This is a genomic window from Serratia sp. PL7, from assembly GCF_945957435.1.
The window spans coordinates 230,686-409,636 of the sequence record NZ_CAMFLB010000006.1; the positions used below are offsets into that span (position 1 = coordinate 230,686).

The 178,951-nt window shown below is 54.3% G+C and carries 150 protein-coding genes, 2 pseudogenes and 1 riboswitch; of the genes and pseudogenes, 35 read left to right on the forward strand and 117 right to left on the reverse strand.

Going from position 1 to position 178,951, the window contains the following annotated elements:
- Positions 1 to 54: 54 nt before the first annotated feature.
- The 6 genes from menE to menF form a co-directional block, all read right to left on the reverse strand.
- Positions 55 to 1,437, reverse strand: a complete 1,383-nt coding sequence (menE, locus tag N6G83_RS25370) for an o-succinylbenzoate--CoA ligase (RefSeq protein ID WP_211135523.1) — start codon at positions 1,435 to 1,437, stop codon at positions 55 to 57.
- Positions 1,425 to 2,408: an o-succinylbenzoate synthase gene (gene menC / locus N6G83_RS25375; protein ID WP_024529608.1), complete on the reverse strand. Its 984-nt coding sequence runs from the start codon at positions 2,406 to 2,408 to the stop codon at positions 1,425 to 1,427. The genes menE and menC overlap by 13 nt, the downstream gene beginning before the upstream one ends.
- Positions 2,408 to 3,265 carry a 1,4-dihydroxy-2-naphthoyl-CoA synthase gene (gene menB, locus N6G83_RS25380; RefSeq protein WP_024529607.1) on the reverse strand — a complete coding sequence of 286 codons (858 nt, stop codon included), beginning with the start codon at positions 3,263 to 3,265 and terminating at the stop codon, positions 2,408 to 2,410. The genes menC and menB overlap by 1 nt, the downstream gene beginning before the upstream one ends.
- Positions 3,249 to 4,037 (reverse strand): 2-succinyl-6-hydroxy-2,4-cyclohexadiene-1-carboxylate synthase, encoded by a 789-nt coding sequence (gene menH / locus N6G83_RS25385; protein ID WP_199062416.1) that lies wholly within the window; start codon positions 4,035 to 4,037, stop codon positions 3,249 to 3,251. Before menH ends, menB begins: the two co-directional genes overlap by 17 nt.
- Positions 4,037 to 5,710, reverse strand: a complete 1,674-nt coding sequence (gene menD, locus N6G83_RS25390; protein WP_024529605.1) for a 2-succinyl-5-enolpyruvyl-6-hydroxy-3-cyclohexene-1-carboxylic-acid synthase — start codon at positions 5,708 to 5,710, stop codon at positions 4,037 to 4,039. Before menD ends, menH begins: the two co-directional genes overlap by 1 nt.
- Before the next feature lie 257 nt (positions 5,711 to 5,967).
- Positions 5,968 to 7,269: an isochorismate synthase MenF gene (gene menF, locus N6G83_RS25395; RefSeq protein ID WP_211135524.1), complete on the reverse strand. Its 1,302-nt coding sequence runs from the start codon at positions 7,267 to 7,269 to the stop codon at positions 5,968 to 5,970.
- A 288-nt stretch (positions 7,270 to 7,557) separates the two neighbouring features.
- On the opposite strand from menF, the gene N6G83_RS25400 reads away from it, so the two are divergent.
- The gene (locus N6G83_RS25400; RefSeq protein WP_211135525.1) at positions 7,558 to 16,209 is read left to right on the forward strand and encodes a glycoside hydrolase family 94 protein; all 8,652 of its coding nucleotides are present in this window, start codon (positions 7,558 to 7,560) and stop codon (positions 16,207 to 16,209) included.
- A gap of 198 nt (positions 16,210 to 16,407) precedes the next feature.
- Here N6G83_RS25400 and elaB read toward each other — a convergent pair whose 3' ends face one another.
- From elaB to N6G83_RS25420, 4 genes are all read right to left on the reverse strand, one after another.
- Positions 16,408 to 16,719, reverse strand: a complete 312-nt coding sequence (gene elaB / locus N6G83_RS25405) for a stress response protein ElaB (protein ID WP_024529602.1) — start codon at positions 16,717 to 16,719, stop codon at positions 16,408 to 16,410.
- Positions 16,720 to 16,862: 143 nt separating this feature from the next.
- Positions 16,863 to 17,357, reverse strand: coding sequence for a DUF1097 domain-containing protein (locus tag N6G83_RS25410; protein WP_024529601.1), 495 nt, complete (start codon positions 17,355 to 17,357; stop codon positions 16,863 to 16,865).
- Positions 17,358 to 17,592: 235 nt separating this feature from the next.
- Positions 17,593 to 18,834: an MFS transporter gene (locus tag N6G83_RS25415; protein ID WP_199062422.1), complete on the reverse strand. Its 1,242-nt coding sequence runs from the start codon at positions 18,832 to 18,834 to the stop codon at positions 17,593 to 17,595.
- 137 nt (positions 18,835 to 18,971) lie between these two features.
- Positions 18,972 to 19,835: a DMT family transporter gene (locus N6G83_RS25420; RefSeq protein ID WP_211135526.1), complete on the reverse strand. Its 864-nt coding sequence runs from the start codon at positions 19,833 to 19,835 to the stop codon at positions 18,972 to 18,974.
- A 247-nt stretch (positions 19,836 to 20,082) separates the two neighbouring features.
- On the opposite strand from N6G83_RS25420, the gene N6G83_RS25425 reads away from it, so the two are divergent.
- Entirely contained in the window at positions 20,083 to 20,949 is an 867-nt protein-coding gene (locus tag N6G83_RS25425; RefSeq protein WP_074028090.1) for a LysR family transcriptional regulator, read from the forward strand.
- 56 nt (positions 20,950 to 21,005) lie between these two features.
- Here N6G83_RS25425 and nuoN read toward each other — a convergent pair whose 3' ends face one another.
- The 14 genes from nuoN to lrhA all read right to left on the reverse strand — a co-directional run bounded on the left by nuoN (position 21,006) and on the right by lrhA (position 37,749).
- Positions 21,006 to 22,463 (reverse strand): NADH-quinone oxidoreductase subunit NuoN, encoded by a 1,458-nt coding sequence (gene nuoN / locus N6G83_RS25430; RefSeq protein ID WP_021805986.1) that lies wholly within the window; start codon positions 22,461 to 22,463, stop codon positions 21,006 to 21,008.
- 6 nt (positions 22,464 to 22,469) lie between these two features.
- Entirely contained in the window at positions 22,470 to 23,999 is a 1,530-nt protein-coding gene (nuoM, locus tag N6G83_RS25435; protein WP_211135527.1) for an NADH-quinone oxidoreductase subunit M, read from the reverse strand.
- Between the two features lie 98 nt (positions 24,000 to 24,097).
- Positions 24,098 to 25,945, reverse strand: a complete 1,848-nt coding sequence (gene nuoL / locus N6G83_RS25440; protein ID WP_024529596.1) for an NADH-quinone oxidoreductase subunit L — start codon at positions 25,943 to 25,945, stop codon at positions 24,098 to 24,100.
- The gene (nuoK, locus tag N6G83_RS25445) at positions 25,942 to 26,244 is read right to left on the reverse strand and encodes an NADH-quinone oxidoreductase subunit NuoK (RefSeq protein WP_021178516.1); all 303 of its coding nucleotides are present in this window, start codon (positions 26,242 to 26,244) and stop codon (positions 25,942 to 25,944) included. The genes nuoL and nuoK overlap by 4 nt, the downstream gene beginning before the upstream one ends.
- Positions 26,241 to 26,801, reverse strand: a complete 561-nt coding sequence (gene nuoJ, locus N6G83_RS25450) for an NADH-quinone oxidoreductase subunit J (RefSeq protein WP_024529595.1) — start codon at positions 26,799 to 26,801, stop codon at positions 26,241 to 26,243. Before nuoJ ends, nuoK begins: the two co-directional genes overlap by 4 nt.
- Positions 26,802 to 26,814: 13 nt before the next feature.
- Positions 26,815 to 27,357, reverse strand: a complete 543-nt coding sequence (gene nuoI / locus N6G83_RS25455; protein ID WP_021178518.1) for an NADH-quinone oxidoreductase subunit NuoI — start codon at positions 27,355 to 27,357, stop codon at positions 26,815 to 26,817.
- 14 nt (positions 27,358 to 27,371) lie between these two features.
- The gene (gene nuoH, locus N6G83_RS25460; RefSeq protein WP_021805990.1) at positions 27,372 to 28,349 is read right to left on the reverse strand and encodes an NADH-quinone oxidoreductase subunit NuoH; all 978 of its coding nucleotides are present in this window, start codon (positions 28,347 to 28,349) and stop codon (positions 27,372 to 27,374) included.
- The gene (nuoG, locus tag N6G83_RS25465; protein WP_199062428.1) at positions 28,346 to 31,081 is read right to left on the reverse strand and encodes an NADH-quinone oxidoreductase subunit NuoG; all 2,736 of its coding nucleotides are present in this window, start codon (positions 31,079 to 31,081) and stop codon (positions 28,346 to 28,348) included. The genes nuoH and nuoG overlap by 4 nt, the downstream gene beginning before the upstream one ends.
- 99 nt (positions 31,082 to 31,180) lie before the next feature.
- On the reverse strand, positions 31,181 to 32,533 hold the full coding sequence (gene nuoF, locus N6G83_RS25470; RefSeq protein WP_021805992.1) for an NADH-quinone oxidoreductase subunit NuoF: 1,353 nt from the start codon (positions 32,531 to 32,533) through the stop codon (positions 31,181 to 31,183).
- Positions 32,530 to 33,081, reverse strand: coding sequence for an NADH-quinone oxidoreductase subunit NuoE (gene nuoE / locus N6G83_RS25475; RefSeq protein WP_021178523.1), 552 nt, complete (start codon positions 33,079 to 33,081; stop codon positions 32,530 to 32,532). Before nuoE ends, nuoF begins: the two co-directional genes overlap by 4 nt.
- 2 nt (positions 33,082 to 33,083) lie before the next feature.
- Positions 33,084 to 34,880, reverse strand: coding sequence for an NADH-quinone oxidoreductase subunit C/D (gene nuoC, locus N6G83_RS25480; RefSeq protein WP_409529723.1), 1,797 nt, complete (start codon positions 34,878 to 34,880; stop codon positions 33,084 to 33,086).
- Positions 34,881 to 34,976: 96 nt separating this feature from the next.
- Complete coding sequence (locus N6G83_RS25485) at positions 34,977 to 35,651, reverse strand: NuoB/complex I 20 kDa subunit family protein (protein WP_024529592.1); 675 nt, start codon at positions 35,649 to 35,651, stop codon at positions 34,977 to 34,979.
- Positions 35,652 to 35,666: 15 nt separating this feature from the next.
- Entirely contained in the window at positions 35,667 to 36,107 is a 441-nt protein-coding gene (locus tag N6G83_RS25490) for an NADH-quinone oxidoreductase subunit A (RefSeq protein WP_024529591.1), read from the reverse strand.
- 703 nt (positions 36,108 to 36,810) lie between these two features.
- A complete protein-coding gene (gene lrhA, locus N6G83_RS25495; RefSeq protein WP_024529590.1) occupies positions 36,811 to 37,749 on the reverse strand; it encodes a transcriptional regulator LrhA in 939 nt (312 codons plus the stop codon).
- Positions 37,750 to 38,585: 836 nt separating this feature from the next.
- On the opposite strand from lrhA, the gene N6G83_RS25500 reads away from it, so the two are divergent.
- Together N6G83_RS25500 and yfbR are read left to right on the forward strand one after the other, a co-directional pair.
- Entirely contained in the window at positions 38,586 to 39,800 is a 1,215-nt protein-coding gene (locus N6G83_RS25500) for a pyridoxal phosphate-dependent aminotransferase (protein ID WP_074028088.1), read from the forward strand.
- Positions 39,801 to 39,889: 89 nt separating this feature from the next.
- On the forward strand, positions 39,890 to 40,489 hold the full coding sequence (gene yfbR / locus N6G83_RS25505) for a 5'-deoxynucleotidase (RefSeq protein WP_024529588.1): 600 nt from the start codon (positions 39,890 to 39,892) through the stop codon (positions 40,487 to 40,489).
- A 383-nt stretch (positions 40,490 to 40,872) separates the two neighbouring features.
- Here the strand turns inward: yfbR and N6G83_RS25510 are convergent, their stop codons facing one another.
- From N6G83_RS25510 to yfbV, 4 genes are all read right to left on the reverse strand, one after another.
- On the reverse strand, positions 40,873 to 42,705 hold the full coding sequence (locus tag N6G83_RS25510) for an SLC13 family permease (protein ID WP_024529587.1): 1,833 nt from the start codon (positions 42,703 to 42,705) through the stop codon (positions 40,873 to 40,875).
- Positions 42,706 to 42,776: 71 nt separating this feature from the next.
- Positions 42,777 to 43,457, reverse strand: a complete 681-nt coding sequence (locus tag N6G83_RS25515) for a sugar phosphatase (protein WP_260524046.1) — start codon at positions 43,455 to 43,457, stop codon at positions 42,777 to 42,779.
- Positions 43,458 to 43,478: 21 nt separating this feature from the next.
- Complete coding sequence (locus N6G83_RS25520) at positions 43,479 to 43,973, reverse strand: YfbU family protein (RefSeq protein WP_021178532.1); 495 nt, start codon at positions 43,971 to 43,973, stop codon at positions 43,479 to 43,481.
- 189 nt (positions 43,974 to 44,162) lie between these two features.
- Positions 44,163 to 44,618: a terminus macrodomain insulation protein YfbV gene (gene yfbV / locus N6G83_RS25525; RefSeq protein ID WP_024485138.1), complete on the reverse strand. Its 456-nt coding sequence runs from the start codon at positions 44,616 to 44,618 to the stop codon at positions 44,163 to 44,165.
- Positions 44,619 to 45,021: 403 nt separating this feature from the next.
- Here yfbV and ackA point away from each other — a divergent pair, with 403 nt between their 5' ends.
- Both ackA and pta read left to right on the forward strand, forming a co-directional pair.
- Positions 45,022 to 46,224 (forward strand): acetate kinase, encoded by a 1,203-nt coding sequence (ackA, locus tag N6G83_RS25530; RefSeq protein WP_024529585.1) that lies wholly within the window; start codon positions 45,022 to 45,024, stop codon positions 46,222 to 46,224.
- Positions 46,225 to 46,325: 101 nt separating this feature from the next.
- On the forward strand, positions 46,326 to 48,485 hold the full coding sequence (gene pta / locus N6G83_RS25535) for a phosphate acetyltransferase (protein WP_024529584.1): 2,160 nt from the start codon (positions 46,326 to 46,328) through the stop codon (positions 48,483 to 48,485).
- A gap of 269 nt (positions 48,486 to 48,754) precedes the next feature.
- On the opposite strand, the gene N6G83_RS25540 is transcribed toward pta, so the two are convergent.
- The 5 genes from N6G83_RS25540 to N6G83_RS25560 form a co-directional block, all read right to left on the reverse strand.
- Positions 48,755 to 49,717, reverse strand: coding sequence for a transketolase family protein (locus N6G83_RS25540; RefSeq protein ID WP_024530685.1), 963 nt, complete (start codon positions 49,715 to 49,717; stop codon positions 48,755 to 48,757).
- On the reverse strand, positions 49,710 to 50,546 hold the full coding sequence (locus N6G83_RS25545; protein WP_024530684.1) for a transketolase: 837 nt from the start codon (positions 50,544 to 50,546) through the stop codon (positions 49,710 to 49,712). Before N6G83_RS25545 ends, N6G83_RS25540 begins: the two co-directional genes overlap by 8 nt.
- On the reverse strand, positions 50,543 to 51,925 hold the full coding sequence (locus N6G83_RS25550; protein ID WP_024530683.1) for a PTS ascorbate transporter subunit IIC: 1,383 nt from the start codon (positions 51,923 to 51,925) through the stop codon (positions 50,543 to 50,545). The genes N6G83_RS25545 and N6G83_RS25550 overlap by 4 nt, the downstream gene beginning before the upstream one ends.
- 23 nt (positions 51,926 to 51,948) lie before the next feature.
- Complete coding sequence (locus N6G83_RS25555) at positions 51,949 to 52,230, reverse strand: PTS sugar transporter subunit IIB (RefSeq protein ID WP_024530682.1); 282 nt, start codon at positions 52,228 to 52,230, stop codon at positions 51,949 to 51,951.
- A gap of 97 nt (positions 52,231 to 52,327) precedes the next feature.
- Entirely contained in the window at positions 52,328 to 52,771 is a 444-nt protein-coding gene (locus N6G83_RS25560) for a PTS sugar transporter subunit IIA (protein WP_024530681.1), read from the reverse strand.
- Positions 52,772 to 53,146: 375 nt separating this feature from the next.
- On the opposite strand from N6G83_RS25560, the gene N6G83_RS25565 reads away from it, so the two are divergent.
- Complete coding sequence (locus N6G83_RS25565; RefSeq protein ID WP_211135528.1) at positions 53,147 to 54,166, forward strand: LacI family DNA-binding transcriptional regulator; 1,020 nt, start codon at positions 53,147 to 53,149, stop codon at positions 54,164 to 54,166.
- A 57-nt stretch (positions 54,167 to 54,223) separates the two neighbouring features.
- Here N6G83_RS25565 and N6G83_RS25570 read toward each other — a convergent pair whose 3' ends face one another.
- The 11 genes from N6G83_RS25570 to N6G83_RS25620 all read right to left on the reverse strand — a co-directional run bounded on the left by N6G83_RS25570 (position 54,224) and on the right by N6G83_RS25620 (position 66,995).
- Entirely contained in the window at positions 54,224 to 54,916 is a 693-nt protein-coding gene (locus N6G83_RS25570; RefSeq protein WP_024530679.1) for an oligogalacturonate-specific porin KdgM family protein, read from the reverse strand.
- A 337-nt stretch (positions 54,917 to 55,253) separates the two neighbouring features.
- Complete coding sequence (locus tag N6G83_RS25575) at positions 55,254 to 56,543, reverse strand: ABC transporter substrate-binding protein (protein WP_024530678.1); 1,290 nt, start codon at positions 56,541 to 56,543, stop codon at positions 55,254 to 55,256.
- 15 nt (positions 56,544 to 56,558) lie between these two features.
- Positions 56,559 to 57,686 carry an ABC transporter ATP-binding protein gene (locus tag N6G83_RS25580; RefSeq protein ID WP_024530677.1) on the reverse strand — a complete coding sequence of 376 codons (1,128 nt, stop codon included), beginning with the start codon at positions 57,684 to 57,686 and terminating at the stop codon, positions 56,559 to 56,561.
- A 13-nt stretch (positions 57,687 to 57,699) separates the two neighbouring features.
- Entirely contained in the window at positions 57,700 to 58,614 is a 915-nt protein-coding gene (locus tag N6G83_RS25585; RefSeq protein ID WP_024485192.1) for a carbohydrate ABC transporter permease, read from the reverse strand.
- Entirely contained in the window at positions 58,607 to 59,497 is an 891-nt protein-coding gene (locus tag N6G83_RS25590; RefSeq protein WP_024530676.1) for a carbohydrate ABC transporter permease, read from the reverse strand. The genes N6G83_RS25585 and N6G83_RS25590 overlap by 8 nt, the downstream gene beginning before the upstream one ends.
- 682 nt (positions 59,498 to 60,179) lie before the next feature.
- Positions 60,180 to 60,755: an NUDIX hydrolase YfcD gene (yfcD, locus tag N6G83_RS25595; RefSeq protein ID WP_199062433.1), complete on the reverse strand. Its 576-nt coding sequence runs from the start codon at positions 60,753 to 60,755 to the stop codon at positions 60,180 to 60,182.
- A 131-nt stretch (positions 60,756 to 60,886) separates the two neighbouring features.
- Positions 60,887 to 61,438, reverse strand: coding sequence for a phosphodiesterase (yfcE, locus tag N6G83_RS25600; protein ID WP_024530674.1), 552 nt, complete (start codon positions 61,436 to 61,438; stop codon positions 60,887 to 60,889).
- Between the two features lie 103 nt (positions 61,439 to 61,541).
- A complete protein-coding gene (locus N6G83_RS25605; RefSeq protein WP_021178550.1) occupies positions 61,542 to 62,186 on the reverse strand; it encodes an RpiB/LacA/LacB family sugar-phosphate isomerase in 645 nt (214 codons plus the stop codon).
- 45 nt (positions 62,187 to 62,231) lie between these two features.
- A complete protein-coding gene (gene kduD, locus N6G83_RS25610) occupies positions 62,232 to 62,993 on the reverse strand; it encodes a 2-dehydro-3-deoxy-D-gluconate 5-dehydrogenase KduD (protein ID WP_065683085.1) in 762 nt (253 codons plus the stop codon).
- Positions 62,994 to 63,277: 284 nt separating this feature from the next.
- Positions 63,278 to 65,341, reverse strand: a complete 2,064-nt coding sequence (locus N6G83_RS25615) for a right-handed parallel beta-helix repeat-containing protein (protein ID WP_211135529.1) — start codon at positions 65,339 to 65,341, stop codon at positions 63,278 to 63,280.
- Between the two features lie 88 nt (positions 65,342 to 65,429).
- Positions 65,430 to 66,995, reverse strand: coding sequence for an MFS transporter (locus N6G83_RS25620; RefSeq protein ID WP_211135530.1), 1,566 nt, complete (start codon positions 66,993 to 66,995; stop codon positions 65,430 to 65,432).
- Positions 66,996 to 67,426: 431 nt separating this feature from the next.
- On the opposite strand from N6G83_RS25620, the gene N6G83_RS25625 reads away from it, so the two are divergent.
- The 3 genes from N6G83_RS25625 (at position 67,427) to N6G83_RS25635 (ending at position 70,184) form a co-directional block, all read left to right on the forward strand.
- Positions 67,427 to 68,593, forward strand: a complete 1,167-nt coding sequence (locus N6G83_RS25625) for an oligogalacturonate lyase family protein (RefSeq protein WP_211135531.1) — start codon at positions 67,427 to 67,429, stop codon at positions 68,591 to 68,593.
- A 26-nt stretch (positions 68,594 to 68,619) separates the two neighbouring features.
- Positions 68,620 to 68,943: a cupin domain-containing protein gene (locus N6G83_RS25630; RefSeq protein WP_021806015.1), complete on the forward strand. Its 324-nt coding sequence runs from the start codon at positions 68,620 to 68,622 to the stop codon at positions 68,941 to 68,943.
- A 629-nt stretch (positions 68,944 to 69,572) separates the two neighbouring features.
- On the forward strand, positions 69,573 to 70,184 hold the full coding sequence (locus tag N6G83_RS25635) for a LuxR C-terminal-related transcriptional regulator (protein WP_074028083.1): 612 nt from the start codon (positions 69,573 to 69,575) through the stop codon (positions 70,182 to 70,184).
- 199 nt (positions 70,185 to 70,383) lie between these two features.
- Here the strand turns inward: N6G83_RS25635 and N6G83_RS25640 are convergent, their stop codons facing one another.
- On the reverse strand, positions 70,384 to 71,592 hold the full coding sequence (locus N6G83_RS25640; RefSeq protein WP_211136369.1) for an MFS transporter: 1,209 nt from the start codon (positions 71,590 to 71,592) through the stop codon (positions 70,384 to 70,386).
- Between the two features lie 103 nt (positions 71,593 to 71,695).
- Here N6G83_RS25640 and N6G83_RS25645 point away from each other — a divergent pair, with 103 nt between their 5' ends.
- The 7 genes from N6G83_RS25645 (at position 71,696) to N6G83_RS25675 (ending at position 80,304) form a co-directional block, all read left to right on the forward strand.
- Positions 71,696 to 72,613 (forward strand): LysR family transcriptional regulator, encoded by a 918-nt coding sequence (locus N6G83_RS25645; protein ID WP_211136370.1) that lies wholly within the window; start codon positions 71,696 to 71,698, stop codon positions 72,611 to 72,613.
- Between the two features lie 671 nt (positions 72,614 to 73,284).
- On the forward strand, positions 73,285 to 75,246 hold the full coding sequence (gene tssI, locus N6G83_RS25650; protein ID WP_211136371.1) for a type VI secretion system tip protein VgrG: 1,962 nt from the start codon (positions 73,285 to 73,287) through the stop codon (positions 75,244 to 75,246).
- A gap of 3 nt (positions 75,247 to 75,249) precedes the next feature.
- Complete coding sequence (locus N6G83_RS25655; RefSeq protein WP_211136372.1) at positions 75,250 to 76,209, forward strand: DUF4123 domain-containing protein; 960 nt, start codon at positions 75,250 to 75,252, stop codon at positions 76,207 to 76,209.
- A gap of 1 nt (position 76,210) precedes the next feature.
- Positions 76,211 to 77,815 (forward strand): hypothetical protein, encoded by a 1,605-nt coding sequence (locus tag N6G83_RS25660; RefSeq protein ID WP_211136373.1) that lies wholly within the window; start codon positions 76,211 to 76,213, stop codon positions 77,813 to 77,815.
- 35 nt (positions 77,816 to 77,850) lie between these two features.
- Positions 77,851 to 78,867, forward strand: coding sequence for a hypothetical protein (locus N6G83_RS25665; protein WP_211136374.1), 1,017 nt, complete (start codon positions 77,851 to 77,853; stop codon positions 78,865 to 78,867).
- A gap of 86 nt (positions 78,868 to 78,953) precedes the next feature.
- Complete coding sequence (locus N6G83_RS25670; protein ID WP_211136375.1) at positions 78,954 to 79,970, forward strand: hypothetical protein; 1,017 nt, start codon at positions 78,954 to 78,956, stop codon at positions 79,968 to 79,970.
- A gap of 67 nt (positions 79,971 to 80,037) precedes the next feature.
- A complete protein-coding gene (locus N6G83_RS25675) occupies positions 80,038 to 80,304 on the forward strand; it encodes a type VI secretion system PAAR protein (RefSeq protein WP_211136376.1) in 267 nt (88 codons plus the stop codon).
- Between the two features lie 290 nt (positions 80,305 to 80,594).
- Here the strand turns inward: N6G83_RS25675 and N6G83_RS25680 are convergent, their stop codons facing one another.
- The 4 genes from N6G83_RS25680 to N6G83_RS25695 form a co-directional block, all read right to left on the reverse strand.
- On the reverse strand, positions 80,595 to 80,885 hold the full coding sequence (locus N6G83_RS25680) for a chorismate mutase (protein WP_260524047.1): 291 nt from the start codon (positions 80,883 to 80,885) through the stop codon (positions 80,595 to 80,597).
- A gap of 107 nt (positions 80,886 to 80,992) precedes the next feature.
- Complete coding sequence (locus N6G83_RS25685) at positions 80,993 to 82,609, reverse strand: Ig-like domain-containing protein (RefSeq protein ID WP_199062928.1); 1,617 nt, start codon at positions 82,607 to 82,609, stop codon at positions 80,993 to 80,995.
- 76 nt (positions 82,610 to 82,685) lie between these two features.
- Positions 82,686 to 83,384 (reverse strand): ZirU family protein, encoded by a 699-nt coding sequence (locus N6G83_RS25690; protein WP_260524048.1) that lies wholly within the window; start codon positions 83,382 to 83,384, stop codon positions 82,686 to 82,688.
- Positions 83,385 to 83,465: 81 nt separating this feature from the next.
- The gene (locus N6G83_RS25695; RefSeq protein WP_248006708.1) at positions 83,466 to 85,982 is read right to left on the reverse strand and encodes a ZirU family protein; all 2,517 of its coding nucleotides are present in this window, start codon (positions 85,980 to 85,982) and stop codon (positions 83,466 to 83,468) included.
- Positions 85,983 to 86,534: 552 nt separating this feature from the next.
- On the opposite strand from N6G83_RS25695, the gene yfcG reads away from it, so the two are divergent.
- The 3 genes from yfcG (at position 86,535) to N6G83_RS25710 (ending at position 88,633) form a co-directional block, all read left to right on the forward strand.
- Positions 86,535 to 87,164, forward strand: coding sequence for a GSH-dependent disulfide bond oxidoreductase (gene yfcG / locus N6G83_RS25700; RefSeq protein ID WP_021806021.1), 630 nt, complete (start codon positions 86,535 to 86,537; stop codon positions 87,162 to 87,164).
- A 158-nt stretch (positions 87,165 to 87,322) separates the two neighbouring features.
- Complete coding sequence (gene folX, locus N6G83_RS25705) at positions 87,323 to 87,700, forward strand: dihydroneopterin triphosphate 2'-epimerase (protein WP_021178565.1); 378 nt, start codon at positions 87,323 to 87,325, stop codon at positions 87,698 to 87,700.
- Between the two features lie 27 nt (positions 87,701 to 87,727).
- Positions 87,728 to 88,633 (forward strand): TIGR01777 family oxidoreductase, encoded by a 906-nt coding sequence (locus N6G83_RS25710; protein ID WP_211136434.1) that lies wholly within the window; start codon positions 87,728 to 87,730, stop codon positions 88,631 to 88,633.
- Positions 88,634 to 88,887: 254 nt separating this feature from the next.
- Here N6G83_RS25710 and hisP read toward each other — a convergent pair whose 3' ends face one another.
- From hisP to pdxB, 14 genes are all read right to left on the reverse strand, one after another.
- On the reverse strand, positions 88,888 to 89,661 hold the full coding sequence (hisP, locus tag N6G83_RS25715) for a histidine ABC transporter ATP-binding protein HisP (protein WP_211136433.1): 774 nt from the start codon (positions 89,659 to 89,661) through the stop codon (positions 88,888 to 88,890).
- Between the two features lie 16 nt (positions 89,662 to 89,677).
- Positions 89,678 to 90,385 carry an ABC transporter permease gene (locus tag N6G83_RS25720; protein WP_024485209.1) on the reverse strand — a complete coding sequence of 236 codons (708 nt, stop codon included), beginning with the start codon at positions 90,383 to 90,385 and terminating at the stop codon, positions 89,678 to 89,680.
- A complete protein-coding gene (locus tag N6G83_RS25725) occupies positions 90,382 to 91,068 on the reverse strand; it encodes a histidine ABC transporter permease HisQ (RefSeq protein ID WP_024530663.1) in 687 nt (228 codons plus the stop codon). The genes N6G83_RS25720 and N6G83_RS25725 overlap by 4 nt, the downstream gene beginning before the upstream one ends.
- A gap of 96 nt (positions 91,069 to 91,164) precedes the next feature.
- Positions 91,165 to 91,947, reverse strand: a complete 783-nt coding sequence (gene hisJ, locus N6G83_RS25730; RefSeq protein ID WP_024485210.1) for a histidine ABC transporter substrate-binding protein HisJ — start codon at positions 91,945 to 91,947, stop codon at positions 91,165 to 91,167.
- A 297-nt stretch (positions 91,948 to 92,244) separates the two neighbouring features.
- Positions 92,245 to 92,817, reverse strand: a complete 573-nt coding sequence (locus N6G83_RS25735; protein ID WP_024530661.1) for a UbiX family flavin prenyltransferase — start codon at positions 92,815 to 92,817, stop codon at positions 92,245 to 92,247.
- A 148-nt stretch (positions 92,818 to 92,965) separates the two neighbouring features.
- The gene (purF, locus tag N6G83_RS25740; RefSeq protein ID WP_021178572.1) at positions 92,966 to 94,483 is read right to left on the reverse strand and encodes an amidophosphoribosyltransferase; all 1,518 of its coding nucleotides are present in this window, start codon (positions 94,481 to 94,483) and stop codon (positions 92,966 to 92,968) included.
- 21 nt (positions 94,484 to 94,504) lie between these two features.
- Entirely contained in the window at positions 94,505 to 95,005 is a 501-nt protein-coding gene (gene cvpA / locus N6G83_RS25745; RefSeq protein WP_024485212.1) for a colicin V production protein, read from the reverse strand.
- Positions 95,006 to 95,585: 580 nt separating this feature from the next.
- On the reverse strand, positions 95,586 to 96,329 hold the full coding sequence (dedD, locus tag N6G83_RS25750; RefSeq protein ID WP_098930342.1) for a cell division protein DedD: 744 nt from the start codon (positions 96,327 to 96,329) through the stop codon (positions 95,586 to 95,588).
- Entirely contained in the window at positions 96,330 to 97,595 is a 1,266-nt protein-coding gene (folC, locus tag N6G83_RS25755; protein WP_065683076.1) for a bifunctional tetrahydrofolate synthase/dihydrofolate synthase, read from the reverse strand.
- A 155-nt stretch (positions 97,596 to 97,750) separates the two neighbouring features.
- Positions 97,751 to 98,659, reverse strand: coding sequence for an acetyl-CoA carboxylase, carboxyltransferase subunit beta (gene accD, locus N6G83_RS25760; RefSeq protein ID WP_021178576.1), 909 nt, complete (start codon positions 98,657 to 98,659; stop codon positions 97,751 to 97,753).
- 231 nt (positions 98,660 to 98,890) lie between these two features.
- Positions 98,891 to 99,553 carry a DedA family protein gene (locus N6G83_RS25765; protein ID WP_024485601.1) on the reverse strand — a complete coding sequence of 221 codons (663 nt, stop codon included), beginning with the start codon at positions 99,551 to 99,553 and terminating at the stop codon, positions 98,891 to 98,893.
- An 80-nt stretch (positions 99,554 to 99,633) separates the two neighbouring features.
- A complete protein-coding gene (gene truA, locus N6G83_RS25770; protein ID WP_021178578.1) occupies positions 99,634 to 100,455 on the reverse strand; it encodes a tRNA pseudouridine(38-40) synthase TruA in 822 nt (273 codons plus the stop codon).
- Complete coding sequence (locus N6G83_RS25775; protein ID WP_024485602.1) at positions 100,455 to 101,465, reverse strand: aspartate-semialdehyde dehydrogenase; 1,011 nt, start codon at positions 101,463 to 101,465, stop codon at positions 100,455 to 100,457. The genes truA and N6G83_RS25775 overlap by 1 nt, the downstream gene beginning before the upstream one ends.
- Before the next feature lie 103 nt (positions 101,466 to 101,568).
- The gene (pdxB, locus tag N6G83_RS25780) at positions 101,569 to 102,690 is read right to left on the reverse strand and encodes a 4-phosphoerythronate dehydrogenase PdxB (RefSeq protein WP_024530657.1); all 1,122 of its coding nucleotides are present in this window, start codon (positions 102,688 to 102,690) and stop codon (positions 101,569 to 101,571) included.
- A gap of 254 nt (positions 102,691 to 102,944) precedes the next feature.
- Here pdxB and N6G83_RS25785 point away from each other — a divergent pair, with 254 nt between their 5' ends.
- The gene (locus N6G83_RS25785) at positions 102,945 to 103,526 is read left to right on the forward strand and encodes a common pilus major fimbrillin subunit EcpA (protein WP_211136432.1); all 582 of its coding nucleotides are present in this window, start codon (positions 102,945 to 102,947) and stop codon (positions 103,524 to 103,526) included.
- A 16-nt stretch (positions 103,527 to 103,542) separates the two neighbouring features.
- Here N6G83_RS25785 and N6G83_RS25790 read toward each other — a convergent pair whose 3' ends face one another.
- A complete protein-coding gene (locus N6G83_RS25790) occupies positions 103,543 to 104,316 on the reverse strand; it encodes an AraC family transcriptional regulator (protein WP_024530655.1) in 774 nt (257 codons plus the stop codon).
- Between the two features lie 108 nt (positions 104,317 to 104,424).
- Here N6G83_RS25790 and N6G83_RS25795 point away from each other — a divergent pair, with 108 nt between their 5' ends.
- Complete coding sequence (locus tag N6G83_RS25795) at positions 104,425 to 105,318, forward strand: DMT family transporter (RefSeq protein ID WP_211136431.1); 894 nt, start codon at positions 104,425 to 104,427, stop codon at positions 105,316 to 105,318.
- A gap of 784 nt (positions 105,319 to 106,102) precedes the next feature.
- Here N6G83_RS25795 and N6G83_RS25800 read toward each other — a convergent pair.
- Both N6G83_RS25800 and tctD read right to left on the reverse strand, forming a co-directional pair.
- Positions 106,103 to 107,515 (reverse strand): sensor histidine kinase, encoded by a 1,413-nt coding sequence (locus N6G83_RS25800; protein ID WP_024530653.1) that lies wholly within the window; start codon positions 107,513 to 107,515, stop codon positions 106,103 to 106,105.
- The gene (gene tctD / locus N6G83_RS25805; protein ID WP_211136285.1) at positions 107,502 to 108,176 is read right to left on the reverse strand and encodes a transcriptional regulator TctD; all 675 of its coding nucleotides are present in this window, start codon (positions 108,174 to 108,176) and stop codon (positions 107,502 to 107,504) included. Before tctD ends, N6G83_RS25800 begins: the two co-directional genes overlap by 14 nt.
- A 123-nt stretch (positions 108,177 to 108,299) precedes the next feature.
- Between tctD and N6G83_RS25810 the strand changes: the two genes are divergently transcribed.
- From N6G83_RS25810 to N6G83_RS25820, 3 genes are read left to right on the forward strand one after another with little or no spacing between them, the layout of a single operon-like run.
- Positions 108,300 to 109,280, forward strand: a complete 981-nt coding sequence (locus N6G83_RS25810) for a tripartite tricarboxylate transporter substrate binding protein (RefSeq protein ID WP_199062922.1) — start codon at positions 108,300 to 108,302, stop codon at positions 109,278 to 109,280.
- Between the two features lie 14 nt (positions 109,281 to 109,294).
- Entirely contained in the window at positions 109,295 to 109,726 is a 432-nt protein-coding gene (locus tag N6G83_RS25815) for a tripartite tricarboxylate transporter TctB family protein (protein WP_024530650.1), read from the forward strand.
- A gap of 11 nt (positions 109,727 to 109,737) precedes the next feature.
- Positions 109,738 to 111,258 (forward strand): tripartite tricarboxylate transporter permease, encoded by a 1,521-nt coding sequence (locus N6G83_RS25820; protein WP_024530649.1) that lies wholly within the window; start codon positions 109,738 to 109,740, stop codon positions 111,256 to 111,258.
- A gap of 79 nt (positions 111,259 to 111,337) precedes the next feature.
- Here the strand turns inward: N6G83_RS25820 and N6G83_RS25825 are convergent, their stop codons facing one another.
- The gene (locus tag N6G83_RS25825; RefSeq protein ID WP_211136284.1) at positions 111,338 to 111,967 is read right to left on the reverse strand and encodes a CatB-related O-acetyltransferase; all 630 of its coding nucleotides are present in this window, start codon (positions 111,965 to 111,967) and stop codon (positions 111,338 to 111,340) included.
- Between the two features lie 184 nt (positions 111,968 to 112,151).
- Positions 112,152 to 113,138: a DMT family transporter gene (locus N6G83_RS25830; RefSeq protein WP_211136283.1), complete on the reverse strand. Its 987-nt coding sequence runs from the start codon at positions 113,136 to 113,138 to the stop codon at positions 112,152 to 112,154.
- 168 nt (positions 113,139 to 113,306) lie between these two features.
- Here N6G83_RS25830 and N6G83_RS25835 point away from each other — a divergent pair, with 168 nt between their 5' ends.
- The gene (locus tag N6G83_RS25835; protein ID WP_211136282.1) at positions 113,307 to 114,761 is read left to right on the forward strand and encodes a PLP-dependent aminotransferase family protein; all 1,455 of its coding nucleotides are present in this window, start codon (positions 113,307 to 113,309) and stop codon (positions 114,759 to 114,761) included.
- Here N6G83_RS25835 and N6G83_RS25840 read toward each other — a convergent pair.
- Genes N6G83_RS25840 through N6G83_RS25855 form a run of 4 tightly spaced genes read right to left on the reverse strand, consistent with a single transcriptional unit; the run spans position 114,758 to position 118,418 of the window.
- A complete protein-coding gene (locus tag N6G83_RS25840) occupies positions 114,758 to 115,258 on the reverse strand; it encodes a protein disulfide oxidoreductase (RefSeq protein ID WP_199062919.1) in 501 nt (166 codons plus the stop codon). The genes N6G83_RS25835 and N6G83_RS25840 overlap by 4 nt on opposite strands.
- On the reverse strand, positions 115,251 to 115,967 hold the full coding sequence (locus tag N6G83_RS25845; protein WP_260524049.1) for a DsbA family protein: 717 nt from the start codon (positions 115,965 to 115,967) through the stop codon (positions 115,251 to 115,253). Before N6G83_RS25845 ends, N6G83_RS25840 begins: the two co-directional genes overlap by 8 nt.
- On the reverse strand, positions 115,967 to 118,000 hold the full coding sequence (locus N6G83_RS25850) for a protein-disulfide reductase DsbD (RefSeq protein ID WP_211136246.1): 2,034 nt from the start codon (positions 117,998 to 118,000) through the stop codon (positions 115,967 to 115,969). Before N6G83_RS25850 ends, N6G83_RS25845 begins: the two co-directional genes overlap by 1 nt.
- A 49-nt stretch (positions 118,001 to 118,049) precedes the next feature.
- Entirely contained in the window at positions 118,050 to 118,418 is a 369-nt protein-coding gene (locus N6G83_RS25855) for a hypothetical protein (RefSeq protein WP_024530642.1), read from the reverse strand.
- Between the two features lie 180 nt (positions 118,419 to 118,598).
- Here N6G83_RS25855 and flk point away from each other — a divergent pair, with 180 nt between their 5' ends.
- Positions 118,599 to 119,624, forward strand: coding sequence for a flagella biosynthesis regulator Flk (flk, locus tag N6G83_RS25860; RefSeq protein WP_211136247.1), 1,026 nt, complete (start codon positions 118,599 to 118,601; stop codon positions 119,622 to 119,624).
- Here flk and N6G83_RS25865 read toward each other — a convergent pair.
- The gene (locus N6G83_RS25865) at positions 119,621 to 120,073 is read right to left on the reverse strand and encodes a rhodanese-like domain-containing protein (RefSeq protein WP_024530640.1); all 453 of its coding nucleotides are present in this window, start codon (positions 120,071 to 120,073) and stop codon (positions 119,621 to 119,623) included. The genes flk and N6G83_RS25865 overlap by 4 nt on opposite strands.
- A gap of 92 nt (positions 120,074 to 120,165) precedes the next feature.
- Here N6G83_RS25865 and N6G83_RS25870 point away from each other — a divergent pair, with 92 nt between their 5' ends.
- Entirely contained in the window at positions 120,166 to 121,617 is a 1,452-nt protein-coding gene (locus tag N6G83_RS25870) for a PLP-dependent aminotransferase family protein (RefSeq protein WP_409529724.1), read from the forward strand.
- Here the strand turns inward: N6G83_RS25870 and N6G83_RS25875 are convergent.
- Entirely contained in the window at positions 121,586 to 122,701 is a 1,116-nt protein-coding gene (locus N6G83_RS25875; RefSeq protein ID WP_211136249.1) for an SLC13 family permease, read from the reverse strand. The genes N6G83_RS25870 and N6G83_RS25875 overlap by 32 nt on opposite strands.
- 145 nt (positions 122,702 to 122,846) lie before the next feature.
- Here N6G83_RS25875 and apbE point away from each other — a divergent pair, with 145 nt between their 5' ends.
- Positions 122,847 to 123,878 (forward strand): FAD:protein FMN transferase ApbE, encoded by a 1,032-nt coding sequence (apbE, locus tag N6G83_RS25880; protein ID WP_211136250.1) that lies wholly within the window; start codon positions 122,847 to 122,849, stop codon positions 123,876 to 123,878.
- Between the two features lie 733 nt (positions 123,879 to 124,611).
- On the opposite strand, the pseudogene N6G83_RS25885 reads toward apbE, so the two are convergent.
- The 7 genes and pseudogenes from N6G83_RS25885 to fabB all read right to left on the reverse strand — a co-directional run bounded on the left by N6G83_RS25885 (position 124,612) and on the right by fabB (position 134,215).
- Positions 124,612 to 127,754 (reverse strand): annotated as a pseudogene (locus tag N6G83_RS25885) (efflux RND transporter permease subunit).
- Complete coding sequence (locus N6G83_RS25890) at positions 127,751 to 129,193, reverse strand: efflux RND transporter periplasmic adaptor subunit (RefSeq protein WP_211136605.1); 1,443 nt, start codon at positions 129,191 to 129,193, stop codon at positions 127,751 to 127,753. Before N6G83_RS25890 ends, N6G83_RS25885 begins: the two are co-directional and overlap by 4 nt.
- On the reverse strand, positions 129,190 to 130,449 hold the full coding sequence (locus N6G83_RS25895; RefSeq protein WP_074032203.1) for a TolC family protein: 1,260 nt from the start codon (positions 130,447 to 130,449) through the stop codon (positions 129,190 to 129,192). Before N6G83_RS25895 ends, N6G83_RS25890 begins: the two co-directional genes overlap by 4 nt.
- Positions 130,450 to 130,459: 10 nt before the next feature.
- Complete coding sequence (locus N6G83_RS25900) at positions 130,460 to 130,780, reverse strand: copper-binding protein (RefSeq protein ID WP_024531287.1); 321 nt, start codon at positions 130,778 to 130,780, stop codon at positions 130,460 to 130,462.
- Between the two features lie 70 nt (positions 130,781 to 130,850).
- The gene (locus N6G83_RS25905) at positions 130,851 to 131,279 is read right to left on the reverse strand and encodes a hypothetical protein (protein ID WP_199062911.1); all 429 of its coding nucleotides are present in this window, start codon (positions 131,277 to 131,279) and stop codon (positions 130,851 to 130,853) included.
- 191 nt (positions 131,280 to 131,470) lie between these two features.
- A complete protein-coding gene (locus N6G83_RS25910) occupies positions 131,471 to 132,481 on the reverse strand; it encodes a magnesium transporter (RefSeq protein ID WP_024531285.1) in 1,011 nt (336 codons plus the stop codon).
- A 59-nt stretch (positions 132,482 to 132,540) separates the two neighbouring features.
- A riboswitch (M-box (ykoK) riboswitch) is annotated at positions 132,541 to 132,711 on the reverse strand.
- 289 nt (positions 132,712 to 133,000) lie between these two features.
- The gene (gene fabB / locus N6G83_RS25915; RefSeq protein WP_021806051.1) at positions 133,001 to 134,215 is read right to left on the reverse strand and encodes a beta-ketoacyl-ACP synthase I; all 1,215 of its coding nucleotides are present in this window, start codon (positions 134,213 to 134,215) and stop codon (positions 133,001 to 133,003) included.
- Positions 134,216 to 134,385: 170 nt separating this feature from the next.
- Between fabB and mnmC the strand changes: the two genes are divergently transcribed.
- The gene (gene mnmC / locus N6G83_RS25920; protein ID WP_211136606.1) at positions 134,386 to 136,407 is read left to right on the forward strand and encodes a bifunctional tRNA (5-methylaminomethyl-2-thiouridine)(34)-methyltransferase MnmD/FAD-dependent 5-carboxymethylaminomethyl-2-thiouridine(34) oxidoreductase MnmC; all 2,022 of its coding nucleotides are present in this window, start codon (positions 134,386 to 134,388) and stop codon (positions 136,405 to 136,407) included.
- Positions 136,408 to 136,738: 331 nt separating this feature from the next.
- Here mnmC and N6G83_RS25925 read toward each other — a convergent pair whose 3' ends face one another.
- The 6 genes from N6G83_RS25925 to prmB form a co-directional block, all read right to left on the reverse strand.
- Positions 136,739 to 137,020 (reverse strand): YfcL family protein, encoded by a 282-nt coding sequence (locus N6G83_RS25925; RefSeq protein WP_024529153.1) that lies wholly within the window; start codon positions 137,018 to 137,020, stop codon positions 136,739 to 136,741.
- A 32-nt stretch (positions 137,021 to 137,052) separates the two neighbouring features.
- Positions 137,053 to 137,598, reverse strand: a complete 546-nt coding sequence (locus tag N6G83_RS25930; protein ID WP_024529154.1) for an elongation factor P hydroxylase — start codon at positions 137,596 to 137,598, stop codon at positions 137,053 to 137,055.
- Between the two features lie 75 nt (positions 137,599 to 137,673).
- Positions 137,674 to 138,474, reverse strand: a complete 801-nt coding sequence (locus N6G83_RS25935; RefSeq protein WP_211136607.1) for a sulfite exporter TauE/SafE family protein — start codon at positions 138,472 to 138,474, stop codon at positions 137,674 to 137,676.
- Positions 138,475 to 138,576: 102 nt separating this feature from the next.
- Entirely contained in the window at positions 138,577 to 139,404 is an 828-nt protein-coding gene (gene mepA, locus N6G83_RS25940; RefSeq protein WP_211136608.1) for a penicillin-insensitive murein endopeptidase, read from the reverse strand.
- 9 nt (positions 139,405 to 139,413) lie between these two features.
- On the reverse strand, positions 139,414 to 140,499 hold the full coding sequence (gene aroC, locus N6G83_RS25945) for a chorismate synthase (RefSeq protein ID WP_021806057.1): 1,086 nt from the start codon (positions 140,497 to 140,499) through the stop codon (positions 139,414 to 139,416).
- An 83-nt stretch (positions 140,500 to 140,582) separates the two neighbouring features.
- Entirely contained in the window at positions 140,583 to 141,515 is a 933-nt protein-coding gene (gene prmB, locus N6G83_RS25950) for a 50S ribosomal protein L3 N(5)-glutamine methyltransferase (protein WP_211136609.1), read from the reverse strand.
- 182 nt (positions 141,516 to 141,697) lie between these two features.
- Here prmB and smrB point away from each other — a divergent pair, with 182 nt between their 5' ends.
- The 3 genes from smrB to N6G83_RS25965 all read left to right on the forward strand — a co-directional run bounded on the left by smrB (position 141,698) and on the right by N6G83_RS25965 (position 146,616).
- Positions 141,698 to 142,228, forward strand: coding sequence for an endonuclease SmrB (gene smrB / locus N6G83_RS25955; RefSeq protein WP_021806058.1), 531 nt, complete (start codon positions 141,698 to 141,700; stop codon positions 142,226 to 142,228).
- A 539-nt stretch (positions 142,229 to 142,767) separates the two neighbouring features.
- The gene (locus N6G83_RS25960; RefSeq protein WP_211135932.1) at positions 142,768 to 144,783 is read left to right on the forward strand and encodes a filamentous hemagglutinin N-terminal domain-containing protein; all 2,016 of its coding nucleotides are present in this window, start codon (positions 142,768 to 142,770) and stop codon (positions 144,781 to 144,783) included.
- 171 nt (positions 144,784 to 144,954) lie between these two features.
- Positions 144,955 to 146,616 carry a ShlB/FhaC/HecB family hemolysin secretion/activation protein gene (locus tag N6G83_RS25965; protein ID WP_211135931.1) on the forward strand — a complete coding sequence of 554 codons (1,662 nt, stop codon included), beginning with the start codon at positions 144,955 to 144,957 and terminating at the stop codon, positions 146,614 to 146,616.
- A gap of 56 nt (positions 146,617 to 146,672) precedes the next feature.
- Here the strand turns inward: N6G83_RS25965 and sixA are convergent, their stop codons facing one another.
- The 4 genes from sixA to N6G83_RS25985 form a co-directional block, all read right to left on the reverse strand.
- Positions 146,673 to 147,155 (reverse strand): phosphohistidine phosphatase SixA, encoded by a 483-nt coding sequence (gene sixA / locus N6G83_RS25970; protein ID WP_024529159.1) that lies wholly within the window; start codon positions 147,153 to 147,155, stop codon positions 146,673 to 146,675.
- A 405-nt stretch (positions 147,156 to 147,560) separates the two neighbouring features.
- The gene (gene fadJ / locus N6G83_RS25975; protein WP_211135930.1) at positions 147,561 to 149,729 is read right to left on the reverse strand and encodes a fatty acid oxidation complex subunit alpha FadJ; all 2,169 of its coding nucleotides are present in this window, start codon (positions 149,727 to 149,729) and stop codon (positions 147,561 to 147,563) included.
- Entirely contained in the window at positions 149,726 to 151,039 is a 1,314-nt protein-coding gene (gene fadI / locus N6G83_RS25980) for an acetyl-CoA C-acyltransferase FadI (protein WP_211135929.1), read from the reverse strand. Before fadI ends, fadJ begins: the two co-directional genes overlap by 4 nt.
- A gap of 198 nt (positions 151,040 to 151,237) precedes the next feature.
- Positions 151,238 to 151,534, reverse strand: coding sequence for a YfcZ/YiiS family protein (locus N6G83_RS25985; protein ID WP_074032198.1), 297 nt, complete (start codon positions 151,532 to 151,534; stop codon positions 151,238 to 151,240).
- A gap of 407 nt (positions 151,535 to 151,941) precedes the next feature.
- Between N6G83_RS25985 and fadL the strand changes: the two genes are divergently transcribed.
- A complete protein-coding gene (gene fadL / locus N6G83_RS25990; RefSeq protein WP_037435011.1) occupies positions 151,942 to 153,264 on the forward strand; it encodes a long-chain fatty acid transporter FadL in 1,323 nt (440 codons plus the stop codon).
- A gap of 80 nt (positions 153,265 to 153,344) precedes the next feature.
- Here fadL and N6G83_RS25995 read toward each other — a convergent pair whose 3' ends face one another.
- The 12 genes from N6G83_RS25995 to ccmA all read right to left on the reverse strand — a co-directional run bounded on the left by N6G83_RS25995 (position 153,345) and on the right by ccmA (position 164,012).
- Positions 153,345 to 155,129 carry a flotillin family protein gene (locus N6G83_RS25995; protein WP_211135928.1) on the reverse strand — a complete coding sequence of 595 codons (1,785 nt, stop codon included), beginning with the start codon at positions 155,127 to 155,129 and terminating at the stop codon, positions 153,345 to 153,347.
- 51 nt (positions 155,130 to 155,180) lie between these two features.
- Positions 155,181 to 155,807 carry an OB-fold-containig protein gene (locus tag N6G83_RS26000; protein ID WP_211135927.1) on the reverse strand — a complete coding sequence of 209 codons (627 nt, stop codon included), beginning with the start codon at positions 155,805 to 155,807 and terminating at the stop codon, positions 155,181 to 155,183.
- A 331-nt stretch (positions 155,808 to 156,138) separates the two neighbouring features.
- A complete protein-coding gene (mlaA, locus tag N6G83_RS26005; protein ID WP_024529166.1) occupies positions 156,139 to 156,900 on the reverse strand; it encodes a phospholipid-binding lipoprotein MlaA in 762 nt (253 codons plus the stop codon).
- A 34-nt stretch (positions 156,901 to 156,934) separates the two neighbouring features.
- Positions 156,935 to 158,149 (reverse strand): c-type cytochrome biogenesis protein CcmI, encoded by a 1,215-nt coding sequence (ccmI, locus tag N6G83_RS26010; RefSeq protein ID WP_024529167.1) that lies wholly within the window; start codon positions 158,147 to 158,149, stop codon positions 156,935 to 156,937.
- Positions 158,149 to 158,616, reverse strand: a complete 468-nt coding sequence (locus tag N6G83_RS26015) for a cytochrome c-type biogenesis protein CcmH (protein WP_074030651.1) — start codon at positions 158,614 to 158,616, stop codon at positions 158,149 to 158,151. The genes ccmI and N6G83_RS26015 overlap by 1 nt, the downstream gene beginning before the upstream one ends.
- Positions 158,613 to 159,164 (reverse strand): DsbE family thiol:disulfide interchange protein, encoded by a 552-nt coding sequence (locus tag N6G83_RS26020; RefSeq protein WP_024529169.1) that lies wholly within the window; start codon positions 159,162 to 159,164, stop codon positions 158,613 to 158,615. The genes N6G83_RS26015 and N6G83_RS26020 overlap by 4 nt, the downstream gene beginning before the upstream one ends.
- Positions 159,161 to 161,131, reverse strand: a complete 1,971-nt coding sequence (locus tag N6G83_RS26025; protein WP_074030649.1) for a heme lyase CcmF/NrfE family subunit — start codon at positions 161,129 to 161,131, stop codon at positions 159,161 to 159,163. Before N6G83_RS26025 ends, N6G83_RS26020 begins: the two co-directional genes overlap by 4 nt.
- Positions 161,128 to 161,622, reverse strand: a complete 495-nt coding sequence (gene ccmE / locus N6G83_RS26030) for a cytochrome c maturation protein CcmE (RefSeq protein ID WP_024529171.1) — start codon at positions 161,620 to 161,622, stop codon at positions 161,128 to 161,130. Before ccmE ends, N6G83_RS26025 begins: the two co-directional genes overlap by 4 nt.
- Entirely contained in the window at positions 161,619 to 161,870 is a 252-nt protein-coding gene (gene ccmD / locus N6G83_RS26035) for a heme exporter protein CcmD (RefSeq protein WP_074030647.1), read from the reverse strand. The genes ccmE and ccmD overlap by 4 nt, the downstream gene beginning before the upstream one ends.
- A complete protein-coding gene (locus N6G83_RS26040) occupies positions 161,867 to 162,604 on the reverse strand; it encodes a heme ABC transporter permease (protein ID WP_024485095.1) in 738 nt (245 codons plus the stop codon). Before N6G83_RS26040 ends, ccmD begins: the two co-directional genes overlap by 4 nt.
- 116 nt (positions 162,605 to 162,720) lie before the next feature.
- Positions 162,721 to 163,380: a heme exporter protein CcmB gene (ccmB, locus tag N6G83_RS26045; protein ID WP_021806074.1), complete on the reverse strand. Its 660-nt coding sequence runs from the start codon at positions 163,378 to 163,380 to the stop codon at positions 162,721 to 162,723.
- Positions 163,380 to 164,012, reverse strand: a complete 633-nt coding sequence (gene ccmA, locus N6G83_RS26050; protein WP_211135926.1) for a cytochrome c biogenesis heme-transporting ATPase CcmA — start codon at positions 164,010 to 164,012, stop codon at positions 163,380 to 163,382. The genes ccmB and ccmA overlap by 1 nt, the downstream gene beginning before the upstream one ends.
- Before the next feature lie 236 nt (positions 164,013 to 164,248).
- Here ccmA and N6G83_RS26055 point away from each other — a divergent pair, with 236 nt between their 5' ends.
- Positions 164,249 to 165,199: a formate/nitrite transporter family protein gene (locus N6G83_RS26055; protein ID WP_211135925.1), complete on the forward strand. Its 951-nt coding sequence runs from the start codon at positions 164,249 to 164,251 to the stop codon at positions 165,197 to 165,199.
- 285 nt (positions 165,200 to 165,484) lie between these two features.
- On the opposite strand, the gene N6G83_RS26060 is transcribed toward N6G83_RS26055, so the two are convergent.
- The 14 genes and pseudogenes from N6G83_RS26060 to N6G83_RS26120 form a co-directional block, all read right to left on the reverse strand.
- Positions 165,485 to 166,963 (reverse strand): prophage tail fiber N-terminal domain-containing protein, encoded by a 1,479-nt coding sequence (locus tag N6G83_RS26060; protein ID WP_260524050.1) that lies wholly within the window; start codon positions 166,961 to 166,963, stop codon positions 165,485 to 165,487.
- Positions 166,964 to 167,029: 66 nt separating this feature from the next.
- A complete protein-coding gene (locus N6G83_RS26065) occupies positions 167,030 to 170,434 on the reverse strand; it encodes a DUF1983 domain-containing protein (RefSeq protein WP_260524051.1) in 3,405 nt (1,134 codons plus the stop codon).
- A gap of 60 nt (positions 170,435 to 170,494) precedes the next feature.
- Positions 170,495 to 171,106: a tail assembly protein gene (locus tag N6G83_RS26070; RefSeq protein ID WP_260524053.1), complete on the reverse strand. Its 612-nt coding sequence runs from the start codon at positions 171,104 to 171,106 to the stop codon at positions 170,495 to 170,497.
- A 38-nt stretch (positions 171,107 to 171,144) separates the two neighbouring features.
- Positions 171,145 to 171,369 (reverse strand): YebO family protein, encoded by a 225-nt coding sequence (locus N6G83_RS26075; RefSeq protein WP_211136775.1) that lies wholly within the window; start codon positions 171,367 to 171,369, stop codon positions 171,145 to 171,147.
- A 44-nt stretch (positions 171,370 to 171,413) separates the two neighbouring features.
- Positions 171,414 to 172,118 (reverse strand): C40 family peptidase, encoded by a 705-nt coding sequence (locus N6G83_RS26080; RefSeq protein ID WP_211136776.1) that lies wholly within the window; start codon positions 172,116 to 172,118, stop codon positions 171,414 to 171,416.
- A 2-nt stretch (positions 172,119 to 172,120) separates the two neighbouring features.
- On the reverse strand, positions 172,121 to 172,873 hold the full coding sequence (locus N6G83_RS26085; RefSeq protein WP_260524052.1) for a phage minor tail protein L: 753 nt from the start codon (positions 172,871 to 172,873) through the stop codon (positions 172,121 to 172,123).
- Positions 172,874 to 172,882: 9 nt separating this feature from the next.
- Positions 172,883 to 173,236 carry a phage tail protein gene (locus tag N6G83_RS26090; RefSeq protein WP_211134572.1) on the reverse strand — a complete coding sequence of 118 codons (354 nt, stop codon included), beginning with the start codon at positions 173,234 to 173,236 and terminating at the stop codon, positions 172,883 to 172,885.
- A 4-nt stretch (positions 173,237 to 173,240) separates the two neighbouring features.
- Positions 173,241 to 176,657 (reverse strand): tape measure protein, encoded by a 3,417-nt coding sequence (locus N6G83_RS26095; protein WP_211134571.1) that lies wholly within the window; start codon positions 176,655 to 176,657, stop codon positions 173,241 to 173,243.
- A gap of 34 nt (positions 176,658 to 176,691) precedes the next feature.
- Complete coding sequence (locus N6G83_RS26100; RefSeq protein WP_211134570.1) at positions 176,692 to 176,973, reverse strand: DUF4035 domain-containing protein; 282 nt, start codon at positions 176,971 to 176,973, stop codon at positions 176,692 to 176,694.
- A complete protein-coding gene (locus N6G83_RS26105) occupies positions 176,973 to 177,392 on the reverse strand; it encodes a phage tail assembly chaperone (protein WP_211134569.1) in 420 nt (139 codons plus the stop codon). The genes N6G83_RS26100 and N6G83_RS26105 overlap by 1 nt, the downstream gene beginning before the upstream one ends.
- A gap of 15 nt (positions 177,393 to 177,407) precedes the next feature.
- The gene (locus N6G83_RS54825; RefSeq protein ID WP_312847379.1) at positions 177,408 to 177,650 is read right to left on the reverse strand and encodes an Ig domain-containing protein; all 243 of its coding nucleotides are present in this window, start codon (positions 177,648 to 177,650) and stop codon (positions 177,408 to 177,410) included.
- Between the two features lie 21 nt (positions 177,651 to 177,671).
- A pseudogene (locus N6G83_RS54830) lies at positions 177,672 to 178,109 on the reverse strand (phage tail protein); the annotation flags it as partial.
- Positions 178,110 to 178,167: 58 nt separating this feature from the next.
- Positions 178,168 to 178,515 (reverse strand): DUF3168 domain-containing protein, encoded by a 348-nt coding sequence (locus N6G83_RS26115; RefSeq protein WP_211134567.1) that lies wholly within the window; start codon positions 178,513 to 178,515, stop codon positions 178,168 to 178,170.
- Positions 178,512 to 178,943, reverse strand: coding sequence for an HK97-gp10 family putative phage morphogenesis protein (locus N6G83_RS26120; protein ID WP_260524054.1), 432 nt, complete (start codon positions 178,941 to 178,943; stop codon positions 178,512 to 178,514). Before N6G83_RS26120 ends, N6G83_RS26115 begins: the two co-directional genes overlap by 4 nt.
- Positions 178,944 to 178,951 lie beyond the last annotated feature (8 nt).

Sequence of the window (178,951 nt, forward strand, 5' to 3'; positions counted from 1 at the left end):
GTTACAGCAATAGCAAGGCCGCCCTCGGGCGGCCTTTTTTCGCAACGCAACGCGTTATGCCTGCAGTTGGCTACTCGCCCACTGTTGTAGACGACGGCGCGAAATCTTGATGCCGCCGTTTTTTAGCTCGTCGGGCAACGCCAATGCGGCAATCGGCCGCTGGAAGTTCGCCAGCCGGTCCTGTGCCCAAAGCATTAACCCCTCCAGCGTCAACTCGCCTTCCAGATCGACCACCGCTACCGGCCGTTGGCCAAACTCTGCATCGTCAATCGGCACGATAAACACCTGCAACACCTGTGGATGCGCGGCAAACACACGTTCCACATCTTCCGGCTGAACGCCTTCCCCGCCGCTGAAGAACAGGTTATCCAGCCGGCCAATGATACGCAGTTCACCCTGCTCCATCGCGCCACGATCGCGGGTATGGAACCATCCTTGATCGTCGGTAATGGGCACTAGCTCGCCCCGCAACCAATAACCCAGCGCCAGACTGGTGGAGCGGATCCAGACTTCCTGATCCACCAGGCGTATTTCACGGCCTGGTAAAGGTGCCCCAACGCCGGGCAGCTCGTCGGCACGCTTGGCGCAAACCGTTGAAGCCAGCTCCGTCAAACCATAGCCACACCAGCAGTGGATCCCTACCGCCTCTGCCTGCTGAGTGAGTGACACAGGGATCATCGCCCCACCGAGCAACACTTCTTTTAGCGCATGCTTGGCCATCGGTTCAGACAGCAGGCGCCAAAGTTGAGTTGGCACTAGCGAAGCATGGGTACATCCCGCCAACGCATCGGCCAAGGGTTGCATTTCACGCACCACAAGCTGTGCCCCAACCGCCAGCCAGCGCCAGATAATGCCCTGACCAGACACGTGAAACAGCGGCAACGAGAGCAGCCAGCTGTCCTGCGGCTGAAACTCCAGCAGTTGCAACACGCCATCGGCACTGGCAAGGTGGCCGGCATAGCTATGGGCAGCGGCTTTTGGCAAGCCACTGGAGCCGGAAGTCAGCGTCAACGTCGCCAGTCTTTGTTCATCCCACGGTAACAACCGCAAGTGGCACTCATCAACGCCCGGCGGCGACAAGACGATCGCGCCAGGGGGCAACTCAGGCAAGCCATCCGGGCTGAAAGCAAAGTCGATATCCAGATCCGGCAGCAGAGCCGCCAGCATCGGCGCAGGCAGCGTCGGATTGAGCAGCAGCAGGCGCGCACCGCACTGCAAAAGCGCCAGATAGGCTAACAGCAGCGGATAGCTGTTTTTCCCGCACAGCAGCACACCGCTACCGGGTAACACGCCCTGGCGCTGAAAGTCGGCAGCTAACACTTCCACCTGCCGTTGCAGCATTAACCAACTGACCGGCTGTTGTTCAAAGATGACCGCGGTCGCCTGCGGGCGCTGTTTGGCCCAATGCCGCCACGGCCAATCACTCAACTGCGCCATACACACTCCAAGGTATCAATGCCTAATAGCGGCAAGGTGCTCTCTGGCCAGTTGCGTATCAACTGGGCTTGCATCAGGTTCAACGTATCCAAACCTGGCACCGTGTGCGGCGTCAGCCAATGCGCAATGCGCGCCAGTTGTGTCAACCCCAGACTGGACTCAATGCTGGAACTGATCACCGCCACCAATCCGGCCTGATGCGCCTGCATGACCAGTTCACGGCAGCGGGCCAGGCTACCCACCAAAGTCGGCTTGATCACAATCGCTGCCACGCCCGGCTCGGCCTGCACGACAAAATCGGCTTCACGCACGCTTTCATCCCAGGCGATGGCAATCCCGGTTGCCTGAGCAAACTCACGGGATTCGTCACGGGTTTTGCAGGGCTCTTCCAGAAACGCGATGCGATCGCGCCACGCTGGGTTAACGTATTTGGCAAAACCGTCCGCTTTGGCACGACTCCAACTGCGGTTGGCATCCAGCCGTAGCTTGAGATCGGGCAAGGCTTCAAGCAATACGTTGACGACCATGCCATCCCGTACCGCCTCATACAGCCCCACCTTGACCTTGGCCACTTTCTCCCCCGGCAGCGCAGCCAGCAGATCGAACAGCTCGTCGGGATCGCCGGTGCACAGCGGTGCCTTGCGGTAGTCGGCCTGCGTTGGCAATTGCCCGGCCAGTTCTGCCAAGGCACAGCTGGTGCCGAAAGCCACCGACGGCCACTCGCTTTCCACAGGCAGTTCACCCGCAACCCAAGCCTGCACCCAGGCCAAGGTAGCCTGCTGCGCCTGGTCGAGCGTCTCTTGGCTGAACTCAGGTAAGGGAGCAATTTCCCCCCATCCCTGCTGCCCATCCTGCTGCAGATGGATCAGTAAGCCATCTCGGGTTTTCAGCCGCTGGTTGCGCAGCACCACGCCCGCCTCCATCGGCAGGCTATAGCGATAGATCGCAGCAACACGGGTTAGTGCCGTCATTACGGGTTACGCTTGAATTTGCTGAAGTCAGGCTGGCGTTTTTCGATAAATGCGTTGCGCCCTTCCTGGCCTTCATCGGTCATATAGAACAACATGGTGGCGTTACCCGCCAGCTCTTGCAGCCCGGCCTGGCCATCGCAGTCGGCGTTCAGTGCGGCTTTCAGGCAGCGCAAGGCCATTGGGCTGTTCTGCAACATTTCACGGCACCAGCGCACGGTCTCTTTTTCCAGATCGGCCAACGGCACCACGGTGTTGACCAGGCCCATCTCCAGCGCCGCAGCGGCGTCGTATTGGCGGCACAGGAACCAGATCTCACGGGCCTTCTTCTGGCCGACGATACGCGCCATGTAGGAAGCGCCCCAGCCGCCGTCAAAGGAGCCGACTTTCGGCCCAGTCTGGCCAAAGATGGCGTTATCGGCCGCAATAGTCAGATCGCACATCATATGCAGCACGTGACCGCCGCCGATGGAATATCCGGCCACCATCGCCACCACTGGCTTAGGGCAGGTGCGGATCTGACGTTGGAAGTCCAGCACGTTCAGGTGGTGCACGCCGCTGTCATCACGATAGCCGCCGTAGTCACCGCGCACTTTCTGATCGCCACCGGAACAAAAGGCTTTATCCCCGGCACCGGTAAGAATGATGGTGCCGATGCCGTCGTCATAGCGCGCGTTCGACATCGCCTCGATCATTTCCTTCACCGTGTGCGGGCGGAAGGCGTTACGCACCTGCGGGCGGTTGATGGTAATTTTGGCAATGCCATCGCTGGACTTGTGATACAGGATGTCTTCGAAATCACCCGAGCAGTCCTGCCAGTCGATCGCGGCGTACAGTTGTTCTTCATTGGGATACAGCATGTTTGGTTCCTTTTTTTGCAAGAAATGCATCGAGCGCGGCGGCAAAATCTGCCGGATTGGCCAGATGAGCGTTATGACCCGCTTCTGGCACGGTTTGCAATGGCAAACCGGCATCACGCGCCAACGCCTGAAACTTGTGATCGTCGGCACCGCATAACACCATCACTGGCAGTGCCAACTGTTGTAATTGTGGCACCAGCCAAGGTTGGCGCCCAAGAGACGTCGCCTCCAGCATATCGGCGATGGCCGGGCCATGGTTGTCGGCACGGGCGGCGATCAGCGCCTCGCGGTGTACCGGGCTGAGGTTGGCAAAAACCGGTTGTAAATACCAATCGGCCAACACCTTTCTGATCCGCTCCGTGCGGAAACGCTTCGCCCAGGCGGCATCGTGGGCACGCCGCTGGGCACGTAAATCTTCGTTCTCCAGCCCTGGATTACCGCCCTCGATCACAATGCCTTGCAGCCCTTGCGCTTCGCCGCAGCATGCGTGGTACATGGCAATGCGCCCACCGAGTGAATAGCCCACCAGCCAGTAACGCTCAATATTATGTTGTTGCAGCGTGGCGGTGATTTGCCTGCTGACGTCGGCAAAGTCGAGGCAGGATTGATCGGCAGAATCACCATGACCGGGTAAATCAATTGCCAGCGAGGGCCACTGTTCACAGCGCGAGGCGATCACCCGCCACTCATTGTTGTTTCCCAGCAAGCCATGCAGCCAGATCAGCCAAGGGCGTTGGCTTTCGCCTTGTTGTAACACGCGGGAAGCCAGCATCAGTTTGCCCCCATTTTTTGCACCAGATGTTGCAGAGTTTCTGCGCCATCGCTCGGCGGCACCTGCAACTCAATCAGCGTGGCTCCGCTGTGACGCCAGGCCTTTTCCACTGCCTGCTGCAACTGTCCCCAGTTTTCCGGGCAGGCATAGTCAAGCTGGAACATGGCTGCCGCATGGCTGAACTCTACGTCCTGCGGCATACAGTAAAATCGCTGGCGCTCAGGTTCCGGCGTTGGCAACAGTGAGAAAATCTGCCCGCCATTGTTATTCACCACGATCAGCACCGTGGGTGCCGAACATTGGCGCAACAGTGCCAGAGCGTTCAAATCGTATAGCGCGGAGAGATCGCCTACCACGGCCAACGTCGGCTTGGCGGTAGCACGCTGGACCCCAGCCGTGGTGGAGATTAGGCCGTCGATACCGCTGGCCCCACGGTTGCTGAACACCGGATAGCCAGCAGGCAACTGGGTTAAGGCATCGATCAGGCGCACAATCAGGCTATTGCCGAGAAACAGCTGGCCGTTCTCCGGCAACAGCTCAGGCAGGCGATGGGCCAGTTGAGCCTCACCAAACCGGTTAACCAGGTATTGCGACGTCGCATCAAGGGCATCATCCGCCAACGCGGACAGATCGCCAGCCCAAGGTGAGCGAGGTTGCGCCGGATGCAGATCGAGCCACTCGCCAACGGTAGAACGAATACGGCGGCCACGATGATGCGCAGGATCGAGACGCCCAGGCAGATCGTCAATCAGCCAGAACTCCTCTGGCTGGCAGCGCTCCTGCCACTGCAACAGGCGTTTACCCGTTAGACTGCTGCCAAACTGCACCACCAACTGCGCGCTTGCCAACAGATCGCGAGCCTGGGGGTTAGCCAGCCATAAGTCGGCACAGGGCAACGGTTGCCCCGTTTGCGAAAGGGCATCGCCGATCAACGGCCAACCAAGCATGCCCGCCCATTCAGCCAGTTGCACGCCCTCTTCCGCCCCCATCCTGCCAGCGATAATCACGCCGCGCTTCTGCCGCCAGAAAAACCAGTCAGGCTGCTTAATAACCTGATGGGGATCCATTTCACGCAGCCAAGGGTGCGTATCCTGCCACCAGTCCCCTAACTCTGCCGACCACTGCTCATACAGCTGTTCATCTCCGCCATATAACGGCTCCGCAAACGGGCAGTTGATATGCAGGGCACCCTGCCGTAGGCGCGCCATCGCGCTGTCCAAGGTAGATACCAACCAGCGAGCCGGAATATCCGGGCTTGGGCGTGGCAAATCGATGTTCAAGGTGGGGTGGCTCGAGTAGAGGCCGTTTTGGCGGATCGCCTGATTGGCGCCGCAGTTAATCAATTCCGGCGGACGATCGGCGGTGAGAAACACCAGCCGCTCCCCGGTTAGCCCGGCTTCGATCAGGGCAGGATAAAGATTTGCTGCCGCGGTACCCGAGGTGACGATCACCGCCACTGGCTCACGCGTGGCCTTTGCCAGGCCGAGCGCTAAATGGCCCAGGCCCCGCTCATCGAAATGAGTATGACAGACAAAAGCGCGGTTCGCGGCAGCGGCCAACGTAAGAGGCGTGGAGCGCGATCCCGGAGCGATACAGACATGCCGCACTCCATGGCGGACCAGCGTTTCCAGCAACAACGCCGCCCACCGGCGATTAAAAACACTTGTCGACATATTTCGCTCATCAGTAGTAAACAGAGGTTACGCGCCGAAGCCTACCCAAAGGAGGTAGCGAACCGGGGATCATAACTCTGAATTATATAAGTAATTATCTTTACGGCTTTTGCGCTGGCGCAAAAACGCCGTATTTCCCTGTGGCAGGGGGCCTGCAATAAATCAATTTCGACCCACCCATGCCAAATAGCGCCCCAAAATAGAACAAAAAAGAAACATATAAGACACAACAAGTTTACACACGAAGATCGGCCTGCTCAATGCGCCTGCCCAGAATGTTCTGACTGCAACAGAGTGCGTAAGCCCGCCGCCTTGTTTTCGATCTCTTGCCATTCCTGCGCCGGATCGGAACCGGCCACAATCCCCGCACCGGCATACAGCTCAACCCGAGCATCCTCGATCTGGCAGGAACGCAGCGCAACGCAGAACTCAGCCTGTGCCGCAGAAAGATAACCCGCAGAGCCGGCATACCAACCGCGGGAAAAAGGCTCATGCTGGCGGATAAACTCACGCGAGGCCTGGCGCGGCAACCCGGCCACCGCAGCCGTCGGCTGCAGTCTTTGCAGGCAATCGGCATCATCACCCTGGTTCAGTTGCCCTTCAATACGCCGCCGCAGATGCTGTACCTTGCGCAACCGCACCACTTCTGGTGGCAACACATCGACCGCTCTGGCACCGCCTTGCAAACGCTGGCAAATATCATCGACCACCAGCAGGTTTTCCTGTTGGTTCTTGCTGTCTTGCAGCAACCACTGGGCCAGTGCCTGGGCCTGCCGCTCATCGGGATGGTTGGCAACCGTGCCCGCCAACGCTTCGGTCAGCAAATGTTTTCCCTCACGCAGGTACAATCTTTCCGGGCTGGAGCCAAGAAATGCGGAATGTGCATCAAAGCGCAGCATAAAGTGGTAGCATTGGTGATTCACCCTGCGGCTGGCGGCCATCATCGCAGGGGCAAACAACGGACTCTCCAGCGTCAACACTGAGCTGCGCGCCAAGACCACCTTATCCATCTGCTGCCGATTTATCGCCTTCAGCGCATCGCGCAGCATGATTTCCCACCCGGAACGTTCCGGCTGATGCTGCACCGACAGCACTTTCACCTGTAAATTCTCGATCGGTTTGATCACCAGCAGATTTTCAAGCCAGGCAAGCGCCGCTTGGGCGTCATCACTCAATGCCTCTTCAGAAAACAGGTTTAGTGTCAGTTCACATTTGCCTTGGCGATTAAGAATTTCCAGGCGCGGCAAAAACAGCTGGGCGTCACCGTCAAAGGCTGTCAGCCCCCATAAACGGGCCGCAGGATAGGCATTCACGAATGCCTGTGCCATCGAAGGGTGTGAAAACTGCCGCAAAGCGCCGCACACCGCCGCCTCCTGCCGCCCTTCGCGATGACGCCAGTAGAATTGAGGGAACAGCACCTGCGCCGCCAGCCACTCCAGCAGCACATCGCTCAGATGGCCGGGAACCACCAGCGTAAGCTGCCGAAATCCGGCTTCACGGGGAAAGCCGTGCCCAAGCTGCTGACGTAGCCGCCGCAGCAATCCCGAAAGTTGTTCCACTACCACCTCATTAACCAAACGCTATGTGGGGAATTATACGGTAAATCAACCCTCACGGGCGGAAAAAAAGCGCTTATTAACCCATACCTTCCGCCGCTAATTATTTATTAAAATTGAAGTTTAAGATTAAAAAACGACCACACGCGCGCGACGGAACTATACTTAGAAGTCATGTTCCTGCCGCAGTGAAATCTTGTCATATCAAATCGATAGTTAAATCAAGATGTTCACAGCCTCCCAACGGTATTAACCCGCTGTCCTTTGGGTCAGATGTAAGGAGCTTTTTGCGTGAAAGAAATACTTATCAATTGGTTAAAGAAGCAGCGTCGCCGTCCCAAAGTGGCCCGGTTGCCCTTACGGCATAATCGGGCTACTGCAGAAACCCCTCCCGCCAGCAACATCAAGGCAGAGCTGTTTTCGGTCGATCAAATGGAACGCTACGGCCAGCGCCTGGCACGCTCCCATAAACTGGCAACTCATAAAACGCCCTACTATTTGCTCAAACGTCTCGATAACAACGAGCGGGTATTGACGGACAGTTGCCGCAGGTTGAGCAACGATAAGAAAAACACTATGACCCCGGCGGGCGACTGGCTGCTGGATAATTTTTATCTTATCGAGGAGCAGATCCGCGTCGTTCGGCACCATCTGCCGAAAACCTTCGGGCGTGGGCTGCCACAGTTAGCCGCCCCGCACAATTGCCCACGAATTTTCGATATCGCCACCGAAGCTATTGCTCACGGCGACGGGCGATGGGATGCCGAGAGCCTGACGCGCTATATTGCCGCCTACCAAAAAGAGGCCAATCTGACCCTGGGTGAGCTTTGGGCGTTGCCGGGCATGCTGAGGCTGGCGCTGATTGAGAACCTGCGCCGCGTGGCGGTAGAAGTGGCCCAGGCGCAAGAAGAGCGCAGCCTGGCCGATAGTTGGGTGACCAAAATGCTGGAGTCGGCGGAAAACGATCCGGCCAATCTGATCATTGTCATTGCCGATATGGCACGCTCCAACCCGCCCCGCACCAGCGCCTTCGTAGCAGAACTGGTGCGTCGTCTACAGGGGCACGGGACCATGCTGGCGCTACCGCTGACCTGGGTTGAGCAACGCCTGGCCGAAGTCAGCCTGACCTCCGATGAGCTTATCCATCGTTTCAACCAACAACTTGCGGTCAGCCAACTTTCCGTCAGCAACAGTATCGCTGGCCTGCGGCAACTGAGTGAAATGGATTGGGCGGAATTTGTTGAGACCATGAGCAAGGTCGATCAGACGCTGCGCGAAGACCCAACCGGGATTTATCCTTTAATGCATTTCGATACCCGAGACAACTATCGTCATGTGATCGAGAGGCTGGCTCGCCACTGTTCTTATAACGAGGTTGAAGTAGCGCAACACGCTCTGAATATGGCTCGGATCGCCGCCGAAGATCCCCGCAACGATCCACGTACTCATCACATCGGCTATTACCTGATTGACCATGGGCGCACGCAGTTAGAACAACAGCTCGACGTTCGGCTTAGCCGTATTACGCGCATCCGCCAGGCGCTCAGCCAATCCCCACTGCTTTCCTGGCTGGGCAGCATCAGCCTGCTCACAACGGCCTGCTGGGCCTTGCTGTTACGCCATGCCCACCAAACCGGGCTCACCTGGGGATTGTTGATCTTGCTGTTCCCCTTGGGGATGGTGCTCGCTCAGTTCGTCATTAGTCTGCTCAGTGAGATCACCACCCGTAGCCGTTCTCCGCAGCCGCTGCCAAGGCTGGATTTTTCCTGTGGTATCCCGGCAGAGTTCCGCACGCTGGTTGCCATTCCTACGCTGATAAGCAGCAAGCCGGGCATTGACCAGTTGATCAACACGCTGGAGGTTTGCTACCTGGGCAATGCCATGAAGCACCTGCATTTTGCCCTGCTCACCGACTTTAATGACTCGCCTCGACAACAACACCCCGACGATGCCGAACTGCTGGCCTATGCCAGCCAAAAGATGAGCGAGCTCAATGCGCAGTATGCCTGCGAAGGGCCAAGCCACTTTTTCCTGTTCCATCGCGATCGCCAATGGAATGAGAAACAGCAGAGCTGGATGGGGTTGGAGCGTAAACGTGGCAAGCTGAACGCGCTGAACGATTGGCTGCGCAACCGTGGCAATGCGTTTACCACCCAGATTGGCCAAGGGCTGGAGGTGCTGAAAAACGTCAAATACGTAATCACCCTGGACAGCGATACCGTGCTACCGCGTGAAACCGCACATCGGCTGATCGCCGCCATGGCCCATCCCCTGAATCAACCCCAGTATGATGCCAAGCTGCAACGGGTGGTGGAGGGTTATGCCATCCTGCAACCCCGCATGGCCGAAGAGATCCCCACTTATGGCCAGAGCCGTTACGCCGCCCTTTGCAGCAGTACGCCGGGCAACGATCCTTATACCCAGATGGCTTCAGATATCTATCAGGATCTGTTTGGCGAAGGCTCGTTTATCGGCAAAGGGATTTATGATGTTGACGTCTTCTCCCACAGCCTGAAGGGCACCTGCCCAGAAAACCTGGTGTTAAGCCACGATCTGCTGGAAGGTTGCTATGCCCGTTCCGGTTTATTGAGCGACGTCTTGCTCTATGAGCAGTATCCGAGCAACTATCTGGTCGATGTTGCCCGCCGCACCCGCTGGATCCGCGGCGATTGGCAGCTATTGAACTGGTTGCTGCCCCGGGTCACCACTGAAGACGGTTCGCGGGCCGCTAACCCATTAAGCCCTTTGTCACGTTGGAAACTGTTCGATAACCTACGCCGCAGCCTGGTAGCCCCCTGCTTCCTGTTGCTGCTGTTCTTTGGCTTAACCTGGCTATCGGATACCGCATACTGGTTGGCGGTGTTCGTCATTATTCTGCTGTTGCCCACGCTGCTGGCGCTGTTGCAGGATGTGGTGCGTAAGCCCCCGCGTCGGCCCGTTATTCAGCACTTACAGCTGGCACTGAAGGGTTCACTGCATCGGCTGTGTCAGATTGGTCTGCGTCTGGCCGAGCTACCTCATGAAGCCTGGTACAGCCTGAAGGCTATTGGCATCACCCTGTGGCGTTTGTTGATCAGCAAACGTAATCTGCAAGAGTGGACCAGCTTCGACCGATCCAAACACCATCTGACCGTCACGCTGGCGAATTTTTACCGCAACCTGTGGATCAACCCGTTTGCTGGCGTTTCATTGTTGCTGTTGGCCGCCTTTTCCAGTCCGATAGCGCTGTTAGCCGCTATCCCGCTAGCCGCCTTGTGGATCCTGTCACCGTACCTGCTTTATTCGCTCAGCCTGGAGCCACAGCGCAGCAAAACAGCCATCGACGATCGCCAGCGCCGCTTCCTACGCCAGAGCAGCCGCGAAACCTGGGAGTTTTTCGCTACCTTTGTCACCCAGCAGGAAAACTGGCTACCGCCGGATAACTACCAGGAAATTCCAGAGCCGGTAGTTGCGCACCGCACGTCACCCACCAATATCGGGCTGGCGTTGTTGGCCGACCTCACCGCCTATGATTTCGGCTATATCACCCTCAGTGCAGCCTTGCAGCGTATTACCCTGACGTTGAATACGCTCGATCGCATGGAGCATTATCGCGGTCACCTGTACAACTGGTACGACACGCGCACCCTGGAGCCCCTGAATCCACGTTATGTTTCAAGCGTGGATAGCGGTAATTTCGCGGGCCACCTGCTGACCCTCAGCTCTGGCCTGCCAGCATTGACTATACAGCCAGTTATCGAACCAGCCCGCATTCTGGCCGGAGTGGAAGATACGTTGCTGATACTGGAGCAGCACTGGGGTAACGCCGCACCGAAAGGATTAACCAAGCTGCGTAAACACTGGGAACAGGCGCAAAATGCCCATCCGGCGGCACTACAGGCTGAACTCAATGAAATGCGTAACCACTGTAACGGATTGCAGGAACCTGCTCTGCAACAAGGCGACGAGGTCAAACGCTGGGCCGGTAACCTGCACCAGCAGCTCAACGATCTGTGCACCGAATGGGCATTATGGTTTAGCTGGCTGAGCGACAGCATACCGGAGCTGGAACAAATCCCTAGCTTGCATTGGTTGGCCAACCCACCTGAACGGCTAACGCTGTCGACTGAACAGCAAACACAGTTGGATGCCGTGCAGCAGTTGGCAGCGGAACGCCTCGAACAGTTGGCGCAGTTGGCACGGCGCCTGACAGCAATGGCGCAAATGGACTTCAGCTTCCTGTATGACGAAGCCACCCATTTACTGACCGTCGGTTTCAACTGCGATCAAAACCGTGCCGACAGTGGTAAATACGATCTGCTGGCCTCGGAAATCCGCCTGACCAACTATGTAGCGATTGCCACCAACCAAATTCCGCAACGTAGCTGGTTTGCGTTAGGCAGGCTGTTTACGGTGATCGACAAGGAGCCAGCGCTGATGTCCTGGAGCGGCTCAATGTTTGAATACCTGATGCCACAACTGGTGATGCCGGCCTATCCCGATACGTTGCTGGTGCAAATGTGCCGCTCTGCAGTCGAGCGGCAAATTGCCTGGGGCAAGGAGCGCGGTGTACCGTGGGGGATTTCCGAGTCCGGTTACTTCGGCTTTGACGCTTTACAAAACTACCAGTATCACGCCTTTGGTGTGCCGGGGTTAGGGCTGCGGCGTGGGCTGGGTGACGACATGGTGATCGCCCCTTACGCCACCATGATGGCGCTGATTGTCGATCCGGACAGTGCCTGCAGCAACCTGGTGGAGCTGGAAAAAAACGGTGCCAAGGGCCGTTATGGCTTCTATGAAGCGCTGGACTACACCACTTCACGCCTCAGCCGGGGGCAGTTGTATGTCATTGTTCGTTCCTATATGGCTCACCACCAGGGGATGAGTTTCCTGGCGCTGTCACACCTGCTGCTGGATGCACCGATGGTGAAACGCTTTGCCAGTTACCCCGCCTTCCAGTCAACCCGCTTGCTGTTGCAGGAACGGGTGCCTGATGCGGTTGAGCTGTACAGCACCCGCCGCCACTTCGAAACCCATGACGGCGCGATTACACCGGCCAGCTTCGCCGCGCGTGAGTTCACCCGTGTGGATACACCGATCCCGGAAGTACAGCTGCTGTCGAATGCCAACTACCATCTGATGATCACCCAAACCGGCGGCAGCTACAGCCGCTGGCAAAATCTGGCGCTGACCCGCTGGCGTGAGGATGCCACCTGCGATAACTGGGGCGCATTCTGCTACCTGCGCGATCCGCAAACCGGTGAAGTGTGGAGCAATACCTGGCACCCTACCGGCGACACCGAGAAAGGCGGCTATCGCGCCGTCTTCAACGATGCCGGGGCAGAATTCCAACGCAAGCAGGGGCTGCTGTCGGTGAAAACCCAGGTGGTGATCTCCCCTGAGGACGACATCGAACTGCGGCGCTTAACCTTGGTGAACCGGGGCAAACAGCCGCGGACCATTGAGATCACCAGCTATGCTGAAGTGGTGCTGGCCCCGGCCAGCAACGATTTGGCCCACCCGGCGTTCAGTAATCTGTTTGTCCAAACCGAGCTGTTGCAGGAACAGGATGCCATTCTGTGCCATCGCCGCCCGCGTGAGCCGAAAGAAAAATCGCCGTGGTTGCTGCATATGATGTCGGTCCAAGGTTCCAGCAGCAAAACGTCCTTTGAAACCGACCGGGCCAAGTTTATCGGCCGTGGCCGCACGGCAGCCAACCCGCAGGCGCTATATCAGAATCAACCCCTGACCAATAGCGCCGGGCCGGTGATCGATCCGATCATCGCCATCCGTCAGCGGATCCGGCTGGAACCCAACGTGCCGCTGACGCTGGATATCTTCTACGGCGTGTGTGAAGACCGCGCCACCAGCCTGGCGATGTTGGAGAAGTACCGCGACCGCCATATGGCCGACCGTATTTTCGAACTCGCCTGGTCGCACAGTCAGGTGGTGTTGCGCCAGTTGAACGCCAACGAAGAAGACGCCAATCTGTTTAACCGCCTGGCCAGCGCGGTGGTGTTCCCGGCGCAGGAAATGCGTGCCGCCAGCAATGAAATCATCAATAACCGCCGCGGACAGTCCGGCCTGTGGGGCTATTCGATTTCCGGCGATCTGCCGATCGTGCTGCTGTCCGTCACCGACATTGAGAATATCGGGCTGGTGCAACAGCTCATTCAGGCACACAACTACTGGCGACTGAAAGGATTGCTGGTCGACCTGGTGATCCTCAATGAGGATTCCGGTGGTTACCGGCAAGATCTGCAAAATCGGATCATGGGGCTGATCGCCGCCGGGATGGAGTCTTCCCTGACGGACAAACCCGGAGGGATCTTCGTACGCTCCAGTGAACATATGTCACCGGAGGATCACACCTTGCTGCTGAGCGTAGCGCGGATCTATCTGGATGACCGCCGCGGTGGCCTGACGGAGCAACTCAACCAAAGGTTGCAACTGCCGCAAACGCTGCAACAGCCATTGGGGCCGCCGACTGCCTCCTCCAAACTGGCGACCATGGCCAATTTGCCGCGTAATCTGCATTCACCGCAGTTGCCGATTATCGACAAGCTCCAGTTCTACAACGGGTTTGGCGGATTCTCGGAGGATGGTAGCGAATATATAATCGCCATGAACGAAAGCAAGGTGACGCCGGCTCCGTGGTCAAACGTTATCGCCAACCCGATGTTCGGCTCGGTGATCTCTGAAAGCGGCCAAGCCTACACCTGGTATGAGAATGCGCATGAATACCGCCTGACGCCTTGGGATAACGATCCGGTCAGCGATCGCAGCGGTGAGGCTTTCTATCTGCGTGATGAAGAAAGTGGTCACGTCTGGTCACCAACGCCGCTGCCCGCCCGTGGGCGCGGCCATTACCTGACGCGTCACGGTTTTGGTTACAGCGTGTTTGAACACCGGGAAGGCGGTATCGACAGCCAGTTGACGATGCTGGTTGCCAAAGACGCCCCGGTAAAACTGTTCCTTCTGACGCTCACCAACACCTCTGGCCGTACGCGTAAGCTTTCGACTACCGGCTATGCCGAGCTGATCCTCGGTGATTTACGCCAGAAATCGGCCATGCACGTGGTCACCCGCGTAGCCACCCCGCCTGGCGGCTGTGGCATCCTCGCCACCAACCATTACACCAGCAGCGGATCGCCACGTACTGCGTTCTTCGGCGTTACCGGAGTCCATTGTTCGGTCACTGGCGATAGGCGGGAATTCATTGGCCGTAACGGTTCGTTGGCCGCTCCTGCCGTGCTTAAGCTGCGGCGGTTATCCGGCAAGACCGGTGCCGGGTTGGATCCCTGTGGCGCGGTGCAATCGGCCATCAGCATGATCGATGGCGATCAGCGCAGCTTTGTGTTTGCGCTTGGCCTGGGACAGGATGGCGACGAAGCCGAATCCCTGCTGCGCCAGTACCTCAACGAGGAGGCTTTGCAACACGAATTGCAGCAGGTCGATGCCCATTGGGACAAGATCCTCAACAAGGTGCAGATCGGTACGCCTCATCCAGCGGTTAACCTGCTGGCTAACGGCTGGTTGCTGTATCAAACCCTCTCCTGTCGCATTCACGCACGCAGCGGTTATTACCAGTCCGGCGGCGCATTTGGCTTCCGCGATCAGCTCCAGGATACCTTGGCCCTGACGCATGCCTTGCCTGAGCGGATGCGTGAGCAGATCCTGCTGTGTGCTTCGCGCCAGTTTGTTGAAGGCGACGTTCAGCACTGGTGGCATCCACCACAGGGCAACGGGGTGCGCACCCGCTGCTCCGATGATTACCTGTGGTTGCCGTTGGCGATTTGCCACTACCTCGACGCGACGGACGACTCATCGATCCTCGAAGAACAGGTGGGTTATCTGGAGGCCCGTATACTGGCACCAGGTGAGGAGTCTTCTTATGAACAGCCGGGCATCAGCCCGAAACAGGAAAGCCTGTATCTCCACGGGGCCAGGGCGCTGAAGCATGGCCTGACCTTTGGCGAGCATGGCTTGCCGCTAATGGGGGCCGGTGACTGGAACGACGGCATGAACATGGTGGGATTGGAAGGCAGAGGCGAGAGCGTTTGGCTGGGCTTCTTCCTGTTCTATATTCTGCAACGCTACGGCAAACTGGCCACCCACCGCGGCGATCAGGAGCTGGCGGAACTGTGCCGCGAGGAGGCAGAAAAACTGCGCGCCAACCTGCACAATAACGCCTGGGATGGCGAATGGTATCGCCGTGGTTACTTCGATAGCGGAGAACCCTTGGGTTCACACCAAGCGGCGGAATGCCGCATTGATGCCATAGCCCAGAGTTGGTCGATCCTTTCCGGTGCGGGTGACAAAGATCGCAGCGCACAGGCAATGCAATCTCTGGATAAGCACCTGGTGGACGACCAGGCCGGCATCATCAAACTGCTGACCCCACCTTTTGACGGCAACGGCCCGAACCCTGGCTACATCCGGGGTTACCTGCCCGGCGTGCGGGAAAACGGCGGTCAATACACTCACGGGGCGGTATGGGCGGTGATGGCGTTCGCCGAGATGGGCAATATCGAGCGCGCCTGGGAATTGATGGCGCTGATTAACCCCATCAACCACAGCCTGGATAGCACCGCAGCGGAACGCTACAAGGTCGAACCTTATGTCGCCACTGCCGATATTTACGCGGTCACCCCACACGTTGGGCGTGGGGGATGGAGCTGGTATACCGGCTCGGCGGGCTGGATGTATCGGCTGATCGTCGAGTCGCTGTTGGGGCTAAAACGCCACGGCAATACGCTTTCCATCCACACCCGCTTACCGGCAGATTGGCCGCCGGTCACCCTAACCTATCGTGAAGGGGAGAGCGAATATCACTTCACCCTGCGCCAAGGGGAAGGAGAAACGCAGGTGATTATTGATGGTGTGTTGCAGCAGGAAGCGGTGATTAACTTGGCTGATGAGGCTAAAACCTACCAGGTGGAGGTAATTCTGGGAAAGCAATAAGGGACACAGTAGCTAAATAGCGGTGTTTAATACCGCTACACCCGAAGCTTGAGACAGGAGGGAGTCATTGCAGGTTAGCCGACCGTTGAGCGCAGGGATGCGCGATTGCGAGCCCCAAGGACGGGTTTACGGCGTTTCGGCGTTCTGCATGACTCCTTCCTGTGACACTATTCAGCAGCTTCCACTGCCTTACTAGTTTTACTTACGGGCCAGCAATAGCCCAAGCACCAAACCTACTGTGGCACCAATGCCGACACTGTGCCAAGGTTTGCCACGGACATAGTCATCGGCGCGACATGCCACCTCTTTCGCCCGCACGTAGTAACACTCCGAGCTATTCGCCAGGCGCGACTTTACGTCTTTTAGCGCCCGCTCGGCATGGGATTTGATATCCGTATAGGCCTGATCGGCTCGATCGCCAGAGTAATCCAACACGTCTTGTAGCGTGTCGCTCAGCATTCTCAGATCGTCATCCAGCGTCGTTTGGTTCTCGTCTCGGTTTTTCGCCATCTTTAAGCTCTCCGTTAGTAGTCAATTCAACGTTGCTTAGCCATCAACAACCCTTGGTCGTAGTCCCATGGTAGGACACGACCTGAATACACGCCATCGGAATGTTGATGAAAAAGGAGGCAGGACAAGAAACTGACGCCCTTTCAGGCGTCAGTGGAAGCCTGTTTGGCCAGCGCTACAGAGGGGGATTTACGGCGTGCGGCCAGCCACAAGCCACTGTTTTTCATCGCGTAGCCAAACAATAGCCCGACCAGCAGTGAGGCGGTGATCAATGACCAGTTACCGTCACCGGCGAAGGTGGCGCAGGCACCAATAAAAGTCCCGGGAACAAAACCAAGCCATTGCTGTTTGGCCTGAATGCACATCAGGAAGGCGACAACGCCAGTCAGCAGGTAGCCCAGAATGCTCCAGGCGGGTTCCAACGCGCTGCCGTGAATAATGACCATCGCCCAGAACACGCCGCTCATACAGGTCAGTGTGCTGATCGCCAGGCCCTTTAGGCCACCTTGCGGGCAGGCAAAATAGGCCGTGCAGCCAAGAAAGCCCGCCCAACTGATTAGCCCAAGGCTGATGGCAACCCAGCCCCATACTCCGGAGAGAATACCGGTAGTTACCGCAATGGCAAAAATGACGTTCATAATCCTGATCCGCTAAAAATAATCCACCTAGTTTACGCGAAACCAGACCGTCATATGTGATAAAAATCACATATAAAATGCAATTTGATATATGAAAATCACAATAATGAGATTTTAATCACAAAAATAGCGTGTTTTTTCATCATGTAAGGCGTGAATACCTGTAGCCACATTACTGAGTTAACGCGGTAATACCGATCTACCATCGACCAGCAACGTTAAAAAATAACCAGGTTCAGCGCGGGAAGCCCACTCGCGTAACCCATATGCCCAACCCTACACACACCATGGCGCTGACCAGAAATAGCAGGTTAACCGCCAGTTGCAGGCTGGCATGATCGATGATACTGCCAAGCAAAATAGGCACCCAGTTGGCAACATAAGCAATCACATAGAACAGTGAGATCAGGCGTGCATGGCTGGCTTTGGGTGAAATCAGGTTAACCAGTGTCGCACTGCCGACAAAGATGGCTCCGTAAGCATAACCGGCAATAACCATCCCCGCAGCGGCCAGCCCCAGCGAATGGATCTGAATGGCTTCGGCAAATACCACCACCGCTAACGCCTGTGCCAGGCAGCCAAACATCAGCGAATGCCGCGCATTAATTTGGCGGCTCAGGATCTGGCTGGCTCCGGCAATCAGCAGGTAGACCGCAATCACGTAGCCGAAACTGCTGCGGTTTTGCATGCCCAACAGCGTTTCCGCCACGTTGGGGCCGATAGCCAGAATGCTGGCAGCCAATGCCCAGCAGATAAATAGCGCACCGGCACACACCAAGAATCGGCTCCCGGTCGCACGCAGGCCCGCAGCCAAGGTATTTTCCCCTGCCCCTGCCTCCTCTGCCAAACTGACGCTAGCTTTGACCACCACGCGCGCAGGCCAGCTCAGCATAATCCCCAAAGCGGCCATCGTTGCTACCACCATGATGATCACAAACGGCATTGAGGTGGTATGAAAACCGGTCTGCAACGCTATACCGCTAAAAATCGGCCCCAATGCCAACCCGGCAGTAAAGGACAGGGTAGCAATTAACGCCGCCTGCTTGCCGCCGTCCGCTGGGCCAAAACGCACCAACGCAATATTTGCCGCACCGGTCAACGCCCCTGTGCCTACCCCGGCCAGCAAGCGAGCCATCAGCAGCAGAGAAAATGAATCGGCCAGGGCAAAAAGCAATGCCCCCAGCAACACCACCAGTAGCGCCGGGACGATCATGCTGCGTAAATCTTTTACCTTGCCAGCCAGGTTGCCCACGGCGAACAGGGAAATCAGTACGCCAGCAGCATAGGCCCCGTAGATCAGGGTCAAGCTGACCGACGTCAGTGCCAGTTGCTGTTGGTACAAGGGATAAAGCGGCGTTGGCGCACTGCTGTTGAGCAGTGCCGACATCAATGCCAGTGCCAGAAACAGCACAATGGCTCCAGCCGAGGAAGTCGTATTGGCTCGCGCGGTTTTATCAGCGGCTACACCGTCGGTCATGATTTTCTCCCTAAATACGCAGGCAAATCACCTCACCCGCAAAATATCAGGCGCTCATCATACCGTTCAGAGCTGACCGCCCAAACCACCAACAATGCAGCACTATGATGCATTGTTGCAGGTGGCCGGCGGCAAAATCACACCGAAGCCGTTGCTACCTTTTTCGCAGGTGTACGGCGCAAAATGGCCAACGCTCCGGAAAGGATGATCAGCACCATGCCCGCCGCGGCAATAAACGACAGGGTCTGGGCAAAAATCAGGTAGCCGAGCAGCGTGGAGAAAATGATCGTGCTGTAGGAAAGAATGCCGACGGTGACCGCATTGCCACCGCCATAGGCGCGGGTCATAGTGATCTGCCCCAGGCTACCGAATACACCGATAGCGCAAACGTAAAGCAAACTGGTCGCATCCAACGCCGCGAATCCGACAATCGAACTCATCACCACGCCGAACAAGGTTCCGACCAGCGAGAAGTAAAACACCACACGCAGCTCAGGCTCCCCGGTACGCACCAGTTTGCCGACGTTGAAATAGGCCAACGCCGTCAGCAACCCAGACAGCAGGCCAATCAGGGTGGCGGTATATTCCCCGCTCGGTACATCTGGACGCAACAGAATCAGGATGCCCACAAAGCCCAACAGCACCGAGAACAGCAACCTGCCGGTCAGTTGACCTCTGGCCGTGACGAAGGTGATCACCGATTGGAAAATCGGATTGGTATAGCCCAGCGTGGTTGCGGTGGCGATAGGCAGATGGATCAGCGCATAGAAGCCGCAATACATGGCCGCATTGCCAATCGCGGCACGCTTCATGTGCAAGCCAAGATGGCGGGTACGAAAACCGATATTTTTGATTTTTATCAGCGCCGCCACGATGGCCACGTTGATCAGAGAGCGGTAAAAAATAATATCGAAGAAACCGACCTTGGCCGAAGCCAGTTTGATGCAGGCCCCCATCAGCGCGAAGAACACGCTGGCAGCGACCATCCATAAAGCAACCATGATTTCCCCAGAATGCGGCCCAGCCGGCCTGCAGATAATCCCTTGCTCGGCGGCTTTCACCGTCGGAAATGTGTTAGCGACACCAACCAAGAATACCAGTATTTTTGCGCAAAATGGATTGCCTGCTACAAATAAGCTTGCTCCACAACCTCACGCAGATGCATTTACTTACCACTTACCAGATAATAACTCTCTCAACCGCCGCTGGCGGTCAAAATAAATCGGATGCCACCAAGGACACTGCACAATGAATTGGGATGATGCACGCTTCTTCCTGGCGGTGGCACGCTGCGGTACGTTACGCAAGGCCGCCCATGAGCTTCACGTCGATCAAGCTACCGTTGGGCGGCGGATCACCGCTTTCGAACAGGCGTTGGGTTCAAAGCTGTTTATTCGCACGCCAAAATCCTTCTCGCTCAGCCCGCTGGGTGAAGCCATGCTGGCAGAAGTGCTGGCGATGGAAAATGCGGTTCAGGCTATCGCTCGTAAAGCCAGCAGCGGCGATCAAAGCCTGGCGGGCGAGGTGCGCATTGCCACCACCGATACCTTGGCCGAGGCCTTTGTGATACCGGCACTGAAACGGCTGCGCGAGAAATACCCGCATATCACCATCACGCTAGTGACGGCACTCAATATCTCCGACATCTCCTATCGCGGAGCCGATCTGGCTATCCGTGGTGCTCGCCCTGAATCTGATGAACTGGTCATCAAACGTCTGGCAACTATTGAGATGGGATTATATGCCACGCAGGGTTACCTGGACCAACACGGAACGCCGAGTAAAGGCGACCATCTGCGCGGCCACGATTTGCTGATGTTCCCACGCGACCTGGTGCCGCGCCATTGGGAAAACTTCGGCGGCGAAGCGCTAAATGAGCCAAATGTGGTGCTGCAATGCAACTCACAGCTGTTACTGCGTTCGGCAACGCGCAACGGATTGGGCATCGGCCTGCTCTCTTGCTTCCTGGCCGATAGCGATCCCGATCTGGTGCGTATCCTCCCGGAGAATCAGGACTGGGTAGATATCTGGCTGGTGTTACATCCGGATCTGCAACACACGGCAAGAATACGCGCGGTAGTTCAAGAACTGGAAGACTCGTTTAACAGCGTCTAACCCACAAAAAACAAGGGCCGCCATTTGGCGACCCTTGTTGTCTAGCTCGAGATCAATCAGAACATCGGCTGTGCCATCTGCACCAGCGTGATCAGCGGCTGCGGGTAGATACCCAGCAACAGCACCAACGCGGCAGAGATCAGCACCACCACACCACCGGCGGTCAACGCCCAGTTGTTTGGCGTATCACGAACCAGCGTTTCAGGCGCACTGAGGAACAGGCTGACGGTCACACGCAGGTAGTAGTACAAACCGATCGCACTACCCAGCACTACGGCACCGGTCAACCACCACAGGTGAGCACTGACGCCCATCGCAATCACGAAGAACTTACCGATAAAGCCCAGCGTCATCGGGATACCGGCCAGGGACAGCATCATCACCGTCATCACCGCTGACAGGATTGGCTTGTGCCAGAACAGGCCGCGATAGGAGAACAGCGAGTCGGCGTCCGGACCACGGTACGGGCTGGACATCAGGCTAACCACACCGAAGGCACCCAGGCTGCTGAACAGGTAACCGGCCAGATAAACCCCGGCGGTTTCCAGCGACAGCTGGTGGGTTTGCACCGCAACCAGCGCCACCAGCAGATAACCCAAGTGAGCGATCGAGGAGTAACCCAGCAGTCGCTTGATGTTGGTCTGGCTGATCGCCATCAGGTTACCGAACAGGATCGAGCAGACGGCGATGATAGACAACACCATCCGCAGCGCTTCGTTGTCCGCAGCCGGTGCGTACAGGAACAGACGCATCACGACGGCGAAGATCGCAATCTTGCTGGCAGTAGCCAGGAAGGTTGAGACCGGCGCTGGCGCCCCTTGATACACATCCGGCGTCCACAGTTGGAAAGGTACCAGGGAGAGTTTGAAGCCCAGACCGACGATCATCATGCCCATGCCTGCCAGGATCAGCGGCTGATGCATCATGTTCTCCTGCATGCTCTTGCCCAGGCCTGCCAGTGACAGGTCACCGGATTCGGCATACAGCAGCGCCATGCCGAACAGCAGGAAACTCGAGGCCGCCGCAGACAGCACCATGTACTTGATGGCCGCTTCCAGCGAACGCTTCTGGCGATAGGCATAACCTATCAGACCAAACAGCGGCAGCGAGATCAGCTCAATACCCAGGAACAGTGAAGCCAGGTGGTTGGCGCTCGCCAGCAGAATGCCACCCATGGTAGCAATCAGCACCAGCAGGTAGAACTCTTCGCGGTTATCCGGGTAACCCACCAGCCATGGATAGGCGAAGGTACAGGTTGCCAGACTTGCCAGCACCACCAACCCGGTATAGAACATCGAGTAACCGTCAACCCGCACCAGCGGGGTGACGTCCATTGGGCCTACCTGGCCAACAAAGTAGAGTGAAAGCAGCGCCAGGTTAAGACCGATCACTGTCAGGGTGGCGTTGATAAAGTGGTCGCGTCGCCACGCAATGCACAGCATCACAACCACCACCGTCAATCCGACGATCAACAGCGGTAACAGTGCGATCAGTTGTTGAGGAGTTATTGTCATGGCGAATTACGGCCTTGTTGTTGAAATTGCTGAAACTGACGGACCAAACCAGTGTTGCACGTTGCTCATCGCCGCACTTGAGGTATCGAGGATTGGCTGAGGATAAACACCCAGCAGCACCAGCAGTACCACCAACAGCAGAATGATAAACAGTTCACGTGCGGTCATGCCCGGCAACGGTTGATCAGATTTCGGGGTGCCGTAGTAGGCACGCTGCATCATGATCAACGAGTAAACCGAAGCAAACACCAGACCGAAGGTAGAAATCACGGTGATCACCGGCACAACCTGGAAGCTGCCGAACAGGATCATGAATTCACCGACGAAGTTACCGGTACCCGGCATCCCCAGGGTTGCCACCGCGAAGAACAGCGACAGCGCAGGAAGGTACTTGATACGTCCCCACAGGCCGCCCATCTGACGCATATCGCGAGTATGCAGACGTTCGTACAACTGGCCACAGATGATGAACATACCGGCGGCAGACAAGCCGTGGGCGATCATCTGGATCACTGCGCCCTGGTAAGCCAGCTGGCTACCGGTGTAGATGGCGATCAGTACGAAGCCCATATGGGAAACGGAGGTGTAGGCAATCAGACGTTTGATATCGGTCTGCGCGAACGCCATCCAGGCACCGTAGAAGATACCAATCACACCCAGCCACATGGCGATAGGGGCAAACTCGGCGGACGCGTTCGGGAACAGCGGCAGGCTGAAACGCAGCAGGCCGTAGGCCGCCGTCTTCAGCAAGATCCCCGCCAGGTCAACAGAACCCGCCGTTGGTGCCTGGCTATGCGCATCCGGCAACCAGCCGTGCAATGGCACCACCGGCATTTTCACCGCAAACGCGATGAAGAAGCCCAGCATCAACAGGTATTCAACGTTGTGCGACATCGGGGTTCTCAGCAGATCTTCGTAGTTGAAGGTCCACACACCGGTCGCATTGTAGTGCACGAATACCAGACCCAGGATCGCAATCAGCATCACCAGACCGCTGGCCTGGGTATAGATGAAGAACTTGGTTGCTGCGGTGATACGGGTTTTACCATCCGATGCCTTATGACCCCACAAGGCGATCAGGAAGTACATCGGCACCAGCATCATTTCCCAGAAGAAGAAGAACAGGAACAGGTCGATGGCCAGGAACACGCCGATCACGCCGCCCAGGATCCACAACAGGTTCAGGTGGAAGAAGCCCTGATACTTCTGGATTTCACGCCAGGAACAGAGGATCGCCAGCACGCCCAGGAAACCGGTCAGCACTACCATCAGCAGTGACAGGCCGTCCAGCGCCAGGTGAATGCTGATGCCAAAGCGCGGGATCCACGGCAACATAAACTCAGACTGCCACTGCGGCACGCCCTGCGGTTTTATCAACGAATAGCCCCCCTGCAACCACAGTTGCAGAGAAAGCGCCAACGTCAGCCCCATTGCGATCAACGCTATCCAGCGCGGCGCCTTAGTACCGAAACGCTCGCACTGCCAGCACAGCAGACCGCCGATAAAGGGGATAAGAATTAGCCAAGGTAATAGCATGGCGTTTTGTGTCCCTTATATGAATAATCTAAAAAACTTGTATCGGGCCCTTGTTCGACAAGGGCCGAACCCAAAATGCGTCTGTTTAAATTATTCAGTTAAACCAAAATCAACAGAGCCAGTACCAGCACTGCACCCACACCCATAGACGCGATATACCAGCGGATCTGACCGTTCTCACTCACCGTCAGGCCACGGTTCCCCCAGCGGGAGAACAGCGCAGGCAGATTCATCAGCGAGTTCAGCGGATCGCTTTGCAGCAGCTTGGCGATGCCCAGGTATGGCTTGACGAACACTTTGTCATACAGCCAGTCGAAGCCCCAGGCATGGAACCACCAGGTCGAGAAGAAACGACCCGGAGCGCTGTTCGCGATGCTGTTTACCAGGCGACGTTGGCCCAGCCACAGCGCAGCTGCCAGCAGGATCCCGACGATAGCGACCACGCCAGAGGCGATCTCCAACGTCAGAACGCTGCCGTGTGCCAGTTCAGTGGTTTCCGGCAGTACACCCTGCAACGGCGGTACAATCATCGCGCCGACGAAGGTGGACAGCACCATCAGAACCAACAGTGGCAGGTGGTGAGTAATACCTTTGCCCGCATGCGCTTTGATTTTCTCTTCGCCGTGGAACACGATGAAGATCATGCGGAAGGTATACAGTGAGGTCATGAATGCACCAATCAGACCGGCAATCATCAGGTTGACGTGGCCGTTCGCCATAGCGCCCGCCAGGATTTCATCCTTACTGAAGAAGCCCGCGGTGACGATAGGCAGAGCAGACAGCGCCGCGCCCCCCACCAGGAAGCATACATAGACCAGCGGAATGCTCTTGCGCAGGCCACCCATCTTGAAGATGTTCTGCTCATGATGACAGGCCAGGATCACCGAACCGGAGGACAGGAACAGCAGCGCCTTGAAGAACGCATGAGTCATCAGGTGGAAGATGGCCGCATCCCATGCCTGCACACCCAGTGCCAGGAACATATAGCCAATCTGGCTCATGGTGGAGTAGGCAAGTACGCGTTTGATGTCGGTCTGCACCAGCGCGGCAAAGCCCGCCAGCAGCAGCGTAACGCCACCAACGATACCGACCAGATTCAGCACTTCCGGCGTCATCAGGAACAGGCCGTGCATACGGGCAATCAGGTAGACACCTGCGGTAACCATGGTTGCCGCGTGGATCAATGCAGATACCGGGGTTGGACCCGCCATCGCATCTGCCAGCCAGGTTTGCAACGGCAACTGAGCCGATTTACCGACCGCGCCACCCAGTAACATCAGGGTTGCCCAGGTCAACGCCGTATCGCCAACCGCCAGTTTCTGCGGAGCCAGCACCATCAGTTCACGGATGTTCAGCGTACCCAGCTCGTGGTACAGGATGAACAGCGCAATGGCCAGGAACACGTCGCCCACGCGGGTTACGATGAAGGCTTTCATGGCCGCCGCGCCGTTGGCCGGATCTTTGTAGTAGAAGCCGATCAACAGGTAGCTGCACAGGCCCACGCCTTCCCAACCCAGGTACATCAGCAGCAGGTTGTCTGCCAGTACCAATACCACCATGCTGGCGATAAACAGGTTGGTGTAAGCGAAGAAGCGGGAGTAGCCCTCTTCACCACGCATGTACCAGGAAGCATACATGTGGATCAGGAAACCAACGCCGGTGACCACCGACAACATGGTCAGCGACAGGCCGTCCAGCACCAGGGTGACGCCGACGTTGAAGTCGCCAACGCTCATCCAGTTCCACAGGCTTTGCTCATACAGCTGCACGCCAGCGGCTTTTTGACCCAGAAAATCGATCGCCACATACACTGTGACCAGTGCCGCCAGGCCAATCGACCCTACGCCAACGGTAGCCGCGGTGTTTTCAGACCAGCGGCCACGGGAAAATGCCAACAGCAGGAACCCGATCAGCGGTAGCAGAATAGTTAAATATAATAGGTTCATCCGCGCATCTCACTGACAGTGTCAATATCCAGGGTATGCCGACGACGGTAGAGCTGTAGCAGCAACGCCAGGCCGATACTGGCCTCGGCTGCCGCCAGACTGATGGCCAGGATATACATCACCTGCCCGTCGGTCTGGCCCCAATAGCTACCCGCCACGATAAACGCCAACGCCGCAGCGTTGATCATCACTTCCAGACTGATCAGCATAAACAGCAGGTTACGGCGTAACATCAAGCCGGTCAGCCCCAGGACGAACAGGATCGCCGCCAGGATCAGCCCATGTTGAAGAGGGATCATGCTTGCTCCTCCGATTTTCTTTTCGCCATTTCGCTGCTTGCCGGGGTATTACTGAACACTTCACCCGGTTTGTGCTCACGACCAATGTGGAAGGCAACGACCAGGCCCGCCAACAGCAGCATTGAAGCCAGCTCAACCGCCAGCACGTAAGGACCAAACAGGCTGATCCCGACCGCTTTGGCGTCCACCATCTCACCGGTGATGCCCTGATCGGACACGCTGCGGATCGCCACAATCAGCACCACCAGCAAGATCAGTGACAGCAGACCAGGGCCAATCCAGACGGAAGGCTTCAGCCAGTCGCGCTCTTGCTGCTGCACCGCGTTACCGAGGTTGAGCATCATGACCACGAACACGAACAGCACCATAATGGCACCGGCGTAGACGATGATTTCCAGAGCACCCGCAAAGTAGGCACCCAGTGAGAAAAAGACTGCCGAGATCGCCAGTAAAGAGACGATCAGATACAGCAGCGCATGCACAGGATTGGTATGCGAAATGACGCGAATGGTCGCGATAATCGCAATGAACCCTGCCAGATAAAAGGCAATTTCCATGCTTGCTGGCTCCTTAAGGCAACAGACCTTTGACGTCGATCGGTTTGGCTTCGTTTTCGGCTTCGCCTTTGGCTTTGCCGTCAATCGCCATACCGGCCATCCGGTAGAAGTTATATTCCGGATATTTACCCGGCCCCGAGATCAACAGATCTTCTTTTTCGTACACCAGATCCTGGCGCTTGAACTCACCCATTTCGAAATCCGGCGTCAGCTGGATCGCGGTGGTTGGGCAAGCTTCTTCGCACAGACCGCAGAAAATGCAGCGTGAGAAGTTGATGCGGAAAAACTCCGGATACCAGCGGCCATCTTTCTGCTCTGCTTTTTGCAGGGAGATACAGCCAACCGGGCAGGCAACCGCACACAGGTTACAGGCCACGCAGCGCTCTTCACCGTCCGGATCGCGCGTCAGCACGATGCGGCCACGATAGCGCGGCGGCAGGTAAACCGGTTCTTCCGGATACATCTGGGTTTCGCGTTTGGCGAAGGCGTGCAGGCCAATCATCCAAAGGCTGCGCACCTGGGTGCCGAAACCAACCACTAACTCTTTCAATGTCATGGTTTATTCACCCCTTATTGAGCGTTGTACAAAATGACCGCGGCGGTTGCCAGCAGGTTCAGCAGCGTCAACGGCAGGCAAATCTTCCAGCCGAATGACATCACCTGGTCATAACGCGGACGCGGCAACGAAGCACGGATCAGAATGAACATCACCATGAAGAAAGCCGTTTTCAGTGCGAACCAGATGAATGGCGGCAGGAATGGACCCTGCCAACCGCCGAAGAACAACGTCACAATCAGGGCGGACACGGTCACGATACCGATGTATTCCCCCACGAAGAACAGACCGAATTTCATGCCGGAATATTCAATGTGGTAACCGTCGGCCAGTTCCTGCTCGGCTTCCGGCTGGTCAAATGGGTGGCGGTGACATACCGCCACACCGGCAATCGCAAAGGTAATGAAACCAAAGAATTGCGGAATGACGTTCCAGATGTGCGCCTGTGATTCAACAATCGCCTGCATGTTGAACGAGTCGGCTTGCGCCACCACGCCCAACACGGACAGGCCGAGGAACACTTCGTAGCTCAGGGTTTGTGCCGAAGCACGCATCGCACCTAACAGCGAGTATTTGTTGTTACTGGACCAGCCGGCGAACAGCACGGCATACACCGCCAGGCCAGCCATCATCAGGAAGAACAGAATACCGATGTTGAGATCGGCCACCGACCAGGTCGGGCTGACCGGCACGATGGCAAAGGCCAACAGCAGCGAGGTAAAGGCAATCACCGGGGCCAACGTAAAGATCATGCGGTCGGCGAAGGTCGGAACCCAGTCTTCTTTGAAGAACATTTTGATCATGTCGGCGACCAGCTGCAGCGAACCGCCCCAGCCGACACGGTTTGGTCCGTAACGGTTCTGGAACAGCCCCAGCAGACGGCGTTCGCCGAAGCTCATAAACGCCCCGCAGGTGACCACGACCAACAGGATCACCACCGCTTTCAACACGGCGATCAGGATGTCGATCACCTCAGGTGTCAACCAGCTCATAGTGCCGCCTCCCGCAGATTTTCAACCTTCGCACCCACCAGTACCGGCGGGATCCCTGGCAAGCCGAGCGGCAAACCAACCTGGCCTTGGCTCAGGGTTTCACTCAGGCGTACCGGCAAACGCAGCGTTTGACCGGCACAGCTGAACTCGACCCAGGCACCGGCATTGACACCAAGCTGCGCGGCATCGGCAACGTTGATCATCACGTAGGCCTGAGGCATACGCTGCTGGATCACTTCGGAGCGCTGTGACATTTCGTCACTGCCAAACAGGTGGTAATACGGCGCAACACGCCAGCCTTCGGCTTTAAACGCCGTAGGGATAGCGGTGAAGTAACCGAGGTTGCCCTCCCCTGCTTCGATCAGGCGGATACCCGGATCGCCATGGCGCAGTTTGCCACCCACTTCGGCCTGGAACTTGTTCCATGCCTGCGGTGAGTTCCAACCTGGAGCCCAGGCAAATGGGATCTGCTGACGGTCAGCCAGCGGGCTGTTGTTCCCTTCCATCGAGAAGGCGAACATGGTGTCTTTATCCTGCGGCTGACGCGGTTCATGCACGCTGATATCGGCACGCATCGCGGTGCGGCCACTGTAGCGGTGCGGTGAACGGGCCAGTTTCTGACCACGGATGCGGAAGGTCGCATCTGGTGCAGCTTCGACAATACCTTGTAACTGCGGCAATGCGCTCACGCAGGCGGCAATCACGTCATCTAGCTGAGTCCAGTCAACCTGGCGGCTGGTGTAGGTGGAGTGCAGCGAGTGCATCCAACGCCAGCTTTCCAACATCACGCTATAGATATTTTTCTTGGCATCATCGTAATAAGCCGGATCGTAAACCTGGAAGAAGCGCTGTGCGCGGCCTTCCTGGCTGACCAAAGTCCCATCGCTCTCTGCAAAACTGGCCGCAGACAGGATCAGGTTGGCTTTGTCCATGATGGCGGTGCGCTGGTGATCGGCAACGATCAGGTTACTGATCTTGGCCAATGCGGCATCCACTTTGGCCGCCGGGGCGTGACGATAGAGATCGTTTTCCATCACGATGGCGGTATCAGCGGCACCACTTTCCAGTTGCACCAGTGCCTCGTCCAGCGAGCCACCACCAATCATCGCCAAGCCCATGCTGTTAGCAGCCGCTGCGACGAAGGTGATACCAACATTGGCACCGCGACCTTTCAACGCCTTGGCAATGTTGGCCGCAGCTTCAATGATAGCTGTGCTACCCGCATTGCTGCCGGTAATGATCAATGGCTTCTGCGCACCGGCCAGGGCCTGTACGATCACATCAATTTTCTTGTTCAGGTCTTCGGCCAGATCGGTCACCGCGGGAGCGGAATCATCCAGCGCGTGGGCAATGGCGAAGCCTAAACGGGCTTGATCATCCACCGGCGCACGATAGTTCCAGGCGGCGATGTCGTCCAAGCGGGTGTTATCGACGTTAGTGACGAACAGCGGGTGTTTGGCGTGCTGCCCGATGGTTTGCACCGCCGCGATCTGCCAATCGGCAACGCGGTGTGCCGCAGCCATCGCGCGGGCTTTACCTTTCACTGCCTGACGCACCGACAGCGCGATACGAGCGCCGGTTTGGGTCAAATCTTCACCCAGTACCAACACCGCGTCGTAGCTTTCGATTTCGCGCAGGTTAGGCGTATAAACGCCGCTGTTTTTCAACACGTTGAGCATCAGGTTCAGGCGCTGTTGTTCAGCCTGATTGATGCCGGTATAGAAGTTCTCGGCGCCGACCAGTTCACGCAACGCAAAGTTGCTTTCCAGGCTGGCACGCGGTGAACCGATACCGATGGTTTTGTTGGCCTGACGCAGAATATCTGCCGCGCCCTGCATCGCCTGCTCGGCGTTCAGGGTGATCCAGTCGTTGCCACGCAGTTGCTGCGGCTGACGAGGGCGATCTTTCTGGTTCACATAGCCATAACCAAAGCGGCCGCGGTCACACAGGAAATAGTGGTTTACGCTGCCGTTGTAACGGTTTTCGATACGACGCAGTTCGCCATAGCGCTCACCCGGGCTGGTGTTACAGCCGATGCTGCACTGCTGGCAGATGCTCGGAGCAAACTGCATGTCCCACTTACGGTTGTAACGCTCGGAGTGGGTTTTGTCGGTGAACACGCCGGTTGGGCACACTTCTACCAGGTTACCGGAGAACTCGCTTTCCAGCGTGCCGCTTTCCGGACGACCGAAATAGACGTTGTCGTGCGCGCCGTACACACCGAAATCGGTGCCATCTGCGTAGTCTTTGTAGTAACGCACACAACGGTAGCAGGCGATGCAGCGGTTCATCTCATGCGAGATAAATGGCCCCAGTTCCTGGTTGTTATGGGTGCGCTTACTGAAGCGATATTTACGGAAGCTGTGGCCGGTCATTACTGTCATATCTTGCAGGTGACAGTTACCGCCCTCTTCACATACCGGACAGTCGTGCGGGTGGTTGGTCATCAACCACTCGACCACGCTTTCACGGAACTGTTTGGCTTCTGCGTCATCGATGGAAATAAAGGTTCCATCGGATGCCGGTGTCATACAGGACATCACCAAACGGCCACGCGTATCGTCCGCGTTTTGGTATTGCTTTACCGCACATTGGCGGCAAGCGCCGACGCTTCCAAGCGCCGGATGCCAGCAAAAGTAAGGAATATCGAGGCCGAGGGAGAGACACGCCTGCAACAGGTTGTCGGCTCCATCTACGTCGTATTCTTTGCCGTCTACATGAATCGTAGCCATAGTCAGCATGCTTCCAAGTGGCCTGCCCATAAGGCAGGCGTTAATCAAAAATTCTGGCCGTGTTTCAGGGCGCGCTCACCGCACCCAGGCAAAGCGGGATTACCAGCGTTGCTTCAACAAGTTGTTTGGCTGAATGCCGCCAACCGCCTGGAGATTGCCCAAGTACTGTGGGGAAATCCCGGCTTCAAACTCTTCACGGAAATATTTAATCGCGCTTTGCAGTGGCTCTACGGCACCTGGCGCATGGGCGCAGAAGGTTTTACCTGGGCCAAGGGAACGGCACAGCTGCTCGAGGGTTTCGATATCCCCCGGCTGGCCTTCGCCTCTTTCCAAAGCACGCAGGATCTTCACGCTCCACGGCAAGCCGTCACGGCACGGTGTACACCAGCCACAGGACTCACGGGCAAAGAACTCTTCCAGGTTACGCACCAGGGGAACCATGCCGATTTCGTGATCCACCGCCATCGCCAGCGCCGTACCCAAACGGCTGCCCGCTTTGCCGATGCTTTCGAAGTCCATTGGCAGATCCAGGTGGTCGGCGGTCAGGAAATCGGTACCCGCCCCGCCCGGCTGCCAGGCTTTAAATTTCAGGCCATCGCGCATGCCACCGGCGTAATCTTCCAGAATTTCACGCGCAGTGGTACCAAACGGCAGCTCCCAGACGCCTGGGTTTTTCACCCGGCCAGAGAAGCCCATCAGTTTGGTACCAGCGTCGTTACTCTTACCGGCGGAGATCCCTTTGTACCAGTCCACACCATGCTCGAGGATGGCAGGCACGTTACACAGGGTCTCAACGTTGTTCACGCAGGTTGGTTTGCCCCATACGCCCACAGAAGCGGGGAATGGCGGCTTGGAGCGCGGGTTGGCGCGACGGCCTTCCAGCGAGTTGATCAGCGCCGTTTCTTCACCGCAGATGTAGCGGCCAGCGCCGGTGTGGACGAACAGCTCGAAGTCAAAGCCGCTGCCCATGATATTTTTGCCCAGCAGGCCTGCTTCGGTAGCTTCTGCAATCGCACGGCGCAGATGCACTGCGGCCTCGACGTATTCGCCACGCAGGAAGATGTAACCCCGGTAGGCTTTCAGCGCGAATGCCGAAATCAACATGCCTTCCACCAGCAGGTGCGGCAGTTGCTCCATCAGCAGACGGTCTTTATAGGTGCCCGGCTCCATTTCATCGGCGTTACACAGCAGGTAACGGATGTTCATGGATTCGTCTTTCGGCATCAGGCTCCACTTCAAACCGGTGGAGAAACCTGCACCGCCACGACCTTTCAGCCCGGCATCTTTCACCAGGGTGACGATGTCGTCGGCGGCCATGCCTTTCAGCGCTTTTTCCGCGCCCTGGTAGCCGTTTTTGCTGCGATATTCATCCAGCCATACCGGCTGTTGGTCATCGCGCAGGCGCCAGGTCAGCGGATGCATTTCGGCAGTACGTTTGATATCAATCATCATTTATACCGCTCCAACAGTTCGACCGCGTTTTCTGGCGTCAGGTGAGCATGAGTATCTTCATCGATCATCATGTTCGGGCCTTTGTCGCAGTTACCCAGACAGCAGGTCGGCAGCAGGGTGAAACGACCGTCGAAGGTAGTCTGGCCCGGCTTGATGTTGAGTTTCTTTTCCAGCGCGGCCTGAATGCCCTGATAGCCGTTGATGTGACAAACTACGCTGTCACAGTAACGGATCACGTGGCGTCCTACCGGCTGGCGGAAAATCTGGCTGTAGAACGTGGCCACGCCTTCTACGTCGCTGGCTGGGATGCCCAGCACTTCAGCGATGGCATAAATCGCCCCATCCGGAACCCAGCCACGCTGCTTCTGCACGATCTTCAGTGCTTCAATGGAGGCGGCGCGTGGATCCTCGTAATGGTGCTTTTCGTGCTCGATCGCATCACGTTCTTCCGCACTCAGCACAAATGCATCAGCGCCGCTCTGTGGAGCGGCTGCATTGGTGGCCTCAAGCGCATCGTGACTCACGTGAGTGTCTTTAAGATCATGCATAGTTAGCGGTCCACATCTGACATTACAAAATCGATACTACCCAGATAGACGATCAGGTCAGAGACCAGGCTGCCACGGATCACCGCAGGGATTTGCTGCAGGTGAGCATAGCTTGGCGTACGGATCCTGGTGCGATAGCTCATGGTGCTGCCGTCGCTGGTCAGGTAGTAGCTGTTGATCCCTTTCGTGGCTTCAACCATCTGGAATGATTCGTTAGCTGGCATCACCGGGCCCCAGGAAACCTGCAGGAAGTGGGTGATCAGCGTTTCAATATGCTGCAGCGTGCGCTCTTTCGGCGGCGGCGTGGTCAGCGGATGATCGGCCTTGAACGGGCCTTCCGGCATGTTGTTCAGGCACTGCTCAAGAATGCGCAGGCTCTGGCGCAGCTCTTCCACTTTCAGCATCACGCGGGTGTAGCAGTCGCTGTTGCCGTCGCCGACCGGAACTTCGAAATCGAAGTTTTCATAGCCGGAGTATGGACGCCATTTACGCACGTCAAACTCAACGCCGGTAGCACGCAGGCCAGCACCGGTCACACCCCATTCCAACGCCTCTTTCGCGTTGTAAGAAGCGACGCCGACAGAACGCCCTTTCAGAATGGTGTTGTGCAGTGCGGCTTTCACATAGGAGTCGAGGCGCTTCGGCATCCAGTCCAGGAAGTCACGCAGCAGACGATCCCAGCCACGCGGCAGGTCGTGTGCCACGCCACCAATACGGAACCAGGCCGGGTGCATACGGAAACCGGTAATCGCTTCCACCAGATCGTACACTTTCTGCCGATCGGTAAAGGCGAAGAACACCGGGGTCATGGCGCCCACGTCCTGGATAAAGGTACTGATGTACAGCAGGTGGCTGTTGATGCGGAACAGTTCAGACAGCATCACGCGGATGGTGTTGACACGATCCGGCACCACGATCCCGGCCAGTTTTTCCACCGCCAGTACGTAAGGCATTTCGTTTACGCAGCCGCCGAGGTATTCGATACGGTCGGTATACGGGATAAAGCTGTGCCAGGACTGGCGTTCGCCCATCTTCTCTGCGCCACGGTGGTGGTAGCCCACGTCCGGCACACAGTCGACGATGTCTTCACCGTCCAGCTGCAGAATAATACGGAATGCACCGTGTGAAGACGGGTGGTTCGGGCCGAGGTTGAGGAACATGAAGTCCTCGTTCTCGGTGCCGCGCTTCATGCCCCACTCTTCCGGCTTGAACTTCAGCGATTCCATCTCCAGATCTTCTTTCTGCTTGGTCAACACAAAGGGATCGAATTCGGTAGCACGCGCCGGGTAGTCTTTACGCAGTGGATGGCCTTCCCAGGTCTGCGGCATCATGATGCGCGTCAGGTGCGGGTGGCCGTCGAAGGTAATACCGAACATTTCCCAGGTTTCGCGCTCATACCAGTTGGCATTCGGGAAAATCTTGGTTGCTGTGGGCACGTGCAGGTCTTTTTCAGACAGCGCCACTTTCAGCATGATGTCACGGTTACGTTCAACAGAAATCAGATGGTAGAAAACAGAGAAGTCCGCGGCAGGCAAGCCTTCACGGTGGATACGAAGACGCTCGTCCATGCCATGCAGATCGAACAGCATGACGTACGGCTTCGGTTGTTTTCTCAAAAACGTCATCACTTCCAGCAACTGCTCAACTTTAACCCATACCACGGGCATTCCGGTACGGGTGGGCTGAACAGTAAAGGCTTCCGGCCCAAAACGGTTGCGCAGTTCGCCGATCACCGGATCATCGAGATGATCGCGGGTATGCCAAGCAGGCAGAGCTTCGTGCGTCGTTAAATCTGTCATAATTTTTTTCACCACACTAAAGGGTTATTTCGCCGCAAGTTCAACTTTTCGCTGTGTTAACCAATAGCGCACTAAGATGGACGTTAAATGAACGTCTTAAATCTCGTCAGGCGACCGAAGGTTGGTTACCGCAATACGCTCGGCGTGCTTACGTTCTTTTTCTGATGGCATATTGGCGCGGTACACGCCCTGATCGCCAACGACCCACGACAGCGGGCGACGTTCTTTGCCAATGGATTCTTGCAGCAGCAACAGTGCCTGCATGTAAGCTTCCGGGCGCGGCGGACAGCCTGGGATATACACGTCGACCGGCAGGAATTTATCCACGCCCTGAACAACCGAGTAGATGTCGTACATGCCGCCGGAGTTGGCGCAGGCGCCCATCGAGATCACCCATTTAGGCTCCAGCATTTGCTCGTACAAGCGCTGAATAACCGGGGCCATCTTGGTAAAGCAGGTGCCGGCAACGACCATAAAGTCTGCCTGGCGTGGGGAGGCACGCAATACTTCCGCACCAAAACGCGCCACATCGTGAACGGCGGTAAACGAGGTCACCATTTCCACATAACAGCACGAAAGGCCGAAGTTATACGGCCAAAGAGAGTTTTTACGCCCCCAGTTCACCATGTCATGCAAAGCATGTTCGAGTTTACCCATGTAAACCGTACGGTGAACCTGCTGCTCAAGGGGATCGCCAACGATCTCCTGTTTTTGCAGGGGATAACGGTCGTTCTCACCGTTCGGGTCTATGCGGGTGAGCGTATAGTCCATCTTAATGCCTCGCTGTTACTGCGGATGACTGTTGCTAGCGTTCTTGATGGTACCTGGCTTGCTCAAACGCTTGGAACGCGTTGGAGTCCAATCCAATGCGCCGATACGCACCAGATAAACCAGACCAGCCAATAACACCAAAATGAAAATGGCGGCTTCGATAAAGCCTACCCAACCGCTCTCACGAATGGAGACCGACCAGGCATACAGGTATAAGGCTTCAACATCGAAAATAACGAAGAACATGGCCACCAGGTAAAACTTGGCGGACAGACGCAGGCGCGCCGTACCGACCGAGTCGATCCCTGATTCATAGGGGGTGTTTTTCGAGCGAGCCTGGGCTCTCCCACCCAAGAAGAACGCACCCAGCAGCATTAAGCCGCAGAGCCCGATAGCCATGATAAGAAATACGGCGAACGCCCAGTGATGAGCGATGACTTCAATGGTTGTTGACATACTCTATGCTTACTCATCAAAAGTGGCGTCGATCGCTCTGCTCTTGTAACTGGCAGTTAGTGCACCACATCGATTTAAGGGAAGGATAAATAACCACACAAACAGACTGCTTTTACAGAGAGTTAGGCAGTGTTTTACTGTGGGCTTTTTACTCCTTTCTATAACCTTCTGTCAACTTTGACAAAAGTATCTACACACTAATTTACATACGAAGCATTTAATTAACATATGATGCGCTTGGCTTAGGCTAAATCGTGTCAGTTGATTGCTCAACGGAAACAGATAGATATAACCCCGCAGGCACATTTCACTTTTACTATACCATTCTCTCAGGAATTCCCTGTTGTTCCACTCACTACCTAGGGGTATTTTTTTGATCCAGGACACGTTTCAGGCAGAAATCCTCAAAAAAAGTGTGGCAGTTTAACAATTTTTGTCAATTTCAGGTAAAAAAACGTCAGCGTAAAATAGCAAAATAACCCTACCAACTCCAGGCATTTACTCATTGTTATCACTGCATAAAAAACGAGCAATACGAAGAAATGAGGGTTTCATCGGCTAGAAACCATGAAGAAATACCCATTTAGCATCGAATTTACCTTCAACAGGCCAAAATCCTTAATATCCCTTTTTTTAAGCTAAAAAAAACCTCTGCCATGGCAGAGGTTTGTAACTTTCAATACGGCAAGCTTAGGGTAAAACGCTACTCTTCGCTATCCACCAGGCTGGAACCTTCATCGATCACCGAAGATTCACCGCCACCGAAGTGGTAAATCTCACTGCCGTTTTGTACGGCACTGAAGATCGCCATGGCCAGTTCATTTTCGCACTTCATGTCTTTGCACAGCGCATACTGAGTATCAGGAAGATGCGGTAAACCTTCCGTCGCCCCCAGGACTCGCAGATCTGGGCTCATCATCTCGATTGGCCGTACGGTGATCCCCAAACCTGCCCGGCACGCCGCGCGCACCGCAGACAGCGTAGAGGCCACGTAGGCAATACGCCAAGGAATACCGGCAGCGTCAAGGTGCTTGATCGCCATCGCACGGAACGGGCTTGGCTCATCCATCACCACCAGAGGGATCGGTTCCCCCGCCTGGTAATGGTAATCCGCCGAGCAGTACCACAGCGTTGGAGACGTGCGCAGAACGATGTGCGGATGCCCTTCGGTATCCACGGTGGTGATGGCCAGATCCACTTCGCCGTTCTTCAGCATGTCGATCATGAACGGACTACGCTTCACCCGCACATCAATCGCCAGCTTGGGATAGACCGACGTCACGCGGTTTAGCAAGAAGGGCAAAATGCTATCGGCGGTGTCATCAGAAGCACCGATAGTCAGGACACCCTTGATATTGTTGTACATCAAGGAGGCACAGGCTTCGTCGTTGAAGCGCAGGATTTTCCTGGCGTAGCCGAGAAGCTGGATACCGTGTTCGGTTAACAACTTATTGCGCCCATGACGGGCGAACAACTCTTTGCCAACCAATTGCTCTAACCGCTGCATTTGTTGACTGACTGCGGACTGAGTACGACAAACGGCAACGGCAGCCGCCGCAAACGTATTCAAATCAGCAACAGCAACAAAGGTTCTTAGCAGATCGAGGTCGAGATTAAGTATCGGACGATTTGCACTTGTCATAGTGTTTTCTTCACTTTTTAAATTCTAATTTACAAACTACCCTGGTGTATTTCTAAGACGCAGCTGAAAAGGGCATGCGCCACTTATGACAGTACCCCACTCATTAGAAGAGGGCAAAAAAATTACTTATATTTCGTTATCTGCATCGCTTTTTATCCATGATCTATCGCAACGGCTTATTGATAGTGGTGAAAGTTACGACGAAAAGTGCTTACCCTTATAAGCATTGATAATCCTATGCGGGCAAAATCCCCCTTTCCTCCCGGTTACCTCGATCTCTGGCCGCCAGAGACCATGACAGCATTGTTGTTTTCTGTACAAAATATTAACAACCCCCTCGTATATCCAACGACTCATCGATTAGGGAATTTAATAAATTCAAGCAGTAAGTCTTTTGATTATTAAAAGACACTGACCATTACTTAAATAAAATTTAAGTTAATTACTGAAGTGGGTCTAATGTAATTCTACTTCAACTCAGTGTGGTATTGTCAGTACCGACAAGAAACCAGATTAATCCCATATTACTATTTTTATGCGGCTTTGGTGTTTTTCTGGCGCTTGGCGCACGTCTTTCAGCGGTTAACTGATAAAAACCCCTTACGTGATGCGCTCACCATCCGACATATAAATCTTAAAATAAATACAAATTCAGACTTAATCACTAAAAAACAGATCAATTCAGACAGTTATTGTCTTAAAAAGCGATTTTTGCCGATCGTTTTCACCAAAGCAGTGCATAACCCTTCAAAAGCCCGGCCTCCAGGAGTACATTGGACGGATTGCGGTGTTCCACGGTAGGAACGACCCTATCTTAGCAAAAGGCTCAACTTTCTATGTCCCCCATTGAGAAATCCAGCAAACTGGACAACGTCTGTTATGACATTCGTGGCCCGGTGCTCAAAGAAGCGAAACGTCTTGAAGAAGAAGGCAATAAAGTCCTCAAGCTGAACATTGGCAACCCTGCCCCATTCGGCTTTGATGCCCCCGATGAAATTCTGGTCGACGTGATCCGCAATCTGCCAACGGCACAAGGCTACTGCGATTCCAAAGGGCTGTACTCGGCGCGCAAGGCGATCATGCAGCACTACCAGGCACGTAACATGCGTGACGTGACCGTTGAGGATATCTACATTGGCAATGGCGTTTCTGAGCTGATCGTGCAGTCCATGCAAGCGCTGCTGAATATCGGTGATGAAATGCTGGTGCCTGCGCCAGACTATCCGCTGTGGACCGCCGCCGTGTCGCTTTCCAGCGGCAAGGCCGTGCACTATATGTGCGACGAGGAAGCAGGCTGGTTCCCGGATCTGGATGATATTCGCAGCAAAATCACCCCACGCACCCGTGGCATCGTGATCATCAATCCTAACAACCCAACCGGCGCGGTCTACAGCAAAGAACTGCTGGAACAGATCGTCGAGATCGCCCGCCAGCATGACCTGATCATCTTTGCCGACGAAATCTACGACAAGATCCTCTACGACGAGGCAGAGCATCACTCCATCGCCGCACTGGCCCCAGATCTGCTGACCGTCACCTTTAACGGCCTGTCCAAAACCTACCGCGTTGCCGGTTTCCGTCAGGGCTGGATGGTGCTCAACGGGCCGAAGAAGCATGCCAAAGGCTATATTGAAGGGCTGGAGATGCTGGCTTCCATGCGTCTTTGTGCCAACGTACCAATGCAGCATGCGATTCAGACGGCACTGGGGGGTTACCAGAGCATCAGCGAATTTATTCAGCCTGGTGGCCGCCTGTATGAACAACGTGACCGCACCTGGGAACTGCTGAACGATATCCCTGGCGTTTCCTGCGTGAAACCTCAGGGTGCGCTCTATATGTTCCCACGCATCGACGCCAAGCGCTTTAACATCCGCGACGACCAGAAACTGGTGCTGGATCTGCTGTTGCAAGAGAAAGTGTTACTGGTACAGGGCAGCGCGTTCAACTGGCCTTACCCAGACCACGTCCGTATCGTTACTCTGCCCCGCGTGGATGAATTGGAAATGGCGGTGGGCAAACTGGGCCGCTTCCTGGAAACCTATCACCAGTAATTTTTGCCGGGCGCTGCGTGCGGCGCCCGTTTCTCTGATTGGCACTGACGCAGTATACTGCTCTCCTACAGACCCAAAGAGAGAACATCATGAGCCAGAGCCACTTCTTTGCCCACCTGTCCCGTTTGAAACTGATTAGCCGCTGGCCGCTGATGCGCAATGTGCGTACCGAAAACGTTTCCGAACACAGCTTGCAGGTCGCCTTTGTCGCCCATGCGCTGGCCGCGATCAAAAACCGCAAGTTTAACGGCAACCTGAATGCCGAACGCGTGGCGTTGTTGGCGATGTATCACGATGCCAGCGAAGTGCTGACCGGTGATATGCCTACTCCCATCAAGTATTACAACCCGCAGATTGCCCACGAATACAAAAAAATCGAGAAGATTGCCCAGCAAAAGCTGCTGGAGATGCTACCGGAAGAGTTACAAAACGATTTCCGCTCTATCCTGGATGAGCATCATCACAGCGAGGACGAAAAGCTGATCGTGAAGCAGGCCGATGCGCTATGCGCTTATCTGAAGTGTCTGGAGGAGCTTTCGGCGGGGAATAATGAGTTCAAGCAGGCCAAGGCTCGTCTGGAGAAAACGCTGCAAATGCGCCACAGCCCGGAAATGGATTATTTTATGCAGGTATTCATCCCGAGTTTCAGCCTTTCGCTGGATGAAATCAGCAGCGACTCAACAATGTGAGCTTAGAGCCAGGTGCATATGCACCTGGCAGTCTGCGACACCTTAGCCGCAGGTCGTACCTTCAGGCTTTCGGTGGTCTCACCGGTGGCAATATCCCTTAATACGCGCTGGTATATTCTTGCACCCGGGTGTGTTTATCTGCGTCCAACACTACGAAGCTAAAGTAAGGGTTATAAATCCATGTTTCATTTTCATGGCAACTCCAGAAGGATCGCTAAACTAAGCTTGGGCGACACCGATCGCCGTAAAGTCTCAACGAGCTGCAGCATGAGCCGATAAAATGCCAAAACGCTTTCTGGTTTCGGTCGTTAGCGACTTCATCGTATTCTAAAAAAAGATAAAGCGCCTTTTCTTAATCCTGACATAAAACGCAAACCGTGTGCTTAAAACGCATACAACCAAGGCACCAGGATCACGCTGACAATCATCACCAGCACGGTGAAAGGCACCCCAATTTTCAGAAAATCGCCAAACTTGTAGTTCCCCGGCCCCAACACCAGCGTATTGACCGGTGATGACACCGGCGTCATAAAGGCGGCAGAGGCGGCAATCGCGATAATCATGGCGAACGGATAAGGCGAAACTCCCATTTCACGGGCCGCGGCGATGGCTATCGGAGCCATCAATACCGCCGTGGCGGTGTTGGAGATAAACAGCCCTATGGTGGCGCACAGGACAAACAGACAGGCCAGCATGACGTGTGGCCCGGCGTCACCGGCAACGTCCATCAACCCACGGACGATCAGGTCTACCCCGCCCGTTTTCTGCAACGCCTGGGCAAAGGGCATCATACCGACGATCAAAATGATGCTAGGCCAATGGATCGCCTTATAGGCGCTTTCCATATCGATGCAGCGAAAACGCCCCATCAACAGGCAAGCGATCAGCGCGGCGATCGGATTCGGGATCTCGTCGGTCAGCATCATTGCCACCATCAGCGCCAGGCAGAACAACGCATGAGGAGCCTGGGTGATAGCCGGTGCCACTTCGTCCACTTCTGCGGGCAGGTTCAAGACGATAAAGTCATGGGTTTTGGCCTGCAACTGGCGGATTGCTTTCCAATCGCCGATCACCAACAGAATGTCCCCCAGCCCCAAAGGCTCATCCACCAGCTTGCCTTGCAGGGTTTCACCATTGCGGCGGATGCCGACTACGTTGAGATCGTAACGGCTACGGAAAGTGGCATCGCGCACGCTTTTCCCCAGCAGGGCCGACTCAGGGATTAGCGAAACTTCGGCCATCCCCACGTTGCGTGACTGTTCGGAGAAATATTCCCCTCTCAGCACCATGGGCTCAAGTTGTTGCTCACTACAGAACTGACGCAGATCGATATCGCAATCCGTCATGTCGATCAGCAATACGTCCCCTTCGCGCAGTTCCGTGCTGCCAAAGGCGCTGATCATCACCCGGCGAAAACGCTTCCAGCGCTCGATGCCGATAACGTTGGCGCTGTAACGCGCGCGCAAATGCAGCTCATCCAGCGAACGGCCAATCAGGGGTGAACCACTACGCACCGCCAAACGACGCGCCCGGCCGGTGAGCTTATAGTCGCGAATTAAATCGCGGAAAGTCCGACGCTCCCAGGCCGACTTGGTTTTGGTGCCGCCGCTGTCGCCGAGCCAGCGGCGCGCAATCAGCATGTAACCCACGCCCAACAGCAACACCACCAAACCAATTGGCGTGACGCCAAAGAACCCGAAACCAGTGATGCCTTCACGCACCAGTTCGCTGTTGACCACCATATTCGGCGGCGTGGCGACCAGCGTCATCATGCCGCTGATCAAACCGGCAAAGCTCAGAGGCATCATCAGCCGCCCTGGGGAGATTTTCATGCGTACCGCTACGCTGAGCACCACGGGGATAAAGATGGCTACCACCCCGGTTGAGCTCATAAAGGCCCCCAGCCCGGCAACGGTAAACATCAGCAGCATCATCATCTTGGTTTCACTGCTGCCCGCCACTCTCACTAACCAGTCACCAACCTGATAGGCCACCCCGGTGCGCACCAACCCTTCGCCAATGACGAACAGGGCGGCAATCAGAATGACGTTAGGATCGCTGAAGCCAGCCGTTGCCTCTTGCAAGCTCAAGGTTCCACTGAGCACAAACGCAATGATCACCAACAGTGCCACCACATCCATACGCAGCTTGTTGGTGGTAAACAGCACAATGGCTATTAACAATAAACTCAAAACCCAAAGTAATTCGCTGTTCAAAACGGCCTCATTCTGCAGTGATCCCGGCATAAGAAATTAGCATAAAAAAACCCCGCCGATGCGGGGTCTAATCAAATTGGGGTAATAAAGTGCAGATTAAGCAATAAGTTCAAGATTTCACCCTGTTCGGACCTGGTTATCTTGAGCTGTTCCAAGGAGGAAAGGATCAGATCCACCTGGTTTAGTTTCGGTGCGTCTGCCGGTGCATTTACCGCAATCACCTGGCAGCCAGCTGCCAAACCGGAAAGGATCCCGGCTGGGGCATCTTCCACCACCACACAGTCCTGCGGTGCCAGCCCAAGGCCTTTTGCCCCTAACAGGTAGGCGTCTGGATACGGTTTACCTTGTTTGACCAACTCACAGGTGACAAACACTTCAGGAAGTGGCAACCCACCGGCAATACGGCGTGCGTTAGCTACTGGCACGGAACCCGAGGTGACAATCGCCCAAGGTATCCCCAACGCATTGATCTGCTCCAGCAAGGCCAATGCACCAGGCAGAGCGTTGACGCCGTCGGTATCCTCTGCTTCCACCTGCTCAAGCAGTTTGAACTCATGCTGTAGCTCAGCCTCGGTGGCATTCGGCATAAAGTGACGCAGCGAGGTGATCGCCTGTTTCCCGTGGATAAAGTCCAGCACCTGTTGCGGGCTGATGCCATGGCGTTCTGCCCAATGCGTCCAGGCTCGCTCTACTGCCGGTAATGAATCTACTAACGTTCCATCAAGATCGAACAGAAAACCCTTACACTCCACGGGAAACCCCTCTACGTTTAATCAGGCATTGATGATTTGCGCAATCTCGACGGCGCTCAAATGATACTGGCGTGGGCAGGATAGCCAGATACTCAGCATGCGCTGGTATTTTTCCCACATTTTGGTTTGGGCGTTAAACCCGTGGCTACCAGAATCGAAATGAGTATACCGCCCTTCCGTGTTCACCAGGAAACGCACATAGCTCAGGTAGCGTGCTTCGGTTGCAGCATCAAAACCAAGGAATGCCAGGCGACGCGCGTCCAGCCCCTGGCGATCCTTGAGGTTCTCCCAGGAAACCTGGAGCGCATGGTGCATTTCCATGATGTTGATGATGGTGCGGCACACTTCTTCGCTCATCTCACCAAAATCACGATCCAGCTCGCGCATTTGCAAACCAAAACCGCGCTCGATGATCGTCTGCAAGCGGCGGTAGCGCTCTGCATTGTCCGGATCGAGCATGGTCATCATCTTGTATTGATTCGACAAAATCAGCCGTTGGGCGTGAGTCATTTCCATTTCATTGTCCTCAGTTCTGCAAATTAACCAGAGCATCGCATGACTTCAGTATGGCGTGGAATCACAACTAAACCTTTCTTTGATTTGAACCGGGATATTGGTCAAATGTGGGACGTAGCCAGACATGATCAGGGCACGAATTTGCGGCATAAAGCAAGCAAGGCCGGTGAGTCCCCGGCCCAGTAGCGCTTAAAGATCGTCGAGGAAGGTTTTGTCCAACTGCTTGAAGGCACGTTTCAGCACGTCCGCCAGCGCCTGGTAGGTTGGCGTCCCTTCAACGGGGGCAATCGCCTGCCCGGCTTCCGCCAGCTTGTTACGGACCTCATGGAACCATTGCAGCAAGGTTGGCGGCAACGGCGTCACGGAACGACGGCCCAACCACCACAGCCCCTGCATCGGCAGGCTACAGGCGAACAATGCAGTAGCGATCGCCGGGCCAAGCTGACCGCCGAGCGCAATCTGCCAGGTCAGGGTAAAAATCGCCAACGGGGGCATAAAGCGAACGGCAAAGCGGGTAGCGCGCGCCACGCGGTTCTCAGGGAAAAGCGGTGCCAGCCGTTTGTCTGCTGGCCAGGTTTTCATGTAATGCTGCCCGCGCTGGAATATCTGAAACCAGCTTACGGAACCGGATGGTCTGCTCGTCATTGCGCACCTCAACTTCACGTATAAAAAATAAAATATTCTTGCAAACACACTAACAAAAAAGTTGAAGCTTTAAATTTATTTTGTGTTTGTGGCGGGCTATCGGTATCCTAAGCCGGCCATGTGCCGGTAGAAGATGACAGAAGATTTGTCAACTTTTAGCCCTATCTCCCTAATCCTGCCGTTGGCGGCCATGTGGGGCTAGGAAACGGTAAAAATCAGGATCGCTTAAACCGCAGAGAAATCATCGGTTTTTTCATCATTGTGTCCTTTGTATCACTGACATGATGTTAATCATAAATGTCAACGGCATTATGCGCTACGCTTGTTGTCTGATTGACGTTTTATTCACCACGTGTTTTTGGGTCTTCCTTAATACCAACACGAACTATAAGTAGGTACTTCCATGTCGAGTAAGCTAGTACTGGTCCTTAACTGCGGCAGTTCTTCCCTGAAATTCGCCATCATCGATGCAGCCAACGGTGAAGAATACCTCTCTGGCCTGGCCGAGTGCTTCCATCTTCCTGAAGCCCGTATCAAATGGAAAATGGATGGCAGTAAACAAGAAGCGGCACTGGGTGCCGGTGCAGCGCACAGCGAAGCGCTGAACTTCATTGTTAATACTATTCTGGCACAAAAACCAGAGCTTTCTGCCCAGTTGACCGCTATCGGCCACCGCATCGTGCACGGCGGCGAGAAGTTCACGGCTTCTGCCGTCATCAACGACGAAGTCCTGCAGGGTATCAAAGATTCGGTACCTTTTGCACCACTGCATAACCCGGCTCACCTGATCGGTATCGCTGAAGCGTTGAAATCCTTCCCTAATCTGGCTGATAAAAACGTTGCCGTGTTTGACACCGCGTTCCATCAGACCATGCCGGAAGAGTCCTATCTGTATGCCCTGCCGTACAGCCTGTACCGCGACCATGGCGTTCGTCGCTACGGCGCACACGGCACCAGCCACTTCTATGTGACGCAAGAAGCCGCGAAGGCGCTGAACAAGCCGGTTGAAGAAGTTAACATCATCACCTGCCATCTGGGCAACGGCGGTTCCGTAACCGCAGTACGCAACGGTAAGTGTGTTGATACTTCCATGGGTCTGACCCCGCTGGAAGGTCTGGTAATGGGTACCCGCAGTGGTGACATCGATCCAGCCATCATCTTCCATCTGCACGACGCCATGGGCATGAGCGTTGACCAGATCAACAAGATGCTGACCAAAGAGTCTGGCCTGCTGGGCCTGACTGAAGTCACCAGCGACTGCCGTTACGTTGAAGACAACTATGACACCAAGGCTGATGCCAAGCGCGCCATGGACGTCTTCTGCCACCGTCTGGCCAAGTACATTGGTGCCTATAGCGCCCTGATGGAAGGCCGTCTGGATGCCGTGATCTTCACCGGTGGTATCGGTGAGAACGCCGCGATGGTACGTGAGCTGACCCTGGACAAACTGGGCCTGCTGGGCTTTGAAATCGATCATGAACGCAACCTGGCTGCCCGCTTCGGCAAATCAGGCAACATCACCAAAGACGGCAGCCGTCCGGCACTGGTGATCCCGACCAACGAAGAATTGGTCATCGCGCAAGACGCTTCCCGTCTGACCGCTTAATGCTCTCCACACCGTCAGCCCAGGCTGGCGGTGTTGTTTTGAGCCTGTCATCTTTGTCTGCGCCCCCGTTGCAGGCAGAAAACCGTGAAGAGGACTATTCTGTGTCACGTACAATTATGTTGATCCCCACAGGCACCAGCGTCGGTCTGACCAGCGTCAGCCTGGGTGTCATCCGCTCCATGGAGCAAAAAGGCGTTCGCCTGAGCGTGTTCAAACCTATTGCCCAACCGCGTACCGGCGGCGATTCCCTCGACCAGACCACCACCATCATCCGCAGCAACTCGACCATTCCGGCGGCCGAACCCCTGCGTATGAGCTACGTTGAGGGCCTGTTGAGCTCCAACCAGCAGGACGTGCTGATGGAAGAGATCGTGGCCCGTTACCACGAAAACACCAAAGACGCAGAAGTGGTGCTGATCGAAGGCCTGGTGCCTACCCGTAAGCATCAGTTCGCCAACTCGCTGAACTACGAGATCGCCAAAACGCTGAACGCAGAGATCGTCTTTGTGCTGGCACTGGGCAACGATTCTCCAGCCCAGTTGACCGAGCGCATCGAACTGGCTCGCTCCAGCTTCGGCGGCAGCAAGAACAAAAACATTACCGGCGTGATCATCAACAAGCTGAACGCTCCGGTGGACGATCAGGGCCGTACTCGCCCAGACCTGTCCGAAATCTTTGACGATTCCACCAAGGCCAGCGTAGCCAACGTCGATCCTGCACAGCTGTTCGCCAACAGCCCGCTGCCGGTGTTGGGTTGCGTACCGTGGAGCTTCGAACTGATCGCTACCCGTGCCATTGATATGGCCCGCCACCTGAAGGCGCGAGTGATCAACGAAGGCGACATCATGACCCGCCGGGTAAAATCTGTGACCTTCTGTGCGCGCAGCATTCCGCACATGCTGGAACACTTCCGCCCAGGTTCCCTGTTAGTCACTTCTGCCGACCGTCCGGACGTGCTGGTTTCAGCCTGCCTGGCCGCGATGAACGGCGTGGAAATTGGTGCCATCCTGTTGACCGGCGGCTACGAGATCGATGCCTCCATCAACAAGCTGTGTGAGCGCGCCTTTGAAACCGGCCTGCCGGTGTTCATGGTTGACACCAACACCTGGCAGACCTCGCTGAGCCTGCAAAGCTTCAACCTCGAAGTGCCTTCAGACGACCATCAGCGTATTGAGAAAGTACAGAACTACGTGGCCAGCCACATCAACGCCGAATGGATCGAGTCCCTGACCGCCACTTCTGAGCGTTCGCGTCGTCTGTCCCCACCGGCGTTCCGTTATGAGCTGACCGAGCTGGCACGCAAAGCGGGTAAACGCATCGTGCTGCCGGAAGGCGACGAGCCACGCACCGTGAAAGCGGCGGCCATCTGTGCCGAACGTGGTATCGCGGAATGTGTGCTGCTGGGTAATCCGGAAGAGATCAAACGCGTTGCCGCCGCGCAGGGCGTTGAGCTGGGTAAAGGCATCGAGATCGTCGATCCGGTCGCCGTGCGTGAACTCTATGTGCCGCGTCTGGTTGAGCTGCGCAAGAGCAAGGGCATGACCGAAGTGGTTGCGCGTGAGCAGTTGGAAGACAACGTGGTTCTCGGCACCCTGATGCTGGAGAAAGGCGAAGTTGACGGCCTGGTTTCCGGTGCCGTTCACACCACCGCCAATACCATCCGCCCACCGTTGCAGTTGATCAAAACCGCACCGGGCAGTTCCCTGGTTTCCTCCGTGTTCTTCATGCTGCTGCCTGACCAGGTTCTGGTCTACGGTGACTGCGCGATCAACCCGGATCCAACCGCTGAACAGCTGTCTGAAATCGCCATTCAGTCTGCCGATTCCGCAGCCGCATTCGGTATCGAACCACGCGTAGCGATGATCTCTTACTCTACCGGTAATTCCGGTGCAGGTAGCGACGTTGAGAAAGTGCGTGAAGCGACCCGTCTGGCACAGGAAAAACGCCCGGATCTGATCATCGATGGCCCACTGCAATATGACGCAGCGATCATGGCCGACGTGGCCAAATCCAAAGCGCCTAATTCGCCAGTAGCCGGTCAGGCGACCGTGTTCATCTTCCCGGATCTGAACACCGGTAACACCACTTATAAAGCGGTGCAACGTTCTGCTGACCTGGTATCTATCGGGCCAATGCTGCAAGGCATGCGCAAGCCGGTGAACGACCTGTCCCGTGGTGCTCTGGTTGACGACATCGTCTATACCGTAGCCCTGACGGCGATCCAGTCGGCTCAGGCTGATGCACAGGCAGCTAAAGCCTGATGAGACAAAGGTGCCACTACGGCACCTTTAGACTCTGGTAATACCCATAACGGCCTGGTGATCATCACCGGGCCGTTTTATTTTTGGCGTCAACAAAGAGTAAGCAATGCACCTCCTGATGCCCCTCACCCTAACCCTCTCCCACAGGGAGAGGGGACCGATCGAGTGGATCTGAAAATTCGGTGGCTCACCTTGGATGAGGGGGCGGTCGAATTTGTTGAGATTACCTATTTACTTCCAGCAGAGCGCCGCCTATCAGTTCCCTCTCCCTATGGGAGGGCCAACAGCTCATCCGCCGCCGCCACAATATGCGCCGCCGTCAGGCCATATTCCTGCTGCAAGAACTCCTGCGTACCCACTTGCCCATAGCGGCCTTTCACCCCCACCCGCCGCATCGGTACCGGGCACTCTTCCACCAACACCTCCGCCACCGCCGAACCAAGCCCGTTATGAATGCTGTGGTTCTCGCAGGTGACGATCCTGCCGGTTTTCGCCGCAAAGGTTTTGATGATTTCACGATCGATAGGCTTGAGCGTAAACATGTCAATCACCGCCGCGCTGATGCCACGCTGTTGCAGTTCCTGCGCCGCCTGCAACGCTTCGGCGACCATAATGCCGTTGGCGATCAGCGTAATATCACTGCCGTCACGCAGCAAATTAGCCTTACCGATGGTGAAACGATAGCCTGCGGGATAAATTCGTGTCGCCTGCTTACGGATGGTTCGCACCCAGTAGAAGCCTTGCAACTTCACCAGTTGCTGCAAAATATCCTGGAACATGGTGGCATCGGTCACTTCCAGCACCACCGAATTCGCCAGGCCGCGCACGATCCCCATGTCTTCAAACGACATATGCGTGCCCCCGTTATGGCAGGCGCTGACCCCGGCATCGGAAGCGATCACCTTGACGTTGTTGCGCTGATAGTCCAACGACATAAACAGCTGATCGAAACAGCGGCGGCTGGCAAAAGCGGTGAAGGTGTGAACAAATGGCACTCGTCCGCTCAGTGACAAACCGGCGGCCACGCCAATCACATTGGCCTCCATGATGCCGCAGTTGATAACCCGCTCTGGGTGATCCTTATGTACGCCATCCATCGCCATCGAACTCATCAGATCGGCCTCCAAGGCGATCACTGGCGTATCGGCCTCGGCCTGTTGACGGATCACGCTGGCGTACACCTTGCGCATTTCTACGGCGTCTTTTTCCAACGGCATTTCCAGGTTAAACATAGGCGGCCTCCAGCTCGGCAATGGCCTTTTCGATTTCGCTGCGAACATCTGGCGTTAAGCGCAGATGATGTGAGTTTTTCAGGTTCTCCAGGTAAGCCACCCCCTGCCCCTTGAGGCTATCGAGGATCACCACCAGCGGCCGTTGCTCTCCACTACGCTCCGGCAATACGGCATCACGGATCGCCGCAATGTCATCCCCACGAACGGTTTGCACCTCAAAACCGAAGGCGCGGAATTTACCGGCCAGATCGAAGGGTTTGATCACCTCATCCAGCGCGCCGTCCAACTGCTGTTTGTTGTAATCAATAAACAGCGTCAGATTATGCAGGTTATGGTGGGCGATAAACTGGAACGCTTCCCAGCATTGGCCTTCGTTCAATTCACCGTCCCCCAGGATGCAGAATACCCGGTTGCTGCGCTTTGCCAGTTGGTGTGCAAGCGCCATACCGGCAGCGATAGAGACCCCTTGCCCGAGCGAACCGGTGGTGGCATCCACCCCACGAGTTAGCAAGCGATCTGGATGGCTCGGCAACCGGGTGCCATTCTGGTTGAGCGTTTGCAGCTGTTCCAATGGGAAATAGCCCTTAAGCGCCAGCACGCTATACAGCGCCGGGCCTGCATGGCCTTTCGACAGCACGAAATAATCGCGCTCAGGCCAATCCGGGTCACCCGGATCGATACGCATCACTTCGCCGTACAGCACCGCCAGCGTTTCAACCACCGACATACAGCCACCATAATGGCCAAATCCCAGTCCAGTGAGTGCCTTCAGCGTTTCCAGACGGATTGCCCCGGCCAATTGCGTCAAATCAGTCACGGTGTTGCTCATGAGCTTTCCTCCTTATTTTTGGCTGGGGCATCTTTGCGTTTCCCCAAGAAGTTATGTGCGACCAGCAAGCCAAAGATGGCGACGATCGCGACCATGATCATTTCTTTGGTCAGGAAGCGCGCCATATTGCCCAACACGATCCCCACCACACCGAAGTCCGTATCGGAGAAGGTGGTGTTGGCAAAACCCAGCGCGCCCAGTACCGGCAACAACAGCACCGGCAGGAAGGTAATCAACAGACCGTTGGCAAATGCCCCCAGCATGGCACCGCGCCGCCCGCCGGTCGCATTGCCGAACACCCCGGCAGTGGCCCCGGTGAAGAAGTGCGGCACCACGCCCGGCAGGATCAGCACCATCTTCATTTGGCCGAGCAAGAACAGACCGGCCAAGCCCCCCAGGAAGCTGAACAGGAAACCAATCAACACCGCATTAGGGGCGTAGGGATAGACCACCGGGCAGTCCAGCGCCGGGCGGGCATTAGGGACCAGTTTTTCCGAAAAGCCGGTAAAGGCCGGGACGATCTCGGCCAGGATCAGGCGCACCCCTTGCAGAATGATGAATACCCCGGCGGCAAAAGTGATCGCCTGAATAATCGAGTACACCAGGTAGTTCTGCCCGCCACTCAATTGGCTTTCGACGTAATCCTGGCCCGCGCAGATAGCCAGGATCAGGTAGATCACGATCATGGTCATCGAGATGGAAATCGAGCTGTCACGTAGGAAGCTGAGGTTTTTAGGTAAATTCATCTCCTCGGTGGAACGCGAGTTTTTCCCCACCTTGGAGCCGATCCAGCCGGAAAGGACATAGCCCAAGGTACCGAAATGGCCAAAGGCAATGTCGTCGTTACCGGTAATGCGGCGCATATAGCGCTGGGCGATCGCCGGGAAGAACGCCATCACCAAGCCCAGAGTCAACGCTCCGGTGAACACCAGCTGTACGCCCTCAAAACCGGCCACGGTGAGGATGATGCCGATCATACAGGCCATGTAGAAGGTGTGGTGTCCGGTCAGGAAGATGTATTTCAAGCGGGTAAAGCGGGCCACGATGATGTTGGCCACCATGCCAAACGCCATGATCAACGCGGTGGAGGCACCGTATTTCTCTAGTGAGATAGAGACAATCGCTTCGTTATTGGGAATAATTCCCTGAATATTGAACGCATGCTCAAACATGCCGCCCAATGGATTCAGCGAGCCGACTAATACCGTCGCCCCACCGCCCAACACAATAAAGCCCAGAATGGTTTTAACCGTACCTTTGACTACGTCAGAAAAAGATTTCTTTTGTGCCAATAAGCCAATCAAGGCAATCACCCCGACCAATACCGCCGGGACCTTTAATATATCAACCACAAACCTGAGCGTTTCCTGGATAAACATATCCACCTCGCCAATGGGTTAGATTAAATAATGGAGTGAGCTGCGAAGTAAGCACGCAGCTTGGCTTCAAGCTCATTAATATCAATAATATTGCTGATCACCACCAACTGGTCGGCAGGCACGCTGGCGCTAGCGGCAATATCTTTTGCCATCACGAAGATATCTGCCGCCCCCGGCGTTGCCGAGGAAAGGTCAGAGTGTTCAACCTCCGCCTCAATATTCATTTTCTTCAGCACTTTCTTGATGTTCATTTCCACCATAAAGCTGCTGCCCAATCCTGAGCCACAAATAGCCATGATTTTCATAATTATTACCTGCCAAATTTTATGTGTGGGATAGCGTCACCCGATATCTATCGGATGCTGAGTATTATCAAAGGTTGCGAGTAAAACCGGTTAGAGATTAATAATTGGCGATAACATCCTCAATTTGCCGTTTGGTTTGCGCCAGGAACAGTTTCTCCATGGCTTCGCTATCAGAAAATAACTCGGCCAGCTGCGAGATCATTTCAATGTGGCTACTGCTATCTGGAGCGGAAAGCATCACCACGATGAAGACCGGGTCGTTATCTTCTGACTGAAAATGCACGCCCTGATTTATCTTCAATAGTGAAAGACCGAGTGCTTTGGCGCCTTCCTCCGGCCTGGCATGGGGCATCGCGATACCAGGTGCCAACACGAAATAGGGCCCCAGCGCCTGATGTTGGCGAAATATGGCCGTCAGATAATCGGCGGTGATCACTCCGCGCTGCAGCAGCGGCTGGGCGCTAAGCGTGACCGCCTCCTGCCAGTCGCTAACCTGATCGCACAGTTGAATGTGGTCGGCGTTCAGCCAGTCGTTGAGCACATCTCCTCCTTATGGGTATTTCCCTTAAGCCGCCAGAGTTTCCGACCCCTAACGGGACGAAATCTGTTGGCTATGGATCGTTTGATGGCGCGTGGCCGTCATGCAATAGCCCGGCGACGGTAAAACTTTAATCAACGTGCTGGGGTTAAACTGTGATTAAACGCACAAAGATAGCGCTACCAAAAATCAATCATCCAGATCTGTGATAGCGCTATCAAAACTATCGGGGACGAAACCCGGCGGCTTAGTTTTTTTATCGATCACCTGAGGAACGGGGTAGAATGGGTACAGAAGCGGGAACCACGAAGCCCAGTAATGGCTTTCAACCCATGAGCTCATTTATGCGTTATGCGCGCATTTCAGTCAGGATCAGCAATGTCGATCGGTAGAAAACGACGCAGTACCGGCCGGGTTACCCTGGCCGACGTGGCCCAATTGGCAGGCGTGGGCACCATGACCGTCTCGCGGGCGCTACGCACGCCGGAGCAGGTTTCAGATAAGCTGAGAGAAAAAATTGAGTCGGCGGTCAGTGAACTGGGTTACCTCCCCAACCTGGCGGCCAGTTCGTTAGCCTCGGCGTCTTCTTATACCATCGCCATGGTGGTGCCGAGTTTTTCCGAGTCCGGCTGTGCGGATATGTTTGCCGGGTTACAGCGGGTATTGCAACCGGCGGGTTACCAGATCATGCTGGCCGAGTCCCAACATCATATCGAGCGTGAAGAAACGTTGCTGGAAACCCTGCTCTCTTACAACCTGGCGGCGGCCGTGCTGTTAAGCATTGAACATTCTGAAAATACCCGTCAGGCATTAACCGCCGCCAATATTCCGGTGGTGGAGATTGGGGCAATCCGCACCGACCCGATCGACATCAATATCGGCATTGATTACGTCGCAGCCATGTATCAACTCACTCAAACCTTAATTGCCAGCGGGTATCAAAATATTGGCCTGCTGTGCGCCAATCAGGAGCAGTGGATTTTCCAACAGCATCTGCAAGGCTGGCACAAAGCGCTACTGCAAAACCACATGTCCCCTCATCGGGTGATTAATGCCGCGCAACCCGCCAGCTTCAGCCTCGGCGCCCAGCAATTGCCGGAGTTTTTACTGACCTGGCCGGAGTTGGATGCCTTGGTCTGTGCGTCTGATGAACTGGCCTGTGGCGCGCTGTATGAATGCCAGCGGCGGAGGATCAAGGTGCCGGAGCAGTTGGCTATCGTGGGGTTTGGCAACAGCGAGGTCAGCCAGGTCTGCCAGCCACCGCTGACGACCATGACCGTGCCGCATAAGGAGATTGGTATCCAGGCAGGTAAGGCATTGTTGGCACGCTTGAACGATCAGCCCTGGCAACCAGAAGGTTCGATCCCTTCAACCCTGTGCCGTCGTAGCAGTTGTTAACGATGACGATACCGGGAACCCGCCAATAAGGCGGTATTCCCGGTAACTTAACCACACTTACCAGCTATAAGAGACCCCAACACGGTAGCGCGTCTGGCGGTTATCATTTTTGCTATCTTGCTTCACGTTCCCGACTTCAACATAAGGCTTCCAGTTTTTATCCCATTTGTAAGCCAGTTTGACGTTATGTTCGTAATCGGTTTTACCGTCGTCAAAAATAACCTTGTTGCTGCTCTTATACACGTAGTTATATTCGGCCGACCAGTCTTTGTAGAAGTTATAACCTAACCAAAAATCACCACGGTTGGTTTTCTCATCCCCCTCTGAACCTTTTGAGGTGGTGCGCTTATATTCGTAGCGATATCTGCCCGCCACATAAATGTCTTTAGTAAAGTTATACTGCGCGCGCAGATAAGGGCGATAGCCGTTATTATTACTGTTGGACTCTAGCGAGAAGCCAGGCTGTAGAGTGATTGCATCAAATTTATGCTGATAGCTGACGACGGCTTCTGTCCCATTACTGACCTGCTCGTGGAAAGGTTTATCAGGCGTTGAGTCTGAAGGATCCTGACGCCATTTTGCTTCCAGAGAGAATCCCAGGCCGTTATCGAAACGATGCGAGACCAACATACGATTTTTATGATCGCCCTTGCCGGTATCCTGCCATTCATGGCGCAAATCGAGCGACATGGCCATTGCACTAAAGTTTGCTACAGAGGCTAACACCAGAGTCAATAATTTAAATTTCATTATTACTACCCTTATCATTAATTATAGAAAAGACATCCCCACTCTATTTAAGGGGGTTATAGTGTTATTTAAAATACGTATTACTCAATAATGGAAATAGCGAACATTTAACTTAAAACAAACTTTATCTTTTTTGATGAATAAAGATTACCCAACATAAATAGTCGTACGTGATACCGCGCCACCTTAAGCCTCTGACAGATGGGCGCTATGCAGGTTAGCCGACCGTTGAGCGCATGGATGCGCGATTCGAGCCCCCAAGGACGGGTTCACGGCGGCCGGCGTTCTGCATAGCTCCCAGCTGTATCACTAAAACTAACAGCTATTTAAGTAAGCCTTATCTCATTGCGCGTTTCAGAATACGGTCGCCCTGGCGCTGGAAATCTGTCGCGACTTCCTGAACCGTTTTCTTACCATAATCGATATTCTGAATGGCATCCTGGAACAGCACGACGATCTGCGGGTCATCAAAATACGGCGACGCAGTGATGGCATGCGGCAGTGACAGCGCCAGTTTCAACCCGGAAACTGCTGGATCGTTATCCTGGATCGCACCACTTTCGCGCAACTGGTTGACGGCCACTTTGCTCAGCGGTACGCCACGCTCCAGCTTCAGTGCCTCGACGCCTTCCTTACTGTTTAACAGGAAGTTAATCAACATTGCCGCTTCTTTTGGATGCTTGCTGCTTTTACCAATCGAGAACATTTGCGACGGTTTGAAGAACAATCCGGCATCCTTGGCTCCTGGCAGCATCGGGTATGGCCCCAGTTCAAGCTTGGCCGGTGCCTTCAGGTTGTCGGAATATTTGTTGATGGTGGAGTTCCACATATAGGTTCCGCCCCACTCCCCCGCAATCCAGGGTTTCATCTCATACATATTGCTTTTGCCGAACGAAGCATAGTATTTCGATGACGGCATGACGTGGCTATCCACCATGTCTTTATACATCTGGAAAAAGTCGACCCATTGCGCTTCGCTGTAAGCAAACTTTTTCTTAGACTCGTCGATAATATCAACGTTATATTTTTGGATCATATACGAGCGCAACAAGGCAAAGGTATCCTGATGCTCTAACACCACCGGATAATATTTCTCGCCCAGTTTTTCGTTGAAAGTTTTACCGGCGGCGAGCAACTCATCCCAGTTATTGGGATATTGCACGCCCGCGTCTTTCCAGGTGACATCGTTATAATAGAAAACGCGCGCGGTCACTGAAATCGGAATGCCGTTCAGCTTGCCGTCAATCGTGGTAGTTTGCAGCTCTTTGGGATCAAACTGGGTCAGATCCAGATACTCACTCACCTTGTTCAGGTCATAGAACCCGGTGCCGGTTTTTGAAAAGATCGGCAGCCAGTTCCAGTTGGTTTGCATCACGTCCGGCTCGGTGCCCCCGGCAATCTGGGTGGTCAGACGTGAAAGGTGACCGTCCCAGCCGGTGTATTCCGATTTCACCTTGATATTCGGGTTCTGCTTCTCGAACGCTTCAATCGCTTTCAACGTAACCTGATGGCGGCCATTGCCTCCCCACCAGGACATACGTAAGTCAACCTGTTCAGCGGCAAAAGCCTGATGGGCAAATATCGCCATGGACGAGGCTACCAGAGTACGTAAGACTATTTTTTTCATTATTTACTACTCCTGTTAAAGAGAAATATTCTTTTCTGTTTTCGCATCAAAAATGTGGCATTTATCCATATCGAATTTGAAGTAAACCGGACGATGCAGCCCATTTTTCAGGATCGGTTTAACGTCATCGGAAGGAATACGGCAGGTCAGTTCAAAATCATTCACCTTCAGGTAAACAAAGAACTCATGGCCCATATTCTCGACGCGGACCAGTTCTCCTTCGGAGTGGTTGCCCTCAAACGGCGACTCTGAAATCGACACAAACTCAGGCCGCACGCCAAAGAACACGTCCTGCCCGACAAAGCTGGCGACCTTATCCTGCTGATACTGGCTGAGGGTCAAGGTGTAATTACCGACAGTAAGGCCGATTTTGCCGTCCTTCTCTACCAGCTTGCTCGGCTTGATGTTCATTTCTGGCGCCCCGATAAAGCCGGCGACAAACATGTTTTTCGGGAAGTGGTACAGGTTATCTGGCGTATCCACCTGCATGATATGGCCCAGCTTCATCACGCAGATACGGTCGCCCATGGTCATGGCTTCGGTCTGATCGTGGGTGACATAGACGGTGGTTGCCGGTTTGCCGCTCTTTTTCAGCTGCTTGTGCAAGTCGGAAATACGAATACGCATCGACGCACGCAGCTTGGCATCCAGGTTAGACAACGGTTCATCGAACAGGAACACGTCTGGTTTTTTCACAATTGCGCGGCCCACGGCCACACGCTGCGCCTGCCCACCAGAGAGTTGGCGTGGCAAACGATCCAACAGTTCTTCCAGCTCCAGGATCTTGGCGGCTTCGTTAACCTGCTCTTCAATCTGCTCTTTAGGCAGCTTGCTCAGCTTCAAACCAAACGCCAGATTGTCTTTTACCGTCATATGCGGATACAGCGCATAGTTCTGAAACACCATGGCAATACCACGGGATTTAGGGGCCAGGTTATTCACCACGCGGTCGCCAATGCGCACTTCGCCGCCGCTGATGGTCTCCAGCCCTGCCAGCATCCGCAGCGTGGTCGATTTGGCACAGCCGGAAGGGCCGACAATCACCATAAACTCGCCATCGGCAATGGTCAGATTGATGCCATGCACCGCCTTATAACCGTTGCTGTACACTTTCTGCAGATTGTTAAAAATGACTTCAGCCATGATAGATCCTCAATTAACCTTTAATTCCGCTGCTGGTAACGCCCTGCACAAAGTAGCGTTGGGCCAGGAAGAACACGATGATGGACGGCAGAATAGAGATGCTTGCCATAGCCAGGATTTCGTTCCACGGCGCACCTTCTGTCACGTCGATAGACATTTTCAACGCCAGCGCAATCGGGTACTTATCGACGCTGTAGACGTAGATCAACGGGCCAATAAAGTCATTCATCGACCACATAAACTGGAACAGGGCGACGGAGATAATCGCCGGTTTCAGGATCGGCACCACCACATACCACAGCACCTGGAACGAGTTGCAACCATCAATCTGGGCCGCCTCTTCCATATCCCGTGGCACACCGCGCAGGAACTGGATCAACATAAAGACGAAGAACCCTTGGGTCGCAAATGCCAGCGGTAAATAGAGCGGCAGATAGCTGTCCAACATGCCCATTTCACGGAACATGATGTATTGCGGGATCAATAACACCGTGCTTGGCAGCAACATGGTGGTGATCAGCGTGGCAAACCAGAATTTCTTCCACGGGATCTCAAAGCGGGCAAAGCCGTAGGCCACAATGGTCGAAGAGATAATGGTTAATAACACCTTGGGGATCACAAATTTAAAGGTGTTAAGCATGTAATGACCAAAGTTATATTCCGTGCCGGTTTTCCAACCGTTGACGAAACCATCCGAGGTCGCATTGTCTGGCCACAGGCCCAGGGTAGTGAAGATCTCCTGATTGGGTTTAAACGATGCCGAGAACATCCACACCAGCGGATACAGCATCAACAATCCCACCAGCAGCAGCACGACGTAACGAATAGCGGCGCTGATTTTTTCCCGGCGCAATGTGCGCTGAACTTCACGCTCAGCGATTTCCTGCGCGCTGGACATGGGTAGTTGGTTCTGTTGCATGTCAGCCATTTTTGCCACCCTTATCTGCCGAGTAGAAGACCCAATACTTCGATGATTTAAAGGCGATTGAGGCGAACAGGGCCACAACCAGGAACAGGATCCACGCCAATGCGGCACCGTAACCCATATCAAAATATTTAAAGGCGGTATCGTAGATATACAGTGAGAACAGATAGGTGTAATGGGTTGGCCCGCCCCCGGTAATCACATACGGAGCCGTAAACTCCTGGAACGCCTGCGTGGTCTGCATAATAAAGTTGAAGAAAATCACCGGCGTGATCAGCGGTACCGTGACCTTCATAAACATCTGCCACTTGGAAGCACCATCAATCATGGCCGCTTCATATTGTGACTGTGGCACGTTTTGCAGCGCCGCCAGGAAGATCACCATCGCAGAGCCGAACTGCCATACACGCAGCAACGTGACCGACATTAATGCCAGTGAAGGCTCTCCCAACCAGTTGACCGGATCCATCCCAAAGACACCGATAAAGCTGTTTAGCAGCCCGTCGATGGCAAACAAAGCACGCCATAGCACGGCGATAGCCACGCTGCTGCCCAGAATAGAAGGAACGTAATATGCGGTACGGAAAAAGCCGATGCCGCGTAGTTTGAAATTAAGAACAAAAGCGATACCTAACGCAAAGGCCAATTTTAACGGGATGGTCAGAAACACATATGCAAAGGTGACGCCCATCGATTTCCAAAAAAGATGGTCTTCCATCAGCATATAACGATAGTTTTCTACCCCGTTAAACACCGGGGGATTCATCAGGTCATATTCCGTAAAGCTCAGCAAGAATGATGACACAAAGGGGAACGCCGTAAATATGATCAACCCTATTATATAAGGTGATATATAGGCTAACCCCAGCATTCTGTTTTCATTCATGGTTGTTACCCATAGCCATTTAAATAGAAAAAGAAATGAAATTAGTTAAGTAAAATTTAAGTACGATTAAACATTAGAAATGACAAGCCAGGCAGTCTGCCCAGGTTCAGCATCCTCCCCGTCGTGATAAATCGATAAATTTTTTCAGGCGATCGCTGGTCAATCTCAGCCAGTGATCTGCGGCCAATGTTCGCATTGTCACTATGCTTTCGGGTTGCTTGCTACAGTAGGATAATTCCATTTTCCGGTCTCCCAGATGATCCTGTCATCGACCAACCAACAAACTGAAACACTATTTCAAATTATTATATCTGAAATTTTTCCAACGTCATTCAGCGGATGGCAAAAGTGTGACCAAAGTAGAAACGTTGTTTTGATTTTTTTATTTAAAAACAAAAATTATCAAAACCACGCACCGAAGCCAGCACAAGGCAATGAAAAATAAGGATATTTTTTCTTGACGGATTTGTAGCGACAAGGATAGCAATGTTGATGAGATCGGTTAGTCAATTGTAGGTAGGTAGAATCAGCGGATTTGAGTCGAGAAGGGAAGTATGAACGTCGTCATTGATGGTTACATTTGTGATTTAAGGTGATTGGCAAGGGGCGAGAGCCTAACTGGGAGGGAGAAGAATAGACGGCCTTGCTACTCTATGGATAGCAAGCAAGGCCGTGCGTTAAATCAGGCGTCTTCCTCGCCAGAGCTGGCTCTGCTTTCGCGCGGCAGCGGCTTACCGTGATCCTGGCCGTTATTACGCGTCAGCCACAGAGATAATGCCTTCAGCGAATCGGGGGTGAACTCGTCGCAGCGGGCGGTGATCTCCTCTGGCGTCAACCAGCTCACTTCAGCCACTTCTTCTTCCTGCAGGGCAAACGGGCCATTGGCGACGCAGCTAAATAACGCCCCCCAAATACGGCACTGTTCCTCTTCAAAGTAGAACAGGCCATGTTCGGCAAACGGGATCCCGGCAATACCCAGCTCTTCTTCCGCCTCACGGCGGGCAGAGTCCAACACGTTTTCCCCGCTTTGTACCACGCCCCCTGCGGTGGCATCCATCCAACCCGGGTAAAAATCTTTGGTGTCAGTGCGCCGCTGCACCAGAATTTTCCCCATGCCATCATGCACCACAATATAGGTCGCACGATGACGCAGCCGTTGGGCACGCATCTGTTGACGACTGGACTGAGCAATCACTTCGTTTTGCTCGTTGACGATATCAACCCACTCGGTATCTGCAGCCTGATCCTGTTCCGCCATCCTGTAAAACCTTCTTTTTTGGGCGCGATGCATGCCGCGCACGGGTTATGCTTCAATTATTTTTGGTATGTGTCCCAGCTCTGCCAAGGAACAACCCTGGCTGCCATTTTCGAGCTATCGGGTCTATAAAATTAGTGCGTTAACGCCACCTCTGCAACAACCTTGCCGTTGTGCAACTCGAGCACGCTCAAGACGTCGTCTGCCAGTATGCCATAGCTGGCTGGAAAACCCCCTTTCGGGATGCTGACCGAGCCCGGATTAAAGCAGTAGATATCCCCTTGCCTTTGTGCCTGGGGCAAATGCGTATGGCCATACACCAGCACGTCTCCGCGCGTTAAAGGCGGTAATGTGTTGGGATGATAAAGGTGCCCGTGGGTTAAAAACAATCGTCTTTTGGCTAATAGCACCTGTTGGTAAGGGGCCATCATCGGGAAGGAAAGCAGCATCTGATCGACTTCACTGTCGCAATTACCGCGAACGGCAACGATCTTGTCACTAACGTGATTCAATCGTTCGGCCACCTGCGCGGGCTGATAATTATCTGGCAAGGCGTTACGCGGACCGTGATTAAGCAAATCCCCCAACAGTATCAACCAATCGGCCTGGCTTTGAGCAAACAATTCGAGGATTTTGTCGGTGGCGGAGAGTGAACCATGCAGGTCCGAGGCGAACATCAGCTTCATAATCTTTCCTTTAACACGGAATATGAAACCATTTTAACGTAGCTGGGGTAGACAACAAGCGGTGGGTAAAACAGGTGGCCGATATTCGGCCACCTGAAGAACATCAGGCGCGGGCCAGCAGTTCTTTGACAAACGCCACAATCTCCGGCTTTTTGCCGTTGGAGAACAGGCATTCCTGGAAGCGAGGGCCGCTAACGGCGGTCTTCACCAGCTCTGGATCGATGGCACGCAGCGTATCAAGGTAGTTGTCTTTGATCACTGCCTGCTTAACCTGATTGAGGATACCGGCGTTACGAACCTGAGGTTCCTTACGTTCTACCGGATAACCTTCACCTTTACGCCCGGTAAAGGCCTTCTCAAAGATATAGCGCACGTTCAACTCTGCACCCCAGCCAAAGCCTTTGGCAAACGGCAGAGACAGCGCATTACCGTTGTTGATCTGAGCGAACAGGAAAGCATCCGCAGGATCGATACAATAGCCGCACACTACGCCAGGATGAATGTTCAGTGACATCAAGGCGCCCTGCCCGGTACCGCAGCCGGTGACCACAAAGTCGACCGCTTCGGCGTTCAACAGAATGCTGGCCATAATCCCTAAATGGATATAGGTCAGATGGTGATCCTGCTCATCGCTCATACCCACGTTGAACACCGCATCATGATTGCCAGCCGCAACCGCCTGCAATTGTTCGAGAACCAGCGCATTTTTACCCGCCTGGCTGTTTTCCATCATCAGTGCAATATTCATCTTTCGCTCTCCGCAAATAAAATCAATCGGTTATTCTTTGTCTGGTTAGCGAGCCAACCAGCCGCCATCTACCGCTACGGTGTAGCCATTGATGTAATCCGACGCTGGTGACGCCAGGAATACCACCGGCCCCATCAGATCTTCTGGCAGGCCCCAACGGCCAGCCGGGATACGCTCGAGGATTTCCTCACTACGAGCCTGATCGTCGCGCAGTTGGCGAGTATTGTTCGTCGCCATATAGCCAGGAGCCAACGCGTTCACGTTGATACCGTGGCTGGCCCATTCGTTGGCCAACAGACGGGTAACCCCCATCACGGCGCTCTTGGACGCGGTATAAGACGGCACACGGATGCCGCCTTGGTAAGACAGCATGGAGGCGATATTGATGATCTTGCCGCCGGTGCCTTGGGCAATAAACTGGCGGGCCACCGCCTGAGACATGAAGAACACCGTCTTGATGTTCAGGTTCATCACGTCATCCCAATCTTTTTCGCTAAACTGCAGCGCATCCTGGCGGCGAATGATGCCCGCGTTATTAACCAGAATATCAATATGGCCGAATTCGGCCACCGCGCGCTCCAGCAGCTCAGGCAGCACTTCCAGTTTGCTCAGGTCGGCTTTCAGGCTCAAGAAACGACGCCCCAGCGCGGTGACTTTGGCGATGGTTTCTTCCGGCTCAACCACGTTAACGCCAACGATATCACAACCCGCTTGAGCCAGCCCTATGGCCATCCCCTGTCCCAACCCGGTGTCACAACCGGTCACAATCGCCACTTTACCCTGTAATGAAAAATTATCGAGAATCATGCTCTTGTCCTTAGTACTCAGGGCATCAGCGGCCCTTGTCAAAAGTGGGGATAGCGTTGCAATCCCGCCAGTGTCCGCAGCTTGCTGCCATACAGGGGGAGCGATATTGCCCGCCCCTGTCATCATGATGGCGCAAGTCTAACGCTTATCCCTGACGTGATCAATAAAATTGAAACAATGTTTTAATTTAAATGAAAGTAATTTTTGATTGTGTGATGTGTGCCGTTTTCACCAGGGAAAAGACGACGCCGCAGGTTCATCACATACGGCGTCTCTAAAGAGGGTCATTTCACTGCTGATAACATAAAGGCATTGTTGTCGGCGATGTTCCCCACCACCGCATCGGCATATTCTCCCGGCTTGCTGCGCAGCGAGACGTTGCCGCTGAATACACCCTGCTTATCCTGCGTGGTATATGGGCCCGGGCGGAAAATGTAGTTAAACCTCTGGTTATCAATCGCCATATTGTTGGTCACTTGCAGTGCGCCAGGGTTGAAGTTGTCGGTAAACCCATCCATGCCGTTTTCAATGGCGAGGCTGTTAGTCACCTGATGGGCCACTGGCAACCCTTCTCCCCCCAGTTTGAAACCATTATTGACATTGCGCAGCGCGACGCTGTTCTCAATGATCACCTTACCGTTCGGGCCATCCTCAATCTTGTTAAACAGATCAAAACCGTCATCTACGTTGTCATGGGAGAAGCAGGCGACTAGCCGATTTCCCTCACCCACACGCATTTTGACGGCAAACCCATCCGCATTGATCAGACCTGGATCCTTGTTGGCGTATGATTCGGAATGGGTGATCAGGTTGTGGCTGGCCCATAGTGGTCGATCGGCGTTGGCCGGGGAGGAAATGACAATTCCGGTATCATCCGCATGGTGTGCCACCACCCGATCAAGGTGGTTATGGCTGCCCGTAATACGCAGGCTTTTTTCCGTTACCGTGATGCCCTGAATATCCCAATGGCTGGCTTCCAGTTCCATCCCGTGCAGCACCACTTCATCCCCAAGCGGCCGGAGCTTTTTGGCATGCTTGGCAGTGCCACTGGCTACGGCAGGTATGACAGCCAAGGGATAATCCCCCGCCGCCAGCCAAAGCGTGCCGCCCGGCATTAATGATTGCACGGCGGTGGCAAAATCCAGCGGGTGCTGCTGGCTGCCATCATTTTCGGCTTTGCCCTGTGGCGCAGCATACAGATTAGCGGCGTCGGCATAGCGCGCTTTGCGCACCAGCAACTTGTCACTCTGAGCGTTGCCTTTTACCGTGGTGAAACGGTAATCCAGCGCGGTTTCGGCCTTCTTCAACACAACCTTCACCGCCAGCATCTCCCCAGCAGGTACCTTACGCTCTGCGGCAATGACCACGCCGTCCTGGCTTAGCGACAGAGTGCCACTCTCATTACTGCGGAGCTGGAAGACGTAATCCTCCGTGGCGGATATTGGCGCAGAACCGATCTCGATCTGCAGCGGCATCGCTTTAACCGCGAACTCTTGTGCCGCCGGAAGCTGACTTTCGCTGAGCGTCAGGCTGGCCTGTGTGACGGTAATGCGTGCGTTACGTGAAGCAAAGAAGCCCACGTAGTAACCTTCAGGATCCAGCTTGGTGACGCGGTGCGGATCGTTGGTCGTTTTACTGACCCAATTGTCGCTACCTAGCGGGGCGTAGGCCGCGGTAAACCCCTGATCCGTGCGAGCCAGACGCAGCCGGAAGCTTGGCGTTTTTTGCAGATCGACCTCGGGCTGATAGCTCTCACGTTTGATCTCGACACCCGCGTTGCCCCAGGAGTTGAGCACGCCATTGCGGGAAATCAGCGTCATTTTGACCCGCTGATGATCCTTTTTATCCTGCGTCATGATGGCATTCATCACCATGTTGGATGCCGCCGGAAACTCCTCATAACCCTGCTGGATCTTCTCCAACCTTGGTTTGCCGAGGATATCGCGGATCAGCAATCCCGCCCCCTCCTGCCCGGCGGGCAGAGCCATATTTTCCGGGCCAAACTGATCGACCGTCACCTCCGCCTCCAGAACCACATTGGCATTGGCAGGAACGCGCGTGTAGTAGAAGGTCAGGCCATCATGACTATTGCCGATTTTGCCCCCACGGCTTTCAACGTGGAACGGCATTTTCAGCGGCCCGGCCAGCATCGGCTTACCGTTGGCCATCGTCACCTGATTGGTGCCCACTTTTTCCGGCAGCACGTTGGTGGCAAAGTTGACATCCGTTGACTGGCCAAAAGCGACGGCCTGCCAAACCAGTTCATTAGCGGCAGGCAGCGGTGCGGCGACACCGTGATGACACACGCTGGCCAGAGCAATTAATAACGACAGAGGTACGATCTTCATTTCCCTTTCCTTGTTTTTAATAGGTAGGGATCCCCCCGCCATGTTGGCGAGAAGATCCTGTTACTGGGTTTTGGTGAGATCAGGCCGGTTAGGCCGGTTTATACACAGGGGCAGAAACTTCAGGAGTGATATTCATCTTCTGGCAGATCTTGCTGTTGCCCCAGCACTGTTCGTAGGGCAGCCCCACCAGTTTCTCGATGACCAGGCGAACGTCGGGTTTGATATCGCCGATCTTGCCGCCAGCCTTGATGCGGGCCACTTCGTACAGCACCACCTGGTGAGTTTGGCGGTTAAGCGTCATCTGGCTACTAAAGACAATCGCCATCAGCGCCAACAAGATCACACCAGCAAAGAACACCCAGGAGATCGCGGTAATGGCGGTTTCCGGCTGAGTATGAGACTTGGACTGGAAGCCGTAGTAACTGAGGATCGCCCCCATGGTGAAGACGATAATCGAACGCATAATCTTGCCGGAGAAGGTCATCGCCCCAGCATAGATCCCTTCGCGACGGCGACCGGTAAAGACCTCATCCACGTCCGCCAGGAAGGTATATACCGTCCAGGGAATGTAATACACGCCGCCGGTGCCCAGGCCGAAGATCACGGTGATGCCGATGATGGCAGCAGTGGCAATATGCGCAGGCAAGTTAAAGAAGTGCAGCAGGGAATAGCAACAGACCGCAAACATCACGATACCGAGCGCCCAGGAATAAGGTTTACTGAAGCCTTTTTTCACGCACAGACCAATAAAGATGGCGGTCGATATCAGCTGTAAGATGGCATTCAGGCTGTTCAATCCGGCCAGAATGGCGGGATCGTATTGCAGCACGAAGATCACGAAATAGGTGAATACCGAGGCAAACAGCCATTCCGCACCAAAGCCGAACAGATACATGCCCAGATGCTTGCGAAATACCCGCAGGTAGAAGGTCGATTGCATATCCCGCGCCAATGAAGCCAACGTTTTGAGCAACGATTTCTTATGCTTAACCTCCGCTATCGCTTCATCCTTGCGTTCCCAGGAGAACAGATACAGCACGGTGATGGCAACAAACAGGATCACCCCATAGGTGATACCGGTATACAGAAAAGGCTGGGCCGACTCTTTGCCGTAGAGCAGAATAAATTGCCCAGGAATAAACGCCGCCAGAAAGTTGGCCATCTTGCCAAAAATCGCTTTATAGCCGGTCAGCTTGGAGCGCATGGCGAAATCATCGGTCATTTCGGTCGCCAGCGTCTCGTAAGGCACCATTACCGAGGTATAAATCAGTTCGAAAATGACGTAGGTGGCGAGGTAGTACCAAAAACCAAAGCCCTCAACCCACAGCAGCGGGTAAAAGACCATCAATGGCGCACCGATCAGCAAGAAGAAACGGCGCCGACCAAAGCGCTTACCGAGCCAGGTATTGCCAAAGTTATCGGTCAGATAGCCCATCACCGGGTTGCTGATAGCATCGATGACGCTCGCAACCGAGAAGATGAATGACGCCTCCAGCAGCGTCAGCCCACAGAACGTGGTGTAAAAATAGAGCAGCCAGGCACCGCTGATTGCCAGCGCGCCGCTGCCCAGCAGGTTCCCCCCGCCATAAGCCAGCTGATGCCCGAGCCTGACCGTTCTTCCCTTACCCAGAGCGTTAATACCATTAGTTGTCATCGTTTCTTCTCGCAAACAAAAATAATGAACTGCAATTTCATTTTTACAGGAATAACGTTTTATACTTTTAGGCGAGTTATAATGTTGTGATGAAAGTCACATAAAAAATAAGGGGATATCATTTAGCCATTTTTAAAACGCGGGCAGCATCTGGCCGCAGCCCCAGCATCAGGGATTGCCCATGCGTTATCTTTCTATAATGGCGAGCATGCAACGGCGTCATGCTGGTTGGCTATGAGCAAAACCGCGATCCGCCATCAATCGGGCAAAGCGCAACGATTTATGCGATGCAGCTCTCATAAATCAACCGTTCGGGTTGGCCTAATTCGTCACTTTGATATCATTTTTCTAAATTTATGAAACAATGTTTTATTTAATTAAATGATCGCCCGAACAGCGGCGGTTTATCGATAAGGTTAAGGGAGGCCATCGTGGCTAAAGGTTCAATCCACCAGTTCAATTTCCATCGTACAACCGATGCCGGTACCGGCGCACAACTCACTCGCCTGACACCGCCTGAAGTGCTGTGCCACCGCAATTATTTCTACCAGAAATGTTTCACCAACGACGGCAGTAAACTGTTGTTTGCTGGTGAGTTTGACGGTAACCGCAACTACTACCTGCTGGATCTGCAACTGCAGCAAGCGGTGCAACTGACCGAAGGCCCGGGCGACAATACCTTCGGCGGTTTTTTATCCCCGGACGATCGTTTCCTGTATTACGTGAAGAATGAGCGTGAGTTGCGCCGGGTAGAACTGAGCAACTGCAATGAACAAACCGTGTATCGAGTGCCTGAAGAGTGGGTTGGCTACGGTACCTGGGTTGCCAACAGTGAATGCACCAGCCTGGTGGGCATCGAAATTGATCGCCAGGATTGGCAACCGCTGACCGACTGGAAAATTTTCCACAGCTTCTTCACCAAAAACCCGCATTGCCGCCTGCTGCGTGTCGATTTGGCCAGCGGTGAATCACGTGTGATCTATGAAGACCGCCTCTGGCTGGGCCACCCAATCTATCGCCCATACCATAGCGACTGCGTCGCCTTCTGCCACGAAGGGCCGCACGATCTGGTAGATGCCCGCATGTGGCTGATCAACGAAGACGGCAGCAATATGCGCAAGGTAAAAACTCATGCCCCAGGCGAAAGCTGCACCCACGAATTCTGGGTGCCGGACGGTTCGGCCCTGATGTACGTCTCTTATTTGAAAGGCCAGCAAGAGCGCAACATCTGCCGTTACGATCCACAAACCGGGCAGGACGAGATCGTGATGACCATGCCAGCCTGTTCGCACCTGATGAGCAACTACGACGGCAGCCTGTTAGTGGGTGACGGTTCGGCTACGCCGGTCGATATCAAGGATTCTCAAGGCTACACCATTGAGAACGACCCGTGGCTTTACGTGTTCGACGCCAAACAAAAACGTCAGGCACGCCTGGCCGCGCATAACAGCTCATGGCGCGTGCTGAATGGCGACCGTCAGGTAACGCATCCGCACCCATCCTTTACCCCGGACAACCGGCAAGTGCTCTTCACCTCCGATTTTGAGGGTGAACCTGCGCTGTATCTAGCCCGCTTGCCGGAAGATCTCTTTGCTTGATGGCACTATTTGATTGAGGAACAACCATGTTTATCTACAAACAGGATTGTGCGTTAGAAGATTTAGGGAACGGCGTGACACGCCGTATTCTCGCCCATGGCGGCACCATGATGGCGGTGGAGGTCAACTTTAGCCAAGGTGCTGTCGGCCCGTTGCACAGCCACCCGCACGAGCAACTGACCTACGTACTTTCCGGCCGCTTCAGCTTCACCATCGATGGCGTCACCAAGGAAGTGGCTGCCGGAGATACCTTGTACAAAAAACCCGACGTGGTGCATGGCTGCGTCTGCCTGGAGGCCGGAACCTTACTGGATACCTTCACTCCACAGCGTGAAGATTTCCTGAAGTAATCTCATGTGCTCCCGGCCATCATGCCGGGAGCATTTGACCCCCAATAAGCTGTAGCAATTCCCCCCCTCCTCTTGCATAAAATTGCCCTGTTCCCCTTGCCCACACCATCAATATGCCTGCCGCCAAACCGACCACAGACGAGAAATATCAATAATTCATATTTCAAACAATTAAACACTCACACATACATTCAATGAATATATATGAGTCATTCTCAGTAATTGACCGATAAGTTAAGGATTGTTCTTATCTTTTGATTTCATTGAAATAATTAGTAACTTATCGATAAAATCAATTGTTTTTGTAATATCGATCTATTTTATTGATCATTAAAAACATCTCTGCTATCCTATGTAATATAAATTTTCAATATAAATCAATGGAATGAGTAAATATCATGGCTTACTGCGAGTATGTCGCCTATTGCCCACATTGTGATATTTCCATAGAGCTGACAGGGAACGTTCCTCCCTATGTTGAGGGGGCGGGCTGCTGTTGGATGTGCAGCAAGAAACTCATCCTGATTTTCAGAAAGTCGGCAAAAAACCGTGCACGCCATCGACAAGATTGCGGCTCATCCGCCAACCCGCGCACCAGATAGGATTATTACTGATTAGGATGATCAACTATGCCTGATATTCATATCTACACGGTGAGTAATGACCGCTATTTCTCCGCTGGCTTACACGCGCTGCTTAGGCACGGTGAAACCTTGCCCCACAATAAAATAGCGTTGCATGAATTACCCTTCGAGAAAGAGACATTTGAGGCTCACACGCTGCCGAAGCTGAAAAATAGCGCCTGTGATTTTCTGATTTTGGATTGCAGTTGCGGCTTTATTAATTATTACGGCGCCTGTTACGCGCTCTATGCCGCCCTTGAGCAGGGCACGCTGGAGGCCAGGATCATCTTGATGTATGAAAACAGCCTGTGCCTGACCAACCCGGATATGTACAACCATTTTATCACTCTGGATAAAAATGCCTGCGTAGAGGATATCTTGCTAGCGATATCCCCTCGCCAAACGGTGCAGGATGAGTTTGATGCCGAGGAAGAGGAAGCCACAAGCCGGCAGTATCTGACCGGCCGAGAGCTGATCGTCATCAACGAAATCTACAGCGGTGCACAGCCTTATGAGATCGCCAAAAAGCTCAAGCTCAGGCTAAAAACCATCAACTGCTATAAAAACCGGGCGATGAAAAAGATTTGTAGCAAAAGAACGTTGGATGCATACGCATAACGGCCTGTTCGCCAGGTTGGTTCCCCCTTTATCGGCGGCGGTTTCACCTTGTTCGGGGTACTCCGCCACGACGAAAGCCGGGAGCCAACATCACGAGATCATATAGGCTGTCTCGGCATCCATCTTTAACTGAACCCCTTGTGACTTCTATGCCCAACCAGATCTGAAAGTCTGCTCAGTGCCAACAGCGGACGTTATGCTAATCATTGATGAGATGATTCGGTTGGAGCGTACGCTTAGCCAGTTTCTTTTTCAGAATGATAACCATGATTGGGAACCCTGATGCGGAAATTGCACATACCCCCAGCAACGTGTTCATATTTTGTGGTGCTATGGCGTGCCCAGGTAATAGAAAAGCTGACAGAAAAAATGCGACCGTTGTGATCATGTACATTATTGATGACTGCAATGAAGAGAATCCTGCTCGTTGCCTGTCATCAGGAAACTGAATGGTCAGCGCCGAGGAGGAAACCAGACGACTGTATGATGCACCGAGAAATACAGTAATAAATAGCCCCGCATGCGGATAGCCCAGAATGGGTATTAGCAAACTCACTATAAAGACGATGGTTGACCCTGTAGCCAGAACCAAAGCAGAGAAACGGGAAGTTAACGCGCCTGTCATTTTTGTTGACAGGTATCCTGCAATGCCCCCGGCGAAAAACAGCCATGGCAGCAGGTCTTGAGAGGCGCCCAGCAGTTGGGTCATTAATGGTACCAGAACAGGAATGATCAGCATCGGGCTAAATTGTACCAGCGCATTACTGGAAGCGAACAGCAAAGTATTAACGTCGAGTGGCAGTGCGTGGGGTGTGTCGAAAGAGAGTGGATCCGGAGGGATGATGGAAACAATCAGTGGCAATGCCAACAAACACAGCGTACTGATAAACCACAAAGCGACATGCCAGCCGTAATGAGCACACAAAAATAGTATCGCGGGCATTCCGACAATGCTTACCATCGAAAATGATGCAATGACCGTCGCCAACATTTTTCCGCGCAAGTTAGCCGGTGCGAGATTTATCAATATACTGATACCCACCCCCATTGTTGTGCCTCCTACCAGTCCTGCGCAGAATCGTAATGCAAGCAGAAGACTAAAACTGGAGGTGAATGTCGTCAAAAATGTCAGTATCCCCAGGAGTGCCATATTGACGAAGAGAAAACGTTTCTTGTTGAAACGACCAATACAGTAAAAGGCGATAATTCCCGAGAGGACTGCCCCGGAGGTGTACATGCCGGATACGTAGCCTGAGAATGATACGGGAACGACGAAGTCTGCTGCCATAAAAGCAAAAACAGGGTTGAACATCATATATTCCAGTGCATTCGTGAACTGGATAAAAGCCATGACAACCGCCATCCGGATGAGGGCTTTATGATTAAACGTTGTTGTGACCAGTGACATAGCAAGCGACCTGTGGATGAAAGATATCTGAGTTTAACTGCTATCAATGCAGCTCATTAGATGGTAAAACTGACACTTATTGTTATCATTTATGGGATAGTTTATGCGGCCAGCTCTTGATTTTAATACCCTGAAAGTTTTCATTGCGGTGGTTGAAAGAGACAGTTTTGTTGGGGCATCGAAAATCCTTGAAATGCCGACATCAAACGTGAGTCGTTGTATTTCTCAGTTAGAAGACAGACTGAATCTTCAGCTTATTGAGCGCAACACCCGACATATGAAACTCACCCAGGCGGGACACCTGCTCTATACCCGGGCGAAGCCATTACTGGAAGCGCTTGAGCAGACTGAAACAGAATTAACGTTGCGGCAAATGCAGCTCAAGGGGCCACTACGTATCTGTATTCCCAATGAAATAGGTCCTGCACTGCTGGGTTCTGTGGTTGCCGATTTTGCCTGCCAGCACCCGGATCTGGAAATTAGCTGTGTCACAAATTTGTCTGGTTTTGAATCCCTGCGAGACGACCTGGATTTAGCCATCATTGTGAGCCGTGGCCAACTGGATGACAGTGATTACATAGCCCGTCATCTGGTGACAATCCCTTGCACTATCGTTGCAGCCCCCTCCATCATTCAGCGTTATGGCATCCCTTCTCGTATACAGCAATTTGAAGAATTACCCTGTATTACCACGGTAAATGCACTTAAAGGTGCTCCCTGGCAGTTTATGAATAAAAAGGGGGGATTCGAGACGATTAAGGTTAAAGGCCATTACAGGGTAAACAGCGGAGAGATGGCAGGATGCGCGGCGGTAGCGGGTGTTGGTTTCGCCATTCTTTCGAAACAGGCCTGCCAACCCTACATCGACGATGGACGGCTGATCGAGATTAAGTTTGAACAACCGCCAGCCCCACTTCAATTGTTCGCACTTTATTCTGACAGGCGTTATTTGCCAGCTAAAACGCGAGCGCTCATTGATTACATACAGCAGAATTTGAGCAATACATCCTTAGCAACCTAAGACTACATTAAACAGCCACAGAGAGTCCTGGTGTTACACTAGTCTCTAAATGCACAATGTCTGCTACTCGCTCTTAGCTGACGCGGTTCCGCCCTGTGGACTGCTAAGTTCCTGAAGCGGGCTTTGCAAACACTAGGTCGCGTCAATCAATGGGAAGCATATAACACCAATATGCTTTCCTGTTCCAGACTCAAACGAACTTATCCAACGCATCAGAACTGTTTCCTCAGTCATAACTAGCCACAGCAGAGAACACCGACTAAATAGGGTTCTAGTGGCGTTGGATAGGACTTCCGGTGGTTCTTGGGCAAACTTGTGTCTGTAAGCCATTCATATGAATTAAGCCTATTAGTTTGATGGGATTAGGCGCTCGACACGATTCAACAGATTGCCCCGCCTACCAGGCTTGGAAGGAGGCCGATAAGAAGGGAAATTGGCTATCTCATTCTTGAACGCTTTGTTGAAAAATGAAGCTGTTCACAGCCTGAAGTGAACATTTCCTATCAGAGAAATTTCCCGATCTCTATGAAGCATAACCGTGCTAGCTCTCACTAAATGAACAAATTCAGGTTGTTGCCATTTTCCACATGCATTAAAGTATCTTATATATTATAAATATTTTATTTGCATAGATTGGGATGTATTCACGCCGTCAATAAGGAAATATGAACATGGATGCGAGTGGCCTGCGGTTTACGTTAAGTGTGGGGAACCTGCCATCTAAAACCTTCGTGGTATCAGGTTTTACGTTGCACGAGCAATTTTCTGCCCCTTTCACGCTTGAACTGGAGGTTGCCAGTGCCAGCCCCAATGTGGAGTTCCGCTCAATTCTAGACAATACCGCCACGCTGACCATTTGGCGTGAGACAGAAGTACAGCGTATCGTGAATGGCATTGTTACTTCCGTCGAGCAAGGCGATTCAGGACTTCATCAAACACGTTACCGACTCAGTGTGCGGCCCGCCCTCTGGCGAGCAGGATTAAGACAAAACTCCCGCATTTTTCAGCAACAGGGTTTTCTGGAAATTCTTGAAACCTTGATGAAAGAAAATAAGATCAGTGACTATGCCCATGCTTTTCGCTACAAGCATGCACCCAGAGAGTTTTGTGTTCAGTATAATGAAAGCGATCTGGATTTCCTTCATCGAATGGCGGCAGAAGAAGGCATCTATTATTTCCTCGAGCATGAGAATGACAGGCACACGCTGGTCTTTGCCGACGATAACATCATCGTGAATGACGGGCCGACGCTACCCTACTACCCAGATCAACAACAAACCTCACTCGATGAACCTTGCATTACCACCTTCAAGCGCCGGGAAAGTCTGCGCCCTTCAGAGGTATTGCTGAAAGATTACACCTTTAAAAACCCCTTGTGGGCCGCTGAATATCGCGATCGCGCTCGAGATGATGAACATCAGTCAGGGGAATATCTGCATTATGATTATCCTGGCCGCTATAAAGACACCGGTCCAAGCGGGGAAAAGTTTTCCCAATGGCGCATTCAGGCACTACGTAATGATGCCCATCAGGGCGAAGGGGCTAGTAATTGTACTGCTCTACAACCCGGTGTGCGCTTTACCCTAGAAAACCATCCACTGGACACACTGAATACAAGCTGGCAAGTCACCCAGGCCATCCATAGCGGGCAACAACCCCAAGCTCTGGAAACTATATCGGGTGGGCAAGGCACAACCATAACCACTCAGTTTGCGTTTATTCCCAATAATCAGACATGGCGCCCACTTTCACGGCCAAAACCACGCATTGACGGAGCCCAGATTGCGATTGTCACTGGTCCACCCTCAGAAGAGATTTATTGTGATCCTTATGGTCGGGTCAAGGTGCGTTTTCTTTGGGATCGTTCAGGGAAAGACGATGATACCAGCTCCTGTTGGATACGGGTATCGCATCCCTGGGCGGGGCCTCGTTGGGGGATGTCGGCCATTCCGCGCATTGGTCATGAAGTGATTGTTGAATTTTTAAACGGTGATCCTGATCAGCCGGTGATAATCGGCCGCACCTATCATGCCAACCATCTGCCTCCTGGTAATTTGCCAGGCAGCAAAACCCAGATGTCGATCCGTTCAAAAACCCATAAAGGCGAAGGATTTAACGAACTACGTTTTGAAGATGAAAAAGATAATGAAGAAGTCTTCATTCACGCACAAAAAAACATGGCGATACGGGTACTCAATTCGAAAGACGAACGGGTGAACTACAACCGTAGCAGCAGTATCGGGCATGATGAAGAACTGGTGGTTGCCAACGATCGAAAAGTGACGGTTGAAGGTAATCAGGATCAGAAAATCACCGGTAACAATCTGGTGATGACGGAAGGCGACCGAGGTATACAGGTCAAGGGCGATCTGGCACAGAAAGTTAGCGGCGTGTTCAGTGTGGACAGCAACGGCGATCTGACGCTACAAAGCAATAGCAAACTGACGCTGAAAGTGGGTGGAAGTTTTGTTGTTATTCATGCCGGTGGCGTAGATATCAAGGCCCCCTCAATTAATCTGAATTCTGGTGGTAGCCCTGGTGATTTACTGACCCCAGCCAGCCCGGCAGTTTTAAAAGCAGCGGCACTTGCAGGTTCAATGTTTGTCGCACATTGCCCACTGAAGGATAGCTAAGGTATGGAAGAACATAAACTGTACGCTATTATTGACGGTGCGTTAGAAGCCGATCTCCACCTTATGCTCGAGCGTTATAATCCCCCGCACTGTTGTCTGTATGCCGAGCCGGTGCAACCGGAACTCCTTGAGCTTGCTCCCTGGTTGGTTATGGTCGATCAGCAGGTTGAAGCCTGGCTGGGGACTCGCGAAACGCCATGGGGAATTTATATCTATTCAAAGGCCAATATAAAATCGTTGCGTCAACATTTACGCAAATATTTACACGTATTGCTCCCTGATCAGGAAAAACCAGTCTATTTCCGTTTTTATGATCCACGTAATATCTGGGATTTTCTTAAAGTATTATCTGACTGGGATGTACATACCTTCTTGGGACCTATTACTAAAGTCAGGACATTATACAAAGCGGTTGAACGTGAAGATGACTTTTCGGCGATACGCGAACCATTTCCCAATGATGCAAAGTCGGGAAGGAAAATGCTGAAAATAACCGAGGCGCAGTACGGGGAAATCAATGCATTTGCGGAGAAGAGATATATTAACGTTCTGGCTTCAGATGTTGAGGCGTATTGGCTGTCAGGTCAAGAGGATATCGCTGAAGATGAGGACGATGACATCTTTAAAAGGATACATAATGGCACTTACTTCGATATAATAGATGAGAGCCCTACTATTTTCATATCGAAAAAAACGGCATGCAATGAAAAAAGGGATGCTTATTCCTTTGCTACCAAGTGCTTTTATTTCTGCAAGGAAAATACTATTACTGATGATCATTCAATAAGGGCAATGGTTCACCTTCTTCTCAAAAAAAACATATCTACTATCGATATGATGCCTGATGCATGGAAAAATAAACTTACAGAAAGTCAAGCGCCAGGATATTACCGGGTAGAATCTTTAATGCTCAGGGAATTAGGTGAAATCCCTGATGTGGCGCATTTAATCAAAGGAAGATAATATGGCCCGTTCTGTCGATGCAGGAACAGCCTGCGCAACCTGTAATAACCCGGACCCATGTATTCACGAGGTTGCGCTGGATTTTGATAAACAGCATCAAGTCTGGCCAGTCAAGCAGATGCTCTCGATGGATCTTCTGGATAAAGGTAAGGGGGCATCCGGCAGTATTAATATAACAACAAAGTGTAAAAAGGCAACTTCTCATACTGCTACACTTGAGAGCGTGAAATTTTCAGAAAAGATCCCACTCAACGCGAGTCAGGCAGTCACTTTGTTTTATAAGGATCAGAATCAGTCGCTGGTAGCAACCATGCCTTCAATCTGGTCATATTTATCTAATATTGCCAATCCAACTGATTTGTTCAATGACGGTAAACGCTATGATTTAGTCGTTAATGGCTGCGAAGGGAGACGTAATTACGCAACGCTCCGTGTTTTCCCTTCAGTGGAGTTTACCTACTCGGTTGCTTTTACGTATGCCTTCTCTCATAAGGAACGTACGATTAAAGAGCGCCGCGATGAACAGATAAAGGCACGTCAAGCCATGGAGAATGTTAAACCGAAAAATGGTAACAAACTCCGCTCCGGTTGGAAGACGCATACTGATAAATTCAGTTTGACACAAACTACATCGTTAGAGTTTACCTACGGACTAAAAGTTCAAGGTATGGATTACTCAAAAAAGTATGCTGACAAATATAAGAAAAACACCACAACCAAAACGCTGGATGCTATCTCTCGCATTGACAAATTGTTGAGTAATAGCCAAAAATATCTTCTTCCTGCACCGGAATCAATCGGAGCACAAAGCTATACTATCGCCGAACTGAAAGTAGAACCGATGAACGTGGGGGTTGCCTACGCCTATTCAAGATTGGATACAGTCGCTAGCAGTACACATTTTATTGGTTTCAATGCAGCCCCCTTTCTGGCCCTGACAGGCAAGCTAGATCTTATACAATTTGCAGCTGCTTACTGTAAAATTGATGCGCTAGCAAAAAAATGCCGTCAGGCACTGGCTCGTAAAAATGCCGGGGATAAAAACTATCTTGAAATTGAATGTTCCATATTGCTGAAATGCAGCCTATCTTTTCGTTTTGGTGCAGCATTAAAACAAGAAATATGGACGTTCTCCGCCGGTAGAGATAATGATCTGAAATTTAGTCTGGAAGGTAAGGTAAATGCGGCCTTTAAAACTAAGGTGATGATTATGGAGGTTGCACTCAATGCCAGTGGAGCGATCAAAACCGCCGCAGGGTTTAAGCTGGATCAGCATGATGATGGTATCGATTTGGTGGGCTACCATGATGGGATTGTGGCGGAGGTGGAGTTTAGTGCTGATGCTAGCTGGGGCGGTAAAGAGAAGGCAGAACCAGAGAGTAGCAGCAAATATGGCGCAAAAAAGAGATGGATTATAGCAGCTCCGTTGAAAGAGAGTGAGTCCGCCCTACGGGTGAACTTGATAGGCAAAGAGCGGCCGATAGTCAGGCCTAAAGTCATACCAGGCGAACCCTGGGCCATGGGTTCCAACCCTAAAGGGAACACTCTACCCAAACCGAATAATGAGCCTTGGGCAATGGGTTCCAATCCCAAATGGAATAAATAAACCGCAAAACCGTGTTTAGCGAAAAGAGAATTAAGATGAGATTACCTAAATTAGCGTTACTATTATCAGGAGTGATGATGACATTAACTGCCAATGCGGAAGAGCCACGGTTGTATATCCGCAGCCTGTTTGATATCGAATATGCCTTTTGCGCCATCAAAACCAATGGAGTATTGGGTTTGGACAATCGCAATTCGGCACGACAAGGCCGCGGCTTTGGTACCTCCAGCACCGCAGCCATGCTGTTTCTAGAAAATGGTGAGAATGAGATCAGCCTGGAGCTTGGTGCCTTGGGTTGGTTTGATAAAAAGGCGACATCAGTTTCAGAACGTGCCCAGTTTAACCCACAGGCGGGTTGCAAACTGGAGTTGACGGCAATGCGTGGCAGTAACAATGAGATACTGAGCGCTATTGAAGTAGGTATTGGTAAGGATGGCCTGCCGGAAGCCAAAGTACCTGCAGACGAGCAGAAGTTTAAAACCATCAGCGGGCCAGTAGTTAAGCAGAAAATACTGGCTGAACAAGTGGTACGGGGGCATAAGGACGACGAATACTTTAATCTGTATAAATATCCATCGAAAATGGAAGTTTATCGTTTTAGCCGTCAGGTCAAGGTCAGTGGACTGCCGGAATGGCCTTGGGCTAAAGCCGCTCCCTATTCCGATACCCCAGAACAGCGTAAAAGGCTAGAGCAGGCTTATCTTCAGATCTGGCGGTCCATGGATAATAAAGACCTCGCCACTCTCCGCAAGCAACTGAAATTATCATTGGCAGCTTGGGCTTGGTCAACAGGTGAAACGGAGGAAAGTATTTTCGTTGATCGCGATATGGTTTCTGACATTCATAACTCGCAGTTTAAAATGATCCCAATTAACTGGCAGGATTATGATGTACAGATAATGAACAAAGGTCGCATGGTCAGATTAATCAATAAATCAGATCCTTCATTCTCACCACTTGCATATTATACAAATGATGATGGTTCTATGAGCATAAATTTCATAGCTCCAATATTCTCATTAATAAACGGTGAGTTTGTGTTAGTGATTTAACCAGTAGGATGGGCATTGATAATTAATACCCATCCAGGTTTTGTTGGGAATAGTCAGGTGTAAAAGGCTAATACAAGGAGGTTAACATGAAATCATTGCGTATCGCTTTATTGTGCTTTGCCACGGGTATAGCGCAAAGCAGCATCGCTGAAGAGCCTCGGTTGTATATCCGCAGCCTGTTTAATTTCGAATATGCCTTTTGCGCTATCAAAACCAACGGAGTACTGGGTATAGACAATCGCAATTCGGCACGACAAGGCCGCGGCTTCGGTACCTCCAGCACCGCAGCCATGTTAGCTATGGAGAATGGCGAAAATGAAATAAGCCTGGAGTTTGGAGCCTTGAGGTGGTTTGATAAAAAAGCTATGTCAGCATCAGAACGTGCCCAATTTGACCCACAGTCGGGTTGCAAACTGGAGTTGACGGCAATGCGTGGCAGTAACAATGAGGTATTGAGCGCTATTAAAGTAGGTATCGGTATGGATAGCCTGCCAGAAGCCAAAGTGTCTTCGGACGAACCGAAGTATAAAGCTATCAGCAGCCCAGTGGTTCGGGACAAAATACTGGCTGAGCAAGTGGTGCCAGGGCATAAGGATAGCAAATACTTCAGCTTAGTTGAGTATCCACATAATATGGAGCTGTATCGTTTTAGTCGTCAGGTCAAGGTCAGTGGGTTACCAATGTGGCCTTGGGTCAACGCCACACCCTATACCGGTACCCCAGAGCAGCGAAAGCTGTTAGAGCAGGCTTATCTTCAGGCCTGGCTGGCGATGGATAATAAAGATCTTGCCACTCTTCATCAACAACAGAAAATAGCTTTAGCAGCTTGGGCCTGGTCCACGGGAGAAACAGAGGATAGTATTTTTTCTGATAGTGGAATAGGTGAGGATACGAATAACTCCAAGTTCAAAATGATCCAAATTAACTGGCGGGATTATGATGTAAAAATAATGAATAAAGGTCGAATGGTGCAGTTGGTTAATAAATCAGATCCATCATACTCACCACTTTCATATTATATCGATAGTGATGGCACTATTTTTATGAACACGCTATCACCGATATTTTCCTTAATAAATGGTAAATTTGTGCAAGTGATTTAATCCGTAGAGTGGGTGTTAGTTATTAATACCTACTCTTCTTTTTATAAGTAAAGAGGAAACTAACACCATGGGCAATGCAGTTAAACTTGGTGATCAAGATACCGGCCACGGTAGTCATCCACCGACTCCAGTCGTAACAGGTTCTTCAACCGTTAATGTTGATGGTTCTCCATTGGCTCGACAGGGTGATGCTTTAGCTTCTCATGGGCATAATCGAACTATCAGTGGCGGATCATCCAGCGTATTTATTGATGGGCAACCTGCTGCTCGTACAGGTGATGCGGTTAATTGTGGCGGTGTACTGATTGGTGGGGGTAGCGTTAACATTGGGTAGTCGGACTATGATTCATGAACCTGAGACCAACTATTACCTTTATCTGCCAGAGTCCCTGCAGCAAGAGGCCGATCGTTTTATCCGCTACCTGAAGCATTCCCCGTTTGAAACGAGTTGTTGCCCCAAGTGCGGCCACAAGTCGTTTCAGCGGGACAACCGGGCCAGCAAGCGAGACAAAACCATCAAAAACTATCGATGCTATAACTGTGATGCGGGATTCAATCGTTTGTATGGAGATATACCCGCACGCCCTTGTTGCTCCCCCCTATTCGGCAAGGGCTTGGCCGAAACTATTTTTGTACCAGACTTCGGTGCTGTTCCAGCTCATAATCAATAAATGCGTTAATCATCGTACGGTAAACTTTTTCAATAATGTCTTCGGGGAGTCCGACCACAGCGGCTTCTGCCCTGACCTTATCAATGACCCTCTGAACCCTGTCGGGCGCACGAACAGCATCCTGATCTTTTTTGAATCCAGCAGCTGCTTTCACAAACCGACCACGTTCGGCAATGAGTGAAACAAGTTGGGAGTCGATGCCATCTATGGCCTTTCTTACGTCTTCAATAGTAGAAAAATACACCCTTGTACTCCATAACTAGTTTAGGAGTACACGCTATCATAGCTATCGATGGCTGTCCTACCCTTTTTAAGATTCCTATCGGGTCCTGCTGCCTTTGCCACATTCGCCTATAGAGAGGTTGAGCAAGTCACATAGGTTACGCCGTCTAACGGGAAACTGAATAAATTACCGTTCCCCAGGTAAACATAATGCCGTTCGTTACCGGCAGCGGTAAGTTCCCTCCCCCAGTAGTTACCCCCAAACCAACCGTTAGAGTATCGACTCATGCTGCCCCATTCATTCCATAATCTGGCATTGGCATCCCGGTTGGCCCCGGTCTGGGCTATCGGGGTTCGGTCTGTCATCTCACTATAGCTCGGCACCGCGTAGCCTCCCCCTTGGGAACTGCACCACGCGGCAGCCTCACTGGGTTCCATAAGGAAGTGGCTATTATTCCTGAACCAGCGGTTGACGGTAAATTGATAGGTTAACGTTGAGCCATTGCCTGTATGTTCGGCCGTAATGGTGACCCGATTATTAGCCGATGTAGGTTCTTGATTAAACCTCACATTACCGCTGCCATCCACGCTGGCCCAGCTCTGATCGCTACTCCAGCTATAGGAACTGTTCCCGGCAGGATCCTCGCCAACCACCAACTGAAATTCCGCACCGATAAAGCCTGTTTTGGGGAAGCCATCATCAGCCGAGAAAGAGGCACCGTTGGCCAAGATATGTGTCATCTGCACGTCATCAAAAAACGCAACGTTGACGGTAGCAGAAACACCGTTAGCAGTGGTGGCCGTGACGTCACTATTGACGGCCGTGTCACTGGTCAGGGCTATTTTCACCTCACCGTTGCTGTCCGTAACGCCACTGGTCGCCAGCAGCGTTACGCCGTTGGTCGCAGTGAAGTTTACCGTTTCACCCTCAATACTGTTGCCATGGCGGTCTTCGACATAAACCACCACATTATTATCGTCAATGCCGTTGGCCAGCGCATTGTCCTGGGTGACTTCCGCATGCACAACCTCCACTGGGCCGGCAACAAACAGCGTATTGACCGTCTGAGCATCATCATCAATCCTGGCCGTTACCTGAGTGGTACCTGCAATCACATTCGTCACATACGCCGTTGCCTCGCCCTCAACTCCAGTTTGCGCACTGGCCGAAATTGCGCCCATATTATCGGCATCGAAAAGCACCGTTGCGCCCACAACAGGTGTACCGTCCAGATACTGAACAGTAGCATGTACGGTGTTCACCGCCAGCCCATCGGCAACCGCTCCCAGGGGAGACTCGGCCCATACCAGGCTGGAAAGCATCCGCTGCCACTTGATATTGATAGGGTTAGGTAGCTGAACCGGCAGCCCCTCACTTGGAATGGTAATATCGGGATTGGTTTGAGGGGTTACGATCACGTTCAACGCACTGCCCGCCAGGATGTTACTGAGCTCCAGAGTATAACTGGGGCTGGTTGCCCCATTAATGGCAGCACCGTCCAACGTCCACTGGTAGGTCGTTCCCTGTTCCGCATCACCATCCACATCATTGAAGGAGGATGTCACGGTAATCACCTCCCCGGCCCGCGGCTTGAGGTTGTCTACCGAGAGCGTGGTGGTCGGTGGCCGCCCGTGGACTGGCTGGGTAGATTGCTGGACAGCCTGCACCACCTGGCTCATCACGACGATCAGAACCAGTAATATCCTGAATACAAAAACCTTAAAGAGATTATTGCGATGCAACATCCAGCGTATCCATCATACTGATTTGTTAAATCAACTGGCCCAGGCACGCCTGAAGCATGCCTGGGCTGACTCTTTATTACTGAGCCGCAGAGTTGCTGACAACTACCTGAACTCTCAGTCTCTGGTCTGTACGCACTGGAGTATAGGTGCTGCTGGTTGCCCCGCTTATGTTGCTGTAAGTATTTGTACCCTGGCCAGTTTCAAGCTGCCACTGGTAGGTCACGCCGGTACAGGTCCCCCCCGCACAGGTTGCTGTCGCAGTCAGAGTAGAATCAACCTGTGGATAGCCACCAACTTCACCAGTCACCGTCACGCCGGTGACTGTCCCACCTGCAATTACGGTCAAGGCATTGGAGGCAACGGCTATACCAGAAGCCGGGTCGGTAATGGCAGGGTCGGTATGCGGAGTGACTAACACGGTAATGGTTTTGCCCAGATCTCCGGCAACAATGGTGTAGGTATTGCCAGTAGCTCCCGCAATATCTGCACCATTAGCCTGCCATTGATAGGTTTCCGGTATCGCCGTATCACCATCCGCGTCGCTGAACGCCCCAGCGGTACCGATACTCAAGGTATCGCCGATATCGATCAAGCCGTTACCACTGGCATTGTCGGAAACAATGGTACTCTGCGTCACTACCGGGGCGCGCCCCCTGACGGTGGAAGTCGGGCTGGAGGTCACCGCCGACCAGGCAGAACCGACTATCAGCATACTGAGCAACATTCCCGATAGCAGAGACACCAGCCCTCTGCGTGAGCCAATCTTGTTGTCCATTGTTTCTTTCCTCTGCTGTACTCAAAATCAATGTTTGAATCACCTTCCAGGCCAGCCTGGAATAATGATAAAACCCCGGTCTTAATGCGATACCGCTCGAATAGCCCGTTTCTGTAAGTTTGCCGTCACCGTCAATGTTTCAGAGGTTGCACCAGGAATTGCGACAAAGACCCCCGAACCTGCAGATGACTCGACTTCCCACTGATAATTCATTGGTATTCCGTTACACAAAGCAATTGAACACATTGCAACGGCCAGGAGGTTATCCCCAACGACAGGATGCCCAGTCAGCTCGGTGCCGTTGCTGTATATCAACAATTTGACCGGTGTTTCTGGCACAAAAGAGAGCTCTGTACTGGCCAGATGATCACCGATGATGGCGGTCACCGTGGTGACTCCGGCATTAACATTGGCTAGCTTCACCGTCACCTGCCCCTCATTATCTGTCCTGGCCGCAGGGGACAGGACCGTCGCACCATTGTCTACCTCAAACTCCACTGCAGTAGCATTGATAGGATTGCCATGGCTATCGGTTACCCTTGCTTCAACCTTATTAACATCAACGCCATTAGCGTATGCATGATCGCTAATCACCATCAGCTCAATGGTCGCAGTACCGCGATCGGCGGTGAGCACCACGTCGTGCGACTTCATCTCCACGGCGGCACCATTTACTGTAGGAACTACGGTTACCGTGCCTGCGACTGTTCCACTCAGTTTGCCGCTGTACACGCCGTTATTTTCCGTTACCGCGCTCAGCGTAACCTCGGGAATACCCGTAACCTCAAAGGCCACCGTTAACCCTTTAATAGGCTGGTGATTGATATCCTGGGCAGTAAAGTCCAACGTACTGGTCTGTAAACCATCAGCAATAATTTCTGCCGGTTCTACGCTAAAAAGGGAGTTTTCCGGGCTCAGTACCTGACTACTCGCGATTAAATTAACTTTAGCTGAAGCCAGAGAGATATCATTAATGGTTGGAGCAATAATAACTTCTCCCTGGGAGAACCCTGCCGTTAACTGATAGGTGTAGACCCCCGGTGCGGTCTCGGTAACGGCACTCAACAGCGGGTTACTGATAAGCTGAGCTGCCCCCGTATTCGGTGTAAAATGCAAATCCGCAGTCAGTTGGTCTCCCATTCCCTTAACCGGCACGTTGTTAACATCTTTTAAATTCAAGGTAATCAAGCTCTTGGCAACGCCATCAGCAGGTATTTCGGCCGGGGAAGCCTGAATGCTGGAATTGACCGTGCTGACATTTTGTTGTGTCACAACGATCTGTGTGGTACTGCGGTTTGAGGCATTGCCCTGATTATCGTAAGCCACGGCACCTAACGTGTAGTTATTATTGCCTGCCCTATAAGGGGGTAATTTTATCGAAATGCTTTGTGAAGAGGTTTGTATAACCATCCCCCCGGCTGCCACCAACGATGCGCTATCCCAATCGATTCGTTCAAGCCCATATTTCGCCGTCACCTTTGCATCCACTTTGATCGTTTCAAAGGCACTTCCGGTCATTTGATCCGGCAATGCCAATTGGATTAACGTCTGTTTCTGGTACTCCAGCACAATCTGGTTATTACGTTCCACCAGATCATAACGGCTACCTGCCAGCGTACGGCTTGCTGCCACCGCAGAGGGATCTATTTGCGACTGCCATGATTCGCCCAAACGGTAGTTCAGTTGCACACTGATGTTGCTATCGTTACGGCTACCTTTGCCAGCACGGTGCTCTGCTCCGATAGTGATCAGGGGGATCGGCGTATAGTTGATCCCCGCAGTGATCGCATAAGGATTTTTCTGCCGGTCATCCTTACCAAACAATGCCACTTCGTCACCCCGGTACTGCTCAAACATCAACTTTCCACCCAACTGAGGATAAGCGGGCAAATACGCTTCTGCCCGCAGGTCATAACCGTTGGCAGGACGTTCATTGTAATCAGCAAAATCCCGGGATTGATGCCAATCGGTGAGAGCCAGATAGCTGTTAGCCGATAGCTTCAGGTAATCCGTCCAGGCTTCAACCCCAAAGCCGACGCGGTCGTTCTTACCGGTCATGTCACGATCAAAAAAGGCGTTAACACCATACATCCAATTATGTTGCACAGTCCGAACACCCGCCCCGAGATTGACGGTGTTGCGGCTGTCTTGGTTTCTAAGTCCTAACTGGCTGAATAAAAGCGATTTTTTGTTATCATAAAGCGGTACCAGCAGGTCAACCGAGCTCCCTTCCAGGCTGAAGTCATCATTAAGATTAAGTTGAACGCGCGCAGTCCCATACGAGCTCAGCCAATGTTGTGCCGAATCATTGAATTCACCCACCACCATCGAACGCGCCATGCCAGCCGCTGCCAACGGGGTGTTATCAGCAGCTAACAGTGTGGTCCCCTTTAACAGGCCATGTGCCAACCTCTCATTATGTTGAGGAGGGGGTACCGCTGGGGAAGCTTCTGTTTGCTGGTTTTTTACGCTCAATGAGGCTGCGGTCGGGATATCAATTTCATCGCCGCTCCCCAGTTGATTGAACGGTTTTGAAAATGAGCGAAACTGATTAGCCCTTTTTAGCTCCTCCAGCGTAATATGCTGTTTTTTAGCCACACTATAGACGGTTTCACCCCCCCAAGGTGTATGGCTCGGTTTCATACAGCGAAACAGGCTTGGTTAGTGGAGCGGGGGCAAGCATTTTTGCTATTACTGGGGCAAAGGAAAGGCTCAACGGCAATAACAGTTGAAAGGTAACATTAACCCACACAACAAGAGGTTTGAATGCCACGGAGGAAAACTCCAACGGGATATCTGTTAGAGTAGTCGGGCTTTAATTCTTTCACAAATGGGAGGAGGCATTGAACTACACCGTGCTGACTTCAAGCGGATGCACGCTCCCGTCATCAACGGTTGTTGAACCAGTCTAGCGTGGCTAACTCTGCTGGCTACGGTAAAGCATTTTGCCCATTATTGTCCTCCCCATCTGCGGTACTCCGCGTGACCAAAGCCTGGATCCAACATCACGCAATCGTATAAGCTGTAACAGTACCCTCTGCATCCGCGATAGGGCCACCGATAAAGCCCAAGCGGATGATCGCATAGCCTCAAGCGAACCAACCGATCTATGCTCATCTTATCTTGATGTTTTATAAGGAGTATTATCATATGATTGATCTGTATTACGCACCGACTCCCAATGGGCACAAAATTACCCTGCTTTTGGAGGAGGTTGGTTTACCTTATCGTATCCATCGCGTAAATATCAGTGCTGGCGATCAATTCACACCAGCGTTTTTAGCCATTTCTCCCAACAACAAAATCCCGGCAATCGTCGATCAACAACCCGTTGACGGTGGGGCTCCCATCAGCCTGTTTGAATCGGGTGAGATCCTGCTCTATCTGGCAGAGAAAACCGGCAAGCTGCTCAGCAAAGGGGTTCGCGAACGGGCAGCAACGCTACAGTGGTTATTTTGGCAGGTCGCCGGATTTGGGCCGATGCTTGGGCAAAATCATCACTTCAACCACTATGCCCCCCAACCTGTCCCCTACGCGATAGAACGCTACCAGCAGGAAACCAAACGCCTGTATGGCGTACTGGAAACCGAGTTGCAACGGCACCCTTACCTGGGCGGCGACAACTACAGCATTGCCGATATTGCGACTTATCCCTGGGTTGTGTCTCATCCGCGCCAGCGCATCGATCTGGCGGATTATCCGGCGGTGCGCAACTGGTTTGAACGCATCCGTAACCGCCCGGCAACGGAACGTGCCTATAAATTGGCAGATCAAGCCTAACGCGGCCCTCCCCCCTCTCTTACATCGTGTACTCATCGGAGAGGGGAAACCGGTGTGATCTCCCCCGCGTTGCTCTCTTTAAGCGTCTGGCTACATTATCTTTTCTTCACTTTCCGTGTATTCTGAGTACAAACAATCAGACCTCCGGAGAATCTCTGATGCCATGCCAGCAACCCGATGCCATTATCCGTATTAAAAACTTGCGGTTACGCACCTTCATCGGTATCAAGGAAGAAGAAATCAACAACCGTCAGGATGTTCTGATCAACGTGGCGATCCACTACCCGGCGGACAAGGCGCGTAATAGCGAAGACATTAGCGACGCCCTCAACTATCGCACCATCACCAAGGCGATCATTCGCCATATTGAAGACAATCGCTTCGCGCTGTTGGAAAAATTAACTCAGGATGTGCTCGACATAGTGAAACAACATCCATGGGTAACCTATGCTGAAGTAGAGATAGATAAATTGCTGGCCCTACGTTATGCCGACTCGGTTTCCATGACCATGAGTTACCGACGAGAAACCGCTTAGCACTCACCCCTACCAGGGAGGCCGACCATGAAGATCCTGATTACCGGCGCAACTGGGTTGATCGGCAGTAGCCTGACCAGGCAACTGCTGCACCTTTCGCATGAGCTCACCCTGTTGACGCGCAACGTCGCCAAAGCACGGGATAAGTTCGGCGATCGGCTCAGCTACTGGGCTTCGCTTGATGAACAACGCTCTCTGGACGGTTTTGATGCTGTGATCAACCTGGCGGGTGAGCCAATTGCGGACAAGCGCTGGAGCAAGGCGCAGAAAGAACTGCTGTGCCGCAGCCGTTGGGATTTGACCGAACGATTAGCTACGCTGATCGCCGCCAGCAATACCCCACCTTCGGTAATGATTTCGGGCTCGGCGGTCGGTTATTACGGCGATCAGGGCCAGGCGGTGGTAGCGGAAGAAGAACCTCCGCACGATGAATTTACCCACCAGCTGTGCCAACGCTGGGAAGCTTTGGCCCTTCGGGCACAAAGTAGCTACACACGCGTCTGCCTGCTGCGTACCGGCGTTGTCTTGTCGCCCAAAGGGGGAGCACTGGCGAAAATGCTACCGCCATTCCGTATGGGCTTAGGCGGGCCGATCGGCAATGGCCGCCAGTATCTGCCCTGGATCCATATCGACGATATGGTCAATGCCATCATTTACCTGTTGGACAATCCTCCGCTGCGTGGGCCCTTCAATATGGTGGCACCTTATCCAGTGCATAACGAACAGTTCACCGCCACCCTGGCCAAGGTGCTGGATCGCCCGGCGTTTCTTCGTGCGCCCGCCTTTGCCATGCGCTTACTGATGGGTGAAGCGGCGGTGTTGGTATTAGGTGGGCAACGGGCGGTGCCGAGGAGGTTGGAAGAGGCGGGGTTTGTTTTCCGTTTCTTTGAGCTGGAGCAGGCGCTGGATGATGTGATCAATCAGCAGGCTTGATGACCTCTCCCACAGGGAGAGGGCGCTGTCAGCCCCTGCTTTGTTGGAAGTAAAGAGGTCATCACAGCATACTCGACCGACCCCTTATCCAAAATACATCTCCCGTTTGACACCTCTTTTGTAGAGGGAAAATTTATCACCCTAAGTTGGTGCCCAAGATCATTAAGCCAAATCAATCACGGCATTTGCAGCCCACTCGATCGGTCCCCTCTCCCTGTGGGAGAGGGTTAGGGTGAGGGTGAGGGGCAAAATATCTACTTCAGCGCTCCGGAAAGGAACTGCTGCAAACGTGTGCTCTTAGGGTTACCAAACAACTCCGCAGGCGGCCCCTGCTCTTCAATCAGCCCCTGATGCAGGAAAATAACGTGGCTGGAGACATGGCGCGCAAACTCCATTTCGTGCGTCACTACCACCATGGTTTTCCCCTCTTCTGCCAATTTCTGCATAATGCGCAGCACTTCGCCCACCAGTTCAGGATCGAGCGCCGAAGTCGGTTCGTCGAACAGCAGCACTTCCGGCTCCATTGCCAACGCCCGGGCAATAGAAACCCGTTGCTGTTGCCCACCGGAGAGGTGAACCGGGTATTTGATTTGTGCCCGCGCATCAATGCCGACCTTATCCAGATAGCGCACCGCCCGTTCCCGCGCCTCGACCTTGCTCAGCCCCAGTACCTGGATTGGAGCTTCCATCACGTTCTCCAGCACCGTCATGTGGCTCCACAGGTTGAAATGCTGGAACACCATCGTCAGGCGGGTACGCAGCAGCTGCAGCTGTTTCTTGTCAAAGACTCTAAGCTGGCCATCCTTGTCGCGCACCATGCGAATATTTTCATTATTCAGGCTGATGGTGCCTTCGCTGGGCTTCTCCAGGAAGTTGATGCAACGCAGAAAGGTACTTTTACCGGAGCCGGAAGAACCGATAATGCTAATCACATCGCCCGCATTGGCCGCCAGGGAGACCCCTTTCAGTACTTCATGGTCACCATAACGCTTGTGCAGTTCGGTGACGGCTAATTTTTGTTCAGGCATGGTGGATCCCCGTCATTCATCGATGAGTTACGTGCGCCATCCAGCGTTTTTCTGCCCTGCGGAACAGGCTGATCAACGTGTAGGAGATAATCAGATACAGCACGGCCGCAATGCCAAAGGCATAAAACGGCTGGTAGGTCGCCGCGTTGATATCACGGGCTACCTTCAACAGGTCCGGCACCGTGGCGGTAAAGGCCAGCGCGGTCGAATGCAGCATCAGAATAACTTCATTGCTGTACGCCGGTAGTGCCGAGCGCAGCGCCGAAGGCAAAATAATGCAACGATACAGCTTAAAGCTGGAAAACCCATAGGCCCTGGCCGCTTCAATTTCTCCGTGCGGCACCGAACGAATGGCCCCGGCGAAAATCTCCGTGGTATAGGCACAGGTATTCAGCGTTAGTGCCAAAATGGTGCAGTTTAATCCGCTGCGGAAAAACGCATTGAGCAGTTCGGTGCCCCGCACGATTTCCAGGCTGTACATACCGGAATAAAACACCAGCAATTGTACGTACAGCGGCGTACCGCGGAAAACATAGGTATACAGCCATACCGGATAACGCACCCAACGGGTGGAAGAAACCCGAGCTACCGCCATCGGAATGGCCAGCAGCCCGCCCATGACCACCGAGGAGATCAGCAGCCACAGCGTTACCGCCACACCGGTATAACGATAGCCATCGGTCCACAGCAGTTGCTGCCAATACTGATGCAGGATATCGATCATAGTTCGGCCCTTTTGACGCCCAATGAATAACGCCGCTCAAGCCACAGCAACACGCCGTTGGAAATCGTGGTGAATAACAGATACACCAAACCTGCGACAATGGCATAGAAGAAAGGCTGATAGGTGCCCTTTCCTGCCAGCTGCGTGGCCTTTACCAGATCGTTGAGTCCAAGAATGGAGACCAAGGCCGTCGCCTTGAGGATCACCTGCCAGTTATTACCGATGCCGGGTAACGCAAAGCGCATCATGGCCGGGAACAGAATGCGACGGAAAATCTGCGCGTTGGAAAAACCGAAGGCGGTAGCCGCCTCGATCTGACCACGAGGCACCGCCAGGTAGGCTCCCCGAAAGGTTTCGGTAAAATAGGCTCCGTAGATAAAGCCCAGGGTAATAATGCCCGCCCCCAGCGGATCGATATCAATCTGTGAGAAGCCAAAAAACTCCGTCACGCTGTTGAGGGCAATTTGCAGACCGTAGAAAATCAACAGCATCAACACCAGGTCCGGCACGCCACGGATCAAGGTGGTATAGGCACCAAAGATCGTGGAAATAACAGGGTTTTGCGAAAGTTTACCGCCAGCGCCGATCAAACCAATCACCACTGCCAGCAATACGGAGCTGAGGGCCAGCTCCAGCGTCACCAGAGCCCCCTCAAATATCAGTTGGGAGTAACCTTGTAGCATTTACGTCACCCTGTCGTCATTGAGCACGTCATGACACTCCAGCCAGAACAGGCCCGGAGAACCGGGCCTGTTGCCATAGAGAGTACCCGACAGGAATTAGCCGCCGTAAACGTCAAAGTCGAAGTATTTTTTCGCGAACTTATCGTAGGTGCCGTCTTTGCGCATTTCGGCAAAGGCTTTGTCCAGTGCCGCTTTCAGCTCGGTTTCATCCTTGCGCAGGCCCATACCGGTGCCGACACCAAAGAATTTATCGTCCTTCACCGACTCACCGGCAAACTCGTACTCTTTGCCTGGAGGCTGCTTCAGGAACCCTTCGCTCGCGGCAACTTCATCCTGAAATGCTGCATCAATACGCCCGGAAGCCAGATCCGCATACACCAGATCCTGATTCTGGTAAGGCACCACGGTCACGCCTTTTGGCTGCCAGTTGGCGTTAGCAAAAGCTTCCTGGGTGGTACCCTGCAATACGCCGATGCTTTTGCCCTTCAGCGCATCGACGGTTGGCAGGATCTTGGAGCCTTTTGGTGCGATCAGGCGTGAGTTGGCCGCAAACAGCTTGTCGGTAAAGGCAATTTCCTGCTGGCGTTTTTCGGTAATGGACAGAGAAGAGATGATAGCGTCGATTTTCTTCGCTTTCAGGGAAGGGATCAGCGCATCAAAATCGCTTTCCACAAAGATACACTTGGTATTGATGCGTTTGCACAGCTCGGTGGCCAGATCGATATCGAAGCCAACCAGTTGACCCTGCGCATTTTTCGACTCAAACGGCGCATAGGTGGGATCGGTACCGATTTTCAGCGTGGAAGGTAATGCGGCGAATGCACTGCTAACCGCGCTCAAAGCCAAAACTAAAGGGAGAACTTTAACAAGCTTTTTCATAATTACCCTCAAATGGATATTTTTGCCGATGCCACTACGGGCATTACTTTCATCACACACAGGATCTGCAGTAATCATGCCACTTTGTCATTAGCGAGCGTGGGGAACGGCCACGCTCTGTTCAAAGCTCTTCCCAGAGGCAACGAACGACAAAATGAACGGCAAACTCGGGCTTCGCCATGGTTAACCTACAAGTTACTGAAACAGAGTGCATGGGGAAGCAGGATCATTATGATGCATCAATCGCACTAAATCAGTGCGATGTTGCACAAATGTATAAATTTGAGGGTAAATTAGTTAATTAACGCCTTGCCAACGCGTGAAGAGATCTTGCGGCAGTTCGATGTCAAACTGGTCGATAACCCGATTAACGGTCTGATCGATAATATCATCAACGGTTTGCGGACGATGGTAGAAGGCCGGTACCGGCGGCATAATCACCGCCCCCATCTCCGCTGCCTGGGTCATCAGCCGCAGATGGCCCAGGTGCAACGGCGTTTCACGCACGCAGAGCACCAATGGCCGACGCTCTTTGAGCACCACATCGGCGGCGCGAGTCAGCAGCCCATCGCTGTAACTGTTGACGATGCCAGATAACGTTTTGATTGAGCATGGCAAAATCACCATCCCCATGGTTTTGAACGATCCGGAGGAAATGCTGGCGGCAATATCACGCGCATCGTGCACCACATCGGCCAAGGCCTGAACGTCACGCAGGCTCAGAGAGGTCTCCAACGCCAGCGTCTGGCGTGCCGCGTTGCTCATTACCAGGTGGGTTTCCACCTCTTCTACCCCACGCAGCACCTGCAATAAGCGCACGCCGTAGATAGCGCCGCTGGCGCCGGAAATACCGATAATGAGTCTTTTCATCAAGCTGGCCTTTGTCGGGAAATATGCCGTAAGGATAGCCGAATAGGGGCAGGTTTGGCAGCAAACCTTCGTAGATTCAAGGTGGGAATAAAACAATGCACCGTAACCAACGCTACGGTGCACCATTTTGGTGAGCTACGCGGGCGCGTTAGCCCTCGTTATGCATTTCCAGATTTTCTGCTTCCGTCTGGCCGCGCAACGCTTTGGCATCGTCATTACGCAGCGTTTCCAGATATTCCAGATAGCTCTGGTCAACGTCTTTGGTCACGTAGATGCCGTTAAACACCGAGCATTCGAACTGGGCAATGTCCGGGTTCTCTTCGCGTACAGCGGCGATCAGGTCATCCAGATCCTGGAAAATCAGGCCGTCGGCACCAATAATCTGGCGGATTTCGTCCACTTCACGGCCATGGGCAATCAGCTCCGTCGCGCTCGGCATATCGATACCGTACACGTTAGGGAAGCGGATCTCCGGTGCGGCGGAGGCCAGATAAACCCGTTTGGCCCCGGCGTCACGCGCCATCTCCACGATCTGCTCTGAAGTGGTACCACGCACGATGGAGTCATCAACCAGCAGCACGTTCTTATCGCGGAATTCGGCACGATTGGCGTTCAGCTTGCGGCGTACCGACTTACGGCGAGCCTGCTGGCCCGGCATGATGAAGGTGCGGCCAACATAGCGATTCTTGACGAAGCCCTGGCGATACGGCTTATCCAGAATACGGGCAATCTCCAGCGCGATATCGCAAGAGGTTTCCGGGATCGGGATCACCACGTCGATATCCAGATCTTCCCATTCGCGCGCAATCTTCTCACCCAATTTCTGCCCCATACGCACACGGGCGCTGTAGACGGAGATCTTGTCCATAAAGGAGTCAGGACGGGCAAAATAGACATACTCGAACAGGCAAGGGTTGGTTTTTGGGTTCTCAGCGCACTGGCGAGTGAACAGCTGGCCTTTTTCGGTGATATACACCGCTTCGCCCGGCGCTACGTCGCGCAGGAAGTCGAAGCCCAAGGTATCCAACGCCACGCTCTCAGAAGCCACCATGTACTCACAGCGGCCATCTTCCAGCTCACGTTTGCCGATCACCAGCGGGCGAATGCCGTTGGGATCGCGGAACGCCACCAGACCGTGGCCGATAATCATGGCCACGCAGGCATAAGCGCCACGCAGTTGCTGATGCATCGCGGCAACGGCGGTAAAAATGTTGTCGGACTCCAGTGGATAATGCGGGAAACGGTCAAGCTCGGTGGCCAGCACGTTCAGCAGGATCTCGGAATCGGAAGTGGTGTTGACATGACGACGGCCACGTTCAAACAGCTGTTGGCGCAGTTCGTGGGCGTTGGTCAGGTTGCCGTTGTGTGCCAGCGTAATGCCGAACGGCGAGTTGACATAGAAAGGTTGAGCTTCTGAAGCGCTGGAGCTGCCAGCCGTTGGGTAACGTACATGGCCAATGCCCATGTTGCCCTGCAGGCGCAGCATATGGCGGGCTTCAAATACATCTTTCACCAGACCATTTGCCTTGCGCAGGCGGAACCCATTATGGGCATCAATAGTGACGATGCCAGCGGCATCCTGTCCACGATGCTGGAGCACCATCAATGCATCATAAATCGACTGGTTTACCGGCATAAAACCGGCGATACCGACAATACCGCACATGTTGTCTTTTCCTCTAAGCCGCTACCGCCCCGGTAATTGGGTTGGTAAGAAACTCGACGTGCTTTGCAGATAGTCAAAGAACCATCTGATGATGTAACTGAACTGGGGGATCAGCTGTGACTGTTTCCAGTCCGCACTTTGCGACAGGGTGGTAAAGGTATCCAGGAAGAACAGTATCGCTGCTACGATCAACACGCCGCGCAGTGCGCCGAAACACACGCCCAGCACCCGATCGGTGCCCGATAATCCGGTTTTCTCTACCAGTGACCCAATCACATAGTTAACGATAGCGCCCACAATCAGCGTTGCAATAAACAAAATGGCAATCGCAATGCCGTTACGTACCAGCTCATCTTCAAAACGGGTGAAGTAGGCTGCAAGGTATGGGTAGAAATGGCTGGCAACAAAGAACGCACATCCCCATGTCACAAGTGACAATGCTTCGCGAACAAAACCTCGGATCAGGCTCACCAGAGCCGAAAATCCAATCAACGCTATAATGACGTAATCAATCCAGACCATGAACTATTCCAATGATGAATCGCCCCTGCATCCAATCGCGGCGAATTCTAACAGAAAAAGAAAACGTTTGCGTAGCGGATTTCCCACCACGTAACAAATAAAAAACGGCGATGTTACCCTATCGATTTCAAGCTGCAGCCAGGCGACAAGCTATCTCATCCTCAGGAGCTTACGTTTAGTAAGTGACTGGGGTGAGATAGCGCAGGTAACAACGCTGCAGCTTGAAAGACGACGGGTATTAAAATTGCTAATCGCCGCGCCTACTTAGGTCATCAGGCCTGTGAAAGGCACATTTTTAGTGGTGATTTGGCAATCCTCCTCCTTGAGCACAGTGGCCCCTCACCCTAACCCTCTCCCACAGGGAGAGGGGATCGTCCGAGTCGCTGTTAGCCGCTGTGACACTACTCAGTTCCCTCTTGATATTTAACAAGAGCATAGGAAAAACTACTGGCTTATACCCTATGGATTTCGAGTTGCAGCTAGGCGACAAGCTATCTCATCCCCAGGAGCTTACTTTAGTAAGTGACTGGGGTGAGATAGCGCAGGTAACAACGCTGCAGCTTGAAAGACGACGGGTATATCAACGCGCGCTATACGCCTTCACCTGCCCGCTTAACCCACTGATCCCATTCAGCTCCGCCAGCGAAGCCTGCAGTTTTTGCTTCGAGGCATCTGGGCCAACGTAGATGCGGGTGATTTCCCCCTGCACCGGCGTGGAGGGCACGGTATAAGCCCGGTGCCCAGACAGGCGCAGCGAAGCGACGATCTCATTGACCTTGGCAGCATTCTTCAACGCCCCCAACTGCACCACATATGCCTGACCAGCCGGTGCCTTTTCTTCAACCGCAGGTTTGGTTTCAGGCTTCGGCTCTGGTTTCACTTCCGGTTTTGGCTCTACCTTTGGCGGTGTTGGCACCGGCTTAGGTTTCACTTCCACTGGCTTCACCTCTACCGGTTTAGATTCCACAGGCTTAGGTTTCGTTGGCTGAACCGGTTTGGTTTCGATAGGTGGCGGAGCAACAACCGCAGGCTGTTGCGGTTGAGTCGTTTGATTAGCCGCCTGCTGGGCGGAAGCCTCGGCGGCGGCCTGCTGCTGCTCAACCAAAGCACCAGCCCCCTCCGGTGGAACCGAAGGTAGCGCCTGATTGGCCGGTGGGATCACGTCGATTTCATGAGCATCCCCCGGTTTGGGCACCAACGGGATCGCCGCAAACTCATCCTCATAATGCTTCTTTTTGCCGTCAAGCAACCCCGGCAGGACAATCACCCCCAGGGCAACCAAAATCACGGTTCCAACCAGTCGATTCTGAAATTTACTTGCCACTCACACTCCCCGCCTCTCGTCTAACGCCGCCATCACGTGGGCAACAGTGTGGAAAGACCCACAGACGATCACAATATCCTGAATATCCGCGTCCTGCATAGCCTGACGCCAGGCAGTTTCGACATCGGCAAACTTGCGTGGTTCCGTTAAATACTGTGCCAGCAGCTCAACGCTGGCTCCGCGCGGGCCTTCCAGCGGCGCACAATACCACTCGTCCACCTGCTCGCTCAGGCAGGCCAGCGTACCGGCAATATCCTTGTCCGACAGCATCCCCACCACCGCGCGTACTACGCCGCCATTGCGGGGAAGTTTCGCCAGTCGCCCAGCCAGATAGGCCGCAGCATGAGGGTTGTGGGCAACGTCCAGGATCAACTGCGGGTTCTGCTGCACGGTCTGAAAACGCCCTGGCAAAGCGGCCTGCTGTAAACCCGCAAAAATCGCCTTCTCGTCGATTTCCAGCGCCGAATAGTGCAGCGCAGCCAATGCCGTCGCCGCGTTCGCCAAGGGGACGTTAGGCATAGGGAGATCGGTCAGGCGTGTGCCGCCCCCTTCCCATTGCCAGCGTTCGCCCTGTTCGCTGAACGACCAGGCTTCATCACGGCGGTACAGTTGAGCGTTGAGATCTTCCGCTACCTGCTGGATGCTATGTGGCATATCCGGCTCACCGACCACGGCGGGCTTGCCGCCACGGAATATCCCCGCCTTCTCGCGGCCGATGCTTTCACGATCGTGGCCTAGCCAGTCGGTGTGATCCAACGCAATGCTGGTCACCACGGCGACGCTTGGCTCAACGATATTGGTCGCGTCCAGACGCCCACCCAGGCCTACTTCCAGGATCACTACGTCGAGCCTGGCCTGCTTAAACAGCTGTAGCGCCGAAAGGGTGCCAAATTCGAAATAGGTCAGCGAGGTTTCCCCCCTGCCAGCTTCAATCGCGGCAAAAGAGCGGCTGTGTTCAGCCTCACTCAGTTCTTCACCCTGTATGCGCACCCGTTCAGTATAACGCACCAGATGCGGTGAACTGTAAACCCCGACCCGCAGCCCGGCAGCCAGCAAAATGGCCTCTAACGTGCGGCAGGTGGTGCCTTTGCCGTTAGTACCGGCAACGGTAAATACGGTAGGAGCAGGAGTGAGAAGGTCGAGGTGCGCCGCAACGTGTTGCACACGCTCCAGGCCGAGTTCGATCGCCTGGCTATGCAGACGTTCCAGATAGTAAAGCCACGAGCTCAATGGCGACGTGGCTTGGGGAATTTGGTGGTTTTGCATGAGTCCCATCACTGACTTTGGGTTCATAAATCCGTAAGACGCATCGCCCTGACGACGTCAAAAGCGATGCTCTTCGTTTCCCGCCGCAACTTAGCCACAAAATGGCGGCGGAACCCGGCGCAGGCTTGCACCTATACCGGGTCTTTGTCTGCTCCTCAGGCGTCGGCCTGATTTTCCTGAGCGATGACCGGCGCCGCCTCATCGAAATGCGGCTGCGGCTGATTAGTCAGCTTGGAAAGAATGCTGGCCAGGGTCTGACGCATCACCGGGCGGCGCACGATCATGTCGATGGCGCCCTTTTCAATCAGGAACTCGCTGCGCTGGAAGCCCGGCGGCAGTTTTTCACGTACGGTTTGTTCGATAACCCGTGGCCCGGCAAAGCCGATCAGCGCTTTTGGCTCGGCAATGTTGATATCGCCCAGCATCGCCAAGCTGGCGGATACGCCACCCATGGTTGGATCGGTCAGTACCGAAATATACGGCAGGCCACGCTCTTGCAGCTTGGCCAACGCGGCGCTGGTTTTCGCCATCTGCATCAGCGACATCAGCGCTTCCTGCATACGCGCACCGCCACTGGCAGAGAAGCACACCAGCGGGCAGTTATCTTCCAACGCCTGCTCAACCGCACGCACAAAGCGCGCACCGACCACGGAAGACATCGAACCACCGATAAAGGCGAATTCGAAGGAGGCCGCGACGATCGGCATGCCATACAGCGTGCCCTTCATCACCACCAGCGCGTCTTTCTCACCGGTTGCTTTCTGTGCGGCAACCAGACGATCTTTGTACTTTTTGGAATCCTTGAACTTCAGAACGTCTTTCGGCTCCAGTTCGCTGCCCAGTTCCACTTCACTGCCTTCATCCAGCAAGGTATGCAGACGCATACGGGCTGACATGCGCATGTGGTGGTCGCACTTGGGGCAGACCTCAAGGTTACGCTCCAGTTCGGCACGGTAAAGAACCTGACCACAGCTATCGCATTTGGTCCAGACCCCTTCAGGAATGCTCACCTTACGGGTTTGCGTAACATTGCTTTTGTTGAGAATTCGTTCAATCCAGCTCATCGATGACCTTTCTGTTTGAACCTGGCAGACCCTAGTCCGCTGTTCATGCCTTAACAATCCTCCCGGAACACACCCAATGCAAAAATGCCGAGCTCAGCGCAACAGGTGCGCTACCAAGGCATTGGCTTCAGGGTCGTTCGCGGGAACAGACCATAAATGTCGCTCATTAAACCATATCGGCCCGATTGTGTGGACAAAAAACTGGTCGAACCGACAGGTTAAGCGGTGTTTTTACTGTTTTTGTTGGCGGGCAGCCGCACGTTTATGGCGCCAGATTTCAATAATGCCCGGCAGAATTGAAACCAGGATGATGCCAACAATCAACAACTTCAAGTTTTCCTGCACGATCGGCAAGTCGCCAAACAGGTAGCCAGCATAAGTGAACAGCAGCACCCAAAGTAGCGCACCAATCACGTTATAGGCAGCAAAGTGGCGATAGGACATATGCCCCATACCGGCCACGAACGGCGCAAAAGTGCGCACGATCGGCACAAATCGCGCCAGAATAATGGTTTTCCCGCCGTGTTTCTCGTAGAACTGGTGGGTTTTGTCCAGATAGCTACGACGGAAAATTTTCGAGTTCGGGTTGCTGAACAGCTTTTCGCCGAACAGCCGACCAATAGTGTAGTTGACGGCATCGCCAATCACCGCTGCAATCACCATCAATGCCACCATGGTATGCACGTTGAGATCGTTCGAAGGTAACGCGGCCAGCGCACCAGCGACAAACAGCAGAGAATCCCCCGGCAGGAACGGCGTAACCACCAGCCCGGTTTCACAAAACAGGATCAGGAACAGAATACCGTAAACCCACATACCGTATTGCGCGACCAGTTCTGCCAGGTGCACATCAATATGCAAAATAAAATCAATCAGAAACTTGATGATGTCCATAAACTCTCTCAATTGACCAGGTGTCTCTCTCACCCGGCGTTGGCACCAGTAAATAACGTATTAATCTGCCAGCCTGCCAGTTAATCGTCGGCTAAAAACAGCGGCCCCATCGGCGGCCGGGGTAAGGCAAACGACTCGGGATAATCAACCGCAACCAGGTACAGTCCTTCGGCCCGTGCGGTAGCGGCCGCCAGGCTGCGATCTTTGAGCGCCAACAGTTCGCCCATCCAGTTCTCATCCTGATTGCCACAGCCAATCTCCATCAGGCTGCCAACAATGTTGCGCACCATATGATGGACAAAGGCGTTGGCCTTTATATCTACCACGATATATTCGCCATAGCGCGAAACCTTAACGTGTTTTACGTTTCGCCACGGCGTGCGTGACTGGCATTGCACCGCCCGGAAGGAGGTAAAATCGTTTTCCCCCAGCAGGGCCTGTGCGGCACGATGCATGCGATCGGCGTCCAGCGGATGATAAAAGTGCGTCACCCCCTGCTGCAAGACCGCCGGGCGATAGCGGTGATTATAAATAATGTAGCGATAACGCCGCGCGGTAGCGCTGAAGCGAGCATGAAAATCGCTGCTGACCTCTTTCACCCAGCGTACCGCGATATCCGGTGGCAAATGGCTGTTCACCCCCATCGTCCAGGCGGCGTCTTTGCGCTGTGCGGCGGTTTCGAAATGCACCACCTGCCCAGTGGCATGCACTCCGGCATCGGTTCGCCCGGCGCAGAATACGCCGATCGGCGCATCCGCCACCTTGCTTAACGCTTTTTCCAGGCAAGCCTGGACGCTGGTAACCTCTTGCTGACGCTGCCAACCGTAATAACGGCTGCCGTCATACTCGATCCCCAGCGCAATTTTCAGCATTGGCTGGGTTGGCAACTCCACCTCGGACATCAGTACATCTGCTCCTGCAACAGCCGTTCAGCGGTTTCGATCGCCATCAACGCGCCGCCAAAGCGCACGTTATCGGCCACCGACCAGAACTGCAGCATCTCGGGGATACCATAATCATTGCGCAGACAGCCAATACTCAGCATATCGCTGCCGGAAGCTTCGGTAACCTGAGTTGGATAATCGTCTTCTTCGCTCAGTTGGATATCTTCAGCTTGCTCCAGCTCGTGGCGAGCTTCTTCTGCCGCGATTGGGCGCAGCGCTTCCAGATGTACCACTTGTGCGTGGCCGTAGAACACCGGCGACTGAACGCAGCTCACCGAAATCGGCAGCCCTTCATCCTGCAACACTTTACGCACCTGATCGACGATCAGACGCTCTTCACGCACGCTGCCCTGCTCATCGGTCATCAATGGCAGCAGGTTAAACGCCAACTGCTTGGCGAACACGCCCGGCTCTGCGGGGATGCCGTTCAGCAGACGCGCACTCTGGCCTGCCAGATCGTCCACCGCGACCTTGCCGCGAGCCGAAACCGACATCAACGTAGTGACGTGCAAGCGGGAAAGCCCGGCCTGTTCGGTCAGCGGCTTAATCGCCGTCAACAGCTGGCTCACCATGCTGTCGGCCACTGCCACGATATTGCGGTTGCGATAATCCGCCAGCACCTGCGGGTTAACGCCAGGCACCACCAACGGCACGTCCGGCTCCAGGGCAAAATGGCCGCTGGTGTCGATCACCAGGCAGCCCATGTTGCCCGCATCATCGGCGTAACGGGCCGCAGCTTCGCTACCGGCAACAAAGAACGCCAGTTGCGCCTGCGACCAGTCGAATTCTTCTACATTTTCCACCAGCAAGGATTTGCCGTTGAAACGCACCGTCGCACCAGCACTGCGCTCGCTGGCTAAAGGAAAGAGTTCACCCACCGGGAACTGGCGTTCCTGTAGCAATTCCAGCAACGCTTCACCTACTGCGCCAGTGGCACCGAGCACAGCGATATTCCAGCCGTCAGACATTGGGTTTCTCCAGAGTATTTGATTCAAATGCAAACGGGCGATGCACTCACCGCCCGATAAACTTTACCGCCAATTGCCTTAAGGCAACCTTATGCTCGCCCTGTTACAGAACGCCGAAGCCCAGTTTGTGCAGTAGTTCTGCACTCGCACTGTCATCACACTGCACCCGCAGTGAAGACCACTCTCGGCGTTCCTGATAATGCTTGCGTAGTCGATCGAACTCACCCGGCAGCCCGGCAACTTGCCGCAGCGGCGCATCATCGCGGCGCACATCATACACCAAGTGCATCAATCGTTTTAACTTGCCTTCGTCCAGCGGCCCATTGAGACGGATTTCGCTGAACTCTGGCACCGGCAGCAGCGAGGCCAGCTCAATAGATTGCGGCTGCCCAAGATGCTGAGCAAAGGCTTCAAACACCTGTGTGGTGCCGCGTGCTTTACCTTCCAGCGTGTAACCGGCGATATGGGCGGTGCCGATATCCACGAGATCCAACAACGGCACGCTGAGATCCGGCTCCGGCTCCCACACGTCCAGTACCGTACTCAATCGCTTACCCCGCTCCAACACGTTAAGCAACGCGGCGTTATGTACCACGGCACCCCGGCAGGCGTTGATCAGAATGCGATCGTCGGGCAAGGCATCCAGCAGATCCGCGTTGGCCAGATGCAACGATTTATACGGGCCAGTCTTGTTCAACGGAGTATGGAACGTCAGCACGTCGGCCTCTGCCACCAGCTTTTCCAACGGCCAGAATTCGCCGCTGTCTCCACGATCGGCGCGCGGTGGATCGCACAGCAGCGTACGCACGCCCAAGGCTTTCAGACGAGCGTCCAGCCGAGAGCCAACGTTACCCACCCCCACGATCCCAACGGTTTTATCACGCAAAGAGAAACCATCGCGCTCCGCCAACAGCATTAATGACGAAAGCACATACTCCACCACCGCAATGGCATTACAACCAGGCGCGGCCGAGAAACCAATTCCTGCCTGCTGCAACCACGCCTCATCCACATGGTCGGTCCCCGCCGTCGCGGTGCCAACAAAACCGATCTTGGTGCCAGCCAACAGCTCCTGATTCACTTTGGTCACCGAGCGCACCATCAAGGCGTCGGCTCCGGCCAGCGCATCGGTTGGGATCGGGCGGCCAGGCACGGCCTGCACTTCCCCCAAGCGGCTAAACAAATCCACCGCGTAGGGCATATTTTCATCAACCAGTATCTTCACGTCACTCTCCAAAGATCTACCCGTGCCTTTCAAGCTACAGCTTGAAATTCATAGGGCATAGGTAAGCAGTAGCTACAAAATAGTGTGCCACCGAATGGCTTGGAAACCCAAGCTTGTTATGCCCGGTGAAATAACGATGATTTTCTTCTAAGCTTTATTGAGTTTTTTCCGATAATTATCACGCAAGGAGGCGAACCTTCGCGTTAGCGACCGGCTAACGGGCAGAAACAAATCGAAAATCAAGGGCGTTAACCATGAAAAAAGCGACACTTGTTCTGGCGATCGTGGCAACACTCACAGCCGTTGGTACCGCTCAGGCTGAAAACGTGACTTCACAAGCATTGGCCACCTGGCCTGCGATAGCGGTGAAAGACTCCGCCAGCCAATTGGTCGTTACGCCCATTGGCAGCCTGTATTTCCAATATGCTGAAGGCGTCAAGCGCTTCAACAGCCAGCAAGGCGTGTTCGACGTGGCTCTCGAAGGCGAAGGCACCGCGATTAAACTGACCGCCAAACTGGTTTCCAATACCCTGACTCAGTTGGGCACCTCCGGCTCTACCCTGGAAGTGGGGGTTAAACACCACGGCGCTGCGATAACAAAAACCGCTCAAACCACCCTGATTGATACTTCTGCCGGTATGTCAGGCGGTAACCTGAGTAAACTTGCCAACGCCGACAAGCAGCTTGGCCGCCAGGGTGCGCAAGACCACTTCGATTTCACTATCATCGGTGCGACGGCTGATGGCACGACCCCAGTGACCGACTTCAGCACCTTGCCGGCAGGGACCTGGAGTGGTGATGTAAACGTTCGGTTCGACGTAACCTGGGCCAGTTGATGTCGTGTTGGGATTGTCATGCCCGGCGGAAACGTTCTGGCGTGGTGCCGGCGATCTGCTGGAACATCACAATAAACGCGGAAGCCGAGCTGTAGCCCACATCGAGCGCCACATCCTGCACGGTTTTCCCCTGTTCGAGCAGTGAAAGCGCATGTAAAAAACGCAGGCGCTGCCGCCACTCGCTAAACGACATGCCCAGCTCCTGCTGGCAACGGCGCGAAAGCGTCCGTTCAGTGGTATACACCTTGCTGGCCCAGACTGCTAATGAGGTGTTGTCCGCAGGGCAACGCTCCAGAGCCTGTAACACTGGCCCCAAAAACTTGTCTTGTGAGGTCGGCAGATAGGTCTGTTGAACCGGTGAAATCCGCAGTTGGTCGATCAGCACCCGACAAAGACGCAGATCCTCTTCGCTAGTGGGCTCCAGCATTTTGCGCCCCAGGCAATCTTCAACAATAGCGCTGAACACCGGCGAGACGTTGATCAAACAGGCCTCTTCTGGCAACCCGACGCATAAGGATTTGGCGATATTGATGGTGCGGAACAGCACCGGTTTGCGGTTATGGCTGGAATGCTCCATTCCCGGCGGTAACCAGACGGCAAACTCCGGCGGGGCCAAAAAACGCTGCCCGGCAATATTCAGCGCGATCACCCCGGTTTTGACGCAAATCAGCTGCCCCCAGTCGTGGCTGTGCGGCAGATATTCAGTATCTGCATTGGTTTCTTCGCAGCGGAAAAACAGCGTGCGCGGAGCAGCGACGTCTGCGGTGGGATAATTACGGGTTTCGGCCATGGTGAAGTTGTCTTGATTTCGCGAAATGCTGTCTGATTTTGACTATATATAATAAACCGGACACGGGTAGACTAGCCAGCATGTTATTCGTTGTTGAGAATTATTATCATGAACGTGTTCTTTCCCCTGTTGGCAGTGCTGATCTGGTCGATTAACGCCGTAGTCAGTAAAGTATCGGCAACCGCCATCGATCCGGCAGCCATCTCCTTCTATCGCTGGGCATTGGCGCTGATCGTGCTCACCCCTTTCGTACTACCAGGAGCGATCCGCAATTGGCCAGCCATTCGCGCCAACTGGTGGAAACTAATGATCCTAGGCCTGCTGGGGATGGTGCTCTATCAAAGCCTGGCCTATTACGCCGCACATAGCGTCAGCGCGCTGTTTATGGGCATCCTCAACTCCCTGATCCCGCTGTTGACGGTGTTAATTGGCATCTTTGTCCTGCGCGTTGCCCCCACCGTGGGTATCGCACTGGGCAGCATCCTGTCGCTGGGCGGGCTGGTGTGGCTGGTTAGCGCGGGGCAACCGGGGCTGCTGCTGCAACATGGCATCGGCAAAGGCGAGCTGATGATGTTCGCCGCTTCGGCCTCCTACGCCCTGTACGGCGTGTTGACCAAACGTTGGGCGATCCCGTTGCCCAACTGGCAGTCGTTGTATGCGCAGATCGTGTTTGGCGTGGTACTGCTGTTGCCGAACTTCCTGATGGCACAGGATGTACAGCTTACCAGCCAGAACATCCCACTGGTGCTGTTTGCCGGTATCCCTGCTTCGATTGCCGCGCCGTTCCTGTGGATCCAAGGGGTGATGCGCCTGGGAGCTAACAAGGCGTCGATCTTTATGAACCTGGCACCGGTGTTCACCGCGATAATTGCGGTTCTGTTCCTGCATGAACAGTTGCATAGCTACCATCTGATTGGTGGCGGTGTCGCTCTGCTGGGGGTGATCTTGTCACAGCGCCTGCGCACGCCATTAGGGCGCAGAAAAAGCACCGTAACACCGTAATCACTGGCCCCTCACCCTAACCCACTGGGGGACCGATCGAGTTCGCTTGAAAGTGCTGTGATCAATCATGAGTACTAGTTGACTCATCTGGGATGGAGAGGCGCTCAAATTTTGCTGAGATGATCTTCTTTCTCCCAACAGAGTATGGGCTAACAGCTCCCTCTCCCACAGGAGGACCGATCGAGTTCGCTTGAAAGTGCTGTGATCAATCATGAGTATTAGTTGACTCATCTGGGATGGAGAGGCGCTCAAATTTTGCTGAGATGATCTTCTTTCTCCCAACAGAGTATGGGCTAACAGCTCCCTCTCCCACAGGAGGACCGATCGAGTTCGCTTGAAAAGTGCAGTGATCAATCATGAGCATTAGTTGACTCATCTGGGATGGAGAGGCGCTCAAATTTTGCTGAGATGATCTTCTTTCTCCCAACAGAGTAAGGGCAAACAGCTCCCTCTCCCACAGGAGGACCGATCGAGTTCGCTTGAAAGTGCTGTGATCAATCATGAGCATTGGTTGACTCATCTGGGATGGAGAGGCGCTCAAATTTTGCTGAGATGATCTTCTTTCTCCCAACAGAGTAAGGGCTAACAGCTCCCTCTCCCACAGGAGGACCGATCGAGTTCGCTTGAAAGTGCTGTGATCAATCATGAGCATTAGTTGACTCATCTGGGATGGAGAGGCGCTCAAATTTTACTGAGATGATCTTCTTTCTCTCAACAGAGTAAGGGCTAACAGCTCCCTCTCCCTGTGGGAGAGGGTTGGGGTGAGGGGGAAATACGCCCCCTTTCACCCCAACAGCTTAAAGCGTATCCGTACCAACAGACCGCCTAGCGCGTCAGAACTCAGCAGTTCCGGGCGGGTGCCGTGATAAGCGGTAATATCTTTAACCAATGCCAGTCCCAACCCAGCCCCAGGCTGATCGCCTACGTTATCCAAACGACGAAACGGTTGCAGCGCAGCGACCGTCTGATCCTGAGCAATGCCTGGCCCGCTGTCTTCTATCTCTAACAGTCCCTGCCCATCCACCATCAATAAACGGGCGGTCACAATCCCCTTGGCTGGCGTGTATTTCAGTGCGTTATCCAACAGGTTGGCGCAAAGCTCCGCCAACAGCAACGCCTCACCGCCCACCCAACACACTCCCGCTCCTTCGTAGCCAAGATCGATCTGCTTGCTGCGGGCCTGCGGCAGCCGCGAAAAACAGGCGTCACGTAACACCTGCGCTAGATTAACCGGCAGCAACTTACGCTCGGCCTGATGCTCGTGCGCCTTCAGCCGCGAGAGGTATAGCAGGCGATCGGTCAACGCGACGGTACTGTCCAGAGTGGCGCTCATCCCTTCCAGACTCTCACGCCATTGCTCGGGCCGTTCGCTGGCCAATGCCACTCCTACCTGGGTTTTCAAAACCGTGAGCGGCGTACGTAGCTGGTGGGAGGCATCGGCACTAAAACGTTCCTGACGCGCCACCATCAATCGCAACCGCTCAATATAACGGTTGAATGCCAACAGCAGCGGCTGCATTTCCGACCAGGGCAACACCATTGGCAAAGGCGTCAGTTCCCCCGGTTCGCGCCGCAGCATCATGCTGGACAGCTTGCGCAACGGTTGCAGCAGCTTTTTCAACAGGATGTAAGCCAGAATGAGCGTCAATACCACCACTGTCCCCTGGCTGAGCAGCGCCGCCAGCAACATCTGCCGTGCCAGATAGCGCCGCGACTCCAGCGTTTCCGCCACCAGAATGGTCGCCATCCCCATAACCCCGCCCTCATTCACCGGCTGGAACAGCGCCGCCACGCGGATTGGCTGTCCGCGATAGTGCGCATCGTAAAAATGTACCAGGGCCGGATAGAGGTTGGAACGAGGAATATAGGGCGGCATCTTGGGCAAATCGTTATAGCCCGAAATATTCCGCCCCTCGGGGGATATCACCTGATAGTACAGCCGGTCGTTCATATTGCGCTCGAAGCTGTCCAGCACCACATAGGGCACATCCACCTCCAGGCGCTGATTGCGCACCACCAGCCTCTCCGCCACCGTGCGGGCCGACGCCAATAAGGTACGATCGTAGGCCAGCGTCGCCGCACTCATCGCGCTGAAATAGTGGGTGTAAATTGAGATCCCACCCAATGCCAGCAACGGCAAACCAAAGAACAGCAGCAACTGATAGAACAACGAACGCGGTGCTTTAAACCACCTCATCGCACAGCTCCAGGCTGTAGCCCAGACCCCGCAACGTCACGATCGCCACGTTGCTCCCCTGGAGTTTTTTACGTACGCGATGAACGTAAAGTTCGATGCTTTCGGGATTAGCCTCGTCAGAGAGCGTAAACACCTGCTCAAACAGTTGCTGCTTGGCGACCGGACGGCCACGGCGAAGCATCAAGGTGGTCAGCACCGCCAGCTCACGGGGAGTTAACGACAGGGGTTTTTCTGCCAGCAAGAAATAGCCCTCGTCGTGATAGGTCAGCAAACCGTATTGCAACGCCTGTTGCGTCACACCAACGCTGCGGCGCAGCAACGCCCGAATGCGAGCCTCTAATTCATCCAGTTCAAAGGGCTTGGTGAGGTAGTCGTCAGCCCCAAGATTCAGCCCTTTAACCCGATCGGCCACCTCGGTACGGGCCGTCAATAGCAATACTGGCAGAGTCTGCCCACGCTTACGCAGCCGCGCCAACAGATCCAGGCCATTGAGCCGGGGCAGTGCGACATCCAGTACCACCAGCGCATAGCTCTCGTGCAATAACAGATGGTCTGCCGCCACGCCGTCTATCGCCACATCCACCGCAAACCCAAGGCCGGTAAGTGCTTTCTGCAACCAATGAGCCAGCTCGGGGTGATCTTCCACTAACAAGAGACGCATATCACATCCTGTAAACTTTCCCGGTCGCTGAAAGGTAAATGAAAGGTTTATGTTTTAACAATTTGGCAACCCCGTGTCAGCGGGGATTCTCACAAACTGAAACAAAACCGATAGGGAAACGTCATGAAAACAATAATTACCCGTACGCTTACCGCCACTGTTCTGCTGTTCGCCGCCAACCAGGCGTTCGCCGTGGAAGCGCCAAAACGCACCGAATGTATCGCCCCGGCCAAACCCGGCGGAGGCTTCGATCTCACCTGCAAACTGATTCAGGTCTCCTTGCAAGAAACCAAGGCTATCGATAAGCCGATGCGCGTCACCTATATGCCCGGCGGCGTGGGAGCCGTTGCCTATAACGCCATCGTTGCCCAGCGGCCAGCCGAATTTGGCACCGTGGTAGCGTTCTCTGGCGGTTCCCTGCTGAACCTGTCGCAAGGCAAGTTTGGCCGCTACAACGTGGATGATGTTAAGTGGCTGGCAGCAGTGGGCACCGATTACGGCATGATCGCCGTACGTGCCGATTCGCCTTACAAGACGCTGAAAGACCTGATGACAGCCTTCCAAAAAGACCCGAACAGCGTGGTATTTGGTGCTGGAGCCTCCATTGGCAGCCAGGACTGGATGAAAACCGCCCTGCTGGCCCGTGAAGTTGGCGTAGATCCCCACAAGATGCGCTATGTGGCGTTTGAAGGGGGCGGCGAGCCGGTGACCGCGCTGCTGGGTAATCACATTCAGGCGGTGTCCGGAGATCTGAGTGAGATGGTGCCTTACCTGAAAGGAGACAAACTGCGTGTGCTGGCGGTGTATGCCGAAGAGCGCCTGCCGGGAGAGTTGGCAAGCGTCCCTACTGCCAAGGAGCAGGGGTTCAATCTGGTGTGGCCGATCATCCGTGGTTTCTATCTTGGCCCAAAGGTCAGCGAGGCCGAGTATCAGTGGTGGATCGACACCTTCAAAACCATGACGGCAACCGAGGAGTTCAAACAGCAGCGCGATCTACGCGGCCTGTTTGAATTCAACCTGACCGGCAAAGAATTGGATACCTACGTGAAAAATCAGGTTACCCAGTATCGTGAACAGGCTAAAGCGTTCGGGCTGGCCAAATAACCGGGGGGATTGGCATGAGCGATCGTATTTTTGCTGCTCTGTGGCTACTGCTGTGCGGCGGCGGCCTGTTTCTCGGTTGGGGCATCCAGAGCGAATACAGCTACGAACCTTTGGGGCCACGCCCCTTCCCTTTGGCCATCCTGAGCCTGATGGCCCTGTGTGCCGCCTTGCTGCTGTTGCGTCGGCCACAGTTAGTCGAGTGGCCACATAAAAACGTGCTGCAACGCCTGCTGGTGCTGGTGATCACGCTGGTGCTGTACGCCTGGGGATTCGAGTGGCTCGGTTTCCCACTGGCAACGGCTCTGCTGACTTTCAGCATTGGCCTGCTGTTCCAGGCCAGCATCAAAGCCGCGTTGATTTCAGGTACCGTAATGGGCGTTTCTCTGTTCTACGCCTTTGACTATTTACTGGATGTCACACTGCCACTCGGCGTTTGGCTGAGCTAACGGGAGCGATAATGGAAACCTGGATGTATTTATCACAAGGGTTCGAAGTGGCGCTACTGCCTCAGAACCTGATGATTGCCCTGATCGGCTGCTTCGTGGGTACCATCGTCGGGCTGCTGCCGGGCCTTGGCCCGATCAACGGCGTGGCGATCCTCTTACCACTGGCTTTCGCCTTGAAGCTGCCCGCCGAGTCGGCCTTGATCCTGCTGGCCACCGTGTATATCGGCTGTGAATACGGGGGGAGGATCTCTTCGATCCTGCTCAACGTCCCGGGGGATGCTGCCGCAATCATGACCGCGCTGGATGGCTACCCTATGGCCCAACAGGGCCGTGCAGGAGTTGCCCTGTCGATCTCCGCTGTCAGCTCTTTTACCGGCTCGCTGGTCGCCATTATCGGCATTATTCTGTTCGCCCCGATGCTGGCCCGCTGGTCGCTGGCGTTTGGCCCAGCGGAATACTTTGCCCTGATGGTCTTTGCTATTGCCTGCCTTGGCAGCATGATGAGCCAGAACCCGTTGAAATCCCTGTTGGCGGCCCTGATTGGTCTGGGGCTGGCCACCGTGGGGGTGGACGCCAATACTGGCGTATATCGTTTCACCTTCGACAGCGTGCACCTCTCCGACGGCATTCAGTTTATTGTGGTGGTGATCGGGCTGTTCTCGGTCAGCGAGATCTTGCTGATGCTGGAAAGCACCAGCACGGGCCAGAAGCTGATCCGCAAAACCGGCCGTATGCTGTTTAACCGTAAAGAGGCTGCCGAGTGCGTTGGCCCAACTCTGCGATCCTCCTTTGTCGGTTTCTTCGTCGGTATTCTGCCCGGTGCCGGAGCGACCATTGCCAGTGCGCTTACTTATATGACGGAGAAGCGCATCAGCGGTAACAGTGAGTCATTCGGTAAAGGGGATATTCGTGGCGTCGCCGCGCCGGAGGCTGCCAATAACGCTTCCGCCTGCGGTTCGTTTATCCCGATGCTGACCCTGGGCGTACCGGGTTCAGGCACTACGGCGGTCATGATGGGAGCACTGACGCTGTATAACATCACCCCTGGCCCGGCAATGTTCACCGAACAGCCGGATATCGTTTGGGGGCTGATCGCCGCGCTGCTGATCGCCAACGTCATGCTGTTGATCATGAACATCCCGTTGATTGGCCTGTTCACCCGCATGCTGACCGTGCCGCTGTGGTTCCTGGTACCGGCGATCGCCGCCGTTTCCGCCGTTGGGGTCTATGCGGTGCACAGCACGACCTTCGATTTGCTGTTAATGGTGGGGCTCGGCGTGTTTGGCTATATCCTGCGCAAAATGCACTTCCCGATGTCGCCGCTGATCCTGGGATTTGTGCTGGGGGAAATGCTGGAGCAAAACCTGCGCCGAGCGTTGTCCATCAGCAACGGGAACTTTGACATTCTGTGGAGCAGTGCCATTGCCCAATGCCTGTTGGTGCTGGCCGTCGCGGTGTTGGTGTTACCACCGCTGCTGCGCAAACTCCGCAAGCACCGCCGTATTACTGGGAAAGCGACGGAAGTCGAGTAATGCAAAAAGGGCGCTGCACATGCAGCGCCCCGATGTTGTGAGCCGGTTGAAAATCGGGCGGGTTAACCCGCCCGACTTATTATTGGCGTATAATCTCAACAGCCTGTTCCAACGCCGTAATATCATCGCTGGCCAACAAAGGCTGGATGCTGGCGAACGCTTCGGCGGGCAAATCGTAAATCTGCAACGCGAGTAAACGCTCGATTGTCTCCGCAGAGAACCGCCGTTTAATCATCCGGGCCGGATTGCCGCCAACGATAGCGTAGGGCTCGACATCCGCAGTCACCACGCTACCGGCGGCAACTATAGCCCCTTCGCCAATCGTCACGCCAGGCATCAACATGGCCCGCATCCCGATCCAGCAGCCGTCGCCAAGGCTGGTATCACCTTTAGGCAAATAAGACGCCTGGATGGTTTCCATAAAGGGATACAGACTCAGCCAATCAATACGATGGGTATGATTCCCGCCCATCAGGATCACCGCTTCGGCACCGATACAGACATAATCGCCAATGTGCAACCTGTCTAGCTTCCCCAGAGGCTCCCACTGTTGGCTGACCGCATCGCCGTGCAAATAGCGCACCACGGAACGTTCAAAGCTGTCATCCCAGCAATGGCTGTAATAACTGTGGGTTCCCTTGATCAGGATATTGGGGTTGGTTACCGTCTGGTGGAGTAATTCTACTTGTGACCAGTGTTTCTCAGTCATGGCTTCTTCTCTTAATTTATTGCAAGAGCCACGGAACGTAATGTCAGTGGCAGCGTTTTCCGTTCATCAAACACTGCCCCATCAAGCGATAAGCGCTCGTTTTAACCTTGGATTAATGATCATTTTCTGTTTGCACCCTGTTGTTTCGCGGCCAATGGTAACAAACTGGCGCAGAAAACCAAGCCTACTTGGCTTTTCTGAGCATCAACACTCCGCCCATCACCAACGCGCTACCCAGTAGCTGTAACTGGTTCATGTTTTCCCCCAACAGGAAATAGGCAATGACCGCGGTAAATACCAGCTCCAGCGACAGGATCAGGTTGGCCACCGCCAGCGGCAGGGTTTTCAGGCTGATATTATACAGGCCAAACCCCAGCAGCGTTGGCCCGGCGGCCAGCGTGAACAGCAACAGCCAGCCGCTCCACTGAATGCCTTGAACGCCCTGGGACAGAAACCACAGGTCCCCCGCCATACCGTGAAATGCCGCCAAGGGGAAAAACGTCAGCAAGGTGTTGAACAACCATTGGTACACGGCGGAAAAACCAAATACGTACAGGATGGTATTCCACACCGGGTAACGCCGCTCGCTGGCGATACGCCCGCCGAGGGTATACAGGGTGTAACCAATGCCGGACAGCATGCCGACCATCAGCCCCAACAGATCAAAACGGCTGTTGCCCATGCTGTCGCCGTTGCTGACCAGGAAGCAGCCGCCCAGGCTGACCACAATCACCAACAACTCGCGCAGGTTGAGGCGTTCGTTGTACATCATCCAGCCCAGGAACACGGTAAAACCGACCGAACAATAGGTCAAAATAGTCGCCACCGAGGCGCCATTGAGCGCCACCGACAGCGTCCATAAGCTGTTAAACAGCGCCAACAACAAACCGTAGCCAGCGTAGAACGGTACCTGTTCACGACGCAGATAGGCCCATTGCGGTTTGAACAGCAGCAATAACGGTAGCAATACCAGGGCCACCAGGGCCGCACGCCAGAAGGCCAGCACAAACGTCGGTAGATGGTAATACTCGGTCAGCGCGCGGATGATGATGGCGGTGAAGGCCAGCAGCATGGCACTGATTATGGCGATCACGTAACCCTGGTTGGTTCCCCGCAGGAGCCCACCACTAACCACAACTGGTTCTGCTACAACACCCGACGGTAACGACATAACACCCTCAAAATTCCACCGCATAATCATCTGGTGGAGATTTTAACGCGGCCAGATTTTGCCACCATAGCCACTTTGCTACGATGTTATGCAGGCCACTTTAATCGGTGCCAAGCCTTGTTACTCTGGGATATAGTGAAATCAGACTTATGTGACCGGGCCAATTTCATGCATATTCCACTGGATCGTCAGCAGGACATTCCGCTGTATCTACAGATCGAAGAAGCGCTGCGCCGCGCCATTCTTGGCGGCACCTTTGCCGATGGCGATAAATTGCCGTCAACGCGCAGCCTGGCCGCCGAGCTTTCGGTCAGCCGCCTGACGGTGGAAAGTGCCTACGCCGAACTGACGGCCAAAGGATTGTTACAACAGCGGCGTGGCAGCGGCGCCTATGTCCGCCACCTGCAACCGGCCCCCATGCAGCAGCGGCCAGCATCCAGCGAGCTATTCCCTGCGGATCGTTTCACCACCACGACATCGCGTCTGGACGGTTATCCAGATATTCCGTTGCCGGAGCACATCATCAACTTTGCCGCTGGCGTCGGCAGCCCCAAGGTGTTCCCAATGGAGGCGTTCCGCAAGATCCTGCTGTCGATCCTCAGTCGTCATGCGGAAGAGGCCTTCAGCTACGGTGATTATTGTGGTTACTACCCGCTGCGCGACACGCTGGGCCGGATCTTGACGGCGCAAGGTATCCCTACCCGTGCCGAACAGGTGTTAATCACCAACGGCTCGCAACATGCCATCAGCCTGATTTTCCAAACTCTATTACGCCCAGGGGATACGGTGATTGTCGAAGAGCCCACCTATGCCGAAGCTTTGGGGTTGCTGCACCTGCACCAGATCAACATTGTTCCAGTGCCCAGCGATCGTTACGGCATGTGCGTTGAACAACTACCGGAGCTGATCGCACGACATCAGCCAAAAATGATCTACACCATCCCCAATTTCAATAACCCCACCGGGCGCTGTATGAGCGAAGCCCGACGCAGCCGCTTGCTGGCGTTGGCGCAGCAGGCCGGGATAGTGATCCTGGAGGACGACTTTGTTGGCGATCTACGTTACAACGGTAAAAGCCTGCCGTCACTGCGCGCCATGGCTCCCGCAGGCACGGTGATCTATGTCAGTACCTTCTCCAAAATGCTGCTGCCCAGTATGCGCATCGGTTATCTGGTAGCGGACAGCGAACAGTATCTGCAATTCTCACGGCTCAAGCATGTCGACAGCTTTACCAGTTCCAACCTGATCCAGCGCGCACTGGACGCCTTTGTCACCGTTGGCAGCTACGACAAGCAACTGCGTCGGGCGGGAAGGATATACCGCCAGCACCGTGATGCTATGGTGGCTGCATTAAGCGAGCACCTGCCACCGGGCTGTCGGTTTGAAATCCCAGCGGGAGGGCTGTTTATCTGGCTGGAATTGCCACCTGCCGTAAGCACCACAACGTTGATGCCAATAGCCTGGCAACAGGGTGTCACCTTTGCCCGTGGCGAATGCTTTTATGTTGAGGAGCAGCACGGTGCACATGGTTTGCGGTTGAATTTTGCCGCCAATACGCCGGAGTTGATTACCGAAGGGATCGCCCGGCTTTGCCGGGCGATTGTTAAGGTTATGGGGAATTAAACGCTGGCCCACCAGAGCCGCAGTTTCATGCCCCAATAGCTGGTCCAGCCGGTGGTGCTCTGCACCACCTTGCCTTGAGAGATCACCACAAGGGTCGGCGTCACGCCAATCTGCCACTGCGCCGACAGCTTGCCCTGCTCATCGTTAACCACCGGCATTTGCAGCTTCTTAGCCGCCAACCACTGTTCAACCTGCTGGTCATTGCCCGAACGCAGCGCCACGGTCATCACATTAGCGCCGTTTGCTACCAGCTTGGCCACGTAAGGCGTGGTAAAGCGACAAACCCCGCACCAACTGGCCCAGAAATAGACCAACAAAGGCTTATCCTGGCTGAGCTGCGCCAACGACACCGGCTCTCCGTCCAGGGTTTCCAGCATCTGTTGGTCAAAGGTCAAGGGAGCCTGCGGGGCCCGCCACCAATCCATGGCGAACATCGCCCCCAGCACGAGCAACAGCAAAATCAGCAGTTCGCGCGCCCAGCGCCGCAACCTAGCCATTTTTTACCTTCGCCAATTGCTGCTTCACTAGCGCTTCCAGATCCTCATAAGACACCGCGCCCGGCAGCATCTGATCGCCAACCAAGGTGGCCGGCGTTCCCTGCACGCCAAACTGTTCCGCCAACTGCATATTGGTGCGCAGCGAGGTCATACTCTGCTCGCTGGGAGCAACCGGCTTAACGCCAGTTTTCTCTTGCGCTGCGGCGATGCTGGCATTGTCATGAAAGCCTTTTTTTGCCATCAGGCGCTGATGCAACGACCAGAACTGTTCAGGATGCTGTTCCCAAGCCGTCAACGCCACCCGTGATGAGGCGATCGAGCTTTCCCCTTTGAACGGCAGCAGTTTCACCACCAGCGCCACATCGGGATATTTGCTGACGATCTTCTCCAACATCGGATCAAACTGCTTACAGTACGGGCAGTTGTAATCGGTGAAAGCCACCAGAGTCAGCTTGGCATTCTTGGGCCCCAATCTTGGGCTGGCAGGATCGTCAAACAGGATTTTGCTATTTTGCTCAATCGCCTGGCCGAGTTGTTGGCCGTTGGTTTGCTGCTGCCAGGCGTTCACCGCTTCCGCCAGAATATCCGGGTTAGAGACCAGCGTTTCGCGGATCAGCTCTTTGATCCGCACTTCCTGCTCGGCGGTGAAAGGAGCCGCAGCCCAGACCGGGGTGACAATCAGCAGCAGTAACATCAGTAACTTGTTCATTATTGGTTTCCTTTGGCAGTAGACAGGGCTTGCAGAACGGCTTCGCGGGTGAGCAGCGGTGACAGCACTTCGCCGTCTGGCGAGCCGGGGCCATAGATTTGGTTAAAGGGAACGGCAACGCTGCCGCGCTGTTGCAGGAAGGCCGAGATGGTTTCCGACGGGCGGCTCCAATCACCGCGCAACGCCACCACATCCCCGGCGGTCAGTGCTTTTTGCACCTCGTCGCGCAGCAATACGTTGTATTTATTAGCCTTGCAGGTTACGCACCAGTCGGCGGTCACGTCGACAAACACCCGCTTGTTGTCGGCCAACGCCTGCACAATCGCCTGCTCAGAAAGCGGTTGCCAGGCGATGTTGTCGTGTAACGGCTGTCGCCACTGGTTGGCCGTCAACGATCCCACCAGCAATGCCAAACCGCCTACCACCAGCACGCTTGCCGCCGCGATCCCCGCTGACCGGGCACCTAACCGTTGCCACACCGCCAGCAATAAGCCAAGCAGCAAGATGGCACCGACAATCAGAGTCGGCCTCACGCCGATATGGTTGGTCATCAGGCTAAGCAGCCAGAGCGAAGACACCAGCATCAGTAGACCTAGTACCAGCCTCATCCCGTTCATCCAGCGGCCAGGGCGCGGCAGGCGTAACGCCAACGTTGGCCATGCGGCAATCAGCAACCAGGGCAGGCTCATACCAATTCCCAGAGCCACAAACATACCCCAAAGCACCGGCAACGGGGCCGCCAATGCAAAGGCGACTGCCGTTCCCAGGAAAGGTGCCGAGCAAGGCGTTGCCAGCAGCGTGGCAAACGCTCCTTGCCAGAAATGACCGCTCAAGCCACGCCCGTTATGAGTGGCCAGCTTGGTATTCAACGAGGAAGAGAGTTGCAGGTGGAACAGGCCGAACAGATTGGCGCTGAACAGCAGCGTCACCAGCACCATAAAACCGATAAACCACGGGTTTTGGAATTGGATCCCCCAGCCCAGTGCGTGATTACTCAGGCGCAACAGCGTCATCAACAAGGCCAGCGCCATGAATGACACTACGATCCCCAAGGAAGAGGCCAGAAATTGCCAACGCACGCTACGCCGATCGCGCTGTTCAACCTGCAATATGGAGCCTAGCTTCATCCCCAGCACCGGCAGCACACAAGGCATCAGGTTAAGAATGAAACCGCCCGCTAACGCCATCAATACGGCTTGCCACAAGGGGAAAGCTGCGCTGGAGGGTAAAACAAGCGGCCCGCCAATGGTCAGCGTAGCCTCCTGAGCGATCCCAGCATCGCTGATAACCAGCCGCAGCTGTTTACCGCGCAAATCCGGTGCTGCGTCTCCCCAGCCATCACTCACGGGAACTCGCGCTTGCAGTTTCTCGCCATCACTGCTGACCGTTGGCTTGCCTAAATCGGCCCCCGCCACCGTATCAAAGAACAGCTCAGGCTGCTGCCAACCCGCACTACGTTCCGCGCTAATCTGCAACTCGCCGTTGTGATAACCGGCGCGCAGGCTGTCCACCAGCCCGTTGGCAATCGGCACCTGCCCCATCGCCTGAGCAAAGTCGTGATTGAACTGCGGACCAGCCGGGGTGGTGAGATCCAGTTTGAACGGATAGTCAGTGAGGATACAGACATTGCTACAGGTGGATAAGGTAAGCGTTCCCGCCAGTTGCTGCGGCGCAGCCCCCTTTAACACGATGGGCAGCGTAACCCGCTGCTGATAGCCCTGCGTCGAGATCCCTGCCACGTCAAAGCGCTGCGGCGTTGGCCAGAACCAGGTTGCCGGTGGTGGGTTGCCCTGCCAGGTGATAGCCGGCGCAATGCCCCCTTCCCCTGGTGAGCGCCAGTAGGTTTTCCATCCTTTTTCCAGCTCAACAGCGAGCAGCACACGGGTTTCGTCCCCGTTGCTGGCGTCGGCACGCAGCCTGACTTGCGCATGATCGTTCTGCGGGCTTTGCAGCCAGCCGCTATCCGCTGCCTGTGTCGCAGGTAGCCAAAGCACTAACAGGCAAGCCAACGCCAGCCTGATGATATTCCACATAGTTGTTCTCCATAAATAAATTAGTCACTCGGTTTGACGAGGGATTAACTCATTCACGGAACACGCATAATCGCAGATGCACCCTGAGGGTGGTGGGGGAAATAACTCGTATAGGAGGGTACGGCAGGCGTGGAGCAATGATCGGAGCCAGCAGGACCAGCAACATCCCCAGGCCAAACAGCACGTTTTCAAACATCACCGGTGGAGAAGCCAACAGCGATTTGGCACTCAGCTCACAAGGGGTCGTGGTGGTGGCCTCTTCATCACCGCTGGCCGAGGATTGGCTAACGCTGACAGTGGGCAGGCCAAGGGCCAGCTGCAAGGTATGCAAGCCCGCCATGCGCTGGGTGAGGCACGTCAGTACCACCAGGCAAGCCAGGGTTAAAAACCATTTTGCAATCCGCTGCCGATTTATCATCACGCCCTCAATGCCGTATCTGCGCCTATCTTAGCGGCGCAAATAGGATAAGCAACGATTGGCCTGTAAAGAAATGTCTGGCGGCGGTATTGATGGCACGAAATTACAGGTATCATAAGCGATTAAGCCTGTGCTTTTCGCCGGGTATGTCGACTCTATACACTGCGAAGGACTGGTGATATGCAACCATTAAGTGGACCTGGCGCTCCTGGCGCAGCCGATCACCCTCCTACCGCTGGCATTGCGCCCCCTGCCGACGATCAACCGCTCTCCCCGGCCCAACGCACCCAGTTGGAAAAACTGATCGTCAAAATCATGGCCCTCAGCCCAGCCAAATCCGCCGAGATCTGGGTCACGCTGCGTCATGAATTAGGGGCGGATAACCACAGCGAACTGTTGGCACGCCATTTCCAACCGGCGGAACAGCTACTGCAAAACCGCCTTACCGTGGCACAACAGAGCCATGCCAGCCGCCAACTGCTGCAACAGCTCACCGAACTGCTGCCACAAGGCAATAACCGCCAGGCGGTCAGCGACTTTATCCGCCAGCAATTTGGCCATACGGTGTTAAGCCAGCTGAGCCACCCGCAGCTCCAGCAAGTGTTGAACCTGCTGCGGACCGGCGAACTGACAATCCCTCACCCGCAACAAACGGCCACCAGCGATCGTTCGCTGCTGCCTGCGGAACATCAGCACTTGCAGCAGCAGGTCACCAAGCTCAGCGCGGCTACCGGTGAGACAACGGCCAAACTCTGGCAGGCACTGTTCGATCTGGTCGGGGTAAAAATCAACGATCCGTTGCCCGCACGCCACTTTCAACTGCTCAGTCAGTTTATGCAGGTGAAATTGGCGCTCAGCCCGCAAACGGCGCCGACGCTGCAAAACCTGCTGGCGGTATTGAAACAGCCAGCAGACCAGCAGGAGCAGCAACAGCTCAATGACTATTGCCAGAACCGCTTTAACGGCAACCTCAATACGCCGTTGACCCACGCGCAGCTAAACGACGTGATCCAGCAACTGTTTACCCGCCGTCTTGACAAGGCTGGCCACGCTCCGTCATTACACAGTGACGTCCAACAGCCACAACCATTGCTTAACCCGCTAATCGCCGCCCTGCCGCAGCCTTTACAGTCGGTGTTCAGTAAGCCTTTGGCGCTGGTTGTCGGCGTTATCGTATTGGCATTGGTACTTTGGGCGCTGTTTTAACAGCCGCACTCCGGTGCTTTATCCCGCCCCTGCATCGTCCCCTGCTCAACACCGATGGCCACCGGATGGCCATCGCGTAGCCAGAAATCCAGCCCGCCAATCAGCTCTTTGACCCGAAAACCGAGCTTGGCCAACTTGTATGCCCCCTGGGTGGAACCGTTACAGCCGATACCGTCGCAGTAGGTGACATAGACCTTGTCACGATCGAGAGATGAGGTGCTGCTTTCATCCATTAAGCGGTGGGGAAAGCTCAGCGCTCCAGGAATATGCCCGGCGGAGTAAAGCGCGCTGGCACGGGTATCGATCACCACAATCTCGCTGACGCCATTGCGCAAATCTTCCGCCACATCCGCCGAGTCGGCGTAAAAGCTGAGCTTAGCCGCCAGATAATCCAGGCTTTGTGCTACCGCTGCCGGGGGAAAAGCCAATACCAGTGAAGAGACGTTCATAGTGCAACTCCAGTGCCTTAAGGTTGATGACAATAGTGCCTGATTTTGGTCTTATGGTTGAGACCCATTTTGCCAAGGTAATAAGACCGATTATGTCTCAGGTATTGCTGACGCTATTTCAACAGGCGGATAACGCGAAGGGCACGCTACGTGAGCGAGTGTGTAATACGCTACGCACGGCGATCCATAGCGGCACGTTAAGCGCGGGCCAGCGGCTGCCCTCCTCGCGGGTTCTGGCGGCCGATCTGGGCGTCTCACGGGTTACCGCCGAAGCCGCCTATGCGCAGCTTGAAGCCGAGGGATATCTACATCGCCGGGTGGGTCAAGGCACCTCTGTCGCTATCCAGATCGCCAAGCCTGCGCCAATACGCAAATCCAGCGGCCAACTGCGGCTCTCACAGCGCGGTTTGGCGATTGTGCAAACCGGGGGCTGCCGTGATCCACAGCAGCCACTGCCGTTTGCTGCCGGTTCACCGGATCTGCGCGCCTTCCCGCTGAAGCTGTGGCAACAGCTCACTGCCCAACGGTTGCGGCTACAGGGGGAAAAACTGCTGCGTTATGGCGATCCCCAAGGCTACTTGCCGCTGCGTGAAGCCATTGCCGGTTACGTCTGCCAAACCCGAGGCGTGAACTGCGACGCGGAACAGGTGATCGTACTGACCAGCTCCCAACAGGCATTGCAGTTGATTGCCACCTTGCTGATCGATAGCGGAGATGTGGTGTGGGTCGAGGAGCCTGGTTACAACGGAGCCAAGAATGCATTTACCAGCGCGGGAGCTAATCTGGTACCGGTTGCGGTGGATGAGGCCGGGCTACAGCCAGACGGCTCGTTACCTGCCCCTCGCCTGATCTATCTGACGCCTTCGCATCAGTATCCCACCGGCGTGGCACTCAGCCTGGAGCGGCGATTGGCCCTGTTGGAACAGGCGCGGCAATCGCAAAGTTGGATTATTGAGGATGACTACGACAGCGAGTTTCACTATGACGGCCAACCGATGCCCGCCATGCAGGGTCTGGATCGCCACGGCACGGTGCTGTACGTCGGCACCTTCTCCAAAGCGCTGTTCCCTTCGTTACGTCTGGCCTATCTGATTGTGCCCCCCGCGCTGGTCACGTCGTTTACCACCGCACGTTCGGTCTATGACGGCCATTGCGCCCAGTTGGCACAGGCCGTCACGGCAGAGTTTATTCTGCAAGGGCATTTTGCTGCCCACATTCGCTACATGCGCCAACTCTATCGCAGCCGCCGCGATTGGCTACTGACGCAGCTAGCACAGTATCTGGGGCATTTTGCCACACCACAGCACGCGTACGGCGGGCTACAGCTCGGCGTTTGGCTACCGGAGGGCCAAGAGGCAGAACTGACCCGACAGGCGCAACAGCTAGGCGTCATTACCCCCGGTCTGTCCACACAATATCAGAACACCCGCGCCAGACGCGACGGGTGGTTATTGGGGTTCTCCGCCCTTACGCCAGGGGAGATAACGCTGGCCGTCGAGCGGCTGAGTCGAATTAACGCAGTAACAACCACCCCACCAACGTAGCCCAGGCCAGGAACGGTATCGAATAGTAATGGAACCGCAGCCAGATTTGGCGTTCTCCCGCCATCCGCAGGGCGATCAGGTTCGCCAGTGAACCGATCGCCAGACCAAATCCCCCGGCGTTTACCGCATAGGCCACCAAGGCGCTGGAAGGTACATAGTTCAACAACAAAATGGTCGCCGGAACGTTGCTGATCACTTGGGATAACGCGATCCCCAACACATACACGCTGCCGTCCGCCAGCGAGGCAATCTGGTCAAACAACGGCTGCAGCGCTGGCAGTTGGGTCAGCAAGCCAATATTGATAAACATGGCGAGAAATACAAAGATCAGGCTCCAGTCAATCTGCAGCAGCACCTGCCGAGCCAACAGCAGAAAACCGGCAAACACCAGTAACACGCCATACAACGGCACGTCCAAATCCAGACAGATCAGAAAGGCCACATACAGCGCGACACTGGCCAGCAACAGACGCAATTGATAAGGATAAGGTTGGGTGTTTGGGGCTTTAATAATTTTCCGCGCCGGGAAGCTGAACCAGGTGACCACCAGCAGGCTCAGCATCATAAGAATGCCAAACGGTGCCATGCGCCCGATAAACTCCATAAAGGTCAGCGAAGACTTGCTCCACAGCAAAATATTCTGCGGATTGCCAATCGGCGTCAGCAACGACCCGGCGTTAACCGCCAGTGCCTGGAAGATGATCAGGCGGCTGATCGGTAGTGAAGAGAGCTTTTTCAGCGTAATGGTCAACGGAATAACGATAAACAGTGCCACATCGTTGGTGAGAAACGACGACAGCACCGCAGCGGCACACACCAGAAACAGTGCCAGTGAGCGTTCACTTTGCAGGGTGTTCACGATCTGGCGGCCGATAAAATCGAAATAGCCGCTAACCTCAACGCCTTTGGTCAGCAGCATCAACCCCAGCAGGGTCATGATGGTGCGCCAATCGATAAAGCCAGAGAGTGCCCTCAGCGGCTGTGGTCCAATGGCGTACAGCAGCATCCCCATCAGCAGCAACGCATGCAGGAAGCGGTCATGCAAAAATGGCCTCAACAAACTGGTCACCGCATTTGAACTCATGGATTTACTCTTATTTTTCAAGCGAAGACTGGAAAACGACGTTAGCCGAAGCTCTTGAATTACGCCAGTAAAAAAGCACGTTGCCCTTTCCATTTATCGTATTTTGTTTTATACCCGTCGTCTTTCCCTGCTTTTAGGATTTTCTATGGCCAATTCCATTGCCAAAAGGCTGCTGCTCAGCTCGGCGCTGATGCTGCTAGCCGCCTGTAACGATGCCAACACCCGCCCCCAGATCGACATCGAAGGCAAAACCATGGGGACGTTCTATAGCGTGAAGGTCAGCGGCACTGTCACCGAGAGCAAACAACAATTGCAGCAGGAGATCGATGCACTGCTGGAGCAGGCCAAGGACGATATTTCCACCTACCGCCCCGATTCGGTGTTATCCCGCTTCAACCAGAACACCACGGCCGAGCCGCAGCCCATCCCCCGTGGAATGGCCGATATCATCCTCACCGCTCAGCGCATTGGCCGTGATACCGGGGGCGCGATGGATATCACCGTCGGTCCATTGGTTAACCTGTGGGGATTCGGCCCGGACAAGCGGGCCGTCAAAGTCCCCAGCCAGCAGCAAATCGATGCAGCCCGCCAGCATATTGGCCTACAGCATCTGAAATTACTCAGCGACAATCGGGGTGAATGGCTGCAAAAAGATCTGCCGGAAATGTATGTCGATCTCTCTACGCTGGGCGAAGGTTACGGGGTGGATCAGTTGGTCCAGTTAATGGCGCGCAAAGGCATCACCAACTATCTGGTCTCGGTGGGCGGAGCCGTTTCATCACGCGGCGTGAATGGCCAGAACAAGCCTTGGCGGGTGGCGATCCAAAAGCCCACCGACCGGGAAAATGCGGTGCAGGCGCTGGTTGATCTGCAAGGCTATGGCATCAGCACCTCGGGGAGCTACCGTAACTACTTTGAGCAGGACGGTCAGCGCTATTCCCACGTGATCGATCCCGTCACCGGGCGGCCAATCACCCATAAGCTGGTTTCCGCCACGGTCATTGCCCCTACGGCGTTGGAAGCCGATGGTTGGGACACCGGGTTGATGGTGCTGGGCACGGAAAAAGCGCTGAAACTGGCCGAAGAGAAAGGGTTGGCGGTGTATTTGATCAGCAAAACCGATGACGGCTTCAGCGCGGTGATGACGCCGCAGTTTAAGGCGTTTTTGGTGCAGTAAAGAGTTTTGGCTCACGTGTTGTCCCCTCACCCTAACCCTCTCCCACAGGGAGAGGGGACCGTTCGAGTTCGCTATTCGTTACAGCAACTTACCTGACCATGGCACTAATCAACTACCTTTTACCCAGCTAACAGATTGATCACAGCACCTTGCCAGCTCCCTCTCATAAGGAAAGTGGACCGTTCGAGTTCGCTTTTCGTTACAGAAACTTACCTGACCATGGCACTAAATCAACTGCCTTTTACCCTGCTAGCAGATTGATCACGGCACCTTGCCACAACACCGTGCCAGCCGCCTATCCCTGTGGGAGGGGACCGTTCGAGTTCGATATTCGTTACAGAGACTTACCTGACCATGGCACTAATCAACTGCCTTTTACCCTGCTAACAGATTGATCACGGCACCATGCCACAACACCGTGCCAGCGCCCTCTCCCTGTGGGAGGGAACCGTTCGAGTTCGCTATTCATTACAGAAACTTACCTGACCATGGCACTGAACAACGGCCTTTTACCCTGCTAGCAGATTGATCACGGCACCTTGCCACAACACCGTGCCAGCTCCCTCTCCCTGTGGGAGGGGACCGTTCGAGTTCGCTATTCATTACAGAAACTTACCTGACCATGGCACTGAACAACGGCCTTTTACCCAGCTAACAGATTGATCACGGCACCTTGCCACAACACCGTGTCAGCTCCCTCTCCCTGTGGGAGAGGGTTGGGGTGAGGGGTCGATTACTCCACTTTCTCACCAGGTTTTTCATCCTTACGGTGCAGCAGCGAATACACCGCCGGGATCACCAGCATCGATAGCAATGGTGCACTCACCATACCGCCAATCATCGGTGCGGCAATCCGCTGCATCACCTCTGAGCCAGCACCACCGCCCCACATAATCGGCAGTAAACCGGCCATAATGGTCGCCACCGTCATTACCTTCGGCCTGACGCGCAACACCGCCCCTTCGCTAATCGCCGCCATTAGTTGCTGATGACTCAACGGCTGGCCCGGTTGACGATGTTTCGCCAGCGCCTGATTAAGGTACAGCACCATAATTACGCCAAACTCCGCCGCCACCCCGGCAAGGGCAATAAAGCCCACCGCCCCCGCCACCGACAGGTTGTAATCGAGCAGATACAGCAGCCAGACCCCACCTATCAGCGCAAACGGCAGCGTCGCCATGATCAGCAGCGCATCGCTCACGCTGTTGAAGGTGACAAACAGCAGCACAAAGATGATCGCCAGCGTTACCGGCAGCACAATCTTCAACTGGGCGCTGGCGCGTTCCAGATACTCAAACTGCCCGGACCAACTGAGGGAAACCCCGGCTGGCAACTTCACCTGCTGTGCCACCACCTGCTGCATCTCTTCCACCGCCGATTTCAAATCGCGCCCGCGCAGATCGACATAGATCCAATCGGAAAGCCGGGCATTCTCGCTTTTCAGCATTGGTGGCCCCTCGGTGATGCGAATATCCGCCAGTTCTGCCAAAGGTACTTGCCCACCGGTCGCCGTCACCACCGGCAATTCACGCAGCTTTTGCAGCGAATCACGGATCTCCCTTGGGTAACGGACGTTGATCGGATAACGTGCGCGCCCTTCAATGGTTTCAGCGATGTTTTCCCCCCCACCAGCGTAGCAACCACCGATTGCAGCTCTTTCACCGAAACGCCGTAACGCGCCGCACGCTGGCGATCGATATCGATATCCACATAGCGCCCTCCAGCCAGGCGTTCCGCCAGCGCGGAAGTCACACCTAGAACCTGCTTCACCACCTGCTCAATCTGGCTGGCCGCCTGCTCAATATCGGCAATATTGCTGCCGTTGACCTTGATGCCTACCGGGCTTTTGATGCCGGTCGCCAGCATATCCAGACGGTTACGGATCGGCGGCACCCAGACGTTGGCAATGCCGGGCACCTTGACCACGCTGTCCAGTTCGGACACCAGCTTGTCCATCGTCATGCCGGGCCGCCACTGGTCGCGGGGCTTAAAGCGAATGGTGGTTTCCAACATGGTTAGTGGAGCCGGATCGGTTGCCGTCTCCGCCCGCCCGGCCTTGCCAAAGACCGTGTCCACTTCCGGCACGGTTTTGATCAACCTGTCGGTCAATTGCAGCAGCCGTGCCGCCTCACGGGCCGATATCCCCGGCAGGGTCGAAGGCATATACAGCAGATCTCCTTCGTCCAACGGTGGCATAAACTCGCTGCCCAGACGGCTGAGTGGGAATAAGGTCAGCACCAACAGCAGTGCGGAAATCCCCAGGGTGGTTTTAGGCCGTGCCAGCACCGCCGCCAGCAACGGCTGATACATGCGGATCAAGGCGCGATTGATCGGATTGGCATGTTCGTCCGGAATGCGGCCCCGGATAAAATAGCCCATCAGCACCGGCACCAGCGTGATGCCCAACCCCGCCGATACCGCCATCGCATAGGTCTTGGTGAATGCCAGCGGCGCAAACATCCGCCCTTCCTGCGCCTGTAACGAAAACACCGGAATAAACGACAGGGTGATGATCAACAGACTACAGAACAGCGCCGGGCCAACCTCCACCGCCGCCTGCTCTGAGATGTGCCAGTAATCTTTTGAGGTGGGCTGCTGGCCGGGATGGCGTTGCCGCCACTGCTCCAGCACTTTGTGCATGTTTTCGATCATCACAATCGCCGCATCCACCATCGCGCCGATGGCAATGGCGATCCCCCCCAGCGACATGATGTTGGCATTAACGCCCTGGTAATGCATCACCACAAAAGCACCCAGGATCCCCAGCGGCAGAGTCACCATCGCCACCAGTGCCGAACGGAAGTGGGACAGGAATAAAGCGCACACCACCGCGACCACCAGGAACTCTTCCAACAGCTTGAATGACAGCGTATCGATCGCGTTTTCGATCAGTTGCGATCGATCATAAACCGGCACGATCTCCACGCCCGGCGGCAGGGTGTGCTGAAGCTGTTGCAGTTTGGCCTTCAGCGCATTAATGGTTTCCAGCGCATTCTTACCGTAGCGCATGACCACAATACCGCCCGCCACTTCACCTTCACCGTTGAGTTCTGCCACACCACGGCGGATTTCCGGCCCCTCACGTAATTCTGCCACTTGTGACAACAGGATCGGCACACCGTCGCGGGCGGTGATCACCACGTTATTAAAGTCGGCGAGTTTTTTCAGGTAGCCGGAGGTGCGCACCATATACTCAGCCTCCCCCATCTCCAGCAGCGCACCACCGCCTTCCTGGTTGGCATCCTGAATGGCGCTCACCACCTGCTGATGGGTAATATTCAGCGCCCGCATACTTTGCGGATTTAATATCACCTGATATTGCCGCACCATACCGCCAACGCTGGCCACTTCCGCCACGTTAGGCACGGTTTTCAGTTCGAATTTGAGCGTCCAGTCCTGCAAGGCACGCAGATCTGCCAGGCTGTGTTTACCGGTACGATCGACCAGCGCATACTCATAAACCCAGCCAACGCCGGTAGCATCCGGCCCCAGCGCCACTTTGACCTGCGGCGGCAGCGAGGACTGCACCTGGCTGAGTGACTCCAACACCCGCGAACGCGCCCAGTAAGGATCGGTACCATCTTCAAACAGAATGTAGACATAGGCGTCGCCGAACATCGAGAAGCCCCGCACCGTGCTGGCTCCAGGCACCGTCAGCATGGTAGTGGTCAGCGGGTAGGTCACCTGATCTTCGATCACCTGCGGCGCTTTGCCCGGATAGGTCGCCCGGACGATCACCTGCACGTCAGACAGATCGGGCAGCGCATCCAGCGGTGCCTTCTGCAACGCCCATACGCCCCACCCGGCCAGCAGTATCGAAGCCAGTAATACCAACAGGCGATTGCGTATCGACCAGCGGATCACGGAGGCGATCATTGATGGCCTCCTTGCTGCATGATCTGGCTAATGTGCGAGCCATTTTCATCCACGCTAAAGTGGAACATCACCTTGCTGCCGATGCCAATCCCGGCGGGTAAGCCACCCGCAGGCAGGGTGAAATCCATGGTCATCGCGGGCCATTGCAACTCTGCGACCGGATCGTGCGACAGCGTGACGGTATCATTATCCACCGCCTCTACCACGCCCAGCGTCTGATACTGTTTTTCCCCCTCCTGCGCGGCCATCTGTGGCAAGGCGCTGCGCATGCTGGCTTCGGAATCAATCAGGAACTGGCCCGAGGTGACCACCTGTTGCCCAGCTTGCAGACCCTGTTTAATTTCTACCCAACCGTCCTGTGCCAGGCCGGCGACCACGTCAACCGGAGCAAAGTGGCCGTTCCCTTCCGCCACCAGCACCCGGTTACGATCGCCACTGCCGATCAGGGCCTCCTGCGGGATTGCCAGCACTGGCTTGGCCCCGGCGTTTTGCGCCAGTTGCACCTGCAAATACATGCCCGGTTTCAGGCGCTGTTGGGGATTTTTCAGCACGATACGCGCTTTAAAGGTACGGGTAAGCGGATCGACGTTAGGCAGCAGCTCGCTAACCTCCCCGGTAAAGCGTTCACCCGGCCAACTGGCGGAGCTGGCTGCCACTGCATCGCCAACCTGTAACAGCCCGGCCTGCGCCTGCGGGTAATCAATCACCATCCACACCGGATCGAGACTGGCCAGCTCAAACAGGCCCTGCGTCGCGGTGACCTGCATCCCTTCCCGTGCGTCCAGCTTGTTGATAAACCCACTCTCCGGGGCGGTAATGGTAATGCGGGTCTGGGGTTGGCCACTGCGTTCAACCTGGCGAATGATGGCTTCAGGCATAAACTGCAATGCCAGACGCTGGCGGGCGGCAGAGGTCAGTGCGCTATCGCCCAGTTTGCGGATCGCCAGGTATTCCTGCTGTGCAGCACTCCAATCCGGGATCCATAGCTGTGCTAACGCTTGCCCTTTCTTTACCTGCTGCTGGCTGGCACGTACATAGAGTTTATCTATCAGCCCATTGGCCCGGGCGGCAATGACCTGCACGCCGCGTTCATCGGTGGCAACGCTGCCATAGGCATCAAGCTGCAAATTCAATTCACGCAGTTGTGCTGCCGTTGTACGGACGCCCAGATTCTGCTGCTGCCGGGCGCTGATAGTGACACCCCCATCATCCTGCTGCTCATCGGCATAGCGTGGCACCAGTTCCATATCCATAAACGGCGATTTGCCCGGCTTATCAAAACGCTGGCCTGGCACCATCGGATCGTACCAGTACAGCACCTGCCGTTCGGCACCGTCGCTAGCGGGTTGCGCCGCGGTTTTTTCCCCGGCAAACCAGTAACCGCCCATAGCACCGCCCAATAGGGCGGCTAACAGCGTCAGGCTAAAACGCATTTTCATGACTTTGCCTCCTGCACGGTGAGATAACGGATGGCGGCCCACAGCTGAGCCAATTCACGCGCGGCCTTACCGGCGCTAAGGCGGCTGTCGAGCAAGGCTCGGCGCGCCTCCAACACCGAGGAGAGATCGCTTTTGCCACTGCGGTATTGCGCCAGTTGCAGTGCCACACGCTGTTGCTGCAGCGGGATCGCCTGCTGTTGCTGACGCTGCCATTGCGCCTGCGCGGCCTGATACTGCGCCAGCAGGGTATCTAGCTGGGCCTGATGATCGCGGATCAATAACGTCAGTTGGTCGTTGGCCTCCATCGAACGGGAAACGTCAGCGGCATAGTCCTTATCCTGACGTTGGGAGCGGAACAGGGGCAGATCGACGGTAAACATCACACCTGCCATATCCTCATAGCCATCGGCCCGTTTGCCATACGACACCTCTATGCCCACATCCGGAATGGCGGCCACCTCAGACTGCGCCGATCGCGCCTTGGCCACATCGGCCTCACGGCTGGCCTGCACCACCTCTGGATGCTGTTTAATCGCCTGCCGTAACAGGTTGCTCTCGGCGGGCAGGCGCTCGAAGCGTGGCAACGGGCCACCGATCCCCTCCACCTGCTGCCCGGTCAACTGGGTCAATCGCGCCTGGGCGATGGTGACATCACGCTGCGCCTCACTAAGCCGATCCTGCATCGCCAACAGCGTCAAACGAGCATCGATAACGTTAGCGGCGGGCGAACTGCCACTGGCTACTCCGGCATGTTGCGCGGCGATCTGACGCTCACTCTCCTTGAGCAAGGCCGTAGCATCCTTCAGCGTCTGCTGGCTCAACGCCAACTCCAACCAGGCTTGTGCCGTCTGCTGCTGCAAGCGGGCGCGGATCGTCGCACTGCTGGCTTCGGTTTTATTGGCCTCGGCCCGTAGGGTATCCGCCTTACGTTGGCGTTTGGTGCTGCTGACATAATCCTGCATGATGCCAACCCGCTCCATGGTCATCCCCTCACGAGTCAAACGCCGGGCGTTACCGCCTTGTACCGGCACGTTTTCAATGCCGAATTTCAGCTTGGGATCGGGCAATTCCATCGCCGAATCCGCCATGTTTTGCAGCGCGTTCACCTGATGTTGATTGGCCGAAAGCTCGGCGGAATAGCGCTCAGCCGCCGCCAACGATTGCTCCAACGTCAGGCCGGTTGCCTGTGCACTCGCCGTCCAACAGGCGAGCAGCAGCCAGCCCACCCGTAATGGGTGAGAAAGTAGTCTGGACATGGTGCCCCCGTTAGTCTTGGCTGGCGCTGATGGCGGTCAGCTGATAGCCGCCGCCAACCTGACGGAAGCTGAACTCCACCGCAGTCCCGGCAGCCAAGGCAGGCAACGGCGGCTGAGGCTGAAGGAAATTCATGGTCATCGGCGGCCAATTCAAGGCAGGGATGGCAGGATGGGCGAGCGACACTTTCTGCTCACCCCAGGCCTTAACGGTCCCTTTAGAGTGATAGACGGCGGCGTCTTGGCTGGCATGTTGGTGATGTTGCATCTCCGCGGCGGAGACAAATGAAGAGAACATCAGAGAGATGAAAACGGCAGTGATCAGATTACGCATAACGATAGCTCCATAAAATAGACAAAAACAACTCAGGTCGCCGTGCTGGACGGCAAAGCGGTTGGTTTGGCTATTCACGGAAGCGGCAGAAGACGATCTCTGCCGGTGGGCCTGCTATCGGAGGGGTTTGCCAATCGAGGCGTAAGAACTGTGCCTGGGGCTGAGGAGCGGCAACCAACAGCTCGCTGCTGGCAGGTATTACTGCCGCCAGGGCAAGATTACCGTGGTCTTGCTGTGCCGAATCTGGAACGCAGTGCTTTTCACACAGCGGCCCTTCGGCCTGCATCATCTCATTTGCTAGCGGATCGGCGGCCTGCATATGCATCGTATGCTGCGCGGCTGGCGCAACGGTGGTGAGTTGCAGGTCACAGTGATGGCTGGCAATCGCCAGTTGGCTGTTGAGCAGTAGCCAGCAGACGGCCAATAGCCATGCTGCGGCCCGCTTCTTGGCGAAGCGCAACCGATGCATAGATATTGAGATGGACGCCAAAGCCGACATGCAAAAATTCCAGATGAAGAAACTGCGCTGAGTATATCGGCAGAAAACCGCCGCAGGAACGGAATTTACACCCGCTGACAAAGCCACCTCGGAACGATCCTGTAAACTGGAAATGCTTTGATTTCAGTCAACTACACATCTTAAAAATCCCGCTAATCATAGCAAAAAACCGGCTTTCGCCGGTTTACGTATTAATTTAGCCCCAAGGTCCACTGGGCTATTTTGAAGTAGATGATCAAGCCGGTGCCGTCTATCAGCGTGGTGATAAACGGGGCGGAGACTACGGCAGGATCCACACCGAAGCGTTTCAGTGCCATTGGGATCACGGAAGAGACAATCGCGGCCCACAGCGTAATACAAACCAGGGTCAAGCTCACGATGAGCGTAATCTCATAGCCGATCCCCATCATCCAACCACGGAACGCGCCAGCACAGGCCAACGTTAATGCGATCATGACCGAGGTCGTCATTTCCTTGCGTAGCACGCGCCCCACATCGCGCATGCGGACCTCTCCCAAGGCCATGGCCCGCACAATGGTGGAGGTGATTTGCGTACCGCTGTTACCACCTGTCCCCACCAATAGTGGGATAAAGAAGGCCAGGGCAATCGCCGCTTCCAATGACTCTTCAAAATGCTGAATAACCGTACTGGTATAAGCTTCAGCGACGAACAGCAACAGCAGCCACACGCTACGTTTTTTCCACAGCTCGAAGGAGGTCATTTCAAGGTAAGGCTTATCCAACGGCAGGCTTGCCCCTTGCATATGGGCATCCTCGGTGTTTTCATCCTCAATAATCTGCGCTATTTCGCGCTCCGTTAAGCAGCCAACCAAGCGGCCATTATCGACCACCGCCACAATATCTAAATTATTATTGTCCACCAGTTTAGCGATATGTTCACGTTCGTCCGTGGGTTTTACATGGAAGAAGGTGGTTTCCATCATATCCTTGATACGCTCGCCATTATGTTCTTCCTGCAATAAGCGTTTAACAGAAAGTACACCCACCAGTTTAGTGCCATCTTCAATAAAGATTTGTGCGGGAATATCGTCGTTGGAAAGTTGATTAACGAATATTTTCCTGGCTTCGCCAACGTAAAGATCTTGATGCAGAACAAAGACTTTTTTGTTCATATAACGCGCGATGGCGTCGTCTTCAAAGTTGGCATTTTGGTAAAGGTCTTGCAATACAACATGTGACATTCTAGATACTCCCGATTGAAAGATGGAGTCTCATAGAGGCGACAAGACAGGACAGCGAAAGCCGATCCCCACGTCTTGGGTTTAGCACTATACAACGTATCCCCAGAGGGAAGTTACCTTAGCAATGCCTTGATTCGGCTAATGCTTGTTTTACCCTTGGTGGCCTCTCTCGATGCCATTAGAGCGGTAACTTGTGTTCGTATAGGAGCCTCGCCATAACGAGATCGTAAAGCTAGATAAAGCGTGGGCATTATGACTGGTTTGGTTATTCGTATCGGGAAAAGGGGTATTTTGTTGAGGTGTTATTTATTATTCGGGCCAAAAAATAACCGGATTAATTTATTATCCTTTCAGGCCACGGCTAAATTAAACGAAAAACCACCCGCTGTTTAAGTTATCTGCTGTCATTTTTTTGATCTGCGAAACCTTAATTCGTACTGATGTAGGGTATAGCTTTTAAAACGCAAAAAAAATCGGGCACCTATTACGGTGCCCGATTGATAATATGATGCTCTGCGCTTACTTCTGCAGTTTACGCATTACCAGCGTGGCGTTGGTGCCGCCGAAACCGAAGCTGTTGGACATGACCGTGGTCAGCTCACGCTTGGTTGGCTCGGTCACGATGTTCATGCCAGCCGCCTTCTCATCGAGGTTATCGATGTTAATGCTTGGCGCAATGAAGCCGTGCTCGACCATCAGCAGGCTATAAATCGCTTCCTGCACGCCCGCCGCACCCAGTGAGTGGCCGGTCATGGCTTTGGTTGAAGAGATAGCCGGGGTGTTATCGCCAAAGACTTCACGGATCGCGCCCAGTTCTTTCACGTCGCCGACCGGCGTAGAGGTGCCGTGTACGTTCATGTAGTCGATTGGGGTGTCTACGCCCTGCATTGCCATCTTCATGCAACGCACTGCGCCTTCACCCGATGGAGCCACCATGTCGGCACCGTCTGAAGTGGCACCGTAACCGATGATTTCCGCATAGATATGTGCGCCGCGAGCCAGAGCATGCTCCAACTCCTCAACCACGACCATGCCGCCGCCGCCTGCGATAACGAAACCGTCACGCGCTGCATCATAGGTACGGGAAGCTTTTTCTGGCGTGTCGTTATAGCTGGTAGACAGCGCGCCCATGGCGTCGAATTCGCAGGCCATTTCCCAGCACAGCTCTTCACCACCGCCAGCAAAGACGACGTCTTGTTTACCCAGTTGGATCAGCTCAACGGCGTGGCCGATACAGTGTGCTGAAGTTGCGCAGGCAGAGCTGATGGAGTAGTTCACGCCGCGAATTTTGAATGGGGTAGCCAGGCAGGCAGAAACGCCTGATGCCATCGCCTTGGTCACCATGTATGGGCCAACGCCACGCAGGCCTTTGGCGCGCATACCGTCAGAACCCGCCACCTGGTTACGTGGAGAACCACCACCGGAACCGACCACCAGACCGGTGCGATCGTTGGAAACCTGATCGGCTGCCAGGCCGGAATCTTGAATCGCTTGTTCCATGGAGAGATAGGCGTAAACCGACGCGTCGCTCATAAAGCGCATCACTTTACGGTCAATCAGACCGGTAGTGTCGAGTTTAACATCACCCCATACGTGACTACGCATGCCGGAATCTTTCAGCTCCTGAGAGAAGGTGATCCCAGAGCGGCCTTCCTGCAGACTTGCCAGGACCTCCTGCTGGTTGTTACCAATGCTGGAGACGATTCCCAGGCCAGTAATCACTGCACGTTTCATTCAAGTACCTCTTCCACAATTTACATTCGGGATTTTGCATCGCACTTTAGCGTACAGATGTACGCCGAACAAGTCCGATCAGAATAATTTTGCATTATCTTTACCCAGTTTGCACCTCGGGGCTACCCCCGTTAAAATCGCTTTATCCCTTGAATTACGAGCAACCTACCGTGAGCAATGCCCCCATCCAAACCGCAGCGTTAAGCTGGAATGAACAAGGTACACCTGTTTCGAAACAGTTTGATGACGTCTATTTTTCCAACCAGGATGGGCTAGAGGAAACCCGCTACGTCTTTCTGGGGGGCAACCGGTTGCCACAACGCTTCAGCGATCACCCACGCTCACTGTTTTTTGTGGCAGAAACCGGCTTCGGTACCGGCCTGAATTTTCTCACCCTGTGGCAGGCCTTTGCCTATTTTCGGCAGGAGACACCCGCAGCAAGTTTGCGGCGCCTGCATTTTATCAGCTTTGAGAAATACCCGTTGCAGTTGGACGATCTGGCGGCAGCCCATGCCCAATGGCCAGAACTGGCCCCCTTTGCCGATGAACTTCGCGCCCAGTGGCCTTTGCCGCTGCCAGGGTGCCACCGCCTGCTGCTTGCCGAAGGGCAGATCACGCTCGATTTATGGTTCGGTGACGTCAATACCCTGTTGCCACACTTTGACGCCAGCATGAACGATCAAATTGACGCCTGGTTCCTGGATGGTTTTGCGCCGTCCAAAAACCCCGATATGTGGAGCGAACCGCTGTTTGCCACCATGGCGCGTTTTGCCCGCCCAGGCGGCAGCTTTGCCACCTTCACTGCCGCAGGGTTTGTCCGCCGTGGATTGCAGCAGGCCGGGTTTGAGGTCAGCAAATGCAAAGGCTTTGGCCAGAAACGCGAGATGCTCACCGGCCAGCTCCCTGCTGACACCCCGGCAAGCGTCAATCCAAGCCCGTGGTTCCTGCGCCCGGCAGCGGAGAATACCGACGATGTCGCCATTATTGGCGGCGGCGTAGCCAGTGCGCTCACCGCATTGGCCTTATTGCGCCGTGGGGCCAGGGTTACCTTGTATTGCGCCGATGCACAGCCCGCAGAGGGAGCATCCGGCAATCGCCAGGGGGCGCTGTACCCATTGCTGAATGGCCGGGGCGATGCGTTGGAAAACTTCTTCTCCGCCGCCTTCCCCTTTGCCCGCCGCCAGTATGACGCCCTGCTGCAACAGCAGGTTGAGTTCGATCACCAGTGGTGTGGCGTCAGCCAATTGGCCTATGACGAGAAAAGCGCGGGGAAGATCGCCAAGATCCTGGCCGTTGCCTGGCCGCATACTCTGGCACAACAGGCCGATCGCGCTACGCTTAGCGCCCTGTGTGGGATCGATACGGGGTTTGGTGGCATTCACTATTCGCTCGGGGGATGGCTGTGCCCTGCTGACCTGACGCGTGCCGCGATTGCCCTGGCCGAACGGCAGGGATTGGTTTGCCACTATCTGCATACGCTTTCCGATCTGAACCGCAATGATGAGGGTTGGCAGTTGCATTTTGCTGAGGGTGAAACTCACCAACATGCGACGGTGATCCTGGCTAACGGGCACCAACTCACCACTCTGTCACCTAGCGCCGCACTACCTGCATATGCGGTGCGCGGCCAGGTTTCACATATTCCCACTACGCCAATCTTAAGTGAGTTAAAGCAGGTACTGTGTTACGACGGTTATCTGACGCCGGTGAATCCTGGCAATCAGCAGCACTGCATTGGTGCCAGCTACCAGCGCGGTGAATCAAACACTGAATATAGCCAGGCAGAGCAAGAAGAGAACCGCGAACGCCTGCTGCGCTGTCTGCCAGCACAGAACTGGACGCAAGAGGTGGATATCAGTGGTCAGCAGGCACGCTGTGGCGTACGCAGCGCTACGCGAGACCATATGCCGATGGTCGGTGCCGTGCCGGACTATCAAGCCACTCTGGCGCTGTATGGCGATTTACAGCAGCAGCGCCAGCGCGGTGAAGCAATTGCCGATGCGCCAATGTATCCGGGGTTGTTTATGATCGGAGCCTTGGGCTCACGCGGCCTGTGCTCGGCGCCGTTGGCCGCGGAGATTTTAGCGGCTCAGCTGTTTGGCGAACCCTTACCGGGGGATAGCGAGATGTTGGCAGCGTTAAACCCAAACCGCATGTGGGTCAGGAAGCTACTGAAGGGACGCGAGGTATAATGGCTCCCCTCACCCCAACCCTCTCCCACAGGGAGAGGGAGCAGTACAGAGTGGCAATTAGGTACAGAGTTTAACCTGTAGCTCGTTAAATTCTCTTGCTAATTGATGTGACGCTGCGGGCAGATTACTGGAGTAAAACGGTGGCTCGTTCGGTCTCCTATCCCACAGGGAGAGGGGGCTGTACAGAGTGGCAATTAGGTACAGAGTTTAACCTGTAGTTCGTTAAATTCTCTTGCTCATTGATGTGACGTTGCGGGCAGATTACTGGAGTAAAACTGGGGCACAATCGGTCCCCTCTCCCTGTGGGAGAGGGTTAGGGTGAGGGGGCGTTTTACTCAGTCGGCAACGCTGTCTGATACAGGTTTTCCCACATGCCCAGCACCAGTATCTGATCCGGCGGGGAAAGCTCCCCGGCCTTGATGGCCTTGTCCAGGCTGCTCTGCACCCGCACCTTGAGCTGCTCGGCGCTGTGTTCGGCATGTTCTTCCGATTCCGCCACCGCCAAAGTCAGATGACCGCGCAGGTAGCCACCGGCAAACAGTTCATCATCGCTGGCGTGCTCTACCATGTCATCAATCAGCGCCAGAATGCGCGCTTCAAATTCTGCGATCATCAAATTTCCTCGTTAACAAACAGACTCTGGCCTCAGAGATCTTCCGGGTAGGGAAAATGCTCGGCCGCCAGCGGAGGCGTATTGTAAAACGATTGCAGCGCCTGAATAAAGCGCGCAGGTCGTGTGGGTATTCCCCGTTCCAGCAATTCCAGCACTCGGGTACGGACTTTACGCTGAAAACCGATGCGATCCGGCTCGCAATCTCCACTGAGATTGTCGCAACTGACGTTGAACGGGAAACCGGCCGCCACGCAGAACATCCACTCCAGCGCCTGCGGATTAATCTCAACCGCCTCGAATTCACTCTGCGTCTGGGCATCGCGCCCATCCGGGCAATACCAGTAACCGAAGTCCACCAGCTTGCGGCGTTCTGCTCCGGCGATGCACCAATGGGAGATTTCATGCATGCCGCTGGCATAGTAGCCGTGTGCAAAGACGATGCGATTATAAGGCAGCTCATCATCGGCAGGCAGATAGATAGGCTCATCGTCGCCTTTGACCAGGCGGGTATTGAACTCATCGCTAAAACACTGATTAAAGATTTCAATCAGTTGCGGATACTGGTGTGTGTTTGGCATAAAAAACTCAAATAACCACAAAATTAAGGAGGCCATTATAGCCGATATCTCTCGGCTTGCCGCCCCTTTGAAATGTTAAAAATGCAACGCCAACCACTGCTGGATTTCCGCCCCGTGATTGTCGTACAGCAATTTGCAGCTCATGATCAGAGACACTATCACGATCATCGGCCGGATCAGCTTCTGGCCCTTGGTCAGCACCATGTGCGCCCCAAGACGGGCTCCGAACACCTGCCCTACCAGCATCACCAGACCAATACTCCAGATCACTTGGCCGCCGATAATAAACAGCACCAGGCTGCCCAGATTGGAGGTGAAGTTCAACACCTTGGCATGGGCGGTCGCCTTGGCCAGGTTAAAACCGCACAGCGTCACATAGGCCAAGGCATAGAACGAACCGGCTCCTGGCCCGAAGAAACCGTCGTAGAACCCTACGCAGCCCCCAGCTACCAGGCCAAAGGGTAACGCCCCCAGCCGACGCTGGCGATCGTTTTCCCCCAGCCGTGGCGTCAGCAAGAAATAGACGCCGATACCAATCACCAACAGCGGCAGCATCTGCCGCAATATATCGGCACGCATGTGCTGCACCAGGAGCGCGCCGATCACTGATCCCACCAGCGTCAGGAGGATGGTCAGCTTCTGGGTATTAAGATCGACAGCGCGACGGCGAACAAAGTACAGGCTGGCGGAAAACGATCCCCCAACCGACTGCAATTTATTGGTCGCCAGCGCCTGGGTTGGCGGGACGCCAACGGCCAGCAGAGCCGGTACGGTCAACAGCCCACCACCACCGGCGATCGAATCAATAAACCCGGCGAACATTGCTACCAAAAACAGAATCCCGAGCAATTCGGGACCTAATACCAGCCCATCCATAAGTCGTCTGCCTGCAAAAGTGGAGCCACTTTGTTTGCCGCACACACTACGCCTTAAAACTCAAAAAATAAACGCCCCATTCGAGGCGTTTTCATCAGGCTATCAGCGATTGGCGAAGTGGCTATCCAGCAGCGCCTGACAGGTTGGCGGCAGCGGTGGTGGCTCTTTCTTGACCGGATTGGCATTCGGCTGATGCGGTTTGAACCAGCTGGCCAACTCGGCACCACAGCCATCACCCACCGGCGGCGCATCCTGATCCAGACACTCCAGGCTACCCGCCGGGCAACGCAAGCGTACGTGCATATGCGCACGATGCCCAAACCAAGGCCGGACCTTATGCAACCAACCGCGATCGGCACCGGCATCCTGGCAAAGACGCTGTTTGATCGCCGGGTTAACGAAGATCCGCGTCACTTCGCTGTCCTGCGCCGCCATCTTGATCAAAGATTCGATTTGCGGCTGCCACTGGCGATCCACTACTTGCTTACCGTCGCCAGAGACCAGATCGATCGGCTGCGGTTTCAACAGTTGCTGAGCGCTCCAACGTTGGCGCGGCAACTGCAACCAGATGTCCACGTCCAAACCGGATTGGTGGCTGGCATGGCCGCTGCTGAAGCGCCCACCGGCTGGCATTGCCATATCGCCGATCAATACCGTGCCCAGTGCTTTCTGGTTGGCCTGGCTGCTCAGACGCTGAATAAACGCCAGCAGGTCAGGATGGCCGAAGTAGCGCCGCTGGTCGGTACGCATCACCTGATAATCCGGTGAGTTAAGCGGCAACGGATGCGCCCCGATGATACAACCATTGGCAAAACCGCCAACGGCCTGTGCAGTTCCAGTAACCGGATGGTCAATCTTTTGCCACGGCGTTAGCGCCAAGGCGGAACCAGAAGCGATCAACGCAACCAAGCCCAGCATCCATTTTTTCATCGTAATCCCTTACCAGCGTGGCACGTCAGAAATCACATCACCATTTTGCGCGCGCTGGCGCAGCAGATGATCCATCAGCACGATCGCCATCATCGCTTCGGCGATCGGCACAGCACGGATCCCGACGCACGGATCGTGGCGGCCACGGGTGACCATTTCCACCGCTTCACCCTGACGGTTGATCGTACGGCCCGGCACCATGATGCTGGAGGTCGGCTTCAGCGCCAAATGGGCAATCACCGGCTGGCCGCTGCTGATACCACCAAGAATGCCGCCAGCGTGGTTGCTCTGGAAACCTTCAGGGGTGATTTCATCGCGGTTTTCACTGCCACGCTTGGTGACCACGGCAAAACCGTCGCCAATTTCTACACCTTTGACCGCATTGATGCTCATCAGCGCATGCGCCAAGTCGGCATCCAGACGATCGAATACCGGCTCGCCCAACCCTACCGGGACGTTTTCCGCCACCACGGTCACTTTGGCACCGATGGAGTCGCCCTCTTTTTTCAGCGCGCGCATCAGTTCGTCCAGGGCTTCCAGCTTATCCGGATCCGGGCAGAAGAACGGGTTCTGCTCAACCTGATCCCAATCTTTCAACTCGCAGCTCACGTCGCCGATCTGCGCCAGATAGCCGCGCACCTGTACGCCAAACTTCTGCGCCAGATATTTTTTGGCAATGGCACCGGCGGCAACGCGCATCGCGGTTTCACGCGCCGAAGAACGGCCACCGCCGCGATAATCACGCACGCCGTATTTCTGTTCGTAGGTGTAATCGGCATGGCCAGGGCGGAACACATCTTTGATCGCGCCGTAGTCTTGCGAGCGCTGATCGGTGTTTTCGATCATCAGGCCAATGCTGGTGCCAGTAGTGACGCCTTCAAAAACCCCGGAGAGGATACGCACCTGATCCGGCTCGCGGCGCTGGGTGGTATAGCGCGAAGTGCCGGGGCGGCGACGATCGAGATCGTGCTGCAAATCAGCTTCTGTCAGCGGAATACCTGGCGGCACACCGTCTACGATACATCCCAGCGCCACACCGTGAGATTCACCAAATGTGGTGACGCGGAAAAACTGCCCAATACTGTTCCCTGCCATCACGGCTCCTTACCGTTGGTTGTCATCCCGTTCGCGTGCAAACGGGGCATACAGGCCCACACTATGGCGAGCCAGGTTGTTGGTTAGCTGCGGTAGAGGCTGAAATGATCTTTACAGTCAATCAGCTGCTGTTTCGTCAGCATGAATACACCGTCCCCGCCGTTATCAAACTCCAGCCAGGTGAACGGAATATCCGGATATTGTTCCATCAGATGTACCATGCTGTTGCCCACTTCACAAATCAGCACGCCGTCGTCGCTCAGGAAGTCTGGCGCACAGGCCATAATGCGGCGCACCAGCTTCAGGCCGTCGCTGCCTGCAGCCAGGCCCAGTTCCGGCTCAAAGCGGAACTCTTGCGGCAGATCGGACATATCTTCCGCATCAACATACGGCGGGTTGGTGACGATCAGATCGTATTGGATCGCGGGGACGTCACGGAACAGATCGGAGCGGATCGGGATCACCTGATGTTCCACGCCGTGCGCCTGAATATTACGCTCGGTCACGGCCAGCACGTCGGTGGAGATATCTACCGCGTCCACTTCCGCTTCCGGGAAGGCATAGCCACACGCGATAGCAATACAGCCACTACCGGTACACATATCCAGGATATGGCGTGGCGGATGGGGGATCAGCGCGCTGAAACGATCGTTGATCAGCTCACCAATCGGTGAACGCGGTACCAGCACGCGCTCATCGACATAGAACTCCAGGTCGCAGAACCAGGCTTTATTGGTCAGGTAAGCAACCGGGATGCGCTCGTTGACACGGCGGATCACTCGCTCAACGATGCGGTGACGCTCGCTGGAGGTCAAACGCGCAGTGCGCATATCTTCAGGAATATCCAACGGCAGGAACAGGCTGGGCAAGACCAATTGCACGGCTTCGTCCCACGGGTTATCGGTTCCGTGGCCATAGTAGATATTGGCGGCGTTGAAACGGCTTACGGCCCAGCGCAGCATATCCTGAATGGTGTGCAGCTCATTCACTGCTTCTTCGACGAAAATTTTGTCCAATTTGCCCTCCGGCAGGCGCGATGATTCATGATTTAGCCCCGTAGTTTGCCATGAAGCCTGCGACAAATCAGCAGCAATAGCAGCGTAGCAGCATTCTGGTTGGCATTCAGTGCCAGTTTTGCGTCGACAGAAGCCTTCGAGCAGGTAAACTAGCGCGATAAATGATAGGCGACGAGCGAATAATGAAGAATAAGCCCCCTCTGAGCAAAGATGAATTATTGCTCTTTAGAGAGTCGGTAGCTGGAGCAAAGAAGCTGCCGCAGGACACCATCGTCCACCCAAAACCTAAAATGAAAACCAAGCAGATCGCGCCGCAACGCCTGTTGCAAGAGCAGGTGGATGCCAGCTTTTACTTTTCCGATGAGTTTCAGCCGCAGTTGGAAGATGAAGGCCCAACGCGCTATGTGCGTCCCGGCTACAGCCACTATGAGTTGAAGAAACTGCGTCGTGGGGACTACGTGCCGGATCTGTTCCTGGATTTGCATGGCTTGACACAGATGCAGGCCAAGCAGGAACTCGGGGCGATGATCGCCGCCTGCAAGCGTGAGCACGTGCATTGTGCCTGCGTGATGCACGGCCACGGCAAACACATCCTCAAGCAGCAAACGCCGCTTTGGTTGGCGCAACATCCGGACGTGCTGGCGTTCCACCAGGCCCCCAAAGAATGGGGGGGTAACGCAGCAATACTGCTGTTGATCGAACTAGCAGAATAGCGATATAAAATGGCACTTAGCGGTGCCAAATAATCCGCAGTGACGGTTCCAAGAAGGGGGCCATGAGTTGAGAACGACCTTGACGAAATAGCCCCTCCCCATCCTGGCAAAACCTAAGATCTCTCCCCAATACCATACCTACTTAAATACCCCAAATACTTTTAATCTTGAATTTCAAATAAAACATTTGTTTTAAATATACTTAAAACAAAAATCATTGATGTGATTTAAAATTCACGAGAAAGATCCTGTATTAACGCCAAAAAGTAGACAGGGAAAATATTACAAGTAGAATGCGCATTTTGTTAAACGCAGATAAAGCGTAAACATTGTCATCCGCAGTTAATAAACACAACGAATAGCCACATGGCAAATATAGCACCTTGAGTTAATCAAATAATAGCCTATACCTCCTGCCCAACATGGGGGATGATCCCTCATGGTTGACAGAAATGAAGTTGGCTGCAAAGCCTTTTTCCACCAGTTCGGCTATCAATATTGATAGTCTTTGCATCTAAAATATTAAAGGAAATAATATTATGACCCTAAAAAACAAACAGAAGCCGTTTTTTGCCAAACTTTCGCCAATTTGTTTCTTTAGCCTGCTGGCCTTACAGGGAGTAACCGTTGCCCACGCCGCTATCGTTTCCGCCCCAGGTGGCCCATCGCTCGGTGCCAGCTCCATCAAGGGCGGTACGGTTATCGACATTAATAAGCCCGGCAGAGGGGGCGTATCTCACAATATCTATAACCAGTTTGACGTAGACCGTGGTGGAGTGGTGCTAAATAACAGCGCACAAAATTCAACGACCCAGGTGGCGGGTGCCATTAACGGCAACAAGAATTTAGCCAACGGTGCCGCCAACGTTATCCTCAATGAAGTCAACTCCGCTAAAGCCAGCCAACTCAACGGTATGATTGAGGTAGCAGGTCAGAATGCACAGGTTATTATTGCCAACCCATCGGGGATTACCTGCAACGGCTGCGGTTTTATCAACGCCAATCGTGCGACCTTGACCACGGGCAAGGCCTCGGTGGCTAATGGCCGCGTCCTCGATTACGTTGTCAACAAAGGTAAAATTACCCTTACTGGCGATGGCTTGCAGAGTTCCAGCGCCAACTATACCGATCTAATCGCCCACACCGTTGCCATTAACGCCGACGTGCAGGCCCAGGATCTACGGGTCACTTATGGCCAAAACCGCGTTAATGTCGACAACACCAAAGCCACCCTGCTCTCTGCTGCTCGTCAGTCTGGCATAGGCCTTGACGTGTCCAACCTGGGCGGCATGTACGCCAACAAAATTACGCTGATCGGTACCGGCAATGGCGTGGGCGTGAACAACGCTGGCACCCTCGCCGCTTCCGTTGGCGATGTGACCATGAACATGAATGGTTCACTCACCAATAAGGGGACTATTTCTGCCCAAAAAGATATCAGCGTGGTATTAACCCCTAGTAACAACACTACATACGTAATAAACAGCCCAGGTGGTTATCTTGAAGCTGGCAATGATGTTGATATTAAAAGCTCTTACGTAAGAAACATCAAGGGGACCATGGTGGCCGATGGCAATATCAACATCGACAGTTCCGCAGCCTTATCTTCAAATGTAGGGGTCGATAATGATAATGGTAAACTCAGCGCTGGAAAGGGTATCACGATTAGCACCAAAGGAGCCTCAATCAAGAACAGCAGCGGTATCATCAGTGCCGTGGACGATGTCACCCTGGACGCCAAGTATGGTGTGAATAACTACGTGGGTAGAATTGTATCAGATTTTGGCGGCGTGACGATTAATACCGCTAACACCCTCTTCAACGACAGAGGGATTATTGAGGCCAACTGCTGCGTGGCTCTGAATGCTTACAAGATGAGCAATCAATACGGCCTCATCCAAACCAAGGATGACGTAGTTATTAACGTATCCTCCGAGCTGAATAACACCCAGGGTGAAATTCTGGCAGAAGGCAACATCGCTATAAAAGCATCAGAGATTAAAAACAACTCAGGTAAAATCATGGCTCAGGAAGCCTTGAATATCGATGCCGCCCGGTTGGTTAATAGTGCTTATCACAATCCAACCCAAGAATACGGTATATTCAGCGGTGGTGGCATGAGCCTAAACTTGAGCTCCTCACTCAATAATGAGTATGGTGTCATCGCTTCTCATGGTGATATTACCGTCAGTCCCAACTCTCTCATCGCCAATAAACATGGGCATATTGGGAGTGATAAAAACATCATGCTGAGTGCGACCAGCATTGGCAATCACAATGGCAATATGATTGCCGGTGAAAATCTGGTGGTTAATGCATCACGTTTAGATAATGGTTCATCAGCTAGCACAGCAGGAAACATTGAGGCCGGTGATACTTTAGAGATCAACATGAAGCGCGGAACCCTTGCCGGTGGTCAGCGTGTCGATGGCAGCTTCTATAATCAAGGGACCTTGGTTGGCAAAAACAAGATAAAGATCGATACAGACGGGAAATTCGGCAATTACGGCAAAATGATTTCGGACAACACTGTAGAAATCCATACCAAGTACTAATCCAGAGCCAATACTGAGGCGATAAATACCCCTATCACGTCTATTAGCATCGCGAGATAGGTAATAACAAGCTGATAGCCATGTTATCAATGGCTATCAGCTGTTTTTCACTCCTGCCTATCTTCACACTGCACCCGATTAAAGAAAAATCATATTAATAAGGAAGTTAACATGCGTTTTCGCTTTCTCAATGCCTGGTTATTGCTTATTTTCACCCCACTGGTTCAGGCAACTGAAAAAGGCCAGTTTATTGAGCAGCAAATGAGCCACCAGCAGGAACAGGAAAAAGCACGCTACAACCAATTGGAAACCGTAGGTAAAGACGTTCGCTCCGCTGGCAGCGCAGGACTAAGCACCCACATCGACTTTCCCGAAGAACAACCCTGTTTCCCCCTACAACGGGTTGAACTGAATAAGGACGACAAGATCCCTCATTGGATACCCTTGCACAAACTGACAGAACAGGCACAAGGGCGCTGCCTGGGGATCCAAGGGGTGAAAACGCTCGCGACCGCCTTGCAAAACAAGCTGATTGGACATGGCTATATTACTACCAGGGTCATGATCCCTCAGCAGAATTTGACGCAAGGGCTTCTCACTCTGGATATCCTGCCCGGCACCATTGGCAACGTCAGGTTGACCGATGACAGCGATCAGTACGTCAACTTGCACACCACCTTCCCTGGCAGCCAAGGGGATCTGCTGGATCTGCGTGCGATTGAGCAGGGGTTGGAAAACATGCAACGCATTCCTGATGTTGTTGCCAACATTTCACTCCACCCAGGCAGTAAGGCGGGTGAATCCGACCTGGAAATAACGCGTGAACAACCCTCATTCTGGCGTTTGGGCGGTTGGCTGGATGACTCAGGCAGTAAACAAACCGGCCGCTATCAAAGCGGCTTGGCTTTATATATTGATAACCCGACTTCGATGAACGATCTGTTCTACGTTTCTGCCGGTCGTGATTTGCAGTTCCAATCGAGCCGTCATTCTAATAATGGCTCGTTGTACTACTCGGTGCCCTACGGCTTCTGGTCATTGGACTTATATGCTGGCCGCAGCGAATATGTACAAAATATCCATGGCATCTATACCGATTTTTCCTACCGCGGCAAGTATCGCAACCTTAGCTTAAAAATCAATCGCCTCTTGTATCGCAACGCGAGCCAAAAAAACACGCTCAGCTTTCAAGTCCTCAAGCGTAACTCGCATTTTTATCTGAACGATACGGAACTGCAGTTGCAAAAGCGTAATATGGCCAACTGGAGCATTGAGTTCAATCACCGCCACTACGTAGGCCAGTCTATTGTCGATGCCATGTTGAGCTATCAGCGTGATACCGCCTGGTTTGGTGCCGAAAGACCGGTGGACAGCGCTCCGTCAAGCCGCATCGTCAACCTGGATATCAGCACCTATACGCCATTTACCGTGCAAGATCTGTCACTGAGTTATCAATCCCGCTTTCGCCAGCAATACAGTCCGGACCGCCTGACCACCCAGGATCAATTCAGTATCGGTAACCGCTGGACCGTACGTGGTTTTGACGGTGAAATGAATATGATGGCCAACAAGGGCTACTCCCTGCGCAATGACCTGAACCTGAACCTGCCAAAACTGGGGCAGCAATTATACCTGGGTATGGATTATGGCCGGGTGAAAGGAGACGGTAGTAACGACTTTGCCGATGGCCACCTGCTTGGTAGCGTTGCCGGTATTCGAGGGAAGGTAAAAGCGGTCGGTTATGACGCCTTCGTTGGGGTGCCGCTCTCCAAGCCTGATAATTTCACCACCAGCCCGGTCAACCTAGGCTTTACGTTACAGTGGCAATTTTGAAGACGTTAATGACAAAGGGCGATGTTTATCATCGCCCTTTGATGGTGAGAACAAGCTCAGACCTTGGCCATCACCTGTGACGGGCTGACCTGCCATTCAAACTTGCCGACGCTGCCATCCTCTGACAGATCGACATTAGCAATGGCGGAGGTCGCAAACATTGGCGGGCATTCTCCAGGGCACAGCTCGGCCACCAGATAACCCACCAGCGGTAGATGGGAAACCACTAACACCGCACCGATGCCCTCTTTTGCCAGCGCCTGCAGATAACAGCTCACCAGCCCAGCGTCGCCCCCAGGAGTCAGCTCCGGCAGCACTTCTTCACCTTCCGGCAGCGTTAACGCTTCGCGTACCGTTTCCAGCGTCTGCTCGGCCCGCAAATAGGGGCTGACCAGCACTCGTTCAATATCCACAGACTTGGTGTTCAACCAGGCCGCCATCTGACGTGACTCATCACGGCCACAAACGGTAAGAGGCCTTACCGAATCGCTGGCTGCATCGAGTGCCGCCTCTCCGTGACGCATAATCAAAACTTGCATATTGCACCGCTGTTGTTGACAAAATAACGCTATACAGAAACGCCGAGCGTGCTGTATCGCCGAGTTGCACTCAAGAACACAGGCCTGCTTCAAACGATAACGCGCCGTCTCTCTATGGCGGCCGGGCATTTTGCCTGAAAGTTCGCGTAAAGAAAACGCTGTTTTTTACAACATTTGCGCCCTTACACAAATTCATCGCTGACATAACAACCAATTCAACGGGTTAAATTTTAACCTTGTTGCTATGAAATTTTGGTAGCGCTGAGTGAGCCACCCACCAAAACGCTACGTTACCCCTCCCCAATCTCCCTGTACAGCTTCCGGGATTGCCCTAATTGCAAGGAGTGATGGCGATCACAGTGCGGCCCTGATCAAACTGTAGCGCAAACCGGGCCGCCATGCTGGTTAACTGCCTTGCGGATAGAAGCGTTCCCCCTGCTCCGCCATGCGCTGCAGACGTTCACAAGGAGCAAAATACTCACCGTATTGCTGTTGCAGGTAGCGCAGGGTTTTTACCACTTTCTCCGCGCCTAGCTCATCCATATAGCGGAACGGGCCGCCAAGGAACGGCGGGAAACCAATGCCAAACACCGCGCCGATATCACCGTCGCGTGCGCTGCGCACCACGCCTTCATCCAGGCAACGCGCCGCCTCGTTGAGCATCATCATCACACAGCGTTGAGCGATCACCGCATGCTGAATATGCGCCTTGCCGGTGATACCCAACAATGGATAGATGCTGCTGTCAGCGCTCTTGCGTTTCTGGCGTGACCTACTGCCCTCGGCTGGGTACAGATAAAAACCACGGCCATTCTTGCGCCCTTTGCGGCCGTCTTTCAGCACCGCGTCGAACGCCGCTGGAGCGGCAAAGCGTGGCCCCAGCTCCGCCGTCAGGATCGGGATAATCTTGGTGCCGACGTCGATACCCACTTCATCCAACAGCATGATGGGGCCCACCGGGAAACCAAAATCGACCAAAGCCTTATCAACCGATTCGATAGGCTCGCCTTCCAGCAAGCATCGCGCCGCTTCATTAATATAAGGAGCGAGAATACGGTTCACGTAAAAACCAGCACGATCGGCGACCACGATCGCCGTTTTCCCCTGTTTGTGGGCCAGAGCAACGGTGGTGGCAATGGTTTGTTCGCTGGTAGTGGCATGCGGGATCACTTCGACCAACGGCATTTTATCCACCGGGCTGAAGTAGTGCAGACCAATAACCTGCTGCGGCTTGGCTGCCTGCGCCGCGATTTGGCCGATCGGCAATGATGAGGTGTTGGAGGCGAATACGGTATGCGGCGCGGCATACTGTTCAATATCGGCCACCATCTGCTGCTTGAGCGCGATATCTTCAAATACCGCCTCTACCACGATGTCGATCCGTTCAAAACCGCTGTAATCGGTGCTGCCTGAAATCAGCATCATCTGTTTTTGGCGCTCTGCCGGACGCATGCGTTTGCTGCGTACCCGCTTGCCCAACAGATCCCAGGTGTATTTCAACGCATGGTTGATCCCCTGCTCATTCACGTCTTTAATGCGCACCGGTAGCCCACCACGAGTCGCCGTGACGCAGGCTATACCGCCGCCCATCAAACCACCGCCAAGCACGCCGACGCGCTGTAATTCATGGGGTTGGGCATCCCCGCCGCGCTCTTTTTTCAGCGCCGTAGAGGCAAAGAACAGGCTGCGTAATGCGGCAGACTGGGAAGACATCGCCAGTTCACCGAAGGCGCGGGCCTCCGCTTCATAGCCGCTGGCACTGCCATGATCCAGACCAGTGCGCACCACTTGGATAATACGCTCCGCTGCGGGGTAGTTACCGTGGGTTTTCTCCAGGGTCTTCTTACGCACGATGCTGAACAACAGGCTTCTGCCCAACGGACCGTTAAGCAGGCGTTCCTGCCATGGTAACGCACGGCGCGATTTCCACCCCTGTTTTACACGCTCAATGGCGGTTTGCAGCAGAATGGATTGCGGTACGGCCTCGTCCACCAGGCCCATACGCAGCGCCTGACGCGCGCGAACGTGCCTGCCCGTCAGCATCATATCCAACGCTTTGCTGGCACCAATCAGACGGGGTAAGCGCTGGGTACCCCCAGAACCAGGCAGCAAACCCAACTGGACTTCCGGCAGGCCAAGCGCCGTTTTGTCATCCAGAGAACAGACGCGGCTATGGCAGGCCAAAGCCAACTCCAGCCCGCCGCCAAGGCAAGCACCATGAATAGCGGCAACCACCGGCACCGGGAACGCGGCAATCTGTGCCAGCGTGCTCTGCCCCTTCTTCGCCAGCGCTTGTGCCTCTTGGGCCGTATGGCACGCGGCGATCATGGTGATATCTGCACCGGCAATAAAGGAATCTGGCTTGCCGGAGAGGATCACCAACCCTTCCAGGGTAGCAAGCTGCTGCGCCTTGAGCAGCACGTCGTTGATCTGCTCAACAAACTCTGCCTTCAGCGTATTGACCTTCTCCCCCGGCACATCGATGGTGATCACGCCAATATTATCCGGGCGCAGGGTCAGATGAAATGTCGAAGGCTTGGCACGCTGTTCGTGCAATGCGTTCTCGAAACTCATTTGTCTACCTCCACGATCATCGCCGCACCTAATCCCCCAGCCGCACAAGCGGTGGCCAGCCCCAGACCGCCACCGCGCCGTTTAAGCTCGTGCAGCGTCTGGGTGATCATGCGTGCGCCAGTAGCGGCAAACGGGTGGCCGTAAGCGATGGAGCCACCCAACACGTTGAATTTTTCCATATCCACCTCACCGATCGCCTGCTCACGCCCCAGCTTCTGTTGGGCAAACTCGGTGCTGGCGAACATTTTCAGGTTGGCCAGCGTTTGCGCCGCAAAAGCTTCGTGCATATCGATCAGGGTCAGGTCGGCCAGGGTAATACCGGCACGATCCAGAGCCAACGGGGTGGCATAGGAAGGGCCGAGCAACATATCCTCCCAGACATCAATGGCGGCAAAGGCGAAGCTGCGAAGGTAGCCTAGAGGCTCCAGGCCAAGTTCTTTCGCACGGGACTCGCTCATTATCAGCACCGCTGCCGCACCATCGGTCAGTGGCGTACTGTTGGCGGCCGTGACGGTACCGTGGCGGCGATCGAATGCCGGTTTCAAACGGGCATAAGACTCCAGGCTGGAATCTTTGCGGACGTTGTTATCTTCGGCCAGCGGGGTTTTATACGGCGGCACATAGGCGGTCATCACTTCATCGCGCAACAGCCCCTGCTCCCAGGCTTTGGCGGCCAGTTGATGCGAGCGGTGTGCCAAGGCATCCTGCTGCTCACGAGTAATGCCGTGGGTTTTCGCCATTTGCTCGGCGGTATCCCCCATGCGCAGGCCGGTAGAGTATTCCGCCACGGCGGGTGGCACCGGCATCAGATCGCGGAACTTAAGCTTACTGAACAGCTTCAGGCGCTGTGACAGCGTGCGGGCCTTGTTAACGTCCACCAACGTGCGGGCCAGCGCCTTGCTAACGCCAATCGGCAGCACGGAGGAAGAATCCGCCCCACCGGCAATGCCAACACTGATGCTGCCAGCCATGATACTTTCCGCCACGTTGGCAATCGCCTGGAAGCTGGTGGCACAGGCACGTGAAACGCTATAGGCATCGGTGTGCACGCTCATGCCGGTGCCAAGCACAATTTCCCGCGCAATGTTAGGCGCTTCAGGCATTTGCACCACCTGGCCAAATACCAGTTGCTCAATCAGGGCGGGATCGATGCCGCTACGCGCCAGCAGCTCGCTCACCGCAGTCTTGCCAAGATCGACCGCAGGTATACCGTGATAAGCGGTAGCCTGCTTGGCGAAAGGGGTGCGCAGCCCTTGAACAATGGCGATACGGTCGCCGAGACGGGTAACCAGCGGCAATGCCTTACTCATAAACGCTCCTGAAGAGAGGCCGTCAACACAACGGACAAAAAGAGGTCTGACCTGATGAGGTCATTGTTAACCAAATGTTTACATTTGGCAAACCGGCAGAAGTGAAAACTGAGAGCGGGAGCAACTTTCTGGTAGGGGGTAAAGCGGTGCGGATACCAGCAGGGGCGGATATTACGCCCCTACGGGATCGGGTCGGGATTAACGCAGGCCGAGCTGGAAGATCATGGTTTCTGCCTGGCAGGAGAAGGTGAAATCCACATCCAGTTGCACGCCGCCGTCAACCGGTTTAATGCTACTGCTGATGTCACAAGGCTCGGACTCCACGCCGCGCGCCTTTTCAGTCAGTGCTGCCAGGGTTTGCTCTGCATCTTGCTGATTGGCAAACACTCGGCTGTAGGAAGCGGTGCAATCGGTGTTATCCATCACGGTTCCGACATCGACACAGCAGCAGGCCGCAGTTTCCTGAGCGTTACATTTATTGATTGCATCTGACATAGTTGAAATCTCCTCACGGGCCGCAGTTAAGCTCGCCCAAATAGCCATTTATGATCTGGCGCAAATAAACAAAATTCTGTGTTTATTTTACTCCTCGGGCTTGCCAATCACTAGCCTTACTTTTTGTAAGCACTTTAAGTGACGGAAATCACATAACTAAATCGCTTCGCGGTAAAAAAACATAAGAGTTTTGTTATGTGCAGGTCATTTTTTGTTATGTGGATCTCTTTTCTGATATCAATATGGAAATATTTCAAAAACAAACTTGCAACATCTTAACAGGTCAGACCTATAATTCAGCCACTGGTCTGATTTGTCAGATTGATAACGGACCCTACAATCGCGCGCTCCATGTTACTTTGTGTAACATTGTTTAAATAATAAACATATAAAATGAGGTTTTGGTCATGAGCCAGAAAAACCTATTCACTAAATCAGCTCTCGCAGCTGCAGTGGCAATTATTTCTTCAAACGTATATGCCGCAGGATTCCAGCTGAACGAGTTTTCGGCAGCTGGTTTAGGGCGAGCCTATTCTGGCGAAGGCGCAATGGCGGATTCCGCTGCCTCGGCAAGTCGTAACCCGGCAACCATGATGATGTTTGACCGCCCTTCTCTCACTGCGGGCGCCGTTTTTATTGATCCAGACGTTAACATTACCGGCACATCGCCTTCAGGCCGCAGCCTGGATGCGAAGAATATTGCCCCAACCGCCTGGGTACCCAACCTGCACTACATTCAACCGCTGAATGACCAATGGGCCGTCGGCGCTTCCGTGACCAGCAACTATGGCCTGGCTACCGAATACAACGAGGGCTACACGGCTGGCTCCGTCGGTGGGACTACAGACCTGACCACCGCCAATATCAACCTGAGCGCCGCTTACCGTCTGAACAAACACTTCAGCTTCGGTCTGGGCTTTGATGCAGTGTATGCCAAAGCCAAAATCGATCGTTATGCCGGTGATTTACCGCTGCTGATCGCCGGTTCAGGACAACTGCCTCCGGCGCTGGCTGGCCAGGTAGCCAGAATCCCTGCCGATACCCAGATTTCTCATCTGGAAGGCAATAAATGGGGCTATGGCTGGAACGCAGGCGTGCTGTATGAAGTAGATGAAAACAACCGCTACGGCTTTACCTACCGTTCTGAAGTGAAAATCGACTTTGACGGTGACTACAGAAGTAGCCTGCCTTCCGCCTTTAACCCTCTGCTGGGGAAATTCGGCCTGCCAATGGGAACCGACGGCAACAACGTCCCTGGTTCTCTGACCCTGAATCTGCCAGAAATGTGGGAAGTTTCCGGGTATAACAAAGTGGCACCGCAGTGGGCGATCCACTACAGCATGGCCTACACCAGCTGGAGCCAGTTCCAGGAGCTGAGAGCAACCGACAGCAACGGCAACACCCTGTTCCAGAAGCATGAAGGCTTCCGTGATGCTTACCGTATCGCGCTGGGTACCACCTACTTCTACGACGATAACTGGACCTTCCGTACCGGTATCGCCTTCGATGACAGCCCAGTCCCAGCGGAAAACCGCTCTATCTCGATCCCGGATCAGGATCGCACCTGGATCAGCGCCGGTACCACTTACGCGTTCAATAAAGACGCTTCTGTAGACGTCGGGGTGTCTTACATGCACGGTCAGAAAGTCACCATCAAAGAAGGTCCATACACCTTCGAATCGAAAGGTTCAGCCTGGTTGTACGGTGCTGGCTTCAACTACCGTTTCTAATCTGCTTTCCTAGACAGGAACGTAAAAACGGCGGGATTACCCCGCCGTTTTCTATTGTGTTAACCCCCTCCAGCCGTAACTCAGGAAAGGTTTACCGTCGTGATGCTGTGCTCCGTTGACGGTGCATACGACTCCGGTTTTTGTTCCGCAATCTCTTCCTGCACGACTACAGCGTCAGGCTCCGCCAACGGAACAACTGGCTGTGCCTGCGGTAAAGCCGCGGTCAACGCCTGCAATGAACCACCGCTGATACCGATTTCCTGTAGCAGGGAGTCGATAACCGGGGCGTGCGTACGATAAGCGAGAGCGGCAGACATCGCCTGCTCGGCCAGGTTGCCGCCACCGATCGAAGCCGCTGCCGCACCTGCAGCGCCAGAACGGTTCAACCCATCAACCTGCAGGATCTTGATCCCGTCGATAGCCTTCATCGGCTCAACGGACTTCTCGATGATCGCCGGCAGTGCCTGCAGCAACGCCAGTTTGAACTTCAGGCTGGTCTGATCGCTGGAAAGCATGTTGACCGCTTCGTTCAACGCGCGCTGGGTTTCCGCCTCTGCCAAGCCTTTCTTACGCGCGGCTTCGGCCAGTTCGATGATGGCTGCGGCCTGCAGTTCAGCGGCCTCTTTCTCCGCACGGGCTTTTAGCGTTAGTTGCATCGCCTCGGTTTCCGCCCCTTGACGGGCTTCGATCAGTGCAACCTGCTTGGCACGATCGGCTTCGGCGGTCTGGCGCGTAGTTTCCACGTTTTGCTCCGCTTTCACCGCTTCGGTCAACGCATCATTAGCGCGCGCCTGAGCCTGGGACTGCTGCTCGGACTTGGCAGCAATGGCGATGGCCTTATCCTGTTCGGCAATTTCCGTCACTTTTTTCTGCTCGATGGCGGCCATTTCCGTGACTTTATTCTGCTCGATCTCTTTGACACGGATTTCACGGTCCGCCTCTACCTTACGGGTCCGTACCGCCTGCTCACGCTCGATTTCCGCCTCCTGAATCTGACGCTCGGCGGAGATACGGCTCTGTTCGGCCTCACGGCGGCGCTCCGCTTCGAAGGTGGCGATCCGGGAGCTTTGCTCGGCGCTGCGGGTTTTGACCTGCTGCTCCTGCTCAAGCGACATGAAGGCTTCCTGCTGCTCGATCTCCAGCTTACGTGACATGGCATCGCGGTTTTTTTCGCGTACTGCGACCTCTACGTCCTGCTCAACTTCATTACGTTCGCGACGACGGCGTTCGGTTTCCTGCGTCAGCTTGGTCAGACCTTCAGCATCGAAGGCGTTGTTAGGATCGAAATACTCTTTCGAGGTCTGGTTAAAGTTGGTCAGCGACACGCTTTCCAGCTCCAGGCCGTTTTTCGCCAGATCTTCAGATACCGTGCTCTGTACGCCCTGCACGAAGTTTTCGCGCGTGTCTTGCAGGTCTTGCATGGTCATCTGCGCAGCGGTGGAGCGTAATGCGTCAACAAACTTGTCTTCCACCAGTTGGCGCAGATCTTCCGGTGACAGCGTACGCTGGCCCAAAGTCTGTGCTGCGGTGGAGATCCCTTCAATGGTAGGTTGCACACGGACGAAAAATGCCACCACTACGTCCACGCGCATTCTGTCCTTGGTGATCAGGCTGTCATGCATGGCACGGCTGACCTCCAGCTTCAGGGTCTTCATGTTGATTTCAACAATCTCATGGAACACCGGCAGGGAGATGGCACCACCACTCAGCACCACTTTAAGCCCGCCCAGACCGGTACGAACCAACGACTGTTCCGCCGAAGCGCGGCGATACAGGCGTGAAAAAATCAGTCCGATGATCAGCAGAACAACAAAGATGCCACCTGCAATCGACCCCCAAAACGTAAGACCATCACTAATTATCACTAGGGCTACCTCTCCGTAAGTATTATCAAAATAATTCCGTTAAAACCGCGTTCACAGCAGATCCGGCCAAGGGTTGGCACTGCCGCTGAAACGGGACCCGGAAATGCGGGCCGTCACCAGCACCTTGGCTCCACGCACAAAGGCGACGTCCTCCTCATCCGGTTCGATCAAAATGTAATGGGTACGCCCGTGCTCGTCAGTCAACCTGGCTTCTGCCGGGGTGCCCGCCGTGGCCGTGGCACCGGTCATAATTGCCATGCGGCCAATAAAGCTGTCCGTGGAAACGGCGCTGCTCTCGTCACGTGGCAAGTAGCGAGCAATGCCGCGGCCGCACCAGCGCACGCAGAATACGGCAAAGAGAAAGGCAACGATCACCGCCAGCCATACCGGTAATTCACCGCCTGCCAACCATTGCAGTATCAGGCCACTCAGTGAAAAACCGCCGAGAAACAGCACTATGATGACCAGCAGCGGCAAGCGCCCGATATGCAGCCAGCTCAGACCCTGGGCGAAAACGTTCTCACCCAGGGTAATATCCGGATGGGAGTCTATAGCTGCGTCGAAATGGCTGGAAAGGGAAGCACCGAGAAACACCGCCAGCGTTTCCAGCACGCCGATAAACAGCAGCAGGAGCAGGGCGATCAAGAAAGGGGCATTGCCTGAAGAAAGTAGGTCCATATTGGCGTTCTCCGTGCGCATCACTGCGAAAATATCGCGGCAGCAGAAAACAGGCAGGAAAGAGGGGACAAAACGCGGTAAAAGGTGATGCAGCAATCCGCTATAAACGATCCTTGTTCCACACAAGCCGGTTCCCAAGCCACGGGCTCTGCCCTCCATGTAACCAGCGGCAGTCGCCTGGCGCAGATTTTAGCATTTACTGCACCGGCATCCCAGAAAATCCTCAAGAAAAATGATTATCATTTACATAAATAAAAAAGGATCCCCCAAACTTCCAGGATCCTTTTTCAAACGCCATTCACCACAGGATAAGTTGAAAAAAACCTAATCCTTAGTTGGCAGAGTCGATCTCATCCAGATCGCCCTGGATCGCCTTGGCATTTGGGTTCTCCTGCGGCTTGAGCACCCCGCCCTGCGCCAGGAAGTCATGGCGTTGGAAGTAGGCGTCACGCACCATCACATAAGGATCGGAAGAGTTGCGCAGCAACCCATCGGAATCCAGCAGCTGAGCACGGGTTTCAACCCCTTCCACTACCCATTTACCCGCCGACATCCAGAAGGTGAGGTAACTCAGCACCGGATAAACGGTATCTGCCCAGTCACCACCGTCTTCACGGATGGTGAAGCTACCGTAAACCGGTAAGTGAACATACGGGCCGTAACCTACGCCGTAGTTCCCCAAGGTTCCACCGAAGCGGCGTGGTTCTTCACGCGCCAGTTTCGGGTTAGCCATACTGGCCACGTCGATCAACCCGCCCATCCCCAACAGGGTGTTGAGGAAGAAACGGTTGAAGTGCTTCATGCCCTGATAAGGGTTACCACGCAGAAATTCGTTCACCATGCTGGCTGGCTCTTCCAGGTTGGAAGTAAAGTTGCTCAAGCCATTACGCGCAGGCGTCGGGACGTAATCGCGCCATACCACCGCGACCGGGCGCAGCACGTAGGGATCCATCACGTTATAGTTGAAGTTAAACATCGCCCGGTTAAACCCTTCAAGAGGGTCGGAACGCCCTTGCGGATCGTCACCAGGCGAGCTGGCACAGCCTACCAATAACACCGTTGCGAAAGCCAGCCCAGTCAGGCGAAAGTTCATATATTTCTCCATGAAAACCCTTGGATTCTTTTTATCAGGGAACCTGTTTATCAATCTGAACGCTGACCTGCTCCTTGCCGCTATAGGCTTGCAGCGTACTATCGCCAAACCAGTCGCCCGCCTGCGGCGTTGCCAGACCATCCTGTGACAGCCTGACATGCACCTTCACCTTCTGCTGAGCCGAAAGCAGGCGTTCAGGCATCATGGCGTTGCTGTCATCCAATGTGAATGATAGCGGGAAACGACTAAGTGGCAATTGCTTGACCGCTACCGGCACCGGGTTGGTTCCATCGGTAACCGAAACGATCAGCGTTCCTTGTTGTGGTAATGCTTTTGCCGCCTCTGGCGACAGCGTGACAGTGACGGAGAGTTTAACAGTTTCTGCGCCCACCTGAACTTTTGCTTGTTCAATGCTGCGCTTTATCACTGCAACACGCTGGTCATCGGCTGGTAACAGTTTCAACATTACCTGCCAGGCACCGATCGCCTGTTGGTAATCGCCCTGTTCAAAGGAGTTGAACGCCAGCAGGCTCAGTACGCGCACGTTGGTGTGATCTTCTGCCACCATGGTGCGCAGCATCGCGGTCGCCTGCTTGTTGTCTTCCGGATCGCCAGAGCGCGTCAGCACTTCGGCATAACCCAGGCGCACTTCCATATTGCTCGGATCCAGGCTGTAAGCTCGAGCAAAAGCCTGGGTCGCGGTGGTGGCATTATTCAACGCCATTCCGACACGGCCAAGCATCATCCAGTCATTCAGATTTCTGTCATCGTCCTGCAATGAGGTGCGTAATCCCAAGCCAAGACGAGCGATCTCCTCCATGCTCAGCGGCTGGGCACGTTCATTGGCCACCCGCGCACGCAGTTCCGGCATTTGGGATTCTACCTGATGCCAGGCCATAACCTGAGCCAAACCGCCAGTTTTCAGATAAAAGCCAACCGACACCACCACCAGCACCATCACGCCAGGCACCAGAGCCCAACGATTGATGGGCCGAGCAGGCTGCTCATCCGGTTGTCCAGGGATATCGTTCAGCAAGTTCTGTTGCAGCTCTTTGACCAGTTCAGGGCGTTCCGCAACCACCCCTTGATCTTCATCTTGTGCCAGCTCGTCAAGGCGATCCTGGTAGAACGCCTTATTGAGCGTATCGCGGCTGGCCGCCGTACTTTCTTTGCCTTGGCGCATCACGGGCACGACCAGCAACGCGCTCGCACCGACCAACAGCACTATAATTATCAGCCAAAAAGCCATTAGGGTTTCTTCCTGTCAGTCTCTTTCAACAACGCCGCAAGACGCTGCTGCTCCTGCTCGGAGAATTCCTCGTTGACTGCGCCCGTGCGACGTTGACGGGTCCGCAGTATCACCACCGCCCCGCCAATCAGCACAAACAGCAGCGGCCCGACCCACAAGATCAAGGTTGCTGGCGTCACCGGGGGTTCATAGGTCACAAAATTACCGTAGCGCGCCACCATATAGTCGATGACCTGCTGCTTGTCTTGCCCCTGCATCATCAGCTCATACACCTTGGTGCGCATGTCCGCCGCGATGATGGCGTTGGAATCGGCAATGCTGTTGTTCTGGCATTTAGGGCAGCGCAGCTGTTCGGTTAACTCGCGGTATTGCTGCTCCTGCTCCACCGAATTGAATTTGTAGGTGTCAATGGCCGCAGCGGCACTCCAGCTCAGCAATGCCGCCACCAGTAAGGTTATCAGCCTCATGCGTCGCCCCCATATTTACGATACAGCGGTAACACTTCCTGCTGCCAGACACGCTCGTTCATGTCCCCGGCGTGGCGGTAGCGGATTATGCCTTCACCGTCTATCAGGAAGGTCTCCGGTGCGCCATACACGCCGAGATCCAGCCCCAGCATGCCGTCGCCGTCGTACAGGCTCAGCGCATAAGGGTTACCCAACTGATTGAGCCACACCACCGCCTTCTGACGATCGTCTTTATAGTTTAGCCCCACTACGCGAATGCCTTTGGCCGCCAGAGTATTCAGATACTCGTGCTCCGCCCGGCAAGTAGGGCACCAGGTCGCCCACACGTTCAGCAATATCGGTTTGCCAGTGCGCAGCACCGCCTGATCGAAGGTTTTACCCGGATGATCCAAGGATTCAAGCTTGAAGGTCGGCACCGGTTTACCAATCAGCGCAGACTCCAGCATGGTGGGATCTTCCCCGCCGGCGTTACGCGTCAGCTGTACCAACAAGGCCACCACCAACAGCAGGAACAGGATTAACGGAATAAATAACAGTTTGCGGTTCATGCCTGCTCCCCTTGTTTGGCTTCACGTTTGAGTTTTTTGCTCATGCGATAGCGCGGATCGAGAATACACAACACGCCGCCGATCGCCATAAACACCCCACCGAACCAGATCCAGCGGACAAAAGGTTTGTAGTAAAGCCGCACGGCCCAGGAGCCATCGTCCAGCTCTTCACCCAACGCGGCGTAAAGATCGCGCGTCAGGCCACCGTCGATGGCGGCTTCCGTCATCATGCTGCGCGCCACGCTGTAATAACGTTTTTCCGCATGCAAGGTGGCTTCCGCCTTGCCGTTACGAGTAACATCGATAATCCCGACGCCGCCGGTATAGTTTGAACCACGGATATCGTGAACGTCGCGGAAGATGAAGCGATAGTCGTGAATTTCCACGCTATCACCGGCCTTCATGCGGACATCACGCTCAACGCTGTAGTTTTGGCTGAAAGCGATCCCGATCACCGTGACCGCCACGCCAAGATGGCCTAACACCATGCCCCAATGGCTACGGGAAAGGTGCCTGAGCCCCTGCCAGAAACCGTGACGATGGGTCGCTCGCTCATGCAGCTCCATCAGGGTCAGCAAAATCACCCAGATGGCCATGATCAGCCCGACCACCGTCATGCCGACGATACTGTCTTGCAGCAGCCAAGGCAGCAGAATTGACAACACCAGCGTGATCACCAGCGCCACGCCCAGGCGACGCCAGAGCTTGGTGGGTTCGTCACGACGCCAGCGCACCAACGGCCCGATGCCCAGCAACAGCGCCAGCGGTGCCATCAGCCAGGTAAACATGGTGTTGAAGAAGGGCTCGCCGATGGAAATACTGCCCAGCCCCAACTGTTTATGCACCAACGGCAACAAGGTCCCCAATAACACCACCAGCATGGCAGCGATCAGCAAGACGTTATTGCCCAGCAGGAAGGTTTCCCTCGAGAAGGTTTCGTGCTGCACCCGGCTACGCACCTGCCCGCCCTTCACGGCATACAGTAACAGCGAGCCGCCAATCACGATCACCAGATAGGCGAGGATAAACATCCCGCGCGCCGGATCGGAGGCAAAGGAGTGAACGGAAACCAGCACGCCGGAACGCACCAGGAAGGTGCCCAACAGACACAGGGAGAAGGCCGTGATCGCCAGCAGCACCGTCCAGGCTTTGAAGGTTCCGCGCTTTTCGGTAACCGCCAGCGAGTGCATCAAGGCCGTACCGGCCAGCCATGGCATAAAGGAAGCGTTTTCGACCGGATCCCAGAACCACCAACCGCCCCAGCCCAGCTCATAGTAAGCCCACGCTGACCCCAACACGATGCCCATGGTCAGGAAGACCCAGGCCGCCGTAGTCCACGGACGCGACCAACGAGCCCATGCCGTATCTAGCCGCCCGGCCATCAGTGAGGCAATCGCGAAGGCAAAGGCCACCGAGAACCCCACGTAGCCCATATACAGCAACGGCGGGTGGAAGATCAGCCCGATATCCTGCAACAGCGGGTTAAGGTCGCCCCCGTCGATCGGGAAACTCGGCAAGGTTCGGGTAAACGGGTTGGAGGTCATAATGATGAACAGCAAGAACCCGGCGGTGATCATCCCCATCACCGACAACACACGCGCCACGGCATCCTGCGGCATTGCACGGCTACATATGGCAACCGCCAGTGACCAGCAGCTCAGTAGTAGCACCCACAACAGCAGGGAACCTTCATGCGCCCCCCACGTTGCCGCAATGCGGTAATACACCGGTAGCTTGGTGTTGGAGTTGGCGGCTACATAGGAGACGGTAAAGTCATTGGTAATAAACGCATACACCAGGCAGGCAAATGCCAGGGCGATGGCGATAAACATGCCATAGGTTAACGGGCGGGCTACCGCCATCATGCGCGTATCCTGACGCGCCGCTCCCCATTGCGGATAAATGCTCAGCAGCAACGAAATCGCCAACGCCAGGCACAGCAGAAAACTTCCAAGTTCCGGCATCATGACTTGTTGCCCCCGTCCGGCGAATTGCTATAGGTAGCGGCCGGGCTTTTATGATTCTCTTTCATGGCATCCGCGACTTCTGGTGGCGTATATTTTTCATCATGTTTGGCCAATACTTCGCGCGCATTGACCACGTTACCTTCTCCCAACACACCCTGTGCCACTACGCCCTGCCCCTCACGGAACAGATCCGGCAAAATCCCGTTGTAGGTTACTTCGATGGCCCCGCGGGCGTCATACACCTTGAAGCTCACCTGCAGGCTTTGCTGATCGCGTTTGACCGAGCCAGGCATCACCATGCCACCGATACGCAGGCGCTGGCCCACCTCCGGCTTTTCATGCTTTTCGCCCTTGCCTTGCAGGATCTCGCTTGGGGTATAGAACAGGTCGATATTGGAGCGCAAGGCATACAGCATCAGCGTGGCGGTGAGCGCGACGCCAATCAGTACGACAATGACCAGATAGAGGCGGCTTTTACGACGTGGATTCACTGTGATTTCTCCCGCGAGTTAACAGACTGCGGTGTGGCTGCGGATTGCTTTGACTGTTGTGACTGGCGGATACGCCGTTCACGTGACGCTTGGCGGCTGACTTCAGCCAGTAGCTGCTTGCGCTGCCACAGGGTGTGGACCAATAGCCCCAGCAGGGAAAGCAGGGTTACGGCCACGGCCAACCAAACGTAAAACGCGTAGCCGCCCATGGCGAAAAACGCCTGCCAGGAACTGAATGCAGCATTCATGACTGACGCTCCTTGTTAACCAACTCGGCGACCCACGGGCGCTGACGTTCCTGGAAAAGGATCAGGTTGCGCAGGCGCATCAAGGTCAGCGTAATAAAGAACAATAGGTAACCGAAGATCGCCCAACGCAGTGGGTAGCGCATACTTGGCGCAATGCTCTGCTGCATATTGGTTGAGCCCTGGTGGAGGGTATTCCACCATTCGACCGAGAAGTGAATGATCGGAATGTTGATCACCCCTACCAGCACCAGAATACCGGCGGCTCGCCCGGCCAGGCGACGATCGTCGAAAGCGTTATACAGCGCAATGATGCCCATATAAAGGAACAGCAATACCAGCTCTGAGGTCAGGCGTGCGTCCCACACCCACCAGGTGCCCCACATCGGTTTACCCCAGGCAGATCCGGTGACCAATGCAATAAAGGTGAACACCGCGCCAACCGGAGCCATGGCCGCGACCACGGTATCGGACATTTTCATCTGCCAGACCAGGCCGATAAACGCCGCTATCGCCATCGAGCCATAAATGCCCATCGACCAGATGGCCGCCGGAACATGAATGTACATGATACGGAAGCTGTCACCCTGTTGATAATCTTTAGGTGCGAAACCGAAGCCCCATACCCAGCCGACCAGCAGACAGATGGCGCCCGCTATCCCCAACCAGGGGACAAAGCGGCCACAGACATGGTACAGCCGTTCCGGCCTGGCAAATTGATGTAACCATTTCCACATTGTCGTCATTGCTCACGGTAAAAAATCATTCGGTAGCCGCTCCCTGATGGCAGAACGGCGAAAGTCTTGCGCACGGAAAAGCTCTTACAGGCATTCATCCGCGATTAAATTTCCAGCTAGTGTACGCTTACACGCAACGCAGCTGCGGTGGCAAAAGGCGCCAGCGTGATGCTGCCCGCCAACATCGCGCCCAGGATGGCCAGGTAACCGTCAATCGGCATCCCCATCGAGGCGGCATCTATCGCCGCAGTGGCAAATATCAGTACCGGAATATACAGCGGCAGCACCAGCAAACTCAGCAGCACGCCACCTTTGCGTAGCCCCACCGTCAACGCCACACCGATAGCACCAATCAGGCTCAGCGTTGGGGTGCCCAGCAGCAGGGTCAGCGCCATCGCCATCCAGGTATTCACATCCAGCGACAGCAGCAGCGCCACCAGCGGCGACAGGATCAACAACGGCAACCCAGTCACCACCCAGTGAGCACACACTTTGCCTAACACCGTCATTGGCAGTTGCGTTGGCAATAACAATAGCTGTTCCAATGAGCCATCCAAGTAGTCATCACGGAACAATCGCTCCAGCGAAAGCAACGAGGCTAACAGCGCCGCTACCCAGATAATCCCCGGCGCAATTCGCGCCAGCAATTGCGGTTCTGGCCCAACGCCCAACGGAAACAGCGTGATCACGATCAGGAAGAACCACAGCGGGTTGACGATCTCGGAGCCTTTACGAAAGGCAATTTTCAGTTCCCGCCGCAGTATGATAAAGAACATCAGGCGATCTCCGCGCTGGTCTGTGTCAGGCGAATTTTCCTTACCGCCTGCCGTGTTCCGGTTAAATCTTGATGCGTCGTTAGCAACACCATACCGCCCTGTTGTGCATGTTGCTCAAACAGCGCGGTCAGCTCCAACACGCCCTGCTTGTCTATGGCCGTCAAAGGTTCATCCAGGATCCACAGTGGGCATTTGCTGAGCCAGAGCCGTGCCAGCGCCACCCGCCGCTGCTGCCCGGCGGAAAGCTGCGCCACCGGTACATCCTCGTACCCTACCAAGCCTACCTGCTCCAGCGCCTGCCAGATGGCCTGACGATCGGATGCCTGGCTAACGGCCTGGTAAAACTGCAAATTCTCAAACGGGGTCAGCATGGATTTAATCCCCGGCTGATGCCCCAGAAACAGCAGATCCAGATGATATTGCTCACGGCGATGACGCGTATTTTCGCCCTGCCACAGCACTTCACCCGCGTCTGGCTGCGCCAACCCGGCCAAAATGCGCAGCAAGCTGGTTTTGCCAGCCCCATTAGGGCCTTCCACCTGAATAATGTCCCCCGGGCTCACCAAAAAACTCAACCTGTCAAACAGAGTACGTTCATCTCGTACACAACTAAGATTTCTGGCTTCCAGCATGGAGGACTCTTATTTTTCTTTGGGATAGCGAATCATAGCATAAGCCACAGTGCGCTCGAAGCCCGCAGCCTGGCTTGGATGTACTCCATTAGAGGTAATATTGCGCATCAGATCAAAATTGCGTAGAAAAAAACAGCAACGTTAAAATTTCGTTACTTTTTAATCATTTTCCCGGCGCACTTTCCTTCGCCCCATCAGCAACTACGCTTAGTTATCAGCCAATAGGAGAATGACCGTTGAGCGTAAAACCAGATCGTCAAGCCAACAGCGATGAAAGCAGCGTCAAGGTCGAAAGCGAAGAGCACGATCGGGGCAAATCCACCATTGAGGTCGATGAGCAAAAACTGCCCTCGCGCGCCGCTGCCGTACATGAACAAATCCGCATGGAGGGGGAGAAAGAACTGGAGCGTGACTGGCTGGCGCTATTGCTGTCGGCCTTGGCGGCTGGCTTGTCGATGGGGGCTTCCCTGGCAGCAAAAGGGATTTTTCACGCACGGCTACCGGATGACCCAAGCCGGTTTTTTATCGAGAACATCGGCTATACCTTCGGCTTTATCATCGTCATCATGGCTCGCCAGCAGTTGTTTACTGAAAACACCGTCACTGCGGTATTGCCCATCATGCATAAACCGACGCCGAAGAACTTCGTTATTCTATTCCGCTTATGGGGGATAGTGCTGTTGGGGAATCTGCTCGGCACCGGCCTGGCCGCGCTGGCGTTTATCCATATGCCTATTTTTGATGAGAATACCCGTGCGGCCTTCACCAACTTGTCGCAGGAAATCATGCATAACACCCCGCGAGAGATGTTTGCCAACGGCATCCTGGCGGGTTGGATCATCGCCACGATGGTGTGGATGTTCCCTTCCGCCGGGGCCGCCAAGATCTGGGTGATCGTGCTGATGACCTACCTGGTGGCGATTTGCGACCTTACCCATATTGTGGTCGGTTCCGTCGAAATCCTGTACCTGGTGTTTAGCGGCGCACTCCCCTGGCAGGAGTTCTTCTACCCGTTCGCCATCCCGACGCTGGCGGGCAATATCATCGGCGGCAGCTTTATCTTCGCCCTGATCAGCCATGCGCAAATCCGCAACGATATGAGTGACAAGGCCAAGGCCGAACGACTGAAGACACAACGGGAGAATCAACCCAGGAAGGAACGCACGGATAAATCAGACCGCGAATAAAACTTCTCCAACCCGTTCGCGGCGCAGTAACAGGTGAATAATCGGGAAAATGGGGCATAACGGGAGAAAACCGATTATATTTCAGGCAATCAGACCAATAGCCCCTTAAACCCAAGCGCAAAAATAGGTATACTGCGCCCGCCGTGTCCCCTTAGTTAAATGGATATAGCAAACAATCGAAATAAAATACAATTATAACAAACAATTAATCATTAAATTAATTTCAAATAAGTACACTTAAATGTACACATAATTTTTAAGCCGGGATTTCTCCCGGCGCTGCTATCACTCTTTGGGTTCTTCGCTGCCTTCCGGCTCAGTTACCTCCGGCGCTTCCTCGTCCTCCAGTACCGGTTCATACTCTGGCTCATCGCCGCCAGGCATCTCGACACGCAGATCAATCCAGCGACCAGCAGGGATGTCGATCGGCTGACCTTCCTTGTATCCGGTCTTAACGTTCTGGGCGAACTTCGGCGCGGTAGAGTTCACGCGGTGGAAGGTCTTGATCAGCAGGTCACCGGTTTCATCAACTTCGTAATCAACCCAGACCAGAGGAAGCTTGTTGCGGTCTGTCGGGATTTCGATACCGCCATCCACCCCGCCCCACTCTGCATCTGCATTAAAGCCGAGAGTGCCAGAGATACGATAGACGCCTTCTGAAACTCGCTCAGTGGTAACGCCTTGGCTTTCGTCGTTCAGCTCGCTATCGCCGGTGCCGAACAGCTTAACGATAGGGGAGGCTTTCTTGATAAAGCCGTTGGCGTCTACAGTGGTGTTTGCTGTGTGCCACATTGACGCCCAGCTACCGAACCCACCAGACCACGAACTGCAGCGTGCGCGTAAATTGACGACATTTGAATCAGCTCGGAATGCAAGCTGATATCGTGAATTAGTATCATACCCCCCTTGCAATCCTGACCACGGATCAGTGGTAGGAGCACCCGGCGTATTATTTGTGCATCTGATAAACTCATTTACGCCTGCAACATTCATATCAGTAATAACTACAGGCACTAAGCTTCCAAGCCCATAATCTCCAACTCTCATAGCGTTTGATAATGAGTTTTCATCCCACATTACTTTCCAGCCCTGGAATACCCCATTTCTACAAACATTACGATATACCTGGTCGAACGAACTAGGTGCGGTGATAAGCGCCGTGGCAAAAACAACCCCCTGAACAACGCCGCTTGATGTTGATGCCAGCGTCCAATCGAGCATGTATGCAGTATCAGTACGCGGCATACCTTCACTTCCTGCCCACGCTACATACTTCCCGCTCATCTGCGATTTAACTGCGCTGAGAGTATCGACGAGAGGTATTGCAGGAGTAACACCACCAATACCAAACTCTCCTTTTTTCACCGCGTTAGCTAGCGTGGCCGCTGCGTTGTTTTCGCTAACTTTTGCCGCCGCTGCTGATGCAGCTGTATCTGCCCGCATACGGTCTACAGTGGCTACGATTTCCGGGTTAAGGTCGCTTTCACCCGGAATAGTGAGGAAGTCGTTTAACGTTCCTGTGGCCGAGTTGAGCATTACATGAATACCACCCACGCGCTCAGGCTGGCGACCTGCGGCAGTAATCATTACATCATACTGCCCAGGCTCAACGCTCAGCGTATAGCGGCCTGTGGCGTCAGTAACAGATTGAGAACGTGCCTGGATAACCACAGTTGCAGACGTTCGGACAGCGCGTAACTCGATTACTACACCCACACGCGCGTCACCCATTGGGCCTTTTAATACACCGCTGATTACTGCCATATTTTTACTCTCCAATAAAAAACCCGCTCTTGGCGGGTGATAGTGATTGTTAGTTTTCCATAACTACTAAGAGAAACGGTTTTGACCTTTCCGGAATGCCATCACGGCTATTGGCCCTGAACTATTAATAGGATACCCCTTATCTACACTCTGAATAGAGAACGTAACCGTCAGATTAGAGTTAGCTGGGACATCAAACACCAGCGGGGCGTTAAATGAATTCCTTGTGCTGGAAATTTGATTTAAAGAGAATGCCATTCTCGTATGTTCAACTCCATTTGCATACACTACAAACTCGCCAGCAGCATTTGCTGACGTGAAGTATGTAGTTAAAGAAAGAAATGGAATCATTACTATACTGTCATATGGTAACCCACCACTAAAGAATCTAGTCGTATTATCATTCACTCCAGCCATAGTAATTTGCGGCCATAGCCCAGCTGAAACGACATCCCCTAGGATTTTTTCAGCGTAAACAGTACCGGTAAAGTATCCATTCGCGCCTCGTATTTCCCCACCAAAATATCCATTATACGCCCGAAGTTCTCCGGCAAAGTAACCGCTCCTCGCCTCTATATGACCGCGAGCTGTGAGGTTGTTAAATATGCAATCTCCATTCTTATTAATGGCCCATCCAGTCGCACCAGTTGCCCAATCATAATTATCGGAAGTAATATAATTTCCGATTTTCGCGTTGGTAATCGAACCATTTTTTATGAATGCCGAGTTCATGAATACCTGACCACCTTCGACCGCGAACGGGCTCGATACCGCTGAGCCGGTACCGCTGGCCGTATTCAAAATTGCGAAACGGTCAGCTACTACCAGCACTTGACTCTGCATGCCTTCGGGGGTGTTTTCCACGCCAACACCAATCCCTGCCGTGTATAGCTTGCCGTCTTGCGTTTTACCGACTTTGACAGACCACATGTCCTGCAGCTTGCCTGCGTCCTCGATCGGCCCAAGTAAGTCCTTGCCGAGCTGTGTTTCGGTTATCTTGCCTGTCAGATAGTCCAGCACGTCGCTAGCGTCGCTGCTTGATGTGCCTTGCGTCCACGCTGTCCATGGCCCGGCATTGCCCAGGCGGTCAACAAGACGAGCCTGGAACCAGAACTGAACGCCAGCGGCCAGCCCGGTCATTGTGTGGCTGCGCTGTGGGTAGGCGTAATCGCCCAGGTGCATTTTGCCGCTACCGTTCGATTGGCGGCTATACCAGATTTCCGTCCTCTGTGTGTCCTCCGCACCAGGTGGAAACGCCCAATTCAGCACTATGCCAAACACCTGACCAACCGTGGTAAAGCTTGCAAGCGCGGGCGGCTCTCCGATCTTGCCCTTCAGCACCATTTCCGGTGCGTTAGCCCACACGCTCGAAATCTCTGCCGGGTTTATTGCCCGGACACGCGCCTGGTACCGGCCAGCGTAAATACCCTGCACTTCGAAACCCAGCGTTGAAACACGCGGACCGGGGATCCAGTTGCCGTTATCCCTGCGCCATTCCGTTTCGTAAGCAATAGCGCTCTCGGCTCTGTCCCACGTCACGTAGAGCGTAGCCACCGCCAGCCCTTGGATAGTCGCGGAGTTCTCACGGATCCGGACGTTTGCCGGGGGAGCCTGGACGCCTGGCGGAATAACGCTGATCGGGCGGTCTTCGATACGTGCGCCTGTATCGATACGGGCGTACTTGTCCGGGTCGTGCTCGATGGCAGTGATATCGAACGAAACACCGTCTTCGTTTTCAGTGATGCCCGTAACACGGAATTGCTGGATAGCCAGGTCAGAGGCATCTACTGCCCAGGCACATTCTGCCGCTGGCGCTTCGCTGTAGTTGGTCGAAACGGTCACTACTTTGCCGCTGACAGCGCTGATTGTCCGGGCCTGTGATTTGCCACTGGGAAGGTTAACGATAAGACGCTCACCAACTTTTGCCGAAGATACGCGATCGAGCGTGATGTTACGGCCAGACACTGCACTGATACGGCCGCCAAGTGGCCGCCCTGCCATCGCCTCATCTGCCACGCCGATGATCCACCCCGGCAATGGTATGTTGCCATCCATGCCCACAGTAAAGGAGATCACCCGGTCTTTGTCGTTGGTCAACAGTAGCCACTTGCCGCGGCGAATGGCCTCGGTCTGACGGGTACACCCGATAGCAGTCAGATCAGCCTGTTTGACCTGGTAACGGCGGATAAGCGCGTTATCAAAGACTGGTTCTACAGAGTCTTGATAGCTGTTTGCCGGGTCGCTCCAGCTCACCATTGCCACACTATAGTGTGTCTTCTCACTGGCGCTGCTGTCCGTAAATAGCCCGTCTTTGACGTTAGCGCGGGTATAGATGTAATCGACATCGCGGGGCATATCAGCCAGCGCATTCATGCTGTTGTTGGCCCAGTACGTCATGCCACGGAAGATGTTCGCGAAGTCGCGGAGCACCGTCCAGGCTTCTTCCTGCGATTGAATGTAGGCATCACAGAGAAAACGGGGTTCTGTGCCGCTGCCGCCGCGCCCATCGGGTACCAGCTGATCGCAATACTGCGCTATGGCGTATAAGTCCCACTTCGTCAGCGCCAGGTTCTCAGCCTTAACGCGGCTGCCGATGCTGTAGCGGTCGTTGATAAGCAGATCGTAAAACACCCATGCAGGGTTATTCGTCCATGCCCATTTAAAGCTGCCGTTCCAAGTGCCGGTGTAGGTGCGCTTGATCGGGTCGTATGTCGTGGGGATGCGGATCACGCTACCTTTCGGCTCACAGGAAACCTGTGGGATATTCTGGAACTGTTTAGCGTCGAACTGGACGAACAACAGAGCCGTTTCCGGGTACCGGAGTTTCACGTCGATCAGCTCTGTAAGCGACTCAATAACCATTTTATCAGCGATGCGGTTACTGGTGCTGTTCGGCGTGATCCTGCGCACCCGCACCTGCCAACCGGTAGTAGCCTTCGGTAGATTAATGCGGTGGCTGCGCTCGTATTTTGTCGTGGTTTTGCCATCAACAGCCGTTTTCAGCACTTCACGGTAAGCACCGCCATCAGTAGCAACGTCGAGCGCATACTCGATGCGGTAGCCCACCACGTCACCGTTATCCCACTGCTCTTGCAACTGCTGCCATGAGAAGCGAAGGCGAATAGCTGAGAGTTGGGTGTTGGTCAGCGAACGAACCCACGGGTTTAGGCTGGTTAGTTCGGTACCAACGGTTATTTCGTTCTCAACATCCGGCATGCCGGGAATGTAGTCCTGGTCGGGGGTGCCGGAACGAAACTCCCACTTCACGCCGGGAAAGTTTTCAGAGCCATCTGGGCCGATGATCGGGGTACCATCAAGAAAGATATTTTTACCATCCAAGCCACCGGCCAATTCACCCTCGGCCAGCGCCAAGAGGATTTTTGCATAAGAGGTAGATTGCAGGGAGTCGGGCGATTCGACAGGCGTATGAGCATCACCGCCTCCACCCTTGCGGCCTTCTATCACAGACATTGATTTTCTCCAGGCGTAAAAAAACCAGCTCTAGGCTGGCCATTGAGGAATGTAGGTTGCTTACTGCTGGTCTTCGGCGAAGATCCCCGCTGAGATGATTGCACCACCGATCCGGCGCTTGCCGTAGAGAATAGGTACCGGATTGCCCTGGGCAATGGTGTTCACCGGCCCGCCAAAGGCATAGCTCGGTTTGTTATCTGGGCTTTCGCGCCTTGCTGCCCCTCCCTGCATCGGGGAAAGCATTTGGGCAACACCGCCAAGCATCATTGCAGCACCAGCCTGCAAGGCATAAGACCCCCAGGCTCCACCGCCAAAAGCCTGCCCCCACGGGGACATGCCAATAGCACCAACGACGACCAATACCGCGCCAAGGATCGTCTGGAACACACCCGCCTTCTTACTGCCTATAATAACCGGGGCGATCCTGATATCTTCACTACCTGAAAATTCGAGTTCGTCTTTTCCGATATTGTTTTTCCCAACAAAAATAGAGAATGTTAATCCTCTCTCCTTTGCTGTCTGTAAGAATCGTTCAAAGCCTGGAATGGTTATGGATAGCGCCTTGATTGCCTCTTGCGGCGTGGATACAACCAGTTCGTGAACTCGGCCAAATGTTGAGCCAAGAACACCATAGAGCCTAATAACTCTATATTCATCTGCGGAAATATTCATATTCACCCCAATAAAAAACCCTCCGAAGAGGGTCTTATTCACAATCCGGCTTTCTTTCGAGCCTCTTCAAGATATCCCTCAGCGGAATTATCTTTCTTAGTTGCATCAATGCTTGGGTCTAGTATCTTCGATAATTTACTATCGATTGACTGCAATAATTCTATTTGTTTATTAGCTCTAACGCTTGCTCTATTTAGGAAGTACCAGATAGCAATAGAGATAACTAAAGAAATTAGATACCAAAGGAAAAAACCATCAGACATTGTTAACCCCTCTCGATAAGTGAAGTGATCATCCTATCAGCGATTTATTTTAAACGGTACCTCAAAATCATTACAGCTCTGTTCTGCCAATACCCATCATAGGGAACATGTTTACTCAGTTGTCCGTACATGTGGTGGAGCATCACCCCATCGCCAAGATAGACCCCTGCGTGGTTCGGCTCGTCGGCACGCACCTGCATAATAATTACGTCCCCCACCAGCAGATCACCGGTAGCCGGTATAAAACCGGCTTCGGCATAGTGCTGCATGTAGAGGTTTTCGCCGCGCTCCCACCAGCCATCCGACCGCTCAAAGTTAGGGAGATCGATACCGCACTCCAGCCGGTACCAGTCCCGCACGATAGCGTAACAATCCCAGATGCCATGCACGAACGGGCGGCCAAGCAATGGCTTGATGCCTTCAGCTGGCATGATGGTTCTGATATCGCCTTCCGGCCAACTGGCAATCACCCAGGGCAGTTGGGACAGGTCACATTGTGCAAGATCGAGCTGGCTCGGCTGCGTGGTGGCGTCTGGGTGACTGTGAACGATAGCGACGATCTCCCCAGCATCCTCCGCAGCTGCGAAGTCCTCCGGGTGCATGCTGAATTGCTCGGTAGGCTCCGGAGCTGTATTCCTGCAACGCAGGTACTGCTGGCGGCGGCCATTTTGCACCACCAGCCCGCAACACTCTGCCGGGTGACTTTCTTCGGCATGCGCCATTATGGCGCTGATAATGTGCTTTCTCATGGCTACCTCTTCAGCAATGCGGAGCCGGGAAAACCGCCGAACGGCAGCGGATTGCCCTTACCCCAACGCGGTTCGCAGCCGGTGGACAACAGGCCAGAGCAAACATCTTTGGAAGGATCACTTACTGGCTTTCCGTCAGAATCAAAATATTTAGCACCGGTATAGCCGCAAGACGCACCGCGATACTGCCCACGAATGCACCAAGTACAAAGGCTATGGATCTGCCGGGTGGGGATCATGATGCCTTGCAAGTCAGCAGGTGAAGATAGAGCAAACTGGATGCCTGTATTGCTGCCGCTGATCTTGCGATCGATATACCACACATCAACCTTTTGCTGTGTCGCGTCGGCCTGCGGGTTGCCCTCCGGAAAGTTTCGGGCATCGAGGTAATGGGCGTAGGTGTCGCGGATCGTGACCTTAAACATTGCTAGGTTTTGGTATGCGAGACACATTGAACCCACGGTACCATCGATATTACCGACCGACAGCGTGGGACTCGGCGCTGTACCGTCGCTTGTAACCTCTAACCCCTCAATTTCCACCGGCCACGGCTTGTATTCCCGCCCGCCGAACCAGATAGATTTTGCCGGTAGCTTAACCGGATCATCACCGGCCTTTTCCAGCTCTGCCGGAGTGAACGGGATCGGGTGGCTGTGAAAGTACAACTCAGGCCCGCTGAACTGACTACCGTCAACTTCGAACAGGCGAATTTTACTCCCAGGCTCCAGAACCTGGTGATCAGCATTGATAGACATTGGTTTTTCCTACGGTCTGAAGGCGGTCTCGAACGTGGCCGCAAGCTGATACATCTGATCGCCGCGGTCATTCTTGCCCAGTGCGGTTACCTGATACGTTTTGCAAGTGAAAAGCCCGGGCTCAAAATTTGGCGTTGTCCACTTAAACGCTTTATACCCGGCATGGCGCTTGAAAAAACTCCTGATCTCGAAAGTGCGCTTCCAGTTACCGACAAATGTTAATGACCAGCTTTGGAGCTCTGTATTCAGCCCATCGCCAACCTGCTGTTTATAGCCGTCGCCAAATTGCACTTCACGCACACGAAAGGAGTGATCGCCGGTTGGGCTTATCCTTGCGGCATAACTAAAAGTTTCCAGTGCCATTAAATCACCTTCTTCCCCTATTTGCGGTGTTTAACATCCCTCCCTGGCCTGTAGCTTTTTCCATGTACACCTTGATGCGTTGATCAACGTATTTTCCAACCTCACTACCGAACTGTTCCATGCCTGGCGGTGCGGATGTAGTCGTTTGCCCATCGCTGTAGACTGTAATGTTTACTGTCGGTGCACTGCCACCAGCACTCCCCCTGTTCGGCTGGCTGGCGGTCGTCGGGCGAATCCCCAATGATCCACCAGCGGCAACTGGCGAAACTAACCCACCATCGGCGTAACCTCGCATCATGCCGTAAAGATTCTCTACGCCGATCCGCTCAGTGGCTTCTTTGGTCATCACGAATTCGCCACGGTGCACAATGCCAGCCTCTTCGTATTTGCCACCCGCACCGGTGTAACCGCCGAGTTCATACGCCCTAAAATTGGTACTCATCCCCATTGCACCAGTGCTTGCAGATCCTGCTGCGCTGGCAGCTCCTGAGGCCGCTCCTGAGGCCGCCCCGCCGATACCACCAGCGAGCCCACCGACTACACCGGTGATCGTCTGCATGATGGAACTTGTGACTACCGCCTGAGCGGCCATATCGATAAGGTTTTGAACGATGGATTGAGTTAGGGAAGCGAAGAGGTTAGTTACTCCCTCCTTGAACGTTTGGGTACCTGTCAGCAGACCGGTAAGCATATTGCTTGCACGTTCTGTGGTGGCCTGGAACATATCGACGGCCATCTTCTGCATATCGCCTTGCGCAGCGTATAGTTGCATTGATGCCTGGTAACGCTCTTGCATCGCCTCACGATCCGCCGCCACAATGAGCTGATTGGCGCGGCTTTGCGACACTACACCCGCCGTGGCATAGCTCTCGATCAGTGCATGCCGTTTGGCAAGCTGGTTTTCGAGGTTCTGGATAGGATCGATATTACCGGCCAGCTCGGCGGTACCGGAAACAGCGTAACGCTGATTTGCCTCGGCCACAGCTTGCAGGTAGGTCGTGTTGATATCCTGCTTACGGCGGGAAAGTTCCTCGGCGCTTTTGATTTCGCCGTCAGCAATTTGGCGCTGTAACTGCTCGTTAGCCTTTTTCTGGGTATCCGCAGCTGCTCGGTAGGGATCGGAGGCTATAGCCGCGTTGTGGTCTTCCCACCGCTGCTTTGCCTCTGCTAGCGTCTTGTTCAAACGCTCCAGCCCTGCCCGCTGTTCGTTAGTCCACTTTGTACCTGCTTCCAGAGACGCGGAGAATAAAGCCGCCGCCGCATCGCCCTCTTTCAGTCGGACGCCTTCAACCTGAATTTCCTTATTCAAGTTGGCTATCTTCTGCTGGTAATCCCCTGCCACCCCAGCGGATTTTTTGCTAGCGGAGGCTGCATCTTGCTCCGCTTTTTGCTGGGCCTTTGTCGCTGCTGTGAGGCTCTCAGTTGTTCTCTCAGCAGCAACTTTACCCGCAACATAAGCCTCATAATGACCAGGGGGGAGCTTTAGATCATCGGCCTCATAAATAGCCTGTTGCTCGGCCTTTGCTATCCCTTTTAGCCCTGCAAGTGCCTTTTCTCGCTGGACTTTTATCATTGCTGCTTGCTGCTTTTCGTCAAGCTTCGGAAGTGCCAAGCCTGCGAATTTTGGAGCTGCCACAGAGGTAGATAGGCCCGTTACCCTGTTAAGCTGCGCATACATTTCCGCAAGGCCACCAACAGCCCCCGCCAGTGCTGCGGTCTTATTTATCGATTCATTAATCGCCTGAGTACGAAGGGCTTCTGTATTACGTAATGTTTCCGTTTGCCGCTCAAGTGCAAAGTTTTTCTGGCTTAGCTGCCCCTGCGTCTCGATCATCGCCTGCTGGATGTCTTCAAGCGACATCAGCGTATTGATACGACTCATCCAGGGACTTTCTTTAGCGTCGGCCTCCATTTTCGTCAAAGCAGACAAGCTATCTTTCAGCTTGCGAACTTCTTCTTCCGTCTTGGCGATTTCAGAACGCTGCACAGCGATAGATTTTCCGGCATCTACAGCAGTGGATTCCAAACCAGCGATCGACATGCCGGACATTTGCTTTCTGACTTGCTCGACGGTGTTGCCATAGGCCAGTGCGGTTTTTCTGGCTTGCTCATTCTTTTCATGCACATAGTACCAGGCTGCCCCGACACCAAGCACAATCCCAGGGATCCCACCGACGGCACTTAATAGCCCGCTACCCAGCCTTGTTCCCAGCGATGTTACGGCGTTGAGACCACTTTGAGCCGTCATGCGGGCCGTGATGCTAGCTGCTAACTGGCCCTGTGCAACAGCAAGCTGCCTTTCTGCAATGATTTGCGCCTCGATCCCCACCGCCGCAGCCCTTGCCTGCTGAGCACGGTAAAGCGTGGCTCGAGCTGCGGCAGTAGCTGCTTTTGTACCTTCAACTTGGGCGGCCGCAACAGCTACCTCTGTGCGATATGCCGCCAGCATCCGTCCTGTGGCTGTTTGCACACCCAAGGCCAGATTACCGAAGTAACGCACCGCGCCGATCCCGACAAGCACACCCAGACCAGTGGCCACATTATCGATATTACCTGCAAGCCCATCCATAACACCGGCAAGTGATGTTGTGATACCCGCCGCCTGGTTCTGCCCGCCAATCCACTCCATAAATGCGTTATTGATGCGTGTTGATGCTGCGCTGACGCTGTTTGGCATGGTGTCGAATTCTTTCCTAACCTGCCCAAGCTGACTAATTAGAGCAGGGACGATCACCGGGGTTGGCAACTTCCCTGCATCAGCTAGCCCCTTAAGATCCTTTTGAGCTACCCCTAAGCCGTCAGACAGCATTTTCATTATCCGCCCGCCAGACTGCGCAACAGAGTTAAAATCCTGCCCACGCAGAACACCACGGGCTAGCGCTTGTGATAATTGGGTGATCACTGTGGATGTCTCCTCAGCAGACGACCCTGACACTTGCAGACCGGTAGACAGCGCCTCAGTAAGAGATAAAATATCCTTGGTTGTGTACCCGTATTCACGCAGCGAACTTGATGCTTTCGAGAACAAACTGGCGTTAGACTCGAACGTTGATCCGGTGTATTGGCTGATCCGCATTAATCCGGCTTGCGCGGCGCTGAAATCTTCCGCTGAAGTGGTGGCCAGCTTTACCCGCGCGTTGAGCGAGTTCCACTTGTCAGCCATGGCGATCAGGTTGCCGGTAGCAAATGCCCCGGCAAACGCACCGGCCATCGCCAATGCGCTGCTGCGCACGGTCGCCAATTGCCCATTCAGATCAGCAAGAGCTCGCTGACTCTGACGAGTGGCATTCTCTGCCTGGCGGTTACCCTGTGTCATTGTTCTGTGATAATCGGCCCCCATGCGTGAGGCACGGGCGATCTCAGTCTGGAAGGAGCTGGAGTTTGCCGAAATTTTAATGATTAGCTCACGCAGAGATGCCATATTTCACCCATAAAAAAACCCGCCGCAGCGGGTGTTAACTAGCCAGATTTTCCAGAAATGCCTCAAGCCCAGCGGTATCCTCTTCTTCCGCGTCTTCCTCCGCGTTCCAGCGGATCAACATATCCCCGATGGACAATGGATCTTTTGTTCGTTGGGCATTGAAGACGGCAGCGGCGATTTGCGCAGCGTGATAATCACCACGGTCATCACTAATCGGGCTTATCCGGTTAAAGGCCATCCACATGCGCAATTCACTGACGCTGATAGACTGCTGAAGCTCGCCCAGGGTTTTGCCCAGGCGTAAAGCCAGTTGCATCAAGAAGAAGGTTTCTGGCTCTCTGACTTTTTTTCAGCGTCTTCCGGCGATGTTTGCAGGGCAAGCGCCTGCTTAAGCAGACGGGAATGCACCGGCCCGTAAAAACCCACCACATCGTCCAGCTCTTTGCGGGTAAATACCGGCTTTTGATCTTCATCGAGCAGAACATCAATAAACATCACAGCGTCAGCGCGGATGTTACGTTGCGTCTGCTCTGTAATTGAAAGCTCGACCGCCTTTGCGCCCTCTTTGGGCTCTGCAGGCTCCATAATCTCGCGCCACTGGCCCCAGCCCGCTGGCGAGGGTTCTCGCAGGATCACCTTCGCCCCATTCCACTCGGCGACCTCAACCAGCTTGGTGCGAAAACCTGCCATCGGTGCCGAAGCCAGCTCCTTAAGGTTTAATTTCTTTGCTGCCATGGGTTAATGCTCCTGTTAGGCTGCTGTGACTGTCACAACACACGTAGCGGTTTTAGCGCCGTCCGTGGTTTTAACGGTGATTGTTGAGGTACCAGGGGTAAGGCCGGTGATAACACCCTTATTTGTCACCATGACGATTCCGGGGGCTGAGGATGTCCACGTTACGCCGCGGTTAGTGGCTGATGCCGGGGCGATCGTTGGGGTCAAGGTGAGACTGGCAGCAACAGCAACGGTGGCCGTGGCTTTATCCAGCGTCACACCGGTTACAGGGATGTTGACAGCGTAGATCCGTACGGGCTTGCCGATAATGCGCAGGGTATAAGAAGCGGATACGATGCCGGATGTCGCCGCGCTCCAGCTGTTTTGACGCACCTCGGCCAAGTATGAAAAGCCGTTGCCAGAAGGGAATACGATGCGAATGGCACGGCGGGTGTCATCGTCATAAGCATCCATCAGGGAATCCTGGGCAGCATCGTAACCGCTCCAGTTTTTACCAATGGTCATTTCAGATGGGGCTTTCAGGCCGTTTACCATCTCCTGCTCATCCGAACAGAATGTTGTAGTTTCGATATCAGACTTTTGGCCGCCCGTGTAACTGAGTTCCTTGGTGCTACACGATGCGGCAAGCCAGGTAACACCTACTGGGTTAGCCTCGCTGACTTCACCAGCAGAAACGCTGATCACTGTGCCTTGTGTTTTTTCATGCTTACTAGCCATTTGGGTATCTCCAGGCGTAAAAAAACCGCTCGTAAGCGGCTATATGAAGTGGTTAGGGTTATTGCCACACTCGGAATTCAAGCGAGGCGCGGAAAAGGCCAGTGTCGGGTTCGTGGCCACTGAAAAGGTGGATTTCTGCCGGGGACAACCCGGTTACCGCCTCCTCGGCATGGGCGCGTATGGCCTTAGCCTCGTCAATGCTGCTCGCGTACACGTCGATCTGCACCATATAGGCCGTTTCAGCGGTACCGCAGAACACATCACCCCGATTTTCATTGGGAACGGTGTAGACGATCCACGGCGGCTTTACTGCTGGCACTCCCTCGGGCGTGAGTTTTACGACATACGGGTAAGCCTGGCCGCCCACCAGCGGTTTTAACAACGGGTTAAGGTCAGCTTCGGTCATTTGGATAACACCTGGTCAATGGCCTCGTTGGCCTTCGCAAATACCGCCTCCGCAGCCTCCGACTCTTTGGCATCGTAAGAGGGCCTAATAAACGGTATCGGTGCCAGTTTCGATGTACCAAGCTCGATGAAACGCCAGTAGAAAGCATTTTTCGGGTTGCTGGCCTTCATCGAATTATCGCTGTTGCCCGTTCGAGGGTTACGGCCCCGGATATGCACCCCGGCGACCGCCCCGCCATCCTTGGCCCGCATATTCACAGCGACGACATTGCGCGCCAGCTTGCCGGTTTTCTTCGGCGCTCGGGCTTTGACTTCATCACGGAGCACGTTTGCCCCTGCCCGCGTCGCTTGACGTAACACGTTGCGGTTCTCGGCCTTGCTTAACAGTTCCAAATCCTTCGAAATGTCGAGCAGGCCGGAAAAATCCAGATTGCCGC

Coding starts and splice junctions, on each gene's coding strand:
- N6G83_RS25580 (WP_024530677.1), bottom strand. CDS start 57,686: ATGGCTGAAGTCATTTTTAACAATCTGCAGAAAGTGTACAGCAACGGT.
- N6G83_RS25835 (WP_211136282.1), top strand. CDS start 113,307: ATGCATATTCCACTGGATCGTCAGCAGGACATTCCGCTGTATCTACAG.
- N6G83_RS25800 (WP_024530653.1), bottom strand. CDS start 107,515: ATGAGGTGGTTTAAAGCACCGCGTTCGTTGTTCTATCAGTTGCTGCTG.
- N6G83_RS25420 (WP_211135526.1), bottom strand. CDS start 19,835: ATGGTTGCTTTATGGATGGTCGCTGCCAGCGTGTTCTTCGCGCTGATG.
- N6G83_RS25810 (WP_199062922.1), top strand. CDS start 108,300: ATGAAAACAATAATTACCCGTACGCTTACCGCCACTGTTCTGCTGTTC.
- hisP (WP_211136433.1), bottom strand. CDS start 89,661: ATGCCTGAACAAAAATTAGCCGTCACCGAACTGCACAAGCGTTATGGT.
- yfbR (WP_024529588.1), top strand. CDS start 39,890: ATGAGCCAGAGCCACTTCTTTGCCCACCTGTCCCGTTTGAAACTGATT.
- N6G83_RS25565 (WP_211135528.1), top strand. CDS start 53,147: ATGTCGATCGGTAGAAAACGACGCAGTACCGGCCGGGTTACCCTGGCC.
- fadI (WP_211135929.1), bottom strand. CDS start 151,039: ATGAGTAAGGCATTGCCGCTGGTTACCCGTCTCGGCGACCGTATCGCC.
- purF (WP_021178572.1), bottom strand. CDS start 94,483: ATGTGCGGTATTGTCGGTATCGCCGGTTTTATGCCGGTAAACCAGTCG.
- nuoH (WP_021805990.1), bottom strand. CDS start 28,349: ATGAGCTGGTTGACACCTGAGGTGATCGACATCCTGATCGCCGTGTTG.
- yfcD (WP_199062433.1), bottom strand. CDS start 60,755: ATGGCGGAACAGGATCAGGCTGCAGATACCGAGTGGGTTGATATCGTC.
- N6G83_RS25670 (WP_211136375.1), top strand. CDS start 78,954: ATGAAATCATTGCGTATCGCTTTATTGTGCTTTGCCACGGGTATAGCG.
- N6G83_RS25415 (WP_199062422.1), bottom strand. CDS start 18,834: ATGACCGACGGTGTAGCCGCTGATAAAACCGCGCGAGCCAATACGACT.
- N6G83_RS25775 (WP_024485602.1), bottom strand. CDS start 101,465: ATGTCTGACGGCTGGAATATCGCTGTGCTCGGTGCCACTGGCGCAGTA.
- N6G83_RS25655 (WP_211136372.1), top strand. CDS start 75,250: ATGGAAGAACATAAACTGTACGCTATTATTGACGGTGCGTTAGAAGCC.
- N6G83_RS25675 (WP_211136376.1), top strand. CDS start 80,038: ATGGGCAATGCAGTTAAACTTGGTGATCAAGATACCGGCCACGGTAGT.
- nuoE (WP_021178523.1), bottom strand. CDS start 33,081: ATGCATGATCTTAAAGACACTCACGTGAGTCACGATGCGCTTGAGGCC.
- nuoM (WP_211135527.1), bottom strand. CDS start 23,999: ATGCTATTACCTTGGCTAATTCTTATCCCCTTTATCGGCGGTCTGCTG.
- N6G83_RS25630 (WP_021806015.1), top strand. CDS start 68,620: ATGTTTATCTACAAACAGGATTGTGCGTTAGAAGATTTAGGGAACGGC.
- N6G83_RS25910 (WP_024531285.1), bottom strand. CDS start 132,481: ATGTCACATGTTGTATTGCAAGACCTTTACCAAAATGCCAACTTTGAA.
- N6G83_RS25645 (WP_211136370.1), top strand. CDS start 71,696: ATGCGGCCAGCTCTTGATTTTAATACCCTGAAAGTTTTCATTGCGGTG.
- mlaA (WP_024529166.1), bottom strand. CDS start 156,900: ATGAACTTTCGCCTGACTGGGCTGGCTTTCGCAACGGTGTTATTGGTA.
- nuoJ (WP_024529595.1), bottom strand. CDS start 26,801: ATGGAAATTGCCTTTTATCTGGCAGGGTTCATTGCGATTATCGCGACC.
- N6G83_RS25765 (WP_024485601.1), bottom strand. CDS start 99,553: ATGGACATCATCAAGTTTCTGATTGATTTTATTTTGCATATTGATGTG.
- N6G83_RS26020 (WP_024529169.1), bottom strand. CDS start 159,164: ATGAACCGCAAACTGTTATTTATTCCGTTAATCCTGTTCCTGCTGTTG.
- N6G83_RS25605 (WP_021178550.1), bottom strand. CDS start 62,186: ATGAATATTGCACTGATGATGGAAAACAGCCAGGCGGGTAAAAATGCG.
- N6G83_RS25815 (WP_024530650.1), top strand. CDS start 109,295: ATGAGCGATCGTATTTTTGCTGCTCTGTGGCTACTGCTGTGCGGCGGC.
- N6G83_RS25410 (WP_024529601.1), bottom strand. CDS start 17,357: ATGAACGTCATTTTTGCCATTGCGGTAACTACCGGTATTCTCTCCGGA.
- N6G83_RS25840 (WP_199062919.1), bottom strand. CDS start 115,258: ATGGCTAGGTTGCGGCGCTGGGCGCGCGAACTGCTGATTTTGCTGTTG.
- lrhA (WP_024529590.1), bottom strand. CDS start 37,749: ATGACAAGTGCAAATCGTCCGATACTTAATCTCGACCTCGATCTGCTA.
- N6G83_RS25575 (WP_024530678.1), bottom strand. CDS start 56,543: ATGAAAAAAATAGTCTTACGTACTCTGGTAGCCTCGTCCATGGCGATA.
- N6G83_RS25615 (WP_211135529.1), bottom strand. CDS start 65,341: ATGAAGATCGTACCTCTGTCGTTATTAATTGCTCTGGCCAGCGTGTGT.
- N6G83_RS25635 (WP_074028083.1), top strand. CDS start 69,573: ATGCCTGATATTCATATCTACACGGTGAGTAATGACCGCTATTTCTCC.
- N6G83_RS25905 (WP_199062911.1), bottom strand. CDS start 131,279: ATGTCGGCTTTGGCGTCCATCTCAATATCTATGCATCGGTTGCGCTTC.
- menC (WP_024529608.1), bottom strand. CDS start 2,408: ATGACGGCACTAACCCGTGTTGCTGCGATCTATCGCTATAGCCTGCCG.
- nuoL (WP_024529596.1), bottom strand. CDS start 25,945: ATGAACCTATTATATTTAACTATTCTGCTACCGCTGATCGGGTTCCTG.
- N6G83_RS25985 (WP_074032198.1), bottom strand. CDS start 151,534: ATGTCAGATGCAATCAATAAATGTAACGCTCAGGAAACTGCGGCCTGC.
- N6G83_RS25855 (WP_024530642.1), bottom strand. CDS start 118,418: ATGATAAATCGGCAGCGGATTGCAAAATGGTTTTTAACCCTGGCTTGC.
- N6G83_RS26000 (WP_211135927.1), bottom strand. CDS start 155,807: ATGGACCTACTTTCTTCAGGCAATGCCCCTTTCTTGATCGCCCTGCTC.
- N6G83_RS26090 (WP_211134572.1), bottom strand. CDS start 173,236: ATGGCACTGGAAACTTTTAGTTATGCCGCAAGGATAAGCCCAACCGGC.
- nuoI (WP_021178518.1), bottom strand. CDS start 27,357: ATGACATTGAAAGAGTTAGTGGTTGGTTTCGGCACCCAGGTGCGCAGC.
- nuoC (WP_409529723.1), bottom strand. CDS start 34,880: ATGACAGATTTAACGACGCACGAAGCTCTGCCTGCTTGGCATACCCGC.
- N6G83_RS25865 (WP_024530640.1), bottom strand. CDS start 120,073: ATGAACGTCTCTTCACTGGTATTGGCTTTTCCCCCGGCAGCGGTAGCA.
- yfcE (WP_024530674.1), bottom strand. CDS start 61,438: ATGAAGCTGATGTTCGCCTCGGACCTGCATGGTTCACTCTCCGCCACC.
- N6G83_RS25545 (WP_024530684.1), bottom strand. CDS start 50,546: ATGAGCAACACCGTGACTGATTTGACGCAATTGGCCGGGGCAATCCGT.
- N6G83_RS25710 (WP_211136434.1), top strand. CDS start 87,728: ATGAAGATCCTGATTACCGGCGCAACTGGGTTGATCGGCAGTAGCCTG.
- N6G83_RS25540 (WP_024530685.1), bottom strand. CDS start 49,717: ATGTTTAACCTGGAAATGCCGTTGGAAAAAGACGCCGTAGAAATGCGC.
- N6G83_RS25520 (WP_021178532.1), bottom strand. CDS start 43,973: ATGGAAATGACTCACGCCCAACGGCTGATTTTGTCGAATCAATACAAG.
- N6G83_RS26095 (WP_211134571.1), bottom strand. CDS start 176,657: ATGGCATCTCTGCGTGAGCTAATCATTAAAATTTCGGCAAACTCCAGC.
- N6G83_RS25590 (WP_024530676.1), bottom strand. CDS start 59,497: ATGAATGAAAACAGAATGCTGGGGTTAGCCTATATATCACCTTATATA.
- N6G83_RS26080 (WP_211136776.1), bottom strand. CDS start 172,118: ATGAGAAAGCACATTATCAGCGCCATAATGGCGCATGCCGAAGAAAGT.
- ackA (WP_024529585.1), top strand. CDS start 45,022: ATGTCGAGTAAGCTAGTACTGGTCCTTAACTGCGGCAGTTCTTCCCTG.
- yfcG (WP_021806021.1), top strand. CDS start 86,535: ATGATTGATCTGTATTACGCACCGACTCCCAATGGGCACAAAATTACC.
- hisJ (WP_024485210.1), bottom strand. CDS start 91,947: ATGAAAAAGCTTGTTAAAGTTCTCCCTTTAGTTTTGGCTTTGAGCGCG.
- aroC (WP_021806057.1), bottom strand. CDS start 140,499: ATGGCAGGGAACAGTATTGGGCAGTTTTTCCGCGTCACCACATTTGGT.
- N6G83_RS25875 (WP_211136249.1), bottom strand. CDS start 122,701: ATGAGTTCAAATGCGGTGACCAGTTTGTTGAGGCCATTTTTGCATGAC.
- N6G83_RS25850 (WP_211136246.1), bottom strand. CDS start 118,000: ATGTGGAATATCATCAGGCTGGCGTTGGCTTGCCTGTTAGTGCTTTGG.
- N6G83_RS25585 (WP_024485192.1), bottom strand. CDS start 58,614: ATGGCTGACATGCAACAGAACCAACTACCCATGTCCAGCGCGCAGGAA.
- fabB (WP_021806051.1), bottom strand. CDS start 134,215: ATGAAACGTGCAGTGATTACTGGCCTGGGAATCGTCTCCAGCATTGGT.
- N6G83_RS25825 (WP_211136284.1), bottom strand. CDS start 111,967: ATGACTGAGAAACACTGGTCACAAGTAGAATTACTCCACCAGACGGTA.
- N6G83_RS26070 (WP_260524053.1), bottom strand. CDS start 171,106: ATGAATATTTCCGCAGATGAATATAGAGTTATTAGGCTCTATGGTGTT.
- truA (WP_021178578.1), bottom strand. CDS start 100,455: ATGTCCGAGGTGGAGTTGCCAACCCAGCCAATGCTGAAAATTGCGCTG.
- sixA (WP_024529159.1), bottom strand. CDS start 147,155: ATGCAAGTTTTGATTATGCGTCACGGAGAGGCGGCACTCGATGCAGCC.
- N6G83_RS25660 (WP_211136373.1), top strand. CDS start 76,211: ATGGCCCGTTCTGTCGATGCAGGAACAGCCTGCGCAACCTGTAATAAC.
- N6G83_RS25795 (WP_211136431.1), top strand. CDS start 104,425: ATGAACGTGTTCTTTCCCCTGTTGGCAGTGCTGATCTGGTCGATTAAC.
- N6G83_RS25965 (WP_211135931.1), top strand. CDS start 144,955: ATGCGTTTTCGCTTTCTCAATGCCTGGTTATTGCTTATTTTCACCCCA.
- N6G83_RS25555 (WP_024530682.1), bottom strand. CDS start 52,230: ATGAAAATCATGGCTATTTGTGGCTCAGGATTGGGCAGCAGCTTTATG.
- smrB (WP_021806058.1), top strand. CDS start 141,698: ATGAAGAATAAGCCCCCTCTGAGCAAAGATGAATTATTGCTCTTTAGA.
- N6G83_RS25820 (WP_024530649.1), top strand. CDS start 109,738: ATGGAAACCTGGATGTATTTATCACAAGGGTTCGAAGTGGCGCTACTG.
- nuoG (WP_199062428.1), bottom strand. CDS start 31,081: ATGGCTACGATTCATGTAGACGGCAAAGAATACGACGTAGATGGAGCC.
- N6G83_RS25665 (WP_211136374.1), top strand. CDS start 77,851: ATGAGATTACCTAAATTAGCGTTACTATTATCAGGAGTGATGATGACA.
- flk (WP_211136247.1), top strand. CDS start 118,599: ATGCAACCATTAAGTGGACCTGGCGCTCCTGGCGCAGCCGATCACCCT.
- N6G83_RS25900 (WP_024531287.1), bottom strand. CDS start 130,780: ATGCGTAATCTGATCACTGCCGTTTTCATCTCTCTGATGTTCTCTTCA.
- elaB (WP_024529602.1), bottom strand. CDS start 16,719: ATGGCGAAAAACCGAGACGAGAACCAAACGACGCTGGATGACGATCTG.
- N6G83_RS26085 (WP_260524052.1), bottom strand. CDS start 172,873: ATGTCTATCAATGCTGATCACCAGGTTCTGGAGCCTGGGAGTAAAATT.
- N6G83_RS25490 (WP_024529591.1), bottom strand. CDS start 36,107: ATGTCAACAACCATTGAAGTCATCGCTCATCACTGGGCGTTCGCCGTA.
- N6G83_RS25845 (WP_260524049.1), bottom strand. CDS start 115,967: ATGAACAAGTTACTGATGTTACTGCTGCTGATTGTCACCCCGGTCTGG.
- nuoF (WP_021805992.1), bottom strand. CDS start 32,533: ATGATGATTGATATCAAACGTACTGCCGAAATGCATCCGCTGACCTGG.
- N6G83_RS26040 (WP_024485095.1), bottom strand. CDS start 162,604: ATGTGGAAATGGTTACATCAATTTGCCAGGCCGGAACGGCTGTACCAT.
- nuoN (WP_021805986.1), bottom strand. CDS start 22,463: ATGACAATAACTCCTCAACAACTGATCGCACTGTTACCGCTGTTGATC.
- N6G83_RS25925 (WP_024529153.1), bottom strand. CDS start 137,020: ATGATCGCAGAATTTGAAGCGCGCATTCTGGCGCTGATTGATGACATG.
- N6G83_RS25870 (WP_409529724.1), top strand. CDS start 120,166: ATGTCTCAGGTATTGCTGACGCTATTTCAACAGGCGGATAACGCGAAG.
- ccmB (WP_021806074.1), bottom strand. CDS start 163,380: ATGTTCTTTATCATACTGCGGCGGGAACTGAAAATTGCCTTTCGTAAA.
- fadL (WP_037435011.1), top strand. CDS start 151,942: ATGAGCCAGAAAAACCTATTCACTAAATCAGCTCTCGCAGCTGCAGTG.
- N6G83_RS25685 (WP_199062928.1), bottom strand. CDS start 82,609: ATGTTGCATCGCAATAATCTCTTTAAGGTTTTTGTATTCAGGATATTA.
- ccmI (WP_024529167.1), bottom strand. CDS start 158,149: ATGGCTTTTTGGCTGATAATTATAGTGCTGTTGGTCGGTGCGAGCGCG.
- N6G83_RS26015 (WP_074030651.1), bottom strand. CDS start 158,616: ATGAGGCTGATAACCTTACTGGTGGCGGCATTGCTGAGCTGGAGTGCC.
- ccmD (WP_074030647.1), bottom strand. CDS start 161,870: ATGAATGCTGCATTCAGTTCCTGGCAGGCGTTTTTCGCCATGGGCGGC.
- tssI (WP_211136371.1), top strand. CDS start 73,285: ATGGATGCGAGTGGCCTGCGGTTTACGTTAAGTGTGGGGAACCTGCCA.
- cvpA (WP_024485212.1), bottom strand. CDS start 95,005: ATGGTCTGGATTGATTACGTCATTATAGCGTTGATTGGATTTTCGGCT.
- N6G83_RS26075 (WP_211136775.1), bottom strand. CDS start 171,369: ATGTCTGATGGTTTTTTCCTTTGGTATCTAATTTCTTTAGTTATCTCT.
- folC (WP_065683076.1), bottom strand. CDS start 97,595: ATGCAAAACCACCAAATTCCCCAAGCCACGTCGCCATTGAGCTCGTGG.
- N6G83_RS26025 (WP_074030649.1), bottom strand. CDS start 161,131: ATGATGCCGGAACTTGGAAGTTTTCTGCTGTGCCTGGCGTTGGCGATT.
- yfbV (WP_024485138.1), bottom strand. CDS start 44,618: ATGACGAGCAGACCATCCGGTTCCGTAAGCTGGTTTCAGATATTCCAG.
- menB (WP_024529607.1), bottom strand. CDS start 3,265: ATGCTGTATCCCAATGAAGAACAACTGTACGCCGCGATCGACTGGCAG.
- folX (WP_021178565.1), top strand. CDS start 87,323: ATGCCATGCCAGCAACCCGATGCCATTATCCGTATTAAAAACTTGCGG.
- menD (WP_024529605.1), bottom strand. CDS start 5,710: ATGTCGACAAGTGTTTTTAATCGCCGGTGGGCGGCGTTGTTGCTGGAA.
- N6G83_RS25425 (WP_074028090.1), top strand. CDS start 20,083: ATGAATTGGGATGATGCACGCTTCTTCCTGGCGGTGGCACGCTGCGGT.
- N6G83_RS25935 (WP_211136607.1), bottom strand. CDS start 138,474: ATGGATGGGCTGGTATTAGGTCCCGAATTGCTCGGGATTCTGTTTTTG.
- N6G83_RS25890 (WP_211136605.1), bottom strand. CDS start 129,193: ATGAAAATGCGTTTTAGCCTGACGCTGTTAGCCGCCCTATTGGGCGGT.
- apbE (WP_211136250.1), top strand. CDS start 122,847: ATGGCCAATTCCATTGCCAAAAGGCTGCTGCTCAGCTCGGCGCTGATG.
- N6G83_RS25620 (WP_211135530.1), bottom strand. CDS start 66,995: ATGACAACTAATGGTATTAACGCTCTGGGTAAGGGAAGAACGGTCAGG.
- accD (WP_021178576.1), bottom strand. CDS start 98,659: ATGAGCTGGATTGAACGAATTCTCAACAAAAGCAATGTTACGCAAACC.
- menH (WP_199062416.1), bottom strand. CDS start 4,037: ATGCTGGCTTCCCGCGTGTTACAACAAGGCGAAAGCCAACGCCCTTGG.
- N6G83_RS25930 (WP_024529154.1), bottom strand. CDS start 137,598: ATGCCAAACACACACCAGTATCCGCAACTGATTGAAATCTTTAATCAG.
- N6G83_RS25830 (WP_211136283.1), bottom strand. CDS start 113,138: ATGTCGTTACCGTCGGGTGTTGTAGCAGAACCAGTTGTGGTTAGTGGT.
- N6G83_RS25640 (WP_211136369.1), bottom strand. CDS start 71,592: ATGTCACTGGTCACAACAACGTTTAATCATAAAGCCCTCATCCGGATG.
- N6G83_RS25735 (WP_024530661.1), bottom strand. CDS start 92,817: ATGAAAAGACTCATTATCGGTATTTCCGGCGCCAGCGGCGCTATCTAC.
- tctD (WP_211136285.1), bottom strand. CDS start 108,176: ATGCGTCTCTTGTTAGTGGAAGATCACCCCGAGCTGGCTCATTGGTTG.
- N6G83_RS26065 (WP_260524051.1), bottom strand. CDS start 170,434: ATGTCTGTGATAGAAGGCCGCAAGGGTGGAGGCGGTGATGCTCATACG.
- N6G83_RS25550 (WP_024530683.1), bottom strand. CDS start 51,925: ATGTTTATCCAGGAAACGCTCAGGTTTGTGGTTGATATATTAAAGGTC.
- kduD (WP_065683085.1), bottom strand. CDS start 62,993: ATGATTCTCGATAATTTTTCATTACAGGGTAAAGTGGCGATTGTGACC.
- menE (WP_211135523.1), bottom strand. CDS start 1,437: ATGGCGCAGTTGAGTGATTGGCCGTGGCGGCATTGGGCCAAACAGCGC.
- N6G83_RS25725 (WP_024530663.1), bottom strand. CDS start 91,068: ATGCTACAAGGTTACTCCCAACTGATATTTGAGGGGGCTCTGGTGACG.
- N6G83_RS26060 (WP_260524050.1), bottom strand. CDS start 166,963: ATGGCAGTAATCAGCGGTGTATTAAAAGGCCCAATGGGTGACGCGCGT.
- N6G83_RS26105 (WP_211134569.1), bottom strand. CDS start 177,392: ATGGCAGCAAAGAAATTAAACCTTAAGGAGCTGGCTTCGGCACCGATG.
- N6G83_RS26115 (WP_211134567.1), bottom strand. CDS start 178,515: ATGACCGAAGCTGACCTTAACCCGTTGTTAAAACCGCTGGTGGGCGGC.
- N6G83_RS25690 (WP_260524048.1), bottom strand. CDS start 83,384: ATGGACAACAAGATTGGCTCACGCAGAGGGCTGGTGTCTCTGCTATCG.
- N6G83_RS25895 (WP_074032203.1), bottom strand. CDS start 130,449: ATGTCCAGACTACTTTCTCACCCATTACGGGTGGGCTGGCTGCTGCTC.
- N6G83_RS25790 (WP_024530655.1), bottom strand. CDS start 104,316: ATGGCCGAAACCCGTAATTATCCCACCGCAGACGTCGCTGCTCCGCGC.
- ccmA (WP_211135926.1), bottom strand. CDS start 164,012: ATGCTGGAAGCCAGAAATCTTAGTTGTGTACGAGATGAACGTACTCTG.
- fadJ (WP_211135930.1), bottom strand. CDS start 149,729: ATGAGTTTCGAGAACGCATTGCACGAACAGCGTGCCAAGCCTTCGACA.
- nuoK (WP_021178516.1), bottom strand. CDS start 26,244: ATGATCCCTCTTCAACATGGGCTGATCCTGGCGGCGATCCTGTTCGTC.
- N6G83_RS25720 (WP_024485209.1), bottom strand. CDS start 90,385: ATGATCGATATCCTGCATCAGTATTGGCAGCAACTGCTGTGGACCGAT.
- N6G83_RS25500 (WP_074028088.1), top strand. CDS start 38,586: ATGTCCCCCATTGAGAAATCCAGCAAACTGGACAACGTCTGTTATGAC.
- mepA (WP_211136608.1), bottom strand. CDS start 139,404: ATGAAAAAATGGATGCTGGGCTTGGTTGCGTTGATCGCTTCTGGTTCC.
- N6G83_RS25570 (WP_024530679.1), bottom strand. CDS start 54,916: ATGAAATTTAAATTATTGACTCTGGTGTTAGCCTCTGTAGCAAACTTT.
- N6G83_RS25485 (WP_024529592.1), bottom strand. CDS start 35,651: ATGGACTATACGCTCACCCGCATAGACCCGAACGGTGAGAACGACCGT.
- N6G83_RS25960 (WP_211135932.1), top strand. CDS start 142,768: ATGACCCTAAAAAACAAACAGAAGCCGTTTTTTGCCAAACTTTCGCCA.
- N6G83_RS25785 (WP_211136432.1), top strand. CDS start 102,945: ATGAAAAAAGCGACACTTGTTCTGGCGATCGTGGCAACACTCACAGCC.
- N6G83_RS26100 (WP_211134570.1), bottom strand. CDS start 176,973: ATGCAACTGGCTTTACGCCTGGGCAAAACCCTGGGCGAGCTTCAGCAG.